The organism is Bacillus cereus group sp. MYBK15-3, from assembly GCF_051916765.1.
Lineage (GTDB): Bacteria > Bacillota > Bacilli > Bacillales > Bacillaceae_G > Bacillus_A > Bacillus_A cereus.
Genome location: NZ_JBQAHG010000002.1, coordinates 860803 through 1091488, shown reverse-complemented (window position 1 = coordinate 1091488; position 230686 = coordinate 860803). Strand labels below are relative to the sequence as shown.

Below are 230686 nucleotides of genomic sequence, written 5' to 3'. Positions count from 1 at the left end.
TCCATATCCTTCTACCCATACTTTTGATCCAAGCGGAATTACTTTCGGATCAACAGCAATTACTTTCATATTTGGATTTGCTGTTAAATCATGCCCCATTGCAGTTAATACACGACCACCATACGAACCATTCTCACTCGGATCTGCTGTATATGCCGTCGCTTCTACTGTAATTTCACGACCACCAGTAGGCGCACTTGTTTCAGTAGATTTTGCAACTGGTTTTGCAGCCGGTTTTTCTTTTACCACAGGTTTACTTGATTCTACATTCTTAATAGAATCGTTACTCTTAACAGACTCTTTATTCTTAACTACTGTATTATTTTTAACCGGCGTATTTGTTCTAGCTGGCGCTTCTTCTTGAGCTACAACCTCTTTCTTTTCGATTACAGGTGCTGTTCCTGTTAAAAATGGCACGTGAACATATCCAACTTTTCCATTGTAGTCAAATTGTAACCATTCATTTTGAACTTGATTCGTCGTTTCAATCACATCATTTTTATTAAGTTTACCTAAAATTTCAGAATCAGTATTCGCTCCAGCACGAACATTTAATACGCCCGCCGTTACATAATATGTGCTCTTTGTAAAATCGGCACTTACAAACGCTTCCTTACCGTTCAACTTAATTTTTGTCCATCCATTTTCTGTATTTATAACATCTAGTGTATTCCCACTTAACACTTTACCTACAAGCTTTGACTCTACATTTGGGTTTTCTCTAACATTTAATACGTCTGTTGTTACAATTGTTTCCGCTTTAGCAGAACCCGCAAAAATCCCAAGACCAAAAACTGCTGCTGTTGCTATACCTAATAATTTTTTCATGAATAGCCTCCATTTGCTTTGTTTTCGTATTTTCATTATAGCAACAGATTTTTAGAATTTTTAGAAATCACACAATTACAAAGCATTCGTAATATACGATTAACGAGTTGTAACATAAATTTCCATATTAATAAAATGTATTTCTCATACAATCTCCAGTGGTTTTCATATATTTTTCATATACGAGCACAAGAACTTTTTTCCAGAAAAAATTACAGTGTTACTTTTTTGTTACAAAAAATTCACAATTCGTTACATCTTTTACCAAAAAACATCAATATTTAATTGTTAACCTATTTTTTTGTAATAAAAAGAGAGCAGCTACTAAAAGCTGCTCTCTTTTCATTTGTTATTGAACTTTCTTTTTCCAAACACCTAGCATAATAGCCGAGACAATCGTTCCAATTAATATAGAGAAAATATATAGTAACGGTTTATTTACTAAAGCTATTACAAATAATCCACCATGCGGTGCTGGTAATGTAATTTGGAATAACATAGATAACGCACCTGCAATACTTGAACCAACAACACAACTTACAATTACTCGAACCGGATCTGCAGCTGCAAACGGAATCGCACCTTCTGTAATGAACGATGCTCCCATAATATAATTTGTTAAACCAGATTTACGTTCCGCTTCTGTAAACTTTGATTTAAAGAATGTAGTTGCAAATGCAATCGCAAGTGGCGGTACCATACCACCAGCCATAACTGCTGAGTGCACTCCAAAATTCTGTGCTTCTATTGCAGCAATACCAAACGTAAACGCCGCTTTATTAATTGGACCACCCATATCAATTGCCATCATACCACCTAAAATAAGACCTAGTAATATAGCATTCGTACCGTTTAAACCATTTAACCACCCTGTCAACATTTCATTTAATGCTACTACAGGCGGAATCACTGCTTTTTGCATTACAACTCCTGTAATCAATAATCCAAAGACTGGATATAACAAAACAGGTTTAATTCCTTCTAATTGTACTGGTAGTCCTGAAAATAATCTTTTCAACCCTAAAACAACATATCCAGCTAAGAAACCAGCAATTAATCCACCTAAAAAGCCAGCATTCGCATTCGCCGCTAAAAATCCACCTACAACACCAGGCATAAAACCAGGACGATCAGCAATAGAACTTGCAATAAATCCAGCTAAAATTGGTACAAGGAATAAAAACGCACCTGTTTTTCCTCCACCAATTGACATGAACAATTCAGCTAAAGGACCTTCCGCCTTTATACCACCAAACGAAAACGCTAGCGCTATTAAAATCCCGCCGCCAACAACGAACGGAAGCATATTACTTACGCCATTCATTAAATGCTTATAAATTCCTAATCCTTTTTCTTTTTCCGTACTTTCTGCCTTTCCATCTTCTTTTACACCTTTAAAGATTGGTGCATCTTGCTTTACAGCTCGATTAAGAAGTGTTTCCGTTTTTCTAATCCCATCAGCGACTGGTACTTGAATGACATGTTTACCAGCAAAACGATTCATTTCTACTTGTTTATCCGCCGCAACAATAATAGCTGTTGCACGTTCAATATCCTCTTTCGTTAAACCGTTTTTAATACCTGTCGATCCGTTTGTTTCAACTTTAATCGCTATTCCTAACTCTGTCGCTTTTGCTTTTAAGCTATCCGCTGCCATATATGTGTGAGCGATTCCAGTTGGACAAGCTGTAACAGCAAGTACGTACGGTTCATTTACTTCTGGTTTTGCGACTTCAATCTCTTCTTCTTTTTCATTCTCTTTTTCATCAAATAGTTGAAGAAGCTCACTTTCATCCTTTGCTTCTAATAGTTGCTTGCGAAATCCTTCATCCATTAATAATGTCGATAAACGAGACAACGTTTCTAAATGAGTATTATTCGCTCCTTCACTTGCAGCAATCATAAAGAATAAGTGTGCTGGCTGTCCGTCAAGCGACTCATAATTGATACCGCTTACACTTCTACCAAAACAAATCGATGGTTGTTTAACAGCCTTTGTCTTCGCATGAGGTATTGCAATACCTTCCCCTATTCCAGTCGTACTTTGGGACTCCCGCTTTAAAATAGCTTCTTTAAATTCCATTTTACTATTTAAACGATTTGCCCCATTTAATTTCTCAACTAATTCATCTATGACAGCTTCTTTATTTGAAGCTGTCAAATCCATAATGACTGTATCTCTTTTTAATAGTTCTGTAATTTTCATATGTTGCTTCCCCCTATCGCTTAGCTACAATTACTTGCGACAATAATTCTTCTACTTTTTCCTTCTTACATAAATCAGCTGAAAATGCTGTTGCACTCCCTGTTGCAACGCCGTATTGAAATGCCTTTTCAATATCTTTTGTCTGTTCATATTTGCCTACAAACCCTGCAACAAGAGAATCTCCGGCCCCAACTGAATTAATTACAACACCTTTTGGAACAGTCGCTTCATATATACCTTCTGCCGTAAATAATAAAGCTCCCTCTCCAGCCATCGATACGATAACGTGTTTTATACCTTGTTCAATTAATTTTCTTCCATAAGGTAAAACGTCCTCTACTGTTGAAAGCTCCACTCCAAACAACTCACCAAGTTCATGATGGTTTGGCTTAATTAAAAATGGCTTATTTTTAATTACATGCTGCAGTGCACTTCCACTCGCATCGACTACTACTCGAATACCTTTTTCAGCTCCGAGCGCTGCGATTGATTCATAAAAGGTAGTTGGGATAGATGCAGGTACACTTCCAGCTAGCACAACGCAATCTCCCTGCTTCATACTTTCGATTTGTTTCATTAATTGTTCAAATTGCTCATTTGTCACATTAGGACCTTGCCCATTTAATTCTGTCTCTTCTTGCCCTTTTATTTTCACATTAATTCGGGAATCTCCGTCTACTTGGATGAAGTTTGTCATTACGCCTTCCGCCTGTAATACACCTTTAATAAATTGACCGGTGAATCCACCAGTAAATCCAAGTGCTATATTTTCCACACCTAAACGATGGAGAACGCGAGAAACATTAATCCCTTTTCCTCCAGGAAACTTCATATCTTTCTCTGCTCGATTGACTGCGCCTAAATCAAAGGAATTAACTTGTACTACATAATCAATAGATGGGTTTAAAGTAACTGTATAGATCATTGTTTATCAGCCTCAATTACATTGGTTTGTCTTTTATATTTTTCTAAATCAATTTCTAAATGGTTTGTAATAATATTTGCTTCTTCAACATTTGCAATTTTCGCAAATGCAACTTCTGAAAACTTACTTTCATCAATTAAGAAATATCCTTCGTTTGCTAATGTTAATGCCATTTGTTTTAAGAGCGCTTCTTCTGGATCTGGCGTTGTAAAGCCAAGCTGTTCATGTACACCATTTGCACCTAAAAAACATTTATCAAAACGATACTTCTGCATACTTTCCTGTGCCATAGCACCGATTAAAGCTTTCGTCCTACTCTTCATCATTCCACCTAGTAAATACGCACGAATATTATTTTCAACTAAAGCTTCAATATGCATAAGTCCATTCGTAACGACAGTCACATCTTTATTTATTAAAAATGGAATCATTTCAAATGTTGTACTTCCTGCATCTAAATAAATACAATCACCTTGTTCAATAACGCTAGCCGCATAATTAGCAATTTGTTGTTTTATTTGAATGTTTTTGGATGATTTTTCAACCATCGTTGGTTCTTGCCCTTTTCCTGTTAAAACAGCGGCACCACCATGAACTCTTTTTAATAACCTTTGCTTTTCCAATTGTGCTAAATCACGGCGAATTGTCGACTCAGAGCTTTCTGTTCTTTCAACTAATTGCTGTAATTTTACAACTTTCTGTTCTTTTACAAGTTGCAATATCATTTGATGACGTTCAGGAGTTAACATTTTATTCACCTCTTCTTTGATTACAGTATAATGAAAACGGTCACAAAAATCAACCACGAACAATCAAAAATAATCAAAAACACCCATAAACATTTATAAACAGCAAAAAGAAACCTATTCGATTAAACAATCAAATAGGTTTCTTTTCTAAATTCACTTATAAAGAAGCTTTATATATACTTAAAACATCATCTTTATTTAATTTTTTAAAGTTACCAAATTCACCATACGCCATCGCTTTATTAGCCATTATATCAATTTCATTTTCTCCAATACCGTAATCAGCTAATGTTGCTGGCGCTTCAATTGAAGTCCAAAATTGACGCAGTGCCTTAATTCCTTCTAAAGCCACTTCTTTATCTGTTTTGCCATCTGTTTCTATATCAAATACACGAATAGCGAACTGTTTAAAACGACTTACATTTTCCTCTACAACATGTTTCATCCAGTTCGGGAATAAAATCGCAAGGCCACCCCCGTGTGGTATATCATGAACAGCAGAAACTGCATGCTCAATATTATGAGTCGCCCAATCTCCTTTTACTCCCATCGCTAAAATGCCGTTTAACGCCATAGTACCACAATATAAAATAGTTTCTCTATGCTCATAATTTTCTAAATCACTTAAAAGCTTAGGTGCTGTCTCAATTACTGTTTTTAAAACAGCTTCACAATAACGATCTTGTAGTTCTGTATTCGTTCCATGATGGAAATATTGTTCTAATACGTGCGACATAATATCTACCATACCGTAAATTGTTTGATCTTTCGGTACAGAAGTAGTATGAACTGGATCTAAAATTGAAAACTGCGGGAAAGTAACTGGGCTACCCCATCCATACTTTTCATTCGTTTCCCAGTTTGTAATTACCGAGCCTGCATTCATTTCAGATCCTGTTGCTGCAAGAGTAAGTACAGTACCAAATGGTAATGCCTCATTAGCAAATGTTTTTTTCGTTACAATATCCCATACATCTCCATCGTACTTACTACCAGCTGCAATTGCCTTCGTACAGTCGATCACACTTCCTCCACCAACTGCTAAAATAAATTCAACACCATTTTCTTTACAAATTTGAATCCCTTTCTTTACAGTTGATACACGTGGATTCGGTTCAACACCTGTCAATTCAAATACTTCTGCATTTATATCCTTTAAAATAGAAATTACATTATCATAAATACCGTTTCTTTTAATGCTGCCTCCCCCGTATACGAGAAGAACTTTTTTACCGAACTGTGGAATTTCAGTTTTTAACTGCTCTAATTGACCTTTACCGAAAATAAGTTTCGTTGGATTACGAAATACAAAATTTTGCATATTCCTTTACCATCCCTTCTATATGAAAAGCAACTATACTTTTGTATACCATATTTTTTTCATTTCACAAAAATATTTGCTTAATAAAAAAATCCCAGCCTACAGGCTGAGATTTTTTATTGGTAATAAGGTGAGATCATTAAGTAAACAATAACACCAGATAAACTTACATATAACCAAATCGGCATCGTCCAACGTACAATTTTACGATGACGTGTTAATTGATTTGTAAAACCAAATACAAGTGCAAACAATGCAAGCGGTACAATAATTGCCGCCAGGATAATATGTGTAATTAAAATGATGAAATACACATATTTAATGAATCCTTCTCCGCCAAAATGTGTTGCTGGCGCTAAGTAATGATAAGATAAATAAGAAACACAAAATAGCAACGTCGTTGTAAATGCTGCCAGGATGAAACCACGGTGCATTTTCACATTCTTCTTAATAATAGAGTATAGAGCTGCTAATAAGAATACGAACGTAAAGCTATTAAAAATTGCATTTAACATTGGCAAAATTGTTACATCAAAATGTAATTCTCCTTCATAGCCAACAGGTCCAAAGAACAAAAATAAAATAATCGCATTTACAATTACAGAAAGCGTTATCACAATAGGAGCATAGCTTTTCTGATTTGTTGATTGATCCACCAAAATGGTCACTCCCTCTTCCTTCAAATATGTATACGTAACCTCACTATTTTAACATACTATTCACAGTGTAAATGTGACAATAGTTTGACACAGCAAGATAAGACAAAGAAAAAATCCTTCTTAATAAAACTTCTTAAGAAGGATTTTATCGCTTTATTATTCAAATAGCAACGCGATTAGTTTTTGTTAAAAAATGTATCGCTATATGCTTGAAAAATTTCAGACACTTGATATCCCATTAAAGAAATTGCTGTTAATGAAAAGAAACCAATCATAAGAAATCGAAACCACATATAAATCTCCTCCTTGTATTTAGCTTAAAAAACATTCGCTATATTACAAGTTGAGTGGCACTCTTCATCGTCACTTTCCTTTTTCCTTACAATTGCTGTAATAAATCGAATCATAAAGAAAATAACAAAAGGAATTTGTTCGTAATTCACATTGGCATAGTTTAGCAACGGCTCGCGCTGCATATCGAACGGGGATGAGAAGGAATAGAACATACCTTGCTCTTCCATATATACAATGACAATTTTCATGCAAAATACGATTCCTAGAAACGAAACAATATCTTGCCATTCTGTCGTATATAACAGGTTATACAGCTCTAATACGTACTCTTCCATTATCATCCCCCCTTCCTTTTTTACCATTTTGCTCGCCTTCGTATAAAAAGTCAAGAAAAAAGTTTATATCCACTATGACAATAGTAATTACTTGTTTCTATGATTATATATGATTCTTTTATAGCAATGACTGGGTGTAACTCTCTTCGAAAATTAGAAAATTAGAATCGAACAGATTCCTCATTCTTACTTTTAGGATTCAAAACTGTGCTATTTTTATTTCTATTAAAAATAAAATAAGAAAGTATGATAAGAACAGTAACAAACATTGTTAAAAGTGCTTGTGAACGTAAAGTATCAATTGCGAACATCGCAACTAAAACTGCTATAATAGCAGCAATTGTAACATACGTTACATACGGAAAAAGCCACATTTTCACTTTCAAATTTTGTTGTTCTACTTTTCCCATTTTTTTACGCATCTTTAAATGCGAAACTGCAATAACGAGATAAACTAGTAACGCAATCCCGCCAGATGCATTCACTAAAAACAAAAAGACTTTATCTGGAGAAATGTAACTAAAAACAACGCCAATATAAGCGAAGAACGTTCCGAATAAAACGGCCCGAACTGGAACACCACTACTGTTCAATTTCAAAAACGCCTTTGGAGCATCTCCTCTTTCTGCCATCGAAAAAAGCATTCTTGAGTTTGTATATAAACCCGAATTTAAACAAGAGAGTACAGCTGTTAAAACGATAAAATTCATAATTTGTGCCGCAGCTGGTATTCCTATATGTTCCAGTACAGCTACAAATGGACTTTTTAATATGTTTGCTGAATTCCATGGCAGTAGCGTAACAACTACCGCTATAGACCCAATAAAAAATACAAGAATACGCCAAATCACACTGTTTGTTGCTGTTTTTACTGCTTTTACAGGTTCTGCAGATTCACCTGCGGCTACTGCTACAATCTCTGATCCCATAAATGAAAATATAACGACAGTAATTCCAAGCAGTACCGAACTTATACCGTTTGGCATAAATCCACCTTGTCCAATTAAATTCGAAGTGCCGGGTGCTTCTGTTCCTGGAACAAATCCTAAAATAACAGCAAGACCTAGACAAAGGAACAAAACAATACTTATTACTTTAATAAAAGAAAACCAATATTCAAACTCTCCAAATGATTTCACCGAAAAAACGTTCGTCAGTGTTAATAAAATTGTTAATATTAAACTTAATAACCAAAGCGGTATTTGTGGAATCCAATATTGGATAATACCAGCACCTGCTGTGGCTTCTATTGCAATAACAATTACCCAAAAAAACCAGTATAACCAGCCTATTGTATAACCCGCCCAAGGACCAATCGCTTCTCTTGCATACGTTGCAAATGAACCACTTGTCGGATTAACAGCTGCCATTTCTCCTAGCATTCTCATGACGAAAATGACTAGAAGTCCTGCTAATGCATATGAAACGATAGAACCTGGTCCTGCCGAATGTACAACTGCACCACTTCCAACAAACAAACCAGCCCCTATTACACCGCCAATTGAAATCATTGTAATGTGGCGTATTTTGAGGTCTTTCTTTAGATTTTTATCCAAATCTTGTACATCCCCTTCCAAACTAAATTTTGAAATTTATGTAAGAGTACTGTGCGAAAGATTTTGTCCTATACTTTAAAATATATCAAAATATTCTGAATTCAACAATTAAAATTCAACCTCCTTCAAAAATTATTACATTAGGTTTAATACTTTCTCATACACAATTGTTGAGAAAATTATAGTCCTCTTACAAAAGAAAGAATTTTCAGATATCATTAAATAAACAAGATTATACATCTAGACAACTTTTTGTATAGGAGTGTTGATATGTTAAACAAGTTCAAATTTTTTTGTTGTATTTTAGTAATGTTCTTACTTCTACCGCTATCCCCTTTCCAATCACAAGCAGCAAACAATTTAGGTTCAAAATTACTCGTTGGATACTGGCATAATTTTGATAACGGTACTGGCATTATTAAATTAAAAGACGTTTCACCAAAATGGGATGTAATCAATGTATCTTTTGGTGAAACTGGTGGTGATCGTTCCACTGTTGAATTTTCTCCTGTGTATGGTACAGATGCAGAATTCAAATCAGATATTTCTTATTTAAAAAGTAAAGGAAAGAAAGTAGTTCTTTCAATAGGTGGACAAAATGGAGTCGTTTTACTTCCTGACAATGCCTCTAAGCAACGTTTTATTAATTCCATACAATCTCTAATCGATAAATACGGTTTTGACGGAATAGATATTGACCTTGAATCAGGTATTTACTTAAACGGAAATGACACTAATTTCAAAAACCCAACTACTCCCCAAATCGTAAATCTTATATCAGCTATTCGAACAATCTCAGATCATTATGGTCCAGATTTTCTATTAAGCATGGCTCCTGAAACAGCTTATGTTCAAGGCGGTTATAGCGCATACGGAAGCATCTGGGGTGCATATTTACCAATTATTTACGGAGTGAAAGATAAACTAACATACATTCACGTTCAACACTACAATGCTGGTAGCGGGATTGGAATGGACGGTAATAACTACAATCAAGGTACTGCAGACTACGAAGTCGCTATGGCAGATATGCTCTTACATGGTTTTCCTGTAGGTGGTAATACAAATAACATTTTCCCAGCTCTTCGTTCAGATCAGGTAATGATTGGACTTCCTGCAGCACCAGCGGCAGCTCCAAGTGGCGGATATATTTCTCCGACTGAAATGAAAAAAGCTTTAAATTATATTATTAAAGGAGTTCCGTTCGGAGGAAAGTATAAAATTTCTAACCAGAGTGGCTATCCTGCATTCCGCGGCCTAATGTCTTGGTCTATTAATTGGGATGCAAAAAACAACTTTGAATTCTCAAATAACTATAGAACATATTTTGATGGTCTTTCCTTGCAAAAATAACAAAGTAAAACTATAATTAGCCCTCATCAATCGGACATTTATGGGCAATCAATGCAGGATAAAAACAACAATAGGTCCCTTTATAGGTCCTATTGTTGTTTTTTATTTATGAAAATTACTTTGTCACATCTAAAGTTTTAAGAAACTCTTTTCCATCGACCAACATCGTACGTTCCTTGGAATCATATTGTTAAATATTCTAGTTACTATTTTGCTTCAACACAAAAATTGAAAGTTCAGGTACACTACAAAATCTAACAGGCATCCTAGTAGTCCCAATGCCACGATTTACATATAAATATAACGGCTTACTCTTCCCCTCTACTTCATACATACCTTCAACGTAGTGCTCAGCTAGTTTGGTAGTAATTAACGGACCTACAAAAGGAATTTGGACTTGTCCTCCGTGACTATGTCCTGACAGTTGAAGATCAACTGGGTAACGATTTATTTTGGTTACAACATCCGGCTCATGTACTAATAACATGTTGAAATCATTTTGTTTCAAGTTTTTTAAAGTTGAATCTATTTTCGGCTTCCCTAATAGAAAATCATCCAAACCTGATATTATAATATATTTGCCGTTTTCCACTTTAATTTTCTGCACTTCATTTACTAATACAGAAAAACCAGCTTCTTCCATATATTTTTTGTAAAATAAACTACCGCCCCCGCCCCTATCATGATTCCCAAACACAGCATATTTCCCTAAGGGAGCGTAAATTTTCTGCAAAATAACCTTCGCTTCTTCTCTTTCCGCACTATAAGACCCAAATTTATCTATTAAATCTCCGGTAAAAACTACTATATCCGGATGTAATTCATTCATCTTCTCCACTAAATGTTCAAGTTGTTTCAGTGTAAACTCTGGTCCTAAATGTACATCTGAAAACTGCAATATTTTTTTATTATTAAACTCTTTAGGAATTGTAGAAGCTTCTATTTCATTCCACGTAACTGTTACTAGTTTTCGTTCTATTTCTGTCGCATAATAATACAAACTTACTGGTATCATTAATATACTTATAAAACTAATAATAAATATCTTTACGATTGATTTTTTTCGTTCTTTTTTTACATGATTCGTATTCATGTTTTCACCTCTAGAAACACTTTAAATCCTTATTGTTACATTCATGTGACAACATGAACAATATTATCAATATGTAATTCTCTCTCTATTCACTTTGACAATTTTATACAGAAGTCATAACATATTTTTATAATACATAGATTTTCGAAATTTTTTCTATTCATTCCATCATTTGATTACGGAGGGGTTATTCATGTCTGTATTTACACCAGAAGAAATTACGGAACTTGCTGCGAATTCAGGAAGGAAAAAAGCTCATTTATCATTGCTCCCTATGCTAATTCTTGGTTTTTTTGGTGGCGCTTTTATCGCATTAGGGTATTTACTCGATATTCATGTTATTGGGACAATGCCAAAATATTGGGGATCATTTTCTAGTTTTCTAGGCGCTGCTGTATTTCCTATTGGTCTTATTCTCGTTATTCTTGCAGGCGGTGAACTAGTAACCGGTAACATGATGACAGTTTCTATGGCCTGGCTCCAAAAGAAAATTACTTTATTTTATTTCATACGAAATTTAGTTATTGTTACATTTAGCAATTTCATAGGGGCTGTATTTGTAGCCTACTTTTTCGGTCATATCGTTGGCTTAACTGAGGGAGCTTTTTTAGCGAAAACTATTTCTATCGCTCAAGCGAAACTACAAGATACGCCATTGCAAGCATTTATTTCTGCAATCGGATGTAATTGGCTCGTTTGTTTAGCTGTTTGGCTCAGTATGGGAAGTAAAGAATTTATCGGAAAGATTATCGGTATTTGGTTCCCGGTTATGACTTTTGTTGCGATTGGATTTCAACACGTTGTAGCCAATATGTTTGTCATCCCAGCCGCGATTTTTGCCGGTCATTTCACTTGGGCTGAATATTTTCCAAACTTTATTTTTGTTTTCTTTGGAAATTTAGTAGGAGGTATGTTATTTGTAGCACTACCTTACTTCATATCTTATAATAAGAAACTACCTGCTCATCAAGAGAAGACTGAAATGAAGAACAAATCTCTGTCCGCTTAAATGGAATGTCTATAAAGTGCCCTAAAAAATATTACAAATTTCATTTTTTTTGCGAATATATGTACGTACACTTGTTCTCGAATGTTTTATACGTTATAATAACAACTTAAATAGCATTATTTACATATGAGGTGAAAAACATGAACAAAACAGAATTAATTAAAAACGTAGCACAAAATGCTGAGATTTCTCAAAAAGAAGCTACTGTAGTTGTACAAACTGTAGTAGAATCAATCACTAACACTTTAGCTGCTGGTGAAAAAGTACAACTTATCGGATTCGGTACATTCGAAGTTCGTGAAAGAGCTGCTCGTACAGGCCGTAACCCACAAACTGGTGAAGAAATGCAAATCGCAGCTTCTAAAGTACCTGCTTTCAAAGCTGGTAAAGAACTAAAAGAAGCTGTAAAATAATGAAAAATATCCTTCTCATTTATGAGAAGGATATTTTTTTCATAACATAATTAATAAAAATCTGACCATTATGTTGTTTCTTTTGTTCTTTTATGCAAATAAAATCTTTACTTTCAAAAAAAGGTTTTGCGGTAATGCTCGCCTCTGTATATATCTCCCTATGCCCTAGGTTCACTGCTTCTTTTTCTAACTTCTGTAGTATGTATGAAGCGACTCTTTTCCCTTGATAATCTTTATGCGTAAATAAACGATCTATGTAACGATCATCGTTATAATCCCCAAACCCCACAATCACACCTTTATGATCCGCTACATAGCTAATATTCTTTTCTAAAGACTGTAACCAATTTTCTCTATCTAGTCGCTCCGGTGCCCACGCCTGTAGCTGTAACTCATTATAATCTTTTGCATTAACCGTATGAACTGTTTCATAGAACAATTGTAATACTTGATCTAAATCTTCTTTCTGGAATGTTCTAATTATAATATCTTTTAACATATATAAGTCTCCTTACGAAACTACCTCTTAACTTTTCTACTACATACGATTCTATATTTCTGCTTTATTATATCGTTTTAATTTCTATACGAACAAAAAAACAATACTTATTCAAGTATTGTTTTTTAATTCTATTCAATTACTTAATGTAGCTTTTTAAGGTTTTAATTTAACTCTTTGTAATCGTAATGCATTTAATACAACGGATACAGAACTAAATGCCATCGCTGCTCCAGCAACCCAAGGGGCTAAGAAACCTAATGCCGCAATTGGAATTCCTAACGCGTTATAAGCTAATGCCCAGAATAAATTTTGTTTAATATTTCTTATCGTCATTTTACTCATAAAGATCGCATCAGCAATACTATTTAAGTCACCGCGGATTAACGTTATATCCGCTGCTTCCATCGCTACATCCGTTCCCGTTCCAATTGCCATACCAATGTTCGCTGTAGCAAGAGCAGGAGCATCATTTATCCCGTCTCCAACCATCGCTACTTTCTTACCTTGTGCTTGGAGTTTTTTCACTTCTTCTGCTTTTCCTTCTGGTAATACTTCTGCAATTACGTGATCAATACCAACTTGCCCCGCAATTGCCTGAGCAGTTTGTGTATTATCTCCTGTAATCATAACAACGTCTAGACCCATTTTCTTAAGTCTTGCGATAGCTGCTTTTGAAGTATCTTTTACAGTATCTGCAACGGCCACTATACCAGCATATTCTTTATTGATCGCAATAAGCATCGCTGTTTTTCCTTCTCGTTCTAGCGCTTCCATCGATTTAGAAACTTCTTCAATATTAATATCGAATTTCTTCATTAATCGACGTGTACCAATTAATAATTGTTTCCCTTCTACAACGGATTCGATACCGAATCCCGGAATCGCTTCAAACGTTTCTGAGCTTGGGATATCAATTTTCTTTTCTTTAATTCCTTCTACAATTGCTTCTGCAAGTGGGTGTTCAGAATTTTTTTCTGCCGCACCTACTAAACGTAGTATTTCTGCTTCATGGAATCCATCTGCTACCATTACATCTGTTAACACCGGTTTCCCATTTGTCACTGTACCCGTTTTATCTAGAATAACTGTATCTAATCGGTGCGTTGCTTCTAAATGCTCTCCACCTTTAAATAAAATACCATACTCAGCCGACCTTCCTGATCCCGCCATAATAGACGTAGGTGTTGCAAGACCTAATGCACACGGACAAGCGATAACAAGTACTGCTATCATTTTCTCAAGTGCTCCGCCAAAATCACCAGGTGTAACAAATATCATCCATACTGCAAATGTGATAATCGCAATCACAACTACAACCGGTACGAAAATACCTGAAATTTGATCTGCTACCCTTTGAATAGGAGCTTTTGAACCTTGTGCTTCTTCTACTACTTTAATAATTTGAGCTAATGCAGTATCTCTTCCTACTTTAGTTGCTTTCACTTTTAAAAATCCATTTTTATTTATTGTCGAACCTATTACTACATCCCCAATTGACTTATCAACAGGAATACTTTCACCCGTTAACATCGATTCATCAATTGCTGACTTTCCTTCTACAATCTCACCATCTACTGGTATTTTTTCACCAGGCTTTACATAGACGATATCACCAGCTACTACTTCTTCAATCAAAATTTTTATTTCTGTTCCATCTCGCACAACTGTAGCTGTCTTCGCTTGTAAACCCATCAATTTTTTAATTGCTTCTGATGAGCGCCCTTTTGCTTTCGCTTCAAATAATTTACCTAAAATAATTAATGTAATAAGTACCGCACTCGTTTCAAAATATAAATCTGTCATATGTTTCGAAGAACCAATAGATTGAATACTTAAATATACACTATAGAAATACGCGGCCGACGTTCCAAGCGCCACGAGAACATCCATATTCGCACTTTTATTACGTAACGCTTTATAAGCTCCAACATAAAACTGTCCACCAATGATAAATTGAACAGGAGTTGCAAGTGCTAGTTGCACCCAAGGGTTCATTAACATATCTGGTAAATAAATAAACGACGTAAATGAGAAATGACTAACCATTGCCCATAATAATGGGAAAGATAAAATAAACGAAATAATAAACTTCTTCTTTTGTCTTTCAATTTCTTGTAATCGATGATCAGTTGATGCATCTTGATCATCTGGTTTCACTTCTAATTTATATCCTAGCTTCGTAATCGCGCTCTTCATTTCATTTACATTAACTTCATCATGATTAAAGTCTACTGTAGCTGATTCTAAAGCAAAATTTACTGTCGCTTTGTTCACACCATCTAACTTATTTAAACGCTTTTCAACTCTATTTGCACATGCTGCACATGTCATTCCTGAAACAGTAAATTCAGCTTTATCACTTACAATTCCATATCCTAACGCTTCAACTTTTTCTTTAAATTGTTGTAGATTTGTTTTAGTTGGATCGTACATTATTTTTGTTTTTTCAAGCGCAAAATTTACATTTGCCTCATGAACACCTTCTACTTTTTTTAGACCTTTTTCAATTCTATTTGCACATGCCGCACATGTCATTCCTGATATTTGAAGATTGGCCTCTTTTTGTTCATTCATGTCTCTCACCTCTATATACCCTTATGAGGTATAATTATTAGCAAAATAAATCGTACTTCGTTTAAAGTACGATTTATTTCCATATCTAAAAATAATTATTGAACATCGTATCCTTGGTCTTCGATTACAGCAACGATATCTTTTAATGTTACGGCAGACGAGTCGATAGTAACTTCAACAGTTCCTTCTGCTAATTGAACCTTCACTTGTTCAACACCGTTTAGCTCTTTCACACTGCTTTCGATAGCATTTACACAATGTCCACAAGACATACCTTCAACTTGTAATGTTAACTGTTCCATTTAAAATCCTCCTCTTGTTTCTTCATTCTTTGTTAATTACAATTACATCTTACTATACCCCCCTAAGGTAATCAATGGTTTTGTATCATGATTTTTCAATTATTTTCTAAAAGTTTATTTTACACACACTTTTTCACATCAATACCCCGAAATCTTATTATGAAGGTAAACAAAAAAACAAGCCAGTGACATACTAGCTTGTTTTTACGCTTTTGAAAAACGTTCAAATACAGTCATTAATTCTTCAATTGCTTCGTCACCATTGCCATCTTTAATAGCACCTGAAACACAATGACTTGTATGGTTTTTTAATACACCCATTCCTACTTTTTTCATCGCTGCATTAATCGCTGAAATTTGCACTAAAATATCCACACAATAGCGATCATTTTCAATCATATTTTGAATACCGCGGACCTGTCCTTCAATCCTCTTTAATCTATTTATAATTTGTTCTTTTTCTTTTTCTGATCTATGTGTTACCGCTTCATGCTCTTTATGCCCCATATTATCACCTTCTTAAAGTTTCTCTTCATCCAATAAAACAATTGCTTTTACGAGTATACCAATTATAGCATTAATTATCTATGTATGATACCCCATATGAGTATATTTCCGCTCTAAGCTTATTCTTAACAATTTATTAGCTTCTCAGTCTCAATTTTCATGATACCCTTTCTTTTTTCAAAAAAACATTACATTCTCCATCAGAACTTAATAAAGTAAAATGTTTAATCACTTTTGTGCTATGTTCTTCAACTAAAGCCTCCATTAATGTACATTCCCTAACCATTTCTCGTTGCAAATATAAAAGGGCTACCTTAGTAGCCCTTAATAAAATAATTAATTTTCATCAGTTATAAAATACGTAGTTGTAAAGAGTACAATTTCTTAGTTTTCAAAGTTATTCTTTTACAGGAATAACAGCACCGTTATATTCCTTATTAATAAAATCTTCAATTTCTTTCGAATGTAATACTTCTACAAGTGCTTTAATTTCTTTCTTATCTTTGTCACCTTTACGAACTGCAACTACGTTTACATATGGCGAATCCTTACCTTCAATCGCAATTGCATCTTTTCTTGGATTTAATTTTGCATCAATTGCATAGTTAGCATTAATTAAAATAGCATCACCTTCTTTATTTTTATACATTTGTGTTAATAAACCAGGTTCAATGTCTGTTTTGAATTTTAAATTTTTCGGATTTTCTGTAATATCTTTTACGGTTGCTTTTACAGGATCTATACCATCTTTAATTTTTAAAATACCTTCTTTTTGTAAAATTGCTAAACCACGTCCATGATCAGTAATTGCATTACTCATAATAATTGTTGCACCATCTGGAAGCTCTTTTAGATTTTTATATTTTTGAGAATATAAACCGATTGGTTCAATGTGTATTTTTCCAGCTACTTCAAAATCATATTTTTTGTCTTTCATTTCTTTCTCTAAGAATGGAATACCTTGGAAATAATTTGCATCTAATTCTTTATTCGCCAATGATTTATTTGGTAATACGTAGTCTTGGAATTTTTTAATTTCTAGTTCTACACCTTTTTTCTCAAGTAATGGTTTTGCTTTTTCCAAAATAACTGCATGAGGTACATTAGAAGCACCGACAACAAGCTTATCTTCACTTTTACCTCCACAAGCAGTTAAACCAAAAATTGCCGTTGTAATAAGTCCTGATAGTAATAGTTTTTTCATGTTGTAAACACCCTTCTTCTTTTATGTATTTATTTATTAATTCACGCTGTAACAAATCAATAATCCATTTTATTAGAACAACACTAGGACATGCACAAATTGGTTCATTGATTTTCACATCGTTATTCCTCCTGCACACGGACTGTATAAATCTCTCTATTTTCCTCCAGAATAGTCTTTACTCACAGTCGAGAACAATAAAAAAACCTTTCTGCCCTTAGAATGAGCAGAAAGGTTTGTATGCATATATCGATACTATCCCTTTCTCTCATCTCTCAAAGCATTTGCTTTGCAGGAATTAGCACCATTTCAATGTAAAAATTGATGGTTGCTGGGTTTCACAGGGCACAGTCCCTCCACCTCTCTAGATAAGAGAAATCAGATTTAATTTTCATCTGATTCGAAATCTATTAAATTATCTATATTTTATGAATTGAATTTTATCAACATAAACTCGTTATGTCAATAATTGTTTATGAAAAAACTTCAATCACAAATATAAAAGTCTCAATTCACATGTGTAAATTGAGACTTTTTTCTTCCTATATATAGTTATTGCTGATCGCATACTTTTGTATCATTCACTACTGAAGTTCCTTCAACGGTTACCGTATGAAAACAGTCATTTACTCGAACTGTTACAACATTATCTTGCCGATCAATGATATGATATTCATTAAAATTTTTATTCAGAGCACTGCGAATTTGTTCTCCTTCATAAATTGGGATGCCATGCGATAAAACCCAAATAAGTCCAGCGATAGCAAGAATAGTTTTCATACGATCTACCTCCTTGGGAATATAGTGAACTTTTAATCCATACTTTTTCAGCTCTACAAATCATGATCGGAATAAACCAAGCCTTTTTGGAAATAAGTTCATTTCGTCTATTTTATGTTTATGCTAATTGTGACCGTTTTGTGACAACTTTTTGTCTCTTTAGACGAAAAGTTGAAACAAAACTTTCAAAAAGGACAATTCTACATATCAAAAAAGGTTATGGAATGTTTCATCCATAACCTTTTTTCCTATACGTAACTAATAAATCTCAATCCTTTACTTAAAGAAGTCGGCACAACAGATGCATGATTCTCCCCTTCAGCTTCATAAAACTTAAATTTAAGTTTATCGTGGTTTACTTGGAGAAGGCGCTCTGATAATTCATTTGCGCCTACAACCATATGCTCTCGTTCTAGTGACCCAACTGTAAGGAACACTCCTGTTTCAAACTTAGCATTGTTTAATTCATGTATAAGGTTCTCTTCTTTTTCAAGTACGGATTGGTTATTCCACCATATAGATGGACTACTAATAAAATAATTTTGAAAAGCATTTAAGTTTGTAAATAGTATATAAAGAGCAAATAGTCCACCTAAAGAATGTCCAAATAACGTTTGCTTACTTTTATCGATCTCAAAATTCTTTTCAATTTGTGGTTTCAGTTCTTCTTCAATAAAAGTAAAGAAATTATGTGCTCCTCCTGTTTTAGGCCACGGTTTACCGTCTGGTTTTAAAGGGGCATCTTTTGAAATTACGCTAGGCGTAAAATCATAACATCTTTCTTCCCCTGAAAATGCGCCTTCAATTGGATAACCCAATCCTACTATAACAGCTGGTGAAACACCGGTTTTTTCCGCTCTTACTGATTGTATTTTAACTGCTTCATGAAATGTTTGAAAAAAGGCATTGCCATCTAATACATAAATGACAGGATATCCTGAATCCGGTGCTGGTTGCCTCGGCTTTGAAATATGAATTTGATATTCCTTACCTTCTAATTTTGAATACATTTTCCACTGTTCTGTATTAGATGTTATAATCTGCTGTTTTTCAACTGTAGTATTCACCCTATCCCCCCCTTTTTAACTTGTTACATATATTTCGATTTTTTCTTCTTGAGATACAACGCTATCATAACCGAAACAAACAGGAGCCCCGTTATACGGATCTATCATGACACGTGCATCAATATGAAATACTTCTTTTAACACTTCATTTGTAATGATTTCTTCTGGGCTACCAGTTGTAACAATTTCTCCTTCCTTCATTGCAATAATTTCATCTGAAAACCTTGCTGCATGGTTAATATCATGTAATACCATAACAACCGTACAATTATGTTCTTTATTTAACTTCTCCACAATTTGTAATACATCTAATTGATGAGACATATCAAGGTATGTAGTTGGCTCATCTAATAGCAACACTTCTGTCTCTTGTGCTAATGCCATCGCTAGCCATACCTTTTGTCTTTGACCACCTGATAAATTTGCAATTTGTCTCGTTCGAAATTCAGAAGTTTTCGTTATATTTAATGCCCAATCAATCATTTCTTTATCTTTTGTCGTTAACTTATTTACGTTATTTCGATGTGGATAGCGTCCATAAGAAATTAATTCTTCCACTTTAAGTTCACCTGGTGCAATTGGAGTTTGCGGTAGTAAAGCTAACTGCTTCGCAATTTCTTTCGTTGAAATTGTATGTAAATCTTGCCCTTGTAAATATACTTTTCCGCTTTTTTGTTTTAAAATTCTTCCCATTGTTTTTAACAATGTTGATTTACCGCAACCGTTCGGACCTATAATTGTCGTTACTTTTCCTTCTTGTATTTCCACATTTAAATCGCGAAACACTGTAAGCTTTTCATAACTTGTTTCTAAATTTTTTGCACTTAAAATACTCACTTTTATTCCTCCTCTTACGCTTTCGCCTTATAAAGTAAATATAAGAAATACGGTACACCGACAATAGAAATAACGATTCCAACTGGTAACTCTACAGGTGTGAAAACTGTTTTTGCAATAAAGTCTGAGGCAACTACAAGAAACATTCCGATTACGCCGCACGTGGGAATTATATACTTATGTTGAATACCGACAAGTCTTTTCGCTATATGCGGTGCCATTAAGCCAATAAAACCGATACTCCCTGAAACAGCAACACATGCACTCACAAGCCCGATACTGCTTAATAATAAAATCGATTTCTCTCTTTCTACTGAAACACCTAAACTTGTAATACTCGTTTCTTCCAATTGAAATAAATCTAGTAAATATGCTTTCTTTTGTATAAGTGGAATTAAAATAATAAGCCATGGTAACATAGCCACAATATACTTCCAGTTCGCACTATATATGCTTCCAGAAACCCACACTGCAGCCATCTCGAAATCAGTTGACTTCATTTTGAGTGATAAGTACATAGAAAAGGCCCCAAATCCTGATCCAATTGCAATCCCTGTTAATAAAAGTCGCTGCGAATCTAACTTACCGTTTTTCCAAGAAAAAAGATAGATGATAATAGCAGCACCTAATCCGCCGACTAAACCAAACATTGGCATCATCATAATAGAAAGCCAGTCTGTGCTTTTTAATTGTCCTTGAAAGAAAAACATAAAAATGACGATCGCTGTTCCCGCACCGGCATTTACTCCTAAAATACCTGGGTCTGCCAATCCATTTCTCGTAATCCCTTGAATAACGGCACCCGCAACACCAAGGCCTAATCCTACTAATCCAGCAATTACGATACGTGGAAGACGAAACTCAAAAATAACTAAATCATGTTCTGGTACTGGATCAATTCTAAAAAGTGTTTTAAACACATCTGTAATCGTAATGTCGAACGTACCATTTGTTAAACTAATATAAATAGCACATAGTATTAAAAATATAATAATCCCCATCGTCATTCCGAAACGTTGACTTGAACTTTTAAGCATGTCTCTCTCCTCCTCTTGTACGGATTAAATAAAGGAAGAAAGGAATTCCAATTAAAGATGTTACGACTCCAATTGGCGTTTCAAATGGATAATTTACAAATCTACTTAAAACATCACATAACGCTAAGAAAACCCCACCAATAACGCCTGCACATGGCAATATCCATTTATAATCTACTCCAATTATAAAGCGGGTAATGTGCGGAATAATTAAACCTACAAAACCAACTTTTCCTACTAAAGCAACTGCTGTTCCTGTTAAAAAAATTACCGATAAAATTGCCATCGCTTTAACTAGTTTTGTACGCTGTCCTAAATTAATAGAAACCTCTTCGCCTAATGAAAGAATGGTAATAGATTTTGATATTAACAATGCTAAAATTATTCCAATTATCCCAAACGGTATCGTAATTTTAATTATATTAGGATCTACTTGATCTAACTTTGCATTAAACCAAAAACTAACATTTTGAGAAATTTGGAAATACGAAGCCATGGCAGCCGATACACTGCTTAAAAATGTTCCAATAACTGTTCCGATAATTGCTAACCTAACTGGTGATAAGCCATTTTGAAGGAGCGAACCAAAACCAAACACGATACCGGCTCCGAGTGCAGAACCAATCATTGAACATACAACCATACCAATTGATGACATTCCTGGAAGAAAAATCATACAAAGTGTAATAACAAAGGCAGCACCATCCGTCACACCCATAATAGAAGGGGATGCAAGATAGTTTCTTGTCATCCCCTGCATAAGTGCTCCTGATATGGCTAGAAATGCTCCGACTAAAAGAGCTGCAACTACCCTTGGTAAACGTGAAGTAATAATAATATTATGATTTACATCACTTGAATCAAAATGAAATAATGCGTTCCACACTGTTTCAGCATCAATACTTTTCGCCCCATACAAAATTGAAAGTATAACTGTAAATAAGATGAGTATGGGTGCTATACATAATATAGTTACTGGTACTGCATTTGTTTTCTGCATATCATTCAACGCACCTTACTTATTGTATTATTTAGATAAATTTTTCACTGCTTCTTTTAAGAAGGCAGTTTTACTCCAAGCAGTACCACCTTGTGCCATTGGATCTACAACGTTTACAAATACTTTCTTTTCCTTCGCAGCATTCATACTTTGCCAAATTGGATTACTTACAATTTCTTCTAACACTTTTGGATTTTTATTTTCACTTGCCTCATATTGTAAGAAAATATAATCTGGGTTAAGTTCAGCAAGTTTTTCAAATGAAATTTTCTCTTGTGCTTTTACAGTTTTCAATTGTTCTGGAGCAGTTAGTCCAAGATCTTTATAAATTACAGGGTTGAAGTATACTCCTTCTGGATATAGGAATAATTCGTTTGCTCTTAGTCTAATGACAAGTACTTTTTTATCTTTTAACTTATCTCCTAGTTTTGCTTTTGCTTTTTCAGCGTCTGAATTGTAGTCTTTAATAATTTTTTCTGCTTTATCTTTTTTACCAGTTAATTCTCCCATTAACTTTAAGTTATCTTCCCAATTTGTTGAAACGTGTGATACCGGGAATGTAGGAGCTACTTTCGTAAACTTTTCAGCTGTTTCTGCTGGAAATTTCGTACTTGATGTAATCACATCTGGTTTTAATTGTAGTAATGTTTCGAAATTGGGTTGCATTTTCTCACCAACAGATTTCGCACCTTCTAACTCTTTTTCCAGGTACTTTGGTAGTTTACCACCTACAGTAATGGCACCAACTGGTTTAATTCCAAGTACTGCCGCATCTTCCATTGACTCTAAACTAGCTGTCGCAATTTTATCTACTTTTGCTGGCACTGTATATTCTTTACCTAAATATGTAATTTTTCGTTTTTCATCTTTTTTCGTTTCCGTAGCTTTTGTCTGTTGTTTTTGCTCGCCTGAAGTTTTATCCGCACTATTACATGCCGCTAAACCTACACTTAAAACTGTAACCATCCCTAAAGTAAATAATTTCTTGTTCATCTTTATATGTCTCCTCTCAAATTTTCAAACTATATTCTCAATAGAATTTAACTATATGAATCTTATTCCATATATATATTTCATTAGATTAATAATTTTATCCAGAACTCATTCACGTTCACTTCCCCTAGACTATAATTCTTTTACGTCTTCATCACTTGATAATCATTTTCACTGATAATGATTATCGTTACTAAGTATATATTTAATATGAAATTATTTCAAGAATGATTTGAAAAATTTTAACAAACTGAATTAAAAAAAGAAGTATCTCCCTAATATTAGGGAGATACTTCTTTTTTTAGAAATTTATATGTAATTCAACTGGACAATGGTCTGATCCCATCACTTCACTATTAATTTTCGCTTCTGTTATTTGGTCTTTCATTCTTTCCGAAACAACAAAATAATCTAAACGCCATCCGATATTTTCACCTTTGTAATCTTGCTCTTACATTTATGAATACATACATACGCACTTTATTCAGGTTATACTAATTTCAGAGGTGATGTTCTTTGCACAATGAAGGAGTTATATTAACAAATGAGTATTGGCAAGCAATTATTCATAATGATTCTTCCTATGATAGCAAATTCTTTTATGCTGTGAAATCAACTGGAATTTTTTGCAGGCCATCATGCAAATCAAGAATACCGAATAGAAACAATGTACGAATTTTTCATCATGCAGAGCAAGCATTAAGCGAAAACTTTCGCCCGTGCAAACGTTGTAAGCCAAATGGGATCACTTTACCTAATGAAGAGTGGGTAGAACAAATTAAAGACTATATCGAAAAGCATTATAACGAATCCTTAACTCTCGACATGCTTGCAGAAATGTGTCACGGTAGCCCTTTTCATTTACAGCGTACTTTCAAAAGAATAATAGGGCTAACTCCTATAGAATATATACAACAATTCAGGGTTCTTAAAGCAACCAAATACCTTTTACACACAAATCAATCTATTAAAGAAATTAGTACTGCTGTCGGGATAGAAAACCCAGAGTATTTCGCAACTTTATTTAAAAAGAAAACCGGATTTACTCCTACTGAATATCGAAAAAAGAACGAAATGAAAGAGGGATACGATAATGAATTCCTACAAAAATAATTATATATATTGGACGCTACTTACACATAAAAATTGGCGATTTCATATTGCTGCAACTGAAAATGGACTATGTTTCATTGGATCACAAGACGAAAATTTTGAAGAATTAAATATATGGGCTAGCAAAAAACTGCCCCAACATATATTGATTCATAGTCCAGATTACTTGCAAATATATACGCAAGAAGTTATCGAGTATTTAGAAAACAAGCGAGAAACTTTTACATTTCCTATCGATGCTTATGGAACTAATTTTCAATTATCTGTTTGGAATACGGTACGTGAAATTCCTTATGGAAAGACATATTCTTATACAGAAATTGCTGAAAGAATTCAAAAACCTAAAGCTGTGCGCGCCGTTGCTTCTGCTATTGCTGCTAACCCTCTCCTTATTACTATTCCTTGTCACCGTGTTATTGGGAAGAATGGAAAACTAACCGGATTTAGGGGTGGATTAGAAATGAAGAAAAAATTGCTTACATTAGAAAAGTTACAGGTGGAATTCATATGACAGCAGAATATAATAGCGCATTATCTATAGCAGTTCCAAAAGAATTTTGTTTCCAAGAAAATTTACGTTATCTATCACGTTCTAACAATGAATGTATGTTTCATATTGAAGATAACAAAATTTATAAAGTTATCCCTGTTCAAGATGTAAATCCTTTAGTTGAAATTAGTGTGAATATAGATGGCAATATTCAAATACATTGTTTAGAAGAATCATATACATCTGAAAAATCGATACGTGAAGCTGTAGCTAACTATGTAAAAGAATGGTTTGATTTAACTACTGATTTAGCTCCCTTTTATACATTAGCTAAACATGATTTACTCCTTCAAGGACCAATTGAACAATATTATGGCCTTCGTACTTTAGGTATTCCAGACTTATTTGAGGCACTTTCCTGGGGAATTATCGGTCAACAAATTAACTTAACATATGCTTATACGCTAAAAAGAAGATTAGTTGAGCAATTTGGCAGTTATGTAGAACGGGACGGTAGAAAGCATTGGATATTCCCATCACCTGAAACAATTGCAAATCTACATGTAGAAGATCTCCAACAATTAAAAATGACGACTAGAAAATGTGAATATTTAATCGGTATTGCGAAGCTTATTACAGAGAGAAAACTATCAAAAGAGGATTTACTGCAAACACAAGATGTAAAGGTTGCTGAGAAACAATTAACTGCTATCCATGGTATAGGGCCATGGACTGCCAACTATGTTTTAATGCGTTGTTTAAGATTTCCTTCAGCTTTTCCAATTGATGATGTTGGTCTGCATAATGCAATTAAATTTATAACAGGTTCCAAAAATAAACCGACTAAAAATGAAATAAAAGATTTCGCGGCAAACTGGGCTAATTGGGAGTCTTATGCGACTTTTTATTTGTGGCGAGTACTATATTAAAAGAACCAAGTAGCACATTCGTACTACTTGGTTCTTTTTTAAGCTTGCTCCTCAAAACGTCTTGCAATTTCCACAATAACTTGAACAGCTTTTTCCATAGTATCTACCGAAACATACTCAAATTTACCGTGATAGTTTTCACCACCAGTGAAAATATTCGGCGTCGGTAATCCCATATATGATAATTGTGATCCATCTGTGCCTCCACGAATCGGATGAATATTTGGTTCAATGTCTAAACTTTTCATTGCTTCATATGCAATATCAACAATTTCTCTTACCGGTTCAATTTTTTCAAGCATGTTATAGTATTGATCATTCATTTCTAAAACGACTGCATCTTCGCCATATTTTTCTTGCATAGTCTTCACAATATTTTTAACGTTATTTTTACGTGCCTCGAAATTTTCACGATCAAAGTCTCGAATAATATAATACGCTTTACTTTGCTCAACATCACCATTTAAAGAAAGTAAATGATAGAATCCCTCATAGCCTTCTGTATATTCTGGCGCCTCTTCTACTGGTAAATACCCGTTAAACTCCATAGCTAGTTTAGTAGCATTGCGCATTTTATTTTTCGCTGTTCCAGGATGTGTATTCGTTCCGTTAAACGTTAACTTAGCACCTGCAGCATTAAAACTTTCATACTCTAAACCACCTAATGGACCTCCATCCATCGTATAAGCGAATGATGCACCAAACGCTTCTACATCAAAATGCGCTGGCCCACGACCAATTTCTTCATCCGGTGTAAATGCTACTCTTATTTTCCCGTGCTTAATTTGCGGATTATGTATTAAATGGTTCATTGCAACCATAATTTCTGTAAGACCAGCTTTATCATCTGCTCCTAGAAGTGTTGTACCATCAGTTGTAATAATGGTATGTCCTTTATATGATGGTAATTCCGGGAACTGCTCTGGTGTTAACACAACATTTAGCTCTTCATTTAACGTAATTGCATTACCATCAAAATTTTCATGAATTTGTGGTTTGACGTTTTTCCCTGTAAAGTCTGTTGCCGTATCTAAGTGGGCTAAAAATCCGATTACAGGAACATCCTTGTCCGTATTAGCTGGAAGTGTTGCCATTACATAGCCATTATCATCCATCGTTACTTCTGTTAAACCAATTTCTTTTAGCTCTTCCACTAATAACTTACCAAACTCAATTTGTCCTGGTGTTGTTGGTACTGTATGGCTTTCTTCATTTGATTGCGTATCAATTTTTACATATCTCGTAAATCTTTCAATAAGTTCTTGTTTCAAGTTCATTCACTCCCTTTTATGTTTCTCCCTCCATTATAATCCTTAAAACGAAATATTTTAACTTTTTTGACTGTGAAGATGTATATTTCATTTACATTGTTAACACTTTTACATATTTTACATAACAAAAAGAAAATTAGTGAACATATTTAAAGTACAGCTTAATACAAATAAATTCACCCTATTTACGACTCTCATCGCAAATAGGGTGTTTCTGTTTTTATCTCGCAATTTAAGAATATATACTACTCATTTACAATAAAAGTATATACATCATCATAAATACAGCCATTTACTTTAATCACATACTTCCCAGGTTTATTAAAACTAATTGTGTATTTATTTAACTGAATTGCTTCTTTATCTCCAGAAAGAATATCAATACTTCTGCCACTTAATACATACAATTCATTTAGATTCATCGTTACATCAATTGTATTGAAATTTTCTACTTTCACTTGCTGTGCTTCCGCAACGCTTACACTTGGTTCTAAAAACAGTAGTCCACTTAATCCAATCGTCCCCGCTAAAGCAACTCCCGCAAACTTTTTAATCTGTTTCATTACAATGACCTCCTTATAGATTTTGCGTAAAGGCAATGTCTCCCTTACACCACAAAGCCTATATGTAATGAAATGAAAAGTAAACGGGGACTGTAAGACAAAATTCTACATCTTTTTCTCCTATTGAATATAAATCCAACGTTTGGAGTTTTGACACATTTAAAATTGTTTCCCTAAACCAATTTCTCCATAATTTATTCAAAGACTGAATAATTACTTATTGATTTAACATTCTAAAAATAGTTGATAAAGATGCTTTCTATTCAAAAAAAAAGACTTTGCTATAAAAGTAACTTTTACAACAAAATCCATGCAACTAATTTTATTCCTCTTTCCATAATCTCTCTACATTCATTAATTGTTCTTCTTTAAACTCCATCTTATATATATCCGGTTTTGACGTATTCATTAAAAATTCAAAACCATATTGTTTATCAAAATAGTTCATCATTAATGTCATGACAAGCCCATGTGTACCAATTACAATTTTGCGTCCTTGAAAATCCAATAAGATTTCTTTTAATACTTTCACTACTCTTCTCTGGCAATCTGCATATGACTCTCCTTCCGTTCGTGCAAAGTCCGGATTAGAGAACATCTTCTGTACAAGTGGATACACCTCTTTGTCTGATATAACCTGATCCTCACTTGAAAACATACACTCTTTAAGATTTTCATATACTACTATTTCTTTTTCATGGAAATTAGCTGACTCCTCTATCGTTAGCATAGCCCGATTATAAGGACTTGAAATAAAAGTATCAATCCTCTCCGCTTTTAATATGTCAGTTACTCTACGGGCATCCATATGTCCCCTCTCAGTTAACCCGCGCATTCTTTCATTTCCTTCTAGTTTTGGTGATTCACCATGTCTAACCATATAAATATATGTTCTCATAATTTCTCCTTAAAATTTTTTATAAAGTGAAACTTTAATTAGCCCTTACTAATCGGGATTTTACAGGAAAATAGCGAGATAAGTTAATAAATCACGTTCATTTATCCCATTTCAACACTTAGGCGTAATACTAAAATACTTTATAAACTGTGCTGATTTGTTCGTCTAATCCATTCTCCTACTAAACTCTCAAATAATTCAGGCTGCTCAATTTGCAAATTATGCCCTGCCATATCTAACACTGCTAATGTTGCCCTTGGATATTCTTCAATAATTTCTATAATATTTTGATAACCTACTGATATATCTTGTCTTCCAGTCAGTAAAAGAACGGGATTTTCATATTTTTCACGCTGAAAATCCATAGTAAGAGAGTAATTCTTTTGCAACCTTTCAATAAATTCATCATTAGCAACATCTAACCCAGGCTTAATTTCTTCTTTAAATCGCTTATATGTATATTCATTTGCTATTACAGCTAACTCACAAAATTCCTCTCTTTCTGTGGAAGTGAGCGTATTTAAAAATTCCTCATCTTGTACAATTACCTGTTTATCTGGAAGAATCCTTTTTTCTGGCTCCGCTACAACAACAGGACATACTAATAGTAATCCGCTAACTCTCTCAAACATCTTTGCAAGTATACCTTTAGCTAAATAGCCTCCATATGATTCTCCTACCAATAAAAATTTTTCAGTAGAAATGATTTCCTCAATAAATGTGATAAGCACTTCTACTATACGATCTGAACTATTTATCCAATTTGGAGCATTCGATTTTCCCATTCCAGGTAAATCAATATATATTCGCTTATAACCTTCATACTTCTGAAATACTGATTCCATACATTTCATCATTAACCTATGGTCAGGGGCGCAGCCATGTATGATAATGACCGGTTTACCCTCTCCCACAATTTCATAGTATATTTCTGCATCTTTAATTCGATATATCATAAAAAAGCCTCCCTATTTAGTGGCAATACTATTCCACTCTGTAAGAATACACGTTCTTATTTTATATCCTTTCTCAACATTTTCACAAATGTTAATTTTCAGATTAAAAATAAAAAGCTCCCCAAAAAAGGATACTCATCATTTTATATGCAATTTTGCATCTCCACTTACAAATCACTAAAAAAACTTTACAATTCAAAGGATGACTAAATATACAATTTCTATTTAAAGTCTTGATGCAGTCTATACTATCAACCGCAATATTTTTTAAACCTTAAGAATACTTACACTCTTTAACACTTTCCTTATAAACATGATTTTTATAAGGAAATCTGATACAATTCTTAAATAATATTATTATGTATAGATATAACGAACATAGTGCATAATTAAAGAAGGTGATTTCATTGAAATTAAATAAAAATTTACAATTATGTATATTAATCGGAACATTAATATGCTATTCAATCTATTTTATGTTTTTCTATCTGTTCCCTACTCATTTTTCAAATTCAGATGTACGCTTCGCTTCACTTGTCGTTGAAGCCATTACATTTGTATCACTGATTTACTCTATATATTCTAAAAAAGTCAGTTCAAATCCGTTTTGGATATGTATTACAATAGCAATTGGTAGTTTTTTATTAGGGAAAATAGTATATACATATCAAGATAGCTTCTTCGAAATTCCAATACATCGTTTTACGGTTTCTGATGTATTTTATATGTTTTTTCTATTTTTCTGTCTTATCGCTTTCTGCTATAAAATCTTAAAGGAATGCAATAAATGGGAAAAAGCGTTCTTTATTTGTGATATATGCATAGTGCTTACTTCCATATTTACATTAGAATGGTATTTATTTAATCAACCAAATTTAAATATATTCGCTCTTTCACTAGGAGATGTTTTCCTTTCATTTTTATACCCAATTGCAGATTTATTATTTCTACTGCTAGGTGTTAGTCTCTTTTTCCGTCCAACAATTTTTAATTCCAAACGGAAAATTTATATCTTTATTTTTGTATTAATAAGTTCTGCAACTTTTAACTATATTTATTTTTACTTAAATAACCACTTATCAACTGAAACGATAATATTATTACGTCTTTTATATAGAATACCTATATTACTTATTGCAATAGCTGGCTCTATTTCAGAAGATCATAATAGCCATAAAAATTATTTCCTTGTAAACCCTATAATAGGAAAAAAAGCTTTAGTTGTATTTCCCTATCTTGCTGTTGCAATACTAATCGGGTTTACATTAAAAGAACAAACATCATCTTCAACTCTCATTACAGGAAATTGTATTACTTTTATTTTCGTACTCATTCGTCATTCTATCGTACGTATGCAAAACAATTCCTTAACAAAACGTTTGCAGGCATTTAATGCCCAATTAGAAGAAAAAGTTACTTTACGGACGTCTGATTTAGTTCATAAATCAGAGGCTCTTTCTCAAAAACAGCAAAAGTTTAAATCATTATATGAATATCATCCTGACCCTATCTTCACCATTGATTTAAATGGAATATTCTTAAATGTAAATAAGGCTGGGAGTGTACTACTTGGGGCACCAACAGATGAGTTACTAGGTGAAACTTGTTTTTCAATCATTTTAGATGAAGATAAGCATAAGCTAGCAATGGCATTAGAAAAAGTGAAACAACAAGAATCGGCATTCTTACAACTTAGTTCTCAATATAAAGATGGCTTTACTTATTTTTTATACGTTACAATCATTCCTATTATAATAGACGGACAAATTTCAGGAAGCTATATTATGGTGAAAGATATTACTGCACTAAAAAAACAGCAAGAAGAAATAAAATATTTAGCATTCCATGACACTGTAACGAAAATTGGGAACCGTGCCTTTTTCCATAAGAAATTAAAGAGAGTTATAAAAAATGCTAAAATAACAGAAAGCGAGTTTGCATTATTATATTTAGATTTAGATCGCTTTAAAGCAATTAACGATACACTTGGACATTCATCAGGAGATTACATATTAGAAGAAGTAGCAAAGCGATTCCAATCATGTCTTCCATCACATACTCATCTTTCAAGAATCGGTGGCGATGAATTTACAATCATAATTGAAAACTATACTGACGAAGATTACTTATTCCAATTATGTAACCAATTATTTGAATGCATGAAAAAGTCATTTATCATACATGAGCATAAATTAACTTTATCACTGAGTATCGGCATCGCTATTTATCCACATTCTGGAATCGATACCGCTACACTTCTGAAAAACGCTAATGTTGCAATGTATGATGCAAAAGCAAAAGAGCTTAACTCTGTCTCTATTTATGACGATGTAATCGCTAAAAAAATTGAAAGACGATTACGATTAGAAAAAGATTTACCAAACGCACTACAAAATGAAGAATTGTTCCTTTTGTATCAACCTCAAGTTGATAGTGAATCTAATAAAATTATCGGTGCAGAAGCTTTAATTAGGTGGAATCATCCTGAATTAGGTATTATTTCTCCATACGAGTTTATTCCGATTGCAGAAGAAACACTACAAATTATTTCAATAGGTAAATGGACATTAGAGCAGGCTTGCAAGCAAATGAAACGTTGGCACGCACTCGGATATTCACATTTAAAAATAGGTGTGAATTTATCTGCTAAGGAATTTGAACAAGAGGATTTTGTAAAATCTATTTCTTCTACTTTAACAAATACAGGTTTACCAGCAAGCTCTCTTGATCTTGAATTAACAGAGCGAATTGCAATGATGGATGAGCGAGAAACATTGATAAAACTGCGTACACTAAAAAGTTTAGGGATTCACATTTCTATCGACGATTTTGGTACAGGTTATTCTTCGCTAGCCTACTTACCTTTGTATCCAATTGATACGTTAAAAATCCCGAGAGAATTTATTACAATGTCTGAAACATGTGATGATGGAATGGAAATTATTAAAACGATCATCACATTAGCAAATACATTAGGAATGTCTGTCATTGCTGAAGGTGTAGAAACGAAAGAGCACGTAAATTTCCTTCAAAAAAATAAATGTCAGTTTATTCAAGGTTATTATTACAGTAAACCTATTCATATTCATGCATTTACTGAGCTATTAGAAAATGGCATTCACCGATAGTACATAGCTAATTGGAATAAATAATAATGAATTGGAACAAATATAGTAAAAAGGAAAGAAGATACCTTCTTTCCTTTTTACTATTTACATTTCTATTACTTCACCACTTCATTTATTATATCTATTAATTGATGAATCCCCTCATCATTTGTTTTCTTATATCCATTCATGTTTTGAATATATTTATCCTTATTTGTATACAACTTATTTACTGCATGTATAAATGTATTCGTACTTACTCTGTCTTGGAGTATAACTTCCGCATATCCTTGCTGTGAAAAATATTCAGCATTTAAAACTTGATCTCCTCTACTGGAACTGTTAGTTAACGGGATAAGCAACATCGGTTTCTTCAAAAATAACAATTCAGAAATAGCAGTAGAACCCGCTCTTGAAACTACAACACTTGCCATATTTAGTATATGCGGCAACTCATCGCCTATATATTCAAATTGCATATACCCCTCCTTGCCAATAGATGGGTCTACCTTCCCTTTACCACATATATGAATAATATTAAAGTTTAATAGTATTGTATCTAAACATTCCCTTACCATATCATTTATCCACTTAGCACCTTGACTCCCACCCATAATTAATAATACTGGTTTATCTTGCTGAAATTCACAATATCTTCTTCCTCGTAATACGTTACCCTTCTCAATTTCTTCCCTTACAATTGGTCCTACATAAACCTTCTTCTCATTCCTTACATTTTCTCCTGTCTGAGGAAATGTTGTGCATAGCTTTGTAGCAAAAGGTAATGCTATTTTATTGGCAAGTCCTAATGTGCTATCTGGTTCACGTATAATTATAGGCACACGATTTAACCATGCTCCTATAGCTACAGGAACTGAAACAAATCCTCCTGCTGAAAAGATAACGTCAGGCTTTGTTTTCTTAATTAATTTATAACTTTGTAAACAACCTCGTATAATTTTAAAAGGATCTTTAAAATTTTCCCAATCCCAATATCTCCTAAGCTTGCCCGTTGAAACACTATTGTATTTAACATTTTGCACTAATGATTTTTCAATTCCATTTTTGGATCCAATATACTCGACTCTCCAGCCTTTCTCTATAAATTTAGGAATTAATACAATATTAATCATAACGTGTCCGGCTGTACCGCCCCCAGTAAAAAGAATCGTTTTGCTCATAACTTATACCCACCTTTATTATTAAAAATCTAGCTTTATATTTACCTTTTAAATGTAAATAAAATTATTATTTTTTATATAAATCTTTACACCTCTATATCTTGTAAAAGATCTTTAATGAGTTCATAAAAATCATTTCCATACTCACTACACTCGTATTGAGCAAAGATTTGAATCACATATCTAGTTTCCGTCTCTAATGCTGACTTTATTTGATTAACCCTTTTTTCTTCTACATACGCTTGATATTTATGTATTACCTCATAAAGACGCAATACATGCGCTTCTTCATCTCTCCAATCCAACGTATCAACAATTGAAAGAAATAGCGTATTTTGATTATCTATTATTTCATAATCATTCATATATTTCTTACACCCTTTTTTGTTTTTCATTGCATGCAGATGTCACTACACTTCGCATACTCAAGTACATCTTTTAATGATTGATGAAATTCAATTTCTGGGATCCAACCTAACCTTTTTATTTCCTCTATTGCTAAACTCTCATTTGAGTCGCTCCCACTTTTCTCTGTTTCCTCTATAAAAAAATTTAGCTGTGTTAATTCTTTATATTGTTCTAGTACATTTAATAAAGATCGTTTTACTCCTGATCCGATATTATATTGTTTTCCATTTATTCCATCTCGTAATAACACATGATACGCTTTGACTGCATCACGTACATCTAGAAAATCTCTACTATCTTTCAAACTGTTTACTTCAATAATGGCTTTACTTCTACCTGATTCTATATCTATCATTTTCTTTGCGAGAATCGAACAAATGCCATTCGATTCCCCTGGACCAATTAAGTTTGAGGGCTTTGCAATGATAATATTTGAATCCATTAATCCTCCCCAAGCCTCTGCAATAATGACTTGCATCGTTTTACTTAAACTATATGGATTTGAAATTTTTATTTCGTTCATACTATTTATTTGCAAAGCAGATCCTATAACTAATGTTCTACAATGCGAGGCTTCTTGCTTAATTGCTTCTAATAAATATAATGTTCCTATTACATTAATCTCTATATATTCAAGGGCAGCTGTCCAAGATTCTATAACCGAATTCCTTCCTGCTAAATGCAATACGTAGTCTGGCTTTATTTGTTTCATTACCTTCATTACTTCGCTCTTATTAGTTAAATTACAAGTAATACCATTTCTAATTTTTTCTCCATATGCACGATTTTGAAACATAGGAATTACATGAAAGCCCTGCTGTAAAAAATATTGGCAAGCATGGCGTCCTGTGAAACCATTTGCACCAGTTATTAAAAGGCTCGCATTTTTTTTCATCGCAAAAACCCTCCTTTTAATAGCATTTGTTTCACCTCATGTTTTCCAAGTAAGTCTTGTTGAGAACTAAAACTCTTCACATCTACTAGCGGATAGCTAGAATAATATTCTTGAAGTCCTTCTATAGGAATAGTCGGTAGTACCACAAAATAATTTTGATCAAAACTTATACTTGTTTTACTCTCTACCTCAGATAGAAGCATTTCACTTAATTTTTCACCCGGTCTTATCCCTACCTCTTTTACCTTAACATTTTCTTTTCCGGAATCTTCAATTAATACTTCTGCTAAATCTGTTATTTTACATGCCGGCATTTTCATAACAAAGATTTCCCCGCCTCTACCTTGAGATACGGCTTTAAATAACAACCCAACAGCATCTTCAACTGTTAAGAAAAATCTAGTCATATTCGCATCGGTAATCCCTACTTCTGAAGATTTTTTAATTTGTTGTTTAAAAAGTGGTACTACACTTCCACTCGTTCCTAAAACATTTCCACCACGAACACAAATGAATTTTGTTTTCTTCGTTTGTATATTCGCATGAACCATTAATTTTTCACCAATTGCTTTTGTCATCCCATACGTATTTGATGGATCAGCTGCTTTATCCGTTGAAACATATATAACTTTTTCAACTTGCATCTGTATAGAGGCTTCAATTACATTTTGCGTACCATGTATATTGGTTTTTATAGCTTCATAAGGATAATACTCACATACTGGAACATGTTTTAAAGCTGCAAGATGGAACACATAATGTACACCTTGGCAAGCATAGACTAGTTGATCTTTATCACGAATATCTCCAATAATAAATTTTAACCTATCATCATTTATAAACTGTTGCTGCATTTCAAACTGAACCGTTTCATTTCTTGAAAAAATTCTAATTTCTTTCGGTGATTTTTCTAATAGTTGTTTTATAAGTTCATGCCCCCACGAACCTGTCCCACCAGTAATTAAAATTATTTTATTTAACATTCTTTTTCCTCCTACAAAACATCTCAATTTAAATAATATTTATTGAATTATTTTCAATTGATTCAAATCATAATCGTCGTTTGTTACATTTAATTGACAAAATAAAAAAACAGAAACTATTAAACATAGTTTCTGTTTTTCATTTCACCTCACAACAGTAAGATTTTTTATACGGTTTTCATGATAAATAAATTCCTTGTAAAAAAACACCGCTCATTTATTTCTTATACTCGTAATAAAATAAATAGAATGATTCATAGCCAATAATCATGTTTAAATTTATGAAAAAGGGAGGTAACGGAATGGACCGAAGCAATTCAAATCATACATATAACGGACCTTCCAAAGCACTGCCTCTCTCCCTATTCGACGTAAAAAATGAATTAAAACAAAAAAGCAAGCTTATTCCTTCTGACACCATGTATAAATTAACGAAAGAAGAACAACTCATCATCAACAAAATAAAAATACAAACAGAACAACTAAATAAAAATAATGTTACAAGAACACGCGCATACTACCAATTTTACATTCAATATCCAGAAATACATTGGGCACTACTTGGACATATGGTATCACGTAACGGCGGTTGGAATATGACTGATTTAAAGGGGGATTTATATACGAGAATTTTATCAGAGAAAGATCAATTCATATTTTTTTCTTTTTTAGAAAGAGGGAATTGGCTTATTTTCCAAGATGTATACCCTCAATTTTTACTTTACGAACAAAGTGTAAAGAGATCACAAAAGTTATTTCACCTTCTTTCTCACCTAAATGTTTCTACATTTATGGAAACGATGTGGAACCATTTTTGGAAAACAGGTAACAAAAAAACTTTAGCGATTGCAACTATTATTAATGAACAAAACTACTTAGAAAAAAGAGTGATTCAAAATGGACAATTTAAAAAGACTGTACTAAATAGTATTGGATTTAAACTCTTTGATTTCTTTCAGTTTAATCATATCCTTTTCCCATTCTACGAAAATGATAAGAAACAAAAAGTATTACTATTTGGTGATACAATGAAACATTTCACTTCCTTACATGAACGGATATTAATTGGAAAAAGATTGTATTCATTATTATTTCGAGATACACATGTTTTATCTCAAATAATAAGTTGGGCTCAACACCATCCGCATACAGGATCTAGGAAAGATTACTGGCCCCATTTATTTTCAAGTGTAAATGAATCTTTTTCCCGTGAGTTTTATAAGCGCCGAATAAAGAAATGCCAGTTACGAAATGATGCTTATCGCATATACAGCCCTGCACTCATCTATGCATGGCGAGATATGAAGCATGAAGAAGTTGACAGTGCAGATTGGTTTACTGATTGGCAAGTTGTAAATTACTTAGTTGATAAGGAGGAAAATATAAATGGACAAATTACAGAAGACTACTGCAAAACACTCGAAAAAATTGAACTCGCCATTCTCGCAAAGAAAAATGTCCTCCTCCGAGAAGAAGAATGAGTTTCTAGCATTAGTAGTTACAATCTTTCTCTCTTCTATTATTGCAACTTGCTTAGATGCCTTTTTTGTTCATAAACAAATATATTCCTTTCCGGCTAGGCCCTTCTCATCCACATTTTCGGTTAATATAGCTTTTACATTGTTCGTACTGCCGATTTTAACAGTTATCTTTATACACATTTCAAAAAAATTATCTAAAGTTTCTATAATTTTATTTATTATTTCAATCGGTATTTGTGCTAGCCTTTTTGAACAGATTGCTGAAAGTTTAGGTTTATTTGTACATAGTGCGAATTGGAACCATACATATTCTTTATTTGGTTATATGATTTTTCATTCTTTTATTTGGAACGTATATAATTGGATAAAAAAATAAAGAGACCATTATAGGTCTCTTCTTAAGCATACTCTTCCGTTATTACTAATGGTGCCAATGTTTGAAGGCTTTTAGAGCGTAAACGATAGGCAACGACTTTCTTCTTATATTGCTTAATGACATCAACATGTTCCTCATAGCTATATAGCGAAAATCTAATCTCTTTACTCCCTTTCTTCGTATCAATGACTATTGGTGTTCCTTCTCCGTGCGGCGGGAAATAATGTTTATCTAAAAACAACGCCTCATTAAATTCATGAATAACTTGTAGTTTCATTTCTCCCTCTATATTTTTTCCATCTATCGATATAGAAGTATTTTCCACCTCAAGCTTTTGATGCAATTCAAATTTACTAATAATTGATTCTACAACAGAAGTGGGCATGCTAGAAACTAATACTTTAATAGCTCCAAAAACAAATAATGTAACTATAAACCATGTTGTCATTGTTATCATCTCCATTACATTTAAAAAATAAATTTCGTTCCATACGGTATTAGTATACTAATGAGTATTCCAGTTACAATCATCGTTACCGAACCGATAGTCGCTTCTTTCTCGCCTTCTTTCACTAAACGACTCACACCGATAATATGTGATGCACAGCCCATTCCAACTCCTTTTCCAATCGTACTTGTTATACTGAAAAACTTAAGTACTGTTGGTCCCATAATAGCGCCTGTTATTCCTGCAACAACTACAAAACTAGAAGTCATAGATGGAATACCACCAATTTGATCCGCTATTGAAAGGGCAATTGGCATTGTCGCTACCTGTGGTAAAGTAGTTAATATAAGTTCCTTATCTATATTTAAAATTCCGCCAATCACTACATTCATGCTCGTTACAGCCACTATACCTATCACTACTCCGATTAGTATCGATGAAAAATTTTTCATCAGTATCTTTCGCTCTTTAAATAGAGGTATGGCCAATGCTACAATTGCAGGGCTCAATAAGCTTGAAAGAATGTTTCCCCCATTTTCCCTATACTCATGATGAGAAATACCAAAAATCAAAAATAAACAAATCATAATTGCCGTAACTGTTAACACTGGTAACGTAAATGCAAACGTAAATTTTTTATATAGCTTTGTCGCCAAGAAATAAATTGCTACAGTAATAATAATTAAGACCATTTGAATCGTGCACCTTGTCGATTTTATTTTTTTGTTGTTATTAATAATTGACTTATATACCCTGAAACAATCAAAGTTACTACAGTACTTGCAACTACTAAAAGGAATATAATACTCCCCTTACTTAAAAGAAAAGACCCGTATTCCATCAGCCCTGTTGTCGAAGGGGTTAAAAATAACGGTAAAAATACGATTAACTTTTCCGCACCTAACTCAAACCATTTTAACGGTAAAATGCGAGTGGAAAGGAGCAGGAACAGCATTAACATCCCTATTAAACTTCCTGGCATTGATAGATGGAATACTCCTTGAATCCACGTACCCACTAGGCTAAATACATATAGCACGCCTACTTGAAGTAAAAGCGTCACGTACTTCATTTCTTTCCCTCATTTCACTATCGCACATCCATATTATGAAATCTCATTTAGCGTGTCGGCAAACCGTTTAATTCCAAGTTGAATTTGTTCTATATTCGCTCTACCAAACGTAAATCGTATATATTCATTTTTCGAACCTAAAACACTGCCCGGAACAAATGCGACACCATTCTGTATAGATTCACCTAATAAGTGATATTCATCAAACTTTCCTTTCACTTTACACCATACATGTATTCCACCCTCTGGCACGAAACATTCAACTCGTTCTCCCAATGTTCCTTCAAGCTCTGCAATTAATTCATCTCTTCTTTGCTTCAATTGTCCACGAAGTATCGTAATATGTGTATGGAAATCCTTTGATTCTAAAAATTGATTTGCTACCCACTGCGTAAATACACTATGGCCAAAATCAACTTGTTGCTTTGCATCTGCTAAACGCTCAATTACGCGTGTAGGACCAATTACCCATCCAATACGTAATCCTGATGCAACAATTTTTGATAATGAACTTATATAAAGAACATTTCCATTTTGGTCCATTGATTTTAATGTCGGGTTCACTTCTCCATTAAAAGAAATTAAACTATACGGATCATCTTCTACAATTGGTATACCGAACTCAGAAGACAGTTCTAAAATTTTTTTACGTCTCGCTAATGAAAGCACAGTACCCGTTGGATTTTGATAATCTGGATTCAAAAACACCATACGAATGCGATGCTTTTTGTGCAAATCGATTAAGTCATCTGGATTCATTCCATCCTTATCAACAGGTAAATGAAATATGTTTAAACCGGCCGATTTAAACATTGGGAGCGAAAAACAATACGAAGGATCTTCAATCGCAATCGCATCACCAGGTTTTAATAAACATTGAACGATAAGATTAAGCGCCTGTTGTGCTCCTGACGTAATAAGAATAGAGCTTGAATCTGCTTCAATTTGTTTATATTGCTGAACATGTGCTGCAATTGTTTTTCTCAACATCTCATTTCCAAGTGGATGGTCATAACCGAGGTTTTCCATAAATGTTTTCTCCGACAAAATTGTTCGAAATCTATCACTTGGAATTAATTCTGGTGACAGTTCACCGCTTGCTAAATTAATTAAATCATCTTTTTGTGTTTCCGTTCGAATTTGTTGAACGAGTGGTACGTTAGGTAAGAACGATCCATCCTCCACGTACCTACCCCAGTTCGGTATTCGTTTATGTGAGACACCCCATATGTCCGTATTGACCCGTGTTCCGCTTCCCTTTTGTCGTTCTACTACTCCAAGTGATTTTAATACTTCATACGCAGCTACTATTGTACTCCGGTTCACCTGTAATTCCTTTGCTAACATACGCTCAGAAGGTAACTTACTATCAGAAGGAAATTCGCCTGAAGAAATGCCTCTTTCAATATAATCAGCAATTTGTTTATATACAGGTGTCTTATCTGCACGATTTGGTTTCCATTCCATATAGTTGCCCCTCTCAAAACAAACTAATCTCAATTTATTACTAACAGTATTCACTCTAAAAATAGTATTAATTAGTCACATCTTCTTATCCGCAAATAGATATATCCAAAATGGCTCTCTTTCTGATTACTCGATACCTTCTAAAATTCCAACTTCATACTCTCATTTCAGTTCTTTTACAAACTATCAAATCATTACCGCATACCATGTTACCCCAATCAGTAGAACAAAAAGAAGAAGAATATAGATTGCAGATAAGTTTTTCACATTTCTTCTTGTAGACTTACCGTAATTCTCTTCCACGTTTCTTGCAACTAGTACAGTCCCAAATAGCGATACAATTACAATAATAACGACTAGTGAAATTGCAAAACTCATTGTCTTTTCACCTCTCTAAGACCCATCTATTTTAATTAAAGAACTTACATAAAAACCTTCCTCTTTAAAACGTTGATAACATACTCCCTTTCTTCTCTTATCATAATAGATGTTTGTAAAAAGCGGACCAACCACTTTCGTGTTTTTTTGCTCATCCACTTTAAAAATAAAAAGAAGCGATATATTTTATCGCTTCTTACTCTCATCATCTTTATTCTTTTATTAATGACTTATTCGCTCTTATAACTTCTTGATGCAATAATGGTGACCACTTTTCATTTATGTAGTCTTGAATTACCCAGCCTACTCTCGCAGGATTCTTTTGTTTTATATGGTTTGCAATTTCAGGATTTATATAAGAGGCATAGTAATATGGACTATTCCATGCTGTACCACCAGAAGACAAGCTTGTAAAATTTATATATAGATGATTTAAATCCTCGCTATTGTTCATCGGTTCATCCATCGTATCTTTAATAGATTTTACTTTCTCATCATAACTCACTTTATATTTATCTTGTACCGTTACATTTACATTTTGATTTACAGTTGTGGTAAACGTCTCATTATCTGGCCAATAAAAATTATTATATCCTCCAGATTCATTACTACCACTATATCTTTTTAGTAGTACAATTTTCCCACGAGCATCTCCAAGTTTTATATTTCCTTCTGTTTTTAAAAAGATAGGATCAACAAAATAATTTTTTTCAAACGTACTACTAAATGAATCTTCTGCCCCTTTCATATCCTCATACTCTTTTTTTAAAGACATAATAATCGTTTCACTCGGGTTATCTCTTAAAAATTGTTTCGCTTCGTTTATGAATTCATGCAGTGTTACATAAAGATATAATGGCCCATGATGAAGAACTATCGTATTATCATCTGTTAAACGTCCTCTTATATCAAAAATGCGAGCTCCATGGTCCATTTGATAGCGAAAATCATATTCTTGCGTCATTCCCCATACTTGCTTAATCGGATTTTGCAACTTGAACGTCCCACTATCGTGTGTTCCTGGAATTGAAATTCGTGCTAACGGGATACTATCAGGTATAGGTTGCATCCATTTTGACAAATTTTCAAGCTCATTAACAGAGCTAGCTGCAACTACTCTCTTATCATGTAAAGCAAATACAAATGTGATAAATATTGTACTACATATGAATGATTTCAAAATTAACTTCTTATTGCTCATTATTATCCCTCTCTCTTTCTGTTTTTATATCAAACTTATTGAATATAATATAAGCTAGCTCAGAAAAAATAAATAACATTTCATCAATATGAAATATTGCATAGAAGTAAAGTTAAAAAATCATTCACATATACTAAATTAGAAAAATTTAAAGGAACTTCATCTGAAGTTCCTTTTACTTATTTTATGTTCAATACGTATGAACCATTTTTATTCTCATATTTATAGACGTATAAATAATATTTACCTGGCTTTGCATTATAAGTTCCTTTAACTACATTGCCTTCATTTTCACCATATGCTACATAGTTATTTAAATCTGATTCATGATGAAGTACCCATGTCATTCCAATATTTTGTTCATTTAGTAAAGAAATATTAATATTTTCCGGCGAATCAATTTGGAAAGTAAATACATCTACTCTATCACTATTATGTAGCGTTCCTTTCACCGGTGTATGAAAGTTAACTTTATTTGCCTGTCTAGGCTCATTATTTGGTTCATTTTCTGTTACTTGTAATTCATTCCCACCGTTTGGTTTTCTTTGTTCATAGCCTAAGTTTGCTAGTATAGACTTCAAATCTGGTAAAACACCAATTTTATCTGCATATGGATCTTTAGATTTTGTTCCTGTGCTCTGGTTACTTAATATTGCTCTTAGTTCACTTGGTCTATATGGTTGTCCTAAATTTTCTTTAGCAATGCTTTGTACTAAAGTCGCTGCCCCAGCAATAATTGGCGAAGCACTAGATGTTCCGCTAAAGCTTGAAGTATAAAGATTTACAGCACTTCTACTTTGCTCGGCTGTAGTTGTATCTACATTTTCTCCCCATCCGTACACATCAATACGGCTTCCATAATTCGAAAACCACATACGTTCATGAGGGAAAGATGAAGAGCCAGCTCCTACCATAATTGCACCCGAATCTTTAAAATCTTTACTATTACGATTTAAGACTTGCTTACCTTTTCTATCTTTGAACTGGTCTAAATCATTCCACCCATTTGCTCCGGCCTCTATAATTACAATCCCTTTATCTGTACCAGCACGAATTGCATCAAAGATATCTGGTTGTACTTCAACAGGTAAATATTTATCACCATATCCATCGAAAGATGCTTGTGCCTCTAACAATAAAACATCCCCAGCTTCTAACTGATTTACAGCGCTTAATATTGCATCAGCCGTATTATACTGTCCATTATCTCTTATTTGAGAGATAACCTTTGCTTTCGCTTTTGGCGCAATCCCAATATTCCCAACTTCATTGTCCTCAGAGGATACAATTCCTAGTACAGACGTCCCATGACCGACATGCTGATCTATATTTCTTCCAGACATTAACTCAATTTTTTGATGTAATAAATCCTCATGATTTAATAACCATCCGTATTCCATATCAACAAAAGTGATACCATTTCCATTACCGCCTTGAATTCCCCAGGCGAAAGGCGCATTAATACCGTATGGGGCCGCTTCAAGATAACCTTGTTTTTTAAATCTAGGATTGTTACTAGGATTAAGAGCTACACTTGATGATTGCACTTCAGGTGGCATTATTTTCTCTTGTTTCTTCATATACGCATCTTCTATTAAAGAAGATGCCTTTAACTTATCTACTATTTCTTCTTCATACCCACTATTTTGATTTTGCAGAATATAGTAGTTTAATAAACTTGTAGATACATGATTAGGTGCTTTCACTTCAAGGTTTTGTATTTGTTCCGGGCTTACAGATGTGAATAAACGAGTAAATGTTACATCTGGATATTCTGTCAAAAGATCTTTTATTACTTTATCATTCGTTTGAGATTGTATTTGTTTTTCAATACCATCTTCATATGGCAAATCCAAATCCGCTTTAAATTTTACAATGATTTGCTTATCTGTTTCTTGTTCTATCCCTGATTTAATCTGCTGTTCTATAGAATCAGCATGTACACTATTGATAGTACCTCCTGTTCCTAAAAGTGTTGTAATGATTACAGTTGACGCACACATTTTTTGAAATATTTTCATTACATTAATCCTCCTATTAATAATTAATCATTATATTAATCTATAATGATTTTATTTCTATAACGTATTCCCTTTCTACTAAATAGATTATAGTAATCAGAAATATGAACTTCAATGTATTTTCATATGCAATATTTCATATTCGGACTCTACACTACACGAAGATGAAACTTATAGTGATTATTTATTTTATATGTGCTAATATACTTACATTAATATATTACGCATATATACATTTCAAACTACATTACTTAATAGTTTCACCTTAATTTTTTCTTAGGAGGATTTACAATGAAATTACTAAAACTAAAACATATAATCCCTTTATCTGCAGCTGCAATTACATTCGTATGTAGTCAAAGCACAGCTGAAGCTTCTACCATTCATACAGTAAAAAAGAACGATACACTTTGGGGCATTAGTAAACAATACGGAGTTTCAATACAATCCATTAAACAGGCTAATAATAAAGGAAACGATCAAACCTTTATTGGCGAACAGTTACATATTCCAGGGTCCGTGAAATCAAATGAAATCACTGTTCCTCAAAACACCAAGCCAGCCAACATTTCTGGACAAATTATTTATCAAGTACAACCGGGAGATTCATTAGAAACGATAGCAAGGCGTTACAATGTCACTGTCCAATCTATAAAACAAATGAACAATACAGTCGGAAACAAGCTTTATACAGGACAACATTTAAAAATCAACTCAAGCATTTCACAAAAAGAAAAAGACTTAATGGCACGCTTAGTTACCGCTGAAGCAGGTGGCGAATCCTATAAAGGAAAAGTAGCAGTAGCGAAAGTTATACTAAATCGTGTAAATGCAAAAGGTTTTCCAAATACAATAACAGGCGTTATTTATGAACCTATTAAATACGGATATGCATTTACTCCTGTTACAGATGGAAGAATTAATCAGCCTGCAAGCGCAGAAGCAAAAATGGCTGTAGAAGAGGCTATCTCCACAAATGGAGTACATTCTGACTGGCTTTATTTCTACAATCCAAAAACATCAACAGACAAGTGGATTACGACACGTCAAACAGTAGCAGTAATTGGTAACCATGTATTTGCTAAATAAGATTTAAAATCATTAACAGACCTCTTCACTTAAAAGGTCTGTTTTTTTCTATGTAAGATGTTATTAATCATATGACATAGTTATTTTTTAAACTGTTTCTTCTTTCAAATAAAAATTTTTGTATTTACTCCACCACTCGTAGAAATTAATAAAGCATCAAGTTCAAAAACTCCCACTTTATTAATAAAAGCTATTTCTTAACTTCATAAAATTGTTATACACTAGAAAAATAAAAAACAAACTATTCGTTAGCAGGTGGAAGAATATGTATGATGTTACAATTATCGGCGCTGGAGTAAGTAGCATTTTTATGGCTTATTCACTAGCTAAAAGTAACAAAAAAGTTTTAATTCTTGATAAAGGTAAAGCGCTAGAAGATCGCCATTGTCCTTTAGACGAAGGAAAAGTGTGTAATTGTACTACATGTGATAAATATTTCGGGTTTGGTGGTTTAGGAAAATCTGAAGGGAAATTTAATTATACAAACGGATTTGGCGGAGAACTTGAGAAAAAAGTCGGTAAAGAGGGTTTTATACAACTCATGGCTGAAGTAGATGAAATTCTATGTCAGTTTGGTGGAAGTTCGGTTTCAAAATATTCTACTGAAAATTCAAGTCTCACTAAGAGAGCTGAAGCGTGTGGTTTACAAATGCTAACAACAGAAGTAAGACATCTTGGTACTACACTTTCCAGTAACATTTTTCAGCAGCTCTATGAATTTTTACTGACGAAAATAAAGATCCAATTTCATATAGATGTACAACATATTCTGAAACAGGAAGATCATTTTACAATAGAGACAAATCAAGGAACAGTTCAAACTAAGCAACTTGTATTTGCAACTGGGCGCTCTGGGGCCGATTGGTTAAAAGAAATATGCAGTTCCCTAAATATTTCTCAGGAGCAAACACGTGTAGATTTAGGAATTAGAGTAGAAATGAAAGAACATCAATTACGTTCTATATTAAAAGATACTTTTGAAACAAAACTTTCTTATCAAGGTGAGCATTTCACAGCAACTACTTACTGTATGAATCCACAAGGCCGCATCATTCGAAAGTACGAAGAAGGTTTAGTTATGCCTGACGGTCAAAATTTTCGAGAACAAGGAACTGGCACTTCTAACTTAAATTTCACTTTATTTATTCCTTGCTATTTTCCTACTCTCAAAGAAGCAAATGTATACGCAAGTTCAATTATTGAAGGCATTAACCAAGGGCGAGATCGGATTGTTATACAGCGCTTAGAGGACTTACTAAAGAAACAACCTACGGTGGAAAACAGCATGGAGCATAATCGTATACACCCTACACTACAGAGGGATTATGGAGATTTGAATCAAGAAATCCCTCAATTATATATTGAAGGGCTCAAAGAGTTTTTATTACGCTTAGAACAATTTATACAAGAACCGATTGATAAAGATACTTTGTTATATGGAATTGACGGAAAGTTCTATGCTCCTACGATAAAACTCAATAACTATTTTGAAACAAGTGTGCATGGGCTATTTTTAATTGGAGATTGTTCAGGCGTTACGCATTCATTATCTCAAGCAGCTGCAAGTGGTCTGTATGTTGGAAAGTACTTATCTGACATTTAATTTCTATCATTAAGATTCTAGTCAAATATTCCTAATTTCAAAACACTTTACTTATATAGTAAAAATATATTAATAAGCCCCCTATCCTTCCCGGCTAATGATTAACCGACAAAAAATCGGAATTTTACAAAATACATATGTAATATAACTACATATTTAAAACTATTGGTATTCAATTCTAATAAATTGAATGTCAATAGTTTTAAAAGTCTCTATCCATTTTCACTTTCATTTGTTCGATATTTTGTAACATCATCATAGTGTTTAATATGGTAGGATGTCTATAAGTCAATTTCACTACAACTATGACTTTTTCTTCCTGTTTCTCAAAAAAGAGTTATATTTATGCTACTACGCTTTAAAAATCCCCATTGTATATATATGAATACTTCAAATTATTCCCTTTAGAAAACAAAGTCTAAATGGTTCATTACACTCTAATAGTTATAAAAACATAATATATAACTTCAGTTAAATAAATTGTATAAAGAAGGTGTAAAAATGAAGAATAAAATAAATTTACAAATGCAAAATATAAGCTTTGTTATAATAATGGCTTTAGCAGTATGGTTAAAAACATATCTTATTACGCGATTCAGTTTTGATTTAAAAATCGAGTCTTCAACGCAAGAGCTTATTTTGTTTATTAGTCCTCTAGCCGCATCATTAGCATTTGTTGGATTAGCATTATTTTCAACTGGTGAAAAGCGAAATTATATAGCGCTATGTATTAATTTCTTGTTAACAATCGTACTCGTTGGAAATATAATGTTCTATGATTTTTATAGTGATTTCGTTACATTACCAGTACTTGGACAAACCTCAAACTTTGGACAATTAGGCGGTAGTATTATAGAAATATTAAACTACAAAATTATACTCGCATTCGTAGACATTGTTTTCTTCTTTATTTTATTAAAAAAGAAATCATTGGTCTTTAAAACCGAACGTGTAACTCATTCTACACGCTTGTTATACTTTCTTTTAACAATTGGTGTATTCTTTGCGAATCTACATCTTGCAGAAAAAGAGCGCCCCGAATTATTAACGAGATCATTCGACCGAGTCATGCTTGTCAAAAATTTAGGCTTATATACTCACCAAGTATATGACTTAACACTGCAAGTAAAAGCCGGTTCACAAAAAGCGCTTGCTGATAGTAGTAAATTACAAGAAACTGAAAACTACGTAAAAGCAAACCAAAGCGAGCCAAACCCTAATATGTTTGGTGCAGCGAAAGGAAAAAACGTAATTGTCGTCACTCTTGAATCCTTGCAAACCTTCTTAATAGGCGCATCAGTCAATGGGCAAGAAGTTACACCATTCCTAAATGAATTCATAAATGAAAGTTATTACTTTGATAACTTTTTCCATCAAACTGGTCAAGGGAAAACATCCGATTCTGAATTTCTAATTGATACGTCGTTGTATCCATTAAGTCGAGGGGCTGTATTCTTCACACACGGTAACAATGATTATACTGCGACTCCAGAAATTTTACGTCAGCAAGGTTATTTCACTTCTGTATTCCATGCGAATAACGCAACATTTTGGAATCGTAATATCATGTACTCTGCTCTTGGTTATGATCGTTACTATAATGAGCTTGATTACAAAATTACACCAGAAACAAATTTAAATTGGGGATTAAAAGATATCGAATACTTTGATCAATCAGTAGATATATTAAAAACTGTTAATCAACCATTCTATGCTCGTTTCCTCACTTTAACAAACCATTATCCATTTACGTATGATGAAGATACAAAATTCATTGAACCATACAACTCTGGTAATGGCGTATTTGATCGTTACATCGTAACAGCACGTTACTTAGACGAATCAATTAAAAAATTTATTGAACGTCTAAAGGCCGAGGGGCTTTACGATAATTCTATTATTGTGTTATACGGTGATCATTATGGTATTTCCGAAAAACATAATCGTGCAATGGCACAGTTTTTAGAAAAAGATCAAATAACAGAATTTGATACTTTAAATTTACAACGTACGCCTTTATATATTCATATTCCTGGACAAACAGAAGGTCAAACTATTTCAAAGCCTACGGGACAAATCGATATGAAACCTACGATTCTAAATTTATTAGGTGTTGATTCTACGAATGATATCCGTTTTGGCCATGATATGTTTTCAGATGAATATACTGGCTTTGTTGTTTTACGTGATGGTAGCTTCGTTACAGATAAGTATGCATACAAAAACAACACTTTCTACGACCGTATAACAGGTGAAATTGTAGATTTACCAAAAAAAGAAGCTCAAGCCCTCATTAAACGTGCACAAAATGAATTACGAATGTCTGACAAAATTATTGAAGGCGATTTATTACGTTTCTCAGAAAGCAATAAAATTAAAACTGGCGAAGTACAAACTAAAATTAAAGAAACAGAAAAATAATCTATATGAAAAAGGAGCAACTTATTACAGTTGCTCCCTTTTACTTTTATTCTACACTTGTTTCTAAAGCTACATCTGTATAGGTATTATCATTATCTATATTTAAAATTACTTCACATTGACGCAATCTCAATTCAAAGAGCATGATAGAATCATGATAAACTTCAGGATTTGATTTCATTTTATGTAACATCTCTTGTTTTTCTTGTATTTCTAATTGCGTATTTTCTACAGCTTGCTTTAAGGAGTTAAATGGATTCCTAAAGAATATATGAATATCCCTCTCTTGTGTGTTTTCAAACAGCTCAAATTGCAAGAAAAATTTCTTCATAATAGAAGCCGTTACTTCAGTATAATCTTCATTTTCTACATACTGTTTATATTTGTTATATAGCATAGATTTATTTTTAGGAAGAACTCCAAATAATTTACCGGCACTTTTTAGTAAAAATTGTGCTGGCGTAAATCGACGTAAAATATTTACTTCATCCATTTGTATTCTAGTCGTCATCCTGTCAGTATCTCTGCGCCAGTCATCAAGCACTTTAAAGTCACATTCTAACTGTATTTTATTTTCTCCAAATAGTGAATTAAGCCCTTCACTAAGTTCTTCTAAATACGTTTGACTTTGAAGAAGCTCATTATTAGAAGTTGCAATCCAATTTTGCATAGAAAGAGCAAGATTAGGTAATACAGTTTGTTCTAAATATTTATGCACTCTTTCATTCATTGCTTTATTTAGTTCCGTATCCATGTGCCCGAAATCACTTTCTTCACTAATTAAATTAGAACAGCTCTTTAATATCTTCGGAATATTTTCGGTAAGATCATTTGTAATTTCAGTCTTCATTGAACGATATGATTGTGTAATGAAATGAATTTTTTCCCTTTCAAATGCAGTAAGGTTATTAATGCTACCGTTTAGTTTCACTAGCATATCTTCATTCCAATTAATAGCATCCACCAGGTTATTTTCTTTCTCAACACGTTTCTCCAAAAGATATGTAATTGTTTTTCGAATGAAAAATAATAACTTTTCAGTACGTTCTGCATCGATATTTTTATGATTAAAGTTAAAATGAATAAACTCGATTAAACCATTTAATTGTTGACTACTTGTATATAACGAGGAATAAGGGAAAATTCTCGCATACGGGAAATATGTATTTATTCTCGTTGCCGTATCATGTAATACCCTTTTCACTTCTGCTTCACTGTAAATGTTATCGATTTTATTTAATAAGAAATGAATTTGTAAATTTGGCGTATGTTCTTGAATACTTAATAGAATGTCACGTTCTTTATCAGTAAAAGGTGAATCCGCATTCAATACGAACAGTAATTCGTCTACAGAATTTAAAAATTCGAATATCTCATCTCTAGTGTCGTTATTTCTATTAAAGCCAGGTGTCACTACAAATGTAAGTTTATTTTCATTTAAAAATCTGCATGGTAATTTAAATTCAACACACGCTCTATCTCTATATGTTTGATGGTGCTGAGACATCATATTATGGTAATCAGTGATATCTTCCGTTGTTGTAATTGCTGAGTCTGTTATAGCGTTTATTTCTATATGAGCATCATTTTTTAAAACTACTACATTTGAAATTGATTTTTCTAATATATTTTCTCCTAATATAGAGTTAATAAATGTAGTTTTTCCGTTCCCTGAAGTTCCCGTTACTAAAATACGATTTGTTCTTAAATCTGCGAGCTCGTCAACTAACCATTTAAATCGGTGACCTATTTCTATATTCTGCTTTTGTGCCCACTGTGTAATAGATTCAAAAAGGTGTAAGCTGTACTCTAAGCCATTTACATGATTAATAGAATGTGACAGTAAGTTTTCCGCATGTTCTATATTTGCTGAATCTATTTTGGAAGGGAAAATCTCATCCCATGCCAATACAGCTGCAGATGGAAATACAGCATAAGATGGATTGACTACCTTTAACCAGTTTGCTAACAGATTTGGTATGATATCGTCTAATTGTCTAAGCGTATATTGACCTTGAATTAATGTAAAGTACGTTTCTTCGTAAAGAGCAGAAACTTTGTTCCATATATCGGACGAATGTATTTCAATATGTAAGAAAAATTCATTTATTGTATTAAGCCATAATAAATAATTTGGTTCATCTTTATAACTGTTCCAAAGTGATGAAACCATTTGTGTAAATTGTACTTGATCTACATTATTTAATGTAGCTAATGCATCATAAAAATAGTCTGGTGAAATATGTTTAGTAAACCCTTTATCGATATATCCTTTTAACACCTCAAACCACGGATACGACTCTATTCGAATTAACTCATTCACAGCAAGCTCTACTGCACTATCAAAATCTTGCTGTTCCTCATAAAAGGAACGGGCAATTTTTGTGACGTTCGGATAATCAGGATTTAAAGAAACTGCTTCTTTAATAACACCGAAAGCTGAATCAAAATTATTTTGCTCAATGTAAAGAGAAAGTAATTGTAACCTAATTTCGGTCATCAATATTTTATTATCAGTAGTAATGGAAGTATAAATATTTTCAGCATATGGTAATTGATTAAGTTCGAAATAAGCATCCGCAATATTTTTTTGTGCCCATGGTGCTAATTCATTACTAACCTTCTCCCATTTAAAAATAGCTGCTTCAAAATCTTGATGACGATAATAAAATTCACCTTGTGCAAAACGAATATAAGACCCATCAGAAATCTCATTTCGTTCTTCGTTTACATAAGCTTGTCCAAGTACGTCAAGAATTGACTTTGTTTCATTCTCCATTAGGAATGTTTCATAATACATCTTTTTTATTAATTGTTTTTCTAATCTCATCTTTTCCCCCACTATATCTTGAAAATACATTTTTAAGATATGTCAATGCTTTTTGTATGTATGCTTTTTATCTTAACAAAGAATATCTTTTGGAAAATTTCATTTTCCTTTCATTTTTCAAGTTAGATTGAATTTTTATGAGAAAAGTTTCAGTTTTTTTTCAATTCCCTTTCAGTTATGAAACAGCATTAGATGTTCCTAATAACCTAATAACACTATAATATTCCACATTATATTATCAGGAAAACCCCATATAAACCATATTATAAAAACAATCTATAATGAATTTATATGCACAATTCACTGTGCTGTTAAACAAAAAAATAACAATAGGAGCCAACATCTATTCATACCATTTCTTTCTCAAATTGTTTTCCTTTAAAATGTTTCATTAGTTATGTAATTAAATTCCATTAACCTATATAAATAACTAGTCCAAAAAATATCTATATGCATATCATGTTATAGTAAAGAATTTAGGAGATCCTAAAAGGAGGCATTTTCATGTTTGAAGATAAATCTAAAATAAATTACCCATATGAATTTACTGAAACTACAACAGTTCCTCTAAAGAACCCCATTGACAAAAAATTCAAGAACGGCACAGGTACACATAACTTCCCAATTAAGAAGCACTATAAAGAGCAAGTTCTATACACTGAAAAAATTAATAATAATAAAAAGAAGTAATTGTATAGATCCTTATGACAATTGGCTAAATAAGAAGCAACATTTGGCCATGCATAGTTATTTAGTTAGTAATGATACAATTCATGCACCTTTTAAAAAGTGCTGTATACAGCGCTTTTTTATACATAGATAAATTTAAGTTAACGCAACCAAGAAATACAATACAAAATTACTCCACCATATTCTCGTTTACAATTAAATCTACATATGAAAAGGGAGCAACAGTAAATGTTACTCCCTTTTCATATGTAATCTATTCACTCTACATAACCCTCTTAAACATCTTCTCCAACTCATAAGTAGAATGATGCACAAGAATTGGTCTTCCGTGCGGGCATGTGTACGGGTTTGTTGTTGTACGTAGTTCTTCCAGTAAAGCAAATATTTGATCGTTCGTTAAATATTGATTCGCTTTAATGGATGCTTTACAGCTCATCATGATGGCTGCTTCTTCACGTAACTTTTTAATATCAACTTTTTTTAGTTTAACAACTTGCTCCATCATTTCATCGATGATTTCTGTTTCTTGTCCTTTCGGGAACCATGTTGGATGCGAGCGGACGATAAAGGATTGATGGCCGAATTGTTCTAAAAATAGCCCGACTTTTTTTAGTTCTTCTAACTGTTCTTCGACACGTAAAAATTCAGTAAGAGATAGATCAATACGGTACGGTACAAGTAACTCTTGTACTTCTTGCGCTACTCTTCCTACTTTATCACGGAAGTATTCATAATTAATACGTTCCTGCGCGGCATGCTGGTCAATCATATATAATCCTTTATCATTTTGAGCGAAAATATATGTTCCATGCATTTGTCCAATTGGATAAAGCGGTGGTAAGTCATTCCCGTTCATCTCAATCTCTTTTATTTCCCGAACTTCTTCTTCTAATTCCTCTAGTTCAAAGTCCTCTTCATTACTGTCCCACGATTTCTCTTCTTGAATTGGCTCTTCGATTATCGGTTTAGTGGATGGTTGCCAACTTTGTTCTTCTCTCACGAGCGACTGTGGTGGTTGCCATTCTTGCTTCGGTGGTTGCCAAAGCTGCGCAGGCTGTTTCACAGCCCGCGGTTCTTCTTGTTTTGCATCCATGCCAGTCGGTAAAACGATGTCCGGCATAGATGGTTCTTTTGGCTTCGCATGCTCAAACTGGAACTGTTCTTGCACACTTTCGTCTTTTTCTTTTTTCTTCGTTGTTACACCTGCATCTGGAATAAGCTGTATTTTTTTAAATGCAGCTTGCAATGTTTCTTCGATCAGCTTTAGCAATTCTTGTTCTTTACTAAAACGAACTTCTAATTTCGCTGGATGTACGTTAACGTCAACTAGCATTGGATCCATTTCAATCGATAAGAAACCAATTGGATACCGGCCAACTGGCAGTAATGTATGGTATCCTTGCTGAATTGCTTTCATTAATACAAAGTTTCGAACGTAACGACCATTTACAATCGTTGACATATAATTACGAGATGCTCTCGTTACTTCTGGTAATGTTACATAACCTTTAATTGTAAAGTCTAAAGATTCAGCTTCAATTGGAACAAGCTTCTTAGCAACTTGAATACTGTAAATCGATGCAAGTACTTGTCTTACATCACCGTTACCTGACGTATGAAGCAATTTCTTTTCATTATGAAATAGTTTTAACGATACTTCTGGATGTGACATTGCAATACGATACACGATATCTGTAATATTTCCGAGCTCTGTATGAATGGTTTTCATATATTTAAGACGTGCTGGTGTATTAAAGAATAAGTTTTGTACTGTAATATCTGTTCCTTTTCGGCTCGCAGTCTTCTCTTGCTTTATAATGTCTCCACCTTTAATAATAAGGTGTGTACCAGGCGCATCACCTGTGCTAGTAATTAATTCTAATTCACTAACTGAGGAAATACTTGGCAATGCCTCACCGCGGAAACCGAGTGTTCTTATGCGGAACAGATCGTTTTCATCTTTAATTTTACTCGTTGCATGGCGTTCAAAAGCGACGATACAGTCTTCTTCTGCAATACCATCACCATTATCAATGATACGAATTTTCGATAACCCAGCTTCTTCTAAGTGGATTTCAATAGATGTACTATTCGCATCGATAGAATTTTCCACAAGTTCTTTTACGACTGAAGCAGGGCGCTCTACTACTTCCCCTGCCGCAATTAAGTTAGAGAGTTGGTCATCGAGTTTGCGAATTTTCCCCATCTACTTACTCATCCTTTCTTTAACTTTTTCTGTAAGCGATACAATTCGTTCATCGCTTCTAAAGGTGTCATATCAAGTAAATCGATTTTTTTAATTTGCGCCAGTACTGCTGTTTCTTTTTGATCTAGCAGAGGCTTTTCTTGTTTCTTCGAAGACTGTTCTCCTCCAAAGAAAGATAGTTGCGATTCTTCTTCAGTCTCTACTTTCGTTTCCTGTATTTCTGCTATTTCTTCTTTTACAACTACAGGTTCTGGAGTAGCTTCTTGTACTTTCACTTCTACTCGCTTTGGAATAATAATTTCTTCCTGTCCTTCTAGCTGTGCTAACACTTCTTTCGCACGAGCGATTAGGCTATCTGGAAGCTCCGCAAGTTGCGCAACGTGAATTCCGTAACTTTTATCAGCTGCTCCATCTTGAATTTTATGAAGGAATACTACTTTTCCATTCTCTTCAATTGCTGAAACGTGTACATTTTTCAGTTGATTTAAACTCTCTTCTAACACCGTCAATTCGTGATAATGCGTAGAGAATAACGTTTTTGCACCAATTTGGTCATGAATATGTTCAATAATCGCTTGTGCAAGTGCCATACCATCATACGTAGATGTACCGCGTCCAATTTCATCGAATAAAATTAAACTTCTTTCTGATGCGTTTGCAATTGCATTTTTCGCTTCTAACATTTCGACCATAAATGTACTTTGACCTGAAATTAAATCATCCGCTGCACCAATTCTCGTAAAGATTTGGTCAAATACAGGTAATACTGCTTCTGTTGCTGGTACGAAACAACCGATTTGCGACATAACCGTTACAAGTGCTAATTGTCTCATATACGTACTTTTACCAGACATGTTCGGCCCTGTAATTAAAAAGACATCCATATTCTCTGGCATAATACAATCATTCGGTACATACAATTTCCCGTTCAATACTTTTTCAACAACAGGATGACGACCATCTTTAATAAAGATTTCGCGCTTCGTTGTCAGTACAGGTTTTACAAACTGTTCTTCTTCACTAACTGTTGCAAAACTTTGCAGTACGTCTAATTCACTAATTACTTTCGCTAAATGTTGTAATTTCGGAATAAATACTTTTACTTCTTCACGAAGTGCTGTAAATAAATCGTATTCTAGCTGTACAATTTTTTCTTCAGCTTCTAAGATTAACGTTTCTTTTTCTTTCAGTTCATCTGTAATGAAACGTTCAGCATTAGCAAGCGTCTGTTTACGCTCATAGCGACCTTCTGGAAGTGCTGCAAGATTCGCTTTCGTTACTTCAATGTAGTAACCGAAAATACGGTTGTATCCGATTTTTAATGATTTAATTCCGGTAATATCACGTTCTCTTTTTTCAAGCTCAGCAATCCACGTTTTCCCGTTTTTACTAACGTAACGATATTGATCAAGCTTGTCATTATAACCATCTTTAATAATATCTCCATCTTTAATCGAAAGCGGTGGGTTTTCTTGAATACTTCTTCCTAGTAATTCTGTTAAGCTTTCACATGGATCTGCACCTTGAATTAATCTCGATGCATAAGCGTTATCTAACAAACTAATTGCTTCTAAAATAGCTGGTACTTGAAGCAATGAACGTCTTAATTGTAATAAGTCTCTTGCATTTACGTTACCAAATGCAACTTTTCCTGCTAAGCGTTCTAAATCATATACTTCTTTTAACTTTTCCTTTAAATCTTCACGTAAGAAGTAATCATTTACAAACGTTTCAACCATTTCTAAACGCTCTTCAATTCTTTCTTTCTGTATAAGTGGACGTTCCATCCACTGTTTTAACATACGACCACCCATAGCTGTTTTCGTCTTGTCCAATAACCATAATAGTGATCCTGTTTTTTCTTTCGTTCGAAGTGTTTCTGTCAGTTCTAAATTTCGCTTTGAATGTACATCAATTTTCATAAATTGATTCGTATAATAAATTTCTACTGGTTGCAAATGATCTAAAGAACGTTTTTGCGTTCTTATTACATAGTTAAATAAACGTCCAACTGCTTTAATTAATTTTGCTTGTGAAACATTTTTCACAAGATGTTCTAATCCTTCCGGAATTGCCGTTGCATCTTCATACGAAATCGTCATTTTCAATGTTTCAGTTAACTTGTTTAGTTCATCTTTAGAAAATGAAGAATCAACAACAATTTCTTTCGAACCAGTTGCATACACTTCTAATAAAATATCTTCTACTGAACCAGTCAATAACGTTACTGTATTTTGTCCAGTCGTTAAGTCGTTACAAGCTAATGCATATGATCCATCTTCAAAATGTGTTAATGCGGCTAAGAAGTTATTTTCTTTCTCATCAATTGTACGCCCTTCCATCATCGTTCCTGGCGTAATTAATTGTACTACTTCACGACGTACTACACCTTTAGCTGTTTTCGGATCTTCTACTTGCTCACAAACAGCTACTTTATATCCTTTTTCAACAAGTTGTTCAATATAGTTTTTAGCCGCATGATACGGTACACCGCACATTGGTATACGTTCACTACTACCGCCATCTCGGCTCGTTAATGTAATTTCAAGTTCATGAGCTGCTTTTACAGCATCCTCAAAGAACATTTCATAAAAATCGCCTAAGCGAAAAAATAAAAAGGCATCTTGATAATCTGCCTTAACCTTTAAATATTGCTGTATCATAGGCGTATATTGAGTCATACTTTTCCTCCATAATTCTTACATGATAATCTATTTTCATATATGTCGCATTTCACGGACACTCTTATCTCCTATTTCAGGAGTCTTTCTTCATTATAACATATTTCATAAAGAATCATGTTCATTCAGCCCCACTTATGTAAAGTAAAAAGCTAGGAAGAACTTCTCCCTAGCTTTCTATTACTCTTCTTCTGCATCAACTATAAAGTTCGGATCTAATTCTTCAAATTCATCATCAGCAATTTGGAAATCATCATCTGATTCTACGCAGCCTTCAGGATTTACACTTACACAAATTTTCGTTTCTCCAACTACTTCTGTTACAAATTCACGTTCTACAGTTACAACAATTTTATTACCATTTGGTGATACAAGTGCTTCTAAACAATTTGGCGGCTGAATAACACGAGCAATAATTTCTAAATCGTCACCAGAAAAGTTTTTATCACGATAACCAATACTTACTTCGTCCGTGTAGTTCACACGTTCTGTTACAACTTCAGTCTTTGTATTTCCATCAAATGAATACCAAGTGTTCACATCATAGAAACCTTCAATTTCCACATGTTTTCCATTCTTTCTTGCTTCGTACGAGTGGTTAATTACCCAGCACCCTAAAATACTTGTTGGCTCATTATTCGATTCACATGTATGCGTTGACTTTGTATACTTACGTCCTTTTCCAACCACTGCTTTTGTAATAATCTCTCTAAATTCGGACATTCGTAACCCTCCTCAATCACTATTCACTTAATCATATGCGTGACAATAGCGGAATGTGTCATTCTTTTTTTGAGAAGAACTTACGTTTAATCCACAAAAAAAAAGAGATGTCAATATGACATCTCTTTAACAACCACAATTTCCTTTTTTACTTTCTACCGCTGCGCCAGTTTCACCCTTTAGTACATCGCCACCAGTTGAAATTAATATTTCATCTGTTACGTTGTTAGAAATTGTACTAGCAACTAACTGTAATAAGTCATTTACGTATGTTTGTGAAGATTTAAATTGTTGTACGACTGGAATACTGTCTAACTTATCTTGCAATGCATCAATTTCAGCTTCTACCTTTTTTAAAGCTTCCCATTTCCCGTAATGTTGCAAGTTTACTGCTTGTTTTTGCAGTGCTTTAATTTCATCGATTGCGCGCTTTACATTTTCATTTTTATGAATTTGCGCCTCTGCTTTCTTAAAAAAATCAACTTCTTCTGTTTCAGAAATCATTTTTGCTAATTCTTTCGCTTGTTCAACAATGTCATCTTTCGAATATACTTTCATCTATTATTTCACCTCAATCGGCTCTTCAACTAATTCCCCGTTAAGAGACCAAGTTTTTGCTTCCGTTATTTTCACTTTCACAAGCTGACCAATTAAAGATTTTGAAGCGACGAAGTTTACAAGTTTATTCGTACGAGTATAACCTGCAAGTACTTCCGGATTATTTTTACTTTCCCCATCAACTAACACTTCTACAATTTGACCTTTGTAACGACTATTCTTTTCAATTGCCAACGTATTTACTAGTGTATTTAAGCGCTGAAGACGTTCTTTCTTTACTTCCATCGGTACATTATCTTTCATTTTTGCAGCTGGTGTACCTTCGCGAGGAGAATAAATGAATGTAAAGGCAGTATCAAACCCTACTTCACGATATAACGACATCGTTTCTTCAAATTGCTCATCTGTTTCATTTGGAAAACCAACGATAATATCTGTTGTTAATACTACATCTGGAATTGCTTCTTTAATTTTTCTTACAAGTTCTAAATAATGCTCACGCGAATATTTACGTGCCATAATTTTCAGCATATCTGTACTTCCAGATTGAACTGGTAAATGGATATGTTCTACTAGGTTGCCACCTTTTCCAAGCACTTCAATTAAGTGATCATCGAAATCACGTGGATGGCTCGTTGTAAAACGAATACGGGCAATATCAACTTTACGAAGTTCGTCCATTAAATCGCCAAGACCGTATTCTATATCTTCAAAGTCTTTACCATATGCATTTACGTTTTGTCCAAGTAACGTAATTTCTTTATAACCATTTGCAGCTAAATGACGAATCTCTTGGATAATATCTTCTGGACGTCTACTTCGCTCTTTTCCGCGTGTATACGGTACAATACAATACGTACAGAATTTATCACAGCCATACATAATATTTACCCAAGCTTTAATATCACCACGACGTACTTTCGGAAGGTTTTCAATTACGTCACCTTCTTTTGACCATACTTCAACTACCGTCTCTTTCGAGAACATCGCATCTTTTAGAATGTACGGTAGTCTATGAATATTATGCGTTCCAAATACCATATCTACATGCTGATTTTTTTGCATAATTTTATTTACAACAGATTCCTCTTGAGACATACAACCACATACACCAATTAAAAGGTCTGGATTTCTTCGTTTGAGTGACTTTAAATGGCCTAGCTCACCAAACACCTTATTTTCAGCATTTTCACGAATTGCACAAGTGTTTAATAAAACTACATCTGCATCCTCAGTTGAAAAAGTTGGTTCATATCCAAGTGCTGTGAAAATACCTGCCATTACTTCCGTATCATGCTCATTCATTTGACAACCATATGTACGAATATAGAACTTTCTTCCTGTACCAAAATTGCGAAACTCTTCAGGTAAGCCAAAATCCCGTTCAATTTTAACTTCTTCTTTCCCACGCTTTTTCGCATCCTTTAAGGAAGGTGGTTGATATACACTTTCAAAGTATTTACTATAATCTTTCTCTTCTTTTTTCATAGAGGAATTTGCTTGTTGACTTGCTAATCGTTGTTGCTCGTTCATCGGTAATCTCCTTTCACCCTTAACTATACACACTCTATAGTCCATTTTAATGCGCTTAGACTCACCTCAAAAATGGTTAGATAGCTGGAGAGATAACTTGTCCTTTGAAACTTGAGTAATCAATCTAATCATTCATAAGAATGAAGTCTTCCCCACGCAAATAGACATTCCCTTTTTATCATTTCTTGTTGTCCTACCCAAAAGCATATTGCTTTATCCCTATAAACATTACCATAGTATGACGTGTTTCGCCAATCTTAACAATACAAAGGCCTTTTATTACCTTACATTTCATAAGCAATGAACTTGCCATTTTCATACAACGATTTATATATTATTTTATCATTCTGAATTTTCTAAGTAAATAAGGCTACCCTATATTTTGTACATAAAAAAAGGTTGCCAAATCGGCAACCTTTTTTTCTTACATTACATAAATTCAGCAACAAGCTCATCAAACATTTTCTGATCCATATTTAAATCAGATTTCACTAAAGGCTCTTCACTATAGCCTTTAACAAGTTCTTGATATGATGGTTGCTTAGTATTTTGATAAATTAACCCTGTTACTAAACCGTTATTTTCCATTAAAGTTTGCATAGCCATCATGCGATTAGATGGATCATATCCCTCTACTGTGCTTAGTTTCGTTAAGTTCTCTTTAAACCAATCGTAAGTATTTACTTTATTGTAAGTAACACATGGGCTAAATACGTTAATTAATGAAAATCCTTTATGGTTAATACCAGCTTCAATAATTTGTGTTAATTCTTTTAAATCACTCGAAAAGCTTTGCGCCACAAATGTCGCACCAGCTGTTAAGGCCATTTCCATTACATTTAGTGATGGTTCAATTGAACCTTGTGGTGTGCTTTTCGTTTTAAATCCAGCTTCACTACGTGGTGAAGTTTGCCCTTTTGTTAATCCATAAATTTGGTTATCCATTACGATGTACGTAATGTCGATATTACGACGAATAGAATGGATTGTATGTCCCATACCAATCGCAAATCCATCACCGTCACCACCTGAAGCGATAACTGTTAAATCACGATTTGCCATTTTCACACCTTGTGCAATCGGAAGGGCACGACCATGAATACTATGCACACCATATGAATTAATATAACCTGAAATACGGCCTGAACAGCCGATACCAGAAATAACAGCAAGTTCATCTGGATTTAGGCCAACGTTAGCTGCCGCACGTTGAATTGCAGCTTGCACTGAGAAGTCTCCGCAACCTGGGCACCAGTTTGGCTTTACACTGTTACGAAAGTCCTTAAATGTTGCCATTTAATACAACCCCTTTTTTGCATTCGTTGTAAATCTCTTTCGGCAAGAATGGGTTTCCATCATATTTTAAAAGACTAGAAATTTTCTCACCATTACCAAGATTCATTTTCATAATGTTAGCAAGCTGACCTGTTGCATTGTTTTCTACTACTACAACACGCTTCGCCTTTTTCACAAGTGGATCGATTTCAGCTGTTGGGAACGGGTGAATTAAACGCACATGAGCATGGTTTACTTTCATACCCTCTTGTTCTAAACGCGTCATTGCCTCTTCGATCGCACCACGAGTTGAGTTAAATCCAACAAGCAATACGTCTGCTTCTTCATGCTTAACATTTTTATAAACAGGGGTATTAAACTTCAAGTTCTCCATTTTACGGAAACGTTTGTCCATTTGATCTTTACGGTTTATTGCTGATTCCGACGGTTTTCCAGTTTCATCATGTTCTACACCTGTAACATGGTGAACACCATTTTTCATACCAGGTAAAACACGTGGTGAAACGCCGTCTTCTGTTACTTCATAACGCTTGAAGTATGCTTTATTTTCACGTTCTGGTAATTCTGCTTCTAAATCAAGCTTACCACGACGAATTTCCACTTTATCTAATTTAAGTGGTTCTACTGTTTGTTTTCCTAACGAAAGCTGTAAATCTGTTAAGAAAATAACAGGAACTTGATATTCTTCAGATAAGTTAAATGCTTCTACAATGTCATAGAAAGCTTCTTCAACTGTACTTGGCGCCATTACGATTTTTGGAATTTCACCATGCGTACCGTAAATCATCGCCATTAAGTCAGACTGTTCTTGTTTCGTTGGTAATCCTGTACTTGGGCCGCCACGTTGTGTATCAACAATTACTAATGGGGTTTCTGTAATACCCGCTAAACCGATTGCTTCCATCATTAATGAAAGACCAGGACCAGCAGATGCCGTTAATGTACGAACACCAGCATAGTTTGCACCGATTGCCATTGTACAAGCTGCGATTTCATCCTCAGTTTGGATTACTGTTCCGCCGACTTTCGGTAATTTTTTAATTAAGTATTCCATAATTTCTGATGCAGGTGTGATTGGGTATGCTGACATAAAACGAGCACCACCAGCTACCGCACCAAATGCGATTGCATCGTTTCCAATCATAAACATGCGTTTTTTACCATCAGCTTTTTCAAGCTGCATCATGTTTACTTTCTCACCTAGTAATTCTTTCATATATTGAGAGCCGCGTTTAATTGCGTCCATATTCTTTTGAACGACTTGCTCTCCTTTACGACCAAAGATTTCTTCAACAACATCTAAATAAGCTGTTTCATCTAATCCTAATACTGCACTTGATGCTCCAACAGCAACCATGTTTTTCATTAATGATGTGCCTAATTCTGAAGCAATATCTGTAAACGGTATCACATATAGATTTACATCTGTATTGTCAGGTATTGTTGGATTAAATTTCGCATCCGCAACTACAATTCCACCTGGACGTAGTTCGTGAAAATTAAAATCAATTGTTTCTTGGTCAAAAGCAATTAAAATATCTAAATCATCTGAGATCGCTCGTACTTCTGTTGTACTTACACGAATTTTATTATTTGTATGGCCGCCTTTTATACGTGATGAGAAGTGGCGGTAACCGTATAGGTAATATCCTAATCGGTTTAATGCAATACAGAAGATTTCTCCTGTACTTTCAATTCCTTCACCTTGTTGGCCTCCAACTTTCCATGAAAGTTGACTAATCATCTCCTACACCCCTTTTGGCTGCATTCATTGTAGTGTATTTTTTTACAGTAATAGTTTAGCATTTTTTATGCAAATAAACTACAACGGACGCAAATTATGCCTCTTCTGATTTCCCTGAATCTTTAGTATAAAGCTATTTTGTTTTTCATTCTAGTATTAGGTCTTAAAAAAAGCAATAAAATCAAATGAATTAATTTTAATTTTTCTGAATTTTAAATCGGGATTTAAAAACTCATATGTTCTACAAAATTATCATATAAAAATCGTTCTACAGTAGATGCAGCATAGTGTTTACAAAGCTCATTCATTACATTTTCATAATCTCGATACGCTGATACATTTACAACTGTTTCTAAAATCCCATCAAAATCGGAACCAAATCCTATATTGCGCTCTCCACCTAATGAACAAATATATTCGATATGTCTTACTATATCTGCTACATTCGCTTGTTTTTCATTTGTTAGAAACTGCGGTACAAAAGTGACACCAATCATGCCATTTCGCTTTATAAGAGCTTTAAGTTGTTCATCGTTTAAATTACGTGGGTGCTCGCAAAGTTTCATACAATTTGAGTGGGAAGCAATAGGATTTTTTGCAATCTCTATAACATCCCAAAAACTTCTTTCATTCAAATGAGACACATCAGTCCATACATGTAACGTATTCAGTTCTTGTACAACATGTTTACCAAAAGTCGTTAAACCCGCCCCACGTGTCTCTAGCGCACCATCAGCTAAGAGATTGGCATAATTCCATGTTAGTCCAAAAGAACGTACTCCTAGGCGATACAACAACCGTAATTTCATTGCATCTTTTCCAATTGTTTCGCATCCTTCTATTGTTAATATCGCTCCAATCTCGTCTTGTTTTAATATGTTAATATCATCTTTTGTCTGAATAAACTTCACACCTGGTAGGGATAAAATCTCATTATAAAAAATATCTACCATTTGTAATGCTACTTCAAATCGGTTTTCATATGCCACTGTTTCTGGTACATATATAGCAAAACATTGTATACTTCCTTTTCTTCTCTTTAACTGTTCAAATGTAATATGTAATTGTGAATCATCTTTAAAATCCCTTTTCCCTTGTGCACTCCATAACTGAAGAAGCACGTCACAATGAGCATCAAAAATTTTCATTTTCATTCCTCCATTATAAAAACAACCTGTTTGCATACTGCAAACAGGTTGTTTAAACTTAACGAGGTTCTACAATTAATTTTATTGCTGTACGCTCTTCGCCATCAATCATAATATCTGTAAACGCTGGGATACAAATCAGGTCCAAACCACTAGGCGCTACAAATCCTCTTGCGATTGCTACTGCCTTTACAGCTTGGTTCAATGCACCTGCACCAATAGCTTGAATTTCTGCTGTTCCGCGTTCGCGAATAACACCTGCAAGTGCACCAGCTACAGAATTAGGGACCGACGTTGCTTTAACTTTTAATATTTCCATTCCGCGTTTCCTCCTCGTTTCTTTAAAAAGTATTAGCAATTATTTCACTTTAACTTATATTCACGAGGAATGGCGCGTATTCCTGCTAAATTTTCGTAATTTTTCTAAAAAATTAAAATATAATAACTTATCTAAAATTTAACGAAAATTTACTCAAAAAATGGTTGATCATCATTAATTAAAATACGTTCAATTTTCTTTGCTTTTCCTGTATTTGGATCCACATCAATTAACACTGCACTTAATTGCGTTCTACCATTTGTTACTTCAAATCGTACTGGTAAGTTTGTTAAAAACTTCTTCAATACTGCTTCTCTGTCCATACCTAATATTCCGTCATACGGCCCTGTCATCCCAACATCTGTAATGTATGCCGTTCCGCTTGGTAAAATACGGTTATCCGCTGTAGGGACATGCGTATGCGTACCTACTACTGCTGTAGCACGTCCATCTACATACCAACCTAGCGCTTGTTTTTCACTTGTAGTCTCCGCATGGAAATCAACAAATATAATATTCGTACGTTTTTTCGCAATATTAATTAATTCATCCACTTTACGGAATGGACAATCAATTGGAGGAAGGAAAGTACGTCCTTGTAAATTAATAACTGCAACTTCTGTTCCATTACAGTTCACAAAGATAAGTCCTTTTCCTGGAGTTCCTTCTGGGAAGTTAGCTGGTCTTGCAAGATATTTTGCATCATCGATGAATTCAAATACTTCACGATTATCCCAAGCGTGGTTTCCAAGTGTAACTGCCTGCGCCCCACACTCTAAAAAGTTTCGATATATTTTTTCTGTAATCCCACGGCCACCTGCTGCATTTTCTCCATTAATGATTGTTACTGTAGGTGTATATTTTTTCTTTAATGCCGGTACGTATTGTTGAATCATACCTCTACCAGGAGATCCTACTACATCCCCAACAAATAATATTCTCATATGTCTTACCCTTTCTATGTACTGCATTTTTTATTGCTATAGCATCAAGTAAATTCCTTATAATATCTTTATTATAAGTTTGTTTCACTTTTATGCTATATAACTAACTGTCTTTATTTTATCCAATTCCAACACAAAAAAATAAAGTGGTGTTTCACCACTTTATTTTGCGTATTCCACTGCACGTGTTTCACGAATAACAGTTACTTTAATATGTCCTGGGTAATCCAGTTCATTTTCAATACGTTTTCGGATATCACGAGCTAAACGATGAGCTTCTAAGTCATCGATTGTATCTGGTTTTACCAAAATACGAACTTCACGTCCTGCTTGAATTGCAAATGATTTTTCAACGCCTTCATAAGACTCTGAAATCTCTTCTAACTTTTCAAGACGACGAATATAGTTTTCAAGTGTTTCACTACGAGCTCCCGGTCTTGCAGCTGATAAAGCATCTGCTGCTGCAACTAAAACTGCAATGATAGAAGTTGGTTCTGTGTCACCATGGTGAGATGCGATACTGTTTATAACTACAGGATGCTCTTTATATTTCGTTGCAAGTTCAACACCAATTTCAACGTGGCTTCCTTCTACTTCATGGTCAATCGCTTTTCCGATATCATGTAATAGACCTGCACGTCTTGCTAGTTTTTCATCCTCGCCAAGCTCTGCCGCCATAAGTCCAGTTAAATATGCAACTTCCATAGAGTGTTTTAAGACGTTTTGACCATAACTTGTACGGTATTTTAAACGACCTAAAATTTTAATTAAATCTGGATGTAATCCATGAACACCCACTTCAAACGTTGTTTGCTCTCCGACTTCGCGAATATACTCGTCCACTTCACGTCTTGATTTTTCGACCATCTCTTCAATACGCGCTGGGTGAATACGTCCGTCCTGTACTAGTTTATCAAGAGCGATACGAGCTGTTTCACGACGAATTGGGTCGAATCCAGAAAGGATTACCGCCTCTGGTGTATCATCGATAATTAAGTCAATACCCGTTAACGTTTCTAACGTACGAATATTACGACCTTCACGCCCGATAATACGTCCCTTCATTTCGTCATTTGGAAGATTTACAACCGAAACGGTTGTTTCAGCAACATGATCAGCTGCACATCTTTGCATTGCAAGAGATAAAATCTCTTTTGCTTTCTTATCCGCTTCTTCTTTCGCGCGAACTTCACTTTCTTTTACCATAACAGCGATTTCATGAGAAACTTCATTTTCTACTTTACCAAGAATAATTGCTTTCGCTTGTTCGCGTGTCAGATTGGAAATGCGCTCTAATTCTGTTTGTTGCTTTTGAACTAACTCTCCCACTTTGCTTTCCAACTCTTCAATCTGTTGTTGTCTCGCTACAAGAGATTCCTCTTTCTTCTCTAACTGTTGCTCGCGTTTATCGAGCGTTTCGTCTTTACGATCAAGGTTCTCTTCTTTTTGCATTAAACGATTTTCTTGTTTTTGTAATTCGCTTCTACGGTCACGAATTTCTAATTCAGCTTCTGTACGAAGTGTATGAATTTCATCCTTTGCTTCTAAAAGCGCTTCTTTCTTAAGTGCTTCAGCCTCACGATTCGCTTCGTCTAGAATACGTTTTGCTTCATTAGCCGCACCATTAATCTTCGCTTCAGCAATAGACTTTCGAACAAAAAAGCCAACAACTGCACCGACTGTTGTTGCAAGCAAAATGGAGATGAGTATCCAAACTGTACTACTCATGATTTCACCTCCCCTTGCTATGAATGAAAAAAGACTGTCGGCATGTACATTGAATTACAACATACAGCAAAGACCGTCGTCCCGCTTTTTTAAGGGACTTTCTTCATTTCACAATTAAAATGTCATATTATTATTTCGGTAAGATTTAAACCTTACTCCGAATATTACTTCTCTTCTTGAGAAGAGTATATCGTATATAAGAAAAAATATACATTCTCATTGTATCTATCGTAATTTTCATTGTCAAGCGTTGTCTACTTTTACTTTCTTTACCTTCAGCCTTGAATGTGACCTAAATTTGAAAAGTAAGGAGCCTATTATACTGGAAAACCTTAGTAATTCCCATTTTTTTACTTAAAATATTTACATATCCTTCTTTACACAACCCATTTGAAGTCAAAAAATATTTTTATCTATAGTATTATGCTCCTTAATAGTAGATAAAAAAATAAAAGACACGAGACCGTGTCTTTTATTTTTTTAATCAAGAAGAGTTGAATCTTCTGCGCCCTCAGCACCAGAATCTTCACTAATTCCGTGATGCTCACGAATAAAGAAGGCAATTTCTTCTCTTAAATCTGTATTTTCTTTTAAGAACTGCTTCGAATTTTCACGACCTTGTCCTAGGCGTTCTTCATTATAAGAATACCAAGCACCGCTCTTTTGAACGATATCAAGCTCAGAAGCCATATCCAAGATTTCACCTTCTCTTGAAATACCTTCTCCGTACATAATATCAACTTCCGCAACACGGAATGGTGGTGCTACTTTATTTTTCACTACTTTTACTTTTGTTTTATTACCAACGATGTCGTTACCTTGCTTTAATTGCTCCGCACGACGCACTTCAAGACGGACAGTTGAATAGAATTTCAACGCACGACCACCTGGAGTTGTTTCTGGGTTTCCGAACATAACCCCAACTTTTTCACGAATTTGGTTAATAAAGATTGCAATTGTTTTTGATTTGTTAATTGCTCCTGAAAGCTTACGAAGTGCTTGTGACATTAAACGTGCTTGTAAACCTACGTGTGAGTCACCCATATCGCCTTCAATCTCTGCTTTCGGTACAAGAGCTGCTACAGAGTCAATTACGATAATGTCAACCGCACCACTTCGTACAAGTGCTTCCGCGATTTCCAATCCTTGCTCCCCTGTATCAGGCTGTGATAATAGTAATTCATCTATGTTAACGCCTAATTTTTGTGCATATACAGGATCCATTGCGTGCTCCGCATCAATGAATGCTGCTTGTCCACCTTGACGTTGTACTTCTGCAATTGCATGTAATGAAACTGTCGTTTTACCTGAACTTTCAGGTCCGTAAATTTCGATAATACGGCCACGTGGATATCCGCCTACTCCTAGTGCCACATCAAGTGCTAAAGAACCACTAGAAACCGTAGAAACTCTACGCTCCGCTTGTTCTCCTAATTTCATAATTGAACCTTTACCGAATTGCTTCTCTATTTGTTTTAACGCCATATCTAACGCTGCTTGACGATCACTCATTCAAAATTCCTCCTTAACTGAATTGCTAATCTTATTATACCTATTTTCAATTCAATTTGCCAACAAAAATCGAACATTTATTCGATTTTTTTATTTTCTATCAAATAATATCTAAATTTAACCGTAAAAAAACTAGAAGAAATTTATATCTCTTCTAGCTTTTTATATAAATGATAAAATCCATATTTTGCTGTTCGTTCTCTAATTTGTTGACGACTTCCGCTTAAATTAAGAGGAAAGACTACAGTTGGTTCTTCCTTAATCGAAAGCCCAACAAATACTGTTCCTGGTTCTTTCTGCTCTGAAGCATCTGGCCCTGCTACCCCAGTGAAACTAATTCCGATATCCGCTTTTAATACATCCTTAACATTTTCAGCAAGATAACGAGCACATTCTTTACTAACTGCACCATCAGTATGCAACACTTCTTCAGGCACACGTAAAACATGTTGCTTCACATCATCATGATAACAAATGACACCGCCTTTAAACACAGAAGAAACACCAGCGTTTTCAGTTACTTGATTTCCAAAAAGACCACCTGTTAAACTTTCTGCACACGCTAAAGTTAACCCTTTTCTCTTCAATAACTCGATTGCCTTATAATGCAAAAATTCTTGGTCATATCCGTAGAAAAATTCTCCTACTCTTTCTAAAATCAAATCTTCCACATGTTGAATTAATTTCTCCGCTTCGCTAACATTTTGATGCTTAGCGGTTAAACGTAATGTCACTTCTCCATCATTTGCTAACGGGGCGATTGTTGGGTTTGTTTGTCCATCAATTAAATCTTGCACTTTCACCTCTAATTGGGACTCCCCAATACCGAAGAAACGAAGCACACGAGAATAAATGTTTTCTCCTGTTGTAAAATTACGTAAAAAAGGCTCTACGTAACTTACATACATTGGTTTCATTTCTTTTGGCGGCCCTGGTAATAAAATATAAACTTTTCCGTTCTTATTTACCCCCATACCAGGCGCCATACCGTGGTCATTTGCAAATACTGTTGCTCCATTTAAAACGAGCGCTTGCTTTTTATTATTCTCCGTAAATTCACGGCCTGTACGCTTAAAGTAATTACTTATTAAGGCTAATGCCTTTTCATCATACACAAGCTCTTCATCTAAACTAGCAGCTATCGTTTCTTTCGTTAAATCATCTTTTGTCGGTCCTAATCCACCTGTAAAAATAAGTATATCAGCACGTTCTTCCGCAGCTTCAATCGCCTTTTGCAATCGCTTATTATTATCACCAACAACAGTATGATAGTACACGTTAATTCCGATTGAAGCTAACTTTTCAGATAAAAACTGGGCATTTGTATTTGCAATTTGTCCAAGTAATAATTCAGTTCCAACCGCAATAATCTCAGCATTCATCCCAATTCCCCCATAAACTTCTATTTTGAGTTTACAAAAGCAGCTCTATTTTTCCAGAAATAATCCCATCCTGAAATAACAGTAAAGATTAATGCAATCCATATGAAGATATCTGCAACTGGAATATGGATTAAATTTAAAGGTACATCGTGTAATAAATATGCTGCAATTGCAATAATTTGTGTCCACGTCTTAATTTTTCCTAGCTGGTTTGCTGCAACTACTTCCCCTGTTCCAGCAAGTACAAGACGTAAACCTGTTACCGCAAACTCACGACTGATAATTACAATAACAATCCAAGCCGGTACATATTGCATCTCTACCAATGTAATAAGTGCTGCCGAAACAAGCAATTTATCAGCTAACGGGTCAAGAAACTTCCCTAAATTCGTTACAAGATTATACTTTCTTGCGTAATGTCCATCAATCCAATCTGTAGCTGAAGCAATGATAAAGATAAGTGCCCCCACTAAATGTTGAATTGGCAAATCAACATCACCAACTTTGTATGAACCCCAATCAAAGGGCGCTAACATAATTACCATAAAAATTGGAATTAAGAAGATTCTAGATATTGTAATTTTATTTGGTAAATTCACAGCTATTCCTCCATCATATCAAAAACATTTGTTCATCGAAAAAAAGTCATCGAAGCGATGACTGTTATTGTGCTGGTTGCTCTATCCCTTGGTTTTTAATCACCAATCTTTGGTGATATTCTTTTTGTGGATCTAACGGGAAAGCAAGCACTTGGCCATTCAGTTTAATTTCAACATTCGGTGCACTTCCAATATTAAGTCGTACTTCTTTTAATGTTGATACATCGCGTTTCTCTGTTTGACCGCTTTGTACTGTAGTGTTTAGAATTTCGTTACCCGCATCATCCTTAACATCTACATAACTTGTACCCTTAGCTGAAATTTCCAGTTCTAATGTTTTATTATTATGAATTTCCAAAGTAGATACCTTTCCAGTTGTTCCAACTACTTTCACTTCTTGCTGTCCAGTTGGTTGTGCTGGTTGCTCCTCTTTCTTTGGTTCTTCTTTCTTTGGTTCCTCTTTTTTTGGCTCTTCCGCTTTCACTTCATCTTTCTTCGTATCTAACGGAGAATCTTTCGCTTTTTGAACTTCAATTTTCTCACTTTGAGCGCTTGGAACTTTTTCATCATCTTTTCCAGTTAACGCTTGAAACACAAACCAGATTACCACTCCAACTGCGATGACTAACAGCGCAACTAAGATTTTCGGCATGTGATCTGCAATTGGCCATGATGAAGATTTTTGCATTGTTTCTTGTGTTTTTTGTCCCGTTGATACTTGTGGAACTTCACGCTTTTCAGATTGTGGTATCGTACTCTGATGTTCTACGAGCAGTTCCTCTCCATTTAATCCAACCGCATCTGCGTATTGTTTAATGAATGCACGCGCATAAAAAGCTCCTGGCAATACATCATAATTGCCTTCTTCAATTGCCACTAAATGGCGTTTTTGAATTTTTGTAATCTCATGCAGCTGATCAATAGTCAAGCCTTTCGCTTCTCTTGCTTCTTTCAGCTTTTGTCCCAATTCCGTCACTACTAACACCTCAATATTTCTTTAAAAGTCAAACATAGAGAAATTATTTTGCGTACCTTGCTCAATTTCATCTACTAAATTATATTGAATTTCTTCATCATAATCGTTACGCAACTCGATAATATAATCAAAATCATCCAATGTGTATTCTGACTGACTCACAAATACATCAGGATGTTCCACAACTTTCGTTGCAGGCAATCTCATAATTTCACGAACGAGCTGCCAATGTCTTTCGTTAGCACGCTTCGTTGACACAATTCCATCTAGGATGAAAATATTGTCATCGCTATACTCATCTTCAATTAATTGACTGCGAACAGTTTGCTTAATAAGAGTAGATGATACAAATAACCATCTTTTATTTGCACAAACACTTGCAGCAACAATGGATTCTGTTTTTCCGACACGAGGCATTCCACGTATCCCAATTAGTTTATGGCCTTCTTTTTTCATGATTTCTGCCATAAAGTCTACAAGTAAGCCTAATTCATCACGCACAAATCGAAATGTTTTCTTATCATCTGCATCTCGTTGTATGTACCTACCATGCCTAACCGCTAGCTTATCTCTTAGCTTGGGCGGACGATATTTCGTTACCGTTATGTTATCCATCGTATTTAAAATTGATTCAAGTCTAGAGATTTGCTCTTGATTATCACACATAAGAAGTAACCCACGTCGTGCATTATCTACACCATTAATTGTGACAATATTAATGCCGAGCATACCGATTAACGAAGAAACGTCACCAAGCAAGCCAGGTCGGTTTTTATGTATTTCATATTCAAAATACCATTCAATCATCCAAGATCACTCCCCTTGCTTACTTTACACCTACGTACTATATTATATGATTTCACCTTAATAGGGAAGCTAAATGTATAATCTATCCTGTGTAATTATTATACAAAAAAAGTAGAGAGGAGAATCTCCTCTCTACTTTTACTTATGTTGTACGAACTTAACCATTAAATTTGCAATTGTATGTTGCTCCTGTTCATCAGCAACTTTCCAAAGCTCAGCTAATAATTTCTCTTGGTCATTGCGTCCTTCTACTTCATTAGCAAGATAGTCGCCAACACGAAATGCCATATCTGATACCGCACCGCCATCTAAACCTTTGTCTTGCGCTTGCTCTAAACGTTCTCCTAAAAAGCTCTTCCACTGATCAAAATTATCTAATACTGACATAATTAAGCACCTCACTATTGAGTAATAAAATCATCCTTAATTTGTGCAACTATTCATTTTTTATGTAAGAATTTTTTAGCAGTGCCAACCGCCATTCACTCCGATAATTTGTCCAGTTATGTAAGACGCTCCTGGTGATACGAGAAATGAAACTGTTTTCGCTACTTCTTCTGGTAATCCTATTCTACCTAATGGTATATCTTCAGCAATTCCCATTTTATCTTCTTCAGAAAAAACACTTAACATTTCCGTTTCAATTGCTCCTGGTGCTACTGCATTCACACGTAATCCACTTAAAGAAACTTCTTTCGCTAAAGCTTTCACATATGAATTTTGCGCCCCTTTTACCATTGAATAAAGCACTTCACAAGAAGCCCCTATTTGTCCCCATATAGATGAAACAATTACAATATTACCACTTCTTCTCTCAATCATAGGCGGAAGTGCCATTGAAAGTAATTTATATACGTTCTTCACTTGAAGTTCTACCATATAATCTAATTCATCGTTTGTTACATCTGTTACTAATCCAAAAATACTCTTCCCCGCTGCGTATACAATAACATCAATAGGATGTTCAATTTGTCCCCACAATCGTTCTGCTCCATCACTAGAAGCTAAATTAGCTTGAACAGGGATAACTTCTCCCCATGCCTTCTGCAATTCCAATACCTTTTCTTCACTGTTATTGTAATGAACATAAACTGTATATCCATCTTGAATTAATTGTTTCGAAATAGCAGAGCCAATCCCTCCGCTCCCTCCAGTTACTAACGCATACTTTTTCATAAATTCCCTCTCTTATCTCTACAACTTCAATTTTCACACAACTAAATAATACCCTCATCTTACAATTTTTCAATGATAAGATGAGGGTATCTTTAAAATTTTATTTTTTCGGTAACACCTGACAAACACTCATTTTTTCTTCTGATAACAATAATCCCGCTACTTCTTGTAAGTCTTGAACGGTTAGTCCTTCTAATACAGTCAATGCATCAAATAGGCTAGATTCATTAAACGCGTATCGTGTAAATTGATTTGCAATATATTCTGGTGAATTTAACGAGCGTAAAAAACCACCAATTTTCTTTTTCTTCACTCGTTCTAATGCCGCCGCATCTAATTGATCATAATCTGTTTTTAATAAAATATCTTTTAAACGATCTGCCAATTCATCAGGTTGTTTCGTATCACCACCAACCATTGCAAAACCGAAGTTATTTTCTTCTGTATAGTCATACGAGAATGAATCATCAATAAGTCCTTCATTATATAAAGCTTCGTAATGAACAGAACTTTTTCCAAATAAATAATCTAAAAGTAACGTAAGCGCAATTTCTTGTTTTAAAAGCGCTTGCCCCTTTTCTTTTAAATTAGTCGCTTTAATACCAACTAAACATTTCGGCGTTTGCACAGGCATTGAAATAATTTTTTTCTTTTCATTTACCTCATTTGGTTCTTCTTCAAATGAACGCACAATTTCTGGCTGGTTTTTATAATCTTTTTTCGCTTGATTTTCACGTACTAAATCCATTGTTTTCTCTGGATCAATTGCACCCACAACAAATAATAACATATTGCTCGGATGATAAAATGTTTCATAACATTCATATAATAAATCTTTCGTAATTTTACTAATAGATTCGATTGTCCCCGCAATATCAATTTTAATTGGGTGTTTTACAAATAAGCTATCAATTAACCCAAAGTACAAACGCCAATCTGGGTTATCTTGATACATTTGAATTTCTTGCCCAATAATCCCCTTCTCTTTTTCAACTGTTTTTTCAGAGAAATAGGGCTCTTGTACGAAGTTTAGCAATGTATTTAAATTTTGTTCTACGTTTGAAGTACCTGAAAAAAGGTAAGCTGTTCGTGTGAAGGATGTAAAAGCGTTTGCCGATGCTCCTTGTTTACTAAACAATTGGAAAGCATCGTGATCTTCTTTTTCAAATAATTTATGCTCAAGAAAATGTGCAATCCCATCTGGCACACGAATCATTTCTTCTTTCCCTAATGGTACAAATGTATTATCTACAGAACCATATTTCGTCGTAAACGTTGCAAATGTTTTATTAAATCCTTGTTTCGGTAAAACATATACATCTAATCCATTAGGAAGTTTTTCATAATAGAGTGTTTCTTTTAATTGCTCATAAACAATTTTCTTCACTTACTCTCCCTCCGTTCCTTGTAAAAAGTAAATTGTATCTAGTTCAATATTTTTAGCAACTTTTACAATTTCTTCTTTTGTCACACTTTCTATACCTGTAAGCCATTCTTCAACTGGACGTGTACGATCTGAAATAATGCCATGATATAGCATTTCTACAAAGCCACGTGGTGTATCAATTGCCTCTAATATTTGATTTTGGATGACACTTTTTGTTTGATGTATTTCTTCTTCAGAAAACTCTCCGTTTTGCATCGCAAGCATTTGTTCTTTAATAATCTCAACTGCTTTTTCATAATTTTTCGCTTCAATTCCTGACATAACAAATAATAAACCTTTATGACTTTCAAAGCGCGATGCTGCATAGTACGCTAAACTATTTTTTTCACGCACATTTACGAATAACTTCGAATGAGAAAAGCCACCAAACAATCCATTGAACAATTGCAATGCAAAATAATCTTCATCTTTATATGTGACAAATGTACGATAACCGATGTGTAATTTACTTTGTTTTAATTCTTGTTTTTCAACAACTTCTTTTTCTTCATTATTTCGTCTATGAAGGAGTACATTTCTTTCTCTCACTGGACGAGCTGAAATAGAAAAATACTTACTTACAAGATCAACGGCGTTTTCTGAAATATCACCAATAATATATAGATCCATTTCATCTTCCGCTAACACCTTTTGATAATATTGATACAGACTTTCATTTGTAATAGACATAACACTCTCTTTTTTTCCATTTGCACTTAAACGATACGGTTCTACTTTGCACATTTCTTCAATTAAACGCTCGTTTGCATAACGCATTTTATCGTCATAAGTAGCTTCAATTCTCTGTAACAGTGCTCTTTTTTCACTTTCTACGATAGAAGATAGGAAACCGTTGCCCTCCGTTGCTGGATGTAACACAATATCTGACAACATAGAAAGCGCTTTTTCAAATAACGGTGGTGCATCATGTAAGTAAACTTCATTTGCAATGTCTACATAAATGGAGATAATATGGTCTTCCCCTTTTTTACTTACATCTACCGCTAAAGAAGATCCGTATAATTCTTCTAAATATTGACGAAGACGAATTACAGAAGGTAATTTTTCTGTCGCACTTTGCAATACGTATGGCAATAAGGCACGCTCTGTCACCGTCTCCTCATTTAAAGGCGCTTTAAAACGAAATACAAAGGTATTCGTTTTATATTTATCAGTCGGAATAATATGTACGCGCAAACCATCTAACTCATGTAGTTGTTGTTCCATTAGTTTCATTTATAGCCCTCCTTTACGTATATAGGAATATTCCTCTTCAATATACAGTTTTTAGAAATAAAAAATCAACTTTTCTCCCTTATTATGCTTACATATGATTCTTTCTAAAAACTTTAATATGTAAGGAACATAGTAAAATTCCGTATTAAATATATTCTATGTAAAAAAGCCCACACTAATGTGCGAGCTTTTTTATACTTATAAAATACTTATCGTTTTCCTTTTTCATAAGGAGTTCCTAATGCTTTCGGAGCTTCAGAACGACCTACAAAACCAACAAGCGCTAATATTGTGAATACATATGGTAATATCGTTAATAAAACACTTGGAATTTGATCTAATACAGGAATTGTTCCGCCCGTTACACTTAGAGATTGCGCAAAACCAAAGAATAGAGCTGCACCTAATGCGCCTAGTGGATTCCACTTCCCAAAAATCATAGCAGCTAAAGCTAAGAAACCTTGTCCTGTAATAGTTGCCCCTGAGAAGTTATTAGAAATTGACATTGCAAAAATCGCTCCACCAATTCCAGCAAACACTCCTGAAATACAGACTCCAATATAACGCATTTTATATACATTAATCCCCATCGTATCCGCTGCCATTGGGTGTTCACCAACAGCACGTAGACGAAGACCGAACGGTGTTTTATAAATAACATACCAAACAACGAATGCTAAAATAATGGCAATATACGACGTTATTGGTACGTTCGAGAAAAATATTTTCCCTAAAACCGGAATATCCGAAAGGCCTGGAATATCAATCTTTTCAATACGATACTGAATAAAGTCAGTCTGCCCTTTATCAAAAATCTTCTTAATTGCAAATACTGTTAAACCAAGAGATAAGAAGTTAATGGCTACACCACTTACAACTTGATCTGCTCGGAATGTAATAGAAGCTACCGCATGAAGTAATGCAAATAATCCACTACCAATTGCCGCAAATAATAACGCAATCCATGGAGTCATCGTTCCCCAAGTATCACCCATCAATAAGTTTGTAACAACTCCAATAAATGCACCAAATAGCATTAGTCCTTCTAATCCGATATTTACAACACCCGATCGTTCACTAAATACACCACCTAGTGCTGTGAAAATGATAGGTGCCGATGTATATAACGTACCCGTCACAAGAATGGCTAATATATCTAAAAAGCTCATTTATTTCCCCTCCTTGCTCATGCGTGTAAGCGCCCATCTTAACACATAACTACATGCAACAAAGAAGATGATACATGCAATAATTACATTAATAAGCTCTGACGGTACATCTGCCTCAAAGTTCATTTGAGGGGAAGCACTTTTCAAACCACCAAATAATAAAGCTGAAAGGATTATACCAAACGGATTATTCCCTCCAAGTAATGCTACGGCAATCCCATCAAATCCTACTCCTGTAAACGAAGACATCGCTGTCATACTCTGAAATGTCCCTAATCCTTCCATCGCTCCACCAATCCCCGCAAATGCACCAGCAATTGTCATAGAGAATACTACATTACGAGAAACTTTCATACCTGCATATTGAGAAGCATGCTGATTAAATCCTACAGACTTTAATTCGTAACCTAAAGTTGTTCGATCTAATAAGAACCACATTAAAATAGCGATTAAAATTGCTATAATAATTCCCCAGTGTAGACGTGAGCCGTCAGTAATAGAAGCAAGCCAGTCTGAAGATAGTGACGCACTCTCTTTAATATCATACGTTTTGTCATTACCCGCATGTAAGAAACGCTTAATGATGTCATACGTTACATACAACGCAATATAGTTCATCATAATAGTTACAATAACTTCATTCACTTGAAACTTCCCTTTTAAATATCCCGGAATGAAGCCCCAAATTCCGCCCACCAATGCGGCAAATAAAATCGATAATGGAATATGAAGGAACGCTGGTAGTGAGACTGCATAACCGAACCAAACCGCCGCAAGCCAACCAACTAACAATTGACCCTCTACCCCGATATTAAATAAACCTGTACGAAATGCAAACGCCACCGATAAGCCAGCAAGAATAAGCGGTATCATTGTACGGAGCGTTTCACCAATCGCACTTGCGCTGCCGAACATTCCTGTCCAAAGTGCACTATAACCAACAATTGGATCATAGCCACTAACTAGCATTACAATCGCTCCTACAAGTAAGCCGAAAATAACGGATAGTACTGGGACTAAAATATTTATCGTTCGTTCTGTTAAAAGTTTTTTAGCCATTTGTACCCACCTGCTCCTTCTTTGTTCCTCCAGCCATTAACAATCCAAGCTGTTGTTCATTCGTTTCTTTCGCATCAACTATTGCTACAATTTCCCCTTCATAAATAACAGCAATTCGATCGCTAACATTTAAGATTTCATCTAACTCTAATGATAAAAGTAATACACCTTTTCCTTTATCCCTTTGCTCTATTAATCTCTTATGAATAAATTCAATTGCTCCTACATCTAAACCACGTGTTGGCTGTGCCGCAATTAATAAATCTGGATTTCGGTCTACTTCACGTGCAATAATTGCTTTTTGTTGATTGCCCCCAGATAGAGCGCGTGCTAACGTTTGCTCACTAGGTGTACGTACATCAAACTGTTCAATAAGAGCCTTTGCTTTTTCTGTAATTTTGCTGAAATTTAAAATCCCTTTCTTTGAAAACGGATTTTTATAGTACGTTTGAAGAACTATATTATCTCTAACAGAAAAATCAAGAACGAGTCCGTGTTTATGACGATCTTCTGGAATATGACCAATTCCTTCTTCTGTTATTCTTCTAACAGGCCAATTTGTTATTTCTTTTCCTTTAATTGCAATAGAACCTGACTCAACTTTTCGTAAACCAGTAATTGCTTCTATTAATTCACTTTGTCCGTTTCCATCAATCCCTGCAATCCCAACAATTTCCCCCGCACGAACAGTTAAGTCAAGGCCTTTTACAGCAGGTAGTTGACGTGCATCGTGAACAACAAGGTTTGCAATTGAAAGTACCTCTTCTTTTGGCTTCGCGTCTATTTTTTCTGTTTTAAAATTCACTTGACGTCCGACCATTAATTCTGCAAGTTTATTTTCATCCGTATTTGCAACGTCAACCGTTCCAATCCCTTTTCCTTTACGAATAATCGTACAACGATCGCAAACTTCCATAATTTCTTTCAACTTATGTGTAATAAGAACAATAGATTTTCCTTCTTGTACAAGCTTTTTCATAATTTGAATTAGCTCATGAATTTCTTGTGGTGTTAACACAGCTGTCGGTTCATCAAATATTAAAATTTCTGCACCGCGGTAAAGAGTTTTCAAAATCTCAACACGCTGTTGCATACCCACTGAAATATCCTGTATTTTCGCATATGGATCTACAGCCAAACCGTATTGTTCAGACAGTTTTTGAATTTCTTTAGCAGCATCCTCAACAGCAATTTTCCCTTTTTTCTTCGGTTCATTTCCGAGAATAATATTCTCTGTAACTGTAAAATTATGAACAAGCATAAAGTGTTGATGGACCATTCCAATACCAAGGTCATTTGCTATATTCGGATTTGTGATTTTTACAGGTTTACCTTTAATTTTAATTTCACCCTGCTCTGGTTGGTACAAACCAAATAGTACATTCATCAATGTGGATTTCCCTGCACCATTTTCTCCAAGTAAAGCATGTATCTCACCCTGCTTTACTTGCAGCGTAATATCATCATTCGCTACAATGCCTGGGAATACTTTCGTAATGTTATTCATCTCAATTACGTATTCCATTGTGTTCCTCCTTTTAACAGGGAACATTCCCTATTACACTATTAACTTATTAAGCAATTCGGAAGTTTTATACATACAAAGGTTAGTTCTATGAACTAACCTTTGCTATTTCTCTATTTATTTTTTTAGAGAAGCTTCGTATTCTTTATACTCTTTATCTGTAGCTGGCACTTTAATTTCACCGGCTGTAATTTTCTTTTCAAGCTCTTCTACTTTTGTTAAAATTTCAGGGTTAACTTTTTTCACGTTATCAGTTGTTTTTGAAATACCAATACCGTCATCTTTTAAGCCAAACTCTTCAATTTTCCCACCTTTTAAATTCCCATCTTTTGCTTCTTTAGCTACTTTTTCTACAGCTACATCAACACGTTTAATCATTGAAGTTAATGTTACATTTTCAGGCATACCTTCTTGATGTTGGTCACGGTCAACACCGATTACCCAAACATTTTCACCTTTTTTCTTACGGTTTTTCGCTTCTGTGAACACACCGTTACCTGTACCACCAGCAGCATGATAAATTACGTCTACGCCTTGACCATACATTGCTGAAGCAAGAACTGTACCTTTTTCAGGCTTATCGAATGCTTCTGCATATTCAGATACGATTTCAATGTTTGGATTTACTGCCTTTGCACCAGCTTTAAATCCATTTTCAAATTTACTAATTAAATCACTTTTCATTCCACCAACAAATCCTACTTTATTCGATTTTGTTGACATAGCTGCTACCGCACCTACAAGGAATGATCCTTCATGATCTTTAAACGTAATGCTCGTTACGTTCGGTGCATCTACAACAGTATCTACGATTGCAAATTGTTGTTTTGACGATTCTTTTGCTACTTCTTTAATTGCACCCTCTAATTTATAACCAATTCCGAATGTTAAATCATATTTATCTTTCGAGAATTTTTTTAAATTCGGAATATAATCAGCCTCTTTTTCAGACTGAAGGTAACGATAATTTGTCTTTTCTTTTAAACCATTATCTTTACCAAACTTTTGTAACCCTTCCCAAGAAGATTGGTTGAATGACTTATCATCAACGCCCCCAACATCCGTTACGAGACCAACCTTGAAGTCTTTATTGTCTTTCGTGTCTTTCTTGTCACTGCTCGCCTTATCCGAGTTACCACATGCACCTAAAACTGTACTTGCTGCTAATGTTAATGATAATAAAAGGCCTGCTTTTTTCTTCATACTAGAAACCCCTCCAAAAATGATATATATTTATTTATTCTTACGCTGCTGTTCCTTACTTCTTGCTGTCACCTCCCTAAAAAGGAATTTACCTACATACGCTTTCTTAATACGTGGAAGCTAAATTTATCAGCTCTAAAGTAATTGATAGAATATAAGATTGGCTCATCATTTTGATCATAGTGCATTTGTTTTAATACAAGCAGTGCTGTTTCAGGCTCACATTCTAAAATCGGTGAGATTTTAGGGTGATAGCCAATTGGCTCAATGTGGGCAACCGCATATGTTATGCGCTTATGTGTGTTATTATGTATCACCGTTAATAATGATTCCTCATTGTAACCCGATAAATCTGGCAATATTTCTTTTGCAAGTTTATCGATACAATACACAACAGGTTCCCCATCTGCTGTACGTACGCGTTCAATCATCACTGCATTAAAACCATCTTCACTATTAAACTTCTCTTTTTCCTCTTCTGTTAAAGTTGTAGTAGATGATGATAAAAAGATTGTTCCTGGTGTTTTCCCCACACTAGAAATCATATCTGTAATACTAGAAAGTTGTTCTATTCCAGAAGAAAATAATGGCTTTGCATTTACAAATGTCCCTACACCATGTCTACGAATGACAACATTTTCTTCTTCTAAAATACGCAACGCTTCCCTTAAAGTCGCTCTACTTACGCCAAGTTCTTTCGCTAAATCAAACTCTGATGGTAACTTTTGTCGTTCTTTATAAGCCCCATCTTTAATTTTTTCTTTGATGTGATCAATCACCCGTAGATATAGGTGACGACTATCGGATTTTACTGACATAAGACTCCCCCGCATTTCAATTATTCGACCTCTGATGTAAGACTTCTTTTCTCTTTTTTCAACTTACAACATAGTACAAATGACTAAACACCAAAATAAGCGTAATTGTCGAATAAATAATAATAATTTTTTTTAATGAAATTTTCACTCTTTATTGCATAAAAAAAACTTTGCACCATAAACATTCCTCATTTCGAGAAAAAGTTCGGCACAAAGATCCTTTACATCCTTTGTTACACACTTTTCCCCTCATAGTCTAGCAATTCATGGTTGCCAGGTAGAAACTTATGGACCTTATCTCCAAGATTATATGAGGCAGTGATTCTTTTCGAAGTAATCTTACCACTTGCTCTCATACGTGTCAACAAAATCTAACATTTTTCTGCATTAAATATCGAACATTTACATAAAACATACTCAAAGTATTCGTATTCTAAAGAGCACTCCTGAATGTAAGCCCTTTCTTTATTACTGAGTATAGTATATAACAAAAACACTATATAAAAAAGCCTAATTGTAAAAACAATTAGGCTTTTTTTAAGAACTTTTTTCTTGTACATCATTAATGAGCACTTCTCTCGGTTTACTACCTTCATATGGACCTACTACACCATTCATTTCCATTGCATCAATTAGGCGAGCAGCTCGCGTATAACCTACTCTAAACCTACGTTGTAACATAGAAACAGATGCTGTTTGCATTTCCACTACAAGTTGAACCGCTTCATCATATAATTCATCTTCTACTTCCTGCTTCGTATCAGGAACATCTTGCGGAATCATATCTTCTTGATATTGTGCTTTTTGCTGTCCAATAACATATTCTACAACTCTCTCAACTTCATCATCTGATAAAAATGCGCCTTGTACACGTACAGGTTTCGATGCACCAATTGGTATAAACAGCATGTCTCCACGACCTAGTAGCTTCTCTGCACCACCACCGTCAAGAATTGTACGAGAATCCGTTTGAGAAGATACAGCGAATGCAATACGTGATGGAATATTTGCTTTAATAACACCCGTAATAACGTCAACTGACGGACGTTGCGTTGCAATAATTAAATGAATACCAGCAGCACGAGCCATTTGCGCTAGACGCATAATCGCATCCTCTACATCAGACGAAGCAACCATCATTAAATCTGCTAACTCGTCCACAATTACTACAATATAAGGTAATTCGGGTTGTTTCGCTTCTGATTGACTATTATGCTCTTTTATATAATCGTTGTATCCTTCAATGTTACGTGTACCACTATGAGCAAACAATTCATAACGACGTTCCATTTCACTCACAACTTTTTTCAATGCTTGCGATGCTTTTTTCGGATCAGTTACAACTGGCGTTAACAAATGAGGCACACCGTTATATACATTTAACTCTACCATTTTCGGGTCAATCATCATTAATTTTACCTCATGTGGTTTTGCACGCATTAAAATACTAACAATAATACCGTTAATACATACACTTTTCCCGCTACCTGTCGCACCAGCTACGAGTAAATGGGGCATTTTATTTAGACGGGCTAATACAGCTTCACCTGTAATATCTCGGCCAAGACCAATTAACAACTTCTCTTCCGGATGGTTATTAGCCTTAGAATCAAGCACTTCCCTCAGTGTTACCATCGAAACTTCTGAGTTCGGAACTTCGATCCCTACAGCTGATTTCCCGGGAATTGGCGCTTCAATACGAATGTCCTTTGCAGCTAAAGCAAGGGCTAAATCATCACTTAAACTGACAATTTTGCTTACCTTTACCCCCATATCAGGATACACTTCATATTTTGTAACTGCAGGACCTCTATGTACTTTTGTTACTTTCGCTTTCACTCCGAAACTTTGGAATGTACGTTCTAATTTACGAGCATTCTCATAAATTTCCGCATTTTCATTTGTAACTTGCTTATTCTTTGGAAATTTTAATATATCAAGTGAAGGAAGCTTGTAATCTTTATTTTCTACATTTGAAAATTGCATAGGAGGTGCTTGCGCTTCACTCTCTAACGATTCAACAATTTTTTCTCCACGCTTTTTCTTTGGTTCTTCAATTGGCGGAGTCTCTTCAATAAACGGTGAAGTGATCAAATCTTCTTCCTCTACTTCGATTCGTTTATCCTCTTCTTCATTTACAGGATAATTCTCAGTGAAATTCGAAATAATCGGAGGATCAATTGAGATTTCTTCCATCGGCTCAATAATTTCTTCTTGTTCTGCAGCACGTTTGCTTCTTGTGCTTCTTGTTGTTTTTTTCTTTTCTGTTTGTTCAGCCGTTCTTTTAGCTCTCCAATCTTTATAATCCCCTTGCATCACTTGAAATTGACTTCTAAGAATTCTACCAACTGGCGCTAACACTTCTCCAATATGCTTATTTGTTATACAAAGTATACCGAGAATAACTAGAATAATACCAATGATATAAGCTCCTACTTCGTCAAATAAGAAGTAACATGTTGCGAACATAAGCGCACCAAACATACCACCACCTAAATGAACGCTATCTGGCCCCTTTTTCATTTCAAGAAAGAAGTTATCTTTCGTACTCACAATAACAGAAGTATTTTGCACTGCTCCATCTTTTGTAAGAAGGTTAAATAATGTAATATGACTAAACATTAATATCGCCAATACAATTAAATAAAATCCAATTAATCGTTTATTTAAAAGGTTCGGCCATCCGCGTTTTATAACAAAGGAAACCGATAAAGCTATTACACCTAACACACCAATTATGTACCACTCACCAAAGAAGAAGCGAAAAAATAACACAAACGATTTTCCTACAACGCCTAGCTGTAAAATCGTAATGATTGAAAGTGCAAAAAGAGTTAAACCGACAATTTCATAATACAAAGTTGGCTTTATCGTACGCCTTGCCTTTGCCTTCGTCCCTCTTTGCTTTTGTTTTGCCATTTCTTCACCTCGCGTTCTACATATAAATAAAGCTCCCCTCAAAATGCTCTATTTATATGTCTGTTTTCTCTATTTTTCAGGTCTTTATATCTTCTATTTTTACACTTCTTGTAAAATGCTAAATAAACAGAAGAAAGCAGCCTACTCATGGCTGCTCAACCGTCTTGTTTTTTATATTATACCATAGCTTCTAAACAAAATCCTTCTTTTTGCTAAAAGGTTATTTTCTGACCGGGCTCAAACTCTAAATAGTGAAGTGGGTCCGTACTTAGCACACGTACAATAGAATAACATCCATGTCCCTCTTCAGAAACCATTAATTCCACACCATTTATATTTACAACTTTTTGACTTTCACATTGTGAATAATCGGCCGGATACACAAGTTGCTCTGGCATAATTGTATATAAAATCATTGTAGCATTGTCCCTTCTGTACTATCTTCTGCGCGAACATCTATTAATTCGTTTAATTTTCGAATTGCATTTCCAATACCGCCGACATCATCTATAAGACCGTACTTTACTGCATCCCCACCAATTACATTCGTCCCAATATCTCGCGTTAAATTTCCTTTCGCAAACATAAGCTCTTTAAAACGATCTTCTGTTACTTTCGAGTGCTTCGTCACAAAACGAATGACTCTTTCTTGCATCTTATCCAAATACTCAAATGTTTGTGGCACACCTATGACAAGACCTGTTAAACGAATTGGATGAATTGTCATCGTCGCAGTTTCCGCAATAAACGAATAGTCAGTAGAAACAGCAATCGGTACACCGATGGAATGTCCCCCACCTAAAACTAGAGATACTGTTGGTTTTGAAAGTGAAGCTACCATTTCAGAAATTGCTAGCCCAGCTTCAACGTCACCTCCAACCGTATTTAATATTAAAAGCAAACCTTCAATTTTCGGATTTTGTTCAATCGCAACAATTTGCGGAATGATATGCTCATATTTTGTTGTTTTATTTTGCGGTGGTAATTGAACATGACCTTCCACTTGTCCGATAATCGTTAAACAATGAATACGTGATTCATTCATCTGTGGTACATTTGTCTGTCCAAGCTGTTGAATTTTTTCAACTATTGAAGCCTCTTTTCCAGCTTCTTTTGGCTCAGCTTCTTTTTCTTCATTTGTATATCGATCACGCTCTGTCATTTCGCATCCCCTTTCACTCGTATATAACTATTATTTCTTAAGTTATAAATTTCATTCGATAGGGTTAAAAAGAAAAAAGATCACCCATAAGGGTGATCTTTTTATACTTCCATAATAATCGGTAAAATCATAGGTTTTCTCTTTGTCTCTTCGTACAAGAACTGTCCTAATAATTCACGAATATTTTGTTTTAACATTGACCATTCAATTGAATATTCTTTAATTGACTGCTCAACAATCATACGTACAATCTCTGTAGATCGTTCAATTAACGCTTCTGATTCACGAACATATACGAAACCACGTGAAATGATTTCTGGACCAGAGATAATTTTCTTTTCATCTTTACCAAGCGTTACAACAACTACTAGTATTCCATCTTGAGATAACATCTTTCTATCTCGAAGAACGATATTACCAACGTCACCTACACCTAATCCATCAATTAAAACATTACCAGCTTGTACTTTACCGACTAAGTTCGCTTCATCGTCACCAAAAGCAATTACATCGCCTTTTTCTACGATAAAGATATTTTCTCTTGTAATACCTACATCTTCAGCTAAATATGCATGTGCTTTTTGCATACGGAACTCACCATGTACGGGTACAAAGTACTTTGGTTTCATTAAATTTAACATTAATTTTAATTCTTCTTGGCTACCGTGACCTGACACGTGAACTTTTCGTTCGCCGTAATAAACAACTTCAGCTCCAGCTCTAAATAACAAATCAATAATTTTTGATACAGATATTTCATTACCCGGAATTGGCGAAGCAGCAATGATAACAGTATCACCTTTACGAATTGAAATTTGTTTATGTGCTTGTTTTGCCATTCTAGATAGAGCAGCCATCGGTTCACCTTGACTACCTGTCGTTAAAATAGCTACCTTCTTCTCTGGAAAGTTGTCTACTTCTTGTAATGAAATAACCATACCTTCTGGAACATCTAAATAACCAAGACGTCTTGCAATGTCTACTACTTTCACCATACTACGTCCTACTACCGCTACTTTTCGCCCTGTTTCAGCAGCTGCATCAAATACTTGTTGAATACGATGTACATTCGATGCAAATGAAGCAACGATAATACGACCTTCTGCGCCGTAGAACACTTTAGAGATTTCTACACCAACTTCTTTTTCTGAACCTGTATAGCCTGGGCGCTCTGCGTTTGTACTATCAGATAATAAGCAAAGTACGCCTTCATTTCCGATTTGCGCCATTTTCCCAAGGTCTGCTCCACTATTTCCAATTGGAGTTTGATCGAATTTAAAGTCTCCCGTATATACGACTGCACCTTTTGATGTATGGAAACAAACGCCAACAGAATCCGGAATACTATGTGTCGTTCCGAAGAATGACACCGTTGTAGTGTTAAATTCTACTGTTGAATTTGAATCGATTGTTTTTAGGTCTACACGGCCTAACATGCCCGCTTCACCAAGTTTTTCTTGTATAAGTCCTACTGTTAATTTCGTTGCATAGACTGGAATAGATAATTTACGAAGTACATACACAATTCCACCAATATGATCTTCATGACCGTGAGTAATAAATAAACCTTTTACTCGCTCTTGATTTTCCACTAAATATGTAATATCAGGAATAACGATATCAATTCCAAACATTTCATCTCCCGGGAACATTAACCCTGCATCTACGATAAAGATTTCAGAATCAATTTCAACACAGTACATGTTTTTCCCGATTTCACCTACTCCACCAAGAGCAAATACTTTAACAGACTCATTCTCTTTTCTCTTCATGTTGTTGCCTGGTTTAAAAATCTTGCAAACACTGATTTCACTAAAATTGCAGAGACACCAGGGGAAACTCTACAACCACCATATTTTCACCGTCCAAGACGAATGTCCTTACCGTTATGCGATATCATGTCCTTGTTTATTTTTTAAACCAGGTTTCACCTCTCTTTCATTATATAAATCAAATATCTTATTCGATATGATATGAAAATTTAATTAAATTATAATTTTTCCCAATTTTGCTAAGCATACCCGTACTAAGCTACTTAGCCATATTATACCTGATACAAGAAATAGAACACAAGTTAAATCGTGCGAAAGAAAGAGTAAAAGAACGGAATGACAACAAAAGTATCGAACGTATTTCCTTTATATTTACTTCGATTTTATACTCCATATTATTTTGAAGAACTAGCCATACATACGCTAAATTCATTTCATAATAGGGAGTTTCAAGATTTATTTTTCTAGAATCTAACAAAAACACTTACAAAATGGAGTTTTTTTATGAATTACGTCAAATTTGAGGGGATTTCTCTAAAAACAAACACCGTAGTTTATTACGTTTATTCCATAATATCTATCATTTTTCGACTCAGTTAAAGGGGTACGATTATTTTCTTATACACATAATGAAGAAGCGATTAATATTCTTATAAGAACACATATAAGTGAGAAAAAGAGGAAAAGATTTGCATATAATAAAAAATGACCTAGTTCTACACTAGGTCATTTTTTATTAACGAGGGATAGATTGCATTACAGATTGTAACGTTACTCTTTCTTCTTCTGTTAATGGAAGAAGTGGTAAACGTACAGAACCTACATCTAATCCAACCATTTGTAACGCTGTTTTTACTGGAGTTGGACTTGGCGCCATAAATAATGAATCAGTTACTCTTACAAGTAATTGATGTAATTTTTGTGCCTTCTTAAATTCTCCTGCTTGAAATGCTGTAATCATTTCTTGCATTTCGTTTCCGATAACATGAGATGCTACCGAAACGATACCTTTCGCTCCAACTGCCATAGCTGGTAACGTTAAACCGTCATCACCGCTGTATACCGCAAAGTCGTCCGCTGTTTTTTCAATGATTTCTGTCATTGTTAACACATCGCCGCCGGCATCTTTAATAGCAACAATGTTTTCTATTTCTGATAAACGAACAACTGTATCAACGGAGATTTGTACAATAGATCGTCCCGGAACGTTATATAGCATAACCGGAAGCGGCGTACTTTCAGCAATTGCTTTAAAATGCTGATACATTCCTTCTTGACTCGGTTTGTTATAATACGGTGCTACTAGCATTACTGCATCCACACCAACTTCTGTTGCCTTTTTAGTTAAGTCAATAGAAGCATGCGTATTATTGCTACCTGTTCCAGCGATTACGGGCACTCTTTTATCGACAACAGATACGACATGGCGATATAACGCTACTTTCTCTTCTGAAGTTAATGTAGGAGATTCTCCTGTCGTTCCTCCTACCACGATTGCTGTTGTACCGTTATCAATTAAATAATTTACCAATTTCGTTGTCTTTGCAAAATCGATATTCCCGTTTATATCAAACGGTGTTACCATCGCGGTTGCAATTGTCCCAAAATCTATCATGGTCTCACTCCTTATTGTTCCAGTTGCTTTTCTTTTGAAAGCTCAAACGCACTATGTAATGCATTTACAGCCTCCACCAAATCAATTTCTTTTACAAGAACCCAAATTGTTGTATGACTATCTGCCGATTGCAGGATTTGAATACCTTTTTCTGCTAAAGCTGTAACGATTTTTGCAGTAACCCCTGGGATGCCTGCCATTCCAGCTCCAACGATAGATACTTTCGCACAATGTTCTGTCACAATTGGCTCATATCCAAGTTGTTTTAGCACTTCGACAGCACGAGCTGATACATTATCATTTACTGTGTAAGCTACACCAGTAGGAGAAATGTTAATTAAATCAACACTAATGCCTTCGTTTGCCATTTCTTTAAATACATGCTGCTGTATGTCGTATGCCGTTTCTTTTGCAAGTACTTTAATTTGCGTTACGTTCGATACGTGGGCAATACCTGTAACAGGACGTTCTTCTACATCCTGCCCTTTTGTAGCACCATCGTATGCTGCAATAAGAGTACCTTCACTTTCAGAATACGTAGAACGTACACGAAGTGGCACTTTTGCATGCATCGCAATTTCAACTGCACGTGGATGAACGACTTTCGCACCTTGATAAGCCATGTTACAAATTTCGTTATACGTTACAGTTTGAAGATGACGTGCATCTTTTACAATACGAGGATCCGCAGTCATAACACCTTCTACATCAGTGAATATATCGATATATTCAGCATGAAGTGCAACACCTAATGCTGAAGCTGAAGTATCACTACCTCCGCGTCCAAGTGTTGTCGTATCACCTTTTTTCGTTTGCCCTTGAAATCCTGTAACGACGATTACATCTACATTTTCTAACTCTTCATGTATACGATCGCAATTCATTTCAATAATCTTTGCATTCGTAAAGTCATCATTCGTTACAAAACCAGCTTGTGCACCATTTAATGCTGCTGCTTTTATACCGTTCTCATTCAACATATTAGAGAAAACAATTGCAGAGATTAACTCTCCGCATGATAATAATAAATCTTGCTCACGTTTAGAAATAGTAGATTCCTCTTGATTTACAAGACTTAATAACGTATCCGTTGCATATGGTTCACCTTTACGGCCCATAGCAGATACGACAGTAACTACTTTATAACCAGCAGCTAATGATTTTTTTATATGATGAAGCGCATGCTTACGTCCATTGTCATCACGTACTGATGTGCCACCAAATTTTTGAACAATTATTTTCATATTTTGCACCTTCTCTTAGCCGTTTACACTAATTGTAATTTTACTAAGCGCTCTGCAATTTGAACAGAATTCCATGCAGCGCCTTTTAATAAGTTATCAGATACGACCCAAAGATGGAATCCTTTATCGTTATTTAAATCTTTACGGATTCTTCCAACGAATACTTCGTTTTTACCTACTGCAGTAGCTGGCATTGGATATAACTGCTCTTCTGGATTATCTTGCAGAACAATACCTTCCGCATTTGCAAGTAAGCTCTTTAATTCTGCTACTGTTACGCCTTCTTTTTCTACTTCGATGTAAACAGACTCAGAGTGTCCTGATACAACTGGTAAACGTACACATGTTGCCGCTACTTCTAATTCAGGCATATGCATAATTTTTTTCGTTTCGTTAATCATTTTCATTTCTTCAAACGTAAATCCATTATCTTGGAATTTATCAATCTGTGGAATCGCATTAAAAGCAATTGGGAAATGCTTCTTATCACCTGATACAGGAAGAACATTTGCCTTAACTTCTTCGCCATTTAAGATTGCTTGTGATTGTTCATGCAGTTCTTCAATAGCTGCCGCACCAGCACCTGATACAGCTTGATATGTGGAAACGATTACTCGTTTTAAACCATATTGCTGACGAACTGGCTCAAGAGCTACTACCATTTGAATTGTAGAACAGTTTGGATTTGCAATAATACCATTATGTTCTTTTAAGTCGTTTTCATTTACTTCAGGTACAACAAGTGGCACGTTTTCTGTCATACGGAATGCACTTGTATTATCAACAACAATCGCACCGCGTTTTGCTGCTTCTGGCGCTAATTGTTTCGATACAGATCCACCAGCACTAAATAGTGCGATATCTACTCCTTCAAAGCTTTCAGGAGTTGCCTCTTGAACTGTAAATTCTTCGCCTTTAAATACAAGTTTCTTACCTGCAGATCGTTTAGATGAAAGTAACGTTAATTTCCCGATTGGAAATTCTCGTTTCTCTAAAGTATTTAACATTTGTTCACCAACTGCGCCGGTTGCTCCAACTACAGCGACATGAAAAGTTTTTTGCTTTTCCATCACTATGCCCCTTTCTAGATACCAATCCTTCTATAACTTAGAATCAGAAGGAGTATACAATACCCCTTCTGATCTTAATAACGTTAATTTTATCATATTCTACAGTAAGAATGATGGTTTCATCAAAAATTGTCCGTTTTTTTTCGTTTTTTAATTCATATATCTGAATTTTTCTACGACCACCGGTTGCAATTGCTTCCCTTGCAGCGCTTCTAACACTGTATCTTCCAGCAGCTCCATGCGAGCTACCATTGAGTTCGGTTTTTTCTCTGGTGCATCTTGGCCGAATGGGACGAAGTAGATGTTTTTTGTTGCCATTAGGCGCATGAGATTTACTCCATTAAGCCCTAGAGCATCATTCGTCGAAACAGCCAATACGACAGGCTTGCCATTTCTTAACGTCGCTTTCGCTGCCATTAATACTGGAGAGTCTGTCATTGCATTTGCAAATTTACTCATAGAATTCCCTGTTAGTGGTGCAATTACCATACAATCTAGTGGAATTTTAGGTCCTAGTGGTTCTGCACCAACGATTGAATTAATTGCTTTAAAACCTGTTATTTCTTCAATCTTCTTAATCCACTCTGCTCCTTCTCCAAATCTAGTATTTGTTGATTGAACAGTGTAAGAAACAACAGGACGTACTTCTGCTCCCTCAGCAATTAATTTTTCTAAATGAGGCATTACTTCTTCGTACGTACAATGTGAACCTGTAAATCCGAAACCAATTCGTTTCCCCTTCAAACTCATTTCTTTTCCTCCTCCTTTGCAATTGCATCTGCTGCTAATAACTGAGAAAGAACATTTGCTAAAATTTGCCCAGCCGTTTTTGGGGCAACAATACCTGGTAATCCAGGTGCTAGCAATGCTTTGACTCCTCTTTTTTCCGCATATCTAAAGTCAGTACCGCCTGGTTTAGAAGCTAAATCAATCACTAACGTATGAGCTGGCATTTTTGCAATAACATTCGCTGTTACAACGAGATGCGGAATCGTATTAATTACAATATCGATATTTCCTACTTCTTTCTCTATGTCTTGCATATGAAAAGGAGAAAACATCATTTCTGTAATACGTGCAATATGTTCAGATCGTCTTGCTCCAACTTTGACATGGGCTCCTAATGATTGAAATGCTCTCGCAACACTCATTCCTGTTCTCCCAAATCCTAGAACCATTACATTGGACCCATGAATTGTATAGTCGGTATGTTGAATTACCATCATTAATGTACCTTCTACCGTTGGAATAGAATTGTATATTGCTACATCATCACGATCAAATAATTTAACAAGTTTTCGATTCGTAGTAGATACGAGATTTTCCAAGTAAGGTGTACCAATACCTGAATATATAGTAAAGTGTTCTGGTGTATTTTCAATTTGTTCTTTCGTTATTGAAACTTTTTCATTTGAAAAAATAGTATCTACTTCTCCTTTGGCATTTGTACCGGCAACCGGCAAAATAATTGCGTCTACAGAAGTGAAATCTAAATTTTGTATACTTTCTTTTGCTGCCCCTGTGAAACCATGATCTAACTGATCAAAACCTATCAAAGAAAGTTTCGCATCCAATTCAACTAGCTTACGAATTACTTCTAGCTGCCTTGCATCTCCTCCTATGACAGCAATATGCATCTCAGTCAACATTCCCTAATTCACCTTCTTTTTCTGTCATTTATAAGAAAAGTGCCTACTTTTTCTTTTTCCTCCACATCATATGTAATGTACGAGTTTATGGTGATTGAAAATCCAAATGCACATATGATTTATCAGGTTTCTATGTAGATACAAAAAAAGATGACCAAAATGGCCATCCTTCACTCCGAATTTGAACGATCTATACTATCACAAAGAAGCATATCGTGTCCGACTTTCTTTATTTGACTCCATGCCACTCTTACTTCTTGTGGTTCCTTTTTAAAACCTCCCCACTTCCCTACAGGTATTATAAGTGTTTGTATTTGTCCGTCTTTCTCATTAATCTCTAAATCCATATAACCTAAGGCTCCCATTTTTTCCGCTTTTTCTATATCTACAACCTCTTTACCGCTTAATTCACTTAATCGCATACTCACTCCACTCCCCTACTAAATTTTTCATTTGCATTGTCTATAATTAGTACCTATTCTATATGTATAAAAAAAATAACCTTCTCTCATTTAAAAAGAGAGAAGGTTATTTTCAGATACATCGTAAAAGTTGATTATAGTTTTATTCCTTTTGGAAGTTTTCCATCTGGACTAATTAATGCTGCAGAGAATTCATCTGTAAACATGTTACGAATTAACCCATCTACATTTTCTTTTGTTACAGTGTTTACACTTTCGATAATCTCATCAAGTGAACGATGCTTACGAAGTAGCAATTCATTTTTACCATTACGGCTCATACGACTATTCGTACTTTCTAAACTTAACATTAAGTTTCCTTTTAATTGCTCTTTACTATTAATAAGCTCTTTTTCTGTAATACCTGTATTTTTCAATGTTTCTAATGTTTCTTGCATTGTTTCATACAGTGTATCTAATTGTTGACTACCTGTTCCACCATACAGTGTTAACATACCTGTATCTTCATAAGAAGAATGGTAAGAAAATACTGAGTAAGCTAACCCACGTTGCTCACGTACTTCTTGGAATAAACGGCTACTCATACTACCGCCTAAAACGTTATTTAATACAATTAAGTTATAAATATCTTCGTGTCCCATTTGTAAGCCTTTATATCCTAAACATAAATGAGCTTGTTCTGTTTCCTTTTTACGTGCTACTTTGTTAAAATGGAAAATTGGACTATGTACTTGTTCACGGTTTGTTGTTCCTTCATAACTACCGAAATATTGCTCTACCGTTTGTAAGAAGGCTTCATCAATATTTCCTGCAACTGAAACAACTACATTTTCAGGTGTATAATGATCCTTAATATATTGGCGTAGCGTATCACCTGTAAACGTATCAAGTGTTTCTTCTGTTCCTAAAATAGGATATCCAAGCGGATGCGTTTCATATGTTGCTTTCGTTAACATATCATGCACAATATCGTCTGGAGCATCTTCGTACATTTTAATTTCTTCACATACGACATTCTTCTCTTTTTTCAATTCTTCTTCATCAAATGTTGAATTAAAGAACATGTCAGCTAATACATCTAAAGCATATTTAGCATGTTCATCTAGCACTTTTGCATAGTAACAAGTGTACTCTTTTGAAGTAAAAGCATTCACTTGCCCACCAATACTATCAAATGATTCTGCAATTTCGCGTGCACTACGTGTTTCTGTCCCTTTAAAGAACATATGCTCTAAAAAGTGAGAAATCCCGTTATTTTTTTCATTTTCATTTCTTGATCCCGCATGGATCCAAATACCAATCGCAACCGATCTTACAGTTGGTATATTCTCCATAACTATTCTTACACCATTTTTACAAGTATATTTTTTAATCAAAAACTTTCCTCCTACTGCCAGTTTCTCTAAATAAGTGCTATTATTTAATGATAACAAGTTTAAGGATGAATGTCATGCAAATGTATTTAATCCACACGTTTTTCATCCAGTAATTCTGTTATATTCCCTACTTTATATCCTTGTTCCTTCAATTTTTTAATCATTGTATCTAATGCTTCTGCCGTTGACGAAGTAGGATGCATTAATACGATAGCACCTGGGTGTATTTTTCTCATTACTCTCTGCAATAGTACATCTGGCTCAGGTCGCTTCCAATCGATTGTATCGACAGTCCACATAATCGTTCCCATTTGGAAATCATCAGCGATTTTCACGACTTCATCCCGAAAACTTCCACTCGGCGGGGCAAACCATCTCACCTTTTGATTCGTAGCAGCTTCAATCATTCGATTTGTTTTTTGTAACTGCTCTCGTATTTCATCAGACGATAGCGTTTTCATATTAGGGTGCGTATAAGAATGATTTCCGACTTCTTGATTTGCATCGACAATCATTTTTGCAAATCGTAAATTTTCTTTCACCCAACGTCCTTCTAAAAAGAAAGTCGCCTTCACATCATGCTTTTTCAATATTTCTAATATACGAGGCAAATACTCGTTTCCCCATGCCACATTTATTGTTAATCCCACCATCTTTTTATTCGGATGCCCCCTATAAATTGGAGCAGGTGATAAATCTTCTAAGTGGACACTCGGTGATACTTCCTTAAATTCAAGGTGTTTTTGATCAAATTCCTTTAGCTTCTTCATATTGTTATAGGATGCTTCCATATCAACTTGTCTTCCATTATATCCTGGTGTTGCTTTCCATATCTTATCAATCATCGCATTTTGAGGTGCAATCTCATATTGTTTTGCATGCTTTTGAATTTCTTCATATAAGTTATCCTGTGCAAAAACAGAATAAGAGCCTAAACTGACATATAAAGAAAATATACATATGTATGCCAATATACGAACTTTCATATAAACCCTCCCAAATTAACTATATAAAAAAACATTTTTCTTCTTATCTTTGTTAATTTGAGCGTTATAATGAAAACTATACCTATACTGACATAAAAATATATATAAATCATATTTTTACATAACAAAAAAAGCCAGTTAAACTGGCTTTCGCTTATTGCTGCTCTTGTTTGTTTTCTTCTTTAGCAGCTTCTTTTTCTTGCTCTTCTTTTAGCAATACTTTTCTAGATAGATTAACACGACCTTGCTTGTCAATCTCGATAACTTTAACCGTAATTACGTCACCGATTTTTACAACGTCTTCTACTTTACCTACACGCTCAAGTGCAAGTTCAGAAATGTGAACTAATCCATCTTTACCGCTGAATAATTCAACGAAAGCACCGAATTTCTCAACACGTTTCACTTTTCCTTCGTAGATTTCACCTACTTGTACTTCGCGAACGATATCTTCGATAATTTTCTTAGCTTTGTCGTTCATTTCTTGGTTTATTGAAGAAATGAATACTGTGCCATCTTGCTCGATGTCAATTTTAACGCCAGTTTCTTCAATAATTTTATTGATTTGTTTACCGCTCGGTCCGATAACGTCACGGATTTTATCTGGATTAATTGTCATTGTAATAATCTTTGGAGCGTACGCTGATAATTCAGTGCGTGGCTCTGGAATAACAGATAACATATGATTTAGAATGTGCACACGACCAACTTTCGCTTGTTGTAATGCCTCTTCTAAAATCTCACGAGATAGACCATCGATTTTAATGTCCATTTGTAGTGCAGTTACACCTTGTGCTGTACCTGCTACTTTAAAGTCCATATCACCTAAATGATCTTCCATACCTTGAATATCAGATAAAATTGTGTAATGCTCACCAGTTTTAACTAGACCCATTGCAATACCTGCAACTGGAGCTTTAAGTGGAACACCAGCATCCATCATTGCTAAAGTACTACCACAAATACTTGCTTGTGAAGTAGAACCATTTGATTCTAAAACTTCAGATACAAGACGTACTGTGTATGGGAAATCTTTTTCAGATGGAATTACAGGCTCAAGTGCGCGTTCTCCTAGTGCACCGTGACCGATTTCACGACGACCTGGTCCACGCATTGGTCTAGTTTCACCAACACTAAATGATGGGAAATTGTAATGGTGCATAAAGCGTTTTGATTCTTCTACACCAAGACCATCTAAAATTTGCACATCGCCTAATGCACCTAATGTACAAATACTTAATGCTTGTGTTTGTCCACGAGTGAACAAACCAGAACCGTGTGTACGAGATAAAATGCCAACCTCTGATGCTAATGGACGGATTTCGTCACCTTTACGGCCATCTGGGCGGATTTTTTCAACTGTAATAAGACGACGTACTTCTTCTTTTACAATTTTATATAAAATCTCATTTACTTGTCCTAATGTATCAGCGTCAGCTTCCTGCGCTTCGTAATGCTCAATAACACGCTTTTTCACTTCGTTAATTGCATCTTCACGTGCATGCTTCTCATGTACTTGAATTGCTGAATGCATATCTTCTTCAGCCATTTCACGTACAGCTTGGTTAAGATCAGCGTCAACTTCATAAAGTTTCACTTCTGTTTTCTCTTTACCTACAGCTTGTACAATCTCTTCTTGGAATGCAATTAGACGTTTAATTTCGTCATGACCAAACATAATTGCTTCTAACATTGTTTCCTCAGGCACTTGATCTGCTCCTGCTTCAACCATGTTAATTGCATCTTTCGTACCAGCTACAACAAGGTGAATATCACTTTGTTCTTGCTGTTCTACTGTTGGGTTGATAACGAATTCGCCGTTAATACGACCAACTGTTGCACCCGCGATTGGACCTTCAAATGGAATATCTGAAATCGATAACGCTAATGAAGAACCAAGCATAGCTGCCATTTCAGAAGAACAATCTTGATCAACACTCATTACGATGCTGACAACTTGTACTTCGTTACGGAAACCATCTGCGAAAAGTGGACGGATTGGACGGTCGATTAAACGACTTGCCAAAATTGCTTTTTCACTTGGACGACCTTCACGTTTAATGAAACCGCCAGGAATTTTTCCGACTGCATATAAACGCTCTTCATAGTTTACTGTAAGTGGGAAGAAATCTACATTTTTTGCTTCTTTTGATGCAGTTGCTGTAGATAGAACCGCTGTATCGCCATATCTTACTAATACTGCTCCGTTCGCTTGTTTTGCAAGCTGACCAGTTTCAACTGTTAGCTGGCGACCAGCTAAATCTATCGAGAAGACTTGCTTTTCTTGACTCATTTAAGTACCCCTCTCAATTTAAAGTATTCAATTCTTCTATGTAAATGGATAGTATATCACAATATTCTACCTCTAGTATTGCCTAAAATTAAGTAAGCTATAAAGCGTAGAAGATATATTTTTACCTAACAAAAAAGCGGGAATATTCCCGCTTCTTTGACTATCGACGTAAGCCAAGCTTTGTGATTAATTCACGGTAACGTGTGATATCGCTATTACGAAGGTAAGTTAGTAAGTTACGACGTTTACCAACCATCTTTAATAGACCACGACGTGAATGATGATCTTTCTTGTGAGTACGTAAGTGCTCGTTTAGAGTGTTAATTTGCTCCGTTAGGACAGCAATTTGAACCTCTGGAGAACCAGTATCAGTCTCATGAGTTCTAAATTGTGCAATGATTTCATTTTTACGCTCTTGTGTTAAAGCCATCCTATTTCACCTCCTATTAATTAAACCCCCAATTACCTAGCAAGCGTCGGTGAGTCGCAATGCCAAGCAATGGTTGTCATAAAGTACATAACATAGAATACTACTTTTCATTTGAAAAAGCAAGTATATTCTTTTCGCTCACAAAATATTCTTGGGCTGTTTTCTTATCTTTTGCGATTTGTTCAACTAACTCATCAATACCGTTGAATTTCTTTTCTGCTCTTATACGCATATGCCACTCTACTGTAACATTTTGATCGTATATATCTTTGTTAAATTCAAATAAATGCACTTCAATTGATAATTGACGCTCATCTTCTTTAAAAGTCGGTTTATATCCAATATTACATACACCATCGTACCATTCACCGTGAACTTTTAATCTCACTGCATAAACACCTACAGGTGGCAATAAATACTCATCACTTAAACCTACATTAGCTGTTGGAAAACCAATTTGACGTCCACGTTTGTCGCCGTGTATAACTGTTCCCGCTACAGTATAGGCTCTACCTAAAATAGATGGAATTTGCTCCATTTCGCCATTTCGAATTAACTTTCGTAATGCTGTAGAACTTACTTTCTCTTCTTGAAATTCAACTTTTTCAATCACAGTCTGTGTAAACTCCCCTCTTGCATGAAATGGTAAAGTCTCCATCTTTCCTTTTCCTAAACGTCCATATGAATAATCAAACCCTGCTACTACATGCTTTACATTTAAACCAATAATATAATCATCTACAAATTGTTGCGGTAATAACCCTGCAAATGATTCATCAAATTTAATTACATATAATATATCGATTCCTAAGCTTTCGACTATTTTTTCTTTATCGCGCATCGGTGTAATATACTCCACATGCGCATCCTTTTTTCCTAAAACAACAGATGGATGAGGATGAAATGTCATAACTGCACTTTTATATCCTCGGTCGTCCGCTATTTTTTTCGCAGTTCGAATTACACATTGATGTCCTAAATGAATGCCATCAAAAAATCCTAATGCCATTACAGTAGGTAGTAATTCTAATTTATTTTGTTCATGTGGATGAGTTAAATGAATAAGTTTCACGCTTGAATTCACCTTTTTCTGTAATAATCCTTCCAATAATTCATTATAGCTTTAGTTCTTGATTATTCACAAGTACTTTCATCGGCTTTAACATACCAGGATGTTTCGGATGATGTTCATAAATTGCTAAGCAACGATCATTTTTATCAAACACTGTAATAAATGGTGCTGTTATTTCTAATTCATTTTTTAAGAACATACCATTCTTTATTTTCTCTGCTTGCTTTTCATCTACAACCATTTTTGGAAACTTACTTAATGCTTCATCAATTGAAATGAAGATAGACTCTACTGTTCCATTTTGCACGTTTTCTTCAATTTCTTCAAATGATATGCAATCTTCTAATAAAAATTCACCAGATGCCGTTCTTATAAGGTGCGACATATGTGATGGGAAACCAAGTTTTTCCCCGATCATTACAGCTAACGTTCTTACATATGTTCCTTTACTACACGTTACACGGAAACGGAATGAAATATTTTCTCCTTCAAAAACTTCACGATCATCAAGTAATATGAATTCATGAATTGTAATTGTACGAACTGGACGTTCCACCTCTTGCCCTGCTCTTGCATATTCGTATAATTTTTTCCCGTTTACTTTTACAGCCGAGAACATTGGTGGCATTTGTTCAATCGTGCCTGTTAATTCCGCAAGGACTTTCTCTACTTCCTTACGAGTAATAGTACGATCTACATTTTTCGTTTCAACAACCTCACCAGAAGCATCTTCAGTTGTCGTTGAAAACCCTAATGTTACTTCACCTTCATATGTTTTCGTTTCACTTGTTAAAAATTGTGCAATTTTCGTTGCTCTTCCAACGCAAATTGGTAATACTCCTGTTACATCAGGGTCTAATGTTCCCGTATGACCAATTCTCTTTTCTCGCAATATCTTTCTTAATTTAAATACACAATCATGTGATGTCATGCCTTTTGGCTTATGTAATAATACTACACCTTCCATATATGTTCACCTCATCATAATTCTCTCGTAGTAAATATCCAAAACTTATTTTGCATTGAAAAAATGGATAGACAAATGTCTATCCATTATTCTTCACGTTTACCGTCTTTATTAATTTCATGTAAAAGTGTATCAATTCGATGACCATATCCGATAGACTCATCAAACTCAAAGGTAATTTCTGGTGTTTTACGAAGACGAATACGTTGGCCAATTTCTGAACGAATAAAGCCTTTTGCCTTCGCTAAACCTTTTAAAGTATTTTCTTTCTGTTCTTCATCACCTAAAACAGAAATATATACTTTAGCAATTTGTAAATCACCACTCACTTGTACATCAGTTACTGTAACAAATCCAATACGTGGGTCTTTAATTTTACGACTGATAATGTCGCCTAATTCTTTTTTCATTTGCTCGCCCACACGGTTCGCACGTAATTTCATAATTCTTCACCTCATTCAATACCATTCCAAATGTGTTATTGTACGTTCAATTTCAGGAAATGAATCGATGTACTCAAGTACACGATTCATTTCTTTCTCACAGATAACACGATTTGAGGATACGGAAACAATTGCAATTTCTGTACGTTGCCATACATCTTGGTGCCCAACTTCAGAAACAGCTACATTATAGCGCTGTTTTACACGAGTTAACACACGTTGTAAAATTGCACGTTTCTCTTTTAAAGAATGCACATCGTAAATCATACACTCGAATGAGAGTGAAGCGATAATCATCGCTTCACTTCTTCCATAATGTACGCTTCAATGATGTCCCCTTCTTTAAGATCATTATATCTCTCAATTGTAATACCACACTCATAGTTTTGTGCAACTTCTTTTACGTCGTCTTTGAAACGTTTTAACGTATCAAGTTGTCCTTCGAAAATTACTACGCCGTCACGGATAATACGTACGCCACTATCACGCGTAATTTTACCGTCTGTTACGTAGCAACCTGCGATTGTTCCAACTTTTGTTACTTTAAACGTTTGACGAACTTCTGCTTGACCGATTACTTTTTCTTCGAATTCTGGATCAAGCATACCTTGCATAGCTGCTTCAATCTCTTCGATTACTTTATAAATAATACGGTGTAAACGAATATCAACGTTCTCTAATTCAGCTGTACGCTTCGCGTTCACATCTGGACGTACGTTAAATCCAATTACAATTGCATTAGATGCAGAAGCTAAAATGATATCAGATTCTGTAATCGCACCTACACCAGTGTGAATGATTTTAACTTTTACGCCTTCAACATCAATTTTACGAAGTGATGCTGCCATCGCTTCAACAGAACCTTGTACGTCTGCTTTTACGATTAAGTTAATTTCTTTTACATCGCCCTCTTGGATTTGTTGGAATAAATCTTCAAGGCTTAATTTAGATTTCTCACCACGTTGTGCAACTAACGCTTCTTGTGCACGTGATTCACCAATTTGACGAGCTTTCTTCTCATCAGCAAATGCCATGAAACGATCTCCAGCCTGTGGTACTTCGTTTAAACCAGTAATTTCAACAGGAGTTGATGGACCAGCAACTTTTACACGACGACCAATATCACTTACCATTGCACGAACACGTCCGAATGAAGTTCCAACAACGATTGGATCTCCAACTCGAAGCGTACCATTTTGAACAAGTAATGTCGCGATAGTTCCTTTACCTTTATCAAGCTGTGCTTCGATTACTGTACCAGTTGCATAGCGGTTTGGATTTGCTTTATATTCTTCTACTTCACTTACAAGAAGGATCATTTCTAGTAAGTTGTCAATGCCTTCGCCTTGAATTGCAGAAATTGGTACGAAAATAGTATCTCCGCCCCAAGCTTCTGGAACTAATTCATATTCAGTTAGTTCTTGCATTACGCGATCAGGGTTTGCAGCTGGTTTATCCATTTTATTCACAGCAACAATAATTGGTACTCCTGCTGCCTTCGCATGGTTAATTGCTTCAACCGTTTGTGGCATAACACCGTCATCCGCTGCAACAACAAGGATTGTAATATCCGTTACTTGTGCCCCACGAGCACGCATCGTTGTAAATGCTGCGTGACCAGGTGTATCTAAGAATGTAATCTTCTTATCGTTTACTTCAACTTGATATGCACCGATATGCTGAGTAATTCCACCCGCTTCGCCTGCAGTTACTTTTGAGTTACGAATAGAATCCAGTAATGTTGTTTTACCATGGTCAACGTGTCCCATGATTGTAACTACAGCTGGACGTTCTTTTAAGTTCTCTTCATCATCTTGCTCATCAATGAATGTTTCAAACTCAGTCTCGCTTACAATTACTTCTTCTTCTACTTCAATACCGTAGTCGTTAGCAATTAACTCAATTGTATCTTTATCCAAGTCTTGGTTAATTGTTGCCATAATTCCAAGCATGAAGAGCTTCTTAATAATTTCAGATGGCTCTTTGCTTAATTTTTTAGCAAGATCTCCTACTGTAAGGCTTCCAGAGAAAGTAATTTTATCTGGTGTTTCTACAATTTGAGTTTGTTGTCTACCAGCAAAGTTCTCTTGACGTTTGTCTTCGTTTCCTTTGCCTTTTTTCTTTTTCTTATTGCTGTTCTTTTTACTGCGAACAACTTTTTCTTCTACTTCAAACTCATCTGCAACAGAAGGTTTTTCAGTTTGATATTCATTATCTAATTTATTTACTACTTCATCGTCTAACATTGTCATATGATTCGAAACCTCGATATTCATTTCTTTTAGTTTTGTCATAAGATCTTTACTTGAGATATTATGTTTTTTTGCATATTCATGCACTCGAATTTTACTCATACCTTCACCCCCGGTAATTTGTATCGAGCATGCTACGCAGCTTTTTCGCAAAGCCTACATCTAACACAGCTACAACGACTCGCTCATCTCTCCCAATCGCATGCCCTAATTGTTGTCGATTTTCGACCTTTCTCATTGGTACGTTGTAGTACGTAGTTTTATCTGTGATGCGTTTTGTAGTATTTACTGACGCATCTTCAGATAGCAATACAAGTTTTGCTTTGCCACTTCGTACTTCTTTTAAAACGAGTTCTTCACCCGAAATAATTTTCCGAGCCCGGTTTGCTAGTCCTAAAAACGATTTCCAATCGGACACTTATTTCGACTCCTTCTCAACAAGCTCAAGAAGCTCTTCATATAAAGAACCGTCGATTTTCGCTTTTAGATGATGTTCCAAAACATTTTTCTTTTGAGCTTGAAGAATGCTCTCCTTGTCCTTCGACAAGTAAGCACCTCGTCCTGATTTTTTCCCAGTTAAATCAATGGACACTTCTCCCTCTTTGGAACGAACAATGCGAACGAGCTCTCGTTTTGATTTCATTTCTTGCGTTGCAACACATTTTCGTAACGGAACTTTTCGATTGCTCATACTCATCACCTCTATTCGATTTCGTCTTCCACTGAATCGAATCCAAATGCGATTACGCTATCTTCTTCTGTTACAATACCAAGTTGTTTCGCATCAGACTCACTCTTAATATCAATTTTCCAGCCTGTTAATTTAGCTGCAAGACGTGCATTTTGTCCACGCTTACCGATAGCTAATGATAACTGGTGGTCTGGAACAACTACTGTTGTCGCTTTTTCTTCTTCATCTACAAGTACTTTAACAACTTGTGATGGGCTTAATGCATTTGCAACATATTCAACTGGATCATTTGACCAGCGGACGATGTCAATTTTTTCACCTTTTAATTCGTCTACAATGCGTTGTACACGTTGCCCTTTTGGTCCTACACAAGAACCAACTGGATCAACATCAGTGTTCTCTGCATATACAGAGATCTTAGAGCGATCGCCAGCTTCACGTGCTACAGAACGAATTTCTACAGTTCCATCATAGATTTCAGGAACTTCCATTTCGAATAAACGTTTTAAAAGACCAGGATGTGTACGTGATACGTAAATTTGTGGTCCTTTTGTCGTTTTTTCTACTTTCGTAATGAATACGCGAATACGATCATGTGGTTTGTATTGCTCATTAGGCATTTGCTCACTTACAGGTAATAAAGCTTCTACTTTTCCTAAGCTTACATAGATGAAACGAGCATCTTGACGTTGTACAATACCTACCATAATATCTTCTTCACGGTCACTAAACTCAGAGTAAATAACACCGCGCTCTGCTTCACGCACTCGTTGTGTGACAACTTGTTTTGCAGTTTGTGCTGCAATACGACCAAAGTCTTTTGGTGTTACTTCAATTTCTAGTACGTCACCATCTTGGTAGTTTGGATTAATTTGTCTTGCTTCCTCTACAGAAATTTCAAGACGTGGATCAAACACATTGTCTACTACGTCTTTACGTGCTAAAACTTGAATTGTTCCCACTTCTGGGTTAAAGCTCACACGAACGTTTTGTGCTTGATTAAAATTGCGCTTATAAGCAGAGATTAAAGCTGCTTCAATCGCATCAATAATAATGTCTTTGCTAATGCCTTTTTCAGATTCTAATACGAGCAAAGCATCTAATAACTCAGTGCTCATGAAGATCCCCCTTCTAACTAAAACGTAACAGCAAGTCGCGCATTTGCGACTTTATCCATCGAAATTTGGATTTCTTTTTTACGTGTTTTAATTGTTAATAATAATGTTATTGTTGTACCATCGTAAGAAAGCAGTTTTCCTTCAAACATCTTTTCACCATCAATCGGCTCATATGTTTTAATTGCCACTTGTTTTCCTACCGCTTGCTGGAAGTCTTTTTCTTTCTTTAATGGGCGTTCCGCTCCAGGAGATGATACATCCAAAAAGTAAAGATGAGGAATTGGATCCTCTTTATCTAAAGCTTCGCTTAAACGTTCACTTACCGCACCGCATTCTTCAATGTCGACTCCCTTTTCAGAATCGATGAATACGCGTAAGAACCAGTCTTGTCCTTCTTTCACATACTCTACATCTACAAGTTCAAGATTTAACTCTTCAACGATCGGCTGCGCAAATGCTTCTACAACTTCTGTGACTTTCTTATCCATAAACAGCCTCCTTCCTGCCGTCATGTACCATTTAAAAGAAGAAGACCCCGCCACTTTAAAAACGGTCTATCTTATTCTTTCTCGTTAGCTAACAAAAGCCCCTGCTGTTCAGCAGGGATTATCTGTCTTAGTATTACCAAATTTAAGAAGTAAAACTTGTAACAAAATATGTATATACGACAGAAATCTTTTACCTATCTACGTAGAGAAAACATAGATAGTAACACGAAAGAGTGGGTTTCCCCACTCTTTTCTTTACACAATATACATGACATGGTTATCTCGGTTAATAGTATATCATAGGAAATGTTGATTTGCAAAGACTTTTCCTACCTACTAGAACAGTGATAACTGGTTTTGATCCGGTAAATCTCCTAAACAACCTTGACTATCTAAATACTCAATAATTGTTTTCGAAACCTTACTACGCTGCTGCAAGTCCTCTTTTGATAAGAAGTCTCCATTTTTACGTGCTTCCACAATACTTAAAGCTGCGTTTGTACCAAGACCAGGTACCGCATTAAATGGAGGAATTAATGTGTCTCCATCAATAATAAATTCTGTTGCATGTGAGCGGTATAAATCCACCTTTTGGAATGAGTATCCACGCTCACACATTTCAAGTGTCATTTCTAGTACTGTTAATAAACTTTTCTCTTTCGGCGCAGCATCTAGTCCCTTTTGAGCAATTTCATCAATTCTTGCACGTATAGATGCTGAACCTTTCGCCATTGCCTCTACATCAAAATCATCTGCACGAACTGTAAAATATGCGGCATAGAATAACAGTGCAAAATGTACTTTAAAGTATGCGATACGTACAGCCATAAGTACGTAAGCAGCCGCATGGGCTTTAGGGAACATGTATTTAATCTTCTTACATGAATCAATATACCAACCTGGTACATTATTATTTTTCATGTCTTCTTCCCATTCTTCCGGTACACCTTTACCTTTACGAACCGACTCCATGATTTTGAAGGCTAATGATGGATCTAGACCTTGATAGATTAAATATACCATGATGTCATCACGACAACCGATAACTTCGCTCAGCGTACATGTACCGTTATAAATTAACTCGTTTGCATTACCAAGCCATACGTCAGTACCATGTGATAGTCCAGAAATTTGGACTAACTCTGAGAATGTCGTCGGTTTCGTCTCTTCTAACATCTGTCTTACGAATTTTGTACCAAACTCTGGTATACCAAGTGTACCTGTTTTACAGTTAATTTGCTCTTCCGTTACCCCTAACGATTCTGGACCAGAGAAAATTTTCATTACTTCTGGATCATCCGTTGGGATTGTTTTCGGATCAATACCACTTAAATCTTGTAACATACGAATAACGGTCGGATCATCGTGTCCTAGTATATCAAGTTTTAATAAATTATCATGAATCGAGTGGAAATCAAAATGCGTTGTTCTCCATTCAGCACCAATTGAATCAGCTGGGTACTGTATTGGTGAGAAATCAAAGATATCCATGTAATCTGGCACAACGATAATACCGCCTGGATGCTGTCCTGTTGTACGTTTTACACCGGTACACCCTGCTACTAAGCGATCAATCTCTGCATTTCGAATCGTTAAGTTATGATCATTTGCATAACCTTTTACATATCCGTAAGCAGTTTTTTCCGCAACTGTACCAATCGTTCCTGCACGATATACATAGTCTTCACCGAACAGTACTTTCGTATAGTTATGGGCACGTGGTTGGTATTCCCCGGAGAAGTTCAAATCGATATCGGGCACCTTATCTCCTTTAAATCCAAGGAACGTTTCGAAAGGAATGTCATGTCCATCTTTTACATATGGAATATTACAAGCAGGACATTCTTTATCTGGTAAGTCAAAACCAGAACCTACAGAACCATCATTAAAGAATTCTGATTGCTTACACTTCGGACATACATAGTGTGGTGGTAATGGGTTTACTTCTGTAATTTCCATCATCGTTGCAACAAATGATGACCCTACCGATCCACGCGAACCTACTAGATATCCGTCTACTAACGATTTTTTCACAAGCTTATGTGAAATTAAATAAATTACGGCGAATCCATGCCCAATAATACTTTTTAATTCTTTTTCTAAACGTGCTTCTACAATTTCCGGTAGCTCTTCACCATAAATGCTACGCGCCATTTTATAACTCATATCACGCGTTTCATCATCAGCACCTTCAATTTTCGGTGTGTATAGATCGTCTTTTACTGGATGCACATCACCAATTAATGACGCAATCTTTTGTGTATTTGTTACAACAACTTCTTTCGCTTTGTCTTCACCTAAGAATGAAAAACATTCTAACATCTCATCAGTTGTACGGAAATGTACTGGCGGTAATGAATGTCGATTTAACGGATTGGCTCCGCCCTGCGAACTGACTAAAATTTTACGATACATCGCATCCTCAGGGTCTAAATAATGCACGTTTCCTGTAGCAACAACTGGTTTATCTAACGTCTCACCTAGTTTTACTAAGTTAGAAATAATTGTTTTTAATTGACCTTCGTCTCGAACAAGCTCACGTTCTACTAAATGACGCAACACCTCTGGAGGCATTACTTCAATGTAATCATAGAACTGGGCAATTTCTTCTACCTCTTCAGGTGCCTTTTGCATCATTGCCTCGAACACTTCACCTTTATCACAAGCCGTTCCTACTAAAATTCCTTCACGATATTTTTTTAATAGTGACCTCGGCACACGTGGTACACGGTAAAAGTAATTAAGGTGAGAATATGAAACAAGTTTATATAAATTTTTCAATCCAACATCCGATGTGGCAAGTAACGTCATATGACTTGGACGGCCACGCTTATACGCATCCCCTTGTCCCATGCTATCATTTAATTGATCGTGATATTCAAATCCCTTTTCAATTACGTCTTTCAACATTTTCACAAGTAAATATCCCGTCGCTTCTGTATCATAAATCGCACGGTGATGTTGTGTTAATTCAATATCAAGTTTTTTACACATCGTATTTAATCGATGATTTTTCATTTCTGGGAATAAGAATCGTGCAAGTTCTAACGTATCAATAACTGGATTATTCGTTTTTTCTAGTCCAGCCTTTTTAAAACCTACGTTAATAAAGCCCATATCAAAGCTCGCGTTATGGGCAACAAGTGTATGGTCGCCCATCCATTCCTCAAACTTTTTAAACACTTCGTCCACTTCAGGTGCATCAGTTAACATATCATCCGTAATACCTGTCAATTCAATAATCGTCGCTGATAATGGTTGATGTGGATTTGCGAAAGATTCAAAGCGATCAATAATTTCGCCACCCTTTACTTTTACGGCAGCCAACTCAATGACTGTATCGTATACAGCTGATAAACCTGTCGTCTCAACGTCGAAAACAACATACGTTTCCTCTGCAAGTAAACGATGCGCTTCGTTATACGCTATCGGTACACCATCATTAACTAGATTTGCTTCTACACCATATATAACTTTAACTCCAGCCTTCTTCCCTGCAGAATACGCCTCTGGGAAAGACTGAGCCACGGCATGATCTGTAACCGCAATAGCCTCATGTCCCCATTTACCAGCTTGAGCAACAAGCTTAGAAACTGGAGTGACAGCGTCCATTTGACTCATCGGAGTATGGAGATGCAGCTCTACTCGTTTTTCGCCTTCTGGTGCTTTATCTTTACGAGACGGTCCTGTTATTTCATTAATATCATTTGCAATCATTACTAAATCTCGAACGAATGTATCGTTTTGAACAGAACCACGTGCTTTCACCCACATTCCTTTTTTCAAGGATTGCAGCATCGGAATATCTTCTTTGTCACGTGAGAACATTTTGATCATAATAGAATCCGTATAATCCGTTATTTTTAAAGTTAATAACGTACGCCCACTACGAAGCTCTTTTGTTTCTACATGGAAGACATATCCTTGAACCGTTTTTCTTCTTTCTTCATCTTGAATTTCTCGCATCGGTGTAATCTCTTCATCTGGCTTAATAAGATACCCGAGTGTAATCGGTCCTTCATACACAACGCTGCTTTCTTCAGCTTGCTTCTTCGCCATTTCTTCCATAGCTTGTATAACACGCTCACGGTCTTCTTGCTGCGTTTGTTCACGAAACTTTTGCATTTCTTCTGTATTTTGCTGTATATGTGTGTCTAACTGAAAACGCGGGAATCCAAAAACTTCGTATTGATCCCCTACTGGTTTCGCAACGTTTTTCTTTAAAGCCGTAGACTCCAGCTCGTTATTTACATTTATTAACAACTTCACTCCATTCACCTGTGGAAGCTGCTTCTTTAAGTATGCGAACATAGGTGAAAATGTAATTCGTTCCGTACAAAGCGGCCAATACGCCCTCACTTCTTCTTCTGTAAATTGTTTATTCTCTGTTTCTAATGCAAATGTTGTTCTTGCAATATGAGAAAATGATTGCTTAAGCTTTGTTTCTAGCAATTCATATAATTCTGTAGGCAAAATACGTGGCACTTGTAAATCAAAATGCCAACTTTTATTCGCTTTATCAATAACGAGCCTTTCAATACCACCGCCTTGTAAATATTGATTTATAAGGTCGTCTGGTATTTGCAACTGCTGGAGCAAAATTTGAAATCGCTCTTGTTGTTCATTTGTTAAAGACATAAGCACTCTCCTTCCATTTGCTATTATAAATTGAAACGTACCACAAAGAAAGATTTCTCACCTCTTCTTTTACAAAATACGTTTACAAAGAAAGAGAAGGTACCCCATTACGAGGTACCTCTTCTTATTTTAAAATATTTGCAATATATGTTTGAAGTTCTTCTACTTTTACTTCTTCAGACTCACCTGTAGCACGTACTTTCACTTCTACAATACCTTCGTCTGCTTTTTTACCAACTGTAACACGAACTGGAAGACCGAATAAATCTGCATCTGCAAATTTAACACCTGCACGTTCTGCACGATCGTCTAATAACACTTCATAGCCTTGTTCTTGTAATGAGTTGTAAATATTTTCACCCATTTCACGTTGTGCATCAGATTTCATATTTACTGGAATTACATGCACATGGAACGGTGCTACCGCTTTTGGCCAAACTAAGCCGTTCTCATCGTTAAATTGCTCTGCAATTGCTGCTACTGTACGAGATACACCGATACCGTAACAACCCATAATAAGTGGTTGTGTTTTTCCGTTTTCATCTAGGAATGTTGCGTTCATTGCTTCACTATAACGAGTTCCTAATTTGAATACATGACCAACTTCAATTCCGCGTGCGAAAAGAATTGTTCCGTTTCCATCTGGAGATTGGTCTCCTTCTTGAATGAAGCGTAAATCTGTATATTGACTTACTTTAAAGTCACGTTCTGGATTTACATTTACATAATGGAATCCTTCTTCATTCGCTCCTGAACATCCGTTAACAATTGATGCTACAGCATGATCAGCAATAATTTCGATATCACCTGTTACATTAATCGGTCCTAATGAACCCACTTCACAATTTAATAATGCTTTTACTTCTTCATGAGAAGCAAGCTCAACAACTGAAGCGCCGTATACATTTTTCACTTTCACATCGTTTACTTCGTGATCACCACGAACAAGTACAACTACTAATTTCTCATCTACTTTAAACACCATAGACTTAATGCACTTGTCAGCTGCAATGTTTAAGAATGCAGATACTTCTTCAATTGCTTTTTGGTCTGGTGTTGCTACTTTTTCAAGTGCTTTTTCTGCTTCGTCACTCTTCTTATACGTAGCTACAACAGGAGCCATTTCGATGTTTGCTGCATAATCAGATGTGTCAGAGTATGCAATTGTATCTTCACCAACATCAGATAATACCATAAATTCATGTGTATCTTTTCCGCCCATTGCTCCAGAATCAGCAATAACTGCACGGAAATTCAAATCACAGCGAGCAAAAATGTTAGAGTATGCTTTATATAAGCGATCGTATACTTCATCTAAGCTCTCTTGTGTAGCATGGAAAGAGTATGCATCTTTCATTAGAAACTCTCTTCCACGTAATAAGCCGAAACGAGGTCTTTGCTCATCACGGAATTTTGTTTGAATTTGGTATAATGTTAACGGTAATTTTTTATATGATTTCACTTCATCACGCACAAGATCCGTAATTACTTCCTCATGTGTCGCTCCTAATGCGAATTCACGAGCATTACGATCTTTCATACGCATTAATTCAGATCCGTAAGAATACCAACGACCTGATTCTTGCCATAATTCCGCAGCTTGCATAGCTGGCATTAATAATTCTACAGCTCCTGCGCGCTCCATTTCTTCTCGAACGATACGTTCTACTTTGTGTAATACTTTTAATCCAAATGGTAGAAAGCTATAAATACCAGAAGCATTTTGACGCATAAAACCTGCACGAAGTAATAGCTGATGACTCTTAATTTCAGCATCAGCTGGAACTTCACGTAATGTAGGACTGAATACCATACTTTGTTTCATTTATTTGCACCTCTTCATTTTACTCTTACACGCAGTAAAACCCCTCACCTCGAGTTAGGTGAGGGATTTTATTCTACGAGCTCTATTTCATTATAAGTTTCACTTTATTTTACAAGAAAAACTTACGAATGTCATTCCAAGTTACAACTAACATAAGTAACATTAATAATGCAAAACCAATAAAGTGAACCATTCCTTCTTTTTGGCGATCAATTGGTTTTCCTCGTAACGCTTCAATTAAGAAGAAGAATAAACGGCCACCATCTAAAGCAGGAACTGGTAATAAATTAAATAAACCAAGATTAATGCTTAGAACTGCAGCTAAACTTAGTACACGCGTAAACCCATAATCTACAACTTGATCTGTTAGATTATAAATTCCTACTGGACCTGATAACTCATTAATAGAAAATTGACCAGTTACTAATTTAACAAGAGATTCAAAAATTAGTTTCGTCCATTGGTACGTTTGTTCAAATCCTGATTTAATAGAACCCATTACTGTTTTCTCTACAGGAGAATAAACACCGATTCTACCAACTTCGTCTTTTCCTTCTTTATCAAGTGTTGGCGTTACTTTCACATTAAACTGTTCATTATCACGCTTTACTTGTAACGTAATTTCTTTATTTGGGTTTTCACGTACAATAGTAACAACATCTTTCCATGTACTTGTGTTTTTCCCATCAATAGCTTGAATTGTATCATTCTCTTTCAATCCAGCTTGCTGTGCTGCACTGTTATCCATCACTTTTCCGACCATTGGTTTGTCAATAGGGACCCCTTGTACAAATCCAAGAATCACAAAAATAACAAATGCTAAAATGAAGTTCATTGCAGGACCCGCAAAGATTGTTAAAGCGCGTTGCCCTAGTTTTTTCGAGCCAAATTGTCTATTATACGGGGCAATTTGAATTTCTTCCCCCGCAGTAATAATACGAGCCTTTTCATTCACTCGGAATGTTTGAAGCTCTTCCTCGTACTCTTCATAGCCCGAAATTGTTAAATTATGCTCCAAATCAGCTTGTTCGACTTCAATAACACGAACATTTGGATACTTTTCATATCCATCAAAAACTAATTTCACAACTTCGTCTTTTTCATTTAATACAAGGCCAACCTTTTTCCCAGGCTTTAACTCAACTGTGTCCGCATCCTCGCCAGCCATTCTTACATAGCCACCAAGGGGCAGTAATCGAATCGTATACACCGTTTCATTCTTTTCAAATGAGAATATTTTCGGACCAAAACCAATCGCAAACTCGCGGCATAAAATACCTGCTCTTTTTGCGAAATATAGATGCCCTAGCTCATGGAAAAATACGAGTGCACCGAAAATTAATATAAAGGCAATCGCTGTATTCAATTCCATAACCACCTTTGCTAAATTTGTTCCATCACAAACCGTCTTGTGGCCGCATCAATTTCCAAAATTTCCTCTAAGCTCGGTCGTGCAATGACATTGTGATGGTTCATTGCTTTTTCAATGAGGTCTTCCACTGTTAAGAAATCAATTCTCTTTTGTAAAAAGGCTTCAACAGCTACTTCATTCGCTGCGTTCATTACAGCTGGCATACTTCCACCTGCTTTTCCAGCTTCATACGCAAAACGTAAACAACGGAATCGTTCTTGGTCCATTTTCTCAAAATGCAACGTCCCTATTTCCCATAAGTTTAACTGTTTTGTGTCTGAAAGAGGCAATCTATCAGGATATGTAAGTGCGTATTGAATTGGTACTCGCATATCAGGTGAACCAAGCTGCGCCATTACACTACGATCTTCAAATTCAACCATAGAATGGATAATACTTTCTTTATGTAAAACAACATCGATTTGCTCATAAGGGATACCAAAAAGCCAATGTGCTTCAATTACTTCTAGTCCCTTATTCATCATTGTAGCAGAATCAATTGTAATTTTCGAACCCATTGACCAGTTTGGATGTCGAAGCGCATCTTCTACGGTCACACGATGCAATTCATCCCTCGTTTTATCGCGGAAACTTCCACCAGAAGCCGTTATAATAAGACGAGAAATTCTTTTTTCATTTTCACCATTCAAGCATTGAAAAATAGCCGAATGTTCACTATCAACTGGAAGTAACGAAACATTATGTTTTCGTGCTGCTTCCATTACAAGATGTCCTGCAGTTACTAACGTTTCTTTATTTGCAATTCCAATTGTTTTTTTCGCCTCAATTGCACGAAGTGTTGGTAACAACCCTACGCTACCTACAACAGCATTTACTACAATCTCCGCATCTGGATGTAATGCTACTTCTAAAAGTCCTTCACTACCATATACAATTTTTGTATTACCAGAAACAGATTGTAATTTTAAAACATCTTCCTCTCTTTGCACAGAGACGATTTGCGGAGAAAATTCTTGAATTACCTTTACTGCGTAGTCAATATTTTTCCCTACAGAAAAAGCAACGAGACGGAATTGGTCTGGGTGCGAGCGTAATACATCTAAAGTTTGTGTACCAATTGATCCGCTTGCACCTAATAAACTAATGTTTTTCATGACTCCAACCCCTCGTTCATTTATTAATTGTATTGTAATAAGAAGTAGAGAATTGGTAAAACGAATAACCAACTATCTGTTCGGTCTAATATACCACCATGCCCAGGTAAAATTGTACCTGAATCCTTTACGCCATAATGACGTTTAAAAGCAGATTGTACTAAATCACCAATTTGTCCAAAAATAGAAATGATAATTGTCAGCACAATTAAAATTACTACATTCGATTCGACTGGGAAGAACAAGTTGTAAACAAGTGCCACAATAATTCCACAAACGATGCCCCCTAATGAACCTTCAATCGTTTTATTTGGACTGATTTCTGGCCACAATTTTCTCTTGCCCAATGCTTTTCCTACGAAATATGCGCCTGAATCAGTAGCCCATATAACAAATAATGCGCAAAATACATATTTAATTCCTAATATTCTCGTTTCATTTAAATATAAGAATCCCATTGCCACATATGTCGTTGCCATCAGTAAAAATGAAGCATTATCAAAAGTAAATGTATTCTTAGAAAGGACTGTATATGATAAAAGTAATAAAACAATCACAAATGTGATTTCCAATTTACCTAATCCAATCCATGTAAACAGTTCTGATGCACTACTTGGAATTAAAAGAATCCACAATAATACTGCAGCTAAAACTGTCGGTACTGAAATAAGCGTAAGCTTATTCATACGAATTAATTCATATAAACCTATAGAAGCAAGTGCATACACTAAAACCGTAAAAGGCACGCCACCGTATATTACGATGGGAATGAATAGCGCGGCAGCAACCACTCCAGTAATAATTCTCTGTTTCACTACCAAACCCTCTCTTTCTACACGCCTCCGAATCTGCGCCCTCTATGTTGAAAGTCAGTAATCGCATTTAGCAAATGTTCTTCTTTGAAGTCTGGCCAATACACGTCTGTAAACCAAAACTCCGAATATGCAATTTGCCATAACATGAAATTACTAATACGTAGCTCTCCGCTTGTTCGGATTAACAACTCTGGATCAGGTAAAGAACTCGTCATTAAGTAGGAGGAAAGCATTTCTTCACTTACCTCTTCAGAACGAATTTTTCCTTCCTCATTATCTTTCATCATATGTTGCACAGCAGAAACGATTTCATCTCGACTTCCATAGTTTAACGCGAAATTAAGAATTAATCCCGTATTCTCTTTCGTATCTTCCATGGCTTTCTCCATCGCTCTGCGTGTATGCGTAGGAAGACGATCTTTTTGCCCTATTACTCGGACTTGTACGTTTTCTTCAATCAATTCTGGTAAAAATGTACCTAGAAATTCTTCTGGAAGCTTCATTAAATAATCAACTTCCTTTTTCGGTCTTTTCCAGTTCTCAGTTGAAAAAGCATAAAGAGTTAACACTTTCACATTAAGTTTACTTGCAAATTTTGTAATTTTCTTTACAACTTGCATACCTTCATGATGTCCCGCAATACGAGGCATTGCTCTCCTCTTTGCCCATCTTCCATTCCCATCCATAATGATGGCAATATGTTCTGGGATATATCCTTTTTTCACTTCTTCAACGAGATGATCAAACGATGTGTCCTTTTTACCTTTAAAAAAAGGAAAGTTTTTAAACATCATTCATACCCTCCAGCAAGCAGACGTATGCCTAAAAGTGTAAAAAGACCCCCTTAAGAAGAGGGTCATAATTGCGAAGTTATCGCTATTACACTTCCATGATTTCTTTTTCTTTGTTTTTTGCGATTTCGTCAACTTTTGCAATATATTTATCTGTTTCTTTTTGGATATCTTCAGTATATCCTCTTAAATCATCTTCTGTAATCTCGCCAGCTTTTTCAAGCTTCTTAAGATCATCATTTCCGTCACGACGTACGTTACGAACAGCAACTTTAGCTTCTTCAGCATATTTTTTCACAACTTTTACAAGATCACGACGACGTTCTTCTGTTAATGCAGGGAATGCAATACGAATTACAGTTCCATCATTAGAAGGATTTAAGCCTAAATCTGCTTTTAAAATTGCTTTTTCAATATCACCGATAGAAGTTTTATCATAAGGTTGAATTACTAGTAAACGCGCTTCTGGAACTGTAATGTTCGCTAATTGCACAACTGGTGTTGGTGCACCATAGTAATCAACTTGTACCTTATCTAATACAGACGCGTTTGCACGGCCAGCACGAACTGTTGCTAATTCACGAGAATAAGCAGCAACTGCTTTTTCCATTTTTTCATTTGAAGACTTCAATACTTGTTGTCCCATATTTATTTCCCCCTTACCACTGTTCCGATATTTTCGCCTAAAACGGCACGTTTAATATTACCTTTTTCCATAACTGAGAATACAATTAATGGAATATCATTATCCATACATAGAGAAGAAGCTGTAGAATCCATTACACCTAAACCTTCTTTTAATACGTCTAAGTAAGTAAGCGTTTCATATTTCGTAGCTGTTGGATCAATAGATGGATCCGCATTATATACACCATCTACATTGTTTTTTGCCATTAAAATTACATCTGCTTCAATTTCTGCCGCACGTAATGCTGCTGTTGTATCTGTAGAGAAGTATGGGTTACCTGTACCTGCTGCAAAGATAACAACACGTTTTTTCTCTAAGTGACGAACTGCTTTACGACGAATGTAAGGTTCTGCAACTTGACGCATCTCAATTGAAGTTTGTACACGAGTTTGAATTCCGATATTCTCCAAGCTATCTTGAAGAGCTAATGAATTCATAACTGTCGCTAACATGCCCATGTAATCTGCCCCTGCACGATCCATGCCCATTTCACTTCCAATTTTCCCACGCCAAATGTTACCGCCACCAACAACAACAGCAACCTCTACATCAAGTTCTGCAATTTCTTTTACTTGTTCCGCAACTGACTTAATAACAGTTGGGTTAATTCCAAATCCTTGCTCTCCAGCTAAAGCTTCTCCACTTAGCTTTAAAACGACACGATTATATTTCGGTTTACTCATAATGAACCTCCAATTGCTTACATCTTTATTTTAAAAAAGGGAACACAATGTGTTCCCTAATCTGTATTAGTTGCTACCTTTTACTTGGTTCATTACTTCTTCAGCAAAGTTGTCTTCGCGTTTTTCGATACCTTCACCAACAGCGTAGCGAACGAATCCTTTTAATGTTCCGCCTTTAGACTCAACGAACTGACGAACTTTCATATCAGGGTTTTTAACGAATGCTTGGTCAAGTAAGCAAATCTCTTCGAAGAATTTGCCTAAACGGCCTTCAACCATTTTTGCAACGATTTTCTCAGGCTTGCCTTCGTTTAATGCTTGTTGTGTTAATACTTGACGCTCATGCTCAACTTCTTCAGCTGTTACAGCATCGCGGTCGATGTATTTAGGGTTAACTGCAGCGATGTGCATTGCAACATCTTTAGCAGCAGCTTCATCAGTAGAACCTTCAAGAACTGTTAATACACCAATGCGTCCACCCATGTGTAGGTAAGCGCCGAATGCATCTGCATCAGTTTTTGATACGATTTCGAAACGACGAAGTGTAAGTTTTTCACCAATTTTAGCGATTGCTTCGTTGATGTGCTCTTCAACTTTTTTACCGTTTTCCATTGTTTGAGCCATAGCTTCTTCAACGTTAGCTGGTTTGTTAGTTAATAAGTGAGCAGCTAATTCTTTAATTAGTGTTTGGAAACCTTCGTTTTTCGCAACGAAATCAGTTTCAGAGTTTAATTCTAAGATTAAAGCATCGTTACCGTTTGTTTCGATGAAAGTTAAACCTTCAGCAGCAATGCGGTCAGCTTTTTTAGCAGCTTTCGCAATACCTTTTTCACGTAAGAAGTCAATTGCCTTCTCCATGTCGCCGTTAGTTTCTGTTAAAGCTTTTTTGCAGTCCATCATACCTGCGCCAGTTTTTTCACGTAATTCTTTTACCATTTGAGCAGTGATTGCCATACTTTTCATCCTCCTAAAATATGTATTTATACCTTTTATAAAGGTGTTTATACCTTAAAAAAGGTGATAAAAGGCCGAACCCCTTATCACCTTTCCAACTTTGTTACGCAGTAACAGTTTCTTCACCTTGTTTTGCTTCAAGGATCGCGTCTGCCATTTTAGATGTAAGAAGTTTTACAGCACGAATTGCATCATCGTTTGCTGGGATAACGTGATCGATTTCGTCTGGATCACAGTTTGTATCAACGATACCGATGATTGGAATGTGTAATTTGCGTGCTTCAGCAACTGCAATACGCTCTTTACGAGGGTCTACTACGAATAATGCACTTGGAAGACCTTTCATATCTTTAATACCGCCTAAGAATTTCTCAAGACGCTCTAACTCTTTTTTAAGTTGAACAACTTCTTTCTTAGGAAGTACTTCGAAAGTACCATCTTCTTGCATTCTTTCGATGTCTTTAAGACGCTTGATACGCTTTTGGATTGTTTGGAAGTTTGTTAAAGTTCCGCCTAACCAACGTTGGTTAACGAAGTACATACCAGCACGAGTTGCTTCTTCTTTAATAGCTTCTTGTGCTTGTTTTTTAGTACCTACGAATAAGATGTCTCCGCCTTCAGCAGCGATGTCGCGCATCGTTCTGTAAGCTTCCTCAACTTTTTTCACAGTTTTTTGTAAGTCGATGATGTAGATACCGTTACGCTCTGTGAAAATGTAACGCTTCATTTTTGGGTTCCAACGACGAGTTTGATGTCCGAAATGAACACCAGCTTCAAGCAATTGCTTCATAGAAATTACTGACATAATATAGTTCCTCCTAAATGGTTTTTGATATCCTCCGTTTACTTCATCTCTAAGCGAAACTACAAACGTAGCACCAACACTTAAATCAGTAAACGTGTGTACTTTGTACTGACACCACTGCTTACTATATCATACTGAAATATTACAATCAAGTCGAAAATGCGAACAATGTAAAACTTTCTTTGTGCATACTCGAATTCTAGTATTACCAACCTTCATTTCTTTTAAGCAAAAAAATAAATACAATTAATAGTTTTCTCAGAAAACACGCTTATGACACTTTTCACAAGCACCATCTATCCATTGCACATAAAAAACTCTCCTCGATTGAGGAGAGTTTTTTACAAATTAGTTTGTTTTTAATTTAGCAAGTTCCTGTAGAAACTTGTCGTTTAGCACTTTAATGTATGTTCCTTTCATACCTAAAGAACGAGACTCAATAACACCAGCACTTTCTAATTTACGTAGTGCATTTACGATTACAGAACGAGTAATTCCTACGCGATCAGCAATTTTACTTGCAACAAGTAAACCTTCTGTTCCATTTAATTCTTCGAAGATGTGCTCAATCGCTTCTAACTCACTGTAAGATAATGAGCTGATTGCCATTTGAACAACAGCTTTACTACGTGCTTCCTCTTCGATTTCTTCTGCTTTTTCACGTAAGATTTCCATACCTACAACAGTTGAGCTGTACTCAGCAAGGATTAAATCATCATCTAAGAACTCTTGACCAAGACGAGCTAATACTAATGTACCTAGACGCTCACCGCCACCAACGATTGGTACGATTGTAGTTAAACCTTGACCAAATAATTCTCTGTTTTCTACTGGGAATGCTGTGTAAGCACTGTTCACATCTAAGTTTGAAGATGTTTCTGTAATGTTGAATAAGCTTTGTGTATATTCTTCTGGGAATTGACGTTCTGCAAGCATTTGCTTCATGCGTTCGTTTTCGATTTGTTGGTGAATTGCATAACCTAGTAATTTACCACGACGGCTAACTACGAATACGTTTGCTTCGATTACTTCACACATTGTGTCAGACATTTCTCTAAAGTTTACAGGCTTCCCTGCTGCGCTCTGTAATAACGCATTTAATTTTCTCGTTTTTGCTAATAATTCCATTTCAAAAGTTCCTCCTACATGTTACTCACATATTTTTTCATCACTTGGAAACTAGGGCGAGTCACCTGATGACACTATTACAAAATAAACTGGCTCACATCTTTATTTTTAGCAATTGTTGCTAATTTCTCCTCAACGTATTGAGGTGTTATCGTTATTTTCTCTAACGTAATTTCAGATGCTTCAAACGATAAATCTTCAAGGAGCTTCTCCATAATCGTATGAAGTCTTCTTGCTCCAATATTATCTGTATCCTGATTAACTTGATAAGCAATCTCAGCAATCTTACGAATAGCTTCGTCTGAAAATTCAATTTCTATACCTTCAGTCGCTAATAATGCCATATATTGTTTAATTAACGCATTGTCAGGCTCGATTAGTATTTTAACAAAATCGTCTGTCGATAATTTTGTTAATTCTACTCGAATCGGAAATCTCCCTTGCAATTCCGGAATTAAATCCGACGGTTTAGACATATGGAACGCTCCAGCTGCAACGAATAAAATATAATCCGTTTTTACTGATCCGTATTTTGTCGCAACATTCGACCCTTCTACAATCGGCAAAATGTCACGTTGCACACCTTCACGTGATACATCTACGCTATTCGACTGCTTACCAGCAATTTTGTCAATTTCATCGATAAAAATAATCCCGAGCTGTTCAGCACGATAAACAGCCTCTTGTGTAACTTCATCCATATCAATTAAGCGCTGTGCCTCTTCATTTGTCAAGAGTTTTCTTGCTTCTTTTACAGAAAGTTTACGTTTTTTCGTTTTTTTCGGCATAAAACTTCCTAGCGCATCTTGGAAATTCATTCCCATTTGCTCCATACCAGTTCCTTGTAACATATCAAACATGGAAGACTGTTGTTCAGTCACTTCAATCGATACAATTTCGTCTTCAAGAAGCCCTGCAGCAAGCTTTCTCTCCACATCTTGACGCTTCTTTTCGATTTCAACATCTTCTTGTGTATCAGACGTTTGATTCGAATTTTGAGTGCCTCCAAAAAGCATCTCTAATGGATTTTTGAATCCAGATTGTTTCTCTGGACTCGGCACTAAAATTTCAACAAGACGTTGATTCGCTTGCTCTTCGGCTTTATCTTGAACTTTCACTACCATTTCTTCTTTTACGATACGAACCGATGTTTCCACCAGGTCACGTACCATCGACTCTACATCTCTACCCACATATCCAACTTCTGTGAATTTTGTGGCCTCAACCTTAATAAAAGGTGCTCCAACGAGTTTCGCCATTCGTCGTGCTACCTCTGTTTTCCCAACACCTGTCGGTCCAATCATTAAGATATTTTTAGGTGCAATTTCGTCACGTAAATTTTCAGCTAATTTACTGCGACGATATCGATTTCTCAACGCTACAGCAACCGCTTTCTTTGCGTCTTTTTGACCGATGATGTATTGATCTAATTTTTCCACAATTTGGCGCGGAGTAAAATGTAAATGCATATAAAATGCCTCCCTTACGATTCTACAATTCTTCAACAATTATGTTGTGATTCGTATAAACACAAATATCGCCAGCAATCTCTAAACTCGCTTTCGCAATTTGCTTCGCTGTTAAGTGTTCACTTGCATATTGCTTTAAAGCACGACCTGCAGAAAGTGCATAATTTCCACCAGATCCAATTGCTAAAATACCATCATCCGGTTCAATCACTTCTCCTGTACCTGAAACAAGGAGCATAGTTGTTTTATCCATGACAATGAGCATTGCTTCTAGCTGACGTAACATTTTATCGCCACGCCATTGTTTGGCCATTTCAACAGCAGCACGCTGCAAGTTGCCATTATACTCTTCTAATTTCCCTTCAAACATTTCAAAAAGAGTAAATGCGTCAGCAACTGATCCTGCGAAACCAGCTAAAACTTTACCTTGGAAAAGTTTACGAACTTTACGAGCTGTATGTTTCATTACAACAGCATTTCCCATTGTCACTTGGCCATCTCCAGCCATTGCACATTCTCCATTATGATGAACTGCAAATATCGTTGTAGCGTGGAAATTTCCCATAGAAAAAACTCCTTTATTTGTTTTTATAGCTTTTAAAGCAATTTATGCCCGCGGGTGATGCTTCATGTAAACAGAACGCAATCTTTCTTTAGAGACATGCGTATAAATTTGTGTCGTCGACAAATTTTCATGGCCTAATAACTCCTGTACAGTACGTAAATCCGCCCCTTCATCTAGCATATGTGTAGCAAATGTATGCCTTAACATATGGGGACTTATCCGCATTGTCAGCGAAGCCTTTTTAATGAGTTCATTTAAAACATAACGAACTCCACGACTTGTTAGCGGTGTACCTTTCGCATTTAAAAATACCATATGAGAGTCTTCGTCAGTCTTATTAACTAACTGTTTTCTCCCATTCTCTATATAAGTAATTAAAGAATCTTGCGCATAGCTTCCGAACGGAATATACCTTTGTTTTTTTCCTTTTCCCATTACTAAAATTGTTCCCACCGCAAAGTCAATATCGGTAAGTTGTAAATTGACACATTCACTCACACGGATCCCAGTCGCATACATCAACTCTAACAAAGCTTGATTCCTTTGACCTAATGGTGTTTCCGTGTCAGAAACTTCAAATAATTCCTCTAACTCTTCAGCATATAAAAACTTTGGGATTGACAATTCTTTTTTGGGGAGTGACGCAAGTGCAAACGGATTATCCTTTCGATAACCTTCACGCATCAAAAAACGATATAAACTTCGTAAGCTTGATACTTTTCTTGCGACAGATTTACGGGCTAACTTCTCATCGTGCAACGTCGTTAAGTACAAACGAACATCCGCGTATGTAACGTCTAAAAAAGAGGATATGCCTTCTCGTTTCATAAATTGCACAAAATGTTCTAAATCATTTTGATAACTTGCAATTGTATATTTTGAATAATTTCTTTCAATTTGTAAATATCCAACGAATAATTGTAACAATTTCTTCACATTCACACAACTCACCTCAATAAAGGCTACTAAATCGTATCACAACTTAGTAGCCTTTGCAAGAAATTTAACTAAATATTTACAAAATTTCGAATCGTTTCTAAAGCGCGTGCTGCGTACGCTTCATTTCGTTCTGCTTTCTTTTTAATCTTCTTCTCTAACGGTGCAAATAGACCGAAGTTCGCATTCATCGGTTGGAAGTTTTTAGCGTTCGTTGCCGTAATGTAATTTGCCATGCTACCCATCGCAGTTACTGGCGGTAATACAACTGGCTCTTCACCTTGCACAAGACGCGCAGCATTAATTCCTGCTAATAATCCTGATGCTGCTGATTCAACATATCCCTCTACTCCAGTCATTTGACCAGCGAAGAATAAATCATCCCGTTGTTTATATTGATACGTTGGACGAAGCAAATTAGGTGAATTAATAAACGTATTACGATGCATTACACCATAACGTACAATCTCTGCATTTTCCAATCCTGGAATTAACTGTAGCACTTCTTTTTGCGGTCCCCACTTTAAATGTGTTTGGAAACCTACGATATTGTATAAAGTTCCCGCTGCATCATCTTGACGTAACTGAACAACAGCATATGGCGTTTTCCCTGTTTTTGGATCTTCCAATCCAACAGGTTTCATAGGTCCAAATACTAACGTCTGTCTCCCTCTACTTGCCATAACCTCTACTGGCATACAACCTTCAAAGAAAATTTCTTTTTCAAACTCTTTTAAAGGCACTGTCTCAGCAGCAATTAGAGCCTCATAAAAACGATCAAACTCTTCTTCTGTCATTGGGCAATTTAAATATGCAGCTTCACCTTTATCATAACGCGATTTTAAATATACTTTATTCATGTCAATGCTGTCTTTTTCTACGATTGGGGCTGCAGCATCATAGAAGTAGAAATAATCTTCTCCTGTTAATTCTTTCAATTTTGCAGAAAGATCAGGAGATGTTAATGGACCTGTAGCAATAATTGTCGGTCCCTCTGGAATATCTGTAATTTCTTCATTCATTACAGTTACATTTGGATGGTTCTTTACGTATTCTGTTACTTTAGCTGCGAACTCATGACGGTCTACAGCTAAAGCGCCTCCAGCTGGTACAGAGCACTCATCCGCCGCACGAATAATTACAGAATCCATTAAGCGCATTTCCTCTTTAATAACTCCAACTGCATTTGTTAAAGTGTTTGCACGAAGTGAGTTACTACATACTAATTCAGCGAATTTATCTGTGTGATGAGCTGGCGTTTGCCTTACCGGTCTCATTTCATATAATCTAACTTGGACACCACGTTTTGCAATTTGGTAAGCTGCTTCACTTCCTGCAAGACCTGCGCCAATGACGTTTACTACTTGTGTTGTCATTTATATCACCTTTCCTTTTCTTCCCGAAAAAAATGTGAGCAGTTACGCTCACATTTGTTGTTCTTCTTCATAATCGCACGAAATACATTGTACTTGCACGCCTTTTTTCAACTTTTTCTCTACAAGCATGCCTTCGCACTTCGGACACTTACGACCAATTGGCTTATCCCAAGATACAAAGTCGCATTCCGGATACGTACCGCACCCATAGAAAAGACGTTTCTTTTTATTACTACGGCGTTCAATAATTTGACCCTTATCACACTTTGGACAAGTAACACCGATTTCTTTCACAATCGGCTTTGTATTACGACAATCTGGGAAATTCGAGCAAGCCATAAATTTCCCGTATTTACCCATTTTAAAGACCATTGGGTGATTACATAATTCACAATCTTCCCCAGCTGGTTCATCTTTAATTTCCACTTCACGCATTTCTTTTTCCGCTTTTTCTAAACGCGGTTCAAAACCTACGTAGAAATCATCAACAATTTTTACCCAATTCGCATTTCCTTCTTCTACTTCATCAAGGCTTTGCTCCATATTGGCAGTAAATTCAATGTTAATAATTTCTGGGAAAAACTCTAAAATAAGTTCAATTACTATTTCACCAAGTTCAGTCGGAACGAAGCGTTTATTATCCAAGCCTACATACCCACGCTTTTGAATCGTTTCAAGTGTAGGTACATATGTCGACGGTCTTCCAATTCCAAGTTCTTCAAGTGTTCTTACTAGGCGAGCCTCTGTATAGCGCGGAGGAGGTTGTGTAAAATGTTGCTTTGGTTCTAAATCCTTTGAAAATACAGTTTCCCCTACTTCTAAAGGCGGCAACATCTTATCCTTTTCTTCAGCACCATCATCTTTTGACTCTACATACACTTTCATAAATCCTGGGAACTTTACAACCGATCCACTTGCACGGAACTGAACATTGTTATTAATGAGTCTCGCTGTCACAGTATCCATTATAGCAGACGCCATTTGACTTGCAACAAATCGCTCCCAAATCAATTTATATAATCGAAGTTGATCACGACCTAAGAAACTTTTTAGTTCCTCTGGCTTTCTCATTACCGAAGTAGGACGAATTGCCTCATGCGCATCTTGTGCATTTGACTTTTTCGTTTCTTTCTTCTTTTCTGTTCCTATGTATTCCGTACCATACGCTTCAGTGATGTAAGTACGAGCCTCTGTTTGAGCTGTTTCTGAGATACGTGTTGAATCAGTTCTCATATACGTAATAAGACCTACAGTTCCTTGTTTTCCAAGATCTATCCCTTCATACAATTGCTGTGCAAGCATCATTGTTTTCTTTGCTCGCATGTTTAACTTACGGGCTGCTTCTTGTTGCAAGGAAGATGTTGTAAACGGTAATGCAGGGTTACGTTTTCGCTCTTTGCGCGTTACATTGTCAACTGAAAACGCATTGTCTTTCATCTGTTCAATTATTTCATTCACTTGCGTTTCATTTGTTAATTGAACTTTTTCACCATCTACACCGTAAAAGCTTGCTTCAAATGTGTCTTTTCCTTTTACAAATTCTGTTTTAATTGTCCAGAATTCTTCAGGTTCAAAGTTTTGAATTTCCCTTTCACGCTCGATGATTAAACGAACTGCTACAGATTGTACACGTCCTGCACTTAATCCTTTTTTTACTTTCTTCCATAATAAAGGACTAATATTGTAACCAACAAGACGATCAAGTATACGTCTTGCTTGTTGTGCATCCACTAAATCCATATTAATTGCACGAGGATGTTTAAATGATTCTTTGATTGCATCTTTCGTAATCTCATTAAACACAACCCGACAATCTGATTCAACGTCCACATTTAACGTATTCGCTAAATGCCAAGCAATCGCTTCCCCTTCACGATCTGGATCGGCCGCGAGATAGACTTTCTTTGCTTTTTTGGCCGCTGATTTTAAATCTTTTAAGACGGGACCTTTACCACGAATGGTAATATACTTCGGGGTGAAGTTGTTCTTTACTTCTATCCCCATTTGACTTTTTGGCAAATCGCGAACATGTCCCATAGACGCGACAACTTTGTATTTTTTCCCTAAATATTTCTCAATGGTCTTCGCCTTAGAAGGCGACTCCACGATTACGAGGTAATCTGACATGCTAGTGCCTCCTTAAGAGGTGGATTCAAGTCTTCATTAATCTTATTGATTTCTCTTGTTTTTGTCAATCAAGAATGAATATACCATACAGTGCCAATCTACCATTTGTCAATAATTGTTTAATAAAAACATAAAAATATAAGGTTAATTTAAAATCTCTTCCAAGATATCTTCTGCATTTCTTACTAGTTTTGCTCCTTGCTGAATAAGATGATTCGTTCCCGATGCCCCCTCTATAAATATAGGTCCAGGAAGCGCAAACACCTCTCTATTTTGCTCTAACGCAAGGTCCGCAGTAATAAGTGTTCCACTTCTCGATTTCGCTTCTACAACTAAAACACCTTTACTTATGCCACTAATAATCCTGTTCCTTTTTGGAAAATACCATTTTTTCGGTGCATAGTGCGGCGGATACTCTGTCAATAACAATATATATTCCTTCCACATTTCATATAAATGTCTATTTTCTTTCGGATACATAAAAGACAATCCATGCCCTAATATCGCAATAGTCGGGCAATGATGCCTTACTGTAATCTCATGAGACATTGTATCTATCCCTTTTGCAAACCCACTGACAATAAGCCACTCTCTTTCTAATAAAGGGTGTAAAATAAACTTCAAACTCTCATGACCATATAATGATGGTTCTCTCGTTCCAACAACTGCTAATTTATTTACTTTATTCAGGAAATCTTTCTCTCCTTTTCCATATAAAACGAAGGGAGGGTCTTGTATTTCACGTAATAATTGCGGATAATCTTCATCCCATACCGTTATATAAAAAATACGATTTTTCTCTAAATAAGATATATATTGCGGAAGATTTGAACTTTGAAGAAATTTTACTAGTTCTGAAGATTTTTCCGAGGACATTCCAGTGTAGTGTTCCATTTGTTTTTCGTTAAAATTATATATGTTCTTTAATTCTGGATCGACATATATTAGCCTCTCCATCGCTTTCCAATAATCTGCTAGCAAGTAATGAACATGTAATAATCTCTCTCTTTTCATCTTGATTCTCCTTACCCATAATTTTTATTATGTAAACAGAAAAAAGTGTAAAAAGACACCCTCAAGTAAGAAGGTGTCTTTCAACAGATTAATAGTTTTTACAAGTCTCAAATAAACCTTTTTCTTTTAAAACAGAGATTAGCGTTTCTCCCATAACTGCTGGAGTTTCAGCTACTTTAATGCCACAAGCTTCCATTGTTTTAATCTTTTCAGCAGCAGTTCCTTTACCGCCAGAAATGATTGCACCAGCATGGCCCATACGTTTACCAGCAGGCGCTGTTTGACCACCAATGAAGCCTACAACAGGTTTTGTCATATTAGCTTTTACCCATTCAGCTGCCTCTTCTTCTGCTGTACCGCCGATTTCACCAATCATAATTACAGCATGTGTTTCTTCATCTTCATTAAATGCTTTTAAAGCATCAATAAAGTCTGTACCGTTAACAGGGTCTCCGCCGATACCTACAGCAGTAGATTGGCCAATACCTTCTTGTGTTAACTGATGTACAGCTTCATAAGTTAATGTACCAGAGCGAGATACGATACCAACATGACCTTTTTTATGAATATACCCTGGCATAATACCAATCTTACATTCATCTGGTGTGATTACACCTGGGCAGTTTGGTCCAAGTAAACGTGTATGTTTACCCGCCATATATCTCTTTACGTTTACCATATCTAATACAGGAATCCCTTCAGTAATACATACTACTAAATCAATTTCTGCATCAACAGCTTCCATAATTGCATCTGCCGCAAAAGCGGGTGGAACGTATACAACTGAAGCGTTTGCGCCTGTTGCTTTCACTGCATCTTCTACTGTATCAAATACTGGTACACCTTCAATATCAGTGCCGCCCTTACCTGGTGTTACACCACCGACAATTTTCGTACCGTATTCAATCATTTGTTTTGTATGGAATAAACCTTGAGAACCTGTAATACCTTGAACAATAACTTTTGTATCTTTATTAACTAATACGCTCATTTTTCTCCCCCGCTTTCTATTAGCCCACTAGTGAAACAATTTTTTGTGCACCGTCTGCCATAGATTCTGCTGCAACAATATTTAAGCCAGACTCATTTAAAATTTTCTTACCTAGTTCTACGTTTGTACCTTCAAGACGTACAACTAAAGGTAACTCAAGACCTACTTGTTTCGTTGCTTCAATAACACCTTCTGCAATAACATCACACTTCATAATCCCACCAAAAATGTTAACGAAGATACCTTTTACATTTTTGTCAGAAAGGATAATTTTGAATGCTTCTGTAACTTTTTCTGCAGTTGCACCGCCACCAACATCTAAGAAGTTAGCTGGGTCACCGTGGTAATGTTTAATGATATCCATTGTAGCCATCGCTAAACCTGCACCATTAACCATACAACCGATATTTCCATCTAAAGGAATGTAGTTTAAGTCGTATTTTGAAGCTTCAATTTCTTTTGAATCCTCTTCATCAAGATCACGAAGCTCTAAAATGTCTTTATGGCGATATAACGCATTAGAATCAAAGTTTAATTTTGCATCTAATGCCATAACTTTACCTTCGCCTGTTGTAACAAGTGGGTTAATCTCAGCGATAGAGCAATCTTTTTCGATAAACGCACGATATAAGCCCATCATAAACTTCACAGCTTGTCCTACAAGCTCTTTTGGAATATTGATGTTAAATGCAATTCGGCGCGCTTGGAAACCTTGTAAGCCTACTGCTGGATCAATATATTCTTTAAAGATTTTTTCAGGTGTTTTTTCTGCTACTTCTTCAATTTCTGTTCCGCCTTCTTCAGACGCCATTAAAACAACTTGAGAAGTTGCACGATCTAAAACTAGACCTACATAATATTCTTTTTTAATATCGCAACCTTCTTCGATAAGTAAGCGTTTTACTTCCTTACCTTCAGGACCTGTTTGATGTGTCACAAGTGTAGTTCCTAAAATGCTTTCTGCATATGTACGAACTTCATCTAAATTTTTTGCAACTTTTACTCCGCCAGCTTTGCCGCGTCCACCAGCGTGAATTTGTGCTTTCACTACACATACATCTGTTCCTAATTCTTTCGCTGCTTCTACAGCTTCTTCTACTGTAAATGCAACCTTCCCGTTCGGAACGCTAACCCCATAGCTTCTAAGGACTGCCTTACCTTGGTACTCATGGATATTCATGGTCCCATCCTCCCCTGTTTTCCTGTTTTACTCGAAAAGTTTTTTAATGTTTAAAAAACATTACATTGCCATTGTATAAGATGATTGGCACGCTGTCTACAATAAAGTGTCAGAAAACTGAAATCGCTTTATTCTTTTTCGAAAATAGTAATGTTTATATGCCAAAATAAAAAAATAAGCTGTATATTTACAGCTTATTTTTGAATCATATCTTTAATTGGTGCGAATGACTTGCGGTGTTCATCTAGTACTCCATGCACTTGAATTGCCTCTAGATGTTGCTTTGTGCCATATCCCATATGTTGCTCAAATCCATATTCAGGATACTTCTCTCCCAGTTCTTTCATCATACGATCTCTCGTTACTTTTGCGATAATGGATGCTGCTGAAATCGAAACACTTTTCGCATCACCTTTAATAATTGATGTTTGCGGAATTGGTGTAGGAAGCTTCATCGCATCAATTAATAAATGTTGGGGTGTACAAGATAAATTTGCAACTGCATCTAACATCGCTTGTTTCGTTGCTTGGTAAATATTAATGTCATCAATAACTTGCGGTGATACAATTCCTACTCCAATTGCAATTGCTTGTACTTTTATTTCATCATAAAAACGCTCACGTTTCGCTTCACTCAACTTTTTCGAATCATTTAACCCTGGAATATAAAAATCCTCAGGAAGAACGACAGCTGCCGTCACAACAGGCCCAGCCAATGGCCCGCGCCCTACTTCATCAATACCCGCGATATATGTGACCCCTTTTTCACGCAAAGCATTTTCATACTTGGACATTTCAAAAAACTTCTCTTTTTCTTTCTGTTCTAACTCTTTTTGTTTATACCACTTCAAAACGAGCTTTTGAACACCTTTTCGATCATCTTTCATTAACAGTTGAAAGCGATCATCTTCTTCATTCATAATTTCTTTCAATACATTTTCCGCTTCTTTTATCGTCATAGTTTGCATTTATACAAGCTCCTTTTTAAACATATCCAAAAAGAAAAGACGCACAAACGCACGTCTTATACTTCTTCTATTTTTTCCACATCTTCTACTTGCTCTGCAAACTCTTCCGGTGTTTCAAACGTCATTTTTCCAAGTTTGCCACCACGAAGCTCACGAAGCACAAGCTCAGATGTCTTATCATAATCAATCATTCCGCCGCCCATTAAGCAGCCTCTATTTTTTCCAATTGCATCGAATAATTCCACAATATCTTCTGGAATCTCATTTAAATTATAGCGTTCTTTCAAGCGTTCTGGATAATGTTTCTCCATAAAACGTAATGCGTAAACAGCTACATCTTGTAAATTTAAAATTGAATCTTTAATTGCACCCGTTGTCGCTAAGCGAAGACCCACTAATTGATCTTCAAATTTAGGCCACAGAATACCTGGTGTATCTAACAATTCCATTTCCTTCCCAACTTTAATCCATTGTTGAGCTGTTGTCACACCTGGACGATCTCCTGTTTTAGCAATATTTTTCTTTGCCAATTTATTAATCAATGTAGATTTACCAACATTTGGTATACCTACAATTAATGCACGAATCGCTCTCGGTCTAATACCTTTTGCAACCATTTTATCAAATTTTTCTTTAACAAGCACTTTACAAGCTGCTGCAATTTCCTTCATACCTTGTCCAGCTTGCGCGTTAATTGAAATTGCCATATGGCCTTTTTCTTTAAAATATGCGATCCATTGTTTTGTTAAACGATCATCTGCCATATCCGCTTTATTTAAAACAACAAGCCTTGGCTTATGTGTAATGATTTCATCAATCATTGGGTTTCGAGATGATAATGGTAATCGAGCATCTACAAGTTCAATTACAACATCAATTAATTTTAATTTCTCCGTTACTTGGCGTCTAGCCTTCGCCATATGCCCTGGAAACCATTGAATTACCATGTTGCCACCTTCTTTTTCATTTATTTCACAATACGTGCGTCTTCTAACGGCCAATATAACATATTAGCTTTACCAATTACTTGATCCATTGAAATCGTACCGATTGAACGGCTATCTTTACTAAAACGACGATTATCACCTAAAACAAATAATTGATCTTTTGGAACGGTTTTCTTGCCTGTCATTTCTTCAAGATTAAAATCATATGTAAGCGGTCCGTCAGCAATTTGCTTTTTCTGCTTGTCTAAATACGGCTCCTCATAAGCCTTTCCGTTAACATACAGTTTATCATTACGATACTCTATTTCATCGCCTGGCAGGCCTATAATGCGCTTAATGTAATCTTTATCTTCTGTTGCTCGAAATACGATAATATCAAAGCGTTTTGGATCTCCAATGTGATAACCAATTTTATTCACAATCATTCGATCACGATCATGTAAAGTAGGTGCCATCGATACCCCGTCTACGAGAATTGGCGCAAAGAAAAACTGTCTAATAACACCAGCTAATACAACAGCAATCAAAATTGCTTTAATCCATTCCCAAAGTGAACTCTTCTCTTTTTTCATGCATTTCCCCTCCACGGTTATGTAAACTGCTCGTATTATACCAAAATTTCATATAGATTGGAAAAAGGGAGCTTGTGCATTTACAAGCTCCCATACATGTCTTATCGAATTTCTTTAATACGTGCTTTTTTACCGCGAAGGTTACGTAAGTAGTATAACTTAGCACGACGTACTTTACCACGGCGAAGTACTTCGATTTTCGCGATTCTTGGCGTGTGAACTGGGAATGTACGCTCAACACCTACACCGTAAGAAATCTTACGAACTGTGAATGTTTCACTGATTCCGCCACCACGACGTTTAATTACAACACCTTCGAAAAGCTGAATTCTTTCACGAGTTCCCTCAACAACTTTTACGTGTACACGTAAAGTGTCACCAGGACGGAATGAAGGAAGGTCAGTTTTTAATTGGCCTTTTGTAATTTCTGCGATTAATTGTTGCATATTAAATTCTCTCCTTTAAACAGATGCTCTTATAAAGTCTTAATAAATTACAGCGGAACATCGTTAATACGGCTACTGATTTCAGTAGCACAAATGTTATAATAGCATATTACTAGGCCTGTTGCAATAGCAAATATATGAAGTTATTACTGCTCTCGCTTTATTTCCTCAAGCCATTTTTTCTCTTGTTTAGATAACTCTCTCTCATCTAATAAATCAGGTCTACGCGTATACGTTCGGCGCAAAGATTCCTTATGTCGCCATTCATCAATGTTTTTATGATTCCCTGACATTAATACATCCGGTACCTTCATACCACGAAAATCAGCTGGACGTGTATAATGAGGATGCTCTAATAAACCTGTACTAAACGAATCCTCTACTTGTGAAGCATGATTTCCTAGCACACCTGGCAAGAGACGTACCACACTATCAGTAATAACCATAGAGGCTAATTCTCCGCCCGTTAATACATAGTCACCAATAGAAATCTCATCCGTTACGAGATGCTCACGAATTCGTTCGTCATATCCTTCATAATGCCCACATACGAAGATTAAATGTTCTTCCCCTGCAAGCTCTTCCGCTTTCTTCTGCGTAAATCTTTCGCCCTGCGGACACATTAAGACAACTCTCGGCTTACGCTCTGTCTCTTTCGTCAAATCTTCTACAGCATCAAAAATAGGCTGAGGAGTAAGCACCATACCAGCTCCTCCGCCGTAAGGATAATCGTCTACGCTATTATGCTTACTTGTTGTATAATCACGAAAGTTAACAACACGAAGGTTTACCGCTTCTTTTTCTTGCGCCTTCTTTAATATAGAAGATCCAAATACACCGGTAAACATGTCTGGAAACAACGTTAAAATATCAATTTTCATTATAGCAGCCCTTCCATTACATGAATGGTTACTAATTTATTTTCAATATTAACTTGAAGTACAACGTCATCGATATAAGGAATTAAGAGATCTTGACCCTTCGGGCGTTTAATTACCCAAACATCATTTGCACCAGGAGATAGAATCTCTTTGATTGTCCCTAGCGCTTCTCCTTCTTCCGTTACAACACTGCAACCAATAATTTCATGATAGTAGTATTCACCTTCAGCAAGTTCACCTAACTGCTCTTCTGGTACTTTTATTAAAGAACCTTTAAACTTCTCTACTTCATCTACATTGTTATATCCTTCAAATGTTAATAAATCGAATGTCTTATGTTGGCGATGAGAAGTTACCTTTACCGGAAGATAGTCTGTGCCTTTCTCATTCGATATGTATAGCGTGTTTCCTACTTTATATCGCTCTTCTGGAAAATCAGTACGAGAAATAACACGGATTTCTCCTCTTACGCCATGAGTATTTACAATTTTCCCTACGTTAAACCATTTTGTCATAAATAGTATGTCACCCCTGGTTTCTATATAAATTAAGCATCTCCATTTCACAGATGGAACATGCAATCTCTATTTAAATGTTAAAAAAGGGAGAGGAATAACTCCTCGCCCTTTTTACGTTTATTGAATTTCCAGTGTTACTTTTTCATCATTATGATGTCCCACTGAATACAAGAGCATTCGAATCGCTTTCGCAACTCTCCCTTGCTTTCCAATGACTTTTCCAACATCCTCAGGATGTACAGTTAATCGATACTTTATCTCTCCGTTCCAAAGTTCCTGTGTAACTTTTACATCTTCAGGATAATCGACAAGAGGCTTGACAATCGTCTCGACTAACTTCTTCATAGTCATTGCCTCAATTACTTACCTTGTTTAGATAAGTGGAATTTCTCCATGATACCTTGGTTAGAGAATAAGTTACGAACTGTATCAGATGGTTTAGCACCATTTCCTAACCATTTTAATGCTGCTTCTTCGTTGATCTTAACTTCAGCTGGTTGAGCAACTGGATTGTAAGTTCCGATTTCCTCAATGAAACGTCCGTCACGAGGAGAACGAGAATCTGCAACAACTACACGATAGAAAGGAGTTTTTTTAGCTCCCATACGTTTTAAACGAATTTTAACTGCCATTTATAAAGCACCTCCGAATTTATTTCACACAGATAATTATATTAGCAAAAAGACTATTGCTTTGTAAAGTATTTTTTCTTAACAGAGCCATCTTTTTTTCCTTACATGAATGGAAACTTCAATCCACCTAGTCCTTTTTTCTTACCTTTTTGCATTCCCGTCATCGTCTTCATCATTTTTTTCATGTCATCGAATTGCTTAATTAGACGATTGATTTCTTGTACAGTTGTACCGCTACCTTTGGCAATGCGCTTTTTGCGACTAGCATTGATTATTTCCGGTTGTTCTCGTTCTAATTTAGTCATAGAACGAATAATTGCCTCAATATGCCCAATTTGTTTTTCATCAACTTGCGCATTTTTCAGCCCTTTAATTTTATTTGCACCAGGAAGCATTCCTAACAATTCATCAAGCGGCCCAAGTTGGCGCACTTGTCCAAGTTGTTCTAGGAAATCGTCAAGCGTAAACGAAAGCGTACGCATTTTTTGCTCAAGTTCTTTTGCTTTCTCTTCATCAACTGTAGCTTGCGCTTTTTCAATCAATGTTAAGACATCGCCCATCCCTAAAATACGGGATGCCATACGCTCTGGATGGAACGCTTCAATTGCATCTAGTTTTTCACCCATACCAGCAAATTTAATCGGCGTGTTTGTTACAGCCTTAATAGATAATGCAGCACCACCGCGCGTATCACCATCTAATTTCGTTAATACAACACCTGTTAAACCTAACTGTTCATGGAAACTTTGTGCAACATTTACCGCGTCTTGCCCCGTCATCGCATCGACAACAAGGAAAATTTCATCCGGTTTCGCAACTTCTTTCACTTTCGCTAATTCATCCATTAATTCTTCATCAATATGCAGGCGACCCGCTGTATCGATTAAAACATAATCGTGATGATCTTCTTTTGCTTTTGCAATCGCTTGTTTCGCAATTTCAACAGGACTTACTTGATCTCCTAAAGAAAATACAGGCATGTCCAATTGCTTCCCTAATGTTTCAAGCTGTTTAATCGCTGCTGGACGGTAAATATCCGCTGCAACAAGCATCGGTTTACGATTATGCTTTTTACGAAGCAAATTCGCAAGCTTACCTGTCGTCGTTGTTTTACCCGCACCTTGCAGACCAACCATCATAATAACAGTCGGTGGCTTATTAGCAACAGCAATTTTGCTTTGCTCTCCGCCCATAAGTTCTGTAAGTTCTTCCTGTACAACTTTAATTACTTGTTGTCCAGGTGTCAAACTTTTCATTACATCTTGTCCGACAGCACGTTCAGACACACGCTTCACAAAATCTTTTACTACTTTAAAGTTAACATCCGCTTCTAAAAGAGCTAGACGAACTTCTCTCATCATTTCTTTCACATCGGCTTCAGAAACTTTTCCTTTGCCGCGGATTTTTTGCATTGTCTGTTGAAGTCGGTCGGCTAATCCTTCAAATGCCATATTGCCGCCCTCCTAATCTAATTTTTCGATAGCTTCAACAACTTGTTTCATTTCTTCATTCACATGCTCTTCTTCGCTGATTAGCTGTTTTAGCTTTGCAACAAGTCGCTGTCGCTCTTGAAACTTTTGAAGTAATACTAATTTTTCTTCATATTCTTCAAGCATCGCTTCAGTCCGTTTAATGTTATCATACACGGCTTGGCGACTTACATCAAATTCTTCCGCAATTTCACCAAGAGATAAATCATCTAGATAATAAAGCGACATATAACTTCTTTGTTTTTGCGTTAACAACGATTGATAAAAATCAAATAAATAGTTCATTCTCGTTGTTTTTTCGAGCATGTTGGATCATCCTTTGTTAAGTGATTTCCCTTTACATGAATTAGTTTACATGTAGTCCAAAAGAGTGTCAAGTTTTTTTCTTAACATCATATATTTTTTATAGAAAAAGAAGCGGAAATACCGCTTCTTTCGCTTATACTTCTTCTGTTTCTACTAAGTTCGCAAATAAACCATACACATATTGTTCTGGATCAAACTGCTGCAAGTCATCCATTTGCTCTCCTAATCCAACAAACTTCACCGGTACATCCATTTCGTTACGAATCGCTAATACAATACCACCTTTAGCAGTTCCATCTAACTTCGTTAAAACAATACCAGTTACATTCGTTGCTTCACGGAATGTTTTCGCTTGGCTTAAACCGTTTTGTCCCGTTGTCGCATCAATAACAAGCAATACTTCATGAGGAGCACCTGGTACTTCACGCTCAATTACACGCTTCACCTTCTCTAACTCTTTCATTAAGTTCACTTTATTTTGCAAGCGTCCTGCTGTGTCACATAGTAATACATCTACCTTACGTGCTTTCGCTGCTTGTACAGCGTCATACATAACCGCCGCTGGATCAGATCCAGATCCTTGTTTAATCACTTCTACACCAACGCGATCGCCCCATACTTCTAATTGTTCAATCGCTCCAGCACGGAATGTATCTCCTGCCGCCAATAGGACTGACTTACCTTCTGATTTAAACTTATGCGCCAGTTTACCAATTGTCGTCGTTTTTCCTACACCATTAACACCAACAAATAAAACGACCGTTAATTGGTCCTCTTGCATATTAATTTCGTTACTAAAATCGCTGTCACCTTTGTAAATTCCTACTAGTTTTTCTGAAATAACAGCTTGTACTTCTTTTGGATCTTGAATGTTACGACGTTGTACTTCTTCTTTCAATTGGTCAATTAATTCCATTACCGTCGCAACGCCAACGTCTGCACCGATTAAAATTTCTTCTAACTCTTCGAAGAAATCTTCGTCCACTTTACGGTAACGATACACTAAATCATTCACTTTATCCGCAAATGAATTTCTCGTTTTTTCTAATCCTTGTTTAAATTTCTCTGTAACTGTATCCGTTTGTTTTGAAATTTTTTCTTTTAGTTTTTTAAAAAAACTCATACTTTCCCATCCTTCCTATTCACTTGCAATAAGTTCTTCTCCGGCGTCTAAACGAACCGAAACAAGTTTAGATACCCCCGATTCTTGCATTGTTACACCGTACAACACATCAGACTCTTCCATTGTACCTTTTCTATGTGTAATTACAATAAACTGCGTCTCATCACTGAATTTCTTTAAATACTGTGCAAAACGAGCTACATTCGCCTCATCAAGGGCTGCCTCTACCTCATCTAGTACACAGAACGGTACTGGGCGTACTTTTAAAATACCAAATAAAAGCGCAATTGCTGTTAAAGCACGCTCTCCACCTGAAAGTAAACCTAAGTTCTGCAGTTTCTTCCCTGGCGGTTGTGCTACAATATCAATACCCGTATTTAGTAAATCCTCTGGATTAGTCATTACTAAATCCGCTCTACCGCCTCCAAATAATTCAGAGAATACCGATTGAAACTCCATTCTAATGCCTTCAAACGTAGTAGAAAAGCGTTTTTTCATTTCTTCATCCATTTCGGTAATAAGCTGGTGCAATGTCGCTTTCGCTTCTTCTAGGTCGTCTCTCTGCTCTAGTAAGAATGTATGACGCTCCGCTACACGTTCATATTCATCAATTGCCCCTAGGTTCACTGTACCTAACTCTTCTATGGATAATTTGATTAATTTTACTTTCTTACGCGCATCTTCTGCAGGCATTGTCATTGTATATTTTAGTTTTGCCGCTTCAAATGAAATCGTATATGTTTCACGTAAATGTTGTAATCTATTTTCCAACTCTACATCAAGTCGATTTATTCTCACTTCTTGATCTTTCAACATTTCAAGAATATATTTATGTTTACCTGTCGTTTCTTTCAAATGGTGCTCTAAATGTTCTACTCTCTCTTGCAACGATACACGTTGTTCACGACGAGAGCGAATTAATTCTGAAGTTTGATTACGATCATATGCTTTCTTCTCAATCATATTCGTAATTTGCTCTTCACCACTTGAATTAGATGTCATTTCTTGTTTTAAGAACGCTAAATCCTCTTTCGTTTTTACAAGTGTCGCATCCGTTTCTTCTTTTTCCTTCGTCAATCGTTCAACTTTTTCTTTTTGATTAGATAAGCGTTGTTGCTTTTCAGCTGCCAGCACTTTTAACTCAGTCATTTCTTTTTGAACTTTTTCTTTCGAAGAATGTTGCTCACTTTTTTGTTTTGTTAAAGCTACAATTTTACTATCTAACTTAGTGATTTCAGCTTGAAGATTCGTTAAAGCCCCTTCTAACTCCTCTTTACGCCCTTGCATTTTTACTCGATCTTGTAAAAAACCTTCAATCTCTAAATCATAAATAGACAACCGATCATTAATACGATGTTCTTCTAATTCTAAACGATTAATCTCTTCTCTTAATTTCTGCTCATCTACACGATCTGCTTCTACAGTTTGCCTTAGTTCGCGTATTTTCACTTCTTTTTCTTGAATCTCTTGTTTTACTGCTTTAACAAAGTTTTCTAACTTCGTTGTTTTTTCTTCCATATCAGTTAACTTGCGAGTCCACTCTTCCAGTTCACGTTGGCGTCCTAATAAAGAAGATTTCGCTTGTTTTACCGCCCCACCAGTCATAGAACCGCCAGGATTCACTACGTCACCTTCGATTGTTACAATACGATAACGGTATTGCAGTTGTTTCGCCAACTCATTTGCTCCACGTAAATCTTTCGCAACAATAACAGTACCTAATAAATTTGAAACTACATTTTCATATTTATTGTTGTACTGCACAAGTTCTGCCGCCACACCTACAAACGATGGGTGTTGATTTGCAATGCGTAATTGCTCAAATGATAACGATCTGCTTTTAATAACAGCTTGCGGTAAAAACGTTGCACGTCCATGTTTATTTTGCTTTAGAAATGCAATCGCATTACGAGCATGTTCCTCTGTTTGTACAACAATATGCTGCATCGCTGCACCTAGAGCGATTTCCATTGCAACTTCGTATTCTTTCGGTACCGTTAACAGTTCCGCAACAGCACCCTCGATACCTTGCAACCTATTTTCTCTAGCTTTCAATACTTCACGTACACCTTGATAGAATCCAGAATAATCTTCTTGCATCTCTTCAAGCATTTCTTTTCGAGAACGTGCCTGTTGCACAAATTGATATGCTTGATACAGTTTTGTTTCATTTTCACTATACTGCGTCTTACATTTCCCAAGCGCCGCCTCTGTCTTCTGTATATTTGAGAGAATGCCAGCTACTTTTTCTTTCGCTTGTTCGTAACTTTCTACAAGTTTCGTCTTTTTCGCTGTAATTTCCATACGCATTTCTACATATTTCGCATTCTCTTCATCTAGACGCTCGTTTTTAGACGTTTGCTGTTTCGATTGTTCTTCAATCATAGATAATTCATTACGATGACTAGCTTGTTGATTTAAAAGCTCAATATAGTCACCTTTTAAATTCTCAATCTGTTCCTCTAAATTGTCAGCAAAAGTAGCAAGCAGTTGCTCATTATCATGCAATTTTTGCTCCAACTCTTTTACTTCATTCACAAATTGCATTAAAGCTTCTGTACTTGACTCAATCTCACCATCGTAACTTTTAGCTTTCTCTGTTAATTCAACAATTAACTGCTCAAGTTGCGCACAATGCGTCGTAGCATTTTGCTTTCTCTCTTTTAACAACTCTCGCTGCCCTTCTAGTTTTTCTAGCTCTTTACTAGAAAGAAGAAGTACTTCTTGTAACGAATCTACAGACTCATCTACCGCCTGTAATTGTCCTCGTAATTCCTCAAGCTCTTCTTCACTTTTTTGTAAATTCGTTGACATTTTAGCTTCTTCGTTTTTATTATGCCCAAACTGATTTCGAAGCGCTTCCCATTTCTCATGCAGTTCTTCAATTTCATGGACAATAAGCGCAGCTTCTACTTTCTCTAATTCTTCTTTATTCTCAAGATAATCTTTCGCAATAGAAGCTTGTCTTTCTAAAGGTTCTACTTGACTACTTAATTCATGAATTATATCTTGTACACGATTTAAGTTTTCTTGTGTTTCTGCTAATTTTCCTTCAGCTTTCTTTTTGCGAAGTTTGTATTTTAATACGCCTGCCGCTTCTTCAAATACACCTCGACGCTCTTCTGACTTACTACTTAAAATCTCTTCCACTTTCCCCTGGCTAATAATTGAAAAAGCTTCTCTTCCCATACCAGAGTCCATAAATAAATCGATAATATCTTTCAATCTACATGATTGTTTATTAATATAAAAATCACTATCACCTGAACGAGATACACGACGTGTTACACACACCTCATTGTATTCAATTGGTAAACGTTGATCTTCATTATTTAAAGTTATTGTTACTTCAGCAACATTAACCGCTCTCCTCGTATCACTGCCTGCAAAAATAATATCCTCCATCTTTGCACCACGTAATGATTTTGCAGATTGTTCACCAAGTACCCAGCGAATTGCATCAGTAATATTACTTTTCCCGCTTCCATTAGGTCCTACTACAGAAGTTACACCTGGGACAAAATCAACAGATACACGCTCAGCAAAAGACTTAAACCCTGCTATTTCTAATCTTTTTAAAAACACGAAAGGCCTTCCTCCTATTCTCCGTCGTTATAAATGTTCTCTATATAAAAACAAATATTATACGGATTTACCTTCTTTTTCTTTATAAACAAAAAGAAAGTTTCATTCTATGCATAAGGAATCCCCCTCATTCAAAGGGGGATTCCTTATAGTTGTTCTTTTAATTTTTTCAATGCTTCTGCAGCAGCTTGTTGCTCTGCTTCTTTTTTCGACTTACCACTACCAAGACCTAAAGCTACGTTATTTAACGTAACACGTGACACAAATTCTCGATTGTGAGCTGGTCCTTTTTCTTGCAAAATTTGATACTCAACATTGCCACTGCCATCACGCTGAATCAATTCTTGCAACTGACTCTTATAATCCATCACATGAGAAAAAGCACCCTCATTAATTTTCGGATATACAATTTCTTTTAAGAATTCCCAAACTGTTTCTAGCCCTTGATCAAGATAAAGGGCACCAATAAACGCTTCAAAGACATCCGCTAATAAAGCTGGTCGTTCACGTCCACCTGTCATTTCTTCACCTTTTCCTAATAAAACAAGGCTGCCAAATGACAATTCGTTCGCAAAACGAACAAGAGATGGCTCACATACAATAGCTGCACGTAGTTTTGTTAACTCTCCTTCGCTCATTGTCGGATATTTTTGAAACAGATACTGTGATACAGTCAGTTCCAATACTGCATCTCCAAGAAATTCAAGACGCTCATTATCTTCATGCGGTTTTTTTCGATGCTCATTCACATACGATGAATGCGTAAATGCTTGAATCAATAATTTTTCATCTGTAAACGTAATACCTATCTTTTCTTGAAACACTTTAAATGCTTCACGATATTTTGTTTCGTATTTTTTTTCTCTATATTTTCGGTACGGCATAGGTCCCTCCAGATATAAGCCAGAAAGCCCCGCTAAAAAACGGGACTTCACTTAAGCATTATAGATGACTCTCTATGTAAGTCACAGCATCGCCAACAGTAGCAATCTTTTCAGCATCTTCATCAGAAATTTCCATTTCGAATTCATCTTCTAATTGCATTACAAGTTCTACTACATCTAGGGAGTCTGCTCCTAAATCTTCCTTGAAGCTTGCAGCTGGTACTACCTCAGTCTCTTCTACTCCTAAACGATCAACGATGATTTTTGTTACGCGCTCTAAAACATCTGCCATTCCATTCACCTCCCCTCAAATATTATATTAAATATTGACCAAAAAAACTAGGTGAAATCGATTCTTTTATTACATTACCATACCGCCATCAACATTTAACGTTTGACCTGTAACATATTTGCTTTGATCAGAAGCAAAAAACGTTACAGCATTCGCGATATCTTTCGCTTCACCAAATTGAGCAGCTGGAATAACTTTTAACATTTCAGCTTTAATATTCTCATCTAGTACATCCGTCATATCAGTCGCAATAAAGCCCGGCGCAATTGCATTCACTGTAATATTTCGACTTGCTAACTCTTTTGCAGATGTTTTTGTTAATCCAATAACACCCGCTTTAGCAGCAACATAATTAGCTTGTCCTGGGTTTCCTATGACACCAACAACAGAAGCGATATTTATAATTCTACCATGACGTTGACGCATCATATAACGAGATACTGCTTTTGTACATAAGAATACACCTTTTAAGTTTGTATTAATAACTGTATCCCATTCTTCTTCTTTCATACGCATTAATAAATTATCTTTCGTTACACCAGCATTATTTACAAGAATATCAACTTGTCCAAATGTATCTACTGTTTGTTTCACCATATTTGTAACATCATCAGCATTTGCAACATCTGCTCTTACCGCAATTGCATCAGAACCTAATTTTTTAATTTCATCTACTACTTCATTTGCTTTTTGTTCATTGCCAGCATAATTTACTACAACATTTGCCCCTTGTTTCGCTAAATCGATCGCAATCGCGCGACCAATTCCACGTGAAGCGCCAGTTACTAATGCTACCTTCCCTTTTAACATCAGTTTTCTCCTCTCAAATTTGAAATGGTATCTTTTAATGTCTCTTCATCGTATATCGCATATGCTTTTACTGATGAATCAATTGACTTCATAAGTCCAGCAAGTACTTTTCCAGGTCCAATTTCAATAAATGTATCTACTCCCTGCTTCACCATATATTCAATAGACGGGTACCATAATACAGGCGAATAAAGCTGTTCGATTAACTTTTCTTGAATGTCTGCACCACGTGTAATAACTTCCGCTGTAACATTTGCAATAACAGGAATATTCGTGTCATGAATTGTAATTTCATTTAAAACACTTTGGAACTTCTCAGCTGCCGGCTTCATAAGTGAAGAATGGAATGGCCCACTTACTTTTAGTGGAATCGCTCTCTTTGCACCATTTTCTTTCGCTCTTTGAGAGGCAACCTCTACGCCTTGCTTCGTTCCAGAAATTACAATTTGCTTCGTACTATTCATATTAGCGATTTGCACTGCATATCCTTCACTTGTTACTTCTTCTGTAACTTGTTTCAGCATATGTGGGTCAGCACCTAATATAGCTGCCATTGCGCCTTCCCCGCCCGGAACAGCTTCTTCCATATATTCCCCGCGTTTCCTTACAGCATATACAGCATCTTCAAAAGTTAATGCACCAGCTGCTACAAGAGCGCTATATTCACCTAAACTATGACCAGCGACAAAGTCAGGTGTAATGTCATACTCTTTCAAAGCTGTCAAAATAGCAAAACTCGTTGTTAATAATGCAGGCTGCGCATTTGTTGTTAATGTAAGCTTTTCCTGCGGTCCTTCAAAAATCACTTCTGAAAGTGAATCTTGCAACACCTCATCTGCTTTTGCAAACACTTTTGCAACCTCTTTATTATTCTCTGCTAATTGTTTACCCATTCCAACTGCCTGTGAACCTTGGCCCGGAAAAAGAAATGCTATTTTTCCCATTTCAAATCCTCCTCTTATTGGAGTGACTCTTTCTCCATTACGCTTGAAATCGTAGGAATTACTTCTTTCGCTACCATTTCTCTCGTTTGACGAATCGCACTAAATATCGACTGGTCATTAGAAGAACCGTGAGCCTTAATGACAGGTGCTTTCAATCCAAATAATGCAGCTCCGCCATACTCCGAATAATCCATTTTATCTTTTAATACCATAAGTTTTGGCTTTAATACCGCCGCTGCTAATTTGCTCGTAAATGAACTCATTAATTGTTCTTTCAACATAGAGAATAGCGCAAGTGCTGTTCCCTCTAATGATTTCAACGCTACATTCCCTGTAAAACCATCACATACAACAACATCTGCTACACCTTGCAATAAATCTCTTGATTCAACGTTCCCAACGAAATTAATTGGCGCATCTTTAAGCATTGCAAATACTTGCTTTGAAAGCTCGTTTCCTTTTCCATCCTCTGTTCCAACGTTTAATAGTCCAACGCGAGGATTTTCAATTCCTCTTACCTTCTCAGCATAAACAGATCCCATTACTGCATATTGATATAAATGAATTGGTTTTGCATCAACATTTGCTCCAACATCTAACATAACAAAACCTTTTCCATCTACAGTCGGCATTGTAGGCGATAAAGCTGGTCGCTCAATTCCTTCCATACGACCGACAACAAATAATCCAGCTGCCATTAAAGCTCCTGTACTACCTGCGGATATACAAGCGTCTGCTTCTCCATCCTTTACTTGTTGTGCCGCAAGCACCATTGAAGCTTGTTTTTTTCGACGAACCGCTCTTACTGGTTCCTCCGTTGATTCTATTTTTTCGTCTGTATGAAGAATAGTAATTCGTTCATCACTCGTTAAGTATTGACGAATTTCCTCTTCTTTCCCTACTAACGTAATATGTAAATCAGAATATTCCTTAATAGCTTTCATTGCCCCTAATACTACAGCCTTTGGAGCGTGATCTCCGCCCATTGCATCTATTGCGATTTTCATAAGTTGTTACCTTCCTCACTATAATTACTAGATCGATACATTTCAAAAGTGCCTGTAAAAACAAGTTCTTCTCCAACGAAGCTACGCACTTTGACAACCGTCCGTCCCTTATCATTCTCTACATCTTCAACGCGCGCTTTTGCAACAACACGCTCTCCTAATTTTACAGGGCGAATGTATCGAATGGTAGACTTTGCAGTTAAAGCTAATTCTTCATCAATAACCGCAACAGCTAGTGAGTTTGCTTGTGCAAACAGATGATGCCCACGGGCAATTTGATTTCTTTTAAATACATGTTCTACCTTTACTTCAAAGATAGAGATTGCATGTCTATCTAATTCAATATCAATAATTTCTCCAACAACCTCTTCTAACGGTAAAGATTTCACATCTTCTTCATGTTGCTTTGTAGCTACATGTTTAATTCTCTCTCTTAATTCAGGAATAGACAATTCCATACGATCAAGTCGTACTGTTTGTATACTCACTTGAAATTTTTCCGCTAAATCTTCATCCGTAATAAAAGGATTTGATTCGATTGTTTGTTGTAATAACTCTTGTCTTTCTTTTTTACTTCTTCTTTTTTTCATACCGCACCATCCATTTTTATGACTAGGTACTAACAGTAGTATATAATCATTAAAAGTAGAATGCAACAAAAACTTTTGTTGACTCCCTTTAATCGAGCTTCTCTCCTTGGAACACACCTGTCCCATCAAGATACGTACGCAAGGCAGCGTACTGATCATTGTGCCAAAACGCTTCTGAATCTACTAGTATCGCCGCATCTTGCCTTGCTGTTTCTAACGCTCGATAATCATGTACCATGTCAGCAACCTTAAATTCTGGTAAGCCACTTTGCTTACTCCCAAAGAAATCTCCAGGACCTCGTAATTCTAAATCTTTTTCTGACAATACAAATCCATCATTTGTTTCAGTCATTATGCGCATTCTTTCTTTCCCTGTTTCTGATTTAGGGTCTGCTATTAATAAACAATATGATTGTTCACTACCACGGCCGACACGCCCTCTAAGCTGATGAAGCTGCGATAAACCGAAACGTTCTGCATCATAAATAACCATTACAGTCGCATTCGGTACGTTCACACCTACTTCAACAACTGTTGTCGATACAAGAATTTGCACTTTATTTTCACTAAACTGTCCCATTATCTCTTCTTTTTCCTGTGACGATAATCTCCCATGCATCAATCCAACTTGGCATTTCCCTTGGTAATGATGCGTCAGCATACTATGTAAGTCGATAGCATTTTGCACATCAAGTTTCTCAGATTCTTCAATTAGAGGACAAATAACGTATGCCTGTCTTCCTTTTTTTATCTCCTTTTCAACAAAACCGAGAACGCGATCTAACATATCATGTTTTGCCCAATATGTTTCAATCACCTTTCTACCTGCTGGCATCTCATCGATTATCGAAACATCCATCTCTCCAAATGCAGTAATTGCAAGCGTACGCGGAATTGGTGTCGCTGTCATAAATAATACATCTGGACTTTCACCTTTCTCCCGTAAAACTCGGCGCTGCGCTACACCAAATCGATGCTGTTCATCTGTAATAACGAGACCCAACCTATGAAATATAACTTCATCTTGAATTAAGGCATGCGTTCCAACAAGAATATCTATTTCTCCTTGTTCTAACTTCGCTAAAATTTCTCGACGTCTCGCACCTTTAACAGAACTTGTTAACAGTTCCACCTTCATACCAAAATGCGAAAACGTTTCAGCAAGCGACTGATAATGTTGCTCAGCTAAAATTTCTGTAGGAACCATTAAAGCACCTTGATAATGAGCTAATTTCGATGCATAAAGGCCAATCGCAGCAACAACTGTTTTCCCAGAACCAACGTCACCTTGCAATAGTCGGTTCATCCGATAAGGAGATGTCATATCTTTCAAAATTTCATCTACAACTCGGCGCTGCGCACCCGTTAATGGAAACGGCAGTGCATCGATAAATTCTTGTAATTCTACTGACGGAATCTCTTTCTTCGTCCCTTTTGAATTTTCCCTCTCCATTTTCCGGAGCGTTTGCATTTTCAGCTGAAATAAGAAAAATTCTTCATATACAAAACGGCGACGCGCTTGCTTCAAATCTTCCTGTCCTACCGGAAAATGCAATGCCCTAAGCGCTTCATATCTTGGTAATAATTTATATCGCCCTAACAAACCATCCGGTAACACTTCGACTATAGAATCTCCATATTCCTTTAACGCTTGAGCAATAAAACGACGCATCTGTTTTACTGTAAGTTTCCCCTTTACTGAATAAACAGGTTCCACTTCTTGTTGACGTACAACCGGCCCAAAATGAAGTTCTGATACAGCAATTGTTTGACGATGTTGATCCCATTTACCAGTAATCGTTACCGTTTCATCTAACTTTAATTTTTGCTTATAGTAAGGCCTATTAAAACATACCGCCGTAATTAAATAACGACCGACGAGAACACGAACTGTTAAACGCGATTTCTTCTTACCATAATATTGCAGCAAAGGAGCACTATGAATCTTCCCTTCAACCGTTACACGTTCATCATGCTTTACTTCAGCAAGATCTTTCATCGCATAATCTTCATAACGGTATGGAAAATGTTCTAATAGATGAGAAACTGTATAAATACCCATCTCATGTAGTAACTCAGATGTTTCTCCTCCGATCCCCTTTACATCCGTAACAGGAACTTGTACAACATCATTCAAGATTCTCACACCCCGTCACATTATTTTCTTTATTGCATTTTATTTGAGTACCAATTAGCATCTGTAATCGCTCTCTTTCACCTTATATATTCTATCATAGGCATTCTAAGAGAAACTACTCAAATCCCTTATATAAAACAAGTAAAAAAGAGCCTCACTATTAGCAGCAAGGCTCTTTTCTCTCTTCAATATGCTAGCCTTTTGAATAAAAACTAGTAATAAACTTCATATTACTACTTCTTATCCATTAGCAAGTAAGTAATCAATTTATTTTCAAAACGAATCTTATCTTATTCTACAGAGAAGATGAAAGAATACACTGGCTGGTTTCCAGCATGCACTTCTACTTCTGCATCTTCAAATTTCTCTTCTACAAATTCAACTAACTCCGCTACTTCTTCGTCAGTTGCATCCTCACCTTGTAGAATCGTTACGATTTCAGAATCTTCATCAATAAGCGCTTCTAGCAATTGCTTCGCAGCTCCTACTTTTTCAGCATTTGTAGATACAATTTTCCCATCTGCAATACACATGAAATCATCTTTTTGAATTGCTACACCATCAATTTCCGTATCACGTACAGCATACGTAATTTGACCTGTTTTCACATGAGATAAAGCTTCTTGCATGTTTTCTTCATTCTCTTCTAACGTTCCAACTGGGTTAAATGCTAACATTGCTGCCATACCTTGAGGAACTGTTTTCGAACGAACAACAATAACTTCTTGATCTACAACTGATGCCGCTTGTTCTGCTGCCATTACAATATTTCCGTTATTCGGTAAAATAATGATTTTTTCAGCATTTGCTTCTTCAATTGCCTTCACGATATCCTCCGTACTTGGATTCATCGTTTGACCACCTTCGATAACTTTCGTTGCGCCGATGCTCTCAAATAAAGTTTTAATACCAGACCCCATAGCTACAGTTACGATACCATATGGTTGTTTTTCTTTCGATTGAGCTGGTTGTTCAGGAACCATAGTAGGTTCATCTAATAAAGCAGTATGCTGTTCACGCATATTTTCTACTTTAATCTTAATTAAACTACCGTATTTTTGCCCGTAGTTCATAGCGTCTCCAGGATGTTCTGCATGGATATGAACTTTTACAATTTCATCATCAGACACAACTAGTAGAGAATCACCATATACACTAATATCTTCACGGAATTTTTGTTCAGAGAAATTATGCTCTTTCACCTTTTCAGCCTCTAATTTCACCATGAATTCCGTACAATATCCATACTTAATATCTTCTGTACTCAATTGGCTTTGTACACTACGGTGATGTTCTGCGCGTACCATTTCATTCATAGATGGTTGCGTCGGTGCATCAGAAGAAATCGTTTCTCCTTTTAAGTCAGCTAAAAATCCTTCGTATACCACTACAAGACCTTTACCACCGCTATCTACAACGCCAACTTGTTTTAATACAGGTAATAAATCTGGCGTACGATTTAACGATGCGTTTGCTTCTTTCACAACGTCTTCCATAAACAAAACAAAGTCGCGCTGTTTTTTCGCAACTGTTACTGCATATTTACCCGTTTCTCTTGCAACCGTTAAAATCGTTCCTTCAATCGGTTTCATAACCGCTTTATAAGCCGCCTCTACTCCAGCTTCTAGTGCTGCAGCAAAATCAACTGTTGTTAATTCTTCTTTTTGTTCAATGGATTTAGAGAAACCACGGAACAACTGAGATAAAATAACTCCAGAGTTACCACGAGCTCCCATTAATAATCCTTTGGCTAAACTTACGCCGACTTTACCAGCATGCTGTGAAGGGTTTGCTTTCACTTCACGCGCACCTGAAGTCATAGATAAGTTCATGTTTGTACCGGTATCGCCATCTGGAACTGGAAATACGTTTAATGCATCAACAAGCTGAACATTGTTTGTTAAATTATTCGCTCCTTGCATGATCATTTGTGATAAACGTTTTCCATCAATTTTTTGAATTGACACAGATTTTCCTCCTTAATGCACATTACAAGTTTATTACTTTAACTCCTTGTACGTAGATGTTTACAGAATCTACTGCTAGTCCTACAGTTTGATCTAATGTATATTTCACTTTCGTCTGCACATTATGTGCCACTTCTGAAATTTTCGTACCATAGCTCACAATAATATACATATCAATATGTACTTCATCTTCATCTTTACGAACAATAACACCTCTAGTGAAGTTTTCTTTTCGTAAAATGTCTGTTAATCCATCTTTTAACTGATTTTTTGATGCCATACCTACGATACCGTAGCAATCTACCGCGGCACCTCCAGCAATTGTTGCAATTACATCTGTACTAATATCAATTTGACCGTACTTCGTTTTAATTTCAATTGACATCTCGTTTCCCCCTTCATAAATGGTGAAAGTGAGCTAGACTACTTTAGTTACTATCATATAATCTTTTTAAAGAAAATTCCATCGTTCTTTCTTTTCACTCTCATATTTTATGTTTTAAATTACACTTTTTTATGATGAGCAAAATAGTCCATTTTTATTATACAACATGTACCACTATAATATGTCAAGCAATTTTTATGGATTTCAACTTTTCTTCATTGATATATAGTGTCAAGTAAATTTTCTTGATTTCTTTTTTCTACGGTGTTGCATTCTCTTTTTAGTTGTGTTAAATTATAGTAGTGTTTTTAGCATCGCATAAAAGACTAACATTGAAAAATTACGTATGGTAAGGTATCAAGGGAGGGAAATATAAATGGCTCGTGTTTGTGCTATTACTGGAAGAAAAGCTCGTTCTGGTAACTCTCGTTCTCACGCAATGAACGCTACAAAACGTAAATGGGGCGCTAACCTTCAAAAAGTTCGCGTACGCATCGACGGAAAAGTTCAACGTGTTTACGTTTCTGCTAGAGCATTAAAATCTGGCAAAATCGAACGTGTTTAATAATAAAAAAAAGAGCCGATAGGCTCTTTTTTTACTATAACAATGGAAAAAGCACCGGTGATAGGTGCTTTTTTTAATCTTTTTTGAAGGTATTTAACATTGCACGAACTATTCCACCAAGAAATTTAGGTAACTTAATTGTATAAAATCTCATGGTTTCCCTCCTAATCCCCATTACTCCACTTGGTCACTATATGATGTAAGGAGCAAAATTGTTTCTTCAATCAGTGCTTCTTATCAACATTAATATGCCAGAAGTAAATGAAAAAGTACCTTTTTCCTCAACGAGTTCGTTACTAATACAAAGTGTTGATCCCCACTCTATTGTTTTATTAGTAAGAGGGTACTTAAAACCAAACAATGTAATCCCTTCCACTATTTCAGTAACTGGTACAAAAGATACATAAGGAAAATTTTTATTTTCTTCAATTATATGTGTACCCATTTTTTTAACTGTTATTTCATTTTTATTGTCCACAATACACATTTCTATCTCTACTTCTAACCCTTTTAAAAGCATCTGTATATTTGCCAAACCGTGATCAAGCCTTCCACCAGTAGCACCAAAAATACGAATTAGTGCCGGCTTCTGTTCTAATGCCCAGTTGATTGCAATTTCTAAATCCGTTTGATCTTTTTCCCGCGGAACAATATGTAATTCGTTCGTTTGCTGTCCCATCCATACTAATTCTTCTTCAGTAACTGAATCGTAATCTCCAAACGCAACAGCCGGGGTAATTCCTTTCTTTAATAGACGGTATACTCCCCTATCAACCGCTGCCCACACTACTTCCTCATTCTCGTATCGAGCAAAATCTGCGCAATATTCCGAAGGTCCTCCTGCCAAAATATGAATAATCATTTTTTCTTCTCCTTCCATTGTAAAAAGGCAATCTGCCATTCGGTAGATTGCCTTTTTACATATTTTTATCCTATCCTATAAATGCCTTACTAGGATAAAAGTTCATCGCTACCCACGAATTACGCGAATTGCTTCACCGCGGTCTTTTTGATTGTATACTGCTGACCCAGCTACAAGTACATTTGCTCCTGCTTCCACACAAAGTCTTGCTGTTTCAGCATTTACACCACCATCAACTTCAATTTCCACTTCTAGATTGCGCTCTTTCACCATGTCTGCAACTTGTTTAATTTTCGGTAATACAGAATGGATAAACTTCTGTCCACCAAATCCAGGGTTTACTGTCATAAGTAATACCATATCTATATCTTCTAATACATGCTCAATCACTGAAACTGGCGTATGTGGATTTAATACAACGCCCGCTTTAATACCATGAGATTTAATTAACTGAATTGTACGATGTAGATGCGGACACGCCTCTACGTGAACAGTAATAATATCCGCTCCCGCTTGTGCAAAAGTCGGGATATAGTTATCAGGATTTTCAATCATTAAATGTACATCTAATGGTAATGATGTAATCGGACGGATTGCTTCTACAATTAACGGTCCAATCGTAATATTTGGTACGAAATGTCCATCCATTACGTCAACGTGAATGTAATCCGCTCCGCCCTTTTCTACATCTTTAATCTCTTCCCCTAATTTTGAAAAATCTGCTGATAAAATCGATGGTGCAATTTTAATCATAACTAATACCTCGGCTTTCTCTCTCTAATTTCTTCTACGAATTGTTTATAGTTCTTATAGCGATATTCTGTAATCTTCCCTTCTTCAACCGCAGCTTTCACCGCACATTTCGGTTCAGAAAGATGTGTACACCCTCTAAATTTACAGTATTGGCTCGCTTCTTTCAACTCTGGAAAACAATATGTAAGATCTTCTACTTCTATATCAATGAAATCTAGTGAACTAAAACCCGGTGTATCTGCTACAAGTCCACTCCCAATTGCAATTAATTCTACGTGTCTTGTCGTATGCTTCCCGCGTCCTAAATGGGAGGAAATATCATTTGTTTTCAGCTCTAATTCTGGACGTAGCACATTAAGCATTGAAGATTTCCCAACACCAGATTGACCCGCAACGACAGAAACACAATTTTCTAAGTATGGTTTTAATATATCAATACTTTCTGACGTATTAATAGAAGTAAATAAAACATCATAACCCATCTCACGATAATCATTCGCATAAGCTTCAACAGTTGCTTTCATCTTTTCATCTACTAAATCCATCTTGCTAATACAAATAATTGGCTTAATGTTATGATATTCAATCAGCACTAAAAATCGATCTAACAGTCCAGGATTAAAATCTGGTTCTACTGCAGAGAACACAAGGATCGCTTGATCGACATTAGCAATAGGAGGTCTAACAAGTTCATTTTTTCGATCAAACACTTCAAGCACATAACCTTCAGTTGGATTATCTGCCTGAAAAACAACTTGGTCTCCTACAAGTGGTGTAATTTTATTTTTTCTAAATACACCTCGCCCACGACATTGCGTAACCCCTTCTTCATGCTGCACGTAATAAAACCCACTTAAAGCTTTTATAATTTTTCCTTCTGGCATAGAATTCTCCTTTTTTGTATAAGGTGATGCTGAATTTAAAAATGAATGGATTTAAACTTTCCAAATAACGATTTCAAAACCTACCATATATACTTTCGCTAATATACATTGAATTTCCCATTAAATGCAAAAAAATATTTACAGCTGCATCACTTTACTAGCTTTTTGAATCATATATTTTTGCCTGCTATACCGTCCACTTTGTAGACAGCATAACAGGCAATAATAATAAGTAGACTTTCACTATTATTGAGTTGGATATGGTACTTCTTTATCAATAATCGTTACTCCATCCCGTACAATTTTATAGTGTCCCTTTGAACCTTCTTGAATTACAAATTCTAAAGAAATAGTCGCTGATTCAGTAATTGTTCTCGTTTCAACCGGTCTATCCATTTTTTGCTGCATGTCTTCTTTATAAATTTCTATTGTTTGCGGCTTTTTTTCACCTGTTACAGCAGGCTCATATGGGATAGAGATATTGTCCACTTTTACCGTTTTAGTCACTTTAGGCTTTTGACCATCAGAGATAATAATAGTTACTTTATCTCCCTCTTTTAATGGTGTACCTGGTTTTGGAAATTGCGAAATTACAAGTCCTTTTTCGACTGTATCTGAATACTCTCGTTTTATATCTGACGTTAGTTTTCTCTCATTCAAATAACCAGTTACACTATTTTCAGTCCACCCCGAAAAGTCACCTGGTCTAATTTGATAAGGCCCTTTACTTACCCAGATTTTCAGTTCTTGCTCCGCTTCTATAACCATCTGATCAGGCGTCGGAATTTGTTCTACAATTTCACCTTTCGGCTTATCATTTTCAATATAATTTACCGTAACTTGTTTATATTTTTCTTCTAACTCAGCTTTTACACTCTCAAAGTTTTGACCTGTGAAATTTGCCATCTTACTTTTCTTTTTTCCACCTGATTGATAGATAGTAATTTTAGCGTTTTCTTTTACGACTCTTCCTGCTACAGGGTCCGTTTTTATTACATCCCCAACTTCAACATCATCTGTATATACAATATTAGGCTCCGTCACCTCAAAGCCCTTTTCTACTAATGTATTTACAGCTGTCGTGTATTTCATACCAGCCACATCAGGAACTTTCACATCTTTCGGAATAAATAATCCTGGAATAACCGTAAGTGCTAATGTTATTCCTATTGCTAAAAATAAAAATGTTGAAATTAAAACTTTAAGCCACTTGCTACTCCGTTTTTTCTTCTTATCTAACTCAGCTGCTTCTGCTCTTATCGGTTCTTCCATCTTACTCCCTTTTAAAACAATCGTTTCATCACTTACATTTTCAAATAATTGTTCTTGTTGAATAATCGGAATCGCTTTTGTCGCTTCCATATCTTCCGGTATGTAAAATGGTTGCTCATTTATCCTCTCTGGATATAGCGCAGTTTCAATATCCCGCTTCATCGCATTAGCAGATTGATATCGGTGAAACGGATCTTTTGCAGTTGCCTTTAATATAATATTTTCAACACTTTGCGGAATATTTTCATTCCATCTTTTTGGTGATGGGATTTCACTTTGTAAATGTTTTAAAGCTATGGCAACAGCAGATTCGCCAGAAAACGGTTGTCTTCCTGTTAACAATTCAAACATAACTATCCCAAGAGAATAGATATCTGATTGTTTATTTGCTATCCCACCACGTGCCTGTTCTGGTGATAAATAATGGACTGAACCGAGCACTGAATTTGTATGTGTAATTGTTGTTGCACTTGTAGCTGTCGCAATTCCAAAATCTGTTACTTTTATTATTCCATCAGCTCGAATTAAAATATTGTGCGGCTTTATATCACGATGCACAATTTCAAAATGATGGGCATGTGCCATAGCGGATGTTAACTGCTCCATAATATCAAGAGCTTCTCCTATAGGTAACATCCCTCGCTCAATTATGTATTGCTTCAATGTTTGCCCTGGTACATATTCCATGACAAGATAGTATATACCATCTTCTTCTCCGACATCATACATATTCACAATATTTGGATGCGACAACGTTGTAACAGACTGCGCTTCTCGATGGAAACGTTTAATAAACTCTTCGTTATTTGAGTAGTCGAGTCTTAATATTTTTACCGCTACATCTCGGCCAAGTATATCATCATGAGCTAAATATACATTGGCCATTCCGCCACCACCAATCATTTTCAGCAGCTTATAACGGTCATTTAAGCGTTTTCCAATCAGCACGTTGCACTTCACCTACTTTCGTTTGTCGAACCCGCATAATCAATAAGAACAAGTGTGATATTATCTTCTCCACCGCGATCATTTGCCAATTGAATGAGACACTGCCCTTTACCTTCAAGCTGTTCATTTAACTGTAAAATTTGTCGCATATCATCAATAGAAACTTTGTTTGATAATCCATCAGAGCAAAGAAGTAATTGATCATCTTCCTCAATCACCAACGTTTTAACATCTAACCCAACTTTTTCTTCTGTTCCTAATGCTCTTAATAACACATTCTTTTTCGGATGATACTCTGCGTCTTCCTTTGAAATTTCACCATGTTTCACAAGCTCATTTACAAGTGAATGATCTTCCGTTACTAGCGTCATTTCTCCTTCTGATACCATATAGCAACGACTATCTCCTATATGCCCTATTGTCACAAAGCTTGGTGTACAAACAGCTATTATAAGCGTTGTTCCCATACCATTACATTCTGCATTTTGCTGAGCGTATTCATATATACGCTCATTAATAATCCCAACACTAGTATGTAACCATTGTTCTACTTTTTTCGGCTCATTCATATTATGTGTTTGCTTCCAATAATCATGGAATAATTGAATGGCCATCGAGCTAGCTACATCACCAGCTCGATGACCTCCCATTCCATCTGCTACTACCGCTAATACATTTCCATCTAAATTGTGAAAAACTCCTGCACTATCTTCATTATGTTGACGAACTTTTCCTTTATCCGATAGAAATACGGCTTTCATCTCGTCACCTCGTCTCTTCTTTGCGCTCCTTCGCACGCAACTGACCGCAGGCTGCATCAATATCATGACCTTGTTCACGGCGAATCGTTACATTCACTCCACGATCTTTTAACGTTTTCTCGAACAAGAAAATTTGTTCGCGTGGCGTACGTACATAATCACGTTCAGGTACGTAGTTTACCGGAATCAAGTTCACATGACATTTTACACCTTTTAAGAGCGCAGCAAGCTCTTCAGCATGCTCTACTTGGTCATTTTCTCCTCCAAATAATCCATATTCAAAAGTAATACGACGCCCTGTTCTATTTACATAGTATTTAATAGCTTCCATTAAATCTGGTAATTTATAAGCACGGTTAATCGGCATTAATTTTGAACGTAATTCTGAGTTTGGAGCATGCAATGAAATCGCAAAATTAATTTGTAGATCTTCTTCAGCAAACTTATAAATTTTCGGGATAATTCCACTTGTCGAAACAGTCATATGTCTTGCACCAATATGAAGTCCTTTTTCATGGTTAATGATGCGTAAGAATCCCATTAAATTATCATAGTTATCAAATGGTTCTCCAATCCCCATAACAACAAGAGAACTTACACGTTCTTCTGTTTCATCAAGCGCACGTTGCACTTCTACTACTTGCGCTACGATTTCTCCAGCTTCTAGGTTTCGCTTTAATCCACCAAGTGTCGAAGCACAGAACGTACACCCAATACGACAACCAACTTGCGTTGTTACACAAATGGAATTTCCATATTCGTGTCGCATTAATACCGTTTCAATAGAATATCCGTCATATAATTGGAATAAGAATTTAATTGTTCCATCCGAAGACGTTTGTTTTACTAACGTGTTTAAAGTAGTAATATCAAAGGAATTCGACAATTTATCACGCAATCCTTTAGAAAGGTTTGACATATCCTCATAATTTTTTACACGTTTTTTATATAACCAATCAAAAATTTGTCCAGCACGGAACTTCGGTTCTCCTTGTTCCTTTAACCAATCTTGCATTTCATGAAGTTGTAAAGAGTAAATTGATGGTTTCTTCGTTTCTAAATTTTTCTTTTGTTTTCTTACAGTCGTTTCCATGATGCTACACCTTCTTCCTTAAACAAGCAATATAAAAGCCATCCGTCGCAAAATAATGCGGTAAAATTTGTACTTGACCTTCATCAATATACGGAGTTAATTTTTCTGGCATACGCTCTTTAAGCGTAGTATCCCATTCAAATTCAGGATGTTCTTGTAAAAATTTCTCTATTACTTGTTCATTTTCTATTTTCTCAATTGTGCACGTACTATAAACAAGACGACCGCCTTGTTTTAATAATGGTGCTATTTTTTCTAGTATTGCAATTTGAATCGTCGATAATCTTTCACTATCGCCTTTATCTTTTCCTAACTTAATATCAGGCTTACGTCTAATTACACCAAATCCAGAACACGGTGCATCTACCAATATTTTATCAAACGTTTCATTTGCAAAGTGCTCTTGCACTTTTCTAGCATCTAGCGCTTTAGTTTCGACATTTTCTAGACCAAGTCGCTCTGCTTGCTGTTTAATTAAACGTACTTTGTGTGCATGTAAATCAAGGGACATGACCTTACCAGTTCCCTTTAATCGTTCCGCGATATGCGTTGTTTTTCCGCCTGGAGCAGCACAACTATCAAGAACTGCATCTCCCGTATTCGGTTCTAAAGCGCGTGCTACAAGCATAGAACTTTCATCTTGAATAGAAAGAAATCCTTTTTTAAACGCTTCTGTATGCGCTACATTTCCTCTTTCAATCTGAATTGCATCATCTGATAAGTCACCACGTTTTGCTTCTATACCTTCACTTGCCAACAACTCAATCGCTTCTTCTACCGTTACCTTATCAACATTCACACGCGCTGTTGGTACAGGTGGTAACATGTTTACTTCGCACATTTTTTCTGCAGTTTCTAAACCGTATTCTGAAGTCCACTCTTGGACAAGCCAAACTGGATGACTTGTTGTAATTGCAAGACGTTCTACTGGATCCTTGACTTCATCTACAGAAGGTACACCTTCTCTCTGAATCGAACGTAATACACCGTTCACCATACCAGCAATTCCTTTATGCCCGCGACGCTTTGCAATCTCAACCGCTTCATGAATAGCCGCTCTTTCTGGCACTCGGTCTAAATAAATCATTTGATATAAAGATAAGCGAAGCAATACTCTTACCCACGCCTCAACCTTCTTTTTTAAAAAAGGCTGTAAATAATAATCTAATGTGTCACGACGTTGAATCGTTCCATATACAATTTCAGTTAATAAACCAATATCTTTTCTATCAATTGTACTTTTTTCAATTAGATTATTTAAAAGTAAGTTGCTATATGCACCACTTTTTTCCACTTGAATTAAACCATCAAGAGCTAATTCACGAACATTTTGTCTCATGCATTTTCTCCTAACTTCGTTCCAATTTCAGGTTTTGTTCCACGTAAAAATTGTGAACAACTCATACGCTTTTTACCAGAAGGTTGCAATTCAGTAATTTTAACACCTGTTTCATTACTAGTTGCTACAACAAAACCATCTTCTTCGATTGCAACAATCGTACCTGCTTCAGCCGGTTCAGTTACAGGCACTTTTTCTCCCCACCATACTTTAACAACTTGTCCTGCTAAAGTTGTATAAGCAACTGGCCATGGATTCAATCCGCGAATGTGATTGTATACTTCTTCACCTGTTTTTGTCCAATCAATTTTCTCTTGCTCACGTTTTATATTGTACGCAAACGTTACTTCTTCTTCGTTTTGTTTAATCGGTTCTAACTTACCTTGGATTAATAAAGGTACTGTTTTAGATAGAAGGTGTGCTCCTGCTTCACTTAATTTATCAAATAATGAGCCTGTCGTTTCACGCTCTTCAATTTCAACTTCCACTTGCGTTAAGATATCACCAGCATCCAATTTTTCTACCATATACATAATTGTAATACCTGTTTTTTCTTTACCTTCCATAATTGCATAATGAATTGGTGCACCACCACGAAGTTCAGGAAGTAAAGAAGCGTGAACATTAATACATCCATACTTCGGTGCTTCTAAAATTTCATTTGGTACAATCTGCCCAAATGCAGCTGTTACAATTAAATCTGGCTCTAATGCCAATACTTTTTCATATTCATCTTTTTCACGAATTTTTAACGGCTGTAACACAGGGATACCATGTTTTTCCGCTTCAACTTTAACAGGTGTAGGTGTTAATACTTTTTTTCTACCTACTGGACGATCAGGTTGCGTCACAACACCTACTACCTCATAGCCATCTTCAATAAGACGACGAAGCACCGGCACTGAAAAGTCCGGTGTTCCCATAAACACTACTTTTATCATTTAAAAACCGCTCCTTTTAACACCTATTCTAGTTCGTTTTCTTCATAATATCTTGTCACTTTCGATGTAAATAAAACACCGTGTAAATGATCGATTTCATGTTGAATTGCACGCGCTAAAAATCCTTCCGCTTCTAATAAGAATACTTTCCCACGGCGATTTTGTGCTCTTACTTTAATATAATCGGCACGTTCTACTTCACCATAAAGTCCCGGGAAGCTTAAACAGCCTTCGGGACCTACTTGTTCACCACGTTTTTCTAATATTGATGGATTGATTAACTCGATTTTCCCAGTATCATCATCGACATCAACAACCGCTACTTGCAAGCTTACACCTACTTGAGGCGCAGCTAAACCGACTCCGTCCGCAATTAACATTGTTTCATGCATATCTTTCAACAATTTCACTAGCTTTTTATCAAAGTTAATTACTCTTTCGCATGGTGTTTCTAACACTTCATTTGGATGCTTTATTATTTCTAAAACTGCCATATTTCCCTCCGCTACATTAACATTGTTGGATTAAAATCAATTGAGATTTGTAGCTCTTTTTGCATTTCTGCTTGATAATGTTCATTTACCATTTTGAGCACGTTCTTTAAGTTTGGTTCCCGTTTGTATTTTATCATGCATTGATAACGATATCTATCTTTTATCCTTGGAATCGCTGAAGCAACTGGTCCTAGCACCATTGTTTGCTGTGAGCAATGCGTTCGTAAATACGAGGCAATTTTTTCCGTCACTTGTACCGCTTTTAATAATTCAGGATGAGATACAGTTACGAGTACAACATAGTAATATGGGGGATATTGTCTTGTTCGTCTCATTTGCATTTCTTGGTCAAAAAACACATCATATTGTTGGTTCTTCGCTAACTCTATACTGTAATGTTCTGGCGTATACGTTTGAATCACAACTTCCCCTGGCAATTCATGTCTACCCGCTCGTCCACTTACTTGCGTCAATAGCTGATATGTCTTTTCACTCGCCCGAAAATCAGGTAAGTGCAGCATCGTATCTGCAGTTAACACCCCAACGAGCGTTACTTTCGGAAAATCTAATCCTTTAGCAATCATTTGTGTTCCGAGTAATATATCTGCTTTTTCTTCCCCGAACGCCTTTAATAATTTTTCATGCATTCCTTTTCGACTTGTCGTATCTACATCCATTCGAATGACTCGTGCCTCTGGAAATAGTTTTGTAATTTCTTCTTCTACCTTTTGTGTACCTGTACCAAAGAAACGAATGTATGTACTTTGACAAGCTGGACACTCAGTTGGCATATTCTCTTCGTAACTACAATAATGACATTTTAAACGATGATTCATTTTATGATATGTCAATGAAATGTCACAATGCGGACATTGAACAACATACCCACAATCACGGCACATAACAAATGTAGAATGACCTCTTCTATTTAAAAAGAGTACCATTTGTTCTTTCTTTTCTAATCGATCTGCTATTTTTTCATGCAGCGCCTTAGAAAACATTGATCGATTCCCGTCACGAAGTTCTTCTCGCATGTCAACAATCTCTACCGTTGGTAAAGCTTGTTCATTCATACGTTTTTCCATTGTTAATAGTTCATAAACACCTTTTTTCGCCCTTGCAAACGATTCAAGTGTTGGTGTCGCACTACCAAGAACGATAGGACATTTATGATATTGTCCTCTCCAGACAGCTACATCTCTTGCATGATACCTCGGATTATCTTCTTGTTTGTAACTTGATTCATGCTCTTCATCAATAATAATAATCCCTAAATTCTCAAAAGGCGCAAAAACAGCTGAACGCGCACCAACTACAACTTTCACTTCTTTTCTTAAAATCTTACGCCACTCGTCATACTTTTCTCCAACAGACAACGCACTATGAAGAACTGCAACTTGTGAGCCAAACCTACCTTTAAAACGATCCACCATTTGGGGCGTTAGTGCAATTTCAGGAACAAGAACGATAGCTTCTTTTCCTTTCTTGAGCACTGCTGCTATAGATTGTAAATATACTTCTGTCTTTCCACTTCCTGTAACACCATATAGTAAAAATGGATTATAAGTTTCATTTGTAATTGATGATAAAATCGGTGTAATAACTTGTTTTTGTTCCTCCGTAAGCGGAAATGGTTTTGTTTGTTCAAAATCATCATCGTCATACGGATTTCGGTATACTTCCACATACTTTTCTGAAATGAATCCCTTTTTAACAAGTGCTTTTATTGGAGCATCTGTTATTTGTAACTCTTCTGTAATTACTTTCAACGGTGCACTTTTATAATTTTCCACAAAATAATAAAGTACATCTTGTTGTTTTTTACTTTTCAGTTCAAATGCCGCTAATTCCAATTTATCTTCTGGCAACTCCGGCTGAACCACTCTTTGCTTCTTCTTTTGTACTTTATCTTTCACTTGATAAACGACTTCAACCGTACCATTTTTAATTTCTTGTTGAATAGTTCGGTATAAATGTGGCTGTTGCTCGATTACTTCAAAATCAATTGCTTCTTTATCCTGAAATAAATATAGTATTTCAGGTGCTATTTCTTCCTGTTTACAAAGTTGTAGACGTTTTTTATACGTTGCTTTTATCGCAGTTGGAAGCATCACTTGAAAAGCTGAAATCATGTAGCATAACGTTTCACTTGTAAGCCAATATCCAAGCTTTAATAATTCATCATTTAAAACCGGTGTTACATCTAATATTTCATGGATTGTCTTTAACTTCTTACTTTCTACATCCACCGAATCTTTAATCCCAATAATAAAACCTTGCAATTTTCTTGGGCCAAACGGAACTACTACACGCATTCCTGTCTGTACAATATCTTCCCATTTTTTAGGGATAATGTAATCAAATGGTCGATCTGTCTGACGGGCAGGTACATCAACAATTACACTTGCAAATTTCATAAACGATCATCTTCTAACATCATTTCAATTTGCTTCAATATTTCACGAGCTACCTCTTTTTTCATTAAAAGTGGCAACTCAATAACTTTTCCATCTTTTCTATACATTGTTACAATATTCGTATCCGTGCCAAATCCAGCTCCTTGCGCTTTTACATCATTCGCGACAATCATATCTGCATTTTTCTCACGTAGTTTTTTCGTTGCATATTCCTCTACATTTGTCGTTTCAGCAGCAAAACCGATAAGTAACTGTTTATCCTTTTTCTGACCTAACGTTTTTAAAATATCCACCGTTCTTTCAAGTTCAATGACAGCATCACCATTTTGCTTTTTCATTTTATTCTCATGAACATATTTCGGACGATAATCTGCAACTGCTGCTGTTTTAATGACAACGTCTACGTTTTGATAATGTTGAAGAACCACTTCTAACATATCTTGTGCAGATTCCACTTGCACTGTCGTTACATGTAACGGTGGATTTAATGCTGTCGGTCCTGAAACGAGTATAACATCAGCGCCTAAATTCGCTGCCACTTCCGCAATCGCATACCCCATTTTTCCAGAAGAAAAATTTGTCATAAAACGAACTGGATCAACCTTTTCACGTGTTGGGCCAGCAGTTATTAATATTCTTTTTCCCTGCAATGGTTTGTGTTCTGAGAAAGCTTCCTCTAACCGTGCAATAATTGCTTCAGGTTCTTCTAGTCGTCCCTTCGCTACATATCCACATGCTAAAAAGCCTTCCCCAGGCTCAATAAATGTATATCCTAGCGTTTTCAATGTCATCATATTTTTTTGAACTATTTTATTTTCATACATATGCACATTCATAGCAGGCGCAATCCATACCGGAGCTGTAGTAGCTAACAAAGTAGTTGTAATCATATCATCTGCAATACCACCAGCTAACTTTCCAATACAATTGGCAGTAGCAGGTGCGACAAGTACAACATCCGCCCAATCTGCTAAATCAATATGAGCAATAACAGCTGAGTCTTTCTCATCAAATGTATCCGTATATACATCATGGCGAGAAAGCGCTTGGAATGTAAGAGGCGTAACAAACTTCATTGCCGACTCACTCATCATTACTTTTACAATCGCGCCAGATTGTGTCAATTTACTCGTTAACGCAGCTGCTTTAAAAACCGCAATGCCTCCTGTTACACATAGAAGTATCTTTTTCCCTTTTAGCATATGACTCGTCCTCTTTCTTTTTCAAACTTATAATACTGAAATAGAATTCTCAGCTCGTCAGTACCAATATTTCATTCCTTTCGTAAAAAAATAACAACCTACTTGTAAATAGGTTGTTACCGTTACATAGAAAATTATAAAGTCTATGTTTTATTTTGTCGAAGGCAAAGGCTTATTCAGCTACTTTATCTTCACTTGGTACGTAGCTTAATGCTTCTGCATCGATTTCTTCTAATGCTTTACCTACACATTTATGAGAAACAGGTTTTTCTACAACACAGTTATTAGCAAGTTGCATTTCACGCGCGCGTTTTGCAGCTACTGTTACTAATGTGTACTTAGAATCGATTTTTTGTAGTAATGAGTCAATTGATGGATTTAACATAATTATAGACCCTCCGTCATTTCTTTATAATATTTTGCTACCCTTTCGCGGCGGCAATGTTCGCCAACCACAATTGCTTTAATTCTATCACAAGCTAATTCAACTTGATCGTTTTCTACTACATAGTCGTAAGCGTCCATCATCTCGATTTCTTCTTTCGCTACAGTTAAACGATTTTCAATAACATCTTCAGTCTCTGTACCACGTCCGACAATACGGCTTTTTAGTTCAGATAAACTTGGAGGTGCTAAGAAAATAAATACACCTTCTGGGAAAGCTTTCTTAACTTGAATTGCTCCTTGCACTTCAATTTCTAAGAATACATCTTTTCCTTCTTGTAATGTTTTTTCAACATAGTCAATCGGTGTTCCGTAATAATTACCTACGAACTCAGCCCACTCAAGTAATTTTTCATTACGAATCATTTCCTCGAATTCTTCTCTTTCTTTAAAGAAATAATCCACACCATCTACTTCACCTTCACGCGGCTTACGTGTCGTTACTGAAATAGAGTACTGAAAACGTGTATCCTCATGGCTAAACAGCTCTTTACGAACCGTCCCTTTTCCAACCCCAGAAGGCCCTGAAAGAACGATGAGCAATCCTCTTCTACTTCTCATAAATATGTAAAACCTACCCTTCCTCACTTAAATCTTCTTTATTATTCAAACGATGTGCAATCGTCTCTGGTTGAATTGGACTTAATACAACATGCCCATCATCCATAACAATAACCGCCCTTGTTTTTCTCCCATACGTAGCATCAAGCAAAGCATTATGTTCGCGTGCTTCCTGTACTGTTCGTTTAATAGGAGCTGACTCCGGACTTACAATAGCAATAATTCGATGAGCAGATACAATATTTCCGTATCCAATATTTAAAAACCGCATGGCCATAGTTTGCGCCTCCTAGTAAGTCTATCCGATTTCTCCACCACGTATAACTTTATATATTTTTTGAAAGCTACTCAATATTTTGTACTTGTTCACGAATTTTTTCAAGGTTATTTTTCATTTCTACAACATATTTTGAAATTGTTAAGTCATTTGCCTTAGAACCAATCGTATTAATTTCTCTATGCATCTCTTGCACGATGAAATCCATTTTCCTTCCAACAGGCTCTTCAATCTGCAATGTTTCACGAAATTGCTCTAAATGACTTTGCAAACGAACTAACTCTTCATGAATATCACAACGCTCTGCAAAGATTGCGACTTCTGTTAGCAATCTTTGTTCATCTAGATCTTGATTATGTAATTCTTTTAAGCGATTTTCTAATCGTTCACGATATTTTTGTGTAACAATTGGTGCATGTGGAATAATTGCATTTACACAATTGCTAATCTCTTGTAAACGATACGCTATATCTTTATGTAATCGTTCTCCTTCGCCATCTCTCATCGTTTTCAACATATGAGCAGCTTGACGAACAGCCTCATATAAACTGTTCTCAAAATGTTCATTTACATTTTCTATTTCTTCAATTGCTGTTACTTCTGGCATTGCCATTAATTGCTGAAGTGTAATAGAATCTTGTAATTGAAATTTCCCTTTTATATCTTCCATCATCGATTGGTACTGCTCAAGAAGTGACCAATTCACACTTAATTTTCTTTCAACAAGTCCTTCACCCGCTATACTAATAGACACTTCAATGCGTCCACGTCGAACTTGCTGTGCAATTATTTTACGAATTTTGTCCTCAAATACCATCATTTGCTTAGGAAGTCGAATACTCATCTCTAAAAAACGGTGGTTCACCGATTTCATTTCTACTGTAATTTGAAAAGTATCACTTTCTACTTTCGATCTTCCAAACCCTGTCATACTAGAAATCATTTTTATCACATCCAAGCCATAAAATAACTCAATGAAAAAGGTAATAGAGACAAGGCTCTACTACCTTCTGTAAATTATATCACATTTTCATAACATTGACTATTTCAAGTTTAATCCCTTCTTATATAATATCGGCTTTTTCTTCTTAGTCTTTTTCCCTGTTAATAAAGAACCTACTAGTAAGAAAGTCGGAATTGATGATAAACCTCCAATTAATAACCAATCTCTTGCTTGTATCGGCATTGTGCTAAAGATTGGTTGTAACGGTGGATAATATATAACCACTAGCATGAGTAGTAACGAAATAATAACCGCCCCTACTAAATACACGTTCCCAAATGGATTACGGTGAAAGACAGAATGCTCACTACGACAATCAAATACATGAATAAGCTGAGCAAGTACCAACGTCGCGAACGCTACAGTTTGTGCATATTTCAGTTCATTTGGATGTTGGTTATACGCAATAATAAACGCCACTAACGTCACTGCTCCAATTAAAAACCCTCGACTTATTATTTTCCACGCAAGCCCTCTAGCGAATACCCCTTCTTTCGGGTGACGCGGTGTTCTCTTCATCACATCTCCTTCAGCCTTATCCAAACCTAATGCCATCGCTGGTAAACCATCAGTAACTAAGTTCACCCATAAAATTTGAATAGGAACCATCGGCAGTGGTAATGCAAGTAACATCGCAAATAACATAACTAAAATTTCTCCAACATTTGACGCCAATAAGTAGCGAATGAACTTACGTATGTTCTCATATATATTTCTTCCTTCTTTAATTGCTGATTTAATTGTAGCAAAATTATCGTCTAGTAAAACAAGTGAAGAGGCTTCTTTCGCAACATCTGTCCCTGTAATTCCCATCGCTATCCCAATATCCGCTGTTTTTATCGCTGGAGCATCGTTCACTCCATCACCTGTCATCGCTACTATATGTCCTTGATTTTGCAGTGCCTTAACAATTTTCAATTTATGCTCAGGTGATACACGAGCGAATACATACGTATCTTCTACAACATTTTCTAATTCCTCCACATCCATATTCGCGAGTTCTACTCCTTCAACAACGCGTCCATCTGGTGGTAAAACTCCTAATTGTTCAGCAATCGCCATTGCTGTCACTTTATGATCACCTGTAATCATTACTGTTCGAATACCAGCTTCTTTACACTCTTTTACCGCCTGCGCCACTTCTGGCCTTGGCGGGTCAATCATACCTTGTATTCCAACCAACATAAAATCTTTTTCAACGTCTCTTTCATGTTCAATAGAATCCGTGACTTTTAAAGGTTTAAACGCAACTGCAATTGTTCGAAGCGCTTGACTACCTAAGCTATGAATAGCCGCCTGTACTTCTTTTCTATATAGCTCACTTAACGGCTGCTGCTTATCCCCCCATAAGATTGTTTGACTCAGTTGCAAAAGAACATCCGGTGCTCCTTTCGTAACAATAAACTTTTTCCCCTCTCGATCTCGTACAATAACACTCATCATTTTTCGAGTTGAATCAAAGGGGAATTCACGAATAATTTCAAATTTCCCTTTTAATGCCTCACGTGTTATCCCAGCTTTCATTGCTGCAGCTACAAGCGCTCCCTCTGTCGGATCTCCATCTAATACGTACGCCTTTTTCTTTTGAATAATATTTGCATTGTTACATAGTGAACCAAATGTAAGTAGCTGATAAAGTGATTTTGTCTTAGCTGGATTCACTTCTTTTTCACCTTTCATAAAAGAGCCATTAGGTTCATATCCTTGCCCTGTCACTTTCCACAATTCTCCGCCTGACCACATATGTGTTACCATCATTTTGTTTTGCGTCATTGTTCCCGTTTTATCAGAGCATATAACAGAAGCGCAGCCTAACGTTTCTACGGCCGGTAACTTCCTTACAATTGCTCTCTTTTTTATCATACGCTGTACACCAAGTGATAAAGCTACTGTAACAATTGCTGGCAATCCTTCTGGAATAGCCGCAACAGCTAGCGATACGCCAGCTAAAAACATATGATATACTTCATTCCCTTGATACACACCAGCCAATACAACGAGCGCTGTCAAAATAAGAGCTACAATAATTAATATTTTTCCGAGCTGTTCTAACCTTCTTTGCAGTGGCGTTTCCATTTGCTCTGCATTTTGCAACATATTTGCAATTTGCCCCATCGCTGTATTCATACCAGTTGCTACAACGACTCCTGTACCAGATCCTCGCGTAATCATTGTCCCCATAAAAGCCATATTTTTTTGATCCCCAATTGCAACATCTTGCCCTTGCAATGCTTCTACCTTCTTTTGTACAGGTACGGACTCCCCTGTCAAAGCAGACTCTTCAATATATAAACTTGATGCCTCAACAAGACGCACATCAGCCCCAATACGATCACCACTGGAAAACTTAATAATATCACCTAAAACAAGTGCTTTAGATGGTGCTTTTACCCACTTTCCATTCCGCATTACAGTAACTTGCGGAGCGGCTAGTTCCTTTAAAGCTTCCAATGATTTTTCAGCTTTTCTTTCTTGAAAAAAGCCGAGAATACCATTGATAATAACAATGGCAACAATAGCAATAGAATCAATGTATTCACCTAAAAACGCAGAAACAATTGTTGCTCCAAACAAAACGAGTACCATGAAATCTTTAAACTGTGCTAAAAATACCATTAGTGCAGAAGGCCTTTTTGCTTCTTCTAATTCATTAGTACCAAATTTCTTTACTCGCCCTTCTGCTTCTTTCTCTGTAAGTCCAACCTTTACATTCGTATTCGTTCTTTCTTCCACTTCATGTGCTCGCATTCCATACCAGTTCATCCTGCTATCGACCTCCTGATTCCAGACATACTCTATTGAAAGCTTATTCAGCCTCGTCCAAAAAAATGCTATAATTAACATTTAGTTAGAAAGGAGTGTTCATTTATGGCATTCGATGGATTATTTACAAGAGCGATTACACATGAAATTGAAAATTCTCTTTACACAGGAAGAATTTCCAAAATATATCAACCTTCAAAATACGAGATTTTATTACATATTCGAGCGAATGGAAAGAACCAAAAACTAATTCTTTCATCTCATCCTACATATGCGCGTATGCACTTAACGAATCAAAACTACGATTCGCCAGCAATACCGCCGATGTTCTGTATGCTTCTTCGCAAACATTTAGAAGGTGGATTTATTGAAAAAATTGAACAAATCGACTTAGAACGCATTATTCAAATTACTGTTCGCAGTCGTAATGAAATCGGAGACGAATCATTAAAAACATTAGTAATTGAAATAATGGGACGACATAGTAACATTATCTTATTAGATACGAAAACAAACGTGATTTTAGATAGCTTAAAACACGTTTCATTAGCCGTAAACCGTCACCGAACTGTATACGCTGGTGCTGAGTACGTCGCGCCACCAGCCCAACATAAAATCAATCCTCTGCAAATTGAAACCGCAGATGATTTTATTAGACCGCTAGACTTTCTATCTGGAAATATGGATAAACAACTCGTCGGTGCTTTCATGGGAATATCCCCATTATTTGCAAAAGAAATAGTAAAGAAAGCCGGTATGGTAAACGAGAAAGCATTATCAGAAGCATTTTTCTCTATACAAACACCATTACTATCTCATGCATATACACCTACAATGATTACTGCAAATGGAAAAGAATTCTTTTATCTTTTCCCTCTTACACACTTGCAAGGAGAAGAAAAAACATTCTCATCAGTAAGCGAATTGTTAGATCGTTTCTTCTTTGGCAAAGCAGAACGTGATCGTGTAAAACAACAAGCTCATGATTTAGAACGCTTTATGCAAAACGAAAAAAATAAAAACGAGAAAAAACTCATTAAACTCCAAAAAACACTGCAAGATGCTGGAAAAGCAGATAAATATCAACTATTTGGAGAGCTACTTACAGCCAATATGTACGCTTTAAAAAAGGGCGATAAAGATATTGAGGTCGTTAATTATTACGATGAGAATGGTGGAACTGTAAAAATTACATTAGATCCTTTAAAAACACCATCTGAAAATGCACAACGCTATTTCCAAAAGTATCAAAAAGCAAAAAATTCAGTTGTTGTTGTAGAAGAACAAATCGAAAAAACAAATGAAGAAATTCTTTATTTTGATAGCTTACTTCAACAAATGGAAGCTGCTTCTTCAAAAGATATTGAAGAAATTCGTGAGGAATTAGCTGAAGAAGGTTATGTGCGCAATCGTAAAACGAAAAACGCAAAGAAAAAGCCTACTAAACCAGTATTAGATAAATATGTAGCAAGTGATGGCACAGAGATTTTCGTTGGTAAAAACAATAAACAAAATGATTATTTAACAACGAAGTTTGCCCGCCGTGATGAAATTTGGTTACATACGAAAGACATACCTGGCTCTCACGTTGTCATTCGTTCTTTAGAACCTGCTGAAGAAACTTTACTAGAAGCTGCCAAAATTGCTGCCTATTACAGTAAAGCGAAAGAGTCTAGCTCTGTACCTGTTGATTTCACCAAAATACGCCATGTCAAAAAACCGAGTGGTGCAAAACTTGGTTTTGTTACGTACGACAATCAGCAAACCGTATATGTAACACCAGATGCTGATATTGTAATGAAATTAAAAGCGTAAATAAAAAATGCGTTGCTTGTATGCAGCGCATTTTTTATATGTTTTCAATTTCGTTGCTATATCCATTCAATATTGTCAAAAAAATTGACAGTATCATTTCACATTTGTATAAATTTTTTTACAGCATGTAAATAAAGTACAAGTGTAACTCCAATCATTATTTTTCCCCATCCCCCTGCTATTCATTGCAGCAATCTAGATTTTATGAACAAACCGCCTCCCACAAATTACGGGCTATTTTTTTATCTCCCCTAAAATATATGTTGTCCCTACTATCATTTCTTCAAATATACATTTTGGCACGCTATTTGCTTTATTCAATACTGTGAATAGGAGGCATTAACATGACTTTAAAAATTAATAAAATCCAAAATCAATTACAAAACTATGAAATTGACGGGTTACTTATTACCAAAAAAGAAAACCGCCAATATGCAACAGGCTTTACAGGTAGTGCTGGCGTCGTCTTAATCTCTGCCGATCAAGCTGTTTTTATCACTGATTTCCGCTATGTAGATCAAGCGAAATCACAAATAAAAGATGCTGAAATTATTATGCATAAAGGAAATTTAGAAAAAGAAATTGCACATCAAGTATCGAAATTAAACATTCAAAAACTTGGAATTGAAGAAAACAACATGACATTGCAACAATATAAAAACTTGCAAAAATACGTACAGGCGGAAATGATTCAAGTGTGCGAAATTATCGAAAATATTCGTATCATTAAAGACACGCCTGAAATAGAAACAATGAAAATTGCAGCTAATATCGCGGATGAAGCATTTCACCACATTCTTACGTTTCTAAAACCAGGAATAAGTGAAAATGCTGTACGAGATGAATTAGAATTTTTCATGCGAAAAAAAGGGGCTACATCTTCTTCATTCCAAATCATTGTAGCCTCAGGCGTTCGTTCTTCACTTCCCCATGGAGTTGCATCAAATAAAATAATCGAACGAGGGGATATCGTTACATTAGACTTCGGTGCACTTTACGACGGATATTGTTCCGATATAACACGTACTGTAGCAATAGGGGAACCATCGGAAGAATTCAAAAAAATATACAATGTTGTACGAGAAGCGTTAAAACGTGGGACTGAAGCGATTAAGCCTGGAGAAACTGCGAAAAGTATCGATGATATAACGAGGGATTACATTACAGAACATGGATACGGTCAATACTTTGGCCACTCTACTGGGCACGGTCTTGGGTTAGAAATACATGAACCTCTTCGCTTATCTCAAGAAAGTACGGCTACTTTAGAAGAAGGTATGGTTGTTACAGTTGAACCTGGTATTTACATTCCGAACTGGGGCGGTTGTAGAATTGAAGATGATATCGTCATTACAAAAGATGGATATGAAGTTATTACAAAATCAAATCGAGAACTAATTGTTATTCCTTGTTGAAATCACGACCTTTTTTAAAGGAGTTTTTCGTTGCACATAGAATTCTTTCTCTGGAGTCATCGTTTAAGAGGGGGAATTTAAATTGAATTTTGTAATTGATAAGATAGATGGGTTACAGCCTGAATTTTCAAATCTTGTTTCCATGATGAATTACGCTCGCTATACAACAATGCAAGGGGTGGAAGGTTTAACAATTGAGGAACTTGATTATTTATATGATAAGGACACAAATTCAATTGGCATGTTATTGTACCATATGGCCGCTATTGAATTTTACTACCAGATTCATACTTTTGAAGACCGTGAACCAACGGAGGCTGAATTAGAACGCTGGTTACCTGGCATTGAATTAGGCGATCTTGGACGTGAGAAAATAAAAGGAAACGCTATAGAATTTTACATAAATACATTACAAGAAGTACGTTCCAAAACAATCGAGACTTTTCAATCGTTACCTGATGAATGGTTATTTAAAACGACAGACTTTTGGTATGACAAACCAGCAAATAACTATTTTAAGTGGTTTCACGTTTTTGAAGATGAAATCAATCATCGTGGACAAATTCGTTTAATTAAAAAGATGCAAAAAGCTCATGCAGTAAAATAAGAAAGTGCCACCATATAAGGTGGCACTTTCTTTTATTCATTTTTTAGGATTAACTGTATTGTAACATCCATTTATCGTTCTCACCATTACAGTACATGAAATTTTTTTCTTTTTCCTATACTCACATACTTTCATTGCTTTCATACAATAAACTACACGAATGCCTAAAGGATGTGAATGTTATGGGAGTTGAATTAACGCTATTACACGCTCTCTACATTATTTGTTTACTCACTATTATTACCTTTTTTATTCTCCGAAAAGATACGACTATCATTTGTATTGTTTTTATCTTTTTATTAGCATTAACTGCAACAAGTTCTATCCCTCTTGCCATTAGCGGAATTTTTCAAAGTTTCATTTACGCCATTACTGAGCTATTACCAACTATATTAATCATCTCCATTATCGTATCAATGAGCAATTTACTCGTTCATACTGGCATAAATGATACGATGATTTCACCATTTACAAAAATGATTCGTACACCTACACTCGCCTACTGGATTATCGGCCTTTTAATGATGACCATTTCTTTCTTCTTTTGGCCTTCTCCAGCTGTCGCCTTAATGGGAGCTATTTTATTACCGGTTGCTGTACGTGTCGGCCTTCCTCCAATTGGGGTTGCAATTGCTATGAACTTATTTGGACACGGCATCGCCTTATCTGGAGACTTCGTTATTCAAGGTGCACCGAAATTAACTGCAGACGCGGCTGGTCTCCCTGTTTCCAGCGTCGTATCTGCAAGTGTTCCACTCGTTATCGTTATGGGCATTGTGACAACTTCTGTCGCTTTTTTCTTCTTACGAAAAGAGTTTCATACAGGCTTATCTATACAAGAAGCTATTCCATCAACTGAGTTTTCTAAAACGCTCACTTCATTATCTCCTCGCATAAAAAAATGGCTCGCTATTTGTATCCCTATCATATATATCATTGATATCCTTTGCATGATTCAATTTAAATTACAAGGAAGCGACGCAACTGCACTTATCGGCGGAACGACTGTTATTATGATTATCATCATTTCTCTCATCGCCTACAAAAGAAATGGACTGAATAAAACGACCGATTATTTTATAGAAGGGCTCCAATTTGGCTTTAAAATTTTCGGACCAGTTATTCCTATCGCTGCACTCTTTTATTTAGGAGATAGTGGATTTGTAAAAATTATCGGGGACTATTTACCGAAAGGTTCACACGGAATCATTAACGACTTAGGCATCGCTTTATCTCAAACTGTTCCTTTAAATCAATATGTATCGGCAGGGACATTAACCATCGTTGGTGTCATTACCGGCTTAGATGGATCAGGTTTTTCAGGTATATCACTTGCTGGTTCCATTGCCAATCTTTTTGGAACAGCACTTGGCCATGGAACAGCTACATTAACAGCACTCGGGCAAATTGCAGCTATATGGACCGGGGGCGGGACGTTAATTCCTTGGGCACTTATTCCTGCTGCTGCGATTTGTAAAGTCGATCCATTTGAACTTGCACGCCGAAACTTTTTACCGGTTGTTATCGGTTTAATTGTCACCACGATCGTTGCGATGTTTACCCTATAACGTAAGCAAGTGTTCTCTTGCTTACGTTTTTTGCTTGTAAAATTCATCATGAATTATCAGTTTTCAAGAGGGATTCGTTATTACTTAGCGAAATTATATTAGGAGAGTAATTATTTCAAAACGTTTACGAGAAACAGATTACTGCAATTAGAAAAGGGGACATACCTATGAATGAATTGATTTTCGTCTTATTAATTTGTCCATTACTTATCTTTATCGTTTCTGTTATTGGAACGCGCAAGACGAAAACGTATTACGTAATGCCGATTGTAACGTTTGCTAGTTTTTTAATAATAGGTGTTATGGCCTTTACTCCAAAATTTTTCTTTTGGGTTGGCATGTACAGCATCTTCTCATTTATTGTTTCTTATATGACTTTATTGTTTGTAAGAGGATATGAGCTTGCAGAAAGCGCTAAGTAGTTAAGGAGATTGTAATATGATTTTCTTTGATATTGATGGAACTTTACTTGATTATGAGGCTGCAGAAAGAAATGGTATTATAGATTTTTTTCAAATATATAATACTATTTTTTCAGGCAATGAATTAGAAGCAACGAAAGTCTGGCATGAATTATCAGAAGAATATTTCAACAAATTTTTGTCCAAAGAATTATCTTTTCAGGAACAACAAAGGATGCGAATGTATCATTTATTTAAAGCATATGGAGTAAACTTATCCCCCGAGGAATCTCAGCATAAATTCAATCAATATATAGAACTATATAAGAACAACTGGACCGCATTTGAAGATGTAAACTATACATTACAGACCTTGCAGGAAAAAGGGTACTCATTAGGTATCATTAGTAATGGTGAATATGAGCAACAAGTCGAAAAGTTAACTACTCTAAACATTCTACAATATTTCAAATATATATTTACTTCTAGTGAACTTGGGATATCGAAACCAGATCCTGAAATTTTTCACAGAAGTGTATTACAATCGAATCTTGAAATGAAAGATTGCTATTATATTGGCGATCGATTAGAGACTGATGCGATTAGTAGTACAGCAGCTGGGATGCAAGGGATATGGTTGAATCGGGATAACTCACAACTCAAGTACGATATTCCTACTATCTGTTCGTTACATGAAATTATAACAATGATATAAAAAAACGACCGCGTTCCCCCGCGGTCGTCTTTTTTCGTGTTACGCTGTGATCCAAGCTTCGTTAGCTGGATTTTTACGCCACTCTTGTAATTTCTTCGTTTCAGCTTGTCCAATCATACCTTTTTCTGCTGCAACTTCAGTTAATGCACTGTAATCACTTAAAGAATATGATGCTACGTTAGCTGCTTCTAGTTTTTCTTTTCCTGCTTCAAGCTCGTATGTGAAGATTGATACGATTCCTAATACTTCACAGCCAGCTTCGCGAAGTGCTTCTACACATGTAATTGCACTACCGCCAGTTGAAATTAGGTCCTCTACTACTACTACCTTTTGACCTTTTTCAGCTTTTCCTTCGATTTGGTTCCCTTTACCGTGACCTTTTGCTTTACTACGTACGTAGCACATTGGTAAATCCATACGATCGCTTACCCATGCAGCGTGCGCAATACCAGCAGTTGCTGTTCCTGCAATAACTTCTACAGTTGGGAAGTGCTCTTTAATTAACTCTTCTAATCCAGCTGCAATCGCTTGACGTACTTTTGGATAAGATAAAGTTAAACGGTTATCACAATAAATTGGTGATTTCATACCTGAAGACCATGTAAATGGATCATTCGGTTGTAAAAATACTGCTCCAATTTCTAATAAATGCGATGCGATTTCTTTTTTCATACTGTTACACCTTCCCACTGTTGTTTTACTGTTTTATACGCTTCAAGCGGATTTTCTGCTTTTGTAATACTACGTCCAACTACGATGTAGCTTGAGCCAAGTTCCCTCGCACGTTTCGGTGTTGCTACGCGCACCTGGTCATTTACATCATCGCTTGTAAGACGAATCCCCGGTGTTACTGTTACAAATTCATTTCCGCATACTTCACGTAATTTCGGAACTTCAAGTGTTGAACAAACAACGCCATCAAGTCCACTTTCCTTTGTTAGTTTTGCATAATGAGCAACCGCTTCTTCTAACGTTTTCTCAATGCCGATCTCTTTTTTCATCATAGCTTCCGAAGTGCTTGTTAGTTGTGTAACTGCAATACAAATCGGTCTCTCTTTTCCTTCTTGCTTACCTTCCTCTAATCCCTCAATCGCAGCTTTCATCATACTGCTTCCCCCAGCAGCATGAACATTTACCATATCAACATCTAGACTAGCTAGGCTACGCATAGCGCTTTTTACTGTATTCGGAATATCATGAAGTTTTAAATCTAGAAAAATCTTATGTCCTTTTTCTTTTAAGTACGTAATAATCGCAGGGCCTTCTTTGTAAAATAACTCCATACCAACTTTGACAAATAACTCTTCCCCTTCAAAGTGGCGCAAGAATTGTTCTACATCTTGTTTCCCTGGAAAATCTAATGCAACGATTAACGACTGTGACATGTTTGCTTCCAGCTCCTTCCTTGACATTCCGAAATGTGATCAAATCCTAATTCATCTAATAGTGCTGGTAACTCTTCAATAATTGTCGGACATACGAACGGATCGATAAAGTTCGCTGTACCTACTGCAACTGCGCTTGCGCCAGCATAGAAGAATTCAATTACATCTTCTGCTGTTTCAATACCACCCATTCCGATAATTGGAATGTTAACCGCTTGGCTTACTTCATGTACCATACGAATCGCTACTGGCTTAATCGCAGGACCTGATAATCCGCCTGTACGGTTTGCTAAAATTGGTTTAGCTGTTTTTAAATCTAGACGCATACCAAGCAATGTATTAATCATCGTTAAACCGTCTGCACCTGCATTTTCAATCGCTTTTGCAATTTCCACAATGTTTGCCACGTTCGGTGACAACTTCACGTATACAGGTACTTCAGAAACCTCTTTTACTCGCTTCGTTAAATCAGCAGCAATTTCAGGATTTGTACCAAAGGCGATACCACCTGTTTTTACGTTCGGACAAGAAATATTTAATTCTAGTGCATGGACATTAGGCGCTTTAGAAATTTCTTTTGCAACCGCTACGTAATCCTCAGCTTGTGAGCCTGCAACGTTCGCAATGATTGGAAGATCAAATTGGTCTAACCATGGTAATTCAGAATTCATTACTTTTTCTAACCCTGGGTTTTGAAGTCCGATTGCATTTAACATACCGCCCGGTGTTTCAGCAACACGAGGCGTCGGATTTCCATAACGTGGTTGTTCTGTCGTCGCTTTAATCATGATTGATCCTAGTACACTTAAATCGTAAAACTGTGCATATTCACGACCAAACCCAAAGCATCCAGATGCCGGTATAATTGGATTTTTTAATGATAATCCCGGTAATTCAACTTGCAATCTGTTCATAGTACAACCTCCCCGATTGGAAATACTGGTCCGTCGCTACACACCTTCTTGTAAGAATGTCCACTTGGATCTTCTTGTAAGTGGCATACACATGCGAAACAAGCTCCAATACCACAGCCCATACGTTCTTCTAAAGAAATATAAGCTTTTTTCTCTTTGTAACGTCCTTCTAATGCACGAAGCATCGCTAGCGGACCACATGAATAAAGAATATTAAAGTCAATTCCGTAATTATCAATTACATCTGTGACAAATCCTTTTGTGCCGTGTGTACCGTCTACTGTCGCAACGTACGTATCACCAAGTTCTGCAAATTTCTCTTCATAGAAAACGACATCTTTCGTTTGAAAACCTAAGATGTGGATTACACGTACACCTTTTGCAACGAGGCGCTGTGATAATTCATAAAGTGGTGGTACACCAATTCCCCCGCCCACTAGTAAAGCTGTTTGACCAGCTTCTGCTTCTTCTACAGGAAAACCGTGTCCTAGTGGTCCTAGTACGTCTACCAATTCACCTTGTTTTCTAGTTGCTAATGTTTTTGTCCCTTGTCCTTCTGCACGGTATAGCATTGTAAATTCGTTCTTCTCTTGATCTACATTACAAATACTAATCGGGCGGCGCAGAAGGGGCGCAATGCCCTCCGCTACCTTAATGTGTACAAACTGCCCTGGTTCGTTCATTTGCTGTACTAACGTTCCTTGAAGCACTAATTCGTAAATGTTTTTTGCGATTTCTTTTTGATTAACGACGATCATATTTTGCTTTTGCATCATGCATGTACCACCTCGTGACGCTTTGTTTGCGTAATTTCTTTCATTGAATGAGCTGAGAATGTCATAGATTCTAATACTCGTAAGATTGCTCTCGTTGTATCAAGTGATGTTAAGCAAGCTACACCATTTTCTACTGATTCACGGCGAATGCGGAAACCATCACGCGCTGGTTGTTTACCTTTTGTTAGCGTATTGATTACAAACTGTGCTTTTCCTTGACGGATAATATCTAGTAAGTTGTAGTCTTCAGAATCAATTTTGTTTACAACTTGTACTGGGATATTTTGCTCTGCTAACGATTGTGCTGTCCCAGCTGTTGCTAATAAGTTATAACCGATTTCGTGGAAACGTTTTGCAATTTCCATTGCCTCTTCTTTATCTTTATCCGCTACAGTAATGATTACTGATCCGTGCGTTGGGATGTTAATTCCAGAAGCAACTAATCCTTTGTATAATGCTTTTTCAAGCGTTAAGTCTTTACCCATTACTTCCCCTGTTGATTTCATTTCAGGTCCTAATGTTGTATCAACTGAGCGTAGTTTCGCGAATGAGAATACCGGAGCTTTTACATATACTTCTTTTTCTTCTGGGTGATACCCAGTTCCGTATCCTTGCGCTACTAGATCTTGCCCTAAAATAACTTTCGTTGCAACGTTCGCCATTGGTACACCTGTAATTTTACTTAAGAACGGTACTGTACGGCTCGCACGTGGGTTTACTTCGATTACATACACTTGATCTTCGAATACTACAAACTGGATATTTAGTAATCCAACAATGTTTAATCCTTTTCCAAGTGCAATTGTATGTTCAATAATTTGTTCTTTTAATTTGTCAGATAAGCTTTGTGGTGGATATACTCCAATTGAGTCACCAGAGTGAACTCCAGCACGTTCAATATGTTCCATAATACCTGGAATGAATACATTCTCACCGTCTGAAATTGCATCTACTTCAATTTCTTTACCAACCATGTAACGGTCGATTAATACTGGGTGATCAGCGTGAACTTTAACTGCATTTTTCATGTAGTGCAACAGTTCTTCTTGACGATATACGATTTCCATCGCGCGTCCACCTAGTACGTAAGATGGTCTTACTAATACTGGGTAACCAATTTTGTCCGCGATTGCTACTGCTTGCTCTACAGTCGTTGCTGTTTTACCAACTGGTTGTGGGATACCAAGCTGTGTTAGCGCTGCTTCAAACTTATCACGATCTTCTGCACGGTCTAAATCTTCAAGTGATGTTCCTAAAATTTTCACACCGTGAGCCTCTAATTTAGCAGCTAAGTTAATTGCCGTTTGTCCACCGAACTGAACGATAACACCTTCTGGTTTTTCTAAATCGATAATGTGCATTACATCTTCAATCGTTAATGGTTCAAAGTATAATTTGTCAGAAATACTGAAGTCTGTTGAAACTGTTTCTGGGTTGTTATTAACAATGATTGCCTCATATCCAGCTTCTTTGATTGCCCATACTGAGTGAACTGTTGCATAGTCAAACTCAACACCTTGACCGATACGGATCGGACCAGACCCTAGAACTACTACACTCTTACGATCTGTTCTAACCGATTCATTCTCGTCACCATATGTGCTGTAGTAGTATGGTGTTGCAGATTCAAATTCTGCCGCACACGTATCTACCATTTTATAAACCGGAGTTATATTGCTTTCTTTACGCATATCGTAAATTTCACGCTCTGTTTTGTTCCAAGCATTAGCGATGTAATGGTCACTGAATCCCATTTCTTTCGCAGTTTGTAGTACTTCCATATTTCCTACATTCGCTTTTACTTCGCGTTCCATGTTTACGATGTTTTCAACTTTTTGTAAGAAGAAGAAGTCCATTTCACACCATTCATTGATTTCTTCTTTCGTTACACCTTGGCGAATTGCTTCTGCTACAATAAACAGTCGTTCATCATCCGCTTTAATGATACGTTTTTTCATTGTTTCTTTATCAAGTTCTTTTAAGTGGTCTAATTCTAGGTGATAAATACCAAGCTCTAAAGAACGAACCGCTTTTAATAATGATTCTTCTAAGTTACGTCCGATTGACATAACTTCACCAGTTGCTTTCATTTGCGTTCCAAGCGTTCTGTTTGCTGATTCAAACTTATCAAATGGCCAGCGTGGAATTTTTGAAACAACATAGTCTAATGCTGGTTCGAAACAAGCGTATGTTTTTTGTGTTACTGGGTTTACGATTTCATCTAATGTTAAACCGACTGCAATTTTTGCCGCTAGCTTCGCAATTGGATATCCAGTTGCTTTAGATGCTAGTGCAGATGAACGACTTACACGTGGGTTTACTTCGATTACATAGTATTGGAAGCTATATGGATCAAGTGCAAGCTGAACGTTACATCCACCTTCAATTCCTAATGCACGAATAATTCGTAATGAAGTGTTACGTAACATTTGGTATTCACGGTCACTTAATGTTTGGCTTGGTGCTACAACGATAGAATCACCTGTGTGAACTCCAACTGGATCGATATTTTCCATGTTACATACTACAATCGCGTTATCATTTGAATCACGCATTACTTCATATTCAATTTCCTTACAACCAGCAATACTTTTCTCTAATAAACATTGTGTTACCGGACTATGTTTTAATCCACCTGATACGATTTCAATTAGTTCTTCTTCATTACTACAGATTCCGCCACCTGTTCCACCCATTGTAAATGCAGGGCGAACAATAACTGGATATCCAATTTCTTTTACAAATTCATGTGCTTCTTCTAGCGTATGAATAATTGTACTAGATGGAATTGGTTCATTTAATTCCTGCATTAATGAACGGAATAAATCACGATCTTCTGCTTGCTCAATTGCTGATAATTTTGTTCCTAAAATTTCAACTCCGCACTCTTCAAGTATGCCTGATTTCGCAAGTTCAACAGCCATGTTTAAACCTGTTTGACCACCTAATGTTGGTAAGATTGCATCTGGACGTTCTTTACGAATAATACGGCTTACGAATTCTAGTGTTAATGGTTCGATGTATACTTTATCTGCTGTTGCAGTATCTGTCATAATTGTTGCTGGGTTAGAGTTAACAAGGATTACTTTGTAACCTTCTTCTCTAAGAGATTGACAAGCTTGTGTACCAGAGTAGTCAAACTCTGCTGCTTGCCCAATTACAATTGGTCCTGATCCGATTACTAAAATTGTGTTAATGTCTAGGCGTTTTGGCATAACTCTTCCCCTTCTTTCTTGAAGTTTTCAATCATTGCTAAGAAATCTTCGAATAAATCGTTTGCATCTTCTGGTCCTGCTGAAGCTTCTGGATGATATTGTACTGTAAATGCTGGGAACTTCGTATGACGAAGACCTTCTACTGTTCCATCATTTAAAGCGACATGTGTAATTTCAAGTTCTGTATTTTTAACTGACTCTTCTTCTACTGCGTAACCATGGTTTTGAGATGTAATTGCTACTTTTCCAGTTGCAAGATGTTTTACTGGATGGTTTAAACCACGGTGACCGAATTTCAATTTACTTGTATTCGCACCAGATGCTAGCGCGAACAATTGATGTCCTAGGCAAATTCCGAATAAAGGAACTTTACCGATAATGTCTTTTAACATTTCAATTGCTTCTGGTACATCTTTTGGATCCCCAGGTCCGTTACTTAACATAATTCCATCTGGGCTAAGGCGTAAAATTTCTTCTGCTGTTGTGTTGTAAGGAACTACAATTACATCACAGTCACGCTTATTTAATTCTCGTAAAATACCATGTTTCATACCGAAGTCTACTAGTACAACTCGGTGACCACGACCTGGGCTTGGGTATGGATCTTTCGTTGATACGCGTTTTACATGATCTGTAAATACTGTCGCTTTTAATTGACTTACAATGTACTCTACATCTGCATCCATATTACAAAGGCGTCCGCGTAATGTACCGTATTGACGAATTTTTCTCGTTAATTTTCTCGTATCAATCCCTGCTAATCCTGGGATATTTCTTTCTTTCAAGTAATCATTTAACGAAATTTCATTACGGAAGTTTGATGGATGATCACAAATTTCGTTTACGATTAAACCATTTACAGATGGGTGAATGGATTCAAAATCGTCACGGTTAATGCCGTAGTTTCCGATTAATGGGTACGTGAATGTTACGATTTGACCGCAATATGATGGATCAGATAATGTTTCTTGATATCCAGTCATTCCTGTTGTAAATACAACCTCACCTGACTTTTCGATTTCGCCTCCGAAACCTGTTCCAATTAATACTGTTCCATCTTCTAAGATAAGTTGTCTTTTCATACTAATGCACTCTCCTTTTGCCATGCGATCTTACCACCAACGATTGTCATTACCGGCCATCCTTGGCATTTCCAACCTGCGAATGGTGTATTTTTTCCTTTTGATAAGAATGTTGTTGGGTCAATCTCTTCTTCTTGTTCTAAATCAATGATTGTAATATCAGCTGCTCTACCTTCTTTTAGGCGACCTGCTTCTAAGCCGAATGTATCAGCTGGCTTTTCTGTTAAGAATTGAATTAACTGTTCTAGCGTAATAACTCCCTTTTTCACAAGGTTTGTGTATAGAAGCGGGAATGCTGTTTCAAAACCAGTAATTCCAAACGGTGCTCTTTCAATTCCTTGTGCTTTCTCTTCCGCTGTATGCGGTGCATGGTCAGTTGCAATCATATCGATCGTTCCATCTAATAAACCTTCAATTAATGCTGCATGGTCTTCTTTTCCACGAAGCGGTGGGTTCATTTTAAAGTTAGGATCAGCTGATGGGATATCATCTTCACATAACACTAGGTGATGCGGTGTTACTTCTGCTGTTACTTTAATTCCAGCGCGTTTCGCATCACGGATTACACGTACAGAACCTTTCGTACTTACATGACATACGTGATAGTGGCAATCTGCTGCTTCAGCAAGCAGTATATCCCTTGCAATATGTACAGATTCACATACTGATGGGATACCGTTTAATCCGTGTTTCTCAGAAAACTTCCCTTCATGTACACAACCTTTATTAATAAGCGTATTCTCTTCACAGTGCGCAACTACTGCCATATTTAATTTCGCTGCACGCTTCATAGCTGCTAACATCATGCTAGCATCTTGTACGCCTACACCGTCATCAGTGAAAGCAAATGCTCCAAGCTCTTTTAATGTTTCGAAATCTGTCATTTCAGAACCCGCTTGGCGTACTGTAATTGCTCCGTATGGTAGTACGTTAACATGCGCTTTCTCTTTAATACGATTTTGCAAGTCTTCCATATGTTCTCTGCAATCTGGTACCGGGCGTGTATTTGGCATTGCGCAAATTGTAGTGAATCCACCTTTTGCCGCTGCTAGTGTACCTGTTTCAATTGTTTCTTTATGTTCACCACCTGGTTCACGAAGATGTACGTGTACATCTACTAATCCAGGTGCGATTAACTTTCCGTTCACATCGATTACTTCAGCATTATCTGCCGTAATATTTTCTGCTACCTTAGCGATTTTACCGTCTTGTACGAGAAGATCCGTTGCTACGATTTTTCCTTCTTCATTCATATAACGACCATTTTTAAACAAATAATTCATGTTTCATTCCTCCTAATACATTTGGTAAGGCGCGTTTTAGTACAGCCATTCTTACGTAAACTCCATTTTCCATTTGTTTAAATATGCGTGAACGCTCACACTCAACAAGTTCACTTGCAATTTCAACATCACGGTTTACAGGAGCTGGATGCATAATAATGCTTCCTTCTTTCATACGCTTTTCTCTTTCTACTGTTAATCCGTGTTTCTCATGATATTCTTTCATAATGTCTGTTTCATAATGATCATGACGCTCATGTTGTACACGGAGTAACATCATTACATCAACTTCTGGAACAAGTTCATCTAATGGTTTGTATGTTCCAAATGTGTTGTCTTCATCTTTCCACTCTTCTGGACTTGCAAAGTAAATTGTTGCACCAAGCTTCGTTAATGCTTCTGCATTAGAACGTGCTACTCGGCTATGACGAACATCTCCTACTATTGCAATCTTCAAACCTTCAAATCTTCCAAACTCTTGTTTAATTGTAAGAAGGTCCAGTAGGCACTGCGTTGGGTGGTTTCCGCATCCATCTCCAGCGTTTAAGATTGGAATATTCACCTGATCTTTTAGTTCATCGAAGTAGCGATCTTGCTCGTGGCGGATGACCACTGCTTTTGTTCCGATTGATTCTAGTGTTCTTATCGTATCGTATAAAGTTTCTCCTTTTTGTACGCTAGATGCATCAGCTGAAAAGTTTAAAACATCAAGTCCTAATCTCTTCTCAGCAACTTCAAAGCTAAATCTCGTTCTCGTACTATTCTCAAAGAACAAGTTCGCAACAAAAGTTTGCTCTGTCGTTTTGCTCTCTTTTCCATTCGCAAAATCTTCTGCATCTTTTAGGATTTCTGAAATTTCTACTTCCGATAATTCACTCATCGTTAACAAATGGCTCATCGTCATCCCTCATCTTTCTGATTTTTATGTTACCACTTTTGAATTTTTATAACAACCTTTGCATAAAAATACCCTAGTCATGTGAGACTAGGGTGCAAGAAAGAAGCCACCCTTTCCGGTCTCACAGGACTGAATTAAAAGGTTATTATTATGAAGCAATCTGCTTAGATTGTTTTATTTGTTTCGTTTCCGGTAGTAGTAGATTTAACAGTACACCTACAATTGCTGCTAGTGCCATTCCTTCTACTTGGAATGATTCTCCTACGTGAAGTACCGCTCCACCAATACCGATTACTAATATTACTGATGCAATCATTAAGTTTCGTTTGTCACTTAAATCTGTTTTATCATCTACCATCATGCGTAATCCGCTTGATGCGATTACACCGAATAGTAAGATTGATACACCACCCATAACTGGTGTTGGGATCGAATGAATCAGTGCAGAAATCTTACCGATAAACCCGAACATGATTGCGAATACTGCTGAACCGATGAATAAGTATACACTGTATGCTCTCGTAATTGCTAGCACACCGATGTTTTCACCATACGTTGTATTCGGTGGCCCACCGATTAGTGACGCAATTAATGTTGCTACTCCGTCACCGAAGATTGAACGGTGTAAACCTGGTTTTTCAATTAAATCTCTTTTAATAACATTTCCAAGAACAATTTGATGTCCGATATGTTCTGATATTGTTACTAGTGCAACTGGTACCATCAAGAGTACAATCTTCCATGAAAACTCTGGTGTATATGTTACAAATGGTACTGTGAAATCTGGTACAACAAACCATTTTGCCTCAGCTACCGGCTTTAAGTCTACTAGCCCTTGGAAGTAAGCGAAGATATATCCGCCGATAATGCCAAGTAACACTGGTATTATACTGAAAAATCCTCTTCCAAATATCGAGCATATAATTGTAATTGCTAATGTTACTAACGCTACTGAAAAGTGTGTAAAGCTATATTTGCCATCCGCACCGTTCATCGCCATGTTAACTGCTGTATGTGCTAAAGCTAGACCGATTACCATTACTACTGGACCAACTACGATTGGTGGTAGTAATTTCATAATCCACTCTGATCCTGATTTCTTAATTCCGAGTGAGATTAAGATGTACACAAGTCCTGCTAGCAAACCACCAAGCATTGCTGCTCCCGGTCCACCTGCCGTTTTCGCTGTTATAATCGGTGCGATAAAGGCGAATGATGATCCTAGATAGGCAGGTACTTGACCTTTCGTTATAAGAAGGAACGCTAACGTTCCTAATCCACTTGATATTAATGCTACTGATGGATTCAATCCTGTTAAAAACGGAACAAGCACTGTTGATCCAAACATCGCGAACAAATGTTGTATACTTAAAAATAACCATTTTCCCGGTTTCGGTACTTCATTAACGTCTAACACTGGCTTTTGTTCCATTGTTACATCCTCCTTCAGTTTAAATCTTTGCAATAAAAAAACTCTTTGTGCCTGTGCACAAAGAGTCCTACACTTTCGTATGCCAAATTTGACATATGAAAGCCAAGACCCTTTGGCAGCCTCACAGGACTACATTTAAAAGGGCTTTACTTATCGTATATGCTTACTCGATCTTGTTGATCTGTCTCTTGCAAATCAACTTCGATACGCTCTTCACTTGATGTTGGAATGTTCTTCCCTACATAATCAGCGCGAATTGGTAATTCGCGATGACCTCTATCAACAAGAACCGCCAATTGGATTTGAGATGGTCTACCTAAATCCATAAGAGCATCCATTGCTGCTCGAACTGTTCTTCCTGTATATAATACGTCATCCACAAGGATAACTTTCTTCTTCGTAATATCTACAGGGATATCAGAACCTTTTACAAGTGGTTCTTTATCTTTCGATTGTAGTGTTAAATCATCACGATATAACGTAATGTCTAACTCTCCAACTTCCATTTCTTTTCCTTCAATTTGACCAATTCGTTCTGCCAAACGTTGTGCAATAAAAATTCCACGAGTTTTAATTCCGACAAGAACACAATTATCGACACCTTTATTTCGTTCCACGATTTCATGACTAATTCGTGTTAAAGCGCGGCGAATCATTTGGTCATCTAAAACGACAGCTTTCTCTTGCATGCTCTACACCTCCAAGCTTTTTTCTTGCGTGAGAGTAATGGTATAAAAAAAGTCCTCTCAGCGTGTGCGAGAGGACTTTTGAAAAAAGGGTACAACATACCCTAAGTATTTCAAACCGTTACCTTCTCAACCTCACGGGGCTGTGTTAAAGGATCATTATTTAACTGTTGTCAGTATCTCAGTTTTCTTATGATTTGTCAATACTATTTTCGTAAAATATTTAATACGTCTTCAAACACTTCTGGAATCGGTGCCTCAAACTGAATATATTCACCAGTACGAGGATGATCAAAGCCTAAAATACCCGCATGAAGTGCTTGTCCATTCATATCTAACGTTTTCTTCGGACCATACTTCGGATCTCCTGCAAGTGGATAGCCAATATATTTCATATGAACACGAATTTGGTGCGTACGTCCCGTTTCTAAGCGACATTCTACAAGCGTAAAGTCTTTAAAGCGTTCTAACACTTGGAAGTGCGTAACAGCGTTCTTACCATTTTCATCAACTGTCATACTTTGACGTTCTTTCTTATCACGAGCAATCGGAGCATCAATCGTTCCCTTATCATGCGGAATCACACCGTGTACAATCGCTTTGTAACGTCTCGTTACTGTTTTTGCTACAAGCTGATTTACAAGCGATTCATGTGCCATATCATTTTTAGCAACCATTAATAGTCCAGATGTATCTTTATCAATACGATGCACGATACCTGGACGCATTACACCGTTAATGCCTGATAAGTCTGTACAATGGTGCATAAGGCCGTTTACAAGTGTACCACTTGTATGCCCTGGTGCTGGATGTACAACCATACCACGTGGCTTATTTACAACAAGCACATCTGCATCTTCATAATAAATTTCTAAATTTAAATCCTCTGGTTGAATATCTAACTCTTCTGGTTCAGGAATTGTTACTGTAATTTCATCTTCTTCTTTTACTTTATAATTCCCTTTTACCGCTTTTCCGTTTACTGTCACAACGTCATCTTTAATCCATTGCTGCACTTGCGTACGTGACCATTCATTATTTATCCCTGCAACGAATTTATCAATTCGCTCGTTTTTTTGCTCTGCTGCAACTGTTACTTGTACTACTTCACTCATTCAATTACTCCTTCGCTTTCTTGCCTTCTAATAATGTTTGAATAATAATTAATACAACACCAATACATAATGCTGAATCAGCTATATTGAATACTGGATAGTTGTACGAGAAAATATACACGTGAATGAAATCCACTACTTCTTGTCTAAATACACGATCAATAAAGTTACCAATTGCCCCGCCCAAAATTAGGCTTAACGAAATACCTAGAAGCTTGTCTGTTTTCGCATACTTTTTCATATAAAATACAATAAACACTACAAAAACAACTGTAATAATGTAGAAGAACCACATTTTATTTTCTAAAATACCCCAAGCAGCGCCTCTATTTCGATGTGATGTTATGTATAATACATTGTCGATAATCGGAATACTCGTACCCAATTCCATGTTCTTTACAATTAACCACTTCGATATTTGATCGATAGCAATGACGAATAACGCTATTACATAATATATCATTTTCATTTCCCCCACAAAGACAGTGTACCTCAAAATTTTAGCATAGCTGCTACCTTTTCACAATGAACCTTTATAGAAGAATAAAATAAATTAAAAAAAGGTAATATAATATCGTTGTGCGTATTCATACATTTACCTTTTCATAAAAGAATTCATGAATCGTACGGGCAGTCGGCATTGTCTTCATTTGCTTTGTCGAAATTAATCTCCCCGTCTCTTCACAAATACCATACATGTCTATTTCCATTTTAAATAATGCGCGTTCTACATCCTTTAAATCCTCTTTTATATCATGTAATAGCAATTTTTTCTTTATCTCTTCCTTAATTTCATATCCAAGCTCTTGGCTGAACTCGACATCATATTTGTGCATTACTTCTTTAGCTAGTCTCTCTTGCAACTCTTTTCTCATCAATTGCAATTCTTCTTTTATTTCCATGTAAATTTCATTCACGTGTACATTCCTCCTAGCTGTAATGTACAGTTAGTGTGTCCGAAATTTATTTGCTTACCTCACACACATTTTTCCTTCACAGGAAAGAGTCTGAAAGTGATTTTGATATGCCATCAACAAAAAAACTGACTGCATCAATAGCAGTCAGCTTTTTTTATTATTTTACATAGTTTTCTTTAACAACTGTTGCACAACGCTCACATAATGTTTCATGTTCAGCATCTTTACCAATTGTTTCTGAAACTACCCAACAACGTTCACATGTTTCACCAGTTGCTTGAGCAACAACAACCGCTGTATGTTCATACTTCGGTGCATCTGCTGGCGCTTCATCCATCATACCACCAAGTTTATACTCAGAAACGATGAATAATTGCTTTAAGTCTTCGCTAATAGACTCTAACATAGCTTTCATTTCTGCAGTTGGATATAGCGTAATGCTTGCATTTAATGACTTACCAATTACTTTTTCATTACGAGCTACTTCTAGTGCTTTTAACACGTCATCACGTAATGTCATAAATGCATCCCATTTTGTTTTTAACGCTTCCGCGTCATCTAATTGTACAGCTTCTGGCATATCAGTTAATTGTACACTTTCTTCTGTTACGCCTGGAATGTATGGCCATACTTCATCAGCTGTATGCGGTAAGATTGGTGTTACAAGTTTCGTTAACGCAACAAGAACATCATATAATACAGTTTGAATCGCACGACGATCTTCGTGGTTTGCACCTTCAATATATAAAATGTCTTTTGCAAAGTCTAAATAGAATGAACTTAAATCAATTGTACAGAAGTTATGAATTGCATGATACACAGCAGCGAAGTCGTATGTCTCATATGCTTCTTTAACTTTTGTAATTAAGTCATTTAATTTCACTAACATGTAACGATCTACTTCACGAAGTTCAGCTACAGCTACTGCATTTTCACTTGGCTTAAAGTCGTCTAAGTTTCCTAATAAGAAACGGAATGTGTTACGGATTTTACGATACACTTCTGCTACTTGTTTTAAAATATCATCTGAAATACGTACGTCAGATTGATAGTCAACAGAAGATACCCATAAGCGTAAAATGTCTCCGCCTAATTGATCCATAATTTTCTTCGGTACGACAATGTTTCCAATCGACTTACTCATCTTACGTCCTTCACCATCTAGTACGAAACCGTGACTTAGTACGCCTTTATATGGAGCTTTACCTGTTACAGCAACTGCTGTTGATAATGAAGAGTTAAACCAACCACGATACTGGTCAGATCCTTCTAAATATAAATCAGCTGGACGCTGTAAATCTTCGCGCTCTTCTAATACCGCTTGGTGAGAAGAACCTGAATCGAACCATACATCCATGATGTCTGTTTCTTTACGGAATTCGCCATTTGGGCTACCTGGATGTGTAAATCCTTCTGGTAATAGATCTTTCGCTTCACGCTCGAACCATACGTTAGAACCGTGTTCACGGAATAAATCTGCTACATGGTTAATTGTTTCATCCGTAATAATTGGATCACCATTCTCAGCATAGAATACCGGAATTGGCACACCCCATGCACGCTGACGAGAAATACACCAGTCACCACGGTCACGAACCATATTATGAAGACGAGTTTCTCCCCATGCTGGTACCCATTTTGTTTCTGCTACAGCTTCTATTAATTCTTTACGGAATGCTTCAATAGATGCAAACCACTGTGCTGTCGCACGGAAAATAATTGGTTTTTTCGTTCTCCAATCATGTGGGTATGAATGTGTAATGAATGTTAGTTTCAGTAACGCGCCTACTTCTTCTAATTTTTCTGTAATTGGTTTATTAGCTTTATCATAGAATAAGCCTTCAAATCCAGGTGCCTCATTTGTTAATACACCTTTATCATCGACTGGGCAAAGTACTTCTAATCCATACTTTTTACCAACAACGAAGTCATCTTCCCCGTGTCCTGGTGCTGTATGAACACAACCTGTACCTGCATCTGTTGTTACGTGGTCTCCTAGCATAACTAATGAATCACGATCGTAGAATGGATGTTTTGCAACTGTGTACTCAAGTTCGCTACCTTTTACTGTTTTCACAACTTCAGCATTTTCCCACTCTAACGTTTTTGCAACTGTCTCAAACAGCTCAGAAGCAATGATATATTTCTCATCGTTTACTTTTACAATGCTATATTCAAGCTCTGGGTGAACAGAAATACCTAAGTTTGCAGGTAATGTCCAAGGTGTCGTTGTCCAAATGATGTACTTTTCATCACCTTCTAATACGTTCTTTCCATCTTTTACAGGGAATGCTACGTAAATAGATGCTGATTTTTTATCTTGATATTCAATTTCAGCTTCCGCTAAAGCAGATTCACTCGTTGGAGACCAGTAAACTGGTTTTTGACCTTTATAGATATAACCTTTTTTCGCCATGTCACCAAACACTTTAATTTGTTGTGCTTCATAAGCTGGCTCTAAAGTAATATATGGATTATCCCAATCTGCACGTACACCTAGACGCTTAAATTGTTCACGTTGACGTTCTACTTGTTCATATGCATACTCTGCACATAACTTACGGAACTCAGCAACTGTCATTTCTTTACGTTTTACACCTTTATTTGTTAAAGCTTGTTCAATTGGTAAACCGTGCGTATCCCATCCTGGAACATATGGCGCACTAAAACCAGTCATTGATTTATAACGAACAATAAAGTCTTTTAATACTTTATTTAATGCATGTCCCATATGAATGTCACCATTCGCATATGGAGGTCCATCATGCAATACAAATAAAGGACGTCCTTTTGTATGTTCTTGTACTTTTTCGTAAATATTCATTTCAGCCCATTTTTCTTGCATTGCAGGCTCACGTTTTGGTAAATTCCCACGCATTGGGAACTCTGTTTTTGGCATCAGTAATGTATTTTTGTACTCCATGCTCAATTCCTCCTTACATGTATAAAAGAAACACTTAAAAAACGGAATAAAAAAGAGACCTTCTCATCCCAAAAAGGGACGAGAAAGTCTCCCGCGGTACCACCCTAGTAGATCATATACATATGTATAGAATCCTCTTTATATTCTTAACGCGAATACACGCCTACGCTTACTCTATTTGTTCAGCGCGGAACTCCAGGGTGATATTCCCACTATCTCCTTATCCTGAGCTTACACCATCCTCAGTTCGCTATATAAGGTTTGAAAAGGTACTTATCCCTATCTTCGTTTTTCTTAATAAATATGTTGTTTAAAATTATATGTAATAATGAGAAAAACGTCAAGCTTACACTGTTTCTTCTTTTTTCAACAGTTCATCTACTTCGTCTTCTAATTCAATTAGTTTATCCCAATCATCGTTGTTTAACATCTCAAGCTGTGTTTCTAATAACATACGGAAACGAGTTCGGAATACTTTCGCTTGTTTCTTTAGCTCTTCAATATCAAAAGCAACTTTTCTTGATTTTACTAATGCTTCGTTAATAATACGATCAGCATTCTTTTCAGCTTCACGCACAATTAATTTCGCTTCTTTTTGCGCATTACGTTTTACTTCTTCCGCTGCTTCTTGTGCAACAACGATAGATTTGTTTAACGTATCTTCAATATTAGAGAAATGATCTAACTTCCCTTCTAACTGCGCAACTTTTTCTTCTAAAGCTTTTTTCTCACGAATGACCAATTCATAATCTTTGATAATTTGATCAAGAAACTCATTTACTTGATCTTCATCATAGCCACGGAATCCGCGACCAAATTCTTTGTTATGAATATCTAATGGTGTTAACGGCACAACGCCACCTCCAAGTAGTTATCTAAATTTCCTCTTTCAATTATATCTTTTCTTCGACAAAATAGGAGGATTTCCTTCTAAAAAACCAATCATTTTAGTATACCATACAAAATTCTCCATTTGTCGCGTTTTGTTCTACCTTCTACAGAAAATAATTTACTTCGGCCATATCCTCTAACAGAAAAAACATCTCCTGGATAACATTCATAAGAAGTTTGCTCCACTGTTTTCCAATTGACTTTTACTAAACCATTTTTTATGAAAGGTTGTACTTTCTGTCTAGATAAATGTAACATTTCAGCTAACATAACATCTAAACGAAGTGAAGAAACCGTTCCAGATTTCTCTCCCCACGTTTCATGTATCTGTAGAATTTGTTCTCCTTGCACTGACGCTAAAGAGACTTTTACTTTCCCTATTGATTGTAAGTTCATCTCAATATACGATACAATTTCTTTCGCAACTACAATTTGGGCACGATTTTCTTGCAGCAAAATATCACCACATTTTTCTCTTGTTAAACCAAGAGACATAAATGTACCTAATATTTGCCTATGTTCTAGCGTATAAAACTTGGAAGGATAGTCAATTTCTAATACTTCTACTTGAAATTCTTCTTCATTTAATTCTAGATAGTCTGGATAAATAAGTGCTCTTTTACGCTCTGCATTAGGCGTTGCACCACCAAATTGCACAGCAACATCACCTTGTCCTATTACCATAGAAACAATTTGTTGTTGCCTAGGATCGAGAAAATCCGTTAACTTCACTTGATGGTACTCCGCCGCTCGCTTCCACTCTAGCACTTTATCCACAAAGACCTCCTCATCAGGCCTAAAATGTTCGTAGATGCTCATGTATTTACCTTCTTACTATAAGAAATAGCTTAATAAACTGAACAAACCAGTTTTAGCAAGTTTCAACGCAAAGATCGCAACGATTGGAGAAATATCAATCATTCCAAGCGGCGGAATAAAGCGGCGGAATGGTTCTAAATACGGTTCACAAATACGTGCCAGGAACTCTCCAAAAGATGATTCCTTTGCACCAGGAAACCATGATAGGAGAATGTAAATAATAAGTGCCCACGAGTAAATCTCGATAGCATAACTTAACACTATAAAAACTGTTGTCATGGCGTATTACCACCTCTTTATATTTGTTTCTTCTTCTTCACCGAATAACTCTGAAATCGCACCAACAATATCTACATTTTCAGGTGTACACATAAATGTTTTCGGCCCTATTTTTTGAATATCCCCGCCTATAGCGTATACAGTACCACTTAAAAAGTCAACGATACGTACCGCTTGATCAGTAGACATTCTCTGCAAATTAATTACAACAGCTCGTCTACCTTTTAAGTGGTCCGCAATCCCTTGTGCTTCCGAATATGTGCGTGGTTCTAATAAAACAACTTTTGAAGATTGTTTTGCTGTTTCAATACTCACAACGTTTTGCTTCGGTTGCGCTTTCGGAAACGTAACGTCTTGTTGTTCTGGTGGATCTTGCTGCTTTTTCATGTCTGTTTGCTCCTTTTCATAACCATATTGAGCTGCTTCTTTTTCTTCCGGTGTATCAAAAAAGAAGTATTTTACTTTTGACCAACTCATAATAAGATTCTCCTTCCTTTTACGCTTTTCCTACTAAAATCGTTCCCAAACGAATATATGTAGCCCCTTCTTCAATTGCAATCTTGTAATCGTTGGACATTCCCATTGATAATTCTTTACATGGCGCATGTAATAACTCTAGCTCCTGCACCTCTGTTTGCAGCATACGTAATTCCTTAAAACAGCGTCTGATTTCTTCCTCTTCTTCTGTAAATGGAGCCATCGTCATTAGTCCAACCACTTCAATTTTATCGAATTCTTGCAAACTTTGAATAAAAGAAACAACCTCTTCTATTGCCAATCCTTGCTTCGATTCTTCAGATGAGGTTTTCACTTGAATAAAGCATTTCACTTTCTTATCAGCACGTTTCTGAATTTCTTTCGCCAGTGAAAGACGATCTAACGAATGTAAATAATCAATTTCATTAATGATTTCTTTTACTTTTCTCGTTTGTAATGAGCCAATAAAGTGCCAATTAACTTTTGAACCGAAATGCTCGTATTTCTGTAAGAAACCTTCATTTCTATTTTCACCTAAATCGATAACTCCAGCTTCAATTACTTCGTTTGTTTTTTCAATCCCTACAGTTTTTGTAACTGCAACAAGTTTAATATCTTGCAACGAACGTCCAGCTCGAGCGCAAGATTCTTTAATAGCTTCGTTTACAATTACTAAATTTTCTTGTACTGTCACTTGCTTTCTTCCTCCTTAAAACCTATGAAACTCAACATTCTTCCTGTCTTACCTTGATCACGACGATGAGAGAAAAATAGTTGCTCTTCACAGCTTGTACAAAGAGATGACATTACAATATGCTCTTCTTTTATGCCTGCTTGTACACATAATATACGATTAATTTCTTTTAAATTAATTGCGTACTGCCCGTCAGAAATTTTTTGATGAGGAACAGCACCGCTAACTACTTCCTGTGCTGCTGTTAATACACGATCATCCACAACATAACAACAAGATCCGATCGACGGCCCAATTGCAACATGAATTTCATCACTTGAAATACCTTCTGCATTCCACTTTTGAATCATTTCCTTTGCAATCTCTTGTACAGTGCCTTTCCATCCAGCATGCGCAAGTCCTATCATACCATGTGATGGTGCATAAAAATAGAGCGGAACACAATCCGCGTAACAAGACGTTAACAGAACATCTTCATTACTCGTATAAATGCCATCTGTTTTTGAAATGCCGTCCTCATATGAATAGACACCACTTCCCTTTTCCTGTTGCCCTACTTTTTCAACATGATGAGCATGAACTTGTTCAGAGCAAATCCAATTTTCTAATGGTTTTTGTAACTTATTTGCTAAAATGCGTCTGTTTTCATGAACGTTCTCCACGATATCATTCACATGTAATCCTAAATTCATCGCATGAAAGGAGCCCGTACTTATCCCACCATCTTTTGTCGTAAATCCAGCAGTAATGTTTCCAAGTTCTTTCCACGCTTGTAAATACAGTATACCGTCCACATATTTAAATGGTTCTCTCATAATAAAGCGGCTCCTTTTAATTAAAATAACAGAAAAAAGCATGGTACTTCCTGTCTATTTTACCATACTTTTATTTTTTCATAATCCTAACAGAAAAAAAAGAGGAATTTGTAATATTCTTTATGAAATTGTCGGTGTTTGTATTGATTCTGTTACAGAATTAACAGGATTTACTCTTACAAGTATGACATCTTCCCCAATTTTCACAATTTCCTTCCAAGGAATTACAATCTCAACATCTTTTCCAAAAATACCTAGCATACGTGTCTGTTTGGAAATAATAACAGAACAAATTTTCCCTGTGTTCATATCAATTTCAATATCTCCAATATTCCCAATCCTTTTTCCATCTGAAATATTTATAACATCCTTCATCTGTAACTCTGAAATTCGTATCACCATTTTCATCCTCTCCCTTATATGACAAATTGGAAACTGTTTCTCATATTTACAGGAAGCCACCTATACGAAATTATATGAACACTAATCCCCTACTATGAGCACAAACCATATTACATATAAAAAGGTCTCACCATAATTGGTGAGACCTTATCCTTGAATCGTTTTATTCATTTGTTTAATGGCTGACTTCTCTAAACGTGATACTTGCGCTTGGGAAATCCCAATTTCTTCTGCAACTTCCATCTGTGTCTTTCCTTGGAAGAAACGTTTTCTAATAATCATTTTCTCTCTATCATTTAAACGCTTCATTCCTTCTTTCAATGCTAATTCTTCAACCCACTGCTCGTCCTTTTGTTTTTCATCACTTAACTGATCCATAACAAAGATAGGATCTCCCCCATCATTATAAATCGGTTCAAATAATGAAACTGGATCTTGAATTGCATCTAAAGCAAATACTATCTCTTCATGAGTTACTTCTAGCACTTTTGCAATATCCATTGCTGTTGGTTCTTTTGAATTTTCTGCAATCAACTTTTCTCTTACTTGCAAAGCTTTATACGCAATATCTCGCAATGAGCGCGATACGCGAATCGGATTATTATCACGCAAATATCTGCGTATTTCCCCAATAATCATCGGCACAGCATACGTTGAAAATTTTACATTTTGGCCTAAATCAAAATTATCAATTGATTTCATAAGTCCGATGCAACCAACTTGAAATAAATCGTCAACATATTCTCCTCTGTTATTAAATCTTTGGATGACGCTCAGTACAAGACGTAAGTTTCCATTCACTAATTTTTCTCTTGCGCTTATCTCTCCACTTTGCATTTCACGAAATAATTTACGCATCTCTTCATTTTTTAATACTGGAAGTTTAGCTGTATCAACACCGCAAATTTCTACTTTGTTTCTCGTCAAAGTGTTCCCTCCTATCGGGAGTTGCTGTACAGTGTAAAGTATTTCCTTTGAAGGGGATTTTATGCATGTGGTTTTTTCACGATTTGTTATTTAAATTATCTTTCCTAATACAACTAAATAGAATAAGACCAGCCTACATAACGGCTGGTCTTATTCTTTACACCATTTTATTAAATTCTTTTCGTAATCTTTTTATAATTCTTTTTTCTAAACGCGAAATGTATGACTGTGAAATCCCAAGCATATCAGCCACATCTTTTTGCGTCTTTTCCTCTCCTCCAGCAAGCCCAAACCGAAGTTCCATAATTTGTTTTTCACGATCATTTAATTGGTGTAATGCTTTCATTAAAAGGTGACGATCTACAGTAGCTTCTAAATCTTTTGTAATAATATCATCATCTGTACCTAACACGTCAGACAATAACAGTTCATTCCCATCCCAATCAATGTTTAGTGGTTCATCAAAAGAAACTTCCGAACGATTTTTGTTATTTCGACGTAAATGCATTAAAATTTCATTTTCTATACAACGCGATGCATATGTTGCTAATTTTATTTTCTTTTCTGGATTAAATGTATTTACCGCTTTAATAAGGCCGATTGTTCCTATACTAATCAAATCTTCAATATTTATCCCTGTATTTTCAAACTTTCTTGCTATATATACAACGAGCCTTAAGTTACGTTCAATAAGTAATGACCTTGCTGCCTGATCTCCTTTTGGCAATTTATTCAAAAGAACTTCCTCTTCTTCTTTTGTTAACGGTGGTGGCAACGCTTCACTTCCACCAATATAATAAATTTCATCGGTCTTAATTCCTAATTTCAGCAATACTTTATACCAAAGGTATACTAAATAAAATTTTAATTTCATCATATTATCCCGCCTCTCATTATTAAGCGATTACCATTTTTTGTGAAATCAACATTTTTGGATGCACAATACATTGATACTCCCCATTAGTAGAAAGCTGTTGTGTATTTAATCCAATTAATACTTTGTTTACAACAATAGAACTACCTTCATGGTCAACTTGCACACTATCAGGCTTAATTGCCCACAAAAATTGACTCTCTACTCCTACTGCACGGAAAGGAATTAAGCGTAATTTTGTCGCCCAACCAGAATCATTTTCTGGTATTTGAGGAATTTCTGTTTTGGAATAAATTTGTTCTGTTAACCAAGATGGTAAGCAATGTTCTAATGATGAAACATGCATAATCATAACGGGTGTTTTTGTTAATGGGTCATAAAGTTGGTTCCCACTGTCAATAAGACCTGCCAGTTCTAGTTCTTCTTCTGCTAATTGAATTTTTACTTTCACAATTTGATCATAGTGTATTTTCGTGACCTCTACGCTTTCAATACGCTTTTTAGAAAAATAATAAATTACTGGAAAACCAAAAATAACAAATAACCAACTAATTGGATCACCGTAAGAAATTGACTGAGATTGAACCAATCCATTTACCATTTCATTCGTTTGCAAAAAGAAATGAGTTCCAATTAATCCTCCGCCAACCATAAAGGTTACAAAGTAAAAAGTAAAAACAGTTTGTGCATAATTTCTAAATGTTGTAAACCCAAATGCTGTATACACAATAAGTAACGAGTACAGTAGTTTCATAATTGGATGTGTCATCATAGAAGCAAAAGGAGTAAAGGCAAAAATAACAATAGTTGAACCTATAAATGCCCCTAACACAAGCCTCCATTTTTTGATTTTCTTTTTTAACACGGTAGCTGTTAATAAAAGCAAAAGAAAATCAATGCAGGCGTTTAACAACCAAACAACGTCGGCGTAAACAACCAAACAATTCACCTCTTTTTTCAAGTTGAGACTAGTATAATGCATATCCAATAGGAAAGTGTGTCAATTTGCGGAGGTGTTTTTTTGTTATTTTGTGATTTCTAGACATAATCTGTCGGTAAAAAATAAAAGTACAAATTCATAGAATGATATACTCTTATTTTCACCAACAAAATATACCAAATAAAAAAAAGACCTGCTTAGCAGGTCTTTTCCATTTAAAAAACAAAAAAGGAGCATGAAAGCTCCTTTTTTTATCGTCTACGACGGTTACGTAAAAATGCTGGAATATCGATATCATCTGAATCTGAATGACGCTCATGTACAACTGGCTCTTCACGCTTCATTTCACGTTTTACTTCACGTTGTTTTGAAGGTTGAGCTACTGGTTGTTGCTGTTGTTGCGTGTGGTTCGCATTCGGACGAATAATTGGTTTTGGTGGTTGAGTTGCAATGCTATCATCAAAACCAGTTGCAATTACAGTTACAACGATATCATCTTTTAATCCTTCGTTAATAACAGAACCGAAGATCATATTTACTTCTGGATCTGAAGCTGAAGCTACGATATCTGCCGCTTCTTGTACTTCATATAAGCTTAAGTTAGCGCCACCCGTAATGTTCATGATAACACCTTGAGCTCCATCAATAGATGTTTCTAGTAATGGACTAGAAATCGCTTTTTTCGCAGCTTCTGCAGCACGATTTTCCCCGTTACCAGAACCAATACCCATTAAAGCAGAACCTCTATTAGACATAATTGTCTTTACGTCTGCAAAGTCTAAGTTAATTAAACCTGGCGTTGCAATTAAATCCGAAATACCTTGAACACCTTGACGTAATACGTTATCAGCTTCACGGAATGCTTCTAACATTGGCGTATTTTTATCAACAATCTCTAATAAGCGATCGTTTGGAATTACAATAAGAGTATCTACATTTTCTTTAAATGCTGCAATACCAGATGCTGCTTGCGTCGCACGCTTACGTCCTTCAAAAGTAAATGGACGTGTTACAACACCAACTGTTAAAGCACCTAATTCTTTTGCAACTTGAGCAACAACTGGAGCTGCACCAGTTCCAGTTCCACCGCCCATACCGGCAGTTACGAAGACCATATCCGCACCACGAAGTGCTTCTTGGATCTGTTCTTTACTTTCTTCTGCAGCTTTTTTCCCTACTTCAGGGTTTGCGCCTGCACCAAGTCCACGCGTTAATTTTCCACCAATTTGCATTTTTGTTTCAGCTTTTGATAGATTTAATGCTTGTGCATCAGTGTTCACAGCGATAAAGTCTACACCTTGTACACCGTGTTCAATCATACGGTTTACAGCATTGTTTCCGCCACCGCCGACACCGATAACTTTTATATTCGCTAATTGATCTTGAGTAGTATCAAACTCTAACATGTCGAAATCCCCCTAGAACCTCATTTTTCGTGTCCAATTTTAATCCCATAAATAACGGAATACACGTTTTACTTTTGACATCATGCGGTCATCATTTTGATTATTATTGTTTTGATTACGAGTTTTTTGTTTCGCGGGTTGCTGTTGTACCGGCGTTGGTGCTGGTGCTGGTACTGGTTCAAAATGCTCTTGCTTTTCCTGCACATTTTTCCCACGTAATTTAGCTTTTTGATAAGAATGTTTAATTAATCCAACTCCACTTGTATATTGAGGCTCACGCACACCAATATAATCAGGAGTTGCTACACGAACATTTTCATGTAAAATATCATATGCAAGATCAAGAACACCTGGCATAGAAGCAATTCCGCCAGTTAGTACATAACCAGAAGCCACTTGCTTTACTCCTAACTTACGCACTTCATCTTGAACAAACATTAAAATTTCCTCTACACGAGCCTCTATTATATCCGATAATTCCAACTGAGAATATTGTTCTGTTTGATCACTTCCCATAATAGGAACCGTAAACATCTCTTCTTCAGATGCTGTATCATAAAAAGCATGTCCATATTTCAACTTAATTTGATCTGCATTTTCTGTTGAAGTTTTCAACCCAATCGCAATATCTTTCGTTATATGGTCTCCACCTAATGGTAATACGCTCGTCGCTTGTAACTCTCCATCTTTAAAAATAGATAAAGTTGTAGATCCTCCCCCCATATCAACAAGGGCTACTCCTCTATTTTTTTCATCTGAAGATATAGCAACTGTTGCAGCCGCTAAAGGTTGAAGACAAATATCAACAATTTCAAGACCTGCTTTTTCTACACAACGAAGTAGGTTATGTAGTAAAGTTCTCGAGCCTGTAATAAGTGTACCTTCCATTTCTAATCTTACACCGATCATCCCGCGTGGATCGTTAATCTCGTCAAGACCGTCTACGATGAACTGTCGAGGTACCACATCAATAAACTCACGTTCTGGAGCAATTGACACAACTTGTGCTGCATCTAGAACGCGTAAGACATCTTCATTCCCGATTTCACGATCTTCATTTGAAACAGCGACTACTCCGTGACAAGGAAGTAGCTGTACCTGGTTTGCATTGACACCTACTACAACTTGCTCAATGTGGATTCCCACCATGCGCTCAGCTTGTTCAATTGCTTTTTTAATTGATCGAACAGTCTCGTCTATATCAACTATCGATCCCTTCTTTAAACCATTTGATTTTACATTTCCAACACCAATAATGTTTAAGCTGTCATTAACCATTTCACCAATGATGACTTTAACATTGGATGTACCGATGTCAAGACTAACATATATTTCATTGCTGTTCATTCTTTGGCACCTCCTTCTTTATTTATACCATACAACTCAATATATGGAACAACAATCGCAACTTTACTATTTATAAGAAAAATATTCAACGTCTTTATACGTTTCCCTTTTTTAACCCTATATTTTTCTTATTTTTATTTAGCATTCAATTAAGAATATCGCAGTAAACTATGAATAACTGCTTATCTTGAAATAATTCTATTTCGAGTGTAAAGTTTACCGCCAAGTATAAGTCTACACTAAGATGTACTCATAGAAAAGTGAAACTTGTACCAATACTAGTATGAATCTAAGAATTTTTACATATTTTTCATCAAATGAACCATTCTTCTAAATTCGTATACATATAATAGAACATTCGTTTCGTTTTTTCTGCTATAAGCAACGAAAACTACCATTCTATTCTTTTTTTTCTTCCGCACCTAATTCTTTCGTATATGCACCTACTTCTAAGTCAATTAATACCTTCTTACCTGGCTCAATTGTTTTTAAAATAAGTGGATAGGCTTCCATACGTTTTGCGAAATTTTGAATCGTAGTGCTCACTTCATAACCTTCATTCATATATAAAGTAAGATGATCTTCATTCGCATTCGTTGGTGAATAGCGAATCTCCGAAATAGATTTTAAAATAGCTGGTGTTAATTTTTCTAGTTCAGCGATTAACTCCTTCATTTTCTCTTCTTTAAAAGGTTCAAAAATCGGTGCTGCAACAGGAAGTTTTCCATTAGGTAGTACATCAAGCGTTTTTCCATTTTCTAATAACGGTTGTAATTTTCCCTCTTTATTTATATAACCAATCGTTAAATATTCTTCGATATGAATATCAATCTTGTTTGGAAAACGTTTTTTTACATTTACTGCTTTAATTTCTTTTCGCTTCGTTAAGTTTTCTTCAGCTTTATGTGCTGTCACTCGGAAATAACTTGTATCATATGTCACGCCTGAATCCTTCATTACTTGCTCATCCGTCATATAGTGATTTCCAAACACACTAATCTTTTTTATATTACTAAGCGGAGACCGAAAATAAATTAAAAAGAGCACTAATAAAAATAAAATTGATATGTATAAAATCAATCGATGATTAACATTTTTTTTGTTTTTTTTCTTTTGATTTTTCAATTTTGGTACACGATCTTGTAGTTTAATCACTTTACTATTATTCATGTACGATCCCCCTATGTAACATAAAGAACGGCATGTTCCTCATGCCGTTCTTATCTTCTTATTATAACATAAATGATAATGAGCGGAACGAATAACCGTTATCTTCCAATGATTTCTACTTCTGTGTGCATATCTACATCAAATTTATCCTTAATTGTATGTTTTATTAATTCAATTAAAGACAATACATCTTGCGCTGAAGCTCCCCCGGTATTAACAATAAAATTGCCATGCATTTCAGAAATTTGAGCTCCACCAATCCTATAACCACGAAGCCCTGCTTTTTCTACTAAATCTCCTGCAAAATGTGGGATTGGATTCCGAAATACACTTCCTGCACACGGGTGATTCCATGGTTGCGTTTCACGGCGGTAATCTTTATTATTTTGCATACTACGTACAATTTCTTCACGTTTTCCCGCCTGTAATTGAAACACCGCCTCTAAAACAATACCAGGACGTTTCGTTTGCAATACAGATGCCCGATAAGAAAACTCCAGTTCTTTATTCGTTAACCAGTCAATTGTACCGTCTTCAAACAGAATGAGAGCCTTCGATAATACACTCGATATATCCGATTTATGTGCACCTGCATTCATGTATACTGCACCACCGACACTTCCTGGAATACCGCTCGCAAACTCCAATCCAGCTAACCCTTGACGACTAAGTAAAGTTGACAATTTAATAAGAGGATATCCACTACCAACTCTTACCTTATGTTTTTCGACCTCTAAGTGATCTAATCCTTCTCCTAAACGAATAACAACACCTTCTATGCCTTGATCAGATACAAGAAGGTTTGAACCGCGACCAATTACAGTCCACTTCGTTTTGTATTGCTTTACTAACTGTAATGTTTTTTCAATACCGGCTACATGCTTTGGCACAATTAAAATATCCGCTGGTCCACCTATTTTCATAGTTGTATAACGTGCTAACGGCTCGTTAACTAAAACACGACCAACGTCTGCTTCTATAAGCTCATTTACTAATTGTTCCATAGACAATCTCCCCCATATTAAGTCTCCTTATGACAATAATATGCAGGGCGTTCACCTAACGTTATCCCTCTATTTACGGGCAGTACAGCTCCTAAATCAAAATTCGGCGATAACAAAGAAATTAGGCGGAATCAGGATGTCAGTAAACATCCTATTAGTGAAAGATAATAATCAACGAGAGAGAATCACTCCCCACTGATTAAAGCCTCACTTTATTTTTTTACAAGCTTATTCATTACTTCATACAGCTTATTTGCTGCATCTGGAATACCTAGTTGCTTAGCCGCTAGCTTCATATTTTGTAATGTTTGTGCATTCAATAAAATCTCATCAATATCACGAATAAGCGTTTCAGCTGTTAAATCTTTTTCAAGTAACATTTTTGCCGCTCCTTTATCAACAACTGAACGTGCATTCTTTTCCTGGTGATTATTTGTTACATACGGACTCGGTATTAACACACTTGGTTTTCCTAACGCTGTTAATTCTGCAAGTGTTGTTGCCCCAGCCCTTGAAACAACAAGGTCTACACCAGTTAGTACCTCTGGCATATTATGAATGAACGGCTTAATAATAACATTGCTTGGGTTCCCTTTTTGCTTCACGGCTTCCATCACTTTATCATAATGTACTTCACCCGTTACATATAGTATTTCGTAGCTTTTGTTCCCAAACTGTTCAATTGCTTCAACGAAGGCATCGTTAATCGGTCTAGCCCCACGACTTCCACCAAATATAAGTACAGACTTTTTAGGAAGAGAAAGCCCAACTGAACGTTTCCCCTTCATTCCATTTTGATCCATTACCTCTGATGCTCGTGGATTACCTGTCATTACCACTTTTGACTCTGGAAAATGCTCTATAGCTGCTTCAAAACAAACAGCAACTTTATCAACATAACGGCTTAAAAACTTGTTCGTTACACCTGGTACACTATTTTGTTCATGTACAATAGTTGGAATACCTAATTTGGCTGCAGCGTATACAACTGGTCCACATACATATCCACCCGTTCCAATTACGATATCCGGATTAAAACGACGAATGTATCGTTTACTATCCTGTACACCTTTTAGAAAACGCATTACTGTTTTCACATTATCTAATGATATTTTTCGTTTAAATCCACTTATAACAATAGATTGAAATGGTATACCTGCTTTTGGAACGATTGTACTCTCTAGTCCATTTTCCGTACCAATATATAAAAATCTCGCTTCTGGATTTAACTTTTTTATTTCTCTAATTAAAGCAAGAGCTGGATAAATATGACCACCAGTACCCCCACCACTCACTAATACACGCACTACTAACTCCTCCGCTTCTCTTTTCTTATTTCCATTATACTTATTTCTATATACATATTGCATTTTTACACACATACGAAAAACCCTGTCTTATAAACAGGGTTTAGTAGCGAGAATGGCGACTTATATTTAATAATACACCTACTGCCATTAACATTAATGTCAAACTTGATCCACCATAACTTAAAAACGGCAAGGTAATACCCGTAACAGGCATCAGTCCTGTTACAACACCAACATTAATCATTACTTGAATCGCAATCATCGCCACAATACCTACTGCTAAAAACGTACCATATAAATCTGGCGCTCCTAATGCGATACGAATCCCGCGCCATAATAATAGACTAAATAATAATAACACAAATGAACCACCAATAAAACCTAATTCCTCGGATAAGATCGCAAATATAAAGTCAGTTTGTGGTTCAGGTAAATAAAGAAATTTTTGTCTACTTTGTCCAAGTCCAAGCCCAAATAATCCACCAGGTCCAATTGCAAGTAATGATTGGATAATTTGAAATCCACTCCCGAGCGGATCTGACCACGGATCTAAATATGATGTAATGCGTTTCATTCGATACGGTGCTGATGCAATTAACCCTACAAATCCTGCTACACCAATCAAACCAAACATTGCAAAGTGAAAGACTCTCGCTCCCGAAATGAATATCATAATGATACATGTCCCAACCATTACCGTTCCTGTCCCAAGGTCTGGCTGTAACATAATCATCCCAAAAGCAAGAAACACAAAACTAAGGGCCGGTAATAAACCACGTTTAAAAGATGTAATCAATTTTTGCCGTTCTGCTAAAAACTTTGCCAAGAAAATAATCATCGCAAACTTCATAAATTCTGACGGTTGAATCGAAAATGCTCCGATTCCAATCCAACTTCGTGCTCCTCCTCGAACAAGACCTACTCCAGGAATAAGAACGAGAATAAGAAGAATGAAGCAAACTAGCAAAATCACTTTTGAATACGTACGCCACACCCAATAATCAATTTTCATAATAAAAAACATAGCTACTACACCAAGACCCGCAAACAGTAATTGTCTTTTTGCAAAAAAGAATGAGTCCCCCATTTTATAAGAGGCCCAAACTGCACTCGCACTATAAACCATAATCATTCCGATTGTCAACAATGAAAGTGTTACGATGATGAGAATAAAATCAGGCGTTTTCTTCATTACCCACAAACACCACCTCTTTAGGCAGAACCTTTTGCCCTATGTAACAAAACATCAGTAGGTGTTAGCCTACTGATGTTTTGATTTACTTTATATAAGTTTATGCACAGCTTGTATAAAAATGTCTCCTCTTTCTTCAAATGTTTTAAATTGATCCCAGCTTGCACACGCTGGAGAAAGAAGAACAACATCGCCATCTTTAGAATGAGCATAAGCTTTCACCACTGCTTCATCTAAAGTATCGACACTTTCAATTATATCTAATCCCGCTTTTTCTGCCGCTCTTACTAGTTTAGGAGCTGTTTGTCCAAATGTTACAATCGCTTTTACATTTTTGAAATACGGAATTAAATCATCGAATTCATTTCCGCGATCAAGCCCACCTGCTAGTAACACAATCGGTTGTGTAAACGCAGATAGTGCTTTCTCAGTCGCTAACATATTCGTTGCTTTTGAATCATTATAAAACTTACGGTTGTTAATCGTTGTTACATATTCTAAACGATGTTTTACACCCGTAAAACGTTTTAACACGACCGTAATTGCTTCATTAGAAGTACCTAATAATTTCGCAATACTCATCGCAGCTAAAATATTTTCTAAATTATGTTGACCAGGTAAAACGATATCGCTTACTTCAACAACTTTTTCACCTTTGAAATAAAGAGCGTTATCTTTTATACACGCGCCATCTTCAATTTCTTTCGTTGTCGAAAACAGGATTTTTTGACCTTTAGAATACGCAGACAAAGCCATCACATCTGCATCATCCGCATTTATTACACTATAATCATTTTCTGTTTGGTTTTTAAAAATATTTGCTTTCGCTAAACCATATTCTTTCTTCGTCCCATGATAATCTAAGTGGGCCTCAAATAAATTTAAAAACGCAGCAATTTTAGGTTGGAACAATTCTACTCCCATCAATTGAAATGATGAAAGTTCTGTAACTACAACTTCATTTTCTTTTGCATCCTGTGCTACTTCACACGCTACAGTGCCAATGTTCCCTGCAATTACAGGATGCTTTTGTCCTTCTTTTAGCATTTCAAATGTCAGCATTGTCGTCGTCGTTTTACCGTTAGACCCCGTAATCCCAACAAATGGTGCTTCTGAAATACGATATGCTAATTCAACTTCCGTAACAATCGGAATTTGCTTTTCTTTCGCAGCAACTAATATTGGATTAGAATACGGGATTCCTGGATTTTTTACTACAAGAGAAATATTTCTCTCTAATAATTCTAAAGGATGACCACCGCATACAACGTCCATTCCTTTTGCTTGTAATTCTGCAGCAAGTACATTCTCTGCTAAAGGCTTTCCGTCATTTACAATAACATTTGCCCCTAACTTTTGTAACAATGTAGCTGCTGCATAACCACTTTTTGCAATGCCTAATACAAGAATATTCTTATTTTGAAATTCAGTTACAGTTTTCAATTACATCCACACCCCGATATAAATTCCTAACACAGCTAATAAAAATCCTGCAGACCAAAACGTCACAACAACACGCCACTCTGACCAACCACATAATTCATAATGATGGTGTAATGGACTCATTTTAAAGACACGTTTTCCTGTTGTTTTAAATGAAATGACCTGAATGATAACCGATAAAGTTTCCATTACGAATACTCCGCCGATAATTACAAGTAGCAATTCTTGTTTTAATAAAATCGCTACAGCTGCAATGGCTCCACCTAAAGCTAATGAACCTGTATCTCCCATAAACACTTTTGCTGGATTCGCATTGAATACTAAAAATCCAAGTACAGCTCCTACAACTGCCATACAGAATATCGCCACTCCAAATTGCTCTTGTGCCACAGCAATAATACTAAATGCTCCAAATGCAATAGCAGCTGTTCCTGATAATAAACCATCTAAACCGTCAGTTAAGTTAACTGCATTTGATCCACCAATAAGCATAAATAGTACAAGTACGAAATACGCCCAACCTAATTCAAACTTAACATCCGTTCCCGGAATCATGATGTATGTGTGGAACGCTTGCCCTTTTCCAATTAAAAAGAATGCAATAGCAATAACAAGCTGACCTACTAATTTTTGTTTTGATGTTAAACCAAGATTTCTCTTCTTAACTACCTTTATGTAGTCATCTAAAAATCCAATCAATCCGTAACCAAACGTCACTAATAGTAATAACGAAACCTCTGCACCTAAATAATTAAACTTAATCGCCATAATAAGTGAAGTTACCATCATAGATACGTATATGACGATACCACCCATTGTTGGTGTCCCTGATTTTTTTTGATGTGACTTTGGTCCTTCATCACGAATACTCTGTCCGAACTTTAATTTTCTTAAAAATGGAATAAACAATGGCGAAAGGGCAACAGAAATTAAGAATGCTACCCCAGCCGTTACTAATAAACCTTGCTCAAGCACATGTAGTCCTCCTCTCACGTTGTTACTCTTCGTTGCTTAAACGCCCTTTAATTGCTTCTTTAGCAACTTCACGATCATCAAAATGATGAACTTCTTTACCAATAATTTGATACGTTTCATGACCCTTACCAGCAATAATAATGATATCATCTGCTTTCGCTTTAGTGATTGCATGGTGTATCGCTTCTTTTCTATCAATAATCACTTCATAATTTTTCCAACTTGCACCATGTACCATATCATCTAAAATAGCCGCTGGATCTTCACTTCTTGGATTATCTGATGTGTAAATTGCATGAGTTGCATATTTTGTTGCAACACTTGCCATTATCGGTCTCTTCGTTCGGTCCCTATCGCCGCCACAACCAACGATACAATACACATCACCTTTTGCAAATTGTTTTGCAGTTTTTAATACATTTTCTAAACTATCCGGCGTATGTGCGTAATCAACAATAACTGTATAATTTTGTCCTCCATCAACAACTTCAAAACGCCCTGGAACCCCAGCTAGTTCTTTTATAACAGCAATGATTGTTTCTAATTTCACGCCCGAAACAAGTCCTGCTGCTGTTGCTGCAAGTACGTTATATACATTAAATTTACCTATTAATTTCATCGTAACATTTACACTTTCATATGGTGTGACAAGCGTAAATGTAGTCCCGCCACTCGTCATAACGATATTTTTTGCCATAATGTCACTTGTTGTATCAATACCATATGTTACAACTGTTGCTGCAGTACTTCTCATATACTCTTCTGTTACATTATCATCGCTATTCAGCACAGCGTACTTTTCACGATTATGATTATAACTATTGCCAAGCTGTGCAAATAGTAACCCTTTTGCATGTTTATATTCTTCCATCGTTTTATGATAGTCTAAATGATCTTGTGTTAAATTCGTAAACACCGCTACATCGTAATCACATCCGTGTACACGACCAAGATCTAACGCATGTGACGAAACTTCCATTACCGTGCTGTCCACACCTTGTTCAACCATTTTTGAAAACGTCTGTTGAAGTGTTAGTGCATCTGGTGTTGTATTTTTCACCTCAAATGTTTCATCACCGATTTTCATATTAATCGTTCCAATTAGCCCTGTTTTATGACCATGTGCTCGCATAATCTCATCCATAATATGCGATGTTGTTGTCTTTCCATTTGTACCTGTAATTCCGATTAAATGTAACTTGTGTGTCGGTTGACCATAAAAATAATCAGCTAAAACCGCTAACGAACGAAAAGTATTTTTCACAAGTACAACTGGAACGTCAACATCAATTGGTCTTTCCGCAACAATAGCAGCCGCTCCTTGTGCCGCTGCTTGCTTAGCAAAATCATGGCTATCAACCGTATATCCTTTCATACATACAAATAAGCTTCCCTCTTTCACTTTACGTGAATCAGCTTCTATAGATGTGATTTCTGGATTTTCTTTTGGAACAACTGGAAAATCATGCAAACATGATACAAGTGTATGCAACTTCATTTCACTAAACCCTCTCTACATTGTTTATTTATCTTTTTTCAGTAAGCAACACATTACCTCCTATATAAGGAGGTAAGTGCTACTGACCTATTTATGAATGAGACACTTACTGTCTCAAATTAAGTAACTGTTCTATAAAGAACTCACTTCCACCAATTGTACCATAAAACGTACTATGTTACCTTTAATTCCCGAAGTAAATTCTAATTTTTGAGCCTTCTTTTACTTTAGCTCCCGCTTCTGGTGATTGTTTAATTACTTTCTCTCCATCTCCACTTATATCAAGCTTCAAATCGACGAGTTGTGTTTGTAAGTCTTTCTTTTTCATTCCAATTAAATTCGGAATTTCCACAGTTGGTGTATCGCCCCATTTATATTCTTTCTCAACTTGTTCTTTTCTCGGTTTCACTCCCATAACAGGAAGTGCATCTCGAAGGATATTCCCGACAATCGGAGCTGCTACCACTCCACCAAACTGTGTAACCCCTTTTGGATTATCAACAGCTACATACACAACAATCTCTGGATCATCCGCTGGAGCAAATCCGATAAAAGATACTATATAATTATTCTCTAAATATTTACCATCCTTCACCTTTTGAGCAGTACCCGTTTTTCCACCTACGCGATATCCATCAATATAAGCACCTTTACCAGAACCTTTCGCTACAACATTCTCTAATGCATAACGAACTTTTTCTGAAGTTTCCTTGGAAATAACTTTTCTTTTCTCAACAGGTGTCTTTTTACTAACAACTTGATTATTTTTCGGATCAATAAACTCCTTAGCTATATACGGCTGATACAATGTTCCACCATTTACAGCCGCCGCTACAGCTGCTACTTGTTGAATCGGCGTAACAGAAACTCCTTGGCCGAATGAAGTTGTTGCTTGCTCTACTGGACCAACTTTATCTAAATTAAATAAAATCCCACTGCCTTCACCTTGCAAGTCAATTCCAGTCTTCTGCCCAAAACCAAAATTACGAATGTATTTAAATAATCGGTCTTTACCAAGGCGATCACCAAGTTCAATAAATCCCGGGTTACATGAGTTTTGAACGACTTCTAAAAACGTTTGACTGCCATGACCTCCTGCTTTCCAGCATTTCAATCTAGCTCCACCTACTTCAGCTGCTCCATCATCATAAAACGTATCCTTCTCTAAGTCTACTAAATTTTCATTCAATGCTGCAGCTAATGTAATGATCTTAAATGTTGAACCAGGCTCATACGTACTCCATACAGGTAGATTTCTGTTATACACTTCTGGAGAGACACTTTGAAAATCCGCTGGGTCAAAACTCGGTCGACTAGACATCCCTAAAACTTCACCATTTTTAGGGTTCATTGCAATCGCAATCATACCGTCAGGATTATAAGTTGACTCCGCAATATTCATTTCTCTTTCCATAATCCTTGTAATACGCGCATCGATTGTTAATCCTAAATTTAAACCGGCTTCTGGCTTTTTGAAATCATCACCAACATTAGGCATCCTTTGTCCTTTCGCATCTGCAAAAAAACGCACATGACCTTTGTCCCCATTTAGCTCTTTATCATAATATTTTTCTAGTCCCATAAGACCTTGGTTATCGCTACCTGCAAAACCTAATACATGTGATAAAAAGTTTCCAAATGGATAGTACCGGATAGAATCCTCTGCGATATACACGCCCTTCAGACTTAATCCTCGTACTTCTTTCGCTTTGTCATGTGATATTTTCCTTCCGCCTTTATCTAACCTTACAATCGATTCTTTTTTTGTAATCCTTTTATAAATCTCATCTTTTTCCACACCTAATACTGCAGCTAACTTCTCTGCAGTCTCCGCTGGTTTTTCAATTTGCCTCGGTACAACAAAGACAGTTGGAGCACTTTTATTCGTGGCAAGTTCCACACCATTTCGGTCTAAAATTTTCCCACGTTCGGGTTCAAAAGTAATATTACGACTCCATGAATCTTTCGCACGATCCGTTAACATATTCCCAAGAAAAAATTGCACATATCCAAGACGAATATCGATAATCGTGAAAATAAGTATACCTGATATAAGTATAAAAATAAGTCGTTTTCTAACTGTTACATTTGATACACGCATATCGGAACAAGCCTCCCTTACGCCTAGCTTGTTCCAATATATGCTTGTACTTATTTAATTAGAACTTATTCTCTTTTACCATTACGGCTTTTCTGCTTCTTGCTGTGGTTCGAGTGGCGGTACGAGTGTGACACCTAATTCTGTACCAGGTTGTAATAATGTTCCTTCCGCCACACTTTGTTCTGTTACGTATCCTGTACCAGAAGGTTTCAAGTTAAGCTGTAATGTCTTCGCTAAATTCATAACATCACGCAGTGCCCATCCTTGTATATTTGGCATTGTAGGCTTATCTCCTACCAAGAAGACTCGGTCGCCTTTTAATGTTTGTTCAGTCGCTTTTGGTACTTGTTGCTGTACTTTCCCTTCACCTAGTACGATTGGACGAAGTTTTGCTTTATCAATCGCTTTCCCCGCTTCAGCCATCGTTTTACCATTTACATCCGGAACAGTAGTTTGTTGTTCTTTCAGATGTTTTTTCGGATCTTTCACTTCATTTGGCTTAATCTTTAAATACTCTAAACTATTTTTTGTTACATATTTAAAAATATCAGCTAACGGTTGTGCACCGTTCTCATCATCTTTTAATTTAGGCTGTTTAACAGCTACATACACAACAAGTTGTGGATCGTCCATTGGTGCCATACCTAAGAATGAGAATATATAATTCTGTCTCCCTGTCATATAGCCGCCTTTTCCATCCGGAATTTGCGCTGTACCTGTTTTACCACCAACTGAATATCCATCAATTTTATAAGCTGTCCCTGTACCTTTCGGAGATGTAACAACACGTTCTAATAATTGTCTTACTTGCGCTGCTGTTTCCTTTGTAACAGGTTTTCCTACTTCTTCTGGCTTATGTTCTAATTTTACTTTGTCTGTTATCGGATCTACAATTTTATCAATTGCATAAGGTTTCATCATTTTCCCATCATTTGCAATGGCCGTTGCAGCTTGTACAAGCTGAATTGGTGTTACAGTGGAACCTTGTCCAAAAGCTGTTGTCACTTGTTGTATTTGCTGATCAAATAAAATTGTATTCGATCCTTCACCTGATAAATCAATGTTCGTTTTTTCATCTAATCCAAAACTATGAATATATTTTCGGAAACGTTCTGGACCAAGTTTTTGATCTCCTAAAATTGCAAACGCTACGTTTGAAGAACGCTCTACCCCTTCATCAAACGTGATAGAGCCCCAACCAGCACCACCGTTATGATCTTTTATTTTCCTATTTCCGACTTGATATGTCCCGGACTGATAATAATCTTGGCCTTTGTACACACCTTCATTAATAGCTGCCGCTAACGTGAAAATTTTCATTGTTGATCCAGGTTCAAATGCATTGGCAATCGCGTCATTGAAGAAATATTTAATTTGACGATCATTAGGGTCATAACTAGGTTTAGTAGACATCGCTAATATTTTCCCAGTTTTCGGATCTGCAACAATCCCTATTAAACTTTCTGGCTCATATTGCTTACTTGCTGCTTTCATCGCGTCTTCTAAATAACTTTGGACACGTTGATCGATTGTTAAATAAGCGTTATCTCCATTTTTAGGTGCCTTTACATTAACTTTTCCCCCATCAAGGGACACACCTTTACGATCACCTGTATATGCTACTTCTCCGTTCGAGGCACTTAAGTATTTATCCAAGCTTTTCTCTATGCCAAATTGACCTACCGAGGTTCCATTCTCATTTGGTTTTGCATGACCTATAACGTAAGATGCAAAATCACCGTTTGGATACACCCTTGCATTTTCTGTAATAAAAGATATCCCCGGCAACTTCAACGCTTCTATTTGTTCCTTCTTTTCTTTCGTCAAATCCTTGCCTAACGTTCCAAATTCGACTTGACTTCTACCTTCCTTATTTAAAGAAGCTAAAATATCCTCTTCGCCTTTTCCAAGTACTCCTGCAATTTTCTTTGCAGTATCTTCTTTATTCTCAACTGAGTTAGCACCTTTTAGTGCAGCTACCATTTTGTAAGAGTTTGCGTCTTGCGCTAACACATGACCGTTTTGATCATAAATGGTTCCTCGGTTCGCTTCAAGAACTCCTTTTTTACTATGCTTTTGTTTAGCAAGTGCATCTAAATCCTGATTATGAACTGTTCCTGTTGATTGTATGTAAAAAAATCGGGCTAATAACAGCAAAAAGAGCAGGAGGAAAAATATCATAAAATAACCTGCTCCCTTATTGGTATGAAATTTAGTCATATTCTTCTTCATCGTTCCTTCACACCTATTGCCTTATTTGAGGCCTTTCACATTATTCGCATTAATTTCTAGCCCGTGTTTTTTTGCAACTTCAGCGATTCGTTCATAGCGACTTAACTTCTCTACTTCAGCTTGTAATTCTTGATTTTCTTTTTGCTGCTGTACAATTTTTTCTTCTATCGTCGCTGCTTCTACATTAACTTGATAAAGGCCTGCTTTATTTCCAATAAACGCGACACAGGCATACAATAAAAAGCCAATAAACGCTACATACAACAGTTTTTCGATTCTTGTAATTTTCGCTTTAACCTTCGGCTTAGCCATCTGCTGTGGGGGCGTTTGAATTTGCACCTCTTCTTGCGCTTGTTGTTTGTACTTTACAGCTAAATTAGTCATACCTCTCTCTCCCTTTTATCGTTTTTCAGCGATTCTCAACTTCGCAGAACGCGCACGATTATTTTCTTCTAGCTCTATATCAGAAGGTAAAATCGGTTTTCTTGTAATAAGCTTTAATTTCGGCTTAAATTCATCAGGAATAATCGGTAATCCTGGCGGCAATTGTGGCGTTGTACTATTTCGCTTAAACGTTGTTTTACAAATACGATCTTCTAATGAATGGAATGTTATAACACTAACCCTTCCACCTGGCTTAACCATCTCAATAGCAGATTCCAATGCTTCTTCAAATACTTTTAATTCATCATTTACAGCTATACGAATTGCCTGAAACACTCGCTTAGCAGGATGCCCACCCGTTCTACGAGCTGGAGCCGGAATACCTTCTTTAATTAGCTCTACTAATTCTCCTGTCGTTTCAATAGCTTTATTCTCACGATAAGCTTCAATTTTTCTTGCAATTTGTTTTGAAAATTTCTCTTCACCGTATTGGAAGAAAATCCTTACAAGTTGTTCATATGACCAGCTATTTACAACATCATACGCTGTTAATGGGGCATCTTGATCCATCCGCATATCTAGCGGTGCATCATGATGATAACTAAAGCCTCGTTCTGGTGTATCTAATTGTGGGGATGAAACACCTAAATCAAATAAAATACCATCTACTTCTGTTATACCTATTTCCTGCAGTTTTTCAGCTAAATAACGGAAGTTACTCTTTACTGTTATAAACTGTTCACCGTATGAAGAGAACTTTTCTTTCGCGTTTTGAATCGCTATCTCATCTTGATCAAACGCTATTAATTTTCCACCTTCAGTTAATTGGGATAATAAATAAGAACTATGTCCTCCTCCCCCCAGTGTACAATCTACATATGTACCATCTGGCTTTATATCTAAGCCGTCTACTGTTTCCTTTAAAAGCACTGTTACGTGTTTAAACATTGTTGCACCTACTCTTTTTCCAATTAATTATGTTGAATGTATCCCTTCCTCTAAACACATATTTCACGCTTAGAGAATGAAATAATACGAAAGAACGACTCATTTAACTTACCAACAAAGGCAACATACTATACAAATCGCTATTTTCTTTTATTATATACTAAATTTTATCATCTTTTGCGGGAATTTAAATAAAAAACTGTCGAAAAAGCGAATAATACGTTTACATTTTGTGCTATTTTGTCATATATTTAAGTATCCAACACAATTGCCATATCTAACATTTTTCGATTGATAATTCAGAAAAAAATCACTTCACAGTAAATTCAACGGAATAAAAATAAAATCCTGCTCCAAAGAGCAAGATTTTATAGTTTTATAACATGATGTTTTCCGTCCCAAGAAAAAGGGTTTTCCATTACACGATCAACGAAATCCAAACCAAACTGATTTAAATAATAACATACATTCCACACACGTTCTTGCGGTGCACCTAATGGACGAAGTGCGAATTGTATACGGCGGAATTTATTTAGCTGAACCTCATACTTTTTCTCAACATTTCTTTTCAACATTCTTTCCAACAGTTCAATTTGTTCATTAATTTTCAATTCGTTTTTCCCTGCAAACGCACCTAACCCTGGCTCTATTTTCTTTACAAATTGCTGTAAAGATGTATGAATATCGGCAATTTCTTTTTTCGCCTTTCCAAAATGATCATCAATCGGTTCCTCTATTTGATTAGACAACCAGTTTTCACGCAGTTTATCGACATCATTTAAAAACGGATCAATTTCTCTCAATTGCAGATCGAATAAATCTGTCGCTATATCTCTCTCCACATAAGTAATTGTAAGACGAGGAACGACAGGTGGCATTTGAAAACCGACAGTATGGAATACTTGTTGTAATTCACTCCAATAAGCTAATTCCCCTGGACCTCCAATAAATGCGAGCGTAGGAAATACATACTCTTGCATAAGAGGACGTGTTACAACATTATTACTAAAACGTGCCGGATTTCTCTCCATCTCTTCAATCAACTCTTCGTATGAAAAGGAATGCGCCCCATCCTTTCCAACAAACTTACCTTGATGCTCTTCAAGCAATACTCGTTCATTATCTATTTCCATGAATATATGCACTGCATGAGACTTCGTTTCAATAATCGGTTTGTATCCTAGTTCTTTAATTACTTCCTGCTGATTACGAAGACCCTCTTGTACCTCTTTATACTTACTTATAATTCGCTTGAAAAATGGAATTTCTAACTTTCTTAATTCAGGATGATGTGAATCAACAAGGATTAAACCAGAATTAGCAAAGATTTTCGTAATAAGATGAGCAAAGAAATCTACATACGTATTCGATTTTTTCAAAGCATCATCAACAAATTTTAATACATCTTTTGTAAAATTTGTTTCTGGGTATGTTTTAAAAATCTCTTCAATCCAATTTCTACAATCTTCAACAGAAAGTTCAGACTCAGAAGCACTTGCCTTTTTCGGATTACGGTCATAAAAAATAGTTTTTTTCATCTTTTTATTTTTCGCTACAAAAGTATGATTAATCTCATCCATATCATGGTCTTCACCCGCAATCCAGAAGACAGGGACAACTTTAACTCCTAAACTTTCTTCCTTTTCCTTTGCAAGCTGTAAAATTGAAATAACTTTATGAATTGTATAAAGCGGTCCAGTTAATAACCCCGCTTGTTGTCCAGCTATAACAACATATGTATTTTCATCTCCAAGCGCTTTTACATTTTGAAGTGTAGATTCTCCCGCTTGTAATTTTGTATTATATTCTAATAAATGCGCTACTAAATCTTGGCGGAAAAACTCCCTTTCACGCAAATCATGTAAACGTTGTTTAAAAGCATCTTCTGTTAACATATAATCAAAACATGACTGTATCTCTTTTTTACCGTTCATATAGTCCGCTACAATACCTTGTTGCGGAACAGAGATTTCTTTTATCTCCATATAATTCTTCCTTTCGTATCCAGTTCTCTCACCAATCCACATTGTAGTCAATGTTTCACGTAAAAGCAAAGAATAACACTTATACTCTTGTTTCTAAACCTTTTATTGCATCGAACAAAAATTGAAGTGTCGGAACTGGTCGTTGCTGTTTCTTAGCTTCTTCTAATACATATCCAACAATCGCATTAATTTCCGTCTGTCTACTCGCTCTTACATCCGCTAGCATAGAAGATGTATTACGAGACGTTCCTTCACACACATTTCGTACCATTTGCCATACCATTTCTTTTTCTCCTCTAATAAGAAATGCTGCCTCCTGAAACACTTGCTCCATCATTTGATAAAAAAAACGATTCGTGATTAATTCACCATTCTTAACTCCCAATAGTGCTGTCAACGGATTGATACATACATTTACTACTAATTTTTTATGCATAATCTCTTCCCAATCCGTTTCTATTTGAACTGGAAAATAAGCAAAAGGAAAATAATTGAATATTTTTTTCAAATGTATAGATTGACCACAAACCACTCCAAATTTTGTTATCCCTATCCCAGTATGATGAACGATATGCCCTCCCTCTTTTTTCGCACCATGTTCTACAATACCAACAGCTATATTTTTACTCCCTATGTTCAGCATCTTTTGAAGATGCGACATTCCGTTTTGCAAAAAGATTAATGATGATGCCCCTTCCACAAACGGTAGTACGTCATCTATATGATATTGCTTCACAGCAATAAATATATAATCTAAATTTTGCGCTACCATACTTTCTATCGGTAAAACAGATGGATATACTGTTTCACATCTTCCATCTCTAATACAAGTTACACCTGTTTCATTTAATTCTTCAGCTTGCTTAGCTGTTCTTGTAAACAACGTAACATCTTGGTTATTTTTTTGTAAATAAAATGTATACAATAGACCAATAGCACCTGGTCCGACAATTCCAATTTTCATTTTCACACAAGGAATTCACACTAAGTGCCCTTGCCTTCCCCCCTTTTATATCTTTTTAAAGCACCTGAGTACGCCCTATAATTCCGCTGTCCTCTGCCCAACAAATATACTCTCATTTTTCACTATGTATGTACCACCTATTAATACGCTTCTACTCTTAGTTTAGCAAATCCTCAAAAAAATAAAAAAAGAAATATACTATCTTCTTCATAAAAATAAAAAAATGAGTTATACTATTATTGTAAATATTTTTACTTTTCTGCATTCAACGAGACAAGAAAAGGATGTGATGTAATGGGATTCCCAAAAGTTGAGCGCTTGCTCATCAATTATAAAACGTTAGATGAATTCAAAAAATTTAAAGGGTGCGGAGCCCAGGAACTATCTATGCTGGAAGAATTACAAGCAAACATTATTGAAAACGACAGTGAATCTCCATTTTACGGTATTTATTATGGCGGATCACTAATCGCACGTATGAGTCTATATATGAAAAGAAACGGTGGAGAACCATTCGAAATTACAGGTCCCTACCTAGAACTTTATAAACTTGAAGTATTACCAACTTTTCAAAAACAAGGATTCGGGCAAATGCTTGTAAATCATGCGAAACAAATGCAATTTCCTATTAAAACGATAGCACGTATTCATTCAGCTGGTTTTTGGGATAAATTAAATTTCAACCCCGTATCAGTAACTGATGGAGATTTTTATATTTGGCAGCCAGAAGCAAATTTGAATGCGGTTACAAACGAAGAATCGGCTTAAGAAATAAAAAAACAGCTGTATAACAGCTGTTTTTTATTTCTTAAGCTTCTCTAACTTCTCATTCGAGCGAGCATTGTTTCTTTCCGCTACCATTACACTTCTTTTTTGATCGATATAATCAAGTAGTGTTCTATACTCTTCTTCATATACTGATAATCGCTCTAGAAGACGCTCTCTTTCTGTTTGTAATGATTCAACTTGTTGTTGCAACACCGTTAAAGAGTTTTCATCTTTATAATTTTGTAAGAAATCAATAACATCATTCAACGTAATTGACGTAGGTTCTAACACCTTTGTCTCTTTCACTTCATAATTTTCTACTTTACGAAGTTGCTTTGCTTCCTCAATACGTTCTTTATATTGCTTTCTTACGTAAGAATTCCATCTAAACCCACATGCTGCTGGTGTACGAGATAAATTTTTCCCCACTTCCTTAAAGGCAGAAAGTTGTGTTCCACCTTCTCGAATATGCCGGAGTACTACTTCTGCCAGAAGCAAATCTTCATCATCAGTCCAAGCATCTTGTCTTGTTGTCGCCATCTCTCTAGTCCTCCCTATGCATTTTTTATTAAGCATATGCAGTTACTAGAAAAGATAGAATACAACAACTAAAGATTAAGACAAAAAAAATAAACGCAGAAGATATCTTCTGCGTTTATTTTCCCGCAATTACTTGCTGATTACTTCTTTACCTTTGTAAGTACCGCATGCTTTACATACACGGTGAGCTAATTTCGCTTCACCACAGCTTGGGCACTCTACCATACCAGGTACTGATAATTTGAAATGCGTACGACGCTTTCTTTTTACTGTTTTAGAAGTTCTTCTAAAAGGTACAGCCATTCTTCCCACCTCCTTAAAAGAAATAGTTATTTTCATATGAAGGCCTGAACCAGTCTTCCGATTATTTGTCAAAAAACTTTGCAAGTCCTGCCAATCTTGGATCAACAGTCTTTTCTTTGTCTTCTTCCGAAATCACTTGCCAGTCTTGACCTTGCGTCGGTGCTCCACCAGAAACATCATCACTGAAAATTTGCATTGGAATCTCCAAAAGTATATTTTCCTTGATTACGGGCAGTAAGTCAAGTACTTCTCCTTCTAAAGAATGAATTTCAGCTTCAGTTTCAAATTCTTCTTGTGAAGTTTGGAACACCTCAGTTGTTTTAATGTCAAATGGTAATGTCACATCTACTAAAGAGCGAGAACATGGTAAAACCATGCTTCCAGTTATATGTAGATGAAACGTAAACTTACCGGAGCCAAAATCAACTCTTCCCGTTACATGAACAGGATTAATTTCACGAATATCTTTCTCGACCTCTTTTAGCTCACTTACATCTACCATCTCATCCAATGTCAATCCTTTATTTCTCAATTTATTCAATTGATGGATGGACCATTTCATATCATATCACCTCAAGGCAACAAACAAAATTATAGCTAGCCATTTTATATTTGTCAATGTTTTTTCTTTACACTATAATGAAGTCATCATAGTAAATAATATATAGAGTATCACGTTTTTCAAAAAGATGCTACATCGAAAGGAGAGATTACCATAAAAGCTGGTGGTATTGTTGTTGAATATAACCCTTTTCATAACGGTCATCTTTATCATGTGCAACAGACAAAAAAGTTAACACAATCTGATATAATAATTGCCGTTATGAGTGGTCCTTTTTTACAGCGTGGTGAGCCCGCACTCATTTCCAAATGGTATCGCACTAAAATGGCCTTAGCAAACGGCGTAGACCTTGTTGTAGAACTTCCATACGTCTTTGCAACACAAAAGGCTGAAACCTTCGCAAATGGTGCTATTTCCATTTTAAATGCCCTACGTGTTTCTGAAATTTGTTTCGGTAGTGAGGATGGACAAATCGAAAATTTTTATAATACCATCTCCGTACAAAAAAACGAAGAAGAGACTTTTAACTACCTTGTAAAACAATTCATGGACGCTGGTAATAGTTATGCAAAAGCAACATCGGATGCTTTCTCACACATTTTAACATCTGAAAAAAACATAGATATGTCACAACCAAATAATATTTTAGGCTTCCAATATATGAAAGCAATTCTGTCACAAAATAGCTCTATACAAGCTCAAACTATAAAAAGATTTGCCTCTCATTATCATGATGAAACATTTAATGACCAACATATTGCAAGCGCAACAAGCATCCGAAAACAACTCTTTAGCGAAGAAGGGTCATTTACAACAATTAAACCTTTTCTCCCACAGGCAACCACTTCGCTTTTAGCAAATTACAAACAAAACTACGGGATATTACATAATTGGGAACAATACTTTTCATTTTTTAAATATAAACTCATGACGATGTCTCCAGGGGACTTACGACATATATATGAAATAGAAGAAGGTTTAGAGCATCGTATTTTATCAAAAATACAAAACAGTTCCTCCTTCTATTCATTCATGGAAGCATTAAAAACAAAACGTTATACATGGACTAGATTACAAAGAGCTTGTACACACATTTTAACAAACACAACAAAAGAAGAAATACGTAGCGCAAATATAAAACAACACGCACCATATATTCGCCTGCTAGGCATGTCACAAAAAGGACAAACTTACCTTTCAAAAAACAAGAAAAAAATCGAACTTCCAATCCTTACTCATACAAAAACATTCGACCATGCCGCTTTAGATATAGAGAAAAAAGCAAACTCTGTATATTTCTCCATCATGCACGAACCGTTACGCACACAACTATTAAAACAGGATATAACACACCATCCTATTCGCTATGATGAAACAACTACAAAATTCCTATAAAAAACCTCTCTATTTCAGAGAGGTTTTTTCCTTATCCATCTTTTCTAAATATGTTAACGCATCATCCAGCGTATCTACTGGTACAATTTTCATTTTTGTTTTAATATCCTTTGCAGTCTCAAGTGCATCTTTATAGTTCGATTTCTCCGCACCTTTTTCATTTGGCGCAAAGAACACTTCAGCCCCCGCATCGCTAGCAGCCACCACTTTTTGATTTATACCACCAATTGGGCCCACTTCTCCTTTTTCATTAATTGTACCTGTTCCAGCTATTTCATGTCCTTTCGTTAAGTCTTCTTCCACAAGTTGATTATATATTTCTAATGTGAACATTAAACCTGCGGATGGTCCACCAATTTCATGAGAATTAATTTTCACTTTCGGATCGACCACTAATTCTCTTTCCGTAACGATAGAAACACCTATACCGACACGTCCATTCCCATTAGGAATCGTCTTTACATTTAAATTCTCTTTCAATTGTTTTCCATTTCTCATGTACTCAATACTTACAGCATCGTTTTCTTTTTTCCCTGTCATATATTCAATAAATTGCTCCGTCTTTTCAAATGTTTTTCCGTCAACAGCTATAATAACATCACCAAGCTTAAGCTTTCCTTCTGACGGCATTCCTTTTGCCACACCAGCAACTAATACACCTTTATTTTCAAAAGATACTGAGCGATTTGCACGTTTATATGCATTATAAATTGCTGCATTTTGCGAATCTTTCATCGCATAATTTTGGCGAAATTGATATTCTTCATCACTCTCACCTTTTTGCAATATTTCTTCCGCTTTCGAAATATGTGTATATTTATTAAACTGTGCCGCTATTAAATTCACCACATTTGCTGGTCCCATTGAAACCGTAACAAGCATAAAATCACCAGATTCTTTCGTTCCACCCTCAACTTGAACATAAGGCTCCAATTTGGCAGCCATTCCTGGTTTTGTTATATAATACGGTAAACGTACGTAAACAAGTAACATCGCCAATATAACCCCTATTAAGATTGCATATATAAACCGAAAACGCTTAAACATTATGTTTCTCCTTCCACTGCTCAATTAATAAATAAATATTTGAAATATGTTTTTCTGCTTCTACTTCTCCAACTCGAATAATGTCTTCAATGTTTGTAAAAGCACGTGAACTAAATTGCTCTACAGCTGGTCGCATCATTAAATCCGATGCAATTTGCCGATTCATTACAAGCTCATGCTGCATAATTTCAATACTTTGCATGATTACGTCATAAATGGACGTAACATCGCCATTCACCTTAATTGGAGATACATCAACAGCGATAACAATATCGGCCCCTAACTCTTTCACAACCGATACTGGGATGCGATCAATGACTCCACCATCCACTAATAATCTTCCATCTATTTTTTCTGGTACAAACACTCCAGGAACAGATATGCTAGCCCTCACCGCATCTGCAACTGGCCCACTTGTAAAAACCACTTTTTCCCCCTTCAATATGTCAGTAGCCACAACAGCCGTCGGGATATCTAACTCTTCTAAATTTTTATTATATGTAAACATTTTAATCATATCTTTGACACGTTTTCCAGCAATAAATCCCATTTTCGGTACCGTGAAATCTAAATAATACTTCCGCTTAAAAACAGATGCCAATTTATACAATCTTTCAACGTTACTACTCGCCGCATAAAACGTACCTATTAGCGCCCCCATACTACTTCCTGCAATCATGTGAATAGGGATACCGGCTTCCCTTAAAACCTTTATTACACCAATATGAGCAAACCCTTTCGCTCCTCCAGACCCAAGTGCTAAACCAATCTTTGGTTCTTTCATTTTTCTCACCCTTTAATTTTTTTCATTCCTTTTTCATACTTATGGTCTAAATTCACTACGTATCCACGTATACTGAAATGAACGTTTTTTGGGACAAAGGGGGATTTACTTACATGTATGAAAAATGGAAAACCGCTTTCCTTACCATATCAACGCTATTTTTAACCTTTTCTCTTGTACTCCACCCCCAAGCCGCTTTGCAAGCTTCTATTCGCGGGTTAAATATATGGTGGGAAGTTGTATTCCCTTCACTACTACCGTTTTTCATCATTGCGGAACTTCTAATTAGTATTGGTGTTGTAAAATTTATTGGCGTTATATTAGAACCACTCATGCGCCCACTTTTTCGCGTTCCAGGGATAGGCGGATTTGTTTGGGCGATGGGAATGGCTTCTGGTTTCCCTGCAGGCGCCAAATTAAGCGCTAGACTACGAAAAAGCAATCTTTTAACTCAGATTGAAGCGGAGCGCCTCGTTTCTTTCACAAATTCTTCTAATCCACTTTTTATTTTCGGTGCTGTGTCTATCGGTTTTTTTAATAATCCGAAATTAGGAATTATATTAGCCGCTGCCCATTATTTCAGTAACTTTGCTGTCGGATTAATTATGCGTTTTTACGGCGATAATACCGCTTACAAAAATAATACACACACTACAAAAAAACGTCGCTTTCAAAACCCTTTTTTAATTCTTCACGAGACACGCTTACAAGAAAAAAGACCAATTGGTAAATTACTTGGGGATGCCATTGTTTCTTCTATTCAAACATTACTTATGATTGGCGGATTTATTATTTTATTCTCTGTGTTAAATAAAATGATTACTGTATTCCACATTACAGCAGCTCTTTCTTTTATTATGCAACATATTTTATCATTCTTCCAACTAAGTACAGATTTTAGTATACCTATATTATCAGGTATTTTCGAAATGACACTCGGAAGCCAAATGATTAGTCAAATAAATGAAACACCGCTCTTACAACAAGCTATGGTAACAAGCTTCATTTTAGCATTTAGCGGTCTTTCTATTCAGGCACAAGTTGCTAGCATATTAGCTGAAACAGATATCCGATTTAAACCCTATTTTTTCGCACGAATTATTCAAAGTATTCTTGCCCCTATTTTTACATTTGTATTTTGGACACCATTTTATGAGAAAGTGAGTTCTTTCTCACCTATGCCAAAAGATATTCCTGTATTTTTATCCGAGCATCCTTCTATACTACATGAAATTTGGACATCTTTTATACATTATGGACCAATTTTTACATTATTTTGTCTATACTTATATGTTATTTTATTATTTTTGCGCACGTATAAAGAAAAACCCCGTTCACTTTAACGGGGTTTGAAACTTTTCTTTTAAAGCACGCTCTACAATAGGGGGTACAAGATCCACTACACTTCCTCCATACCTCGCAACTTCTTTTACAATACTCGAGCTTAAAAATGAATATTGGTTGTTTGTCATAATAAAAAATGTTTCAATATTTTCATCTAATTTTCGATTCATAGAAGTAATTTGCATCTCATATTCAAAATCAGAAACTGCTCGTAAACCACGTAATATTGCATTTGCATTACGCATTTTTGCATACTCTACTAATAGCCCACTATGCGAATCTACCTTTACATTCGGGATATCCTTTGTCGCTTCTCGAATTAGTTCTAATCGCTCTTCAACTGAAAAGAATGGTTTTTTTGATGAATTGTTTAAAACGACTACGTACACCTCATCAAATACTTTTGCTCCCCTTTTAATAATATCCAGATGCCCAAGGGTAATTGGATCAAAACTTCCTGAAGAAATAGCTATACTTGTCATTCTGTCCCCTCACCTTCATACTTATAAATCGATATTGCAGTAATCCCATAATTCTCAGCTCGTACTTTTACAAGCCTTCCTATTGAATTAGGTAAAACTACATCATTACCATGCTCTGCCATAATTAATCCATCACTATGTAGCAATCCATGTTGATCCATTACACTAATTAAAGATACAATTTTTTGCTCTTTATATGGAGGATCTATTAATATAAGATCGAATGACATTTCACGTTTTATTAACGCCTTTACTGCACGTTCAGCATCATTTCGATATACTTCAGCTTGTTCCTGTACTCTACAACTTTCTAAATTTTGATGAATTACTTTTATTGCTTTACTATCCCGATCAACAAAAATTACTTTATCGATCCCCCTGCTCAAAGCCTCAATTCCAAGACCACCACTACCACCAAATAAATCAAGGGCGATACCACCATCAAAATAAGGACCTATCATATTAAAAATAGATTCTTTTACTTTATCTGTCGTTGGACGTGTTGTATTACCAGGAACCGCTTTAAGTGGGTGTCCTTTACATTTTCCTGAAACTACTCTCATCTGTTGTCACTACCTTTATTTCAATCTATCGAGCGATTATAGAAAGCCATTCCCACTTCGGTAACCGTTAACAAACCACATTCACCTAACTATAGAAAAACTCGGCCTCAAATAACCTCTCGTTATTTTTATGTATTCATCTCATCATTCACTAATATGAACCCAATATGTATATTAGTTCCACTTTATCTTTTTTATCCTATCACAAAATAAAAAAAAGAAAAATAAAAAGCCCAACATAAAATTTAATTTCATTATGTATATCTTCATTTAGATTGGACATAAATAATTATAACAACATCACCTTCGATGTTGTTGCCAACCGCGGAGAAGACTTACGTTTCCCCATAAGTTCTTCCTCCGGTTTCTCCTCTCCCTTTGCCTTCTTACTAGTACATGCTAGTATAAGAAGGGCCCTGCTATGCAGGGTTTTTTTTCTTTGTGTGCTTTTCATTTAAAAAGTGAAATGGTACAGTAAAAGAAAGAGGAGGAAAAGATATGATTCAACGCTTTATAGAACTTGGAGAAGGCTACTCTGATTTATATGAATTACTTGAAATTGCCAAAACAAATCAAGAACGTATAGCACATATGTTACAATTTGAAACGATAAAAAACGATAAAAAAGTGTGTTCGCTTGTTGTAATATTAAAACCAACTACTACTGGTGATTTCCAACCATTATACATATGTCGTGAAGGCATTCCTGTATTTGAAAATAAAAAAAGTAAACGTGTCATTTTATTTGAAGAAACGGCAGAACAACTCGGGAAAAAAGTGGCTACCTTTACTGTAAAACCATCTACAACTTTCCCAGAAAAAGAACTATTTTTTAATCATTTAACTGGTATTTTACGAATGAACAATTTCATTCCTCCGATGAAATAACGTGTTATTTCAAGTGAAAAATCCCCGGCTAAATTTAGCAGGGGATTTTTTCTATTAGCTATAATCGTATTCTTTTGCTCGATCAGGACGGGAATTTTCAAATTCCGTTTTTAAATACGGGCGATACGACTGTTCTATCTTTTTCACAAAAGGAAGTTTGTTCAACTTATGCATCATATGCTCAATTTGTTCCATATCACAATATACTACAGCATATTTTAATCGTTTTGATATGTAATGTATGTTACCATATTTCCTTAAAATCTTGGCATGTTTCAATGAATGTAAATAAACAATCATACTTTGTCGTTGCCCGAACATAATCTTCTCCATCTTCTCCTTTTAAAAACATATATTTTATATTCTATGAAAACCAATCAGAAATTTATAACATTACAGGACAAACTCTGTATACGTTTTCTTCCAACTTCTAAAAAACGGGGTACATCACCCCGTTTTTTTACAACCACAACCTCCGCCAGTACCACAACCTCCACCACAGCCACCAGCATCAAAGAATGGATTTCCTGTTGGCACTTTAATGGAAGAAGACACTTCCGAACCGATTGCTACACTAACTTCGTCTAATAACTTCTGCAAAGCAGTTTCTGCTCTTTTAAAAGCTGCAACCTTATCATGTAAGTCCACAGAACGCTTTAATTCTCTCATTTCCATCGACACGGTAGTATAGTCAGGATGGTATTTTCCAAAACGCTGTACTTCCTCATACCGTTCTTTCATCGCTGTAAATTGCTGGATTAGCGTCTGAAGTTCCATATCTTCATGTAATTCTCTATAATACTTACGATAATCTTCTGCTATATCTGAACAGATAATCGCTTTTGCAAGCTGCTCTGCCTTATCTAATATTAATACGCTTTCTAGCGTCGCTACAATCATGAGAGACACCTCCGAGTATCCATCATACCACATTTAGATTAGAACTACTAATTGAAGTGACTTACTCAAAAGAAAGATATAACGTAACTATTTTTACACTATATCCGTACACACTTATACATTAATATGTTCCGCTATATTATATTTAAGAACATCCCAT

Annotated in this window: 213 protein-coding genes, 3 pseudogenes, 2 riboswitches and 1 other annotated feature (2 of these 219 running past the window's edge); of the genes and pseudogenes, 24 read left to right on the top strand and 192 right to left on the bottom strand. The window is 36.0% G+C overall.

Annotation, left to right across the window (positions count from 1 at the left end; genetic code table 11):
• The 8 genes from entD to gabP form a co-directional block, all read right to left on the bottom strand.
• On the bottom strand, nucleotides 1–828 hold the 5' portion of the coding sequence (gene entD / locus ACTFR8_RS14115; RefSeq protein ID WP_000734613.1) for a cell wall-binding protein EntD. It extends 123 nt beyond the left edge of the window; only the first 828 of its 951 coding nucleotides appear in the window; it begins with the start codon at nucleotides 826–828; its stop codon lies off the left edge, out of view.
• Nucleotides 829–1177: 349 nt separating this feature from the next.
• Nucleotides 1178–3034, bottom strand: coding sequence for a PTS fructose transporter subunit IIABC (locus tag ACTFR8_RS14110; RefSeq protein WP_000704599.1), 1857 nt, complete (start codon nucleotides 3032–3034; stop codon nucleotides 1178–1180).
• 13 nt (nucleotides 3035–3047) lie between these two features.
• Nucleotides 3048–3959: a 1-phosphofructokinase gene (gene pfkB, locus ACTFR8_RS14105; RefSeq protein ID WP_000640830.1), complete on the bottom strand. Its 912-nt coding sequence runs from the start codon at nucleotides 3957–3959 to the stop codon at nucleotides 3048–3050.
• Entirely contained in the window at nucleotides 3956–4708 is a 753-nt protein-coding gene (locus ACTFR8_RS14100) for a DeoR/GlpR family DNA-binding transcription regulator (protein WP_000957286.1), read from the bottom strand. Before ACTFR8_RS14100 ends, pfkB begins: the two co-directional genes overlap by 4 nt.
• A gap of 157 nt (nucleotides 4709–4865) precedes the next feature.
• Nucleotides 4866–6029, bottom strand: a complete 1164-nt coding sequence (locus tag ACTFR8_RS14095; protein WP_001179092.1) for an iron-containing alcohol dehydrogenase — start codon at nucleotides 6027–6029, stop codon at nucleotides 4866–4868.
• A 116-nt stretch (nucleotides 6030–6145) separates the two neighbouring features.
• Nucleotides 6146–6688, bottom strand: coding sequence for a DUF420 domain-containing protein (locus tag ACTFR8_RS14090; RefSeq protein ID WP_000228314.1), 543 nt, complete (start codon nucleotides 6686–6688; stop codon nucleotides 6146–6148).
• Between the two features lie 317 nt (nucleotides 6689–7005).
• The gene (locus tag ACTFR8_RS14085; protein ID WP_002005644.1) at nucleotides 7006–7344 is read right to left on the bottom strand and encodes a hypothetical protein; all 339 of its coding nucleotides are present in this window, start codon (nucleotides 7342–7344) and stop codon (nucleotides 7006–7008) included.
• A gap of 134 nt (nucleotides 7345–7478) precedes the next feature.
• On the bottom strand, nucleotides 7479–8873 hold the full coding sequence (gene gabP / locus ACTFR8_RS14080; protein ID WP_000360108.1) for a GABA permease: 1395 nt from the start codon (nucleotides 8871–8873) through the stop codon (nucleotides 7479–7481).
• 270 nt (nucleotides 8874–9143) lie between these two features.
• Between gabP and ACTFR8_RS14075 the strand changes: the two genes are divergently transcribed.
• A complete protein-coding gene (locus ACTFR8_RS14075) occupies nucleotides 9144–10226 on the top strand; it encodes a chitinase (protein ID WP_000932444.1) in 1083 nt (360 codons plus the stop codon).
• 199 nt (nucleotides 10227–10425) lie between these two features.
• Here ACTFR8_RS14075 and ACTFR8_RS14070 read toward each other — a convergent pair whose 3' ends face one another.
• Nucleotides 10426–11319: a metallophosphoesterase gene (locus ACTFR8_RS14070; protein WP_001095343.1), complete on the bottom strand. Its 894-nt coding sequence runs from the start codon at nucleotides 11317–11319 to the stop codon at nucleotides 10426–10428.
• 193 nt (nucleotides 11320–11512) lie between these two features.
• On the opposite strand from ACTFR8_RS14070, the gene ACTFR8_RS14065 reads away from it, so the two are divergent.
• The gene (locus tag ACTFR8_RS14065) at nucleotides 11513–12328 is read left to right on the top strand and encodes a formate/nitrite transporter family protein (RefSeq protein ID WP_000110537.1); all 816 of its coding nucleotides are present in this window, start codon (nucleotides 11513–11515) and stop codon (nucleotides 12326–12328) included.
• Nucleotides 12329–12468: 140 nt separating this feature from the next.
• A complete protein-coding gene (locus tag ACTFR8_RS14060; RefSeq protein WP_001043904.1) occupies nucleotides 12469–12741 on the top strand; it encodes an HU family DNA-binding protein in 273 nt (90 codons plus the stop codon).
• 19 nt (nucleotides 12742–12760) lie between these two features.
• Here the strand turns inward: ACTFR8_RS14060 and ACTFR8_RS14055 are convergent, their stop codons facing one another.
• The 12 genes and pseudogenes from ACTFR8_RS14055 to ACTFR8_RS14000 form a co-directional block, all read right to left on the bottom strand.
• Nucleotides 12761–13240 carry a GNAT family N-acetyltransferase gene (locus ACTFR8_RS14055; RefSeq protein WP_000910157.1) on the bottom strand — a complete coding sequence of 160 codons (480 nt, stop codon included), beginning with the start codon at nucleotides 13238–13240 and terminating at the stop codon, nucleotides 12761–12763.
• Between the two features lie 156 nt (nucleotides 13241–13396).
• The gene (locus ACTFR8_RS14050; protein ID WP_001005322.1) at nucleotides 13397–15817 is read right to left on the bottom strand and encodes a heavy metal translocating P-type ATPase; all 2421 of its coding nucleotides are present in this window, start codon (nucleotides 15815–15817) and stop codon (nucleotides 13397–13399) included.
• Nucleotides 15818–15912: 95 nt separating this feature from the next.
• Entirely contained in the window at nucleotides 15913–16119 is a 207-nt protein-coding gene (copZ, locus tag ACTFR8_RS14045) for a copper chaperone CopZ (protein WP_000436973.1), read from the bottom strand.
• Between the two features lie 204 nt (nucleotides 16120–16323).
• Nucleotides 16324–16626 (bottom strand): metal-sensing transcriptional repressor, encoded by a 303-nt coding sequence (locus tag ACTFR8_RS14040; protein ID WP_000509876.1) that lies wholly within the window; start codon nucleotides 16624–16626, stop codon nucleotides 16324–16326.
• Between the two features lie 397 nt (nucleotides 16627–17023).
• The gene (gene metQ, locus ACTFR8_RS14035) at nucleotides 17024–17830 is read right to left on the bottom strand and encodes a methionine ABC transporter substrate-binding lipoprotein MetQ (RefSeq protein ID WP_000735072.1); all 807 of its coding nucleotides are present in this window, start codon (nucleotides 17828–17830) and stop codon (nucleotides 17024–17026) included.
• A gap of 265 nt (nucleotides 17831–18095) precedes the next feature.
• Nucleotides 18096–18205, bottom strand: a riboswitch (SAM riboswitch).
• A gap of 177 nt (nucleotides 18206–18382) precedes the next feature.
• Nucleotides 18383–18610, bottom strand: coding sequence for a hypothetical protein (locus ACTFR8_RS14030; protein ID WP_000849103.1), 228 nt, complete (start codon nucleotides 18608–18610; stop codon nucleotides 18383–18385).
• 248 nt (nucleotides 18611–18858) lie between these two features.
• Nucleotides 18859–19677, bottom strand: a complete 819-nt coding sequence (locus tag ACTFR8_RS14025) for an alpha/beta hydrolase (RefSeq protein WP_001098703.1) — start codon at nucleotides 19675–19677, stop codon at nucleotides 18859–18861.
• A gap of 15 nt (nucleotides 19678–19692) precedes the next feature.
• Entirely contained in the window at nucleotides 19693–20514 is an 822-nt protein-coding gene (locus tag ACTFR8_RS14020; protein ID WP_000025773.1) for an ABC transporter ATP-binding protein, read from the bottom strand.
• A gap of 14 nt (nucleotides 20515–20528) precedes the next feature.
• On the bottom strand, nucleotides 20529–21551 hold the full coding sequence (locus ACTFR8_RS14015; protein WP_119780732.1) for a FecCD family ABC transporter permease: 1023 nt from the start codon (nucleotides 21549–21551) through the stop codon (nucleotides 20529–20531).
• Complete coding sequence (locus ACTFR8_RS14010; RefSeq protein WP_001173058.1) at nucleotides 21544–22551, bottom strand: FecCD family ABC transporter permease; 1008 nt, start codon at nucleotides 22549–22551, stop codon at nucleotides 21544–21546. The genes ACTFR8_RS14015 and ACTFR8_RS14010 overlap by 8 nt, the downstream gene beginning before the upstream one ends.
• A gap of 27 nt (nucleotides 22552–22578) precedes the next feature.
• The gene (locus ACTFR8_RS14005; protein WP_119780735.1) at nucleotides 22579–23544 is read right to left on the bottom strand and encodes an iron-hydroxamate ABC transporter substrate-binding protein; all 966 of its coding nucleotides are present in this window, start codon (nucleotides 23542–23544) and stop codon (nucleotides 22579–22581) included.
• Between the two features lie 301 nt (nucleotides 23545–23845).
• Nucleotides 23846–23983, bottom strand: a pseudogene (locus tag ACTFR8_RS14000) (exodeoxyribonuclease III); the annotation flags it as partial.
• 77 nt (nucleotides 23984–24060) lie between these two features.
• Between ACTFR8_RS14000 and ACTFR8_RS13995 the strand changes: the two are divergent.
• Genes ACTFR8_RS13995 through ACTFR8_RS13985 form a run of 3 tightly spaced genes read left to right on the top strand, consistent with a single transcriptional unit; the run spans nucleotide 24061 to nucleotide 26076 of the window.
• Nucleotides 24061–24657: a bifunctional transcriptional activator/DNA repair enzyme AdaA gene (locus ACTFR8_RS13995; RefSeq protein ID WP_000551301.1), complete on the top strand. Its 597-nt coding sequence runs from the start codon at nucleotides 24061–24063 to the stop codon at nucleotides 24655–24657.
• Entirely contained in the window at nucleotides 24638–25168 is a 531-nt protein-coding gene (locus tag ACTFR8_RS13990) for a methylated-DNA--[protein]-cysteine S-methyltransferase (protein WP_001089845.1), read from the top strand. The genes ACTFR8_RS13995 and ACTFR8_RS13990 overlap by 20 nt, the downstream gene beginning before the upstream one ends.
• Entirely contained in the window at nucleotides 25165–26076 is a 912-nt protein-coding gene (locus ACTFR8_RS13985; RefSeq protein ID WP_000123500.1) for a DNA-3-methyladenine glycosylase 2, read from the top strand. Before ACTFR8_RS13990 ends, ACTFR8_RS13985 begins: the two co-directional genes overlap by 4 nt.
• A gap of 38 nt (nucleotides 26077–26114) precedes the next feature.
• On the opposite strand, the gene pepT is transcribed toward ACTFR8_RS13985, so the two are convergent.
• From pepT to ACTFR8_RS13965, 4 genes are all read right to left on the bottom strand, one after another.
• A complete protein-coding gene (gene pepT / locus ACTFR8_RS13980) occupies nucleotides 26115–27347 on the bottom strand; it encodes a peptidase T (RefSeq protein WP_000807014.1) in 1233 nt (410 codons plus the stop codon).
• A 245-nt stretch (nucleotides 27348–27592) separates the two neighbouring features.
• Nucleotides 27593–27910 (bottom strand): hypothetical protein, encoded by a 318-nt coding sequence (locus ACTFR8_RS13975; protein WP_000809495.1) that lies wholly within the window; start codon nucleotides 27908–27910, stop codon nucleotides 27593–27595.
• A 322-nt stretch (nucleotides 27911–28232) separates the two neighbouring features.
• Nucleotides 28233–28808, bottom strand: coding sequence for a histidine phosphatase family protein (locus ACTFR8_RS13970; protein WP_100618727.1), 576 nt, complete (start codon nucleotides 28806–28808; stop codon nucleotides 28233–28235).
• A gap of 140 nt (nucleotides 28809–28948) precedes the next feature.
• Entirely contained in the window at nucleotides 28949–29764 is an 816-nt protein-coding gene (locus tag ACTFR8_RS13965; protein WP_000640332.1) for an alpha/beta fold hydrolase, read from the bottom strand.
• Between the two features lie 407 nt (nucleotides 29765–30171).
• Between ACTFR8_RS13965 and ACTFR8_RS13960 the strand changes: the two genes are divergently transcribed.
• Complete coding sequence (locus ACTFR8_RS13960; RefSeq protein WP_000773559.1) at nucleotides 30172–32892, top strand: bifunctional diguanylate cyclase/phosphodiesterase; 2721 nt, start codon at nucleotides 30172–30174, stop codon at nucleotides 32890–32892.
• Nucleotides 32893–32987: 95 nt separating this feature from the next.
• Here the strand turns inward: ACTFR8_RS13960 and ACTFR8_RS13955 are convergent, their stop codons facing one another.
• The 4 genes and pseudogenes from ACTFR8_RS13955 to ACTFR8_RS13940 all read right to left on the bottom strand — a co-directional run bounded on the left by ACTFR8_RS13955 (nucleotide 32988) and on the right by ACTFR8_RS13940 (nucleotide 36338).
• On the bottom strand, nucleotides 32988–34052 hold the full coding sequence (locus ACTFR8_RS13955; RefSeq protein ID WP_252209669.1) for an undecaprenyldiphospho-muramoylpentapeptide beta-N-acetylglucosaminyltransferase: 1065 nt from the start codon (nucleotides 34050–34052) through the stop codon (nucleotides 32988–32990).
• Between the two features lie 48 nt (nucleotides 34053–34100).
• Nucleotides 34101–34447: pseudogene (locus ACTFR8_RS13950) on the bottom strand (DUF6572 domain-containing protein).
• Entirely contained in the window at nucleotides 34444–35355 is a 912-nt protein-coding gene (locus ACTFR8_RS13945) for an NAD-dependent epimerase/dehydratase family protein (RefSeq protein WP_252209670.1), read from the bottom strand. The pseudogene ACTFR8_RS13950 and the gene ACTFR8_RS13945 overlap by 4 nt, the downstream one beginning before the upstream one ends.
• The gene (locus ACTFR8_RS13940; RefSeq protein ID WP_252209671.1) at nucleotides 35352–36338 is read right to left on the bottom strand and encodes a UDP-N-acetylglucosamine 4,6-dehydratase family protein; all 987 of its coding nucleotides are present in this window, start codon (nucleotides 36336–36338) and stop codon (nucleotides 35352–35354) included. The genes ACTFR8_RS13945 and ACTFR8_RS13940 overlap by 4 nt, the downstream gene beginning before the upstream one ends.
• A gap of 302 nt (nucleotides 36339–36640) precedes the next feature.
• On the opposite strand from ACTFR8_RS13940, the gene ACTFR8_RS13935 reads away from it, so the two are divergent.
• The gene (locus ACTFR8_RS13935) at nucleotides 36641–37819 is read left to right on the top strand and encodes a DUF2515 domain-containing protein (protein WP_252209672.1); all 1179 of its coding nucleotides are present in this window, start codon (nucleotides 36641–36643) and stop codon (nucleotides 37817–37819) included.
• Nucleotides 37794–38195 (top strand): CBO0543 family protein, encoded by a 402-nt coding sequence (locus tag ACTFR8_RS13930; RefSeq protein ID WP_033685728.1) that lies wholly within the window; start codon nucleotides 37794–37796, stop codon nucleotides 38193–38195. The genes ACTFR8_RS13935 and ACTFR8_RS13930 overlap by 26 nt, the downstream gene beginning before the upstream one ends.
• Nucleotides 38196–38217: 22 nt before the next feature.
• Here ACTFR8_RS13930 and ACTFR8_RS13925 read toward each other — a convergent pair whose 3' ends face one another.
• The 7 genes from ACTFR8_RS13925 to ACTFR8_RS13895 form a co-directional block, all read right to left on the bottom strand.
• Nucleotides 38218–38643, bottom strand: a complete 426-nt coding sequence (locus ACTFR8_RS13925; protein ID WP_000214643.1) for a YfmQ family protein — start codon at nucleotides 38641–38643, stop codon at nucleotides 38218–38220.
• Between the two features lie 20 nt (nucleotides 38644–38663).
• The gene (locus ACTFR8_RS13920) at nucleotides 38664–39335 is read right to left on the bottom strand and encodes an LrgB family protein (protein ID WP_252209673.1); all 672 of its coding nucleotides are present in this window, start codon (nucleotides 39333–39335) and stop codon (nucleotides 38664–38666) included.
• A 23-nt stretch (nucleotides 39336–39358) separates the two neighbouring features.
• Entirely contained in the window at nucleotides 39359–39715 is a 357-nt protein-coding gene (locus tag ACTFR8_RS13915; protein WP_252209674.1) for a CidA/LrgA family holin-like protein, read from the bottom strand.
• A gap of 33 nt (nucleotides 39716–39748) precedes the next feature.
• A complete protein-coding gene (pdxR, locus tag ACTFR8_RS13910; protein ID WP_252209675.1) occupies nucleotides 39749–41182 on the bottom strand; it encodes a MocR-like pyridoxine biosynthesis transcription factor PdxR in 1434 nt (477 codons plus the stop codon).
• 186 nt (nucleotides 41183–41368) lie between these two features.
• Nucleotides 41369–41560, bottom strand: coding sequence for a hypothetical protein (locus ACTFR8_RS13905; RefSeq protein ID WP_252209676.1), 192 nt, complete (start codon nucleotides 41558–41560; stop codon nucleotides 41369–41371).
• Nucleotides 41561–41771: 211 nt separating this feature from the next.
• Nucleotides 41772–42761 (bottom strand): phosphatidylinositol diacylglycerol-lyase, encoded by a 990-nt coding sequence (plcA, locus tag ACTFR8_RS13900; protein WP_252209677.1) that lies wholly within the window; start codon nucleotides 42759–42761, stop codon nucleotides 41772–41774.
• A gap of 179 nt (nucleotides 42762–42940) precedes the next feature.
• A complete protein-coding gene (locus ACTFR8_RS13895) occupies nucleotides 42941–44782 on the bottom strand; it encodes a S8 family peptidase (RefSeq protein WP_000689191.1) in 1842 nt (613 codons plus the stop codon).
• A gap of 291 nt (nucleotides 44783–45073) precedes the next feature.
• On the opposite strand from ACTFR8_RS13895, the gene ACTFR8_RS13890 reads away from it, so the two are divergent.
• The 3 genes from ACTFR8_RS13890 to ACTFR8_RS13880 all read left to right on the top strand — a co-directional run bounded on the left by ACTFR8_RS13890 (nucleotide 45074) and on the right by ACTFR8_RS13880 (nucleotide 49895).
• On the top strand, nucleotides 45074–45871 hold the full coding sequence (locus ACTFR8_RS13890) for a cell wall hydrolase (protein ID WP_000771177.1): 798 nt from the start codon (nucleotides 45074–45076) through the stop codon (nucleotides 45869–45871).
• A 265-nt stretch (nucleotides 45872–46136) separates the two neighbouring features.
• Entirely contained in the window at nucleotides 46137–47474 is a 1338-nt protein-coding gene (locus ACTFR8_RS13885; RefSeq protein ID WP_252209678.1) for an NAD(P)/FAD-dependent oxidoreductase, read from the top strand.
• A gap of 501 nt (nucleotides 47475–47975) precedes the next feature.
• Entirely contained in the window at nucleotides 47976–49895 is a 1920-nt protein-coding gene (locus ACTFR8_RS13880; protein ID WP_252209679.1) for an LTA synthase family protein, read from the top strand.
• Nucleotides 49896–49941: 46 nt separating this feature from the next.
• On the opposite strand, the gene ACTFR8_RS13875 is transcribed toward ACTFR8_RS13880, so the two are convergent.
• Nucleotides 49942–52725, bottom strand: coding sequence for a dynamin family protein (locus ACTFR8_RS13875; protein WP_252209680.1), 2784 nt, complete (start codon nucleotides 52723–52725; stop codon nucleotides 49942–49944).
• Between the two features lie 504 nt (nucleotides 52726–53229).
• Here ACTFR8_RS13875 and ACTFR8_RS13870 point away from each other — a divergent pair.
• Complete coding sequence (locus ACTFR8_RS13870; protein WP_000461137.1) at nucleotides 53230–53415, top strand: hypothetical protein; 186 nt, start codon at nucleotides 53230–53232, stop codon at nucleotides 53413–53415.
• A gap of 262 nt (nucleotides 53416–53677) precedes the next feature.
• On the opposite strand, the gene mutL is transcribed toward ACTFR8_RS13870, so the two are convergent.
• The 88 genes from mutL to ACTFR8_RS13430 form a co-directional block, all read right to left on the bottom strand.
• Nucleotides 53678–55621: a DNA mismatch repair endonuclease MutL gene (gene mutL, locus ACTFR8_RS13865; protein ID WP_025966585.1), complete on the bottom strand. Its 1944-nt coding sequence runs from the start codon at nucleotides 55619–55621 to the stop codon at nucleotides 53678–53680.
• 8 nt (nucleotides 55622–55629) lie between these two features.
• A complete protein-coding gene (mutS, locus tag ACTFR8_RS13860; protein WP_000196029.1) occupies nucleotides 55630–58302 on the bottom strand; it encodes a DNA mismatch repair protein MutS in 2673 nt (890 codons plus the stop codon).
• A gap of 180 nt (nucleotides 58303–58482) precedes the next feature.
• Nucleotides 58483–59025: an outer spore coat protein CotE gene (gene cotE / locus ACTFR8_RS13855; RefSeq protein ID WP_001288799.1), complete on the bottom strand. Its 543-nt coding sequence runs from the start codon at nucleotides 59023–59025 to the stop codon at nucleotides 58483–58485.
• Nucleotides 59026–59151: 126 nt separating this feature from the next.
• Nucleotides 59152–59583 carry a RicAFT regulatory complex protein RicA family protein gene (locus tag ACTFR8_RS13850; RefSeq protein WP_000870461.1) on the bottom strand — a complete coding sequence of 144 codons (432 nt, stop codon included), beginning with the start codon at nucleotides 59581–59583 and terminating at the stop codon, nucleotides 59152–59154.
• A 3-nt stretch (nucleotides 59584–59586) separates the two neighbouring features.
• Nucleotides 59587–61116 (bottom strand): tRNA (N6-isopentenyl adenosine(37)-C2)-methylthiotransferase MiaB, encoded by a 1530-nt coding sequence (gene miaB / locus ACTFR8_RS13845; protein ID WP_001005375.1) that lies wholly within the window; start codon nucleotides 61114–61116, stop codon nucleotides 59587–59589.
• 429 nt (nucleotides 61117–61545) lie between these two features.
• Nucleotides 61546–62412, bottom strand: coding sequence for a 2-oxoacid:ferredoxin oxidoreductase subunit beta (locus tag ACTFR8_RS13840; RefSeq protein ID WP_000190155.1), 867 nt, complete (start codon nucleotides 62410–62412; stop codon nucleotides 61546–61548).
• Complete coding sequence (locus ACTFR8_RS13835) at nucleotides 62399–64156, bottom strand: 2-oxoacid:acceptor oxidoreductase subunit alpha (RefSeq protein ID WP_000625417.1); 1758 nt, start codon at nucleotides 64154–64156, stop codon at nucleotides 62399–62401. Before ACTFR8_RS13835 ends, ACTFR8_RS13840 begins: the two co-directional genes overlap by 14 nt.
• A 224-nt stretch (nucleotides 64157–64380) precedes the next feature.
• Entirely contained in the window at nucleotides 64381–65304 is a 924-nt protein-coding gene (locus ACTFR8_RS13830) for a dipeptidase (RefSeq protein WP_025966586.1), read from the bottom strand.
• A gap of 58 nt (nucleotides 65305–65362) precedes the next feature.
• Entirely contained in the window at nucleotides 65363–65623 is a 261-nt protein-coding gene (gene spoVS / locus ACTFR8_RS13825) for a stage V sporulation protein SpoVS (protein WP_000404341.1), read from the bottom strand.
• A gap of 149 nt (nucleotides 65624–65772) precedes the next feature.
• Nucleotides 65773–66567 (bottom strand): TIGR00282 family metallophosphoesterase, encoded by a 795-nt coding sequence (locus ACTFR8_RS13820; protein WP_001221095.1) that lies wholly within the window; start codon nucleotides 66565–66567, stop codon nucleotides 65773–65775.
• Between the two features lie 162 nt (nucleotides 66568–66729).
• The gene (gene rny, locus ACTFR8_RS13815) at nucleotides 66730–68295 is read right to left on the bottom strand and encodes a ribonuclease Y (RefSeq protein WP_000099770.1); all 1566 of its coding nucleotides are present in this window, start codon (nucleotides 68293–68295) and stop codon (nucleotides 66730–66732) included.
• Nucleotides 68296–68775: 480 nt separating this feature from the next.
• Nucleotides 68776–69807: a recombinase RecA gene (gene recA / locus ACTFR8_RS13810; protein WP_001283860.1), complete on the bottom strand. Its 1032-nt coding sequence runs from the start codon at nucleotides 69805–69807 to the stop codon at nucleotides 68776–68778.
• Nucleotides 69808–69950: 143 nt separating this feature from the next.
• Nucleotides 69951–71189 (bottom strand): competence/damage-inducible protein A, encoded by a 1239-nt coding sequence (locus ACTFR8_RS13805; RefSeq protein WP_098938495.1) that lies wholly within the window; start codon nucleotides 71187–71189, stop codon nucleotides 69951–69953.
• Between the two features lie 20 nt (nucleotides 71190–71209).
• Nucleotides 71210–71788, bottom strand: coding sequence for a CDP-diacylglycerol--glycerol-3-phosphate 3-phosphatidyltransferase (pgsA, locus tag ACTFR8_RS13800; RefSeq protein WP_001052970.1), 579 nt, complete (start codon nucleotides 71786–71788; stop codon nucleotides 71210–71212).
• Between the two features lie 64 nt (nucleotides 71789–71852).
• Entirely contained in the window at nucleotides 71853–72764 is a 912-nt protein-coding gene (locus ACTFR8_RS13795; protein ID WP_000137476.1) for a helix-turn-helix domain-containing protein, read from the bottom strand.
• Between the two features lie 21 nt (nucleotides 72765–72785).
• Entirely contained in the window at nucleotides 72786–73571 is a 786-nt protein-coding gene (locus ACTFR8_RS13790; protein WP_000574107.1) for a DUF3388 domain-containing protein, read from the bottom strand.
• A 138-nt stretch (nucleotides 73572–73709) separates the two neighbouring features.
• Nucleotides 73710–73958, bottom strand: a complete 249-nt coding sequence (locus ACTFR8_RS13785; RefSeq protein ID WP_000114450.1) for a DUF3243 domain-containing protein — start codon at nucleotides 73956–73958, stop codon at nucleotides 73710–73712.
• 75 nt (nucleotides 73959–74033) lie between these two features.
• Entirely contained in the window at nucleotides 74034–74747 is a 714-nt protein-coding gene (gene ymfI / locus ACTFR8_RS13780; protein ID WP_000759606.1) for an elongation factor P 5-aminopentanone reductase, read from the bottom strand.
• A gap of 100 nt (nucleotides 74748–74847) precedes the next feature.
• Nucleotides 74848–76134: an EF-P 5-aminopentanol modification-associated protein YfmH gene (gene yfmH / locus ACTFR8_RS13775; RefSeq protein ID WP_252209681.1), complete on the bottom strand. Its 1287-nt coding sequence runs from the start codon at nucleotides 76132–76134 to the stop codon at nucleotides 74848–74850.
• Nucleotides 76135–77409 (bottom strand): EF-P 5-aminopentanol modification-associated protein YfmF, encoded by a 1275-nt coding sequence (gene yfmF / locus ACTFR8_RS13770; protein ID WP_000772405.1) that lies wholly within the window; start codon nucleotides 77407–77409, stop codon nucleotides 76135–76137. It abuts the gene before it with no gap.
• 209 nt (nucleotides 77410–77618) lie between these two features.
• Nucleotides 77619–78578, bottom strand: coding sequence for an ABC transporter permease (locus ACTFR8_RS13765; RefSeq protein ID WP_000008857.1), 960 nt, complete (start codon nucleotides 78576–78578; stop codon nucleotides 77619–77621).
• The gene (locus ACTFR8_RS13760) at nucleotides 78579–79637 is read right to left on the bottom strand and encodes an ABC transporter permease (RefSeq protein ID WP_086392607.1); all 1059 of its coding nucleotides are present in this window, start codon (nucleotides 79635–79637) and stop codon (nucleotides 78579–78581) included.
• Nucleotides 79630–81162, bottom strand: coding sequence for an ABC transporter ATP-binding protein (locus ACTFR8_RS13755; protein WP_000456907.1), 1533 nt, complete (start codon nucleotides 81160–81162; stop codon nucleotides 79630–79632). The genes ACTFR8_RS13760 and ACTFR8_RS13755 overlap by 8 nt, the downstream gene beginning before the upstream one ends.
• Before the next feature lie 117 nt (nucleotides 81163–81279).
• Nucleotides 81280–82365 carry a BMP family lipoprotein gene (locus tag ACTFR8_RS13750; protein WP_000725771.1) on the bottom strand — a complete coding sequence of 362 codons (1086 nt, stop codon included), beginning with the start codon at nucleotides 82363–82365 and terminating at the stop codon, nucleotides 81280–81282.
• Between the two features lie 92 nt (nucleotides 82366–82457).
• Nucleotides 82458–83183 (bottom strand): GntR family transcriptional regulator, encoded by a 726-nt coding sequence (locus ACTFR8_RS13745; RefSeq protein ID WP_000114182.1) that lies wholly within the window; start codon nucleotides 83181–83183, stop codon nucleotides 82458–82460.
• A 232-nt stretch (nucleotides 83184–83415) separates the two neighbouring features.
• Nucleotides 83416–83517, bottom strand: a riboswitch (purine riboswitch).
• Nucleotides 83518–83720: 203 nt separating this feature from the next.
• Nucleotides 83721–86102, bottom strand: coding sequence for a DNA translocase FtsK (locus ACTFR8_RS13740; protein ID WP_001118776.1), 2382 nt, complete (start codon nucleotides 86100–86102; stop codon nucleotides 83721–83723).
• 212 nt (nucleotides 86103–86314) lie between these two features.
• Nucleotides 86315–86518 carry a YlzJ-like family protein gene (locus tag ACTFR8_RS13735; protein ID WP_000605029.1) on the bottom strand — a complete coding sequence of 68 codons (204 nt, stop codon included), beginning with the start codon at nucleotides 86516–86518 and terminating at the stop codon, nucleotides 86315–86317.
• Nucleotides 86515–87264 carry a translocation-enhancing protein TepA gene (tepA, locus tag ACTFR8_RS13730; protein ID WP_000139806.1) on the bottom strand — a complete coding sequence of 250 codons (750 nt, stop codon included), beginning with the start codon at nucleotides 87262–87264 and terminating at the stop codon, nucleotides 86515–86517. Before tepA ends, ACTFR8_RS13735 begins: the two co-directional genes overlap by 4 nt.
• A 101-nt stretch (nucleotides 87265–87365) precedes the next feature.
• Entirely contained in the window at nucleotides 87366–89036 is a 1671-nt protein-coding gene (locus ACTFR8_RS13725) for a ribonuclease J (protein ID WP_000823096.1), read from the bottom strand.
• A gap of 736 nt (nucleotides 89037–89772) precedes the next feature.
• Nucleotides 89773–90651 (bottom strand): 4-hydroxy-tetrahydrodipicolinate synthase, encoded by an 879-nt coding sequence (dapA, locus tag ACTFR8_RS13720; RefSeq protein WP_000564763.1) that lies wholly within the window; start codon nucleotides 90649–90651, stop codon nucleotides 89773–89775.
• Between the two features lie 11 nt (nucleotides 90652–90662).
• Nucleotides 90663–91895, bottom strand: a complete 1233-nt coding sequence (gene dapG, locus ACTFR8_RS13715; protein ID WP_000692453.1) for an aspartate kinase — start codon at nucleotides 91893–91895, stop codon at nucleotides 90663–90665.
• A 23-nt stretch (nucleotides 91896–91918) separates the two neighbouring features.
• Nucleotides 91919–92965 carry an aspartate-semialdehyde dehydrogenase gene (gene asd / locus ACTFR8_RS13710; protein ID WP_000414846.1) on the bottom strand — a complete coding sequence of 349 codons (1047 nt, stop codon included), beginning with the start codon at nucleotides 92963–92965 and terminating at the stop codon, nucleotides 91919–91921.
• 150 nt (nucleotides 92966–93115) lie between these two features.
• Nucleotides 93116–93715, bottom strand: coding sequence for a dipicolinate synthase subunit B (dpaB, locus tag ACTFR8_RS13705; protein ID WP_000053596.1), 600 nt, complete (start codon nucleotides 93713–93715; stop codon nucleotides 93116–93118).
• Nucleotides 93712–94614: a dipicolinic acid synthetase subunit A gene (gene dpaA, locus ACTFR8_RS13700; RefSeq protein WP_000954735.1), complete on the bottom strand. Its 903-nt coding sequence runs from the start codon at nucleotides 94612–94614 to the stop codon at nucleotides 93712–93714. The genes dpaB and dpaA overlap by 4 nt, the downstream gene beginning before the upstream one ends.
• A gap of 170 nt (nucleotides 94615–94784) precedes the next feature.
• On the bottom strand, nucleotides 94785–95036 hold the full coding sequence (locus ACTFR8_RS13695) for a YlmC/YmxH family sporulation protein (RefSeq protein WP_001239756.1): 252 nt from the start codon (nucleotides 95034–95036) through the stop codon (nucleotides 94785–94787).
• Between the two features lie 134 nt (nucleotides 95037–95170).
• Nucleotides 95171–96412: a M16 family metallopeptidase gene (locus ACTFR8_RS13690; protein WP_000592989.1), complete on the bottom strand. Its 1242-nt coding sequence runs from the start codon at nucleotides 96410–96412 to the stop codon at nucleotides 95171–95173.
• Nucleotides 96413–96498: 86 nt separating this feature from the next.
• Nucleotides 96499–97398 (bottom strand): polysaccharide deacetylase family protein, encoded by a 900-nt coding sequence (locus ACTFR8_RS13685; protein WP_000868232.1) that lies wholly within the window; start codon nucleotides 97396–97398, stop codon nucleotides 96499–96501.
• Between the two features lie 154 nt (nucleotides 97399–97552).
• Complete coding sequence (gene pnp, locus ACTFR8_RS13680; protein ID WP_000076754.1) at nucleotides 97553–99691, bottom strand: polyribonucleotide nucleotidyltransferase; 2139 nt, start codon at nucleotides 99689–99691, stop codon at nucleotides 97553–97555.
• 160 nt (nucleotides 99692–99851) lie between these two features.
• Nucleotides 99852–100121, bottom strand: coding sequence for a 30S ribosomal protein S15 (rpsO, locus tag ACTFR8_RS13675; protein WP_001229392.1), 270 nt, complete (start codon nucleotides 100119–100121; stop codon nucleotides 99852–99854).
• A gap of 100 nt (nucleotides 100122–100221) precedes the next feature.
• A complete protein-coding gene (ribF, locus tag ACTFR8_RS13670) occupies nucleotides 100222–101193 on the bottom strand; it encodes a bifunctional riboflavin kinase/FAD synthetase (RefSeq protein WP_119780756.1) in 972 nt (323 codons plus the stop codon).
• Between the two features lie 43 nt (nucleotides 101194–101236).
• Nucleotides 101237–102160 (bottom strand): tRNA pseudouridine(55) synthase TruB, encoded by a 924-nt coding sequence (truB, locus tag ACTFR8_RS13665; protein ID WP_000399348.1) that lies wholly within the window; start codon nucleotides 102158–102160, stop codon nucleotides 101237–101239.
• Nucleotides 102161–102246: 86 nt separating this feature from the next.
• Nucleotides 102247–102603, bottom strand: coding sequence for a 30S ribosome-binding factor RbfA (gene rbfA, locus ACTFR8_RS13660; RefSeq protein WP_000776437.1), 357 nt, complete (start codon nucleotides 102601–102603; stop codon nucleotides 102247–102249).
• A 15-nt stretch (nucleotides 102604–102618) separates the two neighbouring features.
• Nucleotides 102619–102900, bottom strand: coding sequence for a DUF503 domain-containing protein (locus ACTFR8_RS13655; RefSeq protein ID WP_000582363.1), 282 nt, complete (start codon nucleotides 102898–102900; stop codon nucleotides 102619–102621).
• Entirely contained in the window at nucleotides 102897–104957 is a 2061-nt protein-coding gene (gene infB / locus ACTFR8_RS13650) for a translation initiation factor IF-2 (RefSeq protein WP_000036343.1), read from the bottom strand. The genes ACTFR8_RS13655 and infB overlap by 4 nt, the downstream gene beginning before the upstream one ends.
• 4 nt (nucleotides 104958–104961) lie before the next feature.
• Nucleotides 104962–105273, bottom strand: coding sequence for a YlxQ family RNA-binding protein (locus tag ACTFR8_RS13645; RefSeq protein WP_001286524.1), 312 nt, complete (start codon nucleotides 105271–105273; stop codon nucleotides 104962–104964).
• Nucleotides 105274–105546: an RNase P modulator RnpM gene (gene rnpM, locus ACTFR8_RS13640; RefSeq protein ID WP_000071127.1), complete on the bottom strand. Its 273-nt coding sequence runs from the start codon at nucleotides 105544–105546 to the stop codon at nucleotides 105274–105276.
• An 11-nt stretch (nucleotides 105547–105557) separates the two neighbouring features.
• Entirely contained in the window at nucleotides 105558–106664 is a 1107-nt protein-coding gene (nusA, locus tag ACTFR8_RS13635) for a transcription termination factor NusA (RefSeq protein ID WP_000102604.1), read from the bottom strand.
• 17 nt (nucleotides 106665–106681) lie between these two features.
• Nucleotides 106682–107152, bottom strand: a complete 471-nt coding sequence (rimP, locus tag ACTFR8_RS13630; RefSeq protein WP_000359096.1) for a ribosome maturation factor RimP — start codon at nucleotides 107150–107152, stop codon at nucleotides 106682–106684.
• A 336-nt stretch (nucleotides 107153–107488) separates the two neighbouring features.
• Nucleotides 107489–111790, bottom strand: a complete 4302-nt coding sequence (locus tag ACTFR8_RS13625; protein ID WP_000060005.1) for a PolC-type DNA polymerase III — start codon at nucleotides 111788–111790, stop codon at nucleotides 107489–107491.
• A gap of 124 nt (nucleotides 111791–111914) precedes the next feature.
• On the bottom strand, nucleotides 111915–113615 hold the full coding sequence (locus tag ACTFR8_RS13620; RefSeq protein ID WP_100619338.1) for a proline--tRNA ligase: 1701 nt from the start codon (nucleotides 113613–113615) through the stop codon (nucleotides 111915–111917).
• A 109-nt stretch (nucleotides 113616–113724) separates the two neighbouring features.
• Entirely contained in the window at nucleotides 113725–114981 is a 1257-nt protein-coding gene (gene rseP / locus ACTFR8_RS13615; RefSeq protein ID WP_001090243.1) for an RIP metalloprotease RseP, read from the bottom strand.
• A 17-nt stretch (nucleotides 114982–114998) separates the two neighbouring features.
• A complete protein-coding gene (gene dxr, locus ACTFR8_RS13610; RefSeq protein WP_000790375.1) occupies nucleotides 114999–116141 on the bottom strand; it encodes a 1-deoxy-D-xylulose-5-phosphate reductoisomerase in 1143 nt (380 codons plus the stop codon).
• Between the two features lie 23 nt (nucleotides 116142–116164).
• Nucleotides 116165–116956 carry a phosphatidate cytidylyltransferase gene (gene cdsA / locus ACTFR8_RS13605; protein ID WP_100619336.1) on the bottom strand — a complete coding sequence of 264 codons (792 nt, stop codon included), beginning with the start codon at nucleotides 116954–116956 and terminating at the stop codon, nucleotides 116165–116167.
• Nucleotides 116957–116973: 17 nt separating this feature from the next.
• Complete coding sequence (gene uppS, locus ACTFR8_RS13600) at nucleotides 116974–117750, bottom strand: isoprenyl transferase (RefSeq protein ID WP_000971296.1); 777 nt, start codon at nucleotides 117748–117750, stop codon at nucleotides 116974–116976.
• Nucleotides 117751–117835: 85 nt separating this feature from the next.
• A complete protein-coding gene (gene frr / locus ACTFR8_RS13595; RefSeq protein WP_000531501.1) occupies nucleotides 117836–118393 on the bottom strand; it encodes a ribosome recycling factor in 558 nt (185 codons plus the stop codon).
• Between the two features lie 2 nt (nucleotides 118394–118395).
• Nucleotides 118396–119118, bottom strand: a complete 723-nt coding sequence (gene pyrH / locus ACTFR8_RS13590; protein WP_000042668.1) for a UMP kinase — start codon at nucleotides 119116–119118, stop codon at nucleotides 118396–118398.
• A 66-nt stretch (nucleotides 119119–119184) separates the two neighbouring features.
• Entirely contained in the window at nucleotides 119185–120072 is an 888-nt protein-coding gene (gene tsf / locus ACTFR8_RS13585) for a translation elongation factor Ts (RefSeq protein WP_001018578.1), read from the bottom strand.
• Nucleotides 120073–120175: 103 nt separating this feature from the next.
• A complete protein-coding gene (gene rpsB, locus ACTFR8_RS13580) occupies nucleotides 120176–120877 on the bottom strand; it encodes a 30S ribosomal protein S2 (RefSeq protein WP_000111485.1) in 702 nt (233 codons plus the stop codon).
• 348 nt (nucleotides 120878–121225) lie between these two features.
• On the bottom strand, nucleotides 121226–122005 hold the full coding sequence (gene codY, locus ACTFR8_RS13575; RefSeq protein WP_000421290.1) for a GTP-sensing pleiotropic transcriptional regulator CodY: 780 nt from the start codon (nucleotides 122003–122005) through the stop codon (nucleotides 121226–121228).
• Between the two features lie 77 nt (nucleotides 122006–122082).
• Nucleotides 122083–123474: an ATP-dependent protease ATPase subunit HslU gene (gene hslU / locus ACTFR8_RS13570; RefSeq protein ID WP_000550087.1), complete on the bottom strand. Its 1392-nt coding sequence runs from the start codon at nucleotides 123472–123474 to the stop codon at nucleotides 122083–122085.
• A gap of 22 nt (nucleotides 123475–123496) precedes the next feature.
• Nucleotides 123497–124039 carry an ATP-dependent protease proteolytic subunit HslV gene (hslV, locus tag ACTFR8_RS13565; RefSeq protein ID WP_000526272.1) on the bottom strand — a complete coding sequence of 181 codons (543 nt, stop codon included), beginning with the start codon at nucleotides 124037–124039 and terminating at the stop codon, nucleotides 123497–123499.
• A gap of 42 nt (nucleotides 124040–124081) precedes the next feature.
• On the bottom strand, nucleotides 124082–124981 hold the full coding sequence (gene xerC, locus ACTFR8_RS13560; protein ID WP_044584806.1) for a tyrosine recombinase XerC: 900 nt from the start codon (nucleotides 124979–124981) through the stop codon (nucleotides 124082–124084).
• A 65-nt stretch (nucleotides 124982–125046) separates the two neighbouring features.
• Entirely contained in the window at nucleotides 125047–126351 is a 1305-nt protein-coding gene (trmFO, locus tag ACTFR8_RS13555; RefSeq protein ID WP_000213002.1) for an FADH(2)-oxidizing methylenetetrahydrofolate--tRNA-(uracil(54)-C(5))-methyltransferase TrmFO, read from the bottom strand.
• A 48-nt stretch (nucleotides 126352–126399) separates the two neighbouring features.
• On the bottom strand, nucleotides 126400–128478 hold the full coding sequence (gene topA, locus ACTFR8_RS13550) for a type I DNA topoisomerase (RefSeq protein ID WP_001286960.1): 2079 nt from the start codon (nucleotides 128476–128478) through the stop codon (nucleotides 126400–126402).
• A gap of 144 nt (nucleotides 128479–128622) precedes the next feature.
• A complete protein-coding gene (gene dprA, locus ACTFR8_RS13545) occupies nucleotides 128623–129492 on the bottom strand; it encodes a DNA-processing protein DprA (protein ID WP_000818058.1) in 870 nt (289 codons plus the stop codon).
• An 88-nt stretch (nucleotides 129493–129580) separates the two neighbouring features.
• A complete protein-coding gene (gene sucD / locus ACTFR8_RS13540) occupies nucleotides 129581–130483 on the bottom strand; it encodes a succinate--CoA ligase subunit alpha (RefSeq protein WP_000115178.1) in 903 nt (300 codons plus the stop codon).
• Between the two features lie 19 nt (nucleotides 130484–130502).
• The gene (sucC, locus tag ACTFR8_RS13535) at nucleotides 130503–131663 is read right to left on the bottom strand and encodes an ADP-forming succinate--CoA ligase subunit beta (protein WP_001020791.1); all 1161 of its coding nucleotides are present in this window, start codon (nucleotides 131661–131663) and stop codon (nucleotides 130503–130505) included.
• A 194-nt stretch (nucleotides 131664–131857) separates the two neighbouring features.
• Complete coding sequence (locus tag ACTFR8_RS13530; protein WP_001194266.1) at nucleotides 131858–132631, bottom strand: ribonuclease HII; 774 nt, start codon at nucleotides 132629–132631, stop codon at nucleotides 131858–131860.
• Nucleotides 132632–132687: 56 nt separating this feature from the next.
• The gene (gene ylqF, locus ACTFR8_RS13525; protein WP_000236702.1) at nucleotides 132688–133578 is read right to left on the bottom strand and encodes a ribosome biogenesis GTPase YlqF; all 891 of its coding nucleotides are present in this window, start codon (nucleotides 133576–133578) and stop codon (nucleotides 132688–132690) included.
• 20 nt (nucleotides 133579–133598) lie between these two features.
• On the bottom strand, nucleotides 133599–134150 hold the full coding sequence (gene lepB, locus ACTFR8_RS13520) for a signal peptidase I (protein ID WP_000711853.1): 552 nt from the start codon (nucleotides 134148–134150) through the stop codon (nucleotides 133599–133601).
• Between the two features lie 101 nt (nucleotides 134151–134251).
• Entirely contained in the window at nucleotides 134252–134596 is a 345-nt protein-coding gene (rplS, locus tag ACTFR8_RS13515) for a 50S ribosomal protein L19 (RefSeq protein ID WP_001186516.1), read from the bottom strand.
• A 146-nt stretch (nucleotides 134597–134742) separates the two neighbouring features.
• Nucleotides 134743–135477: a tRNA (guanosine(37)-N1)-methyltransferase TrmD gene (gene trmD / locus ACTFR8_RS13510; protein ID WP_000686903.1), complete on the bottom strand. Its 735-nt coding sequence runs from the start codon at nucleotides 135475–135477 to the stop codon at nucleotides 134743–134745.
• Nucleotides 135477–135992 (bottom strand): ribosome maturation factor RimM, encoded by a 516-nt coding sequence (gene rimM / locus ACTFR8_RS13505; protein ID WP_000170278.1) that lies wholly within the window; start codon nucleotides 135990–135992, stop codon nucleotides 135477–135479. The genes trmD and rimM overlap by 1 nt, the downstream gene beginning before the upstream one ends.
• 120 nt (nucleotides 135993–136112) lie before the next feature.
• Nucleotides 136113–136340 (bottom strand): KH domain-containing protein, encoded by a 228-nt coding sequence (locus ACTFR8_RS13500; RefSeq protein ID WP_100619332.1) that lies wholly within the window; start codon nucleotides 136338–136340, stop codon nucleotides 136113–136115.
• Nucleotides 136341–136354: 14 nt separating this feature from the next.
• A complete protein-coding gene (gene rpsP / locus ACTFR8_RS13495) occupies nucleotides 136355–136627 on the bottom strand; it encodes a 30S ribosomal protein S16 (protein ID WP_000268750.1) in 273 nt (90 codons plus the stop codon).
• A 101-nt stretch (nucleotides 136628–136728) separates the two neighbouring features.
• Nucleotides 136729–138078 (bottom strand): signal recognition particle protein, encoded by a 1350-nt coding sequence (gene ffh, locus ACTFR8_RS13490; protein WP_000863460.1) that lies wholly within the window; start codon nucleotides 138076–138078, stop codon nucleotides 136729–136731.
• 12 nt (nucleotides 138079–138090) lie between these two features.
• On the bottom strand, nucleotides 138091–138423 hold the full coding sequence (locus tag ACTFR8_RS13485) for a putative DNA-binding protein (protein WP_000891062.1): 333 nt from the start codon (nucleotides 138421–138423) through the stop codon (nucleotides 138091–138093).
• Nucleotides 138424–138556: 133 nt separating this feature from the next.
• Nucleotides 138557–139546: a signal recognition particle-docking protein FtsY gene (gene ftsY, locus ACTFR8_RS13480; protein WP_000007655.1), complete on the bottom strand. Its 990-nt coding sequence runs from the start codon at nucleotides 139544–139546 to the stop codon at nucleotides 138557–138559.
• A gap of 15 nt (nucleotides 139547–139561) precedes the next feature.
• Nucleotides 139562–143131 carry a chromosome segregation protein SMC gene (gene smc / locus ACTFR8_RS13475; RefSeq protein ID WP_100619330.1) on the bottom strand — a complete coding sequence of 1190 codons (3570 nt, stop codon included), beginning with the start codon at nucleotides 143129–143131 and terminating at the stop codon, nucleotides 139562–139564.
• A 146-nt stretch (nucleotides 143132–143277) separates the two neighbouring features.
• On the bottom strand, nucleotides 143278–144015 hold the full coding sequence (rncS, locus tag ACTFR8_RS13470) for a ribonuclease III (protein ID WP_001146875.1): 738 nt from the start codon (nucleotides 144013–144015) through the stop codon (nucleotides 143278–143280).
• A gap of 58 nt (nucleotides 144016–144073) precedes the next feature.
• Nucleotides 144074–144307, bottom strand: coding sequence for an acyl carrier protein (gene acpP, locus ACTFR8_RS13465; protein WP_000786062.1), 234 nt, complete (start codon nucleotides 144305–144307; stop codon nucleotides 144074–144076).
• Between the two features lie 69 nt (nucleotides 144308–144376).
• Nucleotides 144377–145117: a 3-oxoacyl-[acyl-carrier-protein] reductase gene (fabG, locus tag ACTFR8_RS13460; RefSeq protein ID WP_000911773.1), complete on the bottom strand. Its 741-nt coding sequence runs from the start codon at nucleotides 145115–145117 to the stop codon at nucleotides 144377–144379.
• Entirely contained in the window at nucleotides 145117–146061 is a 945-nt protein-coding gene (fabD, locus tag ACTFR8_RS13455) for an ACP S-malonyltransferase (protein ID WP_016118545.1), read from the bottom strand. Before fabD ends, fabG begins: the two co-directional genes overlap by 1 nt.
• Before the next feature lie 14 nt (nucleotides 146062–146075).
• Nucleotides 146076–147068, bottom strand: a complete 993-nt coding sequence (plsX, locus tag ACTFR8_RS13450) for a phosphate acyltransferase PlsX (RefSeq protein ID WP_000684100.1) — start codon at nucleotides 147066–147068, stop codon at nucleotides 146076–146078.
• On the bottom strand, nucleotides 147065–147658 hold the full coding sequence (gene fapR, locus ACTFR8_RS13445; protein ID WP_000747349.1) for a transcription factor FapR: 594 nt from the start codon (nucleotides 147656–147658) through the stop codon (nucleotides 147065–147067). The genes plsX and fapR overlap by 4 nt, the downstream gene beginning before the upstream one ends.
• Before the next feature lie 88 nt (nucleotides 147659–147746).
• Complete coding sequence (gene recG / locus ACTFR8_RS13440) at nucleotides 147747–149795, bottom strand: ATP-dependent DNA helicase RecG (RefSeq protein WP_001000813.1); 2049 nt, start codon at nucleotides 149793–149795, stop codon at nucleotides 147747–147749.
• A gap of 290 nt (nucleotides 149796–150085) precedes the next feature.
• Entirely contained in the window at nucleotides 150086–151762 is a 1677-nt protein-coding gene (locus ACTFR8_RS13435; RefSeq protein WP_000027129.1) for a DAK2 domain-containing protein, read from the bottom strand.
• A 22-nt stretch (nucleotides 151763–151784) separates the two neighbouring features.
• Complete coding sequence (locus tag ACTFR8_RS13430; RefSeq protein WP_000021109.1) at nucleotides 151785–152147, bottom strand: Asp23/Gls24 family envelope stress response protein; 363 nt, start codon at nucleotides 152145–152147, stop codon at nucleotides 151785–151787.
• Nucleotides 152148–152523: 376 nt separating this feature from the next.
• Between ACTFR8_RS13430 and rpmB the strand changes: the two genes are divergently transcribed.
• On the top strand, nucleotides 152524–152712 hold the full coding sequence (rpmB, locus tag ACTFR8_RS13425) for a 50S ribosomal protein L28 (RefSeq protein WP_000124776.1): 189 nt from the start codon (nucleotides 152524–152526) through the stop codon (nucleotides 152710–152712).
• Nucleotides 152713–152785: 73 nt separating this feature from the next.
• Here rpmB and spoVM read toward each other — a convergent pair whose 3' ends face one another.
• From spoVM to ACTFR8_RS13340, 17 genes are all read right to left on the bottom strand, one after another.
• On the bottom strand, nucleotides 152786–152866 hold the full coding sequence (gene spoVM / locus ACTFR8_RS13420; RefSeq protein WP_001213599.1) for a stage V sporulation protein SpoVM: 81 nt from the start codon (nucleotides 152864–152866) through the stop codon (nucleotides 152786–152788).
• Between the two features lie 66 nt (nucleotides 152867–152932).
• Nucleotides 152933–153613, bottom strand: a complete 681-nt coding sequence (locus ACTFR8_RS13415) for a thiamine diphosphokinase (RefSeq protein ID WP_000752663.1) — start codon at nucleotides 153611–153613, stop codon at nucleotides 152933–152935.
• A 69-nt stretch (nucleotides 153614–153682) separates the two neighbouring features.
• The gene (gene rpe / locus ACTFR8_RS13410) at nucleotides 153683–154327 is read right to left on the bottom strand and encodes a ribulose-phosphate 3-epimerase (RefSeq protein WP_000589974.1); all 645 of its coding nucleotides are present in this window, start codon (nucleotides 154325–154327) and stop codon (nucleotides 153683–153685) included.
• Between the two features lie 2 nt (nucleotides 154328–154329).
• Nucleotides 154330–155211, bottom strand: a complete 882-nt coding sequence (gene rsgA / locus ACTFR8_RS13405; protein WP_001113932.1) for a ribosome small subunit-dependent GTPase A — start codon at nucleotides 155209–155211, stop codon at nucleotides 154330–154332.
• Nucleotides 155212–155457: 246 nt separating this feature from the next.
• Nucleotides 155458–157431 carry a Stk1 family PASTA domain-containing Ser/Thr kinase gene (gene pknB / locus ACTFR8_RS13400; RefSeq protein ID WP_058840176.1) on the bottom strand — a complete coding sequence of 658 codons (1974 nt, stop codon included), beginning with the start codon at nucleotides 157429–157431 and terminating at the stop codon, nucleotides 155458–155460.
• Between the two features lie 8 nt (nucleotides 157432–157439).
• A complete protein-coding gene (locus ACTFR8_RS13395; protein ID WP_000648703.1) occupies nucleotides 157440–158192 on the bottom strand; it encodes a Stp1/IreP family PP2C-type Ser/Thr phosphatase in 753 nt (250 codons plus the stop codon).
• A gap of 4 nt (nucleotides 158193–158196) precedes the next feature.
• Nucleotides 158197–159285: a 23S rRNA (adenine(2503)-C(2))-methyltransferase RlmN gene (gene rlmN, locus ACTFR8_RS13390; protein ID WP_000450541.1), complete on the bottom strand. Its 1089-nt coding sequence runs from the start codon at nucleotides 159283–159285 to the stop codon at nucleotides 158197–158199.
• A 4-nt stretch (nucleotides 159286–159289) separates the two neighbouring features.
• Nucleotides 159290–160624 carry a 16S rRNA (cytosine(967)-C(5))-methyltransferase RsmB gene (rsmB, locus tag ACTFR8_RS13385; protein WP_044584809.1) on the bottom strand — a complete coding sequence of 445 codons (1335 nt, stop codon included), beginning with the start codon at nucleotides 160622–160624 and terminating at the stop codon, nucleotides 159290–159292.
• Nucleotides 160621–161565: a methionyl-tRNA formyltransferase gene (gene fmt, locus ACTFR8_RS13380; RefSeq protein ID WP_000598805.1), complete on the bottom strand. Its 945-nt coding sequence runs from the start codon at nucleotides 161563–161565 to the stop codon at nucleotides 160621–160623. The genes rsmB and fmt overlap by 4 nt, the downstream gene beginning before the upstream one ends.
• Nucleotides 161566–161588: 23 nt before the next feature.
• Nucleotides 161589–162059 carry a peptide deformylase gene (gene def, locus ACTFR8_RS13375; RefSeq protein ID WP_000279455.1) on the bottom strand — a complete coding sequence of 157 codons (471 nt, stop codon included), beginning with the start codon at nucleotides 162057–162059 and terminating at the stop codon, nucleotides 161589–161591.
• A gap of 11 nt (nucleotides 162060–162070) precedes the next feature.
• Nucleotides 162071–164476, bottom strand: coding sequence for a primosomal protein N' (gene priA / locus ACTFR8_RS13370; RefSeq protein WP_000666715.1), 2406 nt, complete (start codon nucleotides 164474–164476; stop codon nucleotides 162071–162073).
• Nucleotides 164473–165678, bottom strand: coding sequence for a bifunctional phosphopantothenoylcysteine decarboxylase/phosphopantothenate--cysteine ligase CoaBC (gene coaBC / locus ACTFR8_RS13365; protein WP_016118549.1), 1206 nt, complete (start codon nucleotides 165676–165678; stop codon nucleotides 164473–164475). The genes priA and coaBC overlap by 4 nt, the downstream gene beginning before the upstream one ends.
• Before the next feature lie 172 nt (nucleotides 165679–165850).
• Nucleotides 165851–166063: a DNA-directed RNA polymerase subunit omega gene (gene rpoZ / locus ACTFR8_RS13360; RefSeq protein WP_000933960.1), complete on the bottom strand. Its 213-nt coding sequence runs from the start codon at nucleotides 166061–166063 to the stop codon at nucleotides 165851–165853.
• 2 nt (nucleotides 166064–166065) lie between these two features.
• The gene (gene gmk, locus ACTFR8_RS13355; protein WP_001257741.1) at nucleotides 166066–166683 is read right to left on the bottom strand and encodes a guanylate kinase; all 618 of its coding nucleotides are present in this window, start codon (nucleotides 166681–166683) and stop codon (nucleotides 166066–166068) included.
• Nucleotides 166684–166696: 13 nt separating this feature from the next.
• On the bottom strand, nucleotides 166697–166960 hold the full coding sequence (gene remA, locus ACTFR8_RS13350) for an extracellular matrix/biofilm regulator RemA (protein WP_001251456.1): 264 nt from the start codon (nucleotides 166958–166960) through the stop codon (nucleotides 166697–166699).
• Between the two features lie 67 nt (nucleotides 166961–167027).
• The gene (locus tag ACTFR8_RS13345; RefSeq protein ID WP_000625869.1) at nucleotides 167028–167903 is read right to left on the bottom strand and encodes a YicC/YloC family endoribonuclease; all 876 of its coding nucleotides are present in this window, start codon (nucleotides 167901–167903) and stop codon (nucleotides 167028–167030) included.
• Between the two features lie 99 nt (nucleotides 167904–168002).
• Nucleotides 168003–170726, bottom strand: a complete 2724-nt coding sequence (locus ACTFR8_RS13340; protein WP_001104777.1) for a calcium-translocating P-type ATPase, SERCA-type — start codon at nucleotides 170724–170726, stop codon at nucleotides 168003–168005.
• 105 nt (nucleotides 170727–170831) lie between these two features.
• Between ACTFR8_RS13340 and ACTFR8_RS13335 the strand changes: the two genes are divergently transcribed.
• The 3 genes from ACTFR8_RS13335 (at nucleotide 170832) to ACTFR8_RS13325 (ending at nucleotide 174563) form a co-directional block, all read left to right on the top strand.
• The gene (locus ACTFR8_RS13335; RefSeq protein WP_000863278.1) at nucleotides 170832–172541 is read left to right on the top strand and encodes an Rqc2 family fibronectin-binding protein; all 1710 of its coding nucleotides are present in this window, start codon (nucleotides 170832–170834) and stop codon (nucleotides 172539–172541) included.
• Nucleotides 172542–172885: 344 nt separating this feature from the next.
• Complete coding sequence (locus ACTFR8_RS13330) at nucleotides 172886–173956, top strand: M24 family metallopeptidase (protein WP_000172804.1); 1071 nt, start codon at nucleotides 172886–172888, stop codon at nucleotides 173954–173956.
• A gap of 82 nt (nucleotides 173957–174038) precedes the next feature.
• Nucleotides 174039–174563, top strand: a complete 525-nt coding sequence (locus tag ACTFR8_RS13325) for a DinB family protein (protein ID WP_001012043.1) — start codon at nucleotides 174039–174041, stop codon at nucleotides 174561–174563.
• 42 nt (nucleotides 174564–174605) lie between these two features.
• Here ACTFR8_RS13325 and ACTFR8_RS13320 read toward each other — a convergent pair.
• Nucleotides 174606–174707: pseudogene (locus tag ACTFR8_RS13320) on the bottom strand (YoqO family protein); the annotation flags it as partial.
• Between the two features lie 38 nt (nucleotides 174708–174745).
• Between ACTFR8_RS13320 and ACTFR8_RS13315 the strand changes: the two are divergent.
• From ACTFR8_RS13315 to ACTFR8_RS13305, 3 genes are all read left to right on the top strand, one after another.
• The gene (locus ACTFR8_RS13315) at nucleotides 174746–176131 is read left to right on the top strand and encodes a hypothetical protein (protein ID WP_000537869.1); all 1386 of its coding nucleotides are present in this window, start codon (nucleotides 174746–174748) and stop codon (nucleotides 176129–176131) included.
• 167 nt (nucleotides 176132–176298) lie between these two features.
• Entirely contained in the window at nucleotides 176299–176553 is a 255-nt protein-coding gene (locus ACTFR8_RS13310; RefSeq protein ID WP_001003938.1) for a YbeF family protein, read from the top strand.
• Between the two features lie 16 nt (nucleotides 176554–176569).
• On the top strand, nucleotides 176570–177247 hold the full coding sequence (locus ACTFR8_RS13305; protein WP_000575796.1) for an HAD family hydrolase: 678 nt from the start codon (nucleotides 176570–176572) through the stop codon (nucleotides 177245–177247).
• A gap of 39 nt (nucleotides 177248–177286) precedes the next feature.
• Here the strand turns inward: ACTFR8_RS13305 and pyrE are convergent, their stop codons facing one another.
• The 39 genes from pyrE to panE all read right to left on the bottom strand — a co-directional run bounded on the left by pyrE (nucleotide 177287) and on the right by panE (nucleotide 220950).
• Nucleotides 177287–177919: an orotate phosphoribosyltransferase gene (gene pyrE, locus ACTFR8_RS13300; RefSeq protein ID WP_000711449.1), complete on the bottom strand. Its 633-nt coding sequence runs from the start codon at nucleotides 177917–177919 to the stop codon at nucleotides 177287–177289.
• A complete protein-coding gene (pyrF, locus tag ACTFR8_RS13295) occupies nucleotides 177916–178632 on the bottom strand; it encodes an orotidine-5'-phosphate decarboxylase (protein ID WP_000083498.1) in 717 nt (238 codons plus the stop codon). The genes pyrE and pyrF overlap by 4 nt, the downstream gene beginning before the upstream one ends.
• Complete coding sequence (pyrD, locus tag ACTFR8_RS13290) at nucleotides 178617–179546, bottom strand: dihydroorotate oxidase B catalytic subunit (RefSeq protein WP_001081055.1); 930 nt, start codon at nucleotides 179544–179546, stop codon at nucleotides 178617–178619. The genes pyrF and pyrD overlap by 16 nt, the downstream gene beginning before the upstream one ends.
• Nucleotides 179543–180322 (bottom strand): dihydroorotate oxidase B electron transfer subunit, encoded by a 780-nt coding sequence (pyrK, locus tag ACTFR8_RS13285; protein WP_100619324.1) that lies wholly within the window; start codon nucleotides 180320–180322, stop codon nucleotides 179543–179545. The genes pyrD and pyrK overlap by 4 nt, the downstream gene beginning before the upstream one ends.
• Complete coding sequence (gene carB / locus ACTFR8_RS13280) at nucleotides 180319–183537, bottom strand: carbamoyl-phosphate synthase large subunit (RefSeq protein WP_001126125.1); 3219 nt, start codon at nucleotides 183535–183537, stop codon at nucleotides 180319–180321. The genes pyrK and carB overlap by 4 nt, the downstream gene beginning before the upstream one ends.
• Nucleotides 183522–184619: a carbamoyl phosphate synthase small subunit gene (locus ACTFR8_RS13275; protein WP_000828678.1), complete on the bottom strand. Its 1098-nt coding sequence runs from the start codon at nucleotides 184617–184619 to the stop codon at nucleotides 183522–183524. The genes carB and ACTFR8_RS13275 overlap by 16 nt, the downstream gene beginning before the upstream one ends.
• Nucleotides 184616–185902: a dihydroorotase gene (gene pyrC / locus ACTFR8_RS13270; protein ID WP_001108377.1), complete on the bottom strand. Its 1287-nt coding sequence runs from the start codon at nucleotides 185900–185902 to the stop codon at nucleotides 184616–184618. Before pyrC ends, ACTFR8_RS13275 begins: the two co-directional genes overlap by 4 nt.
• A complete protein-coding gene (pyrB, locus tag ACTFR8_RS13265) occupies nucleotides 185886–186800 on the bottom strand; it encodes an aspartate carbamoyltransferase (RefSeq protein WP_000018849.1) in 915 nt (304 codons plus the stop codon). The genes pyrC and pyrB overlap by 17 nt, the downstream gene beginning before the upstream one ends.
• A 148-nt stretch (nucleotides 186801–186948) precedes the next feature.
• Nucleotides 186949–188232, bottom strand: coding sequence for a uracil permease (gene uraA / locus ACTFR8_RS13260; protein ID WP_000435928.1), 1284 nt, complete (start codon nucleotides 188230–188232; stop codon nucleotides 186949–186951).
• A gap of 146 nt (nucleotides 188233–188378) precedes the next feature.
• The gene (gene pyrR, locus ACTFR8_RS13255; RefSeq protein ID WP_001156488.1) at nucleotides 188379–188921 is read right to left on the bottom strand and encodes a bifunctional pyrimidine operon transcriptional regulator/uracil phosphoribosyltransferase; all 543 of its coding nucleotides are present in this window, start codon (nucleotides 188919–188921) and stop codon (nucleotides 188379–188381) included.
• A 203-nt stretch (nucleotides 188922–189124) separates the two neighbouring features.
• Complete coding sequence (locus tag ACTFR8_RS13250) at nucleotides 189125–190033, bottom strand: RluA family pseudouridine synthase (RefSeq protein WP_000005830.1); 909 nt, start codon at nucleotides 190031–190033, stop codon at nucleotides 189125–189127.
• Nucleotides 190034–190037: 4 nt separating this feature from the next.
• Complete coding sequence (gene lspA, locus ACTFR8_RS13245; RefSeq protein ID WP_000642184.1) at nucleotides 190038–190496, bottom strand: lipoprotein signal peptidase LspA; 459 nt, start codon at nucleotides 190494–190496, stop codon at nucleotides 190038–190040.
• 124 nt (nucleotides 190497–190620) lie between these two features.
• The gene (locus ACTFR8_RS13240) at nucleotides 190621–190950 is read right to left on the bottom strand and encodes a molecular chaperone DnaK (RefSeq protein WP_001002956.1); all 330 of its coding nucleotides are present in this window, start codon (nucleotides 190948–190950) and stop codon (nucleotides 190621–190623) included.
• Nucleotides 190951–191107: 157 nt separating this feature from the next.
• The gene (gene ileS2, locus ACTFR8_RS13235) at nucleotides 191108–193873 is read right to left on the bottom strand and encodes an isoleucine--tRNA ligase (RefSeq protein ID WP_000455951.1); all 2766 of its coding nucleotides are present in this window, start codon (nucleotides 193871–193873) and stop codon (nucleotides 191108–191110) included.
• Between the two features lie 71 nt (nucleotides 193874–193944).
• Nucleotides 193945–194168, bottom strand: a binding site (T-box leader).
• A gap of 51 nt (nucleotides 194169–194219) precedes the next feature.
• Nucleotides 194220–194726 carry a septum site-determining protein DivIVA gene (divIVA, locus tag ACTFR8_RS13230; protein ID WP_001131611.1) on the bottom strand — a complete coding sequence of 169 codons (507 nt, stop codon included), beginning with the start codon at nucleotides 194724–194726 and terminating at the stop codon, nucleotides 194220–194222.
• Nucleotides 194727–194815: 89 nt separating this feature from the next.
• Complete coding sequence (locus tag ACTFR8_RS13225) at nucleotides 194816–195583, bottom strand: RNA-binding protein (protein WP_002098127.1); 768 nt, start codon at nucleotides 195581–195583, stop codon at nucleotides 194816–194818.
• A 15-nt stretch (nucleotides 195584–195598) separates the two neighbouring features.
• On the bottom strand, nucleotides 195599–195862 hold the full coding sequence (locus ACTFR8_RS13220) for a YggT family protein (protein ID WP_000214233.1): 264 nt from the start codon (nucleotides 195860–195862) through the stop codon (nucleotides 195599–195601).
• Nucleotides 195863–195868: 6 nt separating this feature from the next.
• Nucleotides 195869–196339, bottom strand: coding sequence for a cell division protein SepF (locus ACTFR8_RS13215; protein WP_000119129.1), 471 nt, complete (start codon nucleotides 196337–196339; stop codon nucleotides 195869–195871).
• A 19-nt stretch (nucleotides 196340–196358) separates the two neighbouring features.
• The gene (locus ACTFR8_RS13210) at nucleotides 196359–197033 is read right to left on the bottom strand and encodes a YggS family pyridoxal phosphate-dependent enzyme (RefSeq protein WP_000218007.1); all 675 of its coding nucleotides are present in this window, start codon (nucleotides 197031–197033) and stop codon (nucleotides 196359–196361) included.
• The gene (pgeF, locus tag ACTFR8_RS13205) at nucleotides 197030–197848 is read right to left on the bottom strand and encodes a peptidoglycan editing factor PgeF (protein WP_001209007.1); all 819 of its coding nucleotides are present in this window, start codon (nucleotides 197846–197848) and stop codon (nucleotides 197030–197032) included. Before pgeF ends, ACTFR8_RS13210 begins: the two co-directional genes overlap by 4 nt.
• Nucleotides 197849–197968: 120 nt before the next feature.
• On the bottom strand, nucleotides 197969–198250 hold the full coding sequence (locus ACTFR8_RS13200; protein ID WP_000236745.1) for a YlmC/YmxH family sporulation protein: 282 nt from the start codon (nucleotides 198248–198250) through the stop codon (nucleotides 197969–197971).
• Between the two features lie 147 nt (nucleotides 198251–198397).
• Nucleotides 198398–199177 carry an RNA polymerase sporulation sigma factor SigG gene (gene sigG / locus ACTFR8_RS13195; RefSeq protein ID WP_000197755.1) on the bottom strand — a complete coding sequence of 260 codons (780 nt, stop codon included), beginning with the start codon at nucleotides 199175–199177 and terminating at the stop codon, nucleotides 198398–198400.
• A gap of 157 nt (nucleotides 199178–199334) precedes the next feature.
• Complete coding sequence (sigE, locus tag ACTFR8_RS13190) at nucleotides 199335–200054, bottom strand: RNA polymerase sporulation sigma factor SigE (protein WP_000976948.1); 720 nt, start codon at nucleotides 200052–200054, stop codon at nucleotides 199335–199337.
• Nucleotides 200055–200073: 19 nt separating this feature from the next.
• On the bottom strand, nucleotides 200074–200991 hold the full coding sequence (gene spoIIGA / locus ACTFR8_RS13185; RefSeq protein WP_000261970.1) for a sigma-E processing peptidase SpoIIGA: 918 nt from the start codon (nucleotides 200989–200991) through the stop codon (nucleotides 200074–200076).
• Between the two features lie 251 nt (nucleotides 200992–201242).
• Complete coding sequence (gene ftsZ, locus ACTFR8_RS13180) at nucleotides 201243–202397, bottom strand: cell division protein FtsZ (RefSeq protein ID WP_000888984.1); 1155 nt, start codon at nucleotides 202395–202397, stop codon at nucleotides 201243–201245.
• Nucleotides 202398–202436: 39 nt separating this feature from the next.
• Nucleotides 202437–203744: a cell division protein FtsA gene (gene ftsA, locus ACTFR8_RS13175; RefSeq protein WP_001087557.1), complete on the bottom strand. Its 1308-nt coding sequence runs from the start codon at nucleotides 203742–203744 to the stop codon at nucleotides 202437–202439.
• A gap of 399 nt (nucleotides 203745–204143) precedes the next feature.
• Nucleotides 204144–204914: a cell division protein DivIB gene (gene divIB / locus ACTFR8_RS13170; protein WP_001065789.1), complete on the bottom strand. Its 771-nt coding sequence runs from the start codon at nucleotides 204912–204914 to the stop codon at nucleotides 204144–204146.
• Nucleotides 204915–205012: 98 nt separating this feature from the next.
• A complete protein-coding gene (gene murB / locus ACTFR8_RS13165) occupies nucleotides 205013–205918 on the bottom strand; it encodes a UDP-N-acetylmuramate dehydrogenase (protein ID WP_000437024.1) in 906 nt (301 codons plus the stop codon).
• Between the two features lie 212 nt (nucleotides 205919–206130).
• Nucleotides 206131–207225 (bottom strand): undecaprenyldiphospho-muramoylpentapeptide beta-N-acetylglucosaminyltransferase, encoded by a 1095-nt coding sequence (gene murG / locus ACTFR8_RS13160; protein ID WP_021728036.1) that lies wholly within the window; start codon nucleotides 207223–207225, stop codon nucleotides 206131–206133.
• Nucleotides 207226–207328: 103 nt separating this feature from the next.
• Nucleotides 207329–208420, bottom strand: a complete 1092-nt coding sequence (spoVE, locus tag ACTFR8_RS13155; RefSeq protein ID WP_000753520.1) for a stage V sporulation protein E — start codon at nucleotides 208418–208420, stop codon at nucleotides 207329–207331.
• A 90-nt stretch (nucleotides 208421–208510) separates the two neighbouring features.
• Nucleotides 208511–209863: a UDP-N-acetylmuramoyl-L-alanine--D-glutamate ligase gene (gene murD, locus ACTFR8_RS13150; protein ID WP_000860116.1), complete on the bottom strand. Its 1353-nt coding sequence runs from the start codon at nucleotides 209861–209863 to the stop codon at nucleotides 208511–208513.
• A complete protein-coding gene (gene mraY, locus ACTFR8_RS13145; RefSeq protein WP_000893060.1) occupies nucleotides 209864–210838 on the bottom strand; it encodes a phospho-N-acetylmuramoyl-pentapeptide-transferase in 975 nt (324 codons plus the stop codon).
• Nucleotides 210839–210860: 22 nt separating this feature from the next.
• Complete coding sequence (murE, locus tag ACTFR8_RS13140) at nucleotides 210861–212336, bottom strand: UDP-N-acetylmuramoyl-L-alanyl-D-glutamate--2,6-diaminopimelate ligase (protein ID WP_252209683.1); 1476 nt, start codon at nucleotides 212334–212336, stop codon at nucleotides 210861–210863.
• A 184-nt stretch (nucleotides 212337–212520) separates the two neighbouring features.
• Nucleotides 212521–214437 (bottom strand): stage V sporulation protein D, encoded by a 1917-nt coding sequence (locus ACTFR8_RS13135; RefSeq protein WP_252209684.1) that lies wholly within the window; start codon nucleotides 214435–214437, stop codon nucleotides 212521–212523.
• Nucleotides 214438–214518: 81 nt separating this feature from the next.
• A complete protein-coding gene (locus tag ACTFR8_RS13130; RefSeq protein WP_000739958.1) occupies nucleotides 214519–216669 on the bottom strand; it encodes a penicillin-binding protein in 2151 nt (716 codons plus the stop codon).
• A gap of 21 nt (nucleotides 216670–216690) precedes the next feature.
• Nucleotides 216691–217053 carry a cell division protein FtsL gene (ftsL, locus tag ACTFR8_RS13125; protein WP_000182804.1) on the bottom strand — a complete coding sequence of 121 codons (363 nt, stop codon included), beginning with the start codon at nucleotides 217051–217053 and terminating at the stop codon, nucleotides 216691–216693.
• Between the two features lie 15 nt (nucleotides 217054–217068).
• Nucleotides 217069–218001: a 16S rRNA (cytosine(1402)-N(4))-methyltransferase RsmH gene (gene rsmH, locus ACTFR8_RS13120; RefSeq protein WP_000472508.1), complete on the bottom strand. Its 933-nt coding sequence runs from the start codon at nucleotides 217999–218001 to the stop codon at nucleotides 217069–217071.
• Between the two features lie 368 nt (nucleotides 218002–218369).
• Nucleotides 218370–219986, bottom strand: a complete 1617-nt coding sequence (gene bshC, locus ACTFR8_RS13115; RefSeq protein WP_252209685.1) for a bacillithiol biosynthesis cysteine-adding enzyme BshC — start codon at nucleotides 219984–219986, stop codon at nucleotides 218370–218372.
• Between the two features lie 79 nt (nucleotides 219987–220065).
• The gene (panE, locus tag ACTFR8_RS13110; RefSeq protein ID WP_000690047.1) at nucleotides 220066–220950 is read right to left on the bottom strand and encodes a 2-dehydropantoate 2-reductase; all 885 of its coding nucleotides are present in this window, start codon (nucleotides 220948–220950) and stop codon (nucleotides 220066–220068) included.
• 294 nt (nucleotides 220951–221244) lie between these two features.
• Between panE and ACTFR8_RS13105 the strand changes: the two genes are divergently transcribed.
• Entirely contained in the window at nucleotides 221245–221718 is a 474-nt protein-coding gene (locus ACTFR8_RS13105; RefSeq protein WP_000506695.1) for an N-acetyltransferase, read from the top strand.
• A gap of 33 nt (nucleotides 221719–221751) precedes the next feature.
• On the opposite strand, the gene ACTFR8_RS13100 is transcribed toward ACTFR8_RS13105, so the two are convergent.
• The 3 genes from ACTFR8_RS13100 to ACTFR8_RS13090 form a co-directional block, all read right to left on the bottom strand.
• Complete coding sequence (locus tag ACTFR8_RS13100; RefSeq protein ID WP_000246468.1) at nucleotides 221752–222258, bottom strand: RsfA family transcriptional regulator; 507 nt, start codon at nucleotides 222256–222258, stop codon at nucleotides 221752–221754.
• Between the two features lie 129 nt (nucleotides 222259–222387).
• Nucleotides 222388–222561, bottom strand: a complete 174-nt coding sequence (rpmF, locus tag ACTFR8_RS13095) for a 50S ribosomal protein L32 (protein WP_001984764.1) — start codon at nucleotides 222559–222561, stop codon at nucleotides 222388–222390.
• A gap of 61 nt (nucleotides 222562–222622) precedes the next feature.
• Nucleotides 222623–223123, bottom strand: a complete 501-nt coding sequence (locus ACTFR8_RS13090) for a YceD family protein (RefSeq protein WP_000872149.1) — start codon at nucleotides 223121–223123, stop codon at nucleotides 222623–222625.
• A 213-nt stretch (nucleotides 223124–223336) separates the two neighbouring features.
• Between ACTFR8_RS13090 and ACTFR8_RS13085 the strand changes: the two genes are divergently transcribed.
• Nucleotides 223337–224518, top strand: coding sequence for a nucleotidyltransferase (locus tag ACTFR8_RS13085; protein ID WP_044584815.1), 1182 nt, complete (start codon nucleotides 223337–223339; stop codon nucleotides 224516–224518).
• Between the two features lie 9 nt (nucleotides 224519–224527).
• On the opposite strand, the gene ACTFR8_RS13080 is transcribed toward ACTFR8_RS13085, so the two are convergent.
• Together ACTFR8_RS13080 and ACTFR8_RS13075 are read right to left on the bottom strand one after the other, a co-directional pair.
• On the bottom strand, nucleotides 224528–225565 hold the full coding sequence (locus tag ACTFR8_RS13080) for a SepM family pheromone-processing serine protease (RefSeq protein ID WP_000476280.1): 1038 nt from the start codon (nucleotides 225563–225565) through the stop codon (nucleotides 224528–224530).
• Nucleotides 225558–226349, bottom strand: coding sequence for a patatin-like phospholipase family protein (locus tag ACTFR8_RS13075; protein WP_000662588.1), 792 nt, complete (start codon nucleotides 226347–226349; stop codon nucleotides 225558–225560). Before ACTFR8_RS13075 ends, ACTFR8_RS13080 begins: the two co-directional genes overlap by 8 nt.
• Before the next feature lie 113 nt (nucleotides 226350–226462).
• On the opposite strand from ACTFR8_RS13075, the gene ylbJ reads away from it, so the two are divergent.
• Nucleotides 226463–227692: a sporulation integral membrane protein YlbJ gene (ylbJ, locus tag ACTFR8_RS13070; protein WP_000273083.1), complete on the top strand. Its 1230-nt coding sequence runs from the start codon at nucleotides 226463–226465 to the stop codon at nucleotides 227690–227692.
• On the opposite strand, the gene coaD is transcribed toward ylbJ, so the two are convergent.
• Together coaD and rsmD are read right to left on the bottom strand one after the other, a co-directional pair.
• Entirely contained in the window at nucleotides 227684–228175 is a 492-nt protein-coding gene (gene coaD, locus ACTFR8_RS13065) for a pantetheine-phosphate adenylyltransferase (protein WP_000200601.1), read from the bottom strand. The genes ylbJ and coaD overlap by 9 nt on opposite strands.
• Nucleotides 228172–228738, bottom strand: a complete 567-nt coding sequence (rsmD, locus tag ACTFR8_RS13060) for a 16S rRNA (guanine(966)-N(2))-methyltransferase RsmD (RefSeq protein WP_001266981.1) — start codon at nucleotides 228736–228738, stop codon at nucleotides 228172–228174. Before rsmD ends, coaD begins: the two co-directional genes overlap by 4 nt.
• Nucleotides 228739–229236: 498 nt before the next feature.
• Here rsmD and ACTFR8_RS13055 point away from each other — a divergent pair, with 498 nt between their 5' ends.
• Nucleotides 229237–229626, top strand: coding sequence for a DUF7147 family protein (locus ACTFR8_RS13055; RefSeq protein WP_000616018.1), 390 nt, complete (start codon nucleotides 229237–229239; stop codon nucleotides 229624–229626).
• Nucleotides 229627–229680: 54 nt separating this feature from the next.
• Here the strand turns inward: ACTFR8_RS13055 and ACTFR8_RS13050 are convergent, their stop codons facing one another.
• The 3 genes from ACTFR8_RS13050 to ACTFR8_RS13040 form a co-directional block, all read right to left on the bottom strand.
• Nucleotides 229681–229947, bottom strand: coding sequence for a YlbG family protein (locus tag ACTFR8_RS13050; protein ID WP_002082261.1), 267 nt, complete (start codon nucleotides 229945–229947; stop codon nucleotides 229681–229683).
• Between the two features lie 126 nt (nucleotides 229948–230073).
• Nucleotides 230074–230526, bottom strand: a complete 453-nt coding sequence (locus ACTFR8_RS13045) for a YlbF family regulator (RefSeq protein ID WP_000634364.1) — start codon at nucleotides 230524–230526, stop codon at nucleotides 230074–230076.
• A gap of 114 nt (nucleotides 230527–230640) precedes the next feature.
• Nucleotides 230641–230686, bottom strand: partial view of a histidine phosphatase family protein gene (locus tag ACTFR8_RS13040; protein ID WP_000134947.1) — the 3' end only. The gene runs 527 nt beyond the window's last position; the window shows 46 of its 573 coding nt (coding positions 528–573); its start codon lies beyond the right edge, outside the window; the stop codon is at nucleotides 230641–230643.

Bases quoted from the DNA above. Each gene is read 5' to 3' on its own strand.
- ACTFR8_RS14065 (WP_000110537.1), top strand. From the start codon at position 11,513: ATGTCTGTATTTACACCAGAAGAAATTACGGAACTTGCTGCGAATTCA.
- ACTFR8_RS13055 (WP_000616018.1), top strand. From the start codon at position 229,237: ATGATTCAACGCTTTATAGAACTTGGAGAAGGCTACTCTGATTTATAT.
- ACTFR8_RS14060 (WP_001043904.1), top strand. From the start codon at position 12,469: ATGAACAAAACAGAATTAATTAAAAACGTAGCACAAAATGCTGAGATT.
- bshC (WP_252209685.1), bottom strand. From the start codon at position 219,986: ATGGAGATAAAAGAAATCTCTGTTCCGCAACAAGGTATTGTAGCGGAC.
- ACTFR8_RS13895 (WP_000689191.1), bottom strand. From the start codon at position 44,782: ATGAAAATATTTCAAAAAATGTGTGCGTCAACTGTAATCATTACAACA.
- remA (WP_001251456.1), bottom strand. From the start codon at position 166,960: ATGGCCATGCGGTTTTTAAATATTGGATACGGAAATATTGTATCTGCT.
- def (WP_000279455.1), bottom strand. From the start codon at position 162,059: ATGGCAGTTTTAGAAATAATAAAGCATCCAAATGAAGTGTTAGAAACA.
- lspA (WP_000642184.1), bottom strand. From the start codon at position 190,496: ATGATATATTATGTAATAGCGTTATTCGTCATTGCTATCGATCAAATA.
- lepB (WP_000711853.1), bottom strand. From the start codon at position 134,150: ATGAAAAAAGAGAAGAGTTCACTTTGGGAATGGATTAAAGCAATTTTG.
- ACTFR8_RS13750 (WP_000725771.1), bottom strand. From the start codon at position 82,365: ATGAAGAAAAAAGCAGGCCTTTTATTATCATTAACATTAGCAGCAAGT.
- ffh (WP_000863460.1), bottom strand. From the start codon at position 138,078: ATGGCATTTGAAGGATTAGCCGACCGACTTCAACAGACAATGCAAAAA.
- pyrB (WP_000018849.1), bottom strand. From the start codon at position 186,800: ATGAGCCATTTGTTAACGATGAGTGAATTATCGGAAGTAGAAATTTCA.
- ACTFR8_RS13135 (WP_252209684.1), bottom strand. From the start codon at position 214,437: ATGCGTGTATCAAATGTAACAGTTAGAAAACGACTTATTTTTATACTT.
- ftsY (WP_000007655.1), bottom strand. From the start codon at position 139,546: ATGAGTTTTTTTAAAAAACTAAAAGAAAAAATTTCAAAACAAACGGAT.
- plcA (WP_252209677.1), bottom strand. From the start codon at position 42,761: ATGAGCAATAAGAAGTTAATTTTGAAATCATTCATATGTAGTACAATA.
- ACTFR8_RS13785 (WP_000114450.1), bottom strand. From the start codon at position 73,958: ATGTCAGTATTAGATAATTTTGATCAGTGGAAGAGCTTTTTAGGAGAA.
- trmD (WP_000686903.1), bottom strand. From the start codon at position 135,477: ATGAAAATTGATATTTTAACGTTGTTTCCAGACATGTTTACCGGTGTA.
- ACTFR8_RS13105 (WP_000506695.1), top strand. From the start codon at position 221,245: ATGGGATTCCCAAAAGTTGAGCGCTTGCTCATCAATTATAAAACGTTA.
- ACTFR8_RS13870 (WP_000461137.1), top strand. From the start codon at position 53,230: ATGTTTGAAGATAAATCTAAAATAAATTACCCATATGAATTTACTGAA.
- rpmB (WP_000124776.1), top strand. From the start codon at position 152,524: ATGGCTCGTGTTTGTGCTATTACTGGAAGAAAAGCTCGTTCTGGTAAC.
- ylqF (WP_000236702.1), bottom strand. From the start codon at position 133,578: ATGGTAATTCAATGGTTTCCAGGGCATATGGCGAAGGCTAGACGCCAA.
- ACTFR8_RS13755 (WP_000456907.1), bottom strand. From the start codon at position 81,162: ATGGAATACGTAATTGAGATGAATAACATTACGAAAGTATTCCCAGGC.
- ACTFR8_RS13725 (WP_000823096.1), bottom strand. From the start codon at position 89,036: ATGAAGAGAAAAGAGAATGAGTCTGTTAAAGTATTTGCTCTTGGTGGA.
- ACTFR8_RS13930 (WP_033685728.1), top strand. From the start codon at position 37,794: ATGTCCTCCTCCGAGAAGAAGAATGAGTTTCTAGCATTAGTAGTTACA.
- ACTFR8_RS13625 (WP_000060005.1), bottom strand. From the start codon at position 111,790: ATGTCTTTAACAAATGAACAACAAGAGCGATTTCAAATTTTGCTCCAG.
- ACTFR8_RS13500 (WP_100619332.1), bottom strand. From the start codon at position 136,340: ATGAAGAAGTTAGTCGAGACGATTGTCAAGCCTCTTGTCGATTATCCT.
- tsf (WP_001018578.1), bottom strand. From the start codon at position 120,072: ATGGCAATCACTGCTCAAATGGTAAAAGAATTACGTGAAAAAACTGGC.
- topA (WP_001286960.1), bottom strand. From the start codon at position 128,478: ATGTCAGATTACCTCGTAATCGTGGAGTCGCCTTCTAAGGCGAAGACC.
- ACTFR8_RS13655 (WP_000582363.1), bottom strand. From the start codon at position 102,900: ATGATTATCGCTTCACTCTCATTCGAGTGTATGATTTACGATGTGCAT.
- ACTFR8_RS13760 (WP_086392607.1), bottom strand. From the start codon at position 79,637: ATGGCTAAAAAACTTTTAACAGAACGAACGATAAATATTTTAGTCCCA.
- ACTFR8_RS14100 (WP_000957286.1), bottom strand. From the start codon at position 4,708: ATGTTAACTCCTGAACGTCATCAAATGATATTGCAACTTGTAAAAGAA.
- ACTFR8_RS13215 (WP_000119129.1), bottom strand. From the start codon at position 196,339: ATGAGTTGGTCAAAAGTAAAATACTTCTTTTTTGATACACCGGAAGAA.
- dapG (WP_000692453.1), bottom strand. From the start codon at position 91,895: ATGAAAATAATTGTTCAAAAATTTGGTGGCACATCAGTACGTGATGAC.
- ACTFR8_RS14005 (WP_119780735.1), bottom strand. From the start codon at position 23,544: ATGAACAAGAAATTATTTACTTTAGGGATGGTTACAGTTTTAAGTGTA.
- rimM (WP_000170278.1), bottom strand. From the start codon at position 135,992: ATGACAAAATGGTTTAACGTAGGGAAAATTGTAAATACTCATGGCGTA.
- rncS (WP_001146875.1), bottom strand. From the start codon at position 144,015: ATGCCGTACCGAAAATATAGAGAAAAAAAATACGAAACAAAATATCGT.
- pfkB (WP_000640830.1), bottom strand. From the start codon at position 3,959: ATGATCTATACAGTTACTTTAAACCCATCTATTGATTATGTAGTACAA.
- ACTFR8_RS13820 (WP_001221095.1), bottom strand. From the start codon at position 66,567: ATGAGAATATTATTTGTTGGGGATGTAGTAGGATCTCCTGGTAGAGGT.
- ACTFR8_RS13315 (WP_000537869.1), top strand. From the start codon at position 174,746: ATGGGAGTTGAATTAACGCTATTACACGCTCTCTACATTATTTGTTTA.
- ACTFR8_RS13685 (WP_000868232.1), bottom strand. From the start codon at position 97,398: ATGAAAGTTCGTATATTGGCATACATATGTATATTTTCTTTATATGTC.
- spoVS (WP_000404341.1), bottom strand. From the start codon at position 65,623: ATGGAAATATTAAAAGTTAAAGCAACGTCGGTCCCTAATTCTGTAGCT.
- ACTFR8_RS14055 (WP_000910157.1), bottom strand. From the start codon at position 13,240: ATGTTAAAAGATATTATAATTAGAACATTCCAGAAAGAAGATTTAGAT.
- ACTFR8_RS13985 (WP_000123500.1), top strand. From the start codon at position 25,165: ATGACAGCAGAATATAATAGCGCATTATCTATAGCAGTTCCAAAAGAA.
- ACTFR8_RS13310 (WP_001003938.1), top strand. From the start codon at position 176,299: ATGAATGAATTGATTTTCGTCTTATTAATTTGTCCATTACTTATCTTT.
- ACTFR8_RS14010 (WP_001173058.1), bottom strand. From the start codon at position 22,551: ATGCAGAAAACAAATGCAGTACCAGTAACTATATTATGTATAGCACCC.
- mutL (WP_025966585.1), bottom strand. From the start codon at position 55,621: ATGGGGAAAATTCGCAAACTCGATGACCAACTCTCTAACTTAATTGCG.
- ACTFR8_RS13885 (WP_252209678.1), top strand. From the start codon at position 46,137: ATGTATGATGTTACAATTATCGGCGCTGGAGTAAGTAGCATTTTTATG.
- ACTFR8_RS13840 (WP_000190155.1), bottom strand. From the start codon at position 62,412: ATGGCAACATTTAAGGACTTTCGTAACAGTGTAAAGCCAAACTGGTGC.
- ACTFR8_RS14075 (WP_000932444.1), top strand. From the start codon at position 9,144: ATGTTAAACAAGTTCAAATTTTTTTGTTGTATTTTAGTAATGTTCTTA.
- gmk (WP_001257741.1), bottom strand. From the start codon at position 166,683: ATGAGAAGTAGAAGAGGATTGCTCATCGTTCTTTCAGGGCCTTCTGGG.
- spoVM (WP_001213599.1), bottom strand. From the start codon at position 152,866: ATGAGATTTTATACAATTAAGTTACCTAAATTTCTTGGTGGAATAGTT.
- dprA (WP_000818058.1), bottom strand. From the start codon at position 129,492: ATGAAAAGAGAGAGATTATTACATGTTCATTACTTGCTAGCAGATTAT.
- codY (WP_000421290.1), bottom strand. From the start codon at position 122,005: ATGGAATTATTAGCAAAAACGAGAAAATTAAATGCGTTATTACAGAGC.
- fmt (WP_000598805.1), bottom strand. From the start codon at position 161,565: ATGATAAAAGTAGTGTTTATGGGAACACCGGACTTTTCAGTGCCGGTG.
- ACTFR8_RS13485 (WP_000891062.1), bottom strand. From the start codon at position 138,423: ATGCTCGAAAAAACAACGAGAATGAACTATTTATTTGATTTTTATCAA.
- ACTFR8_RS13850 (WP_000870461.1), bottom strand. From the start codon at position 59,583: ATGAAAGTATATTCGAAAGATGACATTGTTGAACAAGCGAAAGAATTA.
- ACTFR8_RS13965 (WP_000640332.1), bottom strand. From the start codon at position 29,764: ATGATATATCGAATTAAAGATGCAGAAATATACTATGAAATTGTGGGA.
- fabD (WP_016118545.1), bottom strand. From the start codon at position 146,061: ATGGGAAAAATAGCATTTCTTTTTCCGGGCCAAGGTTCACAGGCAGTT.
- pyrK (WP_100619324.1), bottom strand. From the start codon at position 180,322: ATGATGCAAAAGCAAAATATGATCGTCGTTAATCAAAAAGAAATCGCA.
- ACTFR8_RS13075 (WP_000662588.1), bottom strand. From the start codon at position 226,349: ATGAAAGAACCAAAGATTGGTTTAGCACTTGGGTCTGGAGGAGCGAAA.
- ACTFR8_RS13045 (WP_000634364.1), bottom strand. From the start codon at position 230,526: ATGATTGTAGCGACGCTAGAAAGCGTATTAATATTAGATAAGGCAGAG.
- ACTFR8_RS13935 (WP_252209672.1), top strand. From the start codon at position 36,641: ATGGACCGAAGCAATTCAAATCATACATATAACGGACCTTCCAAAGCA.
- ACTFR8_RS14015 (WP_119780732.1), bottom strand. From the start codon at position 21,551: ATGCTTAAAAGTTCAAGTCAACGTTTCGGAATGACGATGGGGATTATT.
- rnpM (WP_000071127.1), bottom strand. From the start codon at position 105,546: ATGAGCAATCGAAAAGTTCCGTTACGAAAATGTGTTGCAACGCAAGAA.
- ACTFR8_RS13955 (WP_252209669.1), bottom strand. From the start codon at position 34,052: ATGAGCAAAACGATTCTTTTTACTGGGGGCGGTACAGCCGGACACGTT.
- rlmN (WP_000450541.1), bottom strand. From the start codon at position 159,285: ATGGAAACGACTGTAAGAAAACAAAAGAAAAATTTAGAAACGAAGAAA.
- ACTFR8_RS14050 (WP_001005322.1), bottom strand. From the start codon at position 15,817: ATGAATGAACAAAAAGAGGCCAATCTTCAAATATCAGGAATGACATGT.
- ACTFR8_RS13250 (WP_000005830.1), bottom strand. From the start codon at position 190,033: ATGAGTGAAGTAGTACAAGTAACAGTTGCAGCAGAGCAAAAAAACGAG.
- spoVE (WP_000753520.1), bottom strand. From the start codon at position 208,420: ATGAAGAAAACGCCTGATTTTATTCTCATCATCGTAACACTTTCATTG.
- asd (WP_000414846.1), bottom strand. From the start codon at position 92,965: ATGGAAAAGCAAAAAACTTTTCATGTCGCTGTAGTTGGAGCAACCGGC.
- recA (WP_001283860.1), bottom strand. From the start codon at position 69,807: ATGAGTGATCGTCAAGCAGCGTTAGATATGGCGTTAAAACAAATAGAG.
- ACTFR8_RS14085 (WP_002005644.1), bottom strand. From the start codon at position 7,344: ATGGTAAAAAAGGAAGGGGGGATGATAATGGAAGAGTACGTATTAGAG.
- mutS (WP_000196029.1), bottom strand. From the start codon at position 58,302: ATGACTCAATATACGCCTATGATACAGCAATATTTAAAGGTTAAGGCA.
- rplS (WP_001186516.1), bottom strand. From the start codon at position 134,596: ATGCAACAATTAATCGCAGAAATTACAAAAGGCCAATTAAAAACTGAC.
- ACTFR8_RS13890 (WP_000771177.1), top strand. From the start codon at position 45,074: ATGAAATTACTAAAACTAAAACATATAATCCCTTTATCTGCAGCTGCA.
- metQ (WP_000735072.1), bottom strand. From the start codon at position 17,830: ATGAAAAAACTATTACTATCAGGACTTATTACAACGGCAATTTTTGGT.
- dpaB (WP_000053596.1), bottom strand. From the start codon at position 93,715: ATGAGTTTGAAGGGGAAACGAATTGGTTTCGGATTTACAGGTTCACAT.
- ACTFR8_RS13945 (WP_252209670.1), bottom strand. From the start codon at position 35,355: ATGAAAAAAAATGCGAGCCTTTTAATAACTGGTGCAAATGGTTTCACA.
- tepA (WP_000139806.1), bottom strand. From the start codon at position 87,264: ATGACAGAGCGTGATCGATATACAAATGAAGAAAAAGAAGCTGAGCCA.
- rimP (WP_000359096.1), bottom strand. From the start codon at position 107,152: ATGGATAAGAAAGTCACAGAAGTTGTAGAAGCATTTGCGCAGCCGATC.
- truB (WP_000399348.1), bottom strand. From the start codon at position 102,160: ATGGAAGGTGTAGTATTATTACATAAGCCAAAAGGCATGACATCACAT.
- ACTFR8_RS13050 (WP_002082261.1), bottom strand. From the start codon at position 229,947: ATGTTCGGGCAACGACAAAGTATGATTGTTTATTTACATTCATTGAAA.
- ACTFR8_RS13305 (WP_000575796.1), top strand. From the start codon at position 176,570: ATGATTTTCTTTGATATTGATGGAACTTTACTTGATTATGAGGCTGCA.
- ACTFR8_RS13835 (WP_000625417.1), bottom strand. From the start codon at position 64,156: ATGATTAGTCAACTTTCATGGAAAGTTGGAGGCCAACAAGGTGAAGGA.
- hslU (WP_000550087.1), bottom strand. From the start codon at position 123,474: ATGCATTTACATTTTACTCCGCGCCAAATTGTGGAAAAATTAGATCAA.
- uraA (WP_000435928.1), bottom strand. From the start codon at position 188,232: ATGGAACAAAAGCCAGTGTTAGACGTTAATGAAGTACCGAAACCGGGA.
- pyrD (WP_001081055.1), bottom strand. From the start codon at position 179,546: ATGAACAGATTGCAAGTTGAATTACCGGGATTATCATTAAAAAATCCA.
- rsmH (WP_000472508.1), bottom strand. From the start codon at position 218,001: ATGTTTAAACACGTAACAGTGCTTTTAAAGGAAACAGTAGACGGCTTA.
- rpsP (WP_000268750.1), bottom strand. From the start codon at position 136,627: ATGGCAGTTAAAATTCGTTTAAAACGTATGGGAGCTAAAAAAACTCCT.
- ACTFR8_RS13430 (WP_000021109.1), bottom strand. From the start codon at position 152,147: ATGTCAATTGAAATTAAAACGAAGTACGGTCAAATTGATATTAGTACA.
- pyrH (WP_000042668.1), bottom strand. From the start codon at position 119,118: ATGAGTAAACCGAAATATAATCGTGTCGTTTTAAAGCTAAGTGGAGAA.
- infB (WP_000036343.1), bottom strand. From the start codon at position 104,957: ATGAGTAAAATTCGAGTGCATGAATATGCAAAAAAACATAATATCTCA.
- ACTFR8_RS13225 (WP_002098127.1), bottom strand. From the start codon at position 195,583: ATGAGCATCTACGAACATTTTAGGCCTGATGAGGAGGTCTTTGTGGAT.
- ACTFR8_RS13220 (WP_000214233.1), bottom strand. From the start codon at position 195,862: ATGACAACAGTTTTTATAGTGTTAAGTTATGCTATCGAGATTTACTCG.
- ACTFR8_RS13990 (WP_001089845.1), top strand. From the start codon at position 24,638: ATGAATTCCTACAAAAATAATTATATATATTGGACGCTACTTACACAT.
- murB (WP_000437024.1), bottom strand. From the start codon at position 205,918: ATGGAACAATTAGTAAATGAGCTTATAGAAGCAGACGTTGGTCGTGTT.
- rpe (WP_000589974.1), bottom strand. From the start codon at position 154,327: ATGATTAAAATTGCACCATCGATTTTATCAGCAGATTTTTCAAAATTA.
- ACTFR8_RS13880 (WP_252209679.1), top strand. From the start codon at position 47,976: ATGAAGAATAAAATAAATTTACAAATGCAAAATATAAGCTTTGTTATA.
- ftsA (WP_001087557.1), bottom strand. From the start codon at position 203,744: ATGAACAGCAATGAAATATATGTTAGTCTTGACATCGGTACATCCAAT.
- sucD (WP_000115178.1), bottom strand. From the start codon at position 130,483: ATGAGCGTATTAGTTAATAAAGATACAAAAGTTATTGTTCAAGGTATT.
- ACTFR8_RS13415 (WP_000752663.1), bottom strand. From the start codon at position 153,613: ATGGCAGATTGCCTTTTTACAATGGAAGGAGAAGAAAAAATGATTATT.
- ACTFR8_RS13740 (WP_001118776.1), bottom strand. From the start codon at position 86,102: ATGGCAAAACAAAAGCAAAGAGGGACGAAGGCAAAGGCAAGGCGTACG.
- ACTFR8_RS13830 (WP_025966586.1), bottom strand. From the start codon at position 65,304: ATGAAAATTTTTGATGCTCATTGTGACGTGCTTCTTCAGTTATGGAGT.
- ACTFR8_RS13335 (WP_000863278.1), top strand. From the start codon at position 170,832: ATGGCATTCGATGGATTATTTACAAGAGCGATTACACATGAAATTGAA.
- ACTFR8_RS13130 (WP_000739958.1), bottom strand. From the start codon at position 216,669: ATGAAGAAGAATATGACTAAATTTCATACCAATAAGGGAGCAGGTTAT.
- dxr (WP_000790375.1), bottom strand. From the start codon at position 116,141: ATGAAAAACATTAGTTTATTAGGTGCAAGCGGATCAATTGGTACACAA.
- ACTFR8_RS13275 (WP_000828678.1), bottom strand. From the start codon at position 184,619: ATGAAAAGACAACTTATCTTAGAAGATGGAACAGTATTAATTGGAACA.
- rbfA (WP_000776437.1), bottom strand. From the start codon at position 102,603: ATGAAATTACGTGCGAACCGTGTGGGCGAGCAAATGAAAAAAGAATTA.
- ACTFR8_RS13805 (WP_098938495.1), bottom strand. From the start codon at position 71,189: ATGAATGCTGAGATTATTGCGGTTGGAACTGAATTATTACTTGGACAA.
- dapA (WP_000564763.1), bottom strand. From the start codon at position 90,651: ATGATAGATTTTGGGACAATTGCAACCGCGATGGTAACACCGTTTGAT.
- pdxR (WP_252209675.1), bottom strand. From the start codon at position 41,182: ATGGAATGGAAACCAAATCGTGCAGATAAGACACCTGTATATAAACAA.
- ftsZ (WP_000888984.1), bottom strand. From the start codon at position 202,397: ATGTTAGAGTTTGATACTACTCAAGATCAATTAGCGAATATAAAAGTT.
- ACTFR8_RS13940 (WP_252209671.1), bottom strand. From the start codon at position 36,338: ATGTTAAATAAAATAATTTTAATTACTGGTGGGACAGGTTCGTGGGGG.
- acpP (WP_000786062.1), bottom strand. From the start codon at position 144,307: ATGGCAGATGTTTTAGAGCGCGTAACAAAAATCATCGTTGATCGTTTA.
- sucC (WP_001020791.1), bottom strand. From the start codon at position 131,663: ATGAATATCCATGAGTACCAAGGTAAGGCAGTCCTTAGAAGCTATGGG.
- ACTFR8_RS13530 (WP_001194266.1), bottom strand. From the start codon at position 132,631: ATGCAAACTATGACGATAAAAGAAGCGGAAAATGTATTGAAAGAAATT.
- rsgA (WP_001113932.1), bottom strand. From the start codon at position 155,211: ATGCCAGAAGGAAAAATTATAAAAGCTTTAAGTGGGTTTTATTACGTG.
- ACTFR8_RS14070 (WP_001095343.1), bottom strand. From the start codon at position 11,319: ATGAATACGAATCATGTAAAAAAAGAACGAAAAAAATCAATCGTAAAG.
- pyrF (WP_000083498.1), bottom strand. From the start codon at position 178,632: ATGTCACAGTCGTTAATCGTTGCATTAGATTTTCCAGGGAAACAAGAT.
- ACTFR8_RS14110 (WP_000704599.1), bottom strand. From the start codon at position 3,034: ATGAAAATTACAGAACTATTAAAAAGAGATACAGTCATTATGGATTTG.
- nusA (WP_000102604.1), bottom strand. From the start codon at position 106,664: ATGAGCACTGAGTTATTAGATGCTTTGCTCGTATTAGAATCTGAAAAA.
- ACTFR8_RS14095 (WP_001179092.1), bottom strand. From the start codon at position 6,029: ATGCAAAATTTTGTATTTCGTAATCCAACGAAACTTATTTTCGGTAAA.
- rny (WP_000099770.1), bottom strand. From the start codon at position 68,295: ATGAGTAGTACAGTTTGGATACTCATCTCCATTTTGCTTGCAACAACA.
- hslV (WP_000526272.1), bottom strand. From the start codon at position 124,039: ATGGGAAATTTCCACGCTACAACGATATTTGCAGTTCATCATAATGGA.
- carB (WP_001126125.1), bottom strand. From the start codon at position 183,537: ATGCCAAAACGCCTAGACATTAACACAATTTTAGTAATCGGATCAGGA.
- ACTFR8_RS13765 (WP_000008857.1), bottom strand. From the start codon at position 78,578: ATGAGCTTTTTAGATATATTAGCCATTCTTGTGACGGGTACGTTATAT.
- ACTFR8_RS13395 (WP_000648703.1), bottom strand. From the start codon at position 158,192: ATGAAAGCCGTATTTCTATCGGATAAAGGAAAAGTTCGTCAACATAAT.
- divIB (WP_001065789.1), bottom strand. From the start codon at position 204,914: ATGAATAATAGTAAAGTGATTAAACTACAAGATCGTGTACCAAAATTG.
- dpaA (WP_000954735.1), bottom strand. From the start codon at position 94,614: ATGTTGACTGAGATGCATATTGCTGTCATAGGAGGAGATGCAAGGCAG.
- pgeF (WP_001209007.1), bottom strand. From the start codon at position 197,848: ATGAGAGAACCATTTAAATATGTGGACGGTATACTGTATTTACAAGCG.
- ACTFR8_RS13925 (WP_000214643.1), bottom strand. From the start codon at position 38,643: ATGACAACATGGTTTATAGTTACATTATTTGTTTTTGGAGCTATTAAA.
- ACTFR8_RS13905 (WP_252209676.1), bottom strand. From the start codon at position 41,560: ATGAGTTTTGCAATTTCACTAGTCGTTATTATTGTAATTGTATCGCTA.
- ACTFR8_RS13790 (WP_000574107.1), bottom strand. From the start codon at position 73,571: ATGATTGAATGGTATTTTGAATATGAAATACATAAAAACCGACCTGGC.
- murE (WP_252209683.1), bottom strand. From the start codon at position 212,336: ATGAAGTTGCATACACTTGTATCATGTTTGCATGATTTTCCAGTTGTT.
- sigE (WP_000976948.1), bottom strand. From the start codon at position 200,054: ATGATGAAATTAAAATTTTATTTAGTATACCTTTGGTATAAAGTATTG.
- ACTFR8_RS13620 (WP_100619338.1), bottom strand. From the start codon at position 113,615: ATGAAACAAAGTATGGTATTCAGTCCTACATTACGTGAAGTTCCAGCT.
- priA (WP_000666715.1), bottom strand. From the start codon at position 164,476: ATGAAATTTGCAAGTGTAATTGTTGATGTACCTGCCCGTCAGACAGAT.
- ACTFR8_RS13975 (WP_000809495.1), bottom strand. From the start codon at position 27,910: ATGAAACAGATTAAAAAGTTTGCGGGAGTTGCTTTAGCGGGGACGATT.
- uppS (WP_000971296.1), bottom strand. From the start codon at position 117,750: ATGATGTTTAAAAACTTTCCTTTTTTTAAAGGTAAAAAGGACACATCG.
- rpsO (WP_001229392.1), bottom strand. From the start codon at position 100,121: ATGGCTTTAACACAAGAGCGTAAAAATGAAATCATTGCACAATTTAGA.
- ACTFR8_RS13080 (WP_000476280.1), bottom strand. From the start codon at position 225,565: ATGTTTAAGCGTTTTCGGTTTATATATGCAATCTTAATAGGGGTTATA.
- coaD (WP_000200601.1), bottom strand. From the start codon at position 228,175: ATGACAAGTATAGCTATTTCTTCAGGAAGTTTTGATCCAATTACCCTT.
- rsmD (WP_001266981.1), bottom strand. From the start codon at position 228,738: ATGAGAGTAGTTTCAGGAAAATGTAAAGGACACCCACTTAAAGCGGTT.
- cotE (WP_001288799.1), bottom strand. From the start codon at position 59,025: ATGTCCGAATTTAGAGAGATTATTACAAAAGCAGTGGTTGGAAAAGGA.
- pyrE (WP_000711449.1), bottom strand. From the start codon at position 177,919: ATGAAAAAAGAAATCGCATCGCATTTATTAGAAATTGGAGCAGTATTT.
- ACTFR8_RS14040 (WP_000509876.1), bottom strand. From the start codon at position 16,626: ATGGGGCATAAAGAGCATGAAGCGGTAACACATAGATCAGAAAAAGAA.
- ACTFR8_RS13745 (WP_000114182.1), bottom strand. From the start codon at position 83,183: ATGTCAGTAAAATCCGATAGTCGTCACCTATATCTACGGGTGATTGAT.
- ACTFR8_RS14030 (WP_000849103.1), bottom strand. From the start codon at position 18,610: ATGAAAACTATTCTTGCTATCGCTGGACTTATTTGGGTTTTATCGCAT.
- ymfI (WP_000759606.1), bottom strand. From the start codon at position 74,747: ATGAAAAAGTATGCGTTAGTAACTGGAGGGAGCGGAGGGATTGGCTCT.
- ACTFR8_RS13915 (WP_252209674.1), bottom strand. From the start codon at position 39,715: ATGAAGTACGTGACGCTTTTACTTCAAGTAGGCGTGCTATATGTATTT.
- fabG (WP_000911773.1), bottom strand. From the start codon at position 145,117: ATGTTAAAAGGGAAGGTAGCATTAGTAACTGGCGCTTCACGTGGAATT.
- ACTFR8_RS13090 (WP_000872149.1), bottom strand. From the start codon at position 223,123: ATGAAATGGTCCATCCATCAATTGAATAAATTGAGAAATAAAGGATTG.
- pyrR (WP_001156488.1), bottom strand. From the start codon at position 188,921: ATGCAAGAGAAAGCTGTCGTTTTAGATGACCAAATGATTCGCCGCGCT.
- yfmF (WP_000772405.1), bottom strand. From the start codon at position 77,409: ATGAAACTAATGGAACAACAACTACATGAGTTAGATGGTTTGCGCGTA.
- coaBC (WP_016118549.1), bottom strand. From the start codon at position 165,678: ATGCTAAAAGGGAAAAAGATACTTCTATGTGTAACAGGAGGCATTGCG.
- panE (WP_000690047.1), bottom strand. From the start codon at position 220,950: ATGAAAATTGGAATTGTCGGACCAGGTGCTATTGGTCTATTGTATACA.
- ACTFR8_RS13345 (WP_000625869.1), bottom strand. From the start codon at position 167,903: ATGATTTCTAGTATGACAGGGTTTGGAAGATCGAAAGTAGAAAGTGAT.
- ileS2 (WP_000455951.1), bottom strand. From the start codon at position 193,873: ATGGAGTACAAAAATACATTACTGATGCCAAAAACAGAGTTCCCAATG.
- frr (WP_000531501.1), bottom strand. From the start codon at position 118,393: ATGGGACAACAAGTATTGAAGTCTTCAAATGAAAAAATGGAAAAAGCA.
- trmFO (WP_000213002.1), bottom strand. From the start codon at position 126,351: ATGACAACACAAGTAGTAAACGTCATTGGCGCAGGTCTTGCAGGAAGT.
- ACTFR8_RS13970 (WP_100618727.1), bottom strand. From the start codon at position 28,808: ATGAGAACATATATTTATATGGTTAGACATGGTGAATCACCAAAACTA.
- ACTFR8_RS13100 (WP_000246468.1), bottom strand. From the start codon at position 222,258: ATGGCGACAACAAGACAAGATGCTTGGACTGATGATGAAGATTTGCTT.
- pyrC (WP_001108377.1), bottom strand. From the start codon at position 185,902: ATGAATTATTTGTTTAAAAATGGTCGTTATATGAATGAAGAAGGAAAA.
- ACTFR8_RS13200 (WP_000236745.1), bottom strand. From the start codon at position 198,250: ATGGTGATACGAATTTCAGAGTTACAGATGAAGGATGTTATAAATATT.
- fapR (WP_000747349.1), bottom strand. From the start codon at position 147,658: ATGAAAAAAAGAAGAAGTAAAAAAGAAAGACAAGAGTTATTACAACAA.
- ftsL (WP_000182804.1), bottom strand. From the start codon at position 217,053: ATGACTAATTTAGCTGTAAAGTACAAACAACAAGCGCAAGAAGAGGTG.
- miaB (WP_001005375.1), bottom strand. From the start codon at position 61,116: ATGAACGAGCAACAACGATTAGCAAGTCAACAAGCAAATTCCTCTATG.
- ACTFR8_RS13735 (WP_000605029.1), bottom strand. From the start codon at position 86,518: ATGATTTTATATACAATTATGCCAGAGCAACTTGTGTATCCGGCCGAT.
- pnp (WP_000076754.1), bottom strand. From the start codon at position 99,691: ATGAGTCAAGAAAAGCAAGTCTTCTCGATAGATTTAGCTGGTCGCCAG.
- ACTFR8_RS13875 (WP_252209680.1), bottom strand. From the start codon at position 52,725: ATGAGATTAGAAAAACAATTAATAAAAAAGATGTATTATGAAACATTC.
- ylbJ (WP_000273083.1), top strand. From the start codon at position 226,463: ATGTATGAAAAATGGAAAACCGCTTTCCTTACCATATCAACGCTATTT.
- rpoZ (WP_000933960.1), bottom strand. From the start codon at position 166,063: ATGTTAAATCCATCAATTGACTCATTACTACAAAAAATCGATTCTAAG.
- ACTFR8_RS13340 (WP_001104777.1), bottom strand. From the start codon at position 170,726: ATGAACTGGTATGGAATGCGAGCACATGAAGTGGAAGAAAGAACGAAT.
- copZ (WP_000436973.1), bottom strand. From the start codon at position 16,119: ATGGAACAGTTAACATTACAAGTTGAAGGTATGTCTTGTGGACATTGT.
- plsX (WP_000684100.1), bottom strand. From the start codon at position 147,068: ATGAAAATCGCAATAGATGCAATGGGCGGAGATCACGCTCCAAAGGCT.
- ACTFR8_RS13920 (WP_252209673.1), bottom strand. From the start codon at position 39,335: ATGGTCTTAATTATTATTACTGTAGCAATTTATTTCTTGGCGACAAAG.
- rsmB (WP_044584809.1), bottom strand. From the start codon at position 160,624: ATGAGACAAAATGTTCGTGAATTAGCTCTTGATGGTTTAATTCAAGTG.
- rpsB (WP_000111485.1), bottom strand. From the start codon at position 120,877: ATGTCAGTAATTTCTATGAAGCAATTGCTTGAAGCTGGTGTTCATTTC.
- rpmF (WP_001984764.1), bottom strand. From the start codon at position 222,561: ATGGCTGTACCTTTTAGAAGAACTTCTAAAACAGTAAAAAGAAAGCGT.
- ACTFR8_RS13330 (WP_000172804.1), top strand. From the start codon at position 172,886: ATGACTTTAAAAATTAATAAAATCCAAAATCAATTACAAAACTATGAA.
- ACTFR8_RS13695 (WP_001239756.1), bottom strand. From the start codon at position 95,036: ATGCGATTAAGTGAATTAAGCGGTAAAGAGGTTGTAGATATAGAAAAA.